Source organism: Kribbella italica (assembly GCF_014205135.1).
GTDB lineage: Bacteria > Actinomycetota > Actinomycetes > Propionibacteriales > Kribbellaceae > Kribbella > Kribbella italica.
In genome coordinates this window covers 5514766-5745451 of sequence record NZ_JACHMY010000001.1, presented here as the reverse complement: position 1 = coordinate 5745451, position 230686 = coordinate 5514766, and the positions used below count along the sequence as shown (strand labels likewise).

At 69.5% G+C, this 230686-nt stretch carries 207 protein-coding genes and 1 pseudogene (2 of these 208 running past the window's edge); 116 read left to right on the top strand and 92 right to left on the bottom strand.

Annotated features, from left to right (window positions below; genetic code table 11):
• The 6 genes from lysX to HDA39_RS26665 all read right to left on the bottom strand — a co-directional run.
• On the bottom strand, positions 1–2368 hold the 5' portion of the coding sequence (lysX, locus tag HDA39_RS26690; RefSeq protein WP_184799632.1) for a bifunctional lysylphosphatidylglycerol synthetase/lysine--tRNA ligase LysX. Its footprint begins 968 nt before the window's first position; the window shows 2368 of its 3336 coding nt (coding positions 1–2368); its start codon is at positions 2366–2368; the stop codon falls past the left edge of the window.
• 30 nt (positions 2369–2398) lie between these two features.
• Positions 2399–2884, bottom strand: coding sequence for a TspO/MBR family protein (locus HDA39_RS26685; protein ID WP_184799630.1), 486 nt, complete (start codon positions 2882–2884; stop codon positions 2399–2401).
• A gap of 19 nt (positions 2885–2903) precedes the next feature.
• Complete coding sequence (locus HDA39_RS26680; protein WP_202893131.1) at positions 2904–4133, bottom strand: ROK family transcriptional regulator; 1230 nt, start codon at positions 4131–4133, stop codon at positions 2904–2906.
• A gap of 191 nt (positions 4134–4324) precedes the next feature.
• A complete protein-coding gene (locus HDA39_RS26675; RefSeq protein ID WP_184799626.1) occupies positions 4325–7246 on the bottom strand; it encodes a helix-turn-helix transcriptional regulator in 2922 nt (973 codons plus the stop codon).
• Between the two features lie 105 nt (positions 7247–7351).
• Positions 7352–7576, bottom strand: a complete 225-nt coding sequence (locus HDA39_RS26670) for a hypothetical protein (RefSeq protein ID WP_184799624.1) — start codon at positions 7574–7576, stop codon at positions 7352–7354.
• A complete protein-coding gene (locus HDA39_RS26665) occupies positions 7573–10491 on the bottom strand; it encodes a type 2 lanthipeptide synthetase LanM (protein WP_184799623.1) in 2919 nt (972 codons plus the stop codon). Before HDA39_RS26665 ends, HDA39_RS26670 begins: the two co-directional genes overlap by 4 nt.
• Before the next feature lie 418 nt (positions 10492–10909).
• Here HDA39_RS26665 and HDA39_RS26660 point away from each other — a divergent pair, with 418 nt between their 5' ends.
• On the top strand, positions 10910–11977 hold the full coding sequence (locus tag HDA39_RS26660; RefSeq protein WP_184799621.1) for an MsnO8 family LLM class oxidoreductase: 1068 nt from the start codon (positions 10910–10912) through the stop codon (positions 11975–11977).
• A gap of 36 nt (positions 11978–12013) precedes the next feature.
• On the top strand, positions 12014–13474 hold the full coding sequence (locus tag HDA39_RS26655; RefSeq protein WP_184799619.1) for an NAD-dependent succinate-semialdehyde dehydrogenase: 1461 nt from the start codon (positions 12014–12016) through the stop codon (positions 13472–13474).
• Here HDA39_RS26655 and HDA39_RS26650 read toward each other — a convergent pair whose 3' ends face one another.
• The 4 genes from HDA39_RS26650 to HDA39_RS26635 all read right to left on the bottom strand — a co-directional run bounded on the left by HDA39_RS26650 (position 13475) and on the right by HDA39_RS26635 (position 17242).
• The gene (locus HDA39_RS26650) at positions 13475–14698 is read right to left on the bottom strand and encodes a glutathionylspermidine synthase family protein (protein WP_184799617.1); all 1224 of its coding nucleotides are present in this window, start codon (positions 14696–14698) and stop codon (positions 13475–13477) included. It abuts the gene before it with no gap.
• Positions 14698–15126: a hypothetical protein gene (locus HDA39_RS26645; RefSeq protein WP_184799615.1), complete on the bottom strand. Its 429-nt coding sequence runs from the start codon at positions 15124–15126 to the stop codon at positions 14698–14700. Before HDA39_RS26645 ends, HDA39_RS26650 begins: the two co-directional genes overlap by 1 nt.
• A complete protein-coding gene (locus HDA39_RS26640) occupies positions 15123–16481 on the bottom strand; it encodes an amino acid permease (RefSeq protein ID WP_184799613.1) in 1359 nt (452 codons plus the stop codon). The genes HDA39_RS26645 and HDA39_RS26640 overlap by 4 nt, the downstream gene beginning before the upstream one ends.
• 92 nt (positions 16482–16573) lie before the next feature.
• Positions 16574–17242: a polysaccharide deacetylase family protein gene (locus HDA39_RS26635; RefSeq protein WP_238356155.1), complete on the bottom strand. Its 669-nt coding sequence runs from the start codon at positions 17240–17242 to the stop codon at positions 16574–16576.
• 263 nt (positions 17243–17505) lie between these two features.
• Here HDA39_RS26635 and HDA39_RS26630 point away from each other — a divergent pair, with 263 nt between their 5' ends.
• Together HDA39_RS26630 and HDA39_RS26625 are read left to right on the top strand one after the other, a co-directional pair.
• Positions 17506–17781, top strand: coding sequence for a ribbon-helix-helix protein, CopG family (locus tag HDA39_RS26630; RefSeq protein ID WP_184799609.1), 276 nt, complete (start codon positions 17506–17508; stop codon positions 17779–17781).
• Positions 17781–18188, top strand: coding sequence for a type II toxin-antitoxin system VapC family toxin (locus HDA39_RS26625; RefSeq protein ID WP_184799607.1), 408 nt, complete (start codon positions 17781–17783; stop codon positions 18186–18188). The genes HDA39_RS26630 and HDA39_RS26625 overlap by 1 nt, the downstream gene beginning before the upstream one ends.
• Positions 18189–18200: 12 nt before the next feature.
• Here HDA39_RS26625 and HDA39_RS26620 read toward each other — a convergent pair whose 3' ends face one another.
• From HDA39_RS26620 to HDA39_RS26605, 4 genes are read right to left on the bottom strand one after another with little or no spacing between them, the layout of a single operon-like run.
• Complete coding sequence (locus tag HDA39_RS26620; RefSeq protein ID WP_184799605.1) at positions 18201–20651, bottom strand: glycoside hydrolase family 2 protein; 2451 nt, start codon at positions 20649–20651, stop codon at positions 18201–18203.
• Positions 20648–21268, bottom strand: coding sequence for an SGNH/GDSL hydrolase family protein (locus tag HDA39_RS26615; RefSeq protein ID WP_184799603.1), 621 nt, complete (start codon positions 21266–21268; stop codon positions 20648–20650). Before HDA39_RS26615 ends, HDA39_RS26620 begins: the two co-directional genes overlap by 4 nt.
• Entirely contained in the window at positions 21268–22365 is a 1098-nt protein-coding gene (locus HDA39_RS26610; RefSeq protein ID WP_184799601.1) for a Gfo/Idh/MocA family protein, read from the bottom strand. Before HDA39_RS26610 ends, HDA39_RS26615 begins: the two co-directional genes overlap by 1 nt.
• A complete protein-coding gene (locus tag HDA39_RS26605; RefSeq protein WP_184799599.1) occupies positions 22362–23108 on the bottom strand; it encodes a sugar phosphate isomerase/epimerase family protein in 747 nt (248 codons plus the stop codon). Before HDA39_RS26605 ends, HDA39_RS26610 begins: the two co-directional genes overlap by 4 nt.
• Before the next feature lie 309 nt (positions 23109–23417).
• Between HDA39_RS26605 and HDA39_RS26600 the strand changes: the two genes are divergently transcribed.
• Complete coding sequence (locus HDA39_RS26600) at positions 23418–24431, top strand: substrate-binding domain-containing protein (RefSeq protein ID WP_184799597.1); 1014 nt, start codon at positions 23418–23420, stop codon at positions 24429–24431.
• Here HDA39_RS26600 and HDA39_RS26595 read toward each other — a convergent pair.
• The 3 genes from HDA39_RS26595 to HDA39_RS26585 form a co-directional block, all read right to left on the bottom strand.
• The gene (locus HDA39_RS26595) at positions 24411–26555 is read right to left on the bottom strand and encodes a molybdopterin-dependent oxidoreductase (protein ID WP_184799595.1); all 2145 of its coding nucleotides are present in this window, start codon (positions 26553–26555) and stop codon (positions 24411–24413) included. The two genes, HDA39_RS26600 and HDA39_RS26595, sit on opposite strands and share 21 nt — an antisense overlap.
• A 32-nt stretch (positions 26556–26587) precedes the next feature.
• Positions 26588–27097 (bottom strand): AAA family ATPase, encoded by a 510-nt coding sequence (locus HDA39_RS26590; RefSeq protein WP_184799593.1) that lies wholly within the window; start codon positions 27095–27097, stop codon positions 26588–26590.
• An 84-nt stretch (positions 27098–27181) separates the two neighbouring features.
• Positions 27182–27781: a TetR/AcrR family transcriptional regulator gene (locus HDA39_RS26585; protein ID WP_184799591.1), complete on the bottom strand. Its 600-nt coding sequence runs from the start codon at positions 27779–27781 to the stop codon at positions 27182–27184.
• A 75-nt stretch (positions 27782–27856) separates the two neighbouring features.
• Between HDA39_RS26585 and HDA39_RS26580 the strand changes: the two genes are divergently transcribed.
• The 3 genes from HDA39_RS26580 to HDA39_RS26570 are packed head-to-tail and all read left to right on the top strand — an operon-like array spanning position 27857 to position 29762.
• Positions 27857–28414 carry a 2TM domain-containing protein gene (locus tag HDA39_RS26580; protein ID WP_184799589.1) on the top strand — a complete coding sequence of 186 codons (558 nt, stop codon included), beginning with the start codon at positions 27857–27859 and terminating at the stop codon, positions 28412–28414.
• 39 nt (positions 28415–28453) lie between these two features.
• The gene (locus HDA39_RS26575) at positions 28454–29110 is read left to right on the top strand and encodes a Pr6Pr family membrane protein (protein WP_184799587.1); all 657 of its coding nucleotides are present in this window, start codon (positions 28454–28456) and stop codon (positions 29108–29110) included.
• 10 nt (positions 29111–29120) lie between these two features.
• Positions 29121–29762 (top strand): class I SAM-dependent methyltransferase, encoded by a 642-nt coding sequence (locus HDA39_RS26570; RefSeq protein ID WP_337925906.1) that lies wholly within the window; start codon positions 29121–29123, stop codon positions 29760–29762.
• Between the two features lie 70 nt (positions 29763–29832).
• Here HDA39_RS26570 and HDA39_RS26565 read toward each other — a convergent pair whose 3' ends face one another.
• A complete protein-coding gene (locus tag HDA39_RS26565; protein WP_184799584.1) occupies positions 29833–30480 on the bottom strand; it encodes a transglycosylase family protein in 648 nt (215 codons plus the stop codon).
• Between the two features lie 560 nt (positions 30481–31040).
• On the opposite strand from HDA39_RS26565, the gene HDA39_RS26560 reads away from it, so the two are divergent.
• Complete coding sequence (locus HDA39_RS26560; protein ID WP_184799583.1) at positions 31041–31640, top strand: LuxR C-terminal-related transcriptional regulator; 600 nt, start codon at positions 31041–31043, stop codon at positions 31638–31640.
• On the opposite strand, the gene HDA39_RS26555 is transcribed toward HDA39_RS26560, so the two are convergent.
• The 10 genes from HDA39_RS26555 to HDA39_RS26510 form a co-directional block, all read right to left on the bottom strand.
• Positions 31619–33319, bottom strand: a complete 1701-nt coding sequence (locus HDA39_RS26555) for an ABC transporter ATP-binding protein (RefSeq protein ID WP_184799582.1) — start codon at positions 33317–33319, stop codon at positions 31619–31621. The genes HDA39_RS26560 and HDA39_RS26555 overlap by 22 nt on opposite strands.
• Positions 33316–34971, bottom strand: a complete 1656-nt coding sequence (locus tag HDA39_RS26550; protein WP_184799580.1) for an ABC transporter ATP-binding protein — start codon at positions 34969–34971, stop codon at positions 33316–33318. The genes HDA39_RS26555 and HDA39_RS26550 overlap by 4 nt, the downstream gene beginning before the upstream one ends.
• Positions 34968–36896, bottom strand: coding sequence for a prolyl oligopeptidase family serine peptidase (locus HDA39_RS26545; protein ID WP_184799578.1), 1929 nt, complete (start codon positions 36894–36896; stop codon positions 34968–34970). Before HDA39_RS26545 ends, HDA39_RS26550 begins: the two co-directional genes overlap by 4 nt.
• Before the next feature lie 110 nt (positions 36897–37006).
• On the bottom strand, positions 37007–37144 hold the full coding sequence (locus HDA39_RS26540; RefSeq protein ID WP_184799576.1) for a SapB/AmfS family lanthipeptide: 138 nt from the start codon (positions 37142–37144) through the stop codon (positions 37007–37009).
• A 4-nt stretch (positions 37145–37148) separates the two neighbouring features.
• On the bottom strand, positions 37149–39713 hold the full coding sequence (lanKC, locus tag HDA39_RS26535; RefSeq protein WP_184799568.1) for a class III lanthionine synthetase LanKC: 2565 nt from the start codon (positions 39711–39713) through the stop codon (positions 37149–37151).
• A gap of 241 nt (positions 39714–39954) precedes the next feature.
• Positions 39955–40902 carry a catalase family protein gene (locus HDA39_RS26530; protein WP_337925905.1) on the bottom strand — a complete coding sequence of 316 codons (948 nt, stop codon included), beginning with the start codon at positions 40900–40902 and terminating at the stop codon, positions 39955–39957.
• A gap of 84 nt (positions 40903–40986) precedes the next feature.
• Complete coding sequence (locus HDA39_RS26525; RefSeq protein WP_184799566.1) at positions 40987–42054, bottom strand: ABC transporter ATP-binding protein; 1068 nt, start codon at positions 42052–42054, stop codon at positions 40987–40989.
• Entirely contained in the window at positions 42051–42824 is a 774-nt protein-coding gene (gene modB / locus HDA39_RS26520; protein WP_202893130.1) for a molybdate ABC transporter permease subunit, read from the bottom strand. The genes HDA39_RS26525 and modB overlap by 4 nt, the downstream gene beginning before the upstream one ends.
• Positions 42825–42856: 32 nt before the next feature.
• Positions 42857–43675: a molybdate ABC transporter substrate-binding protein gene (gene modA, locus HDA39_RS26515; RefSeq protein WP_184799553.1), complete on the bottom strand. Its 819-nt coding sequence runs from the start codon at positions 43673–43675 to the stop codon at positions 42857–42859.
• Positions 43676–44071, bottom strand: a complete 396-nt coding sequence (locus tag HDA39_RS26510; protein ID WP_184799551.1) for a TOBE domain-containing protein — start codon at positions 44069–44071, stop codon at positions 43676–43678.
• A gap of 82 nt (positions 44072–44153) precedes the next feature.
• Between HDA39_RS26510 and HDA39_RS26505 the strand changes: the two genes are divergently transcribed.
• Both HDA39_RS26505 and HDA39_RS26500 read left to right on the top strand, forming a co-directional pair.
• On the top strand, positions 44154–46121 hold the full coding sequence (locus tag HDA39_RS26505) for an acyl-CoA dehydrogenase family protein (RefSeq protein ID WP_184799549.1): 1968 nt from the start codon (positions 44154–44156) through the stop codon (positions 46119–46121).
• Positions 46114–46725: a hypothetical protein gene (locus HDA39_RS26500; protein ID WP_184799547.1), complete on the top strand. Its 612-nt coding sequence runs from the start codon at positions 46114–46116 to the stop codon at positions 46723–46725. The genes HDA39_RS26505 and HDA39_RS26500 overlap by 8 nt, the downstream gene beginning before the upstream one ends.
• 496 nt (positions 46726–47221) lie before the next feature.
• Here the strand turns inward: HDA39_RS26500 and HDA39_RS26495 are convergent, their stop codons facing one another.
• Positions 47222–49753 carry a bifunctional FO biosynthesis protein CofGH gene (locus HDA39_RS26495; RefSeq protein ID WP_184799545.1) on the bottom strand — a complete coding sequence of 844 codons (2532 nt, stop codon included), beginning with the start codon at positions 49751–49753 and terminating at the stop codon, positions 47222–47224.
• A 124-nt stretch (positions 49754–49877) separates the two neighbouring features.
• Between HDA39_RS26495 and HDA39_RS26490 the strand changes: the two genes are divergently transcribed.
• Together HDA39_RS26490 and HDA39_RS26485 are read left to right on the top strand one after the other, a co-directional pair.
• Positions 49878–50399, top strand: coding sequence for a TetR/AcrR family transcriptional regulator (locus HDA39_RS26490; RefSeq protein ID WP_337925904.1), 522 nt, complete (start codon positions 49878–49880; stop codon positions 50397–50399).
• Positions 50400–50513: 114 nt separating this feature from the next.
• Complete coding sequence (locus tag HDA39_RS26485) at positions 50514–52406, top strand: ABC transporter permease (protein ID WP_238356153.1); 1893 nt, start codon at positions 50514–50516, stop codon at positions 52404–52406.
• Between the two features lie 3 nt (positions 52407–52409).
• Here the strand turns inward: HDA39_RS26485 and HDA39_RS43835 are convergent, their stop codons facing one another.
• The 3 genes from HDA39_RS43835 to HDA39_RS26470 all read right to left on the bottom strand — a co-directional run bounded on the left by HDA39_RS43835 (position 52410) and on the right by HDA39_RS26470 (position 55435).
• Positions 52410–53630: an MFS transporter gene (locus tag HDA39_RS43835; protein ID WP_337925903.1), complete on the bottom strand. Its 1221-nt coding sequence runs from the start codon at positions 53628–53630 to the stop codon at positions 52410–52412.
• The gene (locus tag HDA39_RS26475; protein WP_184799541.1) at positions 53627–54073 is read right to left on the bottom strand and encodes a MarR family transcriptional regulator; all 447 of its coding nucleotides are present in this window, start codon (positions 54071–54073) and stop codon (positions 53627–53629) included. The genes HDA39_RS43835 and HDA39_RS26475 overlap by 4 nt, the downstream gene beginning before the upstream one ends.
• 105 nt (positions 54074–54178) lie before the next feature.
• On the bottom strand, positions 54179–55435 hold the full coding sequence (locus HDA39_RS26470; protein WP_184799539.1) for a glycosyltransferase: 1257 nt from the start codon (positions 55433–55435) through the stop codon (positions 54179–54181).
• On the opposite strand from HDA39_RS26470, the gene HDA39_RS26465 reads away from it, so the two are divergent.
• The 4 genes from HDA39_RS26465 (at position 55434) to HDA39_RS26450 (ending at position 58473) form a co-directional block, all read left to right on the top strand.
• Positions 55434–55745 carry a MarR family winged helix-turn-helix transcriptional regulator gene (locus tag HDA39_RS26465; protein WP_184799537.1) on the top strand — a complete coding sequence of 104 codons (312 nt, stop codon included), beginning with the start codon at positions 55434–55436 and terminating at the stop codon, positions 55743–55745. The two genes, HDA39_RS26470 and HDA39_RS26465, sit on opposite strands and share 2 nt — an antisense overlap.
• 75 nt (positions 55746–55820) lie before the next feature.
• Positions 55821–56492, top strand: a complete 672-nt coding sequence (locus tag HDA39_RS26460) for an acyl-CoA-like ligand-binding transcription factor (RefSeq protein ID WP_184799535.1) — start codon at positions 55821–55823, stop codon at positions 56490–56492.
• Positions 56489–58093, top strand: coding sequence for an MDR family MFS transporter (locus tag HDA39_RS26455; protein WP_184799533.1), 1605 nt, complete (start codon positions 56489–56491; stop codon positions 58091–58093). The genes HDA39_RS26460 and HDA39_RS26455 overlap by 4 nt, the downstream gene beginning before the upstream one ends.
• An 80-nt stretch (positions 58094–58173) precedes the next feature.
• Complete coding sequence (locus HDA39_RS26450; protein WP_184799531.1) at positions 58174–58473, top strand: thiamine-binding protein; 300 nt, start codon at positions 58174–58176, stop codon at positions 58471–58473.
• Here HDA39_RS26450 and HDA39_RS26445 read toward each other — a convergent pair.
• Complete coding sequence (locus HDA39_RS26445) at positions 58470–59213, bottom strand: SDR family oxidoreductase (protein ID WP_184799529.1); 744 nt, start codon at positions 59211–59213, stop codon at positions 58470–58472. The two genes, HDA39_RS26450 and HDA39_RS26445, sit on opposite strands and share 4 nt — an antisense overlap.
• A gap of 100 nt (positions 59214–59313) precedes the next feature.
• Here HDA39_RS26445 and HDA39_RS26440 point away from each other — a divergent pair, with 100 nt between their 5' ends.
• The gene (locus HDA39_RS26440; RefSeq protein WP_184799527.1) at positions 59314–60186 is read left to right on the top strand and encodes a helix-turn-helix transcriptional regulator; all 873 of its coding nucleotides are present in this window, start codon (positions 59314–59316) and stop codon (positions 60184–60186) included.
• 37 nt (positions 60187–60223) lie between these two features.
• Positions 60224–61525 (top strand): RICIN domain-containing protein, encoded by a 1302-nt coding sequence (locus tag HDA39_RS26435; RefSeq protein WP_184799525.1) that lies wholly within the window; start codon positions 60224–60226, stop codon positions 61523–61525.
• Here the strand turns inward: HDA39_RS26435 and HDA39_RS26430 are convergent.
• Positions 61522–62421, bottom strand: coding sequence for a bile acid:sodium symporter family protein (locus HDA39_RS26430; protein WP_184799523.1), 900 nt, complete (start codon positions 62419–62421; stop codon positions 61522–61524). The two genes, HDA39_RS26435 and HDA39_RS26430, sit on opposite strands and share 4 nt — an antisense overlap.
• Before the next feature lie 98 nt (positions 62422–62519).
• Between HDA39_RS26430 and HDA39_RS26425 the strand changes: the two genes are divergently transcribed.
• The 4 genes from HDA39_RS26425 (at position 62520) to HDA39_RS26410 (ending at position 66410) form a co-directional block, all read left to right on the top strand.
• Positions 62520–63596, top strand: a complete 1077-nt coding sequence (locus HDA39_RS26425; protein ID WP_184799521.1) for a beta propeller repeat protein — start codon at positions 62520–62522, stop codon at positions 63594–63596.
• Positions 63597–63668: 72 nt separating this feature from the next.
• On the top strand, positions 63669–64487 hold the full coding sequence (locus tag HDA39_RS26420; protein WP_184799519.1) for an endonuclease/exonuclease/phosphatase family protein: 819 nt from the start codon (positions 63669–63671) through the stop codon (positions 64485–64487).
• A gap of 301 nt (positions 64488–64788) precedes the next feature.
• A complete protein-coding gene (locus HDA39_RS26415) occupies positions 64789–66135 on the top strand; it encodes a C40 family peptidase (RefSeq protein ID WP_337925902.1) in 1347 nt (448 codons plus the stop codon).
• 101 nt (positions 66136–66236) lie between these two features.
• Positions 66237–66410 carry a hypothetical protein gene (locus HDA39_RS26410; protein ID WP_184799515.1) on the top strand — a complete coding sequence of 58 codons (174 nt, stop codon included), beginning with the start codon at positions 66237–66239 and terminating at the stop codon, positions 66408–66410.
• Between the two features lie 9 nt (positions 66411–66419).
• Here HDA39_RS26410 and HDA39_RS26405 read toward each other — a convergent pair whose 3' ends face one another.
• Together HDA39_RS26405 and HDA39_RS26400 are read right to left on the bottom strand one after the other, a co-directional pair.
• The gene (locus HDA39_RS26405; protein WP_184799513.1) at positions 66420–67214 is read right to left on the bottom strand and encodes an HAAS signaling domain-containing protein; all 795 of its coding nucleotides are present in this window, start codon (positions 67212–67214) and stop codon (positions 66420–66422) included.
• Between the two features lie 61 nt (positions 67215–67275).
• Entirely contained in the window at positions 67276–68823 is a 1548-nt protein-coding gene (locus tag HDA39_RS26400) for an alpha/beta hydrolase (RefSeq protein ID WP_184799511.1), read from the bottom strand.
• 381 nt (positions 68824–69204) lie between these two features.
• On the opposite strand from HDA39_RS26400, the gene HDA39_RS26395 reads away from it, so the two are divergent.
• The gene (locus tag HDA39_RS26395) at positions 69205–69540 is read left to right on the top strand and encodes a MerR family transcriptional regulator (protein WP_184799509.1); all 336 of its coding nucleotides are present in this window, start codon (positions 69205–69207) and stop codon (positions 69538–69540) included.
• Positions 69541–69663: 123 nt separating this feature from the next.
• Here HDA39_RS26395 and HDA39_RS26390 read toward each other — a convergent pair whose 3' ends face one another.
• A complete protein-coding gene (locus tag HDA39_RS26390; protein ID WP_184799507.1) occupies positions 69664–70152 on the bottom strand; it encodes an inorganic diphosphatase in 489 nt (162 codons plus the stop codon).
• 50 nt (positions 70153–70202) lie between these two features.
• Here HDA39_RS26390 and dacB point away from each other — a divergent pair, with 50 nt between their 5' ends.
• From dacB to HDA39_RS26315, 15 genes are all read left to right on the top strand, one after another.
• Entirely contained in the window at positions 70203–71573 is a 1371-nt protein-coding gene (gene dacB, locus HDA39_RS26385; protein ID WP_184799505.1) for a D-alanyl-D-alanine carboxypeptidase/D-alanyl-D-alanine endopeptidase, read from the top strand.
• A gap of 36 nt (positions 71574–71609) precedes the next feature.
• On the top strand, positions 71610–72704 hold the full coding sequence (locus HDA39_RS26380; RefSeq protein ID WP_238356152.1) for a zinc-dependent metalloprotease: 1095 nt from the start codon (positions 71610–71612) through the stop codon (positions 72702–72704).
• A gap of 43 nt (positions 72705–72747) precedes the next feature.
• Positions 72748–73752, top strand: coding sequence for a tRNA lysidine(34) synthetase TilS (gene tilS, locus HDA39_RS26375; protein ID WP_337925901.1), 1005 nt, complete (start codon positions 72748–72750; stop codon positions 73750–73752).
• Positions 73753–73756: 4 nt separating this feature from the next.
• A complete protein-coding gene (gene hpt / locus HDA39_RS26370; protein ID WP_184799477.1) occupies positions 73757–74308 on the top strand; it encodes a hypoxanthine phosphoribosyltransferase in 552 nt (183 codons plus the stop codon).
• A 180-nt stretch (positions 74309–74488) separates the two neighbouring features.
• On the top strand, positions 74489–76519 hold the full coding sequence (ftsH, locus tag HDA39_RS26365) for an ATP-dependent zinc metalloprotease FtsH (RefSeq protein WP_184799475.1): 2031 nt from the start codon (positions 74489–74491) through the stop codon (positions 76517–76519).
• A gap of 4 nt (positions 76520–76523) precedes the next feature.
• Positions 76524–77096 carry a GTP cyclohydrolase I FolE gene (gene folE / locus HDA39_RS26360; protein WP_184799473.1) on the top strand — a complete coding sequence of 191 codons (573 nt, stop codon included), beginning with the start codon at positions 76524–76526 and terminating at the stop codon, positions 77094–77096.
• 190 nt (positions 77097–77286) lie between these two features.
• On the top strand, positions 77287–78438 hold the full coding sequence (locus tag HDA39_RS26355) for a S1 family peptidase (RefSeq protein WP_184799471.1): 1152 nt from the start codon (positions 77287–77289) through the stop codon (positions 78436–78438).
• 142 nt (positions 78439–78580) lie between these two features.
• Entirely contained in the window at positions 78581–79378 is a 798-nt protein-coding gene (folP, locus tag HDA39_RS26350) for a dihydropteroate synthase (protein WP_184806563.1), read from the top strand.
• A complete protein-coding gene (locus tag HDA39_RS26345) occupies positions 79375–79902 on the top strand; it encodes a nuclear transport factor 2 family protein (protein ID WP_238356151.1) in 528 nt (175 codons plus the stop codon). Before folP ends, HDA39_RS26345 begins: the two co-directional genes overlap by 4 nt.
• Positions 79899–80288, top strand: a complete 390-nt coding sequence (folB, locus tag HDA39_RS26340) for a dihydroneopterin aldolase (RefSeq protein WP_184799469.1) — start codon at positions 79899–79901, stop codon at positions 80286–80288. The genes HDA39_RS26345 and folB overlap by 4 nt, the downstream gene beginning before the upstream one ends.
• Positions 80285–80851 carry a 2-amino-4-hydroxy-6-hydroxymethyldihydropteridine diphosphokinase gene (gene folK / locus HDA39_RS26335; protein WP_184799467.1) on the top strand — a complete coding sequence of 189 codons (567 nt, stop codon included), beginning with the start codon at positions 80285–80287 and terminating at the stop codon, positions 80849–80851. The genes folB and folK overlap by 4 nt, the downstream gene beginning before the upstream one ends.
• Before the next feature lie 2 nt (positions 80852–80853).
• The gene (locus HDA39_RS26330; protein ID WP_337925900.1) at positions 80854–81366 is read left to right on the top strand and encodes a DUF3180 domain-containing protein; all 513 of its coding nucleotides are present in this window, start codon (positions 80854–80856) and stop codon (positions 81364–81366) included.
• 11 nt (positions 81367–81377) lie between these two features.
• Entirely contained in the window at positions 81378–81818 is a 441-nt protein-coding gene (locus HDA39_RS26325; protein WP_184799463.1) for a hypothetical protein, read from the top strand.
• Positions 81819–81832: 14 nt separating this feature from the next.
• Complete coding sequence (locus HDA39_RS26320) at positions 81833–82165, top strand: antibiotic biosynthesis monooxygenase (RefSeq protein WP_184799461.1); 333 nt, start codon at positions 81833–81835, stop codon at positions 82163–82165.
• 36 nt (positions 82166–82201) lie between these two features.
• Positions 82202–82996 carry an inositol monophosphatase family protein gene (locus tag HDA39_RS26315; protein WP_184799459.1) on the top strand — a complete coding sequence of 265 codons (795 nt, stop codon included), beginning with the start codon at positions 82202–82204 and terminating at the stop codon, positions 82994–82996.
• Positions 82997–83059: 63 nt separating this feature from the next.
• Here HDA39_RS26315 and HDA39_RS26310 read toward each other — a convergent pair whose 3' ends face one another.
• The 5 genes from HDA39_RS26310 to HDA39_RS26290 form a co-directional block, all read right to left on the bottom strand.
• Positions 83060–83956 carry a hypothetical protein gene (locus tag HDA39_RS26310; RefSeq protein WP_184799457.1) on the bottom strand — a complete coding sequence of 299 codons (897 nt, stop codon included), beginning with the start codon at positions 83954–83956 and terminating at the stop codon, positions 83060–83062.
• 127 nt (positions 83957–84083) lie between these two features.
• Positions 84084–84974, bottom strand: a complete 891-nt coding sequence (locus HDA39_RS26305; protein WP_184799455.1) for a hypothetical protein — start codon at positions 84972–84974, stop codon at positions 84084–84086.
• A 177-nt stretch (positions 84975–85151) separates the two neighbouring features.
• Positions 85152–86465 carry a type II toxin-antitoxin system HipA family toxin gene (locus HDA39_RS26300; RefSeq protein ID WP_337925899.1) on the bottom strand — a complete coding sequence of 438 codons (1314 nt, stop codon included), beginning with the start codon at positions 86463–86465 and terminating at the stop codon, positions 85152–85154.
• Complete coding sequence (locus HDA39_RS26295) at positions 86452–86790, bottom strand: helix-turn-helix domain-containing protein (protein ID WP_184799453.1); 339 nt, start codon at positions 86788–86790, stop codon at positions 86452–86454. Before HDA39_RS26295 ends, HDA39_RS26300 begins: the two co-directional genes overlap by 14 nt.
• A 187-nt stretch (positions 86791–86977) precedes the next feature.
• Positions 86978–88183 carry an NADH-quinone oxidoreductase subunit D gene (locus HDA39_RS26290; protein WP_184799451.1) on the bottom strand — a complete coding sequence of 402 codons (1206 nt, stop codon included), beginning with the start codon at positions 88181–88183 and terminating at the stop codon, positions 86978–86980.
• 26 nt (positions 88184–88209) lie between these two features.
• Here HDA39_RS26290 and HDA39_RS26285 point away from each other — a divergent pair, with 26 nt between their 5' ends.
• Both HDA39_RS26285 and HDA39_RS41890 read left to right on the top strand, forming a co-directional pair.
• Complete coding sequence (locus HDA39_RS26285; protein ID WP_184799449.1) at positions 88210–88698, top strand: PH domain-containing protein; 489 nt, start codon at positions 88210–88212, stop codon at positions 88696–88698.
• Complete coding sequence (locus HDA39_RS41890) at positions 88695–90311, top strand: PH domain-containing protein (RefSeq protein WP_337925898.1); 1617 nt, start codon at positions 88695–88697, stop codon at positions 90309–90311. The genes HDA39_RS26285 and HDA39_RS41890 overlap by 4 nt, the downstream gene beginning before the upstream one ends.
• An 89-nt stretch (positions 90312–90400) precedes the next feature.
• Here the strand turns inward: HDA39_RS41890 and HDA39_RS42550 are convergent.
• Both HDA39_RS42550 and HDA39_RS26270 read right to left on the bottom strand, forming a co-directional pair.
• Positions 90401–90934 (bottom strand): annotated as a pseudogene (locus HDA39_RS42550) (SAM-dependent methyltransferase); the annotation flags it as partial.
• A gap of 118 nt (positions 90935–91052) precedes the next feature.
• The gene (locus HDA39_RS26270; protein ID WP_184799445.1) at positions 91053–91619 is read right to left on the bottom strand and encodes a 2'-5' RNA ligase family protein; all 567 of its coding nucleotides are present in this window, start codon (positions 91617–91619) and stop codon (positions 91053–91055) included.
• A gap of 122 nt (positions 91620–91741) precedes the next feature.
• Here HDA39_RS26270 and HDA39_RS26265 point away from each other — a divergent pair, with 122 nt between their 5' ends.
• The 10 genes from HDA39_RS26265 (at position 91742) to HDA39_RS26220 (ending at position 102844) form a co-directional block, all read left to right on the top strand.
• Entirely contained in the window at positions 91742–92584 is an 843-nt protein-coding gene (locus HDA39_RS26265) for a Rossmann-like and DUF2520 domain-containing protein (protein ID WP_184799443.1), read from the top strand.
• Positions 92581–93408, top strand: a complete 828-nt coding sequence (gene panC / locus HDA39_RS26260) for a pantoate--beta-alanine ligase (protein WP_184799442.1) — start codon at positions 92581–92583, stop codon at positions 93406–93408. Before HDA39_RS26265 ends, panC begins: the two co-directional genes overlap by 4 nt.
• A 22-nt stretch (positions 93409–93430) precedes the next feature.
• Entirely contained in the window at positions 93431–95092 is a 1662-nt protein-coding gene (locus HDA39_RS26255; protein ID WP_184799440.1) for an L-aspartate oxidase, read from the top strand.
• A 4-nt stretch (positions 95093–95096) separates the two neighbouring features.
• Entirely contained in the window at positions 95097–95960 is an 864-nt protein-coding gene (gene nadC / locus HDA39_RS26250) for a carboxylating nicotinate-nucleotide diphosphorylase (protein ID WP_184799438.1), read from the top strand.
• Between the two features lie 157 nt (positions 95961–96117).
• Entirely contained in the window at positions 96118–96882 is a 765-nt protein-coding gene (locus HDA39_RS26245) for a type III pantothenate kinase (RefSeq protein WP_184799436.1), read from the top strand.
• Between the two features lie 151 nt (positions 96883–97033).
• Positions 97034–97465 carry a hypothetical protein gene (locus tag HDA39_RS26240; RefSeq protein WP_184799434.1) on the top strand — a complete coding sequence of 144 codons (432 nt, stop codon included), beginning with the start codon at positions 97034–97036 and terminating at the stop codon, positions 97463–97465.
• Positions 97466–98911, top strand: coding sequence for a multicopper oxidase domain-containing protein (locus HDA39_RS26235; RefSeq protein ID WP_184799432.1), 1446 nt, complete (start codon positions 97466–97468; stop codon positions 98909–98911).
• Positions 98912–99231: 320 nt separating this feature from the next.
• Entirely contained in the window at positions 99232–100272 is a 1041-nt protein-coding gene (locus HDA39_RS26230) for a hypothetical protein (RefSeq protein WP_184799430.1), read from the top strand.
• Between the two features lie 11 nt (positions 100273–100283).
• Positions 100284–101585: a hypothetical protein gene (locus HDA39_RS26225; RefSeq protein ID WP_184799428.1), complete on the top strand. Its 1302-nt coding sequence runs from the start codon at positions 100284–100286 to the stop codon at positions 101583–101585.
• A gap of 11 nt (positions 101586–101596) precedes the next feature.
• Positions 101597–102844: a hypothetical protein gene (locus HDA39_RS26220; protein WP_184799426.1), complete on the top strand. Its 1248-nt coding sequence runs from the start codon at positions 101597–101599 to the stop codon at positions 102842–102844.
• Between the two features lie 7 nt (positions 102845–102851).
• On the opposite strand, the gene HDA39_RS26215 is transcribed toward HDA39_RS26220, so the two are convergent.
• On the bottom strand, positions 102852–103253 hold the full coding sequence (locus HDA39_RS26215; RefSeq protein WP_184799425.1) for a TIGR03668 family PPOX class F420-dependent oxidoreductase: 402 nt from the start codon (positions 103251–103253) through the stop codon (positions 102852–102854).
• Positions 103254–103337: 84 nt separating this feature from the next.
• Between HDA39_RS26215 and HDA39_RS26210 the strand changes: the two genes are divergently transcribed.
• Positions 103338–104627 carry a hypothetical protein gene (locus HDA39_RS26210; protein WP_184799422.1) on the top strand — a complete coding sequence of 430 codons (1290 nt, stop codon included), beginning with the start codon at positions 103338–103340 and terminating at the stop codon, positions 104625–104627.
• Between the two features lie 2 nt (positions 104628–104629).
• On the opposite strand, the gene HDA39_RS26205 is transcribed toward HDA39_RS26210, so the two are convergent.
• Both HDA39_RS26205 and HDA39_RS26200 read right to left on the bottom strand, forming a co-directional pair.
• On the bottom strand, positions 104630–105283 hold the full coding sequence (locus tag HDA39_RS26205; RefSeq protein ID WP_184799420.1) for a DedA family protein: 654 nt from the start codon (positions 105281–105283) through the stop codon (positions 104630–104632).
• A gap of 64 nt (positions 105284–105347) precedes the next feature.
• Positions 105348–105923, bottom strand: a complete 576-nt coding sequence (locus tag HDA39_RS26200; RefSeq protein WP_184799418.1) for a helix-turn-helix domain-containing protein — start codon at positions 105921–105923, stop codon at positions 105348–105350.
• Between the two features lie 60 nt (positions 105924–105983).
• Between HDA39_RS26200 and HDA39_RS26195 the strand changes: the two genes are divergently transcribed.
• From HDA39_RS26195 to HDA39_RS26180, 4 genes are all read left to right on the top strand, one after another.
• Positions 105984–107195: an MFS transporter gene (locus HDA39_RS26195; RefSeq protein ID WP_184799416.1), complete on the top strand. Its 1212-nt coding sequence runs from the start codon at positions 105984–105986 to the stop codon at positions 107193–107195.
• A 10-nt stretch (positions 107196–107205) separates the two neighbouring features.
• Complete coding sequence (lysS, locus tag HDA39_RS26190; protein ID WP_184799413.1) at positions 107206–108726, top strand: lysine--tRNA ligase; 1521 nt, start codon at positions 107206–107208, stop codon at positions 108724–108726.
• A gap of 229 nt (positions 108727–108955) precedes the next feature.
• Positions 108956–109288: a histone-like nucleoid-structuring protein Lsr2 gene (locus HDA39_RS26185; RefSeq protein ID WP_184799412.1), complete on the top strand. Its 333-nt coding sequence runs from the start codon at positions 108956–108958 to the stop codon at positions 109286–109288.
• A 366-nt stretch (positions 109289–109654) separates the two neighbouring features.
• The gene (locus tag HDA39_RS26180; protein ID WP_184799410.1) at positions 109655–112189 is read left to right on the top strand and encodes an ATP-dependent Clp protease ATP-binding subunit; all 2535 of its coding nucleotides are present in this window, start codon (positions 109655–109657) and stop codon (positions 112187–112189) included.
• Positions 112190–112359: 170 nt separating this feature from the next.
• Here the strand turns inward: HDA39_RS26180 and HDA39_RS26175 are convergent, their stop codons facing one another.
• Positions 112360–112776: a hypothetical protein gene (locus tag HDA39_RS26175; RefSeq protein ID WP_184799408.1), complete on the bottom strand. Its 417-nt coding sequence runs from the start codon at positions 112774–112776 to the stop codon at positions 112360–112362.
• Positions 112773–113399 (bottom strand): nucleotidyltransferase domain-containing protein, encoded by a 627-nt coding sequence (locus HDA39_RS26170; protein WP_184799406.1) that lies wholly within the window; start codon positions 113397–113399, stop codon positions 112773–112775. Before HDA39_RS26170 ends, HDA39_RS26175 begins: the two co-directional genes overlap by 4 nt.
• Positions 113400–113843: 444 nt before the next feature.
• Between HDA39_RS26170 and HDA39_RS26165 the strand changes: the two genes are divergently transcribed.
• Positions 113844–114236 carry a hypothetical protein gene (locus tag HDA39_RS26165; RefSeq protein ID WP_184799404.1) on the top strand — a complete coding sequence of 131 codons (393 nt, stop codon included), beginning with the start codon at positions 113844–113846 and terminating at the stop codon, positions 114234–114236.
• 21 nt (positions 114237–114257) lie between these two features.
• On the opposite strand, the gene HDA39_RS26160 is transcribed toward HDA39_RS26165, so the two are convergent.
• The 3 genes from HDA39_RS26160 to HDA39_RS26150 form a co-directional block, all read right to left on the bottom strand.
• Positions 114258–115430, bottom strand: coding sequence for a hypothetical protein (locus HDA39_RS26160; protein WP_184799402.1), 1173 nt, complete (start codon positions 115428–115430; stop codon positions 114258–114260).
• Positions 115431–115528: 98 nt separating this feature from the next.
• Positions 115529–116044: a hypothetical protein gene (locus HDA39_RS26155; protein WP_184799400.1), complete on the bottom strand. Its 516-nt coding sequence runs from the start codon at positions 116042–116044 to the stop codon at positions 115529–115531.
• The gene (locus HDA39_RS26150) at positions 116044–118767 is read right to left on the bottom strand and encodes a hypothetical protein (RefSeq protein ID WP_184799398.1); all 2724 of its coding nucleotides are present in this window, start codon (positions 118765–118767) and stop codon (positions 116044–116046) included. The genes HDA39_RS26155 and HDA39_RS26150 overlap by 1 nt, the downstream gene beginning before the upstream one ends.
• A 233-nt stretch (positions 118768–119000) precedes the next feature.
• On the opposite strand from HDA39_RS26150, the gene HDA39_RS26145 reads away from it, so the two are divergent.
• Both HDA39_RS26145 and HDA39_RS26140 read left to right on the top strand, forming a co-directional pair.
• A complete protein-coding gene (locus tag HDA39_RS26145; protein ID WP_238356150.1) occupies positions 119001–121334 on the top strand; it encodes a kinetoplast-associated-like protein in 2334 nt (777 codons plus the stop codon).
• 72 nt (positions 121335–121406) lie between these two features.
• Entirely contained in the window at positions 121407–122357 is a 951-nt protein-coding gene (locus tag HDA39_RS26140) for a DivIVA domain-containing protein (protein WP_184799394.1), read from the top strand.
• Positions 122358–122437: 80 nt separating this feature from the next.
• On the opposite strand, the gene HDA39_RS26135 is transcribed toward HDA39_RS26140, so the two are convergent.
• Positions 122438–123331, bottom strand: a complete 894-nt coding sequence (locus tag HDA39_RS26135) for an A/G-specific adenine glycosylase (RefSeq protein WP_184799392.1) — start codon at positions 123329–123331, stop codon at positions 122438–122440.
• A 32-nt stretch (positions 123332–123363) separates the two neighbouring features.
• On the opposite strand from HDA39_RS26135, the gene HDA39_RS26130 reads away from it, so the two are divergent.
• Positions 123364–124071: a superantigen-like protein SSL4 gene (locus HDA39_RS26130; RefSeq protein WP_184799390.1), complete on the top strand. Its 708-nt coding sequence runs from the start codon at positions 123364–123366 to the stop codon at positions 124069–124071.
• A 9-nt stretch (positions 124072–124080) separates the two neighbouring features.
• Here the strand turns inward: HDA39_RS26130 and HDA39_RS26125 are convergent, their stop codons facing one another.
• The 11 genes from HDA39_RS26125 to HDA39_RS26075 form a co-directional block, all read right to left on the bottom strand.
• Positions 124081–125592 carry a DHA2 family efflux MFS transporter permease subunit gene (locus HDA39_RS26125; protein WP_184799388.1) on the bottom strand — a complete coding sequence of 504 codons (1512 nt, stop codon included), beginning with the start codon at positions 125590–125592 and terminating at the stop codon, positions 124081–124083.
• Entirely contained in the window at positions 125568–126140 is a 573-nt protein-coding gene (locus tag HDA39_RS26120) for a helix-turn-helix transcriptional regulator (RefSeq protein WP_184799386.1), read from the bottom strand. Before HDA39_RS26120 ends, HDA39_RS26125 begins: the two co-directional genes overlap by 25 nt.
• 123 nt (positions 126141–126263) lie before the next feature.
• Positions 126264–127358 (bottom strand): DNA integrity scanning diadenylate cyclase DisA, encoded by a 1095-nt coding sequence (gene disA, locus HDA39_RS26115; protein WP_337925897.1) that lies wholly within the window; start codon positions 127356–127358, stop codon positions 126264–126266.
• 333 nt (positions 127359–127691) lie between these two features.
• Complete coding sequence (locus HDA39_RS26110) at positions 127692–128627, bottom strand: beta-ketoacyl-ACP synthase III (protein ID WP_184799384.1); 936 nt, start codon at positions 128625–128627, stop codon at positions 127692–127694.
• Between the two features lie 102 nt (positions 128628–128729).
• Positions 128730–130142, bottom strand: a complete 1413-nt coding sequence (radA, locus tag HDA39_RS26105; protein ID WP_184799382.1) for a DNA repair protein RadA — start codon at positions 130140–130142, stop codon at positions 128730–128732.
• 32 nt (positions 130143–130174) lie between these two features.
• Positions 130175–131473 (bottom strand): hypothetical protein, encoded by a 1299-nt coding sequence (locus HDA39_RS26100; protein WP_184799380.1) that lies wholly within the window; start codon positions 131471–131473, stop codon positions 130175–130177.
• Positions 131470–133245 carry a sugar ABC transporter permease gene (locus tag HDA39_RS26095; RefSeq protein WP_184799378.1) on the bottom strand — a complete coding sequence of 592 codons (1776 nt, stop codon included), beginning with the start codon at positions 133243–133245 and terminating at the stop codon, positions 131470–131472. Before HDA39_RS26095 ends, HDA39_RS26100 begins: the two co-directional genes overlap by 4 nt.
• Complete coding sequence (locus HDA39_RS26090) at positions 133245–134489, bottom strand: extracellular solute-binding protein (protein WP_184799376.1); 1245 nt, start codon at positions 134487–134489, stop codon at positions 133245–133247. Before HDA39_RS26090 ends, HDA39_RS26095 begins: the two co-directional genes overlap by 1 nt.
• A complete protein-coding gene (locus HDA39_RS26085; protein ID WP_184799374.1) occupies positions 134486–135034 on the bottom strand; it encodes a P-loop NTPase family protein in 549 nt (182 codons plus the stop codon). Before HDA39_RS26085 ends, HDA39_RS26090 begins: the two co-directional genes overlap by 4 nt.
• A 79-nt stretch (positions 135035–135113) precedes the next feature.
• On the bottom strand, positions 135114–135809 hold the full coding sequence (locus tag HDA39_RS26080; protein WP_184799372.1) for a methyltransferase domain-containing protein: 696 nt from the start codon (positions 135807–135809) through the stop codon (positions 135114–135116).
• A gap of 13 nt (positions 135810–135822) precedes the next feature.
• Positions 135823–136596, bottom strand: coding sequence for an MBL fold metallo-hydrolase (locus tag HDA39_RS26075; RefSeq protein WP_184799370.1), 774 nt, complete (start codon positions 136594–136596; stop codon positions 135823–135825).
• Between the two features lie 60 nt (positions 136597–136656).
• Here HDA39_RS26075 and HDA39_RS26070 point away from each other — a divergent pair, with 60 nt between their 5' ends.
• Both HDA39_RS26070 and HDA39_RS26065 read left to right on the top strand, forming a co-directional pair.
• Positions 136657–137007 carry a winged helix-turn-helix transcriptional regulator gene (locus tag HDA39_RS26070; RefSeq protein ID WP_184799368.1) on the top strand — a complete coding sequence of 117 codons (351 nt, stop codon included), beginning with the start codon at positions 136657–136659 and terminating at the stop codon, positions 137005–137007.
• 28 nt (positions 137008–137035) lie between these two features.
• The gene (locus HDA39_RS26065) at positions 137036–137923 is read left to right on the top strand and encodes a GNAT family N-acetyltransferase (RefSeq protein ID WP_238356963.1); all 888 of its coding nucleotides are present in this window, start codon (positions 137036–137038) and stop codon (positions 137921–137923) included.
• Here the strand turns inward: HDA39_RS26065 and HDA39_RS26060 are convergent.
• On the bottom strand, positions 137894–139132 hold the full coding sequence (locus HDA39_RS26060; protein WP_337925896.1) for an MFS transporter: 1239 nt from the start codon (positions 139130–139132) through the stop codon (positions 137894–137896). The two genes, HDA39_RS26065 and HDA39_RS26060, sit on opposite strands and share 30 nt — an antisense overlap.
• A 196-nt stretch (positions 139133–139328) precedes the next feature.
• On the opposite strand from HDA39_RS26060, the gene HDA39_RS26055 reads away from it, so the two are divergent.
• A complete protein-coding gene (locus tag HDA39_RS26055) occupies positions 139329–140753 on the top strand; it encodes a beta-N-acetylhexosaminidase (RefSeq protein WP_184799362.1) in 1425 nt (474 codons plus the stop codon).
• 114 nt (positions 140754–140867) lie between these two features.
• Complete coding sequence (locus HDA39_RS26050; protein ID WP_184799360.1) at positions 140868–142244, top strand: WS/DGAT/MGAT family O-acyltransferase; 1377 nt, start codon at positions 140868–140870, stop codon at positions 142242–142244.
• Positions 142245–142257: 13 nt separating this feature from the next.
• Here HDA39_RS26050 and HDA39_RS26045 read toward each other — a convergent pair whose 3' ends face one another.
• Positions 142258–142890, bottom strand: a complete 633-nt coding sequence (locus HDA39_RS26045; protein WP_184799358.1) for a VOC family protein — start codon at positions 142888–142890, stop codon at positions 142258–142260.
• 104 nt (positions 142891–142994) lie between these two features.
• Between HDA39_RS26045 and HDA39_RS26040 the strand changes: the two genes are divergently transcribed.
• Positions 142995–143945 (top strand): NAD-dependent epimerase/dehydratase family protein, encoded by a 951-nt coding sequence (locus HDA39_RS26040; RefSeq protein ID WP_184799356.1) that lies wholly within the window; start codon positions 142995–142997, stop codon positions 143943–143945.
• Here the strand turns inward: HDA39_RS26040 and HDA39_RS26035 are convergent.
• Positions 143938–144681: a DUF3109 family protein gene (locus HDA39_RS26035; RefSeq protein WP_184799354.1), complete on the bottom strand. Its 744-nt coding sequence runs from the start codon at positions 144679–144681 to the stop codon at positions 143938–143940. The two genes, HDA39_RS26040 and HDA39_RS26035, sit on opposite strands and share 8 nt — an antisense overlap.
• 156 nt (positions 144682–144837) lie before the next feature.
• On the opposite strand from HDA39_RS26035, the gene HDA39_RS26030 reads away from it, so the two are divergent.
• The 7 genes from HDA39_RS26030 (at position 144838) to HDA39_RS26000 (ending at position 151243) form a co-directional block, all read left to right on the top strand.
• Entirely contained in the window at positions 144838–145770 is a 933-nt protein-coding gene (locus HDA39_RS26030) for a Ppx/GppA family phosphatase (RefSeq protein ID WP_184799352.1), read from the top strand.
• Positions 145771–145792: 22 nt separating this feature from the next.
• Positions 145793–146650, top strand: coding sequence for a sugar phosphate isomerase/epimerase family protein (locus tag HDA39_RS26025; protein WP_184799350.1), 858 nt, complete (start codon positions 145793–145795; stop codon positions 146648–146650).
• Positions 146651–146748: 98 nt separating this feature from the next.
• A complete protein-coding gene (locus HDA39_RS43830; protein ID WP_420488803.1) occupies positions 146749–147279 on the top strand; it encodes a TetR/AcrR family transcriptional regulator in 531 nt (176 codons plus the stop codon).
• Positions 147280–147328: 49 nt separating this feature from the next.
• Positions 147329–148051 carry an ABC transporter ATP-binding protein gene (locus tag HDA39_RS26015; protein WP_184799346.1) on the top strand — a complete coding sequence of 241 codons (723 nt, stop codon included), beginning with the start codon at positions 147329–147331 and terminating at the stop codon, positions 148049–148051.
• 70 nt (positions 148052–148121) lie between these two features.
• On the top strand, positions 148122–148859 hold the full coding sequence (locus HDA39_RS26010) for an ABC transporter permease (RefSeq protein ID WP_184799344.1): 738 nt from the start codon (positions 148122–148124) through the stop codon (positions 148857–148859).
• Between the two features lie 174 nt (positions 148860–149033).
• Positions 149034–150062, top strand: a complete 1029-nt coding sequence (locus HDA39_RS26005; protein ID WP_184799342.1) for a DUF695 domain-containing protein — start codon at positions 149034–149036, stop codon at positions 150060–150062.
• A gap of 251 nt (positions 150063–150313) precedes the next feature.
• The gene (locus HDA39_RS26000) at positions 150314–151243 is read left to right on the top strand and encodes a proline dehydrogenase family protein (protein ID WP_184799340.1); all 930 of its coding nucleotides are present in this window, start codon (positions 150314–150316) and stop codon (positions 151241–151243) included.
• A 73-nt stretch (positions 151244–151316) separates the two neighbouring features.
• Here HDA39_RS26000 and HDA39_RS25995 read toward each other — a convergent pair whose 3' ends face one another.
• Both HDA39_RS25995 and HDA39_RS25990 read right to left on the bottom strand, forming a co-directional pair.
• On the bottom strand, positions 151317–151676 hold the full coding sequence (locus tag HDA39_RS25995; RefSeq protein ID WP_184799338.1) for a hypothetical protein: 360 nt from the start codon (positions 151674–151676) through the stop codon (positions 151317–151319).
• A 37-nt stretch (positions 151677–151713) separates the two neighbouring features.
• Positions 151714–152061, bottom strand: a complete 348-nt coding sequence (locus HDA39_RS25990) for a hypothetical protein (protein ID WP_184799336.1) — start codon at positions 152059–152061, stop codon at positions 151714–151716.
• A 143-nt stretch (positions 152062–152204) separates the two neighbouring features.
• Between HDA39_RS25990 and HDA39_RS25985 the strand changes: the two genes are divergently transcribed.
• From HDA39_RS25985 to HDA39_RS25975, 3 genes are all read left to right on the top strand, one after another.
• On the top strand, positions 152205–154733 hold the full coding sequence (locus tag HDA39_RS25985) for a tetratricopeptide repeat protein (protein ID WP_184799333.1): 2529 nt from the start codon (positions 152205–152207) through the stop codon (positions 154731–154733).
• Positions 154734–154871: 138 nt separating this feature from the next.
• Entirely contained in the window at positions 154872–155207 is a 336-nt protein-coding gene (locus HDA39_RS25980) for a hypothetical protein (RefSeq protein WP_184799331.1), read from the top strand.
• The gene (locus HDA39_RS25975; RefSeq protein WP_184799329.1) at positions 155147–157429 is read left to right on the top strand and encodes a tetratricopeptide repeat protein; all 2283 of its coding nucleotides are present in this window, start codon (positions 155147–155149) and stop codon (positions 157427–157429) included. The genes HDA39_RS25980 and HDA39_RS25975 overlap by 61 nt, the downstream gene beginning before the upstream one ends.
• A gap of 29 nt (positions 157430–157458) precedes the next feature.
• Here the strand turns inward: HDA39_RS25975 and HDA39_RS25970 are convergent, their stop codons facing one another.
• Positions 157459–157956, bottom strand: a complete 498-nt coding sequence (locus tag HDA39_RS25970) for a hypothetical protein (protein ID WP_184799327.1) — start codon at positions 157954–157956, stop codon at positions 157459–157461.
• Between the two features lie 428 nt (positions 157957–158384).
• Here HDA39_RS25970 and HDA39_RS25965 point away from each other — a divergent pair, with 428 nt between their 5' ends.
• The 14 genes from HDA39_RS25965 (at position 158385) to HDA39_RS25900 (ending at position 179941) form a co-directional block, all read left to right on the top strand.
• Complete coding sequence (locus HDA39_RS25965; protein ID WP_238356148.1) at positions 158385–168053, top strand: LamG-like jellyroll fold domain-containing protein; 9669 nt, start codon at positions 158385–158387, stop codon at positions 168051–168053.
• Entirely contained in the window at positions 168050–168520 is a 471-nt protein-coding gene (locus tag HDA39_RS25960) for a hypothetical protein (protein ID WP_184799323.1), read from the top strand. The genes HDA39_RS25965 and HDA39_RS25960 overlap by 4 nt, the downstream gene beginning before the upstream one ends.
• A 162-nt stretch (positions 168521–168682) precedes the next feature.
• On the top strand, positions 168683–168883 hold the full coding sequence (locus HDA39_RS25955) for a hypothetical protein (RefSeq protein WP_184799321.1): 201 nt from the start codon (positions 168683–168685) through the stop codon (positions 168881–168883).
• Positions 168884–169071: 188 nt separating this feature from the next.
• On the top strand, positions 169072–169380 hold the full coding sequence (locus tag HDA39_RS25950) for an RHS repeat-associated core domain-containing protein (RefSeq protein WP_184799319.1): 309 nt from the start codon (positions 169072–169074) through the stop codon (positions 169378–169380).
• 224 nt (positions 169381–169604) lie between these two features.
• Positions 169605–170507, top strand: coding sequence for an HNH endonuclease (locus HDA39_RS43825; protein WP_184799317.1), 903 nt, complete (start codon positions 169605–169607; stop codon positions 170505–170507).
• Positions 170508–170535: 28 nt separating this feature from the next.
• Positions 170536–171006 carry a DUF4265 domain-containing protein gene (locus tag HDA39_RS25940; RefSeq protein WP_184799315.1) on the top strand — a complete coding sequence of 157 codons (471 nt, stop codon included), beginning with the start codon at positions 170536–170538 and terminating at the stop codon, positions 171004–171006.
• Positions 171007–171102: 96 nt separating this feature from the next.
• Positions 171103–173280 carry an RHS repeat domain-containing protein gene (locus HDA39_RS25935; protein ID WP_184799313.1) on the top strand — a complete coding sequence of 726 codons (2178 nt, stop codon included), beginning with the start codon at positions 171103–171105 and terminating at the stop codon, positions 173278–173280.
• Positions 173281–173407: 127 nt separating this feature from the next.
• Entirely contained in the window at positions 173408–173641 is a 234-nt protein-coding gene (locus HDA39_RS25930; protein ID WP_184799311.1) for a hypothetical protein, read from the top strand.
• Positions 173642–174013: 372 nt separating this feature from the next.
• A complete protein-coding gene (locus tag HDA39_RS25925; protein WP_184799309.1) occupies positions 174014–174418 on the top strand; it encodes a DUF2750 domain-containing protein in 405 nt (134 codons plus the stop codon).
• The gene (locus tag HDA39_RS25920) at positions 174415–174897 is read left to right on the top strand and encodes a hypothetical protein (RefSeq protein ID WP_184799307.1); all 483 of its coding nucleotides are present in this window, start codon (positions 174415–174417) and stop codon (positions 174895–174897) included. Before HDA39_RS25925 ends, HDA39_RS25920 begins: the two co-directional genes overlap by 4 nt.
• A gap of 396 nt (positions 174898–175293) precedes the next feature.
• On the top strand, positions 175294–176103 hold the full coding sequence (gene proC / locus HDA39_RS25915; protein ID WP_184799305.1) for a pyrroline-5-carboxylate reductase: 810 nt from the start codon (positions 175294–175296) through the stop codon (positions 176101–176103).
• A gap of 79 nt (positions 176104–176182) precedes the next feature.
• Complete coding sequence (locus HDA39_RS25910) at positions 176183–176755, top strand: hypothetical protein (protein ID WP_238356147.1); 573 nt, start codon at positions 176183–176185, stop codon at positions 176753–176755.
• A 67-nt stretch (positions 176756–176822) separates the two neighbouring features.
• A complete protein-coding gene (locus tag HDA39_RS25905; protein WP_184799301.1) occupies positions 176823–177551 on the top strand; it encodes an HAD family hydrolase in 729 nt (242 codons plus the stop codon).
• A complete protein-coding gene (locus HDA39_RS25900; RefSeq protein WP_184799299.1) occupies positions 177548–179941 on the top strand; it encodes a glycoside hydrolase family 65 protein in 2394 nt (797 codons plus the stop codon). Before HDA39_RS25905 ends, HDA39_RS25900 begins: the two co-directional genes overlap by 4 nt.
• Positions 179942–179966: 25 nt before the next feature.
• Here the strand turns inward: HDA39_RS25900 and HDA39_RS25895 are convergent, their stop codons facing one another.
• The 4 genes from HDA39_RS25895 to HDA39_RS25880 all read right to left on the bottom strand — a co-directional run bounded on the left by HDA39_RS25895 (position 179967) and on the right by HDA39_RS25880 (position 184795).
• Positions 179967–180710, bottom strand: coding sequence for an endonuclease/exonuclease/phosphatase family protein (locus tag HDA39_RS25895; RefSeq protein ID WP_184799297.1), 744 nt, complete (start codon positions 180708–180710; stop codon positions 179967–179969).
• A gap of 134 nt (positions 180711–180844) precedes the next feature.
• Positions 180845–181825: a tryptophan--tRNA ligase gene (gene trpS, locus HDA39_RS25890; RefSeq protein ID WP_184799295.1), complete on the bottom strand. Its 981-nt coding sequence runs from the start codon at positions 181823–181825 to the stop codon at positions 180845–180847.
• A 165-nt stretch (positions 181826–181990) separates the two neighbouring features.
• The gene (locus tag HDA39_RS25885; protein ID WP_184799293.1) at positions 181991–184117 is read right to left on the bottom strand and encodes a S9 family peptidase; all 2127 of its coding nucleotides are present in this window, start codon (positions 184115–184117) and stop codon (positions 181991–181993) included.
• A 21-nt stretch (positions 184118–184138) separates the two neighbouring features.
• Positions 184139–184795, bottom strand: coding sequence for a DUF4097 family beta strand repeat-containing protein (locus tag HDA39_RS25880; RefSeq protein ID WP_184799291.1), 657 nt, complete (start codon positions 184793–184795; stop codon positions 184139–184141).
• 231 nt (positions 184796–185026) lie between these two features.
• On the opposite strand from HDA39_RS25880, the gene HDA39_RS25875 reads away from it, so the two are divergent.
• Together HDA39_RS25875 and HDA39_RS25870 are read left to right on the top strand one after the other, a co-directional pair.
• Positions 185027–186202: an acetoin utilization protein AcuC gene (locus HDA39_RS25875; RefSeq protein ID WP_184799290.1), complete on the top strand. Its 1176-nt coding sequence runs from the start codon at positions 185027–185029 to the stop codon at positions 186200–186202.
• Positions 186203–186370: 168 nt separating this feature from the next.
• Entirely contained in the window at positions 186371–186586 is a 216-nt protein-coding gene (locus tag HDA39_RS25870; RefSeq protein WP_012923942.1) for a helix-turn-helix domain-containing protein, read from the top strand.
• Positions 186587–186641: 55 nt separating this feature from the next.
• On the opposite strand, the gene HDA39_RS25865 is transcribed toward HDA39_RS25870, so the two are convergent.
• Complete coding sequence (locus tag HDA39_RS25865) at positions 186642–187517, bottom strand: alpha/beta fold hydrolase (RefSeq protein WP_202893125.1); 876 nt, start codon at positions 187515–187517, stop codon at positions 186642–186644.
• 83 nt (positions 187518–187600) lie between these two features.
• Here HDA39_RS25865 and HDA39_RS25860 point away from each other — a divergent pair, with 83 nt between their 5' ends.
• Both HDA39_RS25860 and HDA39_RS25855 read left to right on the top strand, forming a co-directional pair.
• Positions 187601–189505, top strand: a complete 1905-nt coding sequence (locus tag HDA39_RS25860) for an AfsR/SARP family transcriptional regulator (protein ID WP_337925895.1) — start codon at positions 187601–187603, stop codon at positions 189503–189505.
• 5 nt (positions 189506–189510) lie between these two features.
• On the top strand, positions 189511–190029 hold the full coding sequence (locus tag HDA39_RS25855; RefSeq protein WP_184799285.1) for a GNAT family N-acetyltransferase: 519 nt from the start codon (positions 189511–189513) through the stop codon (positions 190027–190029).
• Here the strand turns inward: HDA39_RS25855 and HDA39_RS25850 are convergent.
• Entirely contained in the window at positions 190007–190684 is a 678-nt protein-coding gene (locus HDA39_RS25850) for a class I SAM-dependent methyltransferase (protein WP_184799282.1), read from the bottom strand. The genes HDA39_RS25855 and HDA39_RS25850 overlap by 23 nt on opposite strands.
• Before the next feature lie 98 nt (positions 190685–190782).
• Between HDA39_RS25850 and HDA39_RS25845 the strand changes: the two genes are divergently transcribed.
• The 4 genes from HDA39_RS25845 (at position 190783) to HDA39_RS25830 (ending at position 193348) form a co-directional block, all read left to right on the top strand.
• A complete protein-coding gene (locus tag HDA39_RS25845; protein ID WP_008356322.1) occupies positions 190783–190884 on the top strand; it encodes a 30S ribosomal protein bS22 in 102 nt (33 codons plus the stop codon).
• Positions 190885–190966: 82 nt separating this feature from the next.
• On the top strand, positions 190967–191959 hold the full coding sequence (locus tag HDA39_RS25840) for an NAD-dependent epimerase/dehydratase family protein (RefSeq protein WP_184806553.1): 993 nt from the start codon (positions 190967–190969) through the stop codon (positions 191957–191959).
• Positions 191952–193034, top strand: coding sequence for a 1-acyl-sn-glycerol-3-phosphate acyltransferase (locus tag HDA39_RS25835; RefSeq protein WP_184799280.1), 1083 nt, complete (start codon positions 191952–191954; stop codon positions 193032–193034). The genes HDA39_RS25840 and HDA39_RS25835 overlap by 8 nt, the downstream gene beginning before the upstream one ends.
• Positions 193035–193204: 170 nt before the next feature.
• Positions 193205–193348, top strand: coding sequence for a hypothetical protein (locus tag HDA39_RS25830; RefSeq protein WP_184799278.1), 144 nt, complete (start codon positions 193205–193207; stop codon positions 193346–193348).
• A gap of 131 nt (positions 193349–193479) precedes the next feature.
• On the opposite strand, the gene HDA39_RS25825 is transcribed toward HDA39_RS25830, so the two are convergent.
• The 3 genes from HDA39_RS25825 to HDA39_RS25815 form a co-directional block, all read right to left on the bottom strand.
• Entirely contained in the window at positions 193480–194586 is a 1107-nt protein-coding gene (locus HDA39_RS25825) for a DUF5667 domain-containing protein (RefSeq protein WP_238356146.1), read from the bottom strand.
• 206 nt (positions 194587–194792) lie between these two features.
• Positions 194793–195365, bottom strand: a complete 573-nt coding sequence (locus HDA39_RS25820) for a sigma-70 family RNA polymerase sigma factor (protein ID WP_238356145.1) — start codon at positions 195363–195365, stop codon at positions 194793–194795.
• 14 nt (positions 195366–195379) lie between these two features.
• Entirely contained in the window at positions 195380–196078 is a 699-nt protein-coding gene (locus HDA39_RS25815; protein WP_337925894.1) for an HAD family hydrolase, read from the bottom strand.
• Between the two features lie 37 nt (positions 196079–196115).
• On the opposite strand from HDA39_RS25815, the gene HDA39_RS25810 reads away from it, so the two are divergent.
• The 8 genes from HDA39_RS25810 to HDA39_RS25775 all read left to right on the top strand — a co-directional run bounded on the left by HDA39_RS25810 (position 196116) and on the right by HDA39_RS25775 (position 204917).
• Positions 196116–197564 (top strand): AMP-binding protein, encoded by a 1449-nt coding sequence (locus HDA39_RS25810; RefSeq protein WP_184799272.1) that lies wholly within the window; start codon positions 196116–196118, stop codon positions 197562–197564.
• Positions 197561–197806, top strand: a complete 246-nt coding sequence (locus tag HDA39_RS25805) for a glutaredoxin family protein (protein WP_184799270.1) — start codon at positions 197561–197563, stop codon at positions 197804–197806. The genes HDA39_RS25810 and HDA39_RS25805 overlap by 4 nt, the downstream gene beginning before the upstream one ends.
• Before the next feature lie 123 nt (positions 197807–197929).
• Entirely contained in the window at positions 197930–198685 is a 756-nt protein-coding gene (locus HDA39_RS25800) for a redox-sensing transcriptional repressor Rex (RefSeq protein WP_184799268.1), read from the top strand.
• The gene (locus HDA39_RS25795; RefSeq protein ID WP_184799266.1) at positions 198682–199968 is read left to right on the top strand and encodes a glutamyl-tRNA reductase; all 1287 of its coding nucleotides are present in this window, start codon (positions 198682–198684) and stop codon (positions 199966–199968) included. The genes HDA39_RS25800 and HDA39_RS25795 overlap by 4 nt, the downstream gene beginning before the upstream one ends.
• A complete protein-coding gene (gene hemC / locus HDA39_RS25790) occupies positions 199965–200849 on the top strand; it encodes a hydroxymethylbilane synthase (protein ID WP_184799264.1) in 885 nt (294 codons plus the stop codon). Before HDA39_RS25795 ends, hemC begins: the two co-directional genes overlap by 4 nt.
• Positions 200846–202579, top strand: a complete 1734-nt coding sequence (locus HDA39_RS25785; protein WP_184799262.1) for a bifunctional uroporphyrinogen-III C-methyltransferase/uroporphyrinogen-III synthase — start codon at positions 200846–200848, stop codon at positions 202577–202579. Before hemC ends, HDA39_RS25785 begins: the two co-directional genes overlap by 4 nt.
• 4 nt (positions 202580–202583) lie before the next feature.
• Positions 202584–203570 carry a porphobilinogen synthase gene (gene hemB, locus HDA39_RS25780; protein WP_184799260.1) on the top strand — a complete coding sequence of 329 codons (987 nt, stop codon included), beginning with the start codon at positions 202584–202586 and terminating at the stop codon, positions 203568–203570.
• A gap of 483 nt (positions 203571–204053) precedes the next feature.
• Positions 204054–204917, top strand: coding sequence for a phosphotransferase (locus tag HDA39_RS25775; RefSeq protein ID WP_184799258.1), 864 nt, complete (start codon positions 204054–204056; stop codon positions 204915–204917).
• A 25-nt stretch (positions 204918–204942) separates the two neighbouring features.
• Here HDA39_RS25775 and HDA39_RS25770 read toward each other — a convergent pair whose 3' ends face one another.
• The 3 genes from HDA39_RS25770 to HDA39_RS25760 form a co-directional block, all read right to left on the bottom strand.
• A complete protein-coding gene (locus tag HDA39_RS25770; protein WP_184799256.1) occupies positions 204943–206544 on the bottom strand; it encodes a carboxylesterase family protein in 1602 nt (533 codons plus the stop codon).
• Positions 206541–207167 carry a TetR/AcrR family transcriptional regulator gene (locus tag HDA39_RS25765; RefSeq protein ID WP_184799254.1) on the bottom strand — a complete coding sequence of 209 codons (627 nt, stop codon included), beginning with the start codon at positions 207165–207167 and terminating at the stop codon, positions 206541–206543. The genes HDA39_RS25770 and HDA39_RS25765 overlap by 4 nt, the downstream gene beginning before the upstream one ends.
• Positions 207168–207299: 132 nt before the next feature.
• Positions 207300–208172, bottom strand: a complete 873-nt coding sequence (locus HDA39_RS25760; RefSeq protein ID WP_184799252.1) for a helix-turn-helix transcriptional regulator — start codon at positions 208170–208172, stop codon at positions 207300–207302.
• Between the two features lie 127 nt (positions 208173–208299).
• Here HDA39_RS25760 and HDA39_RS25755 point away from each other — a divergent pair, with 127 nt between their 5' ends.
• The 3 genes from HDA39_RS25755 to HDA39_RS25745 are packed head-to-tail and all read left to right on the top strand — an operon-like array spanning position 208300 to position 210648.
• Complete coding sequence (locus HDA39_RS25755; protein ID WP_184799250.1) at positions 208300–208623, top strand: carboxymuconolactone decarboxylase family protein; 324 nt, start codon at positions 208300–208302, stop codon at positions 208621–208623.
• Between the two features lie 5 nt (positions 208624–208628).
• Positions 208629–209597 (top strand): aldo/keto reductase, encoded by a 969-nt coding sequence (locus HDA39_RS25750; RefSeq protein ID WP_184799248.1) that lies wholly within the window; start codon positions 208629–208631, stop codon positions 209595–209597.
• 13 nt (positions 209598–209610) lie between these two features.
• A complete protein-coding gene (locus HDA39_RS25745) occupies positions 209611–210648 on the top strand; it encodes an alcohol dehydrogenase catalytic domain-containing protein (RefSeq protein ID WP_184799246.1) in 1038 nt (345 codons plus the stop codon).
• A gap of 4 nt (positions 210649–210652) precedes the next feature.
• On the opposite strand, the gene HDA39_RS25740 is transcribed toward HDA39_RS25745, so the two are convergent.
• Entirely contained in the window at positions 210653–211882 is a 1230-nt protein-coding gene (locus HDA39_RS25740; protein WP_337925892.1) for an MFS transporter, read from the bottom strand.
• Between the two features lie 116 nt (positions 211883–211998).
• Here HDA39_RS25740 and HDA39_RS42540 point away from each other — a divergent pair, with 116 nt between their 5' ends.
• Positions 211999–212178, top strand: coding sequence for a hypothetical protein (locus HDA39_RS42540; protein WP_184799244.1), 180 nt, complete (start codon positions 211999–212001; stop codon positions 212176–212178).
• Complete coding sequence (locus HDA39_RS25730; RefSeq protein ID WP_184799242.1) at positions 212175–212960, top strand: hypothetical protein; 786 nt, start codon at positions 212175–212177, stop codon at positions 212958–212960. Before HDA39_RS42540 ends, HDA39_RS25730 begins: the two co-directional genes overlap by 4 nt.
• A gap of 96 nt (positions 212961–213056) precedes the next feature.
• On the opposite strand, the gene HDA39_RS25725 is transcribed toward HDA39_RS25730, so the two are convergent.
• The 7 genes from HDA39_RS25725 to HDA39_RS25695 form a co-directional block, all read right to left on the bottom strand.
• Positions 213057–213581, bottom strand: a complete 525-nt coding sequence (locus HDA39_RS25725) for a dihydrofolate reductase family protein (RefSeq protein ID WP_184799240.1) — start codon at positions 213579–213581, stop codon at positions 213057–213059.
• A 56-nt stretch (positions 213582–213637) separates the two neighbouring features.
• Positions 213638–213997, bottom strand: coding sequence for an anti-sigma factor antagonist (locus HDA39_RS25720; protein ID WP_184799238.1), 360 nt, complete (start codon positions 213995–213997; stop codon positions 213638–213640).
• A 191-nt stretch (positions 213998–214188) separates the two neighbouring features.
• Positions 214189–215019: a carbohydrate ABC transporter permease gene (locus HDA39_RS25715; protein WP_184799236.1), complete on the bottom strand. Its 831-nt coding sequence runs from the start codon at positions 215017–215019 to the stop codon at positions 214189–214191.
• On the bottom strand, positions 215009–215947 hold the full coding sequence (locus tag HDA39_RS25710) for a carbohydrate ABC transporter permease (RefSeq protein WP_184799234.1): 939 nt from the start codon (positions 215945–215947) through the stop codon (positions 215009–215011). The genes HDA39_RS25715 and HDA39_RS25710 overlap by 11 nt, the downstream gene beginning before the upstream one ends.
• Positions 215944–217194: an ABC transporter substrate-binding protein gene (locus HDA39_RS25705; protein WP_184799232.1), complete on the bottom strand. Its 1251-nt coding sequence runs from the start codon at positions 217192–217194 to the stop codon at positions 215944–215946. The genes HDA39_RS25710 and HDA39_RS25705 overlap by 4 nt, the downstream gene beginning before the upstream one ends.
• Before the next feature lie 24 nt (positions 217195–217218).
• Positions 217219–218814, bottom strand: a complete 1596-nt coding sequence (locus HDA39_RS25700) for an FAD-dependent oxidoreductase (protein WP_184799229.1) — start codon at positions 218812–218814, stop codon at positions 217219–217221.
• 2 nt (positions 218815–218816) lie between these two features.
• Positions 218817–219896 (bottom strand): substrate-binding domain-containing protein, encoded by a 1080-nt coding sequence (locus tag HDA39_RS25695; protein ID WP_184799227.1) that lies wholly within the window; start codon positions 219894–219896, stop codon positions 218817–218819.
• A gap of 144 nt (positions 219897–220040) precedes the next feature.
• Between HDA39_RS25695 and HDA39_RS25690 the strand changes: the two genes are divergently transcribed.
• On the top strand, positions 220041–221900 hold the full coding sequence (locus tag HDA39_RS25690; RefSeq protein WP_184799225.1) for a hypothetical protein: 1860 nt from the start codon (positions 220041–220043) through the stop codon (positions 221898–221900).
• Here the strand turns inward: HDA39_RS25690 and HDA39_RS25685 are convergent.
• On the bottom strand, positions 221897–223648 hold the full coding sequence (locus HDA39_RS25685; protein WP_184799223.1) for a hypothetical protein: 1752 nt from the start codon (positions 223646–223648) through the stop codon (positions 221897–221899). The two genes, HDA39_RS25690 and HDA39_RS25685, sit on opposite strands and share 4 nt — an antisense overlap.
• A 192-nt stretch (positions 223649–223840) precedes the next feature.
• Here HDA39_RS25685 and HDA39_RS25680 point away from each other — a divergent pair, with 192 nt between their 5' ends.
• Genes HDA39_RS25680 through HDA39_RS25665 form a run of 4 tightly spaced genes read left to right on the top strand, consistent with a single transcriptional unit; the run spans position 223841 to position 228153 of the window.
• Positions 223841–224722 (top strand): carbohydrate ABC transporter permease, encoded by an 882-nt coding sequence (locus HDA39_RS25680; RefSeq protein WP_420488737.1) that lies wholly within the window; start codon positions 223841–223843, stop codon positions 224720–224722.
• Entirely contained in the window at positions 224712–225596 is an 885-nt protein-coding gene (locus HDA39_RS25675; RefSeq protein ID WP_184799219.1) for a carbohydrate ABC transporter permease, read from the top strand. The genes HDA39_RS25680 and HDA39_RS25675 overlap by 11 nt, the downstream gene beginning before the upstream one ends.
• 27 nt (positions 225597–225623) lie before the next feature.
• Positions 225624–226955 carry an ABC transporter substrate-binding protein gene (locus HDA39_RS25670; RefSeq protein ID WP_184799217.1) on the top strand — a complete coding sequence of 444 codons (1332 nt, stop codon included), beginning with the start codon at positions 225624–225626 and terminating at the stop codon, positions 226953–226955.
• Positions 226956–226977: 22 nt separating this feature from the next.
• Positions 226978–228153 (top strand): Gfo/Idh/MocA family protein, encoded by a 1176-nt coding sequence (locus HDA39_RS25665; RefSeq protein WP_184799215.1) that lies wholly within the window; start codon positions 226978–226980, stop codon positions 228151–228153.
• On the opposite strand, the gene HDA39_RS25660 is transcribed toward HDA39_RS25665, so the two are convergent.
• Entirely contained in the window at positions 228145–229053 is a 909-nt protein-coding gene (locus HDA39_RS25660; protein ID WP_184799213.1) for a phosphotransferase, read from the bottom strand. The two genes, HDA39_RS25665 and HDA39_RS25660, sit on opposite strands and share 9 nt — an antisense overlap.
• Positions 229054–229338: 285 nt before the next feature.
• On the opposite strand from HDA39_RS25660, the gene HDA39_RS25655 reads away from it, so the two are divergent.
• Positions 229339–230686, top strand: the 5' portion of a protein-coding gene (locus HDA39_RS25655) for a hypothetical protein (protein ID WP_184799210.1). The gene runs 80 nt beyond the window's last position; the window shows 1348 of its 1428 coding nt (coding positions 1–1348); the start codon lies at positions 229339–229341; its stop codon lies beyond the right edge, outside the window.

Sequence of the window (230686 nt, the reverse complement as noted above, 5' to 3'; positions counted from 1 at the left end):
GCATCCGCAGCGACTCCGGGTTCATCACCAGATCGAGGTGCCGCTGTCGGACCCGCGCCTCGGGATCGGTGAACCCCTTGCGCTTGTCGGGCAACGGGTGCAGGCACTTGGCCGCCATCGTCCAGCCGGTCGCGGCGACGGACAGCTCGCCGCGGCGGCTCGTCACGACCTCGCCGGTGACGCTGACGTGGTCGCCGATGTCGACCCACCGGATCCAGCTCGTCAGGTCGTCGGTGATCATCACCTGCAGCTGCGTCAGACCGTCCTGCAGCTGGGCGAAGGCCAGGCCGCCGTGGTTGCGCAGCCGCACGACGCGGCCGGTGACGGAGACCTCGTGTCCGGTGTGGTGATCGGCGGGCAGGTTCTGGTGCAGGGCGCGGATCCGTTCCAGGGTTTCCGTCCGGGGCACGGTGACCGGGTACGGGTCGATGCCTGCAGCAACCATTTCGGCGAGCTTGGTCCGGCGTGCGCGCTCCTGCTCGGTGAGCTTGCGGTCCGGCAGCGCGGGCCGGAGCAGCTCGTTCTCCAGCTCCCGGACGGTGTCCGCGAACTCGCCGCTGTCGCCGACCGTGATCGCGTGCCGGTCGGTGCTGGTGCTGGCGTCGACGCGCGTCCACGGCCGGGGCGCGGGCAGGAATCCCTCGGCGGTCCCGGCGGCGAGCAGGACCGAGGCGAGCGAGGCGCCGCGGGAGTAGCAGATCAGTCTCGGGGACCAACGCGGCAAGTACTTCTCGTTCGACTGGTAGAGACTCTCCAGCTGCCAGAAGCGCGAGGCCGCGGTCAGCAACGCGTTGGTCAGCCGCAGGACCGGGCCGGCGCCGACCCGTTCGGCGTCGCTGAAGATCTCCCGGAACATCGCGAAGTTCAGCGAGATCCGGTGCACGCCGAGGTCACCGCAGGCGTCGACGAGCGAGGCGACCATGAACTCCATCAGCCCGTTGACCGACTCGGGATCACGGCGCATCAGGTCGAGCGAGACGCCGCGCAACCCCCACGGCGCGAACGACAGCAGCCCCCGGACGGCGCCGTCGGCGTCCCGCGCGACGACCATCACGCAGCGCGCGTCGGCCGCGTCGCCGAGCCGGCCGAGCGCCATCGAGAACCCACGCTCGGTCCGCGCGCCGCGCCACCTCTCCGCCAGTTCGACGTACCGGGCCAGGTCTTCAGCGGGAAGGTCGCCGTGCCGCACGACCTGCGCGTGGTACCCGGCGCGCTGAGCGCGGGTGACGGCTTGCCGGACCGGCCGCATCGTGCGGCCTTCGAGGGTGAAGTCGGCGACGTCGATGATCGCCTCGTCGCCCATCGCGAGCGCCCGCAGCCCGGCGTCGACGTACGCGTGGGCCGCTTCCTCGCCCGCCGACAGTACGGCGGGCGACCAGCCGTACGACCGCGTCTCGGTCAGCCAGGTCCTGATCGCGGCCGGCCAGGCCGCGGGGTCCCCGAGCGGGTCACCGCTGGCCAGGCTGACGCCGTTGACCACCCGGTACGCGATCGCGGCGTCGCGGTCGGGGGAGAACACGACGGCCTTGTCGCGCCGGGTCGCGAAGTAGCCGAGGCTGTCGCGTTCGCCGTACTGGAGGAGCAGGCGGCGGACCTCGAGCTCCTCGGCCTGGCTCAGGTAGCGGACCCGGCGGACCGAGCGGAGGAAGATCCAGAACGCGATCACCAGCGTGGCGGCGGACAGGAAACCGACGGTCAGGCCGACCCAGGTGTGACCCTCGTGCCCCGATCCCATCCGGGCCCGGCTCTGCCCGAACGCGGCGAACACGGCCCAGCCGATCTTCTCCCGCTGCCCGTGCAGGCTGTGCGGGAACACCTGCGTGAGCGTGATGCTGACGCCGATCGAGATCAGCAGGCCGGTGATCATCACGCCGATCGCCAGTCGCCGGCTGCCCGGTGCGAGCCGGGCCGGGAAGCTGTCCCGGATCTTCCACAGCAGCACGATCATCAGGATCGGCACGACGACCCGGGCGATGCCGAGCTCGAGATCCTCGTACGACGCGCGCCCGAACTCCGCGATCAGGTCGGGATCGTTCGGGTTCGCGATCTGCACGCTGATGAAGCCGAGCGCGGCGATCGAGGTGATCAGCGTCAGGCCCTCGAACACCCAGAGCACCCACAGCAGCGCGGCCCGCTTGCCGCGCAGCAACGCGCTGCCGACCACCGCCAGGTACACCGCGGACAGAAACGTGTGCCCAGCCGGGATCCCGGCGAAGTCGATCACCGCTTCGACGTGCCTGACCACCTCGGGGGCGGCCAGGTGCAACGGCACCGCGACGAACGACCAGACGGCGGCCGTGACGACCACTCGACCGACCCACACCGCCGCCCGCTGCCGCCACTTCGGTACGGCCTGCTGCCCTGACACGCAGTGATCATCCCACTGCGGCCCGCTGGATCAGCGGTTGAGCCACCAGATGGCCGCGTTGAGCGCGGCGGCGAACGTCGTCCAGGCCCAGTACGGGATCAGCAGCGCGGCCGCCGGGCGGCTGACCTTGCGGAAGGTGATCACGGTCCAGGCGATCGCGGTCCAGAGCAGCACGATCTCGGCGAGCGCCAGGGCGATCGCGTCGGCGCCGAAGAACAGCGGCGTCCAGATCGCGTTGAGGCCGAGCTGTACGGCGTACGGGACGAGGTGCTTCGACCAGCCGGTCCGGCGCCAGACGAGCCAGCCGCTGACGGCGATCATCGCGTACAGGACGGTCCAGACCGGGCCGAAGAGCCAGCTCGGTGGGGCCCACGACGGCTGCTGCAGTTCGGCGTACCGCTCGGTGGTGCCCTGGACGCCCAGCACGCCGATCAGCGCGGCCACTGTGACAGCGGCCGCGCAGACCGCCAGTGCGGCCGCGCTGCGGACTGGGCGGCGCTCGGTCCAGGTGCTCATGCCGGACCGGTGCCCAGTGCTACGCCGTTGTAGTCAGCGCCGGGGTCGGGAGCTTGCGCTGCCACACCTCGTCCAGCGCCATCCGCATCGCGCCGGTGACGACCGCGTCCTCGGCCAGGGCGGAGAGCTCCAGCTTCGGGTGGTTCAGCGTGAGCAGCCGGAGCTGGTCGGAGATGGCGTCCAGGAGGACCGCGCCGGCCCGGGCGACACCGCCGCCGATGACGACGGCGGTGGGGTCGAGCACCAGTACGGCGGGGGCGAGCGCGCGGGCGAAGTCGCGGGCGACCTGCTGGACGACGGCCTGGGCGACCGGGTCGCGCTCAGCAGCAGCGGCGAACACATCGGCCGTGTCGAGCTGCTCGCGGCCGAGCTCGGCCAGGCGGGACTCCGGGTTGTCGAGCACGGCCTGCCGGCCGAGTGCAGCGATCGCCTCGGAGCCGACGGCCCGCTCCAGCGGTCCGCGGCTGTCCTCGGGGTTGATCACGTCGTCCGGCGCGGTGGCGATGAAGCCGATCTCACCGGCCGCGCCCGTCCCGCGGTGCAGCCGACCGTCGATCACGATGCCGGCGCCGAGCCGTTCACCCCACTGGACGGCGAGCAGCGTGCCGGTGCCACCCCGGGCCGCAGCGATCGCCAGGGCCGCCAGGTTGGCGTCGTTGTCGAGCATGACCGGGCAGTCGAGCAGGGACCGCACGTGCTTGACCAGGTCGATCGAGGACCAGCCCGGCACCGACGGGACCAGCTGGACCCGTCCGGTGTGCTCGTCCACGATGCCCGGGCTCGCGGCGACCGCGGCCGCGATGTCCTCGGCCGGGACCTCGGCCTCGGCCAGCGCCTCGGTGATCACCTCGCTGATCACGCCGAGCAGCTCCTGGGCCGTCCAGCCCGGACCTGACCGTCGTACGAGGGAGAGCTTGCGGCCGGACAGGTCGGAGACGCCGACGGTGACCCGGTGCGGCCCGACGTCGAGGCCGAGCACCGGCGCCGCGCGACCGCGCAGCGACACCCGGATCGCGGGCCGCCCCAGCGAGCGGTCCGCCGAGTCCGGCCCGTGCTGCTGCAGCCAGCCCGCGTCCAGCAGCTCGTCGACCGCCTGCGCGACCGTCGGTCTGGCCAGACCGGTCCGCTCGACCAGTTCCGCCACCCGCAGCGGTGCGGGCGCCGAGCGCCGGACAGCATCCAGCACCGCAGCGACGTTGATCCGCCGCAGCATCGTCGTACCGCCGCCGCCGACCGTTCCCTTGCTCATGTCCGACCCCTTGCCTGCCACTCGCCCATCCTATATAGAAAGCGAGCCTTCATAAATTATGCAGGATAAATTATCCAGCGGATTGCCGCGCGCCGCTCGTCTCCGGCGTGGGCGGTTCACCCGGAGTCCGTGCCACGACAACTATCACTGTCGAGCCGTGACACGCCCGAGCACACGCGCGGCGCCCGGGATCAGTCCTGCAACACCGTCCGCGCAAAGCTGCTGAGCGCCTCCCGATCCGGCTGCCGGGTCTTCGTCATCAAACTCGCCACGTGCTTCTCCACGGTACGGGGAGAGATATGCAACCGCGACGCGATCGACTTGTTCCCGATCCGATCGACGAGCAAGAGACAGACCTCGTACTCGCGGGTGGTGATCCCGAGCTGGCGGAGATGCGGGGGGACCTGGTCGCTGCCCGTACGGCGCTGGGACACGGTCGCTCCGAGCTGCCGCAACATGCTCCGACAGGCACTGGCCACCGGCTGCACGTCAGCGGTGTGGAAGTAGTCCTCGGACTGCCGCAGCCAGGCAACGGGATCGCCCCAGCCGTCGGCCGCCGCAGGCTCAGCCACGAGCCGGAGCCCGAGGTGCTGGGCCATCGGGTAGAGCGACGAGGTCTCCATCGCCAACGCCACCATGGCCTGTGCCTCGGCGCCGCGTCCCTCGCGCCCGAGCAGGACGGCCTCGGCCCACTGGACGAACTGCCGATTCCACCGCATCCCGCTGGCGGCGGTGGCGGTCAGGGCCTCCAGGTGTTCTCGGCCGTTCCGTCCTGCCAGAACTCCGAGCAGCAGCGACATACCGTTCTTGCCGGCCATGTGGAACGTCGTGGGGTTCTGGGCGTCGTACGACAGCGCCTGTGCCTGCTCGGTCTCTGCCAGCTCGTGGTTCTCCTCCAGAAGCGCGCAGAACGTTCGCGCGAGTCCGTACGACAGGGGCAGCTCGTACGAAGCGCGCTCTCCCCAGTTCGCGAGCTCCCGCAGCGTTTCCTCCATCACTGTCCGCCGCCCCTGGTGCGCGGCCAGAACAGCCTTGCTCACCAGCACGTACGGCGCGCCGCGGCCGAGCTTGAGTCGTCGGGTGACCTCGAGACACTCGTCGATCATGACGGCGGCCTTGTCGTACTCGGCCCGCAGTATCGCCTGCTGGCCAAGGATTCCGTCGACCTCGTACGCGAGCGGGATGGCTCCGATCCGCAGTGCCTGCTGGCGGGCCCGCTCGAGCTCGATGACACTTCCGTCGGCAAGGCAGCTCGTGCCGGCCTGGAAAACGTGTGAGCACACTCGCTGGAAGGCCATGTTGTTCGCCTCGGCGACCTGGCGAGCCCGGTGGAAATACTCGATCGACTCGTCCAGATCCCGTTCCCGGGACAAGATGCCCAGCAGTTGCCAGGCGTCGCACGCCACCGCCGGCAGGTCCGACCGTTCGGCCGCCTCCGCTGCGCGCGTCGCGAGGTCAGCGGCGGTCTTGAGCCGGCCAGGGCTCGGCCGAGCCAGCTCGAGGTGGGCGGCGATCGCGTCGACCGGCGCCAGGTCGGCGTCATCGGCCGCGGGTCCGAGCAGCGACCTGGCGATCGCGACCTGGGAAACCGCGGCCGACCAACGGCCGGCCATGTGCTCCACACCGGCGAGCTGAACGTGCAGAGCGGCGACGCGGCGGCTGTCGAGGTTCTGGTTTCCCATGTCGTCGATCGCCTGAGCATGAGCCGGCGTGTCGTCGAACTGGCCCGTCTCCCCGAGCGCGAGCAGCAGCGAGCCGAGTACGTCGGCCCGCTGAGAAACGTCCGGATCGTTGGCGAGCAGCTTGTTGGCACGCTCCAGCAGCTTGACGGCCGAGCCCATGGATCCTTCGTCGAACGACCGGCGGCCGGCCAGAGCGAACAAGCGGGCAGCCCGGGCCCTGTCGCCACCGGTGTCCGCCAGCTCGGCCACCATCGGGCACCACTCACCGGGAAGCCCGGGATGTAGTTCCTCGATCGCGTCGGCGCAGCGTCGGGCCTGGTCTGCCCGCTCGGTCGGGTTGAGCCCGGCCAGCAGAGCGTCCGCCGTCAACGGGTGGCGGAAGGCGTACCAGTCCGGGACCGGCTCGTCCGGACCGATCAGCTGCGCAGCCAGACCGGCACGCAGAGTAGCCAGAAGTAACCGTTCGTCCGTGCCGCTTGCCAGCCGGACGGCGCTCAACGGGAAGCGGTGACCGATCACAGCGGCCAGGACGAGAAGCTCACGCGACTGGGGGCCGAGCTGGTCGGTTCGGCTGCTGATACTCCGCACGACGGCCGCGGGTACGGCGGTCCGCAGATCGTCGACGACCTGGACGGTGCCGTCCTCGCTCGACAGCAGCTGACCCGATCGGCTTGCCTCCTGCAACAGTTCCTCGACGATGAAAGGCACTCCGACGCTGTCCGACCACAACCGTTCGCACAGCTGGGCGGGTACTGCGGCGGGCTCGACCTCGAGGCATCCGGCAGCCAGGTCCCGCACCTCGTCACGGTTCAGTGGCGCCAGGTCGAGCACGACCGCTGTGTTGCGCTGAGCCGCGAGCCGGGCCAGATCGCCCGCGGCGCAGCGTTCCGAGCGCAGCGTCGCGACCAGTACGACAGGCTGGTCCTCGAGGTTGTCCAGCAGGTACTCGATCACGGCGAGTGTCTCGGGATCGGCTCCCTGCAGGTCCTCGAGGACCAGCAGGCAGCCGCGCTTCTCACCGATCAGGGTGAGTACGCGCAACATCGCCTCACCGAGAACCACCGCCGACGTGGCGGTCTCCGGTACCTGACCGTCGTCCCAGTCCGGCACCAGTCGCCCGAGCACCTGTCGGTACGGGCCGAGCGCTGCCGGTTCCGGCATCTCGTTGCGCCGGATCAGTGACAGCAGTGCCTCGGTGAAGGGCCGGAAGGCGACCATCGTGCCGATCGCCCCGACCCTGCCGCGCAGCGTTGCCATCCCGGCGTCCAGAGCCTTCGTGAGTCCTACCGCGGCCAGCCGGCTCTTGCCGATCCCGGGTTCGCCGACCAGGAAAACAGCACCACCGCGCCCTGCTCGGGCGGACGCAAGCAGGTGGTCGAGCTGATCGATTTCTCGATCTCTGCCGACCACCCTCGGCGCATGGGGCTGCATGCTTGCCAACTCTAACCACCGCCGGTGCCGACCGCAGTCGGTTCGGCCGGTCGATCGGACCGCACGAACAAACGCTCGCTGCAGGATCGGCGGTGATCAGGGCTGTCAGTGGGCGATCGTCGGGAAGGTGCTGCAACCGTCGGTGAAGGCGACGATACCGACAGCGGCCAACCCCACGCTTCCGGCCAGCGCCGCTGCGCGGGCCCCCAGCCGGCCACGCTTCGGCAGCGTGATCGGGCCGATCGGGTCGCTGTCGGCCTCTGCGCTGTCGACCGGGTCGGGCTGGTTGCGGGTCGGGTCGGCGTCGTGGGAGTTGTGCTGGGCGGTCATGGTCGTCCCCTGTCAGGTGATGGAGTGCGGTGGCCGCCGAGGCTGTGATGGGCTGCGGCGGCCGTGGTCGGTTGAAGCAGCAGTACGGAAGGAATCCGGTGACCGAAGCCGAGCCGGAGCAACCCGTGGCCGATCCCGGCCAACCCGGTCATCAGACCGGGGGACGGGACAGCGCGGGGTGTGCCGCAGCGCGGCCCGTACTGCTGTACTGCGGCGAGCACCAGCCCGGCCCGGCGACGCCGGACCGCCTCAGCGGCTTGGTGCTCGCGATCGGCGAGCCAGAGAACCGGCTCTATCGCTCCGAGCTCGCCGTGACACAGACTCAGGTCGGCGAGCGTCGGACGTTGTGACGCACCGGTCAGGTACGTGTCGAGGTCGAGGGGAAGCCCTGAGCTCAGCCGGGCGAGTACGTTTCCGACGCCGCCGGAAGAGCACCAGCCGGCATCAGCGGCGTCCCCGGGGCAGTCGAGAGTGGACGCTTGCTGAGCGGCGGCGTGGAACTTGTTCCCAGGCCGCCCGTACTGTCCCAGCGCCCAGGCCAGTCCGGCATAGCCCCTGGCAAAGCCGTGCGGTGGGCGCGGGTGCTCGGCTTCCTCGGCGACAACGCGGACCAGTTGGTCGGCGTACTCCTGAGCCAGTCGACGGGCGGCCGGGAGTTCGTTCATGGCCAGCATCGCGGCCAACCCACCCGCGGCGCCGTCCTGGTAACTCGGGAAGTCGGCCGGCTCGGAGACCAGCTGCTGACTGAGTTCCAGCGTGGCGGAGAGCTGGCGCCGCAGACCGGAGTTGTCGAGCAGTTGGGCGAGCCGGCTGATGCCGTAGGCAATGCCACCCAGGCCGTGCAGACCCGCGCCGACCAGACGTGCCGTTTCGAGGTCTGAGGCAAGGACCTCGAGCAACGCCGGCAACGGACGGACAGCGTCGAGCGCGAGCTCGCAGTACTTGTCGGTGCCGGTCAGCACGCCGATCTCGGCGAGGAAGAGCGCCGTGCCGGTGTAGCCGTTGGTCAGCCCCGCTCCCATCGGCCGGACCGACCAGTGGTGATCGTCGAGTATTTCCAGTCCGAGCCAGTTCGCCGGACCGCCGGGACTGCCGTACACCCGCGCCATGATCTCGTCCGCGACGTCGCTCGCGGCGGCGAGCAGATGCTCGGGGTCGGCCTCGGTCGAGCCGAGATGCGGTTGTGTGGTGACGCCGCCGTGCCGGACCGGTTCCGGACGAGTGGCCAGACTGGCCGAGATCAACCACTCCTGGCGGTGCTGGTCCAGTTCGGTCAGCGCGCCGATCTTCCGCTCGACAGCGGACAGGCCCGCTACCGGCAGGACGGCCGGGATCCGGGTTCCTTCCGAGCTCCAGACGTCCTGACTGTCCGGCCGCGAGGTGAAGACAGGGACGTCGCCGGCCCAGAGATCCACCAGTTCTGCCGGAACCAGTCGTGGATCGACTTGTTCGTTGGTCCAGAGCAGCTCGAGCAGATCAGACCGGACTCCAGCGTCGCGCAGAGCGTCCGGATGCGTCGCCTCGTCCAGCAGCGCCAGGTAGTGGTGAGTCGGACGGCCGACGAGCCTGACCTGGTCCTGGGCGCAGCGAGCGAGCAGGCCGAACGGACCCAGCAACTCCTCGCGATGCCAGACGATCGCTTGGAAAGCTTCGCGGAAGCCGAACAGCAGAAAGTTCTCGTGCTGCCTCGGCTCCAGGGGAACTCCCGCCAGATGCGGCCGGTTGCCGCCGCCGGCGCTGGTGCGGGCACGGCGGACCAGGTGCATGGTGTCCAACCCGGCGTCGGCCCAGTCGACCGTGCTGTTGGGCATCGTCGCGCCGGCATCGCCGCCCAGGCCGGACAGATCTACGACTCCGTGCTCTCCAGTGACGAGCAGCGGTAGCAGGGCGGTTCGCAGGACGGAGTCCGCTGCGGCTGCCTGAGCTGGGTCGCCCCGGAGCCCGGCGGCGGACACACCGGGATGAAACAGGGTCTCCACATCGACCAGCATCGGCTGGTCCCCGGCGGCGATCAGGTTGTCGTAGTGCATGTCCGTGCCGTCGAGGGCGAACAACAGTGCGAGCAGAGCGCCGTACCGCTGGTAGAAGCGACGGACGTCCGTCAGGTCGCCGCACGGTTCGGCGCGAACGTGCTCCAGCCAGCCGTAACCAGGTCTGCGCAACACCTGCAGTGTCCCGACGGCCAAGCCCGTCTTGCTGTTCAGCCAGTCGACGATCTCGTTGAAGTGCTGGTGCAGATCCAGCGGTCGGGGCTTGTAGATCAGTTTTCGGCCGGTGCTGAAGGTGAGGGTCGTGGTGCTGCGCCCACCGCGGTGGGGATCACCGCTGGGCTCGGCGTCGAGGAGGTCTCCTAGTGGCTGGCCGGCGAGGAGTTCGGTCACGATCAGCTCGCGGTCCTCGGCGAGGCGGGTCAGCAGTTCGAGGTGGCCCTCGAGGGACTGTCGGCACGCCTCGCCCAGGACCCGGGCCAGTACCGGGTACGCGGCCAGGAGGTCCGCCAGCTCGCTCCCTCCAACGAGCCGGTGGGTGAAGTCAAGGAAACGCATCGCTGGGGTGGCGCCGGTCAGGTCGCCGCGTTTGCGGGCCTGGGCCAGTTCGCGGACCAGGGTGCGGGCGGCGAGTTTGACCAGGCGCAGTCCCAGGCGGTGCAGGAACTGTTCGGTGACCGCGCCGGTGTGGCCGGCGGTGGTCAGGTCGTCGCGGGCGGTGACGAGTAGGGGATGGAGGCAACGGACGAGGGCTTGTTGCCAGTCGCCCTCGACGGGTTCCGGTACAGACTGGAGTGCGAGACTTCGTTCGACGTACGCCGCCCAGCCGGGTTTCGCCGACTCCTGCTCGTGCGGACCGAGCCCCGCTGACCACCAGGCCTTCGGCTGGTCGGTCGGGGGCGCCCCGGCGGTCGCTGAGTCGAGCACGCCGACAGCGTGGCAGCAGGCGGGCAGGAAGACATGGGTATGCGTCCCCCATATTTCCGCAAGCGTTCGCTTCGTCGTACGTGTCCCACAAACGCTTGTTTTGCAGCTGTCCGCGGGACGGTGACTGGGGGACGACCGCCCCGCGGCAGCAGCGCCTGTTCCGGTCGGCCTCTGGTGGAAGGCTTTCGCGGCTCAGGAATTCGTGGGTTGCAGGTCGGCCGTCACCGGCCCCCGCTGATCGTTGTCCTCGTGGCCGGCCTCCCGCTGTCGGTGTTCTGCTGGAACGCCGAGAACGATGCCCGAGCCGCCGGGGCCGGACAAGTGCCTTGGGCCCCCATCTTTGGGTGCGGGGTGGGGGCAAGGAACATGGGGGGTGATCCCCCATGTGGGTACGGCGCGCAGGTGTCACGGTGGACGGGTGTACAGCCCAGCTCCCGGTCTCCCGGTCTCAGCCCACTCGGTGCTCGACGTCGTACCGCAGCCGGCCGGGCAGTCCGCCGCGGCCGCGTTGCGGGAGACCGTCGAGGTCGCGCAGGCCGCCGACGACCTGGGCTTCCGCCGGTTCTGGGTGGCCGAGCACCACGGGGTCCGGGGGATCGGCAGTGCCGCGCCGGCCGTGCTGGCCGCCGTGCTGGCTGCTCGGACCGACCGGATCCGGCTGGGCTCCGGGGGAGTCCTGCTGGGCAACCACAGGCCGCTGCTGATCGCCGAGCAGTTCGCCGCGCTGGCCGCGGCGTACCCGAGCAGGATCGACCTCGGGGTCAGCGAAGGCAGCGTGTCGGCTCCTTGTACCGCGGCTGCTCTCGGCTGGTCCGGCGACGCGCGGGAGGCCTTCCCGCAGCGGCTGGACGAGTTGTGCCGGTTCCTGCGTGACGGACTGCCCGGACGGACCCCGGTAGGGGACGTCCGCCTCACGCTGGCCGGGCTGCCGCCGCCCGTGTTCGTTCTGGCGAACCGGCCGGCCACGGCGCAGTTGGCCGCGGTACGAGGGCTGCCGATCTTCCTGACCGCTTCGGAGACCACTGTGGTGGCCGCGGCGGCGTACCGGGACACCTTCGAGCCGACCGGGCCTACTGGCAAGCCCTACCTGGGTGTGTCGGTCGGAGTCGTTGCCGCCGACACCGACGAGGAGGCGCTCAACCGCCTGGCCGAGTACGTCCGGGTGAAGCACCGGCTGGCCGCTGCCTCGCCGCGCGCCACTCCGGCCGAGCTGCTCGAGCTGCTGGAGCCACCGATCACCGGACGCGAGCGCGGCCGGGCCGAGCGGCTCCTGGACGACCCGGGCCACATCGTCGGCTCCCGCTCGACCGTCGCGGCCGGACTGGCCAAGCTGGCCGCCGGGACGGGTGCGGCCGAGATCATGCTGGCGCCGTTGGCGTACGACGGTCTGGTGCGCTCGTCGATCCTCCGCACGGTCGCGGCGGCCCTGACCCGGGCCATCCGCACGGTGCCGCGCTCTGCTCCGCACTTCGTAGCAACTGCCTAAAGTGGGTACTGCCCCACTGATGGAAAGGCAGAGCTGATGTCGCGCGAGCAGGATGTCGTCCAAGCATGTCCGACCGAGCTGTTCGTCGGAGGCACAAGGCAAGCGGCCGAGGGCGGTAGGACTCTCGCCGTCGAGGACCCCTCCACCGGTACGACGCTCGTCGAGGTCGCTGACGCGTCCCCGGCCGACGGCCTGGCCGCCCTCGACGCGGCGGTCGCCGCCCAGGCCGAGTGGGCCGCCACCGCACCGCGCGAGCGGGGCGAGATCCTCAGAAGAACCTACGAGCTGATGACCGAGCGCGCCGACGAGCTGGCGCTGCTGATGACGCTCGAGATGGGCAAGCCGGTCGCGGAGTCCAAGGGCGAGATCGCGTACGCCGCGGAGTTCTTCCGCTGGTTCGCCGAGGAAGCGGTCCGGATCGACGGCGGCTACCAGGTCGCGCCGAACGGCCAGGGCCGGTTCCTGGTGATGCGCCAGCCGGTCGGGCCGTGCCTGTTGATCACCCCGTGGAACTTCCCGGCCGCGATGGGCGCCCGCAAGATCGGTCCCGCGGTCGCCGCCGGCTGCACGATGGTGATCAAGCCCGCCGCGCAGACCCCGCTGTCGATGCTGAAGCTGGCCGAGCTGATGACCGAGGCCGGGCTGCCGGCCGGCGTACTGAACGTGATCACCACCAGCGACTCCGGCGGCGTGATGGAGCCGCTGATCCGCGACCCGCGCGCCCGGAAGCTGTCCTTCACCGGTTCGACGCCGGTCGGCCGGAAGCTCATCGAGCAGTCCGCCGAACAGGTCCTGAAGACGAGCATGGAGCTGGGCGGCAACGCGCCGTTCCTGGTCTTCGAGGACGCCGACCTGGACAAGGCCGTCGACGGCGCGATGCTGGCCAAGATGCGCAACGGCGGCGAAGCCTGTACGGCGGCCAACCGCATCTACGTCCACTCCTCGGTGCTGGACGCCTTCGCCGCCAAGCTGACCGAGAAGATGGCCGCGCTCAAGGTCGGCCGCGGCACCGAGGACGGTGTCCAGGTCGGACCGCTGATCGACGGGAAGCAGCGCGACAAGGTCAAGGACCTCGTCGAGGACGCCGTCCAGCAGGGCGCCCGCGTGCTCACCGGCGGGGATTTTGCCGAGGGCAAGGGATACTTCTACCCGCCGACCGTGCTCACCGACGTACCGAAGAGTGCCCGCCTGCAGAAGGAGGAGATCTTCGGCCCGGTCGCGCCGCTGACCGCCTTCGAGACCGAGGACGAGGCGGTCGCGATGGCCAACGACACCGAGTTCGGCCTGGTCTCGTACCTGTTCACGCGTGATCTCGGCCGCGCGCTACGCGTCTCGGAGCGGCTCGAGACCGGCATGATCGGCCTCAACCAGGGCATCGTCTCCAACCCGGCCGCGCCGTTCGGCGGCGTCAAGCAGTCCGGCCTCGGCCGCGAGGGCGGTACCGTCGGCATCGACGAGTACCTCGAGGTCAAGTACGTCGCCGTGAACCTGGACTGATCACTCGGTCAGCCACTGCTTGATCGTGTCGTCGTCGGGCCGCGGCGACGTGCCGATCGCGTGCGGGACGAAACGGGCGTAGTAGTCGGTGATCGGGCCGTCGGACTCGCGGACCATCATCCCGGCCGCGGCGCCGTCGACGATCCAGCTGCCGATCACCGCCCGGTTCCCCTCGTACGACGGCAGCGGGCTCCACTCCTGGTACACCATCGTGTCGGTGTCGTACGGCCCGTCGTGCACGTGGTCGTCGCCGCTGATGGTGTGGATCCGGATGTTGCTGCCCTCGCGCCCGTGCAGCGGTTTGGCCACCCACTCGAGCAGGTCACCGGGGCCGTCGAAGTACGCCGGCAGCAGGTTCGGGTGGTCGGGGTAGAGCTCCCACAGGATCGGCAGGATCGCCTTGGTGGACAGCATCGTCTTCCAGATCGGCTCGATCCACTGCACCGGCTCGCGTTCGGTCCCGGCCAGCAGGTAGCGCCCGAACTGGTCGTCGAGCATGTCCTCCCACGGGTACAGCTTGAACGCGGTCCGGATCTTCCGCCCGCCCCAGTCGACGAACGCGCGCTGGGCCGACTCCCAGCCGAGGTCCTCGATCTCGTGCCCGTACGTCGCCAGGCCGGACATCGCCGCGGTGTCGCGCAGGTAGGCGACCGTCATCGCCTCCTCGCCGGTGGTCTCCGCGCCGGAGTTGAAGAAGTGCGCCTCGTTGCCCGGGAACCGGCCGGCCGCGCGCTGGTCGCCCCACCACTTCACCAGCCGGTCGTGCACGGAGTTCCACTGGTCGGCGTCGGGGAAGATCTCCTCCAGCCAGTTCCACTGGATCACCGCGGACTCCAGCAGCCCGGTCGGGGTGTCGCCGTTGATCTCCAGCATCTTCGGCTCGACGCCGTTCCAGACCAGGTCGAACCGCGCGTACACCGACAGGTCGTCGCGCTTCAGCGACTCCTGCACCAGCGGCAGCGTCCCGGGCGCGAGGCCGAGCTGGGCGTCACTGAACCGGTCGCCGGCCGCCATCACCGCGGCGGCGTGCTTGCACATCGCGTACAGCTCCTCGGTGACCTCCTCGAGGTGCAGGACCTCGTCCATGGTCACCTCGTACCAGGCGCTCTCGTTCCAGTACGGGCGTTCGGTGCCGTCCGGCATGTCGGTCATCGGAAAGACCAGACCCTGCTCGACGACCTTGTCCCGCCAGTCCGGGCGGGGCTTGATCGAGTGCCGCCACATCAGCCGCCAGAGCTCCCCTTGCCCGATTTGCCGAAGCCGCCGCGCGAGATCGTGCCGATGTCGCCGCCCTTGGTGTCCAGTCCGCCGCGCTTGATCGTCGGGCTGCCGGTGCCCCCGCCCTGACTGGTCCGGGGGATCGTGTAGGTCCCGCTGCCGCCGTTGAACCGGCCGCCGATCGGCGGGACCAGCGCCCCGCCCCGGGTGGCCATGTAGAACCAGAAGAAGCCCGCACCGGACCCGGCGCCGTTGTACTCGCGCTCGTCCTTGCAGTTGCCGTCGTCGGTACGCTGCTCGGTCTGCGGGTCGACGCAGATCGCGGCGTACTCCGGCTGGTCGTCGTCGTCGCTGGAGCACCCGGTCAGCGAGGCCGCGACCAGCGCGGTCAGGCCGAGCGTGATCCCGGTACTGCGCATCCGGCGGTTGCTCATCGTCGTCCCTCCCCTTCGGCGGGCGGTTTCATCGAGAACATCACCGCCGCGCCCACCACCATCGTCACACCCACCACAACCAGGGGGCCGGTGCCGACGTCGGCGACAGCCAGCACCAGCACGGTCAGGAACGACGCGACGGCCAGCGCGGGCACCACCAGCCGCTGCACCACGCGGCCGGCGACCTGTCCCTTGAAGTAGAACGGAACGGCCAGGGCGGTCGCCACGTAGTACAGCGAGACCAGGATGGACACCGCGGCGACGGAGTCGGCCAGTACGGCGTCCGAGGTGAGCACGAGCGTCACGTAGATCAGCACGCTGGCGGTCGCGAACACCCAGGTCGACACACTGGGCGTGTGGTACCGCTTGGAGATCCGGGCGAACCGGCCGGGGAACGCGTCCCGCCGGGCCATCGACAGCATCGTCCGGGCGGTCGGCAGGATCGTGGTCTGGGTGGAGGCGAGTGCTGAGACCAGTACGGCGGCGATCAGCAGCTTGCCGCCCGCCGTACCGAGCAGGTCCTCACCGAGTACGGCGAGGAAGTCGTCGTCGGCGATGCCGGCCAGCTGGCCGGTCCCGGCGTACGCGACGGCCGCCCAGGCCACCACGACGTACAGGACGACCAGGACGGCGTTGGAGACCAGTGCGGCGATCGCCGGAGTGCTGCGCGGGTTGCGGGACTCCTCGTTGACGCTGAACGACGAGTCCCAGCCCCAGTAGAGGAACACCGCCACCAGTACGCCGGCGGCCCAGGCGCCCTGACCGGTGTCCGAGAAGGCCGGGATGCTGAGGCTGCCGGCCTCCCGGAAGGCCCCGACGACGAACCAGAGCAGCGCGACCAGCTCGATCGACAGGAGCAGCAGCTGGGTGCCTGCGGCAACGCGGACACCGCGGTAGGCGAGCAGGGCCATGACCAGGATGAACACCGTGCCCAGTGCGGCCTGGGCGAGCCGGGAGTTCTCCGCGCCGTCCAGCCCGAGCAGTGCGTAGGTGTAGACCGAGGCGACCTGCGCGAGGTTGCTCATCACCAGCACGCAGGCCATCACCGTGGTCCAGCCGACCATGCGGCCCACGCCGAGTCCGAAGGCCTTCTCGGTCCACGGGAACGTCGTACCGCAGTCCGGCTCGGCCCGGTTGAGCTCACGGAAGCAGAGCGCGACCAGCACGACCGGTACGGCGCTGACGGCCAGCACGATCGGTGCGGCGGCTCCGGTGTACGCGGCGAGCAGTCCGACCGACACGGCCAGTGAGTACGCCGGTGCGGTGGAGGAGACTCCGATCGCCGTACCGGCTCCGACGCCCAGGGCGTCACGGCGCAGGTTGCGGCCGCGTGACCGCGACTCCGTCGTCGTCACAGTGCCCACCCTCTGGTTGCCGGACCTCGTCGTCAGCCCAGGGTGCCATCCCGAACGGGTCTCCGCTCAACTGACTGCATGTTCCGACGGACTCAGCGCCTCATCAGTTCCGTCACGGTGACGAACTCGTAGCCCTTCGCACGGAGTTTGGCGACGATCGGGACGATGGCCTCGTCCGTGTACGGCGCGTTGTCGCCGCCGTGCATGTGCAGGACGACGATCGAGCCGTTCCGGGCGTGCTCGACGACCTGCTCGACGATGCCTTTCGGGGACTTGGCGAAGCCGTCCGCGCCCGGGACGTCGAGGCCGACCGCGGTGACGCCGGCCGGGGCCAGCTCGTGCAGCGCCGTACCGTCGTAGCAGCCACCGGGGAACCGGAACCAGCGGGTCGCGTGCGGGTCGAGCTTGTCGAGGATCGTCACGGCCCGGCGTACGTCGGTGAGCATGTCGGGCTTCGGGACCGTGCCGAGCGTGTAGCAGCGCTTGGTGAAGGCCCGGTGGTCGTAGGTGTGGGTGCCGAGCTCGAAGAGCGGGTCCGCGGCCAGCTCGCGGGTGCGGTCCGGGTACTGCTCCATCCACAGGCCGGTGAGGAACAGGGTGGCGGGGACCTTCAGGTCTCTCAGGTGCTTGAACAGGGCGTCGTTGTAGTACGACTTCACCTTGCCGTTGGTCAACCGGCGCTGCATGGCGGTGGTCAGGTCCGCGTCGAACGTGAGCGCGATCCGCGGCTTGTCCCGCGGCCCGTGCTGCACGATCGGCATCAGGTTCCGCTCGTGCGACTCACCGGGCCGGGTGGCCGGCGTCGGCTCTGGCGTCGGCCTCGCCGGTGGTGCAGCCGTAGTAGCAGGCGTTGTCGTTGGAGCACTTGCCGTTGGTTGCGCATCGCCACAACCGGCCAGCACCGCACACAACGCCAGCAACAACCATCCCCGTGCCCCAGTCACAGGACACGAGTATGCGTCACTCGCCGGTCACTTCAGCGCTTGGTACCACGAGCGGTGTGGTCAGTGGTACCGTTGATCACATGGCAACGAACCTGCGACTGAGTCCCGAAGCGGCGCTGGCCCTCCAGGCGGAGTCCGAGCGCACCGGAAGGTCCCAGCAGGACATTCTCCGGGAGGCGGTTGACCGTCATCTTCATCTGGTCCAGGACGAGCGGGTCACCAGCGATCGCGAACGCGCCTGGACCGCGCAGGTGGTCCGTCCCGCACGAGTGCCCTATCGCAAAGTGACCCCGACGCTTCGGCTGCCGGAGGGGATGAACAGCCTGGACCTGCTCGATCGGAACGACCGCTTCTGATGCACCTCTATCTCGACAGCAGCGCCCTCATCAAACGTGTCGTGCTCGAGCCGGAATCCGCCCAGTTCGTGGAATTCCTCGACGAGCACAGTCGGCGAGATGACCTGCTGGTCTCGTCGTCGCTCGCCTGGGTCGAGGTGTCGCGGGCGGTCCTGGCCAGGGCGAAGTCGCCGGACGCGGGAGAGTTGATCGACAGCGCGCTGTCCGGAGTGGACGAGCGGCCGATGATCTCCGACGTCATCAGCCTCGCCCGGCGGATCGAGCCGCTGGTGCTGCGAAGCCTCGATGCGATCCACCTCGCGACGGCAGTACTGATCGATGCCGATCTGGTCGTCACCTATGACGACCGGTTGGCTGACGCATGCCGTCGCAACTCGCTCGCGGTCGCGATGCCGGGCCGGGACTGACTACCCCGCGACTCAAGTCACCAGGTCGTTGGCCGAGCGGAGGACCGGTACGCCGACCTCGGCCGGCGCGGAGGCGCCGGTGACGTGGAAGGTGTGCGATTCGCCCGCGGACAGCGTGATCAGGCAGCTGTCGACCTTCGCCGCGGCGTCGAGCCGGTCCGGGAACAGCGCCAGATCCTTTGCGAGAGCAGTCGCCGTCACCGTCACGTCGTAGCCGCCGTCGACAGCCGAAACCTCAGTCGTGTAGGCGTCGCCGGTCAGCTGCAGCGCCGCGTCCTCGACGAAGTACCAGTACGCCGCACTCCCGTCGCCGCCTCGCACCTCGATGTACTCCGTGGTCGCTTCACCGGCCTTGGTGATTGACTCCGGCAACGAATTGAGGACAGCAGCTCGGGCCGGTACCTCCAGCGCGAACGTCTCCTGGGCCAGTACGGCGCCTCCGGCCGACGTGCTCCGCCGGGCGACCGTGATCGACGTCGACCACACCTCGTCGGTGTCGTTGTGCCCGGCAACGACCAGTTCGTCCTCGCGCGGCTGCACGGTCAGCAGGCGGTCGGCGTACGCGTGCTTCAAGGCGAACCACAGCGGCTTGCGGTGCCCGTGCCCGTCGACCGCGGCCCAGGAGATCACCGGCCAGTTGTCGTTCAGCTGCCAGACGATCGTGCCGGTGTTGAGCGGGAACAGGCTGCGCCAGTACTCGATGCCGTAGGCAACGGCCCGGGCCTGGTTGAGCTGCGTGGTCCAGTGCCAGTCGTCGATGTCTTTCCACATCGGCAGGTGATCACCGAGCCCGCGCTCCAGCTTGAGGTTGCCCTCGAACGCCTTCTGGTGCACGAGCATCTGCTCGCCGTACGGGTCGAGCGGCTGGTCGTGCACGACCGACGTCAGCGTCGACCAGGCGGGCGGTCCCTGGAAGCCGAACTCCGACACGAACCGCGGCTTGTACTTGCGGTACGTCGAGTAGTCGACCTGGTTCCACACGTCCCAGACGTGCATGGTGCCGTTGCGCTCGTCGTTGGGGTGGACGAAGTGGTCGTAGGAGTACGGGCTGCCCTGTGAGTACGGCGTCCGCGGATCGAGCTCCGCGACGATCTTCGGCAGCAGGTCGAAGTAGTAGCCCTCGCCCCATGTCCGGCCGCCGAGCGGTTGGCGCCAGCCCCACTCGACGTAGCCCCAGATGTTCTCGTTGTTGCCGTTCCAGACCGCGAGGCTGGCGTGCCGGCTGAGCCGCGTGACGGCCTGCCGGGCCTCGGCCTCGACCTCGCTCCGCAACGGCTCGTCCTCCGAGTACGCCGCGCAGGCGAACAGGAAGTCCTGCCAGACCAGGACGCCGAGCTCGTCGCAGACGTCGTAGAAGTCGTCGGTCTCGTAGATGCCGCCGCCCCAGACCCGGAGCAGGTTCATCTCGGCGTCGACCGCGTCGGCGATGCTGCGCTCGTAGGTCGACCGGTCCAGCCGGGTGACGAACGCGTCGTCGGGGATCCAGTTCGCGCCGCGGACGAAGACCGGTTTGCCGTTCACCGACAGCACGAACGGACCGCCGTGCTCGTCCGGCGCGACGTCCATCGTGATCGTGCGGAAGCCGACCCGGCCGGTCCAGCCGTCGGTCTGCTCACCGGCGTTGAGGGACACCGTCACGTCGTACAAAGGCTGCTCGCCGTGCCCGCGCGGCCACCAGCGGTCGACGGCGTCGATCGTTGCCGACACCCCCGCTTCTTCGGTGCCGGCAGCAACCGTCACCTCGGTGGTGGTCCCGCCGGCCTCGACGGTGATCGTCGCGTCGGCGGTGAACCCGTCGGCCCAGGCGAGCGCGACCTTGGCGTCCAGGACGCCATTGTCACCGTCGAGTCCGGCGAGCGGCCGGACCGAGTCGATCCGGACGCCGGTCCAGGATTCGATCCGAATCGGCTTCCAGACGCCGACGGTGGCGACATCCGGTCCCCAGTCCCAGCCGAAGTTGCTGGCCATCTTGCGGATCGCGTTGTACGGGTGCAGGTTCGTGTGCGGCCAGAGCCCGAGCTGCTCGGCCAGCCGGTCCGCGGTGTCCGCCGGGCCGGCGAACTCGATCACCAGTTCGTTGCGTCCAGCAACGAGCAGTGCGGTAACGTCGAACCGGTACGCGCGGTGCTGGTTCCAGGTCTTGGCGATCTCCGTGCCGTTGAGCGTCACGGTCGCCGCGGTGTCGAGGCCTTCGGCAACGATTTCCTGGACGGTGTGACCGTCGGGCTCCCAGTCGAACTCGGTCCGGTACTGCCAGTTGGTCCGGCCGATCCAGTGCAGCTGACCCTCGTTGGCACCGTCGAACGGGTCGGGAATGAGGCCGGCCGCCAGGAGGTCGGTGTGGACCTCTCCGGGCACGGTCGCGACGATCGGCGCGGCCAGGGCCGCGCTGAACTGCTCGGGCACGGGTCCGTCGGTGGCGCGTACGGTCCAGCTGGTGCCGCTGTCAGAGGTGAGATTCACAGAAGTACTTTCTCCGCATTGGTGAGGGTGCGCTGCCAGAGATCGGCCAGCAGGCGATGACCCGCGGCTGTCGGGTGCACGCCGTCGTCGGCGAGCGTCTCCGGTCCGACCTCGGCGGCCAGGGCGTTGAACTCGGTATCGGCCGGGACCAGCAGGGCGCCGTACTCGGTCGCCAGCCTGCGGACCACCTCGAGCTTGGGGTCCAGGTCCTCGCGCCAGCCGTGCTGCTCGTCGTCCACCGGGACGAGGAACGGCTCGACCAGCACCAGCCGGGTCTGCCGGAGGGGATCGAGCAGTTTGCGGTACGACGCCTCGAACGACTCCGCGGACGTCGGGTCGTCCTCGTCGTAGCGCCGCCAGGTGTCGTTGATGCCGACCAGGATCGAGACCAGGTCGGGCGCGTGGGCGAGGACGTCGGTCTCCCAGCGCGCGACCAGGTCGACGGCGCGGTGGCCGCTGATCCCGGCGTTCACGATCGCCGGGCCCGGCAGGGCGTCGTACAGGTTCTTCACGTAGCCGTCGCCCAGACCGGCCGGATCGGTCCGCCGGCCGCAGTCGGTGACGGAGTCCCCGGCGAACACGATGGTCCGCCGGGGGTCCAGAAGGTTGTCCGTCATTACAGGGTGGCCGCGTTCACGTCCCAGTCGTCCGGCAGGACCGGAGCGAGCTCGACGGTGCTGGTCACGTCCACGAACGCGCCGGTGTCGATCGACTCGGTGATGGAGGCCATCACGTCGACGATGTGGAACGCGAGCGCGCCGGTGGCCCGGTGCGGCCGGTCGGCCCGGATCGCCCGGGCCATTTCCAGGACGCCGGTGCCGCGCTCGGCCGTCGCCTCGGTGGTGGTGACCGTCTCCCAGTCCTCGCCGTCGCGGCGGCGGATCTTGATCTCGCCGTCGAAGCGGTTCGGGTCCGGAATCGCCAGGGTCGCCTCGGATCCGGAGATCTCGACGAACCCGGCCCGCGGCAGCGGCGAGTCGAAGCTGAAGATGCTCTGCGACGACTGCCCCGACTCGAACCGCGCGATCGCGCTGACGTGCGTCGGCACGGTCACGTCGAAGTCGGTCCCGGCCAGCGGGCCCGACCCGATCGTGCGCTGCTCGCGCGACTTCGAGCCCAGACCCGCGACCGCCGCGACCGGGCCGAACAGCTGCACCAGCGTCGTCAGGTAGTACGGGCCGATGTCCCAGAGCGGACCGGCGCCTTCCTGGAACAGGAACGCCGGGTTCGGGTGCCAGGACTCCGGGCCGGGGGACTGCATCAGGGTGAGCGCCGTGAGCGGCGTACCGATGTCACCCTTCTCGATGATCCGGCGCGACTCCTGCAGGCCCGGGCCCAGGATGGTGTCGGGTGCGCAGCCGAGCCGCAGCCCGGCGTCCTGGGCGGTGGCGAGCAGCTTGAGGCCGCTCTCCTGGTCGAGCGAGAACGGCTTCTCGCTCCACACGTGCTTGCCCGCCGCGATCGCCGCCAGCGCGACCTCGACGTGCGCGACCGGGATGGTCAGGTTGACCACGATCTCGACGTCGGCGTTGTTCAGCACGGCCTCGGGTCCGCCGTGCGCCGCGATCCCGTACTCCTCGGCCTTCGCCTTGGCCGCCTCCGGGCGCAGGTCGCCGATCGCGACGACCTGCAGGTCCGGGAAGCTCTGCATGGACTTGATGTAGGCGTCGGAGATGACGCCGGCGCCGATGACGCCTACGCCGACCGGGCTCATGCCTGGTCCTGCCCGGTGAGCCAGCGGAAGCTGCCCTCGACGGCGTCGAAGATCTCACCGGTGAAGTCGTCGAGCTCGACCACGCGCAGCGCCGTCGGGGCCGCGGCCAGGATGTCGTTGACCGCGATCGTGCCGTCGCCGACCGCGACCTGCGCCTTGTTGTCCAGGGTGCCGTCGCCGTCCTTGACGTGCAGCGCCTTCACCCGGTCACCCAGCCGGCCGAGCAGCGCCGGTACGTCGGCGCCACCGACGGCGGCCCAGTACGTGTCGACCTCGAGGATGACCTCGTCGGACAGGTTGTCGGCCAGGATCTCCAGGGCGTGCACCCCGTCGATCACCGACTCCAGCTCGAAGTGGTGGTTGTGGTAGCCCACCGTGATGCCGTGCTCGGCGCCTTCCTTCGCGGCGGCGTTCAGGCCCTCGGCGATCACCTTGATGTCGTCCACCGACTGCCAGCGCGCGGGATCGGTGTGCGGGTCGATGACGGTGCCGATGCCCAGCTGCTTGGCGGCCTCGAAGATCGGCCCGCTCTCGTCACGCAGCAGCCCCGCGTGCGTGCTCGGCGCCGACAGACCGTACTTGGGCAGCGCGTCGGCCAGCTGAGTGGCCAGATTCACCAGACCGAACGGCTCCACCTGCGTGTAGCCGATCTCCGCGATCCGGGCCAGGGTGGCGTCGAAGTCCTCCTCCAGCTTGTACCGCACGGTGTAGAGCTGGAGGGACAGGTTGTCCACTGCGACCATTCTTCTCTCCTCGTCGCCTTGACGCCTCCGCTGCCCAGAGACCTCTCGGCATGCTTGACCGAACCGGTTAAGTACCGTCGGCAGACTATCCCAAGACTCCCCACCACGACCAGAGTCAACCATCCCGTGGTCACCATCTGGCAAACGCTTGCCGAGAGTGGGCGGCCGAGTGCGCCCGGGTTTGATCAAATGGTTGCTGTGGGTGATGGAATGCGGTTACCTGCAGACAGACAGTGGGGGGCGGCGCAGAATGTGGGTCTGCCGAGCCGCCCGTCACGGTTCGGTCCGCCCGTTCGAAGGAGGCCGATCGTGGGCCGTGTGACCATCAAGGAGATTGCTCGACGGGCCGGGGTCTCCAAGGGTGCGGTGTCTTACGCGTTGAACAACCAGCCGGGGGTTTCGGAGGCGACCCGGGCTCGGGTGCTGAAGGTGGCTGAGGAGTTGGAGTGGGTGCCGAACCGGGCTGCTCGGCAGTTGTCGGCGGCTCGGAGTGAGACGTTCGGGCTGGTGCTGGCCCGGACTGCGAAGACTTTGAGTGAAGAGCCTTTTTACATGGGGTTTGTGGGTGGGGTTGAGTCGGTGCTGGGGGAGAAGTCCTATGCGCTGGCTCTGCAGGTGGTGCCTGATCTGCAGGAGGAGATGGCTACCTACCGGAAGTGGGCTGCTGAGCGGCGGGTTGACGGCGTGATCGTCGTTGATCTGCGGGTGGACGATCCGCGGATTCCGTTGTTGCGGAAGTTGGAGTTGCCGGCGGTGATCGTGGGGGATCCGGTGCTGGCCGACGGGTTGACCTCGGTGTGGACCGACGGGCGGTCGGCGATGAACGCCGCGGTCGAGCACGTCGCGTCGCTGGGGCACAAGGTGATCGCGCGGGTCGCGGGGCCGCCTGAGCACGGGCACGTGTGGATCCGGGATCAGGCGTACGCCGCGGTCGGGCGGCGGCTCGGCGTACAGCTACGGATTCGGCACACCGACTTCTCCGGTGAGGAAGGCGCCGCGGCGACGCGGGAGCTGATGACCGCGGAGCAGCGGCCGACCGCGATCATCTACGACAACGACCTGATGGCGGTCGCCGGGCTTTCGGTGGTCAATGGACTCGGGCTCAAGTCGCCCGACGACGTCACGCTGGTCGCGTGGGACGACTCGGCGCTGTGCCGGCTGACGCACCCGACGCTGACCGCGATGAGCCACAACATCGTCGCGTACGGCGCGGAGGTGGCGAAGCGGCTGTTCGGTCTGCTCGACGGCGCGCCCGCCGCCGCACACCTCTACTCCACCCCGGTCCTCGTCATCCGCGACAGCTCAGGACCGCCCCACGCCTGAAGCCCGCGTCGGCGCGCCCTCCGCGGTCGCCTTGGCCACCTGCACCGGTACGCCGTTCAGGGCCGCCGTCCCGCCGAGCGCATCCGTGACGGCGTCGTCGGTGACGTCGTTGACCGAGGCGCCGGCGACCTGGCCGGCGACGGTCAGGCGTACGCCGGGCAGGCCGTGCCCGAAGCCGTGCGGCAGGCTGACCACGCCGGGCATCATGTCGTTGCTGGAGGCAACTTCAACGGACAGGGAGCCGGCCGCGGAGGTGACCTCGACGAGTTCGCCGTCGGTCAGGGAGCGGCGGGCGAGATCGGCCGGGTTCATCAGCAGCTGGTGCCGCGGCTTGCCCTTCACCAGGCGGGCCGAGTTGTGCATCCAGGAGTTGTTGCTGCGTAGGTGCCGCCGGCCGATCAGCATCAGGTCGTCTGGGTTGCCCACGGCAACCAAATGCGCGGCGAGCCGGGGCAGGTCGTCGAGGATTGTCGCCTGGGCCAGGTCGATGCGCTTGTTCCGCGTGTACAGCGCGCCGGGCAGCGCGGGCTGCAACGGCCCGAGATCGATCCCGCCCGGGGACTTGCGGAGTGTGCGCAGGGACAGCTTGTAGGGGCCGATGCGCAGGCCCAGGTCGACGACGCGTGCGGGGGACAGCCGCAGTCGGGCGGATGCGAGCAGTTTCTGCCTCGACAGGGGATTGCGGCGTAACAGCTCCAGCCCGAGATCGCGGAAGATTTCCCAGTCGTGGCGTGCAGACCTGGAGCGCGGCAGGACCGCGGAGTTCCACCGCGCGGTGTTCCGTATGGCGAGCTGGTGGAACGCCAGGTCGTAGTGATCCCGTTCCAACGGCGGCGTCGGCGGCAGGATCACGTCCGCATGCCGAGTCGTCTCGTTGATGTACGGATCCACCGCGACCATGAACTCCAGCCCTGCCAGCCCTTCGTCGAGCTTGCGGCCGTTCGGCGTCGACAGCACGGGGTTCCCCGCGATCGTCACCATCGCCCGGATCTGGCCCTCACCAGGCGTCAGCATCTCCTCGGCCATCGCCGACGCCGGCAGCTCACCGCCGAACTCCGCCAGCCCGCGCACCCGGCTCTTCCACACCCCGACGTGCCCGCGCCCGATCCCGCGCAGCGTGTCCACCGCCGGCCGCGGAATCATCGTGCCGCCGGGCCGGTCGAGGTTCCCCGTGATGATGTTCAGCACCTGCACGGCCCACTGGCACACCGCGCCGAACTGCTGCGTCGACACCCCGACCCGCCCGTAGCAGGCCGCGCGATCAGCGGCCCCGAACTCATCGGCGATCCGCCTGATCACCTCAGAAGAAATCCCGGTGGCAGCAGCGGCCCGCTCCGGCGTCCACTCGGCGACGGCCGCGGTCACCGCATCGAGTCCGTCGACATAAGCGGACGGCCGGGCCCGACCGTCCGCGATCACCTGATGAATCAGCGCCAGGAGAAAGGCCGCGTCCGTCCCCGGCCGGACGAAGTGGTGCTCGTCCGCGACCGCCGCCGTCTCGGTCCGCCGCGGATCGATCACAACCACGCGGCCTCCGCGCCGCCGCACGTCACGCAGTCGTCGCCCGAAGCCGGGCGCGGTCATCATGCTCCCGTTCGACGCCAGCGGGTTCGCGCCGAGCATCAGCAGGTACGACGTCCGGTCGATGTCCGCGACCGGCACCATCAACTGGTGCCCGTACAGCAAGTACGACGCGAGCATGTGCGGCAGCTGATCCACCGAGGTCGCGCTGAACCGGTTCCTGGTCCGCAGCAGTCGCAGCGTCGTCGGCATGTGGGTCATCGCGCCGAGGCTGTGCACGTTCGGGTTCCCCAGGTACACCCCGACCGCGTTCCGCCCGTGCTCCCGCTGGATCGCGAGCAGCCGATCGGCCACGAGCGCATAAGCCTCGTCCCAGCCGAGCGGTTCCCAGTCGCCACCAACCCGGCGTACCGGCGTGGTCAGCCGATCGGGATCCTCCTGCAGATCCTTCAGCGCGACGGCCTTCGGGCAGATGTGCCCGCGCGACAGCGGGTCGGACTCGTCCCCACGGATGTCGGTGACCCGGCCGTCCTCGACGGTCACGAGCACACCGCAGATGGCTTCACACAAGTTGCACGAGGTCCTGCGCACGGTGGCTGCCATCCCGCCAACTTACGCCCGGGTAACTGTCCCGACTAGTCGAAGCGCGCTTCGTCGAGCCGGCCGAGGATCGCGTCGACCGTCTCGTTCGGCGAGAGGTCGGAGTTGTCCAGCCACAGCCCGCGCCGCGGGCTGAACGCGTGCAGCTCGTAGTCGAGCTCGTCGACCGACAACCCGCCCAGCCGGTGCGAGATCACGTCCGGCCGCGGAGTCAGTACGACGAGGTAGCGCGGCCGGCTCTGGATGTTCTCCAGGAACTCGCGCAACAGCTCGCCGACCACCACGTCCTGCAGTACGACGGTGAACCCGGCCTGCGCGTATCCGTCAGCGGCCTGACAGGCCAGCCGGTACCGCAGCTTCAGCTGCTTCTGCGCTTCTTCGCCGTCGGCCGCTTCGGCCGACGCCTGGCCGCTGACGATCATCCGGCGGAACACCTCGCCGCGCAGGTGCACGCCGTACTGGAACCGTTCGGCGAGCAGCTGGGAGACCGTGGATTTGCCCGCCGCCATGATCCCGCTGACGACGATCACCCCCTCGGTCTGCATAGGGTGGATCGTGCCACGCGGGACAAGGGTTTCGTCAGGTCTCGCCCACTGGTTGTCCGGAGTCCGCCAGCAGGTGAGACGGCGTCAGGGCTGCAGCGACCGGACGTGCGCCGCGAGCACCTGCCGGACCCGGTCCGCGGTGGTCACCTCGGGCTGAAGCGTCACGTGGAAAGAGATCCCGTCGAGCAGCGCGTGCAGCCGTTCGGTCTCCAGCTCGAGGTCGAGGTCCGGCCGGAGCCGGCCGGCCGTGGACAGATGGGTCAGCAGTGAGTTGCACAGGCCGCGGAGTCCGTCGTTGGCCGGACCGAGGAGCTCGCGCAGACCGCCGACGCCGCTCTCGGCCTGGGCCTGCGCGGTGAACGACAGCCACACGTCGAACTCGGCCAGCCGTTCCGGATCGAGCGGGATCACTTCCTCGAGGTAGCGCAGCACGATCTCGACCGGCGTACCGGTCGGCTCGAGCTGCGCGACCCGGGACTGCACCCGCTTGGAGACCAGGTCCATCGCGAAGCTGAGCAGGCCTTCCTGGTCGGGGAAGTAGTAGCGCACGGCGCCGGCGGACCAGCCGGCCTCGGCGGCGACCGTCCGGACCGAGGCGGCCCGCATCCCGTCCCGGCGGACCACGCGCCACAGCGCCTGGGCGATCTCTTCGCGGCGGGCGTCGTGGTCGACGATTTTCGGCATGGATCCTTTTTAGCACACCTGTGTTATGGTTGATCGTAGAAACACAGACGTACCAAATAAACGGAGGGGAAGATCGTGCTGCTCGCTGTCATCGCCGCGTGTGAGATCGGCTTCTGGGTCCTGCTCGCCGCCGGCCTCGGGACGCGCTACCTGCTGCGGCTGCCCAGGCTGGGGATGGCGCTCCTGCTGGCGGTGCCGCTGGTCGACGTGGTGCTGCTGGTCGCCAGCGTGATCGACGTCCGGTCCGGTGGCGAGCCGTCGTACAAGCACTCGCTGGCCGCGATCTTCATCGGCGTCAGCGTCGGCTTCGGGCACCGCACGCTGAAGTGGGCCGACGGGTGGGCCGCGCACAAGCTGGCCGGCGCACCCCGTCCGTACAAGCCGAAGAAGGGCACCCGGGAGAAGGCGCTGTTCGAGCGCCAGGGCTGGTACCGGCACCTGCTCGCGTACGCCGTCGGCTGCGGCGTGATGCTCGGTCTCGGGTGGCTGTCCGGCCAGGGGTACGACGCCCTGCTGGCCCCGGCCTGGCCGTGGACCATCGTGCTGGTGATCGACGGGATCGTGGCGTTCAGCTCCGGCGGGAACGTCACGAACGACGCCGAGACCGAACCGCAGCAGAAGATCAACGCCTGACATCCCCACGAGCCCGCCCCGACGCCGTAGATTTCGGTCATGACGAAGTCCGGTGCGGGGCGGGCCCTCACTCCGAAAATCTTCCACGCGGTCACGGCGCTGGTGGTGATCACCGGGCTGGTGGTCCAGCTGTTCGTGACGGCCAACGGCACCGACGGCTTCTTCCCGGACAACCCCGACCGGGTGTTCAACATGTTCGCCTACTTCACGATCCTGTCGAACGTGCTGCTCGGCGGGACGACCCTGCTGCTGGCGATCACGCCCGAGCGCGACTCGCTGCTGTTCCGGACGTTGCGGCTGAACGGCGTGCTCTGCATGGCCGTCACCGGCATCGTCTACCACGTCGCGCTGGCCGACCTCGACGACCTCACCGGCTGGGCCGCGGTCGCCAACCTGCTGCTGCACACCGTGACCCCGATTCTCGGCGTGCTCGGCTGGCTGCTGTTCGGTCCGCGCGGCCGGACCGATCGGACCGTGGTCGCCTGGTCGATCGCGTTCCCGCTGCTCTGGCTGGTGTTCACGCTGGTCCGGGGCGCGGCGATCGGTTTCTGGCCGTACCCGTTCGTCAACGCCGACGATCTCGGCTACGCAAAGGTCTTGGTCAACTGTCTGCTCGTCGCGCTACTGTTCCTGGCTCTGGCGTTCGGGGCGATGCTGCTCGACCGCCGGCTGAACAGGACCGCCGTCGAGAGGTAGACCCGTGCTGGTGACATCACGCTCGTACGCCGAGTACGAGGCGATGTTCGATCTGACCGAACTCCCCGAGTCCGTGCTCGACTGCTGCGCCGGCGGCGCCGGGTTCACCGCCGAAGCGGCCGCCCGGGGCGTCGACGCCGTCGCGGTCGACCCGGCGTACGAGCTGCCGGGCGCCGAGCTGGTCGACACCGTACGGCGCAGCCTGCCGGCCGGGTCGGGGATCGTGGACCATCACGCGGCGAGCTTCGTCTGGCACTGGTACGGCTCGCCCGAGCGTCGCGACGAGCTGCGGATCGACGCGGCCGACCGGTTCCTGACCGACGTCGCGGAGGCCCCGGACCGGTACGTCCCGGGCAGCCTGCCCGAGCTGCCGTTCCCGGATCAGCGGTTCGAGCTGGTGCTGAGCTCGCACCTGCTGTTCACGTGGGCCGACAAGTACGACCGCGCCTGGCACCTGGCGGCGCTGAACGAGCTGATCCGGGTGTCGCGGTCGGAGGTGCGGATCTTCCCGCTGGTGAAGCAGGGCGCGGGCGACCCGGTGGAGTTCCTGCCGTCGCTGCTGGAGGAGCTGGACGGCGTCCGGTCCGAGATCCGGAAGGTGCCGTACGAGTTCCAGGTCGGCGCCGACGAGATGCTGGTCCTGACCCGCTGATCACGAGGAACGGTGGTGCCGATCCGCGATCGGCACCACCGTTCGTCGTACAGCCTCTGTACTGAGGGGGTCAGCGCAGGTAGCGGCCGCACTCCGGCCACGGTGAGGCGCCGCGCTGGGCGTACAGCTTCTTCGCGCGCATCAGCTGCTCGCCGGCCGAGGCCTGGGAGGCGAGGCCGGAGCCGCCGACGCTGCGCCAGGTCTGGCGGTCGAACTGGAACAGACCGTGGTACTTGCCCGACGGGTTCACCGCCCGCGGGTTGCCGCCCGACTCGCACTGCGCGACCTTGCGCCAGGCCGCGCTCATCGACACGCTCGTCGAGCCGCTGCTGGGCTTGCGGGCCTCCGACCGGGTGGTCCGGGTCTTGCGCTCGGACTTGGTGGCCGGCTTCGTGCGCTCGGACCGTTCGGTGGACGGCTTGGCCTTCGACCGGCGCTCGGTGACGGTGGCCTTCGGCGCGCCGTCGAGCTTCAGGGTCTGGCCGATCAGGATCAGGTCGGGGTTGTCGAGACCGTTCAGCTCGGCCAGCTGGTGCCAGTCGGCGCCGTTGGCCTGCGCGATCTCGGAGAGGGTGTCCCCGGCTTTCACCTTGTAGTCGGCCGCGAAGGCGGCACCTGCGCCGGCCGCGGTAATACCGACGCCGAGACCGGCGACGGACAGGGTCCGGGCGATCCGGCGGGTACTTCGCCGGGGCCGGGCGTGTCGAGCTTTGGACATCAGAATCTGCTCCTCATGAGCTGGGCATGGTGAACTTTCTCTTGCCCGGCCGACTCAGCCGCGTGCGCACTTCCCCGAGAACCTCGCGGGCCGCAAGTGCGGGGCAGCCGGCGAGACGTTGGTGGTAATCACCCGTGCGTGAGGCTCGGATCGTCGGCGGCCGGTCACTGCCGGCGCCGTACCGGGCTCCACAGTCTGGTGAGGTACCACTCCCTTCGGGGGTGCAGGGGACAAGCACCCGGACGACCCCGTTCGGTCACGGGACAGCGTCCGAATGGTCACGTCGAGATTACGAAGCGACCGAGCCATCGTGCGTGACCGGACCGCCGAACGCAAGGGCAGTTCGGGAATCTGCCCCGACTTTTTCTGCGTTTGAGGTAGCGAAAGTCCAACAACAGAACGGTTTCCGGCCCGCCCGCCGGCGTTCCGCAGGGTGGTTCTCCCGCCTGGCCCAGGAGTGAAAGTGAAGATTTGTGCGTGTCATCGCAGCGACTCGCTCGTTGTTGAGTCACGGGCCGGGAGGGCCCGCAGCTGAGGCAATCGATTGATGGGGGCATGCGGTGATCCGAGTGGTACTCGGCCACCGCGGCACGTTGGTGCGTGGAGCACTGGCCGCGGTGCTGTCCAAGGAGTCCGACTTCGACGTGATGGCCGAGCTCGACCGGTCCGACGACGTCCTGACCTCCGTCAGGCTGCGTCCACACGTCGTGGTGCTCGATCCACAGCTGCCGGGCAAGCTCGGGATCGAGGAGCTGTGCCGCAAGCTGACCGGCCGCGGGGTGCTGGTGATGGTCGACCACGAGGCGATCGCCGCGACCAGCATGGCGCTGGTCAAGCAGGCACCGCGGATCGGGCTGATCGCGACCGACGCGACCACCGAGCAGTTCGTCGAGGCCGTGCGCGACGTGGCGAAGGGGCTGCCGGTGGTCGACGTCCGGCTGGCCGTCGCCGCGCTGCGGGCCGGGGACAATCCGCTCACGGACCGTGAGTGCGAGGTTCTGCGGCAGGTGACCACGGGCGCGACGGCGCAGGAGGTCGCGCGGACGCTGAGCCTGAGCGCGGGCACGGTCCGGAATTACCTGTCCCGGATCCTCGCGAAGACCGGCGCGCGGAGCCGGATCGAGGCCATCAGGAAGGCTCAGGACGCGGGCTGGATCTGAAACCCCGGCGCGGGCTGCGACGGAAGCGTCTCCGTCGGGTGCCAGTGGCCCTGCAGCTCCTGGTAGAGCGGTGAACTGTGGAGCAGGCTGGTGTGCGTGCCGAGGGCGGCGCGGTTGCCGTCCATCACGAGGATCTTCCGGGCCCGCAGCGCCGAGGTGATCCGGTGGGCGATCACGATCAGCGTGCCGCCGCGGGTCGCGAACGCCTCCTCGGCGCGCCGCTCGGCCTCGGGATCGAGGTAACACGTCGCTTCGTCCAGGACGACGAGAGCCGCGGGCGACAGGTAGGCGCGAGTGAGAGCGATCAGCTGGCGCTCACCCGCCGAGAGGTCGTTGGGCTTCACCTGCGCCTGGAGCCCGCCGATGCGGTCGACCAGGGCGCCGGAGCCGACCGCGTCGATCGCTTGCTGGACCTCCGACGGGGTCGCGTCGGGCAGCAGGTAGTTGAGGTTCTCCATCACGGTCGCGCCGAAGACGTACGCCTCCTGCGGGATCAGTACGCGGGTGTCGGGCGCCACCGTGTGGGTCGGTACGCCGCCGATCAGGACCTGGCCGCCCGTCGGCTGCAGCATCCCGCAGATCAGGCCGGCCAGCGTCGACTTGCCGATGCCGCTGGGGCCGACCACCGCGAGGTGTTCGCCCTCGGGGACGATCAGGTGGAGGTCCTCGATCACCGGCTCCGCTGCGGGGCCGTAGGCGAAGGTCAGCCCGGTGGTCTGCACCTCACAGGTGAGCGGGGCCGCCGTCCGCGGTGTTGCCTCGGGTGACTGCACGGACAGGATGCGACCGAGCGTGACGACGTACCGGAGGCCGCTGTCGCCGAGGGCTCCCATCACGGTGCTCAAGGCGGGCTGCAGGCCGACCAGGACGTACGTGAGACCGCCGAGGAGCGTGCCGGTGGAGACTCCGCGACCGACCAGCCAGGGACCGGCGGCCAGCAGGATCAGGAGCGGCGCCCAGCCGCCGATGGCGAAGCAGAGCGTGCGGAGGGCGGCGACTCGGGCCAGGGCTCGTTCTGCATCGGCCTGGGCCTCGATGGGTCGGCCGGTGAGGTGCTCGGCGAACTCCTCCGAGCCGGTGGCGGTGATGTCACGGACTCCGCTGAAGGTCATGCCCGCTGCCGCGGCCAGGTCCTCGTCGGCTTGGAGAGACGCGCGGACCCGGTCGGCGGCCAGGCCGAGGACCGCCAGCGAGGCCAGAAAGCCCAGCAGGAAAGGCGGTACGACGAAGCCGGCGATCGCCGGGGCGAGGGAGAGCAGACCGGCCAGGACGCCGACGAGTGTGACGGCGAAGCTGCGGACGACCAGCACAAGGCCGGCGAAGGTGTCGCGGACGATCTCGACCTGGCGGTTGAGGCGGGCGACGGCGGCGGTGTCGCCGGTGTGGAGGGCGCTGCTGACGACTCGTCGGACGAGGTCGTCACGGAGAGGCTCGACGATCTCGCCGAGGCGGCCGTAGACCTGGTGGGCGCCGGCAGCTCCCAGGCAGGCGGTCGCGACGAGGCCGCCGAGCCAGGCGATGCCTTGCCAGGCGTGGCCGGCCAGGAAGCTGTCGGTGGCTTTCGCCACGGCGACGCCGTAGATGGCGGTGGGGAGGATCTCCGGGATCGACCAGATCGCCAGCTTCAGCGCCGACCGGTTCTTGAGAGCTGCGATCCCGTAGGACAGTTCGCGTTTCATCCGAAGACCTCGCGGTACTCCGGGAGGTGCCAGAGGTCGCGGTGCCGGGCGGTGGCGCGGACCACGCCGTGGTCGAGCCAGACGACCAGGTCGGCCCGTGCCGCGGTCGCCGGGCGGTGGGTGACGATCAGGCGGGTCCGGCGGTGCTTGTCCTCGGTGAGCGTGCGGCTGATCTGCATCTCGGTCGCGGTGTCGAGGCTCGACGTCGCGTCGTCGAGCACCAGCAGCCGGCTGGCGGACCACGCGCGGGCCAGACCGAGGCGCTGCCGTTCGCCGCCCGACATAGGGGCCTCAGGCAACGGAGTGCGGTAGCCGCGCGGGAGGCGGCTGACGAAGTCGTGCGCGTGCGTCGCGCGGGCCGCGGCCAGCGTGCGGACGGTGCTCAGCGGGTTCGGCGAGATCGCGTCGCCGATGGTGGTGCCGACCAGCGTCGGGCGCTCGAAGGCGCAGCCGACCGCGGTGCGCAGCGAACGGCGGTGGACGGCCTGCAGCGGTACGCCGTCCAGCAGCACCTGCCCGTACGACGGGTCGCGCAGCCGCGCGGCGACGGCGGCGAGCACGGACTTCCCGGCGCCGCTCGGCCCGACGACGGCGACGGTGGCGCCGCCGGGGAGGTCGAGGTTCACGTCGTACAGGAGGGTCGTGTCGTTGGCGACGACCGTGACGGCCTCGAAGCGCAGGTGACCGGGACCGGACGGGAGCGGGAGGGTGCCGTGGGGCATGGAGTCGACGGCGAAGATCTCGCTCGCGCGGCGGACGCCGGCCTTGGCGCGGGCGATCTCGCCGATGACGCCGGTCAGGCTGCCGAGGCCGGCACCGAGTACGGCGTACTGGCCGGCGGCGAAGAGTTCGCCGGCGGTGATGCGGCCCTCGACGAGTTGGAAGCCGCCGACGGCCAGGACGGCGACCAGGACGAGTGGGCCGACGATCGCGGCCTGGGCGCCGGAACGGGCGAGGATCTTCCAGGTGAGCAGGCCGTGCTTGTGGAGCTCGGGGAGGAGGGAGAGGACGCGGTGCTCCTCGCGGGCTGTCGTGCCGGCGGCGAGGATCGTGCGGATGCCGGTGAGGGCCTCGGTGAGGCGACCGGCCAGCCGGCCTTGGGTTTCGGAGTAGTCGAGGCTGATCTGCGCGGTACGGCGGGCGAAGACCAGGAGGACGCCGATGACGAGCAGGACGCCGCCGAAGAAGGCCGCGGCGAGCCAGGGGTCGATGAAGGCGAGCAGAACGAGGCTGCCAGCCGGCGGGAGGATTGCGGCGAACGCGCTGACGAGTGCGGGCCCGGCCTGGGCGGCGTCGACGGCGTTGCCGGAGACTCGGCTGACCAGGTCGCCGGTCTCGTGGTCGCGAGTCCCTTCGGGACCGCCGCGGACGACGCGCTGGACCAGGCCGTGGCGCAGCCAGGCCGTCGTACCGGCGACGGAGGCGGTGCCGGCGAAGACGTCGACCAGGGAGCAAATGATGCCTGTGGCAACCAATACCGCGGCGACGGAGAGCCAGCGGTCGTAGCCGTGGCCGGCGACGATCGCGTCGACCGACCGGCCGAGAACCGAGGGGAGTGCGAGCGCGACACAGCTGCCGCCCAGTGAGGTCAGAGCGATCACGGGGAGCCACTTGCCGCTGTGACGGACGACGTCGCCGAAGGCGAGGCTCATCGCAGCTGCCTGTCGAGGAACGCGAGCATGTCGGCGGCGAGCGCGATGCCCTTCCCTGCACCACCGGAGGCGTGGCCGGAGTCAGCATCCGTTCTGAGCAGCACCGGATGGCTGGAGACATGCTGAAGAGCGGCGCACATCTTCCTTGCGTGCAAGGGATCTACGCGGGTGTCGTTGGCGAACGTGGTGAAGAGCACCGCCGGATAATCCTGGGTGAAGACCTGGTGATACGGCGAATAGCTCAGCAACGTCTTCAGCTGCACGGGATCCGAGGCCGAGCCGAACTCCGGGACCCAGTGGGCGCCCAGACCGGTGTGCTCGTAGCGGACCATGTCGAGCAGCGGCGCCGAGCAGACGGCGGCGGCGAAGAGGTCCGGGCGCTGGGTGATGGCGGCGCCGACCAGCAGGCCGCCGTTGGACTCTCCGCAGGCGGCCAGCTGGGACGGCGTGGTCCAGCCATCGGCGACCAGGTGTTCGGCCGCCGCGAGGAAGTCGTCGATGACGTTCTGCTTCTGGTCGAGGATGCCGGCCCGGTGCCAGTCGTGGCCACGTTCACCGCCGCCGCGCAGGGTGGCGGTGACGAAGACGCCGCCGGCCTCGACCCAGGCCAGGGCGAACGCGGAGTACGTCGGGGTGAGCGACTGGCCGAAACCGCCGTACCCGTAGAGGATCGTCGGCCGCGGACCGGACCCTGGGCCCGCGATGACGAGCAGCTCCAGCGAGGTGCCGTCGGCCGACTGGAACGGGACGGGTGTCGCGGTCGCCTCGACGGTGGGAGCCGCGCCGGGCGCCGGCGACCAGAGCGTGGTCTCGGCCGTCAGGGCGTCGTACGCGTAGATCGCCGCGGGGGTGATGCTGTCGGTGTAGGAGAACCAGGCCTCGTGCCCGCCGTGAGGGCGGGTGGTCAGCGAGCCGACGGACCCCTGGCCGGGCAGCGGGACGTCGCCGAGGTGGCGGCCGGTGACCAGATCGTGGATGGCGATCTCGCCGATGGTTCCGCGGGTGCGGCCGACGAGCACGACCTTGTCGAGCACGGCCAGGCTGCTCAGCGGAGCGTCCGGGTCGGCGGGGACGTAGTCGTGCCAGACCAGCGGATTCTCCGGGTCGCCGACGCAGACCCGGCCGGTCGGCGCGTCCTGCGTCGTGACGACGTACAGGCGGCCGTCGTGGCCGACCGACATCAGCGTGATCGCGTCGCCGCCGAGCTGGAGCTGGTGCGGCGCACCGCCCGCTCGCAGGTCCGCGAGCCAGAGATCGTTGGTGGTCCCGCGCGACGCGGAGATCGTCAGCCAGCGGCCGTCGGCGCTGAGATCCAGCCCGTACGACGCTTCGTCGGCGAGGACGCGCTGGTCCGAGCCGCCGACCGCGTGCAGCAGGACCTGGCGGAATCGCACGTAGTAGAAGGACTTTCCGTCCGGCAGCCACGCGATCGGGGAGTAGCGGCAACCGTCGATCGGCTCCTCGGCCAGAGCGCCGGTCGTCACGTCGAGCACGTGCAGCACGGACTGCTCGGAGCCGCCGCGGGAGACCTGGAAGGCGACCAGCGACCCGTCCGGCGAGGGCTGCCAGGAGTCGAGCGTGGTCAGTCCGCTCGGGTCGAGCTTGGCGGGGTCCAGCAGCTCGACGCCGTCGACGCTCAGGACGGGATGGTCCTGACGCGGCTCGCGGCGGAGCAGGAAGCAGTGGTCGCCACGCCAGACCGGCGCGGAGACGGAACCGACCGAGGACAAGGCCTTCACGCGGCTGCGGAACGAGTAGCGGGTGGGCAGCGTCCCGGCGTACGAGAGCCAGAGCTCGTCCTGCGCGGCCTGCCACTGGCGGGTCTGCTCGCTCGAGGCGTCCTCGAGCCAGCGGTAGGGGTCGGCGACGCTCTGCCCGTGCAACTGCTCGACGAGCGCGAGCCGTTCGGCGTACGGGTAGTCCATGAGAGCGCCTCCCGGAACGAAGGTCGGCCCGGGGTGGGAGTTGCCGCCCACCCCGGGCCTTCGGAAACCTCGAAAAGCTTGGCACCCCACGTCGGGGCGCCCGGGTCCGATCAGTGGCAGAGCAGAAGGCTCAGGTTGCTCGGACGCTGCGAGTTGCAGCCCAGCACGGTCAGCGTGGAGCCGCCGTGGTGGTGGCCGCCGTGACCGTAGCCCGGGGTCTCCAGACCCTGAAGGTCGAGAAGTGCCATGTGTTTACACCTCCTTCGGAGGAAGTCGTAGGGACAGAGACTCGGACCACTGGGGAGGTCCGAGGAACGGGAGGGAGACCGGCCGCTCGTGCAGCGCGGTTCCCAGGGCCAGCAGGACGCCGGCGGATCCGGTGGCCAGGTCCGTCGAGAGACGGAGCAACTGGTTGCCGGGGAAGATCAGTCCACCCTCGTACGGCAGCGCGTGCCAGCCGAGTCCGCGGACCAGGTCGTCGGTGCTGTCGCCCAGCTCGGCGGCAGCCAGCAGCAGTCCGGCGCGACCCATCATCAGGCCGGGCTGCACGTAGTAGGAGCAGCGGGTGACCAGGCGGAGGGCGGCCAGTTCGGCGGCCAGCTCCTCGTCCGGTCGGTGCTGCAGGTAGCGGCTGAGGACCATCGCGATCCCGGCCGAGCCTTCTTCCAGGTAGGGCAGCGAGCGCCAGCCCTGGTTCACCTGGAGCATGCCTTCCGGCGTCCGGATGCAGCGGCGCAGGTCCTGCCGCAGCGCGGTCTCCGCGAAGTCGAGCAGCCCGGTGTCACCGGTCCGCTCGTACGCCGTCAGGAAGAGCAGCGCCGGACCGGACGAGCCGTACATGAGCCCGGCCCGCGGCTTCCCCTCACCACTCACCTCCGGTACGTCGGTGACGTCGCCGAGCCGGTCCGCGACCAGGTCGAGCACACGCGTCGCCGCGCTGTTGAGACTCGGCTCGCTTGCGGAGAAGTGCATCAGGTTCAGTCCGACACCGGCCAGGCCGGAGTACAGGCCCAGCTCGCGGCTGCCGAAGTCGTCGGCCAGCGTCAGCTCGATCGCGTCCAGCGCGTCCTGCCGGTGCCCGAGCTCGTCGAGGACGTACGCGACGCCGTGCAGTCCGTCGTACAGGCCGGGGCCGAGCTCGGTGGTCCTGGCGTGCTCGCGCAGCCAGTCCTCGTACGCCGGGAAGCGGCCCGCGTCGGTCTTCGCCAGTGCGTAGAGCACGCCGGCCGCGCCGGTCGCGAGGTTGATCCCGCCGCCGGAGCGGAACTGCGCGATGTCGCCGGGGAACAGCCGATCGTCCCGCTCCGGGGTCGCGCTGGCCACAATCGCCTTGGCGATCGCGGCGCGGACCTCGGTCCAGGGCGCACGGCCGGGCAGCGGCAGCGCCGCCATCTCCGGGTCCTCGGTCAGGTCCTTGCCGACGATGGCCCGTACGGCGGTGTCGAGCGTTGCCCTCGGCACCGGGAAGGTCTCGGCGATCATGTCGGCCAGCTGGAACGCCTTGCCGGGATGGAGATGCAGCAGCATCGTTGCCTGCGGCGCGAACAGGCCGAGCGCGATACAGGCCAGCGCGTACAGGTCGACGTCCGGACCCTGACGGTCGCCGGGCGCCGCGTAGCCCGGGTGGGCGAGCGCGGAGCGGGCCTTGTCCTCGGCGAGCGTCGCGACCTCGAAGTCGATCAGCACGAGACGGTCGCCGGTGCTCAGCAGCACGTTGTCCGGGTGCAGGTCGCAGAAGACGACCCCGCGACCGTGGAGTTCGCCGACCGCGCGCTGGACGTCGCCGACCATCTTGGTCGCCCACGCGGCGTACTCGGTGAGCTCGGCCTCGGACGCGTCCGGGCGGGTCAGCGGGTACCGCCGGACGAGTTCCCGCTGCAGCGGGTTCGCGTCGACGAACTCCTGGACCAGGAAGTGGTGGTCGCCGAGGGTGAAGTAGTCGTGGACCTGCGGTACGACGTCGAGCCCGTCGAGGCGCTGCAGGATGTCGCGCTCGTGACCGATCCGGGCGACCGCGTCGCGGCCGGACATGTCGAGCCCGGCGTACGGCCGGCCTTCCTTGAGCACGACCTTGGCCTGGGTCTCGTTGTGGTGGCCGAGGTAGACGCCACCGCCGTTGGAGAACTGGATGACGCCTTCGATCGTGTACGCGAGGTCGTTGGTGGTGACCGCGTTACGGGCGTCGAGATGCGTCTGCAGGAACGACGGCAGCGTGATCCACGGCGGCGTGGTGAAGGTGGGGCTGCGGTGGTCAGGGACCAGCCGGCCGGTGTTGTCCTCGAGGGCCAGGACGCGTTCGCCGGCCGGGTCGAGGGTGTAGCGGCTGACGAAGGCGCCGTACCGGACGAACAGCGGGCCCTCGGCGTACCGGAGGTCGCTCAGGATGTACGGGCCCTGGACGCCGTCGAGCAGGTCGTCGAGCTCCTTGAGCACCAGCTCGAGCTGCGCCTCGTCGGTGGGGTAGATGGTGACGAGCTTGCCGCTCGAACCGCGCGGGGCGGACTTCGAGTTGACCATCACCAGGACCGGCTCGTTGCGCAGGAACTTGAACGCGATGCCGCGGGGGACGCAGTAGTCCCAGACGACCTCGAGCGTCCGCTCGGCGTCGGCGAGGCCGGCCGAGACGTGGATCTTCCAGCCCTGGGCCGGCAGCTCCAGGCCGCTCGGCGCGTAGTGCATCCACATCTCGCCGGGCACGTGCTCCCAGCCGGCCGGGACCTCCCGGGAGGCGAGGGCGAAGTCCGGCTGACCCTCGGCGGTGGAGGGAGAGTCGTAGAACCGCCGGTCGGCCAGGCAGTACAGCTCGTAACTTTCCATGGCGGTTCGATCCCCCTCTCTCGTGGTTGCCCCGGAGAATCTTGGGCGGGGGGAGAGGGGTCGGCGTAGTGCATGACGTCATCAGTCGACTGTGAAGAACTCATGTGCTACGAGTGAGTAAGTAAACACTCTTTGTTACGTCGACGTCACTTTGAGCGGGGAAAGCGCCGTTACATCATGTCGATGCGTGCCAGCCAGGTAACAGGACGTAACTTTGCATGGATTTGATCGTGAGACCTCTCTAGGTCGCTTGGCGGTGCTGCTGGCTCGCGAAGTACGCGACCTTCCGGGCCCGCATCACCTCACCCAGCGGACGGTGCTCGGCCATCGCGCTCCACGGGTCGAAGACGGCCGACTCGACCTCCGCGGCGAACGCCTCGTCCGGCTTCTGCCGCCCGATGGTCAACCGGCCGACGGTCTCGTACGGCGCGTCCCAGACGACCGAGGCGTCCTCGATCGGGGTGTGCTCCTCGTCGACGAAGAACTGCACCTGGACGTCGTAGTCGAGCGGGGCGGTGGCGAGCCGGTCGTAGACGTCGGCGGCCCAGTCCACGGCGCCCGGGTTCGGGTAGCCGGCCAGCGCGCGGAGCCGCACGCGGGCGGCGTACGGGCCGAACGTGATCGGTGCCGCGCTGAAGAAGTCCTGGGTGGCGAAGCCGGAGAACGGCTCCTTGAGCGCGGTCGAGACGGCCTTCAGGCGGGGAATCAGTCCAGGCTGCTGGGCCACGCTGAGCAGCAGCCGTCCTGTCGTCTGCCCGGCCGTGGTGACGACCTTGCTGAAGTCCTCGCTGGTCGCGGAGCTGAACCGCTCGTGGTTGATCAGCGCGAAGTCCTGGCTCACCGCCTCGCCGCCCAGCGCCGCCGGCCCACTCACGCCGAGCACCTTCAGCGAGAACCCACGAATATCCGGTACGACGTCCGCCGCGCGGTTGAAGCCGCCGTTCGACAGCCGCACCCACACGTCGTACTTCTCCGGCACCCGGAACAGCCCTTGCCGCGCGTACTCCGGCAGGTCGCCCGGCACCGTCAACGTCGCCCGCAGCGCCGCCACCTGCTTGCGGTGCAGCGCCCGCCCGGTCCCGTACTTGTCCGACTTGCGCGCCTGCATCGCGACGAACAGCTCCGCCTGCCGCCGGTGGCGTTCCTCCTCGTCGGCCCCGACGACTTCCTGCCACCCGACACTCGGCACGCTCACAACGCTCCCCCTCCGACGACGACCCGGACCACCAGTATCCGTCGTCCACGCCGTTGCATCAGGCAACAAGCCGCGGAGTCAGCTCGGGTAGGTCTGGGTCTCGGTGGCCTTGAGGGTGGCCCAGAGCGGGCGGCCAGGGGTGAGGGAGAGCTCGGCGACGGCGGCCGGGGTGACGTCGGTCAGGAGATTGGTGGGAGCGGAGGAGCCGTCGGCGGGGGTGAGGCGGACGCGGACGGTGTGGGCGTGCTGCTCGACGCTGGTGACGACAACCGGCCAGGTGTTGCGGGGGCTGCCGGTGGGGTGCTCGGGATAGAGACTGATGGCGGACGGCGGGAAGGCGACGTGGACCGCGCCGGTCGCCGGGGTCGCGATGGTGACCTTGCCGCCGTCGGTCAAGTGGACCGTCGTGCCGTCGGCGGTGCCTCGGTAGAGGTTGAGGCCGACGAGGTGAGCCACGTAGTCGGTGCGAGGGCGGTGGGCGACCTCGCTGGGTGAGCCTTCCTGGACCACCTCGCCGTTCTCGATGATGACCAGGCGGTCGGCCAGGACCATCGCGTCCAGCGGGTCGTGGGTGACCAGGAGAGTACGGCCCTCGTACCGGTCGAGGTGCTGGCCGAGCTCGGCGCGGATGTGGAGCGTGGTGCCGGCGTCGAGGGCGGCCAGGGGCTCGTCCAGGAGGAGGAGGTCAGGCTGGGTCGCCAGCGCTCGGGCAAGGGCAACGCGCTGGGCCTGGCCGCCGGAGAGAGACCGAGGACGCGACTTGGCCTGGTCCGTGAGGCCGACGGTGTCCAGCCATTGGGCGGCTTCGGCGCGGGCGGTGCGCTTGTCGACGCCGCGCGCCCGCAGGCCGAAGGCGACGTTCTCCAGGGAGCTCAGGTGATTGAAGAGCAAGTAGTCCTGGAACACGACGCCGATCGGGCGCTGGTCGGCGGACAGGAAGGTCCGCGGCGGCTCGTCCCAGACCTTGCCGTCGAGGGTGATCCGCCCGGCGTCGACGGGGAGCAGACCGGCGATCGCGCGCAGGGCGGTGGTCTTGCCGGCGCCGTTCGGGCCGAGCACGGCGACGACCTCGCCCGGTTCGACGGTCAGGTCCAGCGCCAGTTCGAAGCCGGTACGGCGTACGTGCAGGTCCGCGCGCAGGGTCATCGCAGACCACTGATCCAGCGCTCGCGCAGGCTCGCGAGGACGACGACCGACACGATCAGCAGCACGATGCTCAGCACGACCGCGACGTCGGGGTCGGTCTCCAGGGCCAGGTAGACGGCCAGCGGCATCGTCGTCGTCCGGCCGGGGAAGTTGCCCGCGAAGGTGATGGTGGCACCGAACTCGCCGAGCGCGCGGGCCCAGCACAGAACGGCGCCCGCGACGATGCCTGGTGCGATGGACGGCAGCGTGACGCGGCGGAAGGTCAGCCAGCGTCCGGCGCCCAAGGTCGCGGCGGCCTCCTCGTAGCGCGGGTCGGCGGCGCGGAGAGCGCCTTCGACGGAGATGACCAGGAACGGCATCGCGACGAACGCCTCGGCGACGATCACGCCGGCCGTGGTGAAGGGAAGGGAGAAACCGAACCACAGGTCCAGCCGCTCGCCGATCAGTCCGCGGCGGCCGAGGACGAGCAGCAATGCCACGCCGCCGACTACGGGCGGCAGGACCAGAGGAACGGTCACGAGAGCGCGGAGGAGACCGCGGCCGGGGAGGTCGGCGCGGGCGAGCAGCCAGGCGAGCGGGATACCCAGGAAGAGACAGATGACGGTGGCGGCGCTGGCGCAGAGCAAGGACAGACGGAGGGCCTGGCCGACCTCGGCGCTGAACAGCCGGGACGGCAGCGTCGACCAGGGAGCCTCGGCGAGCAGACCGATCAGTGGGACCAGTAGAAACGCCAGACCGAGCAGAGCGGGCAGGACGAGGACGAGCGGCAACCGGCCGCCCGTCCTCCTCCTGAGGCGCGATCTCACGGAGCGTCGAAGCCCGCCGCGGTGAGGACCTTCGTGCCGTCGGCCGACAGGACGAAGTCGACGAACGCCTTGGCGCCGCCGGCGTTCGGGGCCTTGGTCAGCGTCGCGATCGGGTACTCGTTGACCGCCTGCGCGGACTCCGGGAACTCGATCCCCTCGACCTTGTCCTTGGCGGCCAGGACGTCGGTCTTGTAGACCAGCGCCGCGTCGACCTCACCGAGGCTGACCTTGGTCAGCGCCGCCTTCACGTCCTGCTCGAGGCTGTCCGGCTGCGGCGTCAGCTTGGCCGCGGCGAACACCTTCTGCGCGGCCGCGCCGCACGGCACCTGCTCGGCGCAGAGCGCGATCTTCCGGTTCTTGTCGGTGAAGTCCTTCAGCCCGGTGATCTTGCCCGGGTTGCCCTTCGGGACGGCGATCTCCAGCACGTTCTTCACGAACGTCGTCGCCGTTCCCTTGTCGGTCACCTGGTCCATGTTCTTCGGTGCGGCCGACGCGAACACGTCGGCCGGCGCGCCCTGGTTGATCTGCGTCGCCAGCGCCGAGCTGCCGGCGAAGTTGAAGACCACCTTGACGCCCGGGTGCGCGGCCTCGAAGTCCTTGCCGAGCTGGGTGAAGGTGCCGGTCAGGGAGGCGGCGGCGAAGACGTTCACCGTGCCCGAGATCGCCGCGCTGCTGCTCGCGCCGGCCGACGGGGACGACGCGGACGGCGAGGAGCCTGCCGGGGTGTCGTCGCCGCAGGCGGCCAGGCCGAGCGCGACGCCCGCGCTGAGCGAAACGGCGAGGGCACGCCGGGTGAAGCTGGTACGGCGGAACATCTAGACCTCCGGGATCTCGACGACTACGTGGGTGGACTTGATCGAGGCGACGGCGACCACGCCGGGCTCCAGGCCGAGCTCGTCGGCGGCCTCGCGGCTCATCAGCGAGACGACCCGGAACGGTCCGGCCTGCATCTCGACCTGCGCCATCACGCCGTCCTTGACGACGCGCGTGACGATGCCGCGCATCCGGTTGCGGGCCGACGCGGCGGCCGTCGGACCGGTGTCCGGCGACTCGGCGAGCTCCTGGGCGAACGCGGCCAGCGCCCTCCCGTCGACGGCCTTCCGGCCGCCCTGCTCGGTGGCCGGCAGCCGCTTGTTGTCGATCCAGCGCCGGACGGTGTCATCACTGACTCCGAGTAGCGCGGCCGCCTCACTGATTCGCAAATTCGGCATGAAGCACACTCTAGAGCCGCAAGTGCGGCAACCCACTCCTCTTTTCCGTTCGTTTTTGTAGTCCTCGACATAGGTTGGCTCTATGACCGGGCTGCGGGAGTACTTGGACGGGCCGCACAAGGCCGCGCGCGACGTCGTACGGGACGGACTGGCCAGTCACGCGTCCCTGCTGGACGCCGGACTGCGCCTCACCAGGGACGAGTACCGCGACGAGGTGCTCCGGACGCTGAAGGAGATGGCCGCTCAAGGGCACCCGTCCCGTGGCTTCCCCAAGGAGTACGGCGGCCAGGGCGACCTCGGCGGGTTCATCGCCGGCTTCGAGACGCTCGCGTACGGCGACCTGTCGCTGATGGTGAAGGCCGGCGTCCAGTTCGGCCTCTTCGCCGGCGCGATCCTGCACCTGGGCACCGAGCGGCACCACGACCGCTACCTGGCCGACGCGCTCACCGGCGACCTGCTCGGCTGCTTCGCGATGACCGAGACCGGCCACGGCTCGAACGTCCAGTCGCTGGAGACCACCGCGACGTACGACGAGACGACCGGCGAGTTCGTCGTCCACACTCCGACCGCGTCGGCCCGCAAGGACTACATCGGCAACGCGGCCCGGCACGGGGCGCTGGCGGCGGTGTTCGCCCAGCTCGTCGTCGGTGGCGAGACGCACGGCGTGCACTGCCTGCTGGTGCCGATCCGCTCGGACGCCGGTGAGCCGTTGCCCGGCGTGACGCTCAGCGACTGCGGGCCGAAGCTCGGCCTGAACGGCGTCGACAACGGGCGGATCGTCTTCGACCAGGTCCGGGTGCCGCGGGAGGCGCTGCTGGACCGGTACGCGCAGGTGGATGCCAACGGCACCTATCGCAGCGAGATCGAGAACCCGGACCGGCGGTTCTTCACGATGCTCGGCACGCTGGTCCAGGGGCGGGTCTCGATCGGCGGCGCCGCGATCAGCGCGAGCAAGGTCGCGATGACGATCGCCGTCCGGTACGCCGACCAGCGCCGCCAGTTCGGTGCGCCGGGCAGTCCGGACGAGACGCTCCTGCTCGACTACCGGATGCACCAGCGCCGGCTGCTGCCGCTGCTGGCCCGGACCTACGCGATGCACTTCGCCCAGGCCGAACTGGTCGACAACTTCGCCCGGATCTTCGGCGCGGACGACGACGCGCCCCGCGACGACAGCGACGGGCGCGGCGGCGGCACCGGCGGCAACGAGCACGACCGGCGGGCCCTGGAAGCCCAGGCGGCCGGGACGAAGGCGCTCGGGACCTGGCACGCGACCGAGGCGATCCAGATGTGCCGCGAGGCGTGCGGTGGCGCGGGGTACCTGTCCGAGAACCGCCTGTCCGTGCTGAAGGCCGACACCGACGTGTTCACCACCTTCGAGGGGGACAACACGGTCCTGCTGCAGCTGGTCGCGAAGGGACTGCTGACCGACTACCGGCGATCGTTCGGCGAGCTGGACCCGCTGGGCACCGCGCGGTTCGTCGCCGGCCAGGCGGTCGAGATCGCGGTCGAGAAGACCGCGCTGCGCGGTCTGGTCGAGCGGCTGCGCGACGTCGTACCGAATCGGTCGGACTCCACCGACCCGGATGCCGGGCTGCGCGACGACGACTACCACTCGGGCCTGCTGCGGTTCCGCGAGCAGCACATGCTGTCCGGGGTCGCGCGGCGGCTGAAGGCGGGGATCGACGCCGGGGACGAGGCGTTCGAGGTGTTCAACCGCTGCCAGGACCACGTGATCGCGGCCGGCCGGGCGCACGTCGAGCGGGTGGTGCTGGAGGCGTTCCAGCACGCGGTACAGGCTGCTCCGGAGGGTGAGACGCAGGACCGGCTGAAGGAGCTGTACGACCTGCACGCGCTCGCGACGATCGAGAACGACCGGGCCTGGTTCATGGAGCACGGGCGGCTGTCCGGCCCGCGCTCGAAGGCGATCACGGCCCTGGTGAACGAGTTGTGCGGCCGGATTCGCGCCTACGCCACCGACCTCGTGGACGCGTTCGGCGTACCGGGCGCGGCGGTCGACGTACCGATGGTTGTACGGTCGCTGCATGAGTGAGCCGCTTGAGCCCGCCTCGGCTGCCGAGGCCGCCCGCGAACTGGCCAAGGTGCTGCTGGCCCAGGCCGACGCACTGGACCTGCACGACCTGCGGGCCACGACGGCGATCGAGAACGTCAGGGTCCAGTCCCGGGTGCTGGCCGACGCCGTGCACGAGCGCGGCTGGGGCGACATCTTCCTGGGGATCGACTCCTACGACCCCGACGAGCTGGACGACGTCCCGCTCGGGCCGGACGACTTCGACGACCCGGCGGACTACCGCGAGCTGGTCGAGGGCGTCGCGGAGCTGGACGAGCCGATGGTCCCGGAGAACGGCCTGCGGGTCAGCTACCAGGCCCGCTACGACTTCGTGGTGACCGACCCGGAGGCGTTCGTCGCCTACGTGCGCAGCCGTGCCGACGAGGCGCAGAACGACGACGTCATCGACGACATCGAGGACGCCCGGTCGGCATTCGAGCTGCTCGGGTACCTGGACGGCCTCGGCTCCAAGGACTACGACACGGTCGGGCTGAGCCCGGCCGGCGGCGAGGAGTCCCACAAGGTGGTCGAGTTCTCGCTGTGGGACATGGACCCCACGCGGCGCGACGACACCTACCCGTACTGAGTCCGTTTCCCTTCCTGTACGGCGATCCGGCCCGGTCCGGTAATCAAGCGCACAAGCTTTTTACTTGTTGCGGCAGGCAACGTCGGCACAATGTGTGACTGGACGTCTACAGTCCGTCGCCTTCTGAAAAGCCAATGCAAATGTTTGATCCGGGGGATGGTCCCGCTCCGGGCTCGCGTGACAACGTTCAGTTGTCGGCGGCGGACGGGTCGCCGGCACAGGCTCTTGGTGGAACCGCGAACTCCCGTCCGCGACCGGAACTGTACCTCCCCTGCCGGCCGCGGAAACGAGTTCAGGCCCACCATCCTTCGGGCCGAACGCCCTCTCGGGGCAGAGCAAGACGCCGGTCGTGCCGCACAGGGACGCCGGTCGCCAGTGAGGTGGTGACCGGCGCCCGGCACGACCGGCGTTTTCTTGTCCCGGTGGTACCGGTGCGACTGGGGACCGATACCACCGGGCCAAGCCCCCGCCCTGTGGACGGGGGCTTTCGTGCGTCTCAGGCCAGTTCGAGCTCGGTCACCGGGTGCTGCGGGACCTCGCCGTACGTCGTGGTGCGCTGGCGGGCCGGGCGGCCGGCGGCCGTCGCCATCGCGGTGAGCTCCTCGATCGACTTGCGGGAGCCGTGCTTGGAGCCGGCCATCCGGCTGATGGTCTCCTCCATCAGGGTGCCGCCGATGTCGTTGACGCCGCCGTTCAGGACGGCGACGCAGCCGTCGGTGCCGAGCTTGACCCAGGAGCACTGGATGTTGTCGATCCGGCCGTGCAGCATGATCCGCGACATCGCGTGCACCGCGCGGTTCTCGTCGTACGTCGGGCCGGGGCGGGCCACGCCGGCCAGGTAGATCGGCGAGTTGGTGTGGATGAACGGCAGCAGCACGAACTCGGTGAACCCACCGGTCCGGTCCTGGACCTCCGCGATCGTGCGCAGGTGCTGGACCCAGTGGTGCGGCGAGTCGACGTGGCCGTACATCATCGTGGACGACGACGGCAGCCCGACCTTGTGCGCGGTGGAGATCACCTCGATCCAGCTTGCCGTCGGCAACTTTCCCTTGGTGAGGATCCAGCGCACGTCGTCGTCGAGGATCTCGGCCGCCGTCCCGGGGATGCTGTCCAGCCCGGCCTCCTTGACCGAGATCAGGAACTCCTCGATCGACAGCCCGGTGCGCACCGAGCCGTTCACGATCTCCATCGGCGAGTACGCGTGCACATGCATCTGTGGCACCCGCTGCTTGACCGCGCGGACGAGGTCCGCGTACGCCGTACCGGGCAGGTCCGGGTGGATGCCGCCCTGCATGCAGACCTCGGTCGCGCCGATCACCCAGGCCTCCTCGGCCCGCTGGGCGACCTCGTCCATCGACAGCGAGTACGCGTCGGCGTCGGTCCGCCGCTGGGCGAACGCGCAGAACCGGCAGCCGGTGTAGCAGACGTTGGTGAAGTTGATGTTGCGGTTCACCACGTAGGTCACGTCGTCGCCGGCCACGGCCTTGCGCAGGTCGTCGGCGATCCTCGCGAGCTGGTCCAGCGCCGGACCCGTTGCCGTCATCAACGTCAGCGCCTGGCTGTCCGACAACCCGGCCGGATCGCGCTCGGCGGCCGCGAGCGCTTCCTTGACGTCGCCGTCGATGCGCTCAGGAGCCCCGCCGGCCTCCGCCGCCCTGCGGGCCGCCACGTCTTCCCTCAGCACGTCCCAGTCGCCGTACGCCGCGTCGAAGTCCGAACGGGTCTCCGTACGCCGTCCTTCGGTGTCGATCGCGGTGTGCAGGTCGGTCCGGCCGACCGAGTCCCAACCGCCGTCCGGCTCCTGCCAGGGCAGGCCCTTCGGCATCGCGGCCTCGTCGGCCAGGCCGGTCGCCGGGTCGACGAGCGCCTCGACGTGCGAGATCAGGCGCGGGTCGAGCCACGGCTCGCGCAGGTACTCCGGGTGGGCCGTCAGCCGCTCCCGCAGCGTGAACCCGGCGTCGGCGGTCAGCTTGGTCAGGTCGTCCAGGTGCGGCCAGGGACGTTCGGGGTTCACGTGGTCCGGGGTCAGCGGCGAGACGCCGCCGAAGTCGTCGACCCCCGCGGCGAGCAGCAGTTTGGCCTCGTCGAGGTCGACCAGGTTCGGCGGGGCCTGGACGCGGGCGCGCGGGCCGAGCACGATCCGGGTCACCGCGATCGCGGCCAGCCACTCGTGCAGCGGGACGTCCTCGTCGTTGCGCATCGCCGTGTCCGGCTTCACCCGGAAGCCCTGGATGATGACCTCCTGGATCCCGCCGTACTGGCGGGCGACCCGGCGCAGCGCGAAGACCGAGTCGGCGCGTTCCTCGATCGTCTCGCCGATCCCGATCAGCAGGCCGGTGGTGAACGGCACGTTCGAGCGGCCGGCGTCCTCGAGCACGCGCAGCCGGACCGACGGGTCCTTGTCGGGCGAACCGAAGTGCGGCTGGCCCTTCTCCTCGAACAGCCGCCGCGAGGTCGTCTCCAGCATCATGCCCATGCTCGGCGCGACCGGCTTCAGCCGCTGCAGGTCCTGCCAGGACATGACGCCCGGGTTCAGGTGCGGGAGCAGGCCCGTCTCCTCCAGGACCCGGATCGCCATCGCGCGGACGTAGTCGAGGGTGCTGTCGTAGCCCGCCTCGTCCAGCCACTGCTTGGCGGCGTCCCAGCGGTCCTCGGGCGCGTCGCCGAGTGTGAACAGGGCTTCCTTGCAGCCCAGGGCCGCGCCCTGGCGGGCGATCTCGAGCACCTCGTCCGGGCTCAGGTACGGCGACTCGACGCGGCCGGGCGTGGTGGCGAACGTGCAGTAGTGGCAGCGGTCGCGGCACAGCCGGGTGAGCGGGATGAAGACCTTCTTGGAGTACGTGACGATGCCGCTGCGTCCGGCGTCCTCGAGGCCCTGGTCGCGGACCCGGCCGGCGGTCGTCATGAGCTTGTCCAGTGCTTCACCGGAGGCCGTCAGCAGCACCTCCACCTCGGCCTGGTCCAGGGTCTTGCCGTCGTCCGCGCGCTTGAGCGCTCGCCGCATCGCGGTGCTGAGAGTGGAGGTCACGGCATCCGAGCCTAGGCGCTCGAACAGCCCGGATCTCGCGATTCCCCGGCCGAAAAACAATCAGTACGTCTGTCCTGTTAGTTTGTTGTTTGTGCAGGTCACGAGGGGTGTTGACGGTCGGCGGGTGCGTGGTGCACTGCGTCGGGACGAGTTGCTCAGGGCGACGCTTGCGGTGGTCGAGCGGGCTGGTGTCGCCGGGGTGAGTCATCGGGCCGTTGCTGCTGAGGCGGGGGTCTCGGTGGCCTCGACGACGTACCACTTCGCGTCGCTCGACGACCTGCTGATCGCGGCGCTCACCGGTGCCGCCGAGGACCTGACCGCCGAGCTGCACGAGCGGGTGACCGAGCTCGGCGCGCGGCCTGCGGACGAGCTGGCTCGGTTGGTCGAGCACCTGCTGGTCTACCGCCGCGGACGCACGCTGGCGGCGTACGAGCTGTATCTGCTTGCCGCCCGGCGCCCGGAGCTGCGGGAGGCCGCCGGGGCGTGGTTGCAGCCGCTGACCGAGATCGCGAGGACGTTCACGACCAACCGGCAGAAGGCGAGTCTGTTGGTGGCGGCGCTGGATGGGCTTCTGCTGCAGTCACTCGTCCGCGCGAGACCGTTCGCCCAGGGCGACGTCGCGGCCCTGCTCGTCTACCTGCGGTAGGACGGGGCCGAGCGCCGCGCTGCTCTCTTCTCCTTCCCGGGGTAGCGCACGCGTTACCTCAGGTCGGGCTTGCCGGCCCGGGGCAGGCGGCCGCTGCAACGGTTGGCTGGGGGCATGCTGAGGATGTCGCTGGGGGCGTTGCGGGATCGGTGGCACCTGTTCGCGGGTGCGGTGGTGGCGGTCGCGTTCGGGGTCGGGCTGATCCAGTCCGCCCTGCAGGTGATGGCCGCGACGGACGCGCCGTCGCTGCCGCCGGGACTGACCGGGCTCGAGCGGTCGAAGATCCGCGACGGCTACGCAGGCGCCGCGACGCTGCTCGGGATGTCGGTGATGCTGGCCGTCTTCCTGACCGTGTTCGTGGTCAGTACGACGTTCGGCTTCGCCGTCGTCCAGCGCCGGCGCGAGCTCGGGCTGCTGCGACTGGTCGGCGCCCAGCGCGGCAGCCTGCGCCTCATGTTGTTGCTCGAAGCAACGGTGCTCGGCCTGGCCGGGACGGTGCTGGGGGTGCCGCTCGGGCTGCTCGGGACGTGGGCGCAGTCGGCGCTGCTGATCGAGCTGAGCATGCTGCCGTCCTGGTTCGACGCGCCGTGGATCTGGGGCACGCTGTGGGTCGCCGCGTTCGTGGGCGTGGGAACGGCGGTGGTCGGCGCGTTCGCGGCGGCCTGGCGGGCGTCTCGGGTCAGTGCGCTGGAGGCGATCGGGGACCTGCCGCGGACGATGCCGGTGATGACCGGGTGGCGGTGGTTCTGGGGAGTGTCGTCGGCCGGGTTCACGGTGCTGATGGTGATCGCCGCGCAGGCCGCGGGAGATTTCGTGGCCGGGTTGCTGATCGCGCTGGTGGTGATGATCAGCGGGTCGGTCGCGTTGAGCCAGCTGAGTCCGATCGTCGTGCCGATCGCCGGTCGGCTGCCCGCGGTGGTGCTGCGCGGTTCCGTGGTCACGGATCTCGCGAAGGCCGGCGTCCTGCACGCCGTACGGCGAAGTGCCGCGACCGCGGCGCCGCTGATCGTGCTGGTCGGACTGCTGGCCGGGTTGTGGGGTGTGTTCGGGTCGCTGGCCAAGGCGGTGGGGGAGGAGCAGCGGCAGCTGATCTCGGCGGATCTGGTGGTCGAGGGGTCGGTCAAGCCGGGGGAGGGGATCGCGGCGGTGTCGGAGCAGACGACGGTGCCGGTGACGATCGTGGGGAAGAAGCAGACGCGGTACTCGGAGGCGGTCGGGATCGATCCGGCCGGGTACCAGCGCACGCACGAGCTGCGGCCGCGCCGGGGATCGCTCGACAAGTTGTCGGGGGCAACGATTGCGATCGGGCCGGGGATGGCGGCGGAGGGGTACAAGCTCGGGCAGGTGCTGACGGCGACGATCGGGGGGAAGCGCCTTCAGGTGAAGGTGGTCGCGCTCATGCCGGAGACGTTGGACGTGACGGAGAACTTCTTCGTGCCGAAGGAGCTGACCGAGGGTTTGGGGGGTTCTACAGAGACGCTGGTGAAGGTGGATCCTGGTGCTGACTTGAAGACGGTCGGGCGCGCGGTGTCGGCGGCGGGTGGGGGCGCGGTGCGGACGGTGGAGGAGTGGGCCGAGGACAAGGCGGCCGTCGAGCAGCGGGACGACACCGGGATCTTCGTGGTGCTGATGGGACTGGCGGGGGTCTATGCGGCGGTCGCCGTGGTCAACGCCGTGGTGATGGCGGCGGCTGAGCGGCGGCGCGAGTTCGCGCTGGCGCGGATGGCCGGACTGACGCGGCGACAGGTCGTCGGGATCGCGACGGTCGAGTCGCTCACCGTCGTCGTGGTCGGCGTCCTGCTGGGCGCTGTCGTCGCAGGTGCAGCGATGGCGGGAATCGCGGCCGGTACCGCGCAGATGTTCGGCGTCGTCGTGGTCGCGGTGCCGTGGCGGTTGCTCGGGCTCCTCCTCGCGGGCTCGCTCGCCGTGGTCGGCGGTACGGCGGCGATCACCGCCTGGACCACGACCAGGTTCAGTCCGGTCGTGGTCCTCGGTGGTCGGGAGTGAGGCTCAGGCGTCGGCGACGGTGATCGCTTCCGCCTCGGTCCGGGAGTGCGACGACGGGATGCGCAGGTGGGCGAGCGGCTTCCAGCCCGTGGCCAGAGCGCCGACGGCCATTACGACGGCGAAAGCGCCGACGTAGAACGGCAGCTGGACGTTGACCTCCTCGCCGAGCTTGCCGGCCAGCCACGGCGCGACCGCGCCGCCGGAGAAGCGGACGAAGCTGTACGCCGCGGACGCCGTACCGCGTTCGACCGGAGCCGCGCCCATCACGGCCTCGGTGATCAGCGTGTTGTTCACACCGAGGAACAGGCCGGCCACGACCACGCCGACCGCGAGCACGTGCGGATGGTGGGCGTAGACGCCCATCACGGCCAGGTCGGCGGCGAACAGCAGCAGCGCAGTCATCACCACGGGGAGCGTGCCGAAGTGGCGTTGCAGCCACGGCGCCGCGAAGACCGACGTGAGCGCGAGCCCGATGCCCCAGCCGAAGAAGATCAGGCCGATCTGCCGGGCCGACATCGCCAGCGGGAACGGGGTGAACGCGAGCAGGGTGAAGAAGCCGAAGTTGTAGAGCAGCGCGGTCACCGCGACGGTGGCCAGCGACCGGTGCCGCAACGCCTTCAGCGGTTCGAGGATCGACGTACGGCGCGGAGCCGGCGGCGAGGCCGGCAGCAGGAACGCGGTCGCGGCGAGCGCGATCGTCATCAGGACGGCGACGCCGAAGAACGGGCCGCGCCACGAGATCGTGCCGAGCTCACCGCCGACCAACGGGCCGGCCGCGATCCCGACGCCGAGCGCCGCCTCGTACAGGATGATCGCCTCGGCGACCGAGCCGGCCGCGGAGTTCACGATGGTGGCCAGGGCGGTCGCGATGAACAACGCGTTGCCCAGGCCCCAGCCGGCCCGGAAGGCGACGATGGCGCCGATCGAGTTCGACAGGCCGGCCAGCGCGCTGAACACCACGATGATCGCGAGACCGATCAGCAGAGTGCGCTTCGCGCCGATCCGGCTGGAGACCGCGCCGGTGATCAGCATCGCGACGCCGATCACGGCCATGTAGCTGGTGAACAGCAGCGACACCTGCGAAGGGCTGGCGTGCAGCTGCTCGGCGATCGGCTTGAGGATCGGGTCGACCAGGCCGATGCCCATGAACGCGATCACACAGGCGAAGGCGACGGCCCAGACGGACTTGGGTTGCTTGAGAAAGGAGCTGCTCGTGCTGCTCACCGGGGGTGTTCCTCCAACGGTTCGAGGGTGAGGATCTTGTGCAGGACGGTGACCGCGGCCTCCAGGGTGGTGAGGTCTTCGGCGGGGAGCTGAACCAGCCGTTGGGCGATGGCCGCACCGGCTTCGCGCCGGGCGTGATCGAGTTCTGCCCGGCCGGCGTCGGTGAGGCTGATCAGACTGGCCCGGGAGTCGGCGGGGTCCGGCTCCCGCTGGACCCACCCGCTCTCCTCCTGCCGCTGCACCAGGGTCGACATCGTCGGCTGCGAACACCGGTCGGCCTTGGCGAGCTCGCTGATCCGGGTCGGGCCGAGTTCGTCGAGCCGGCCCAGCAGACGCATCGCCGCGTGCGGCAGCGCGCTCACGTCCCGGCTGGCCAATCGGGTCAGCCGGGCTGACGCCACCACGACGTCGACGCCGAGCTTGGAGAGGTTCGGTGCGATCACTCCTTCATATTACATAGGTATCCTATGCATTTCCAGGAATGAGTCCTGCCTCACCACGGTCCTGGCGGTGAGGTAGCGGTTGGCTGGGACGGAGGGCAGCGGTGGTCAGGCTGCTGCGGCGGCGACGGCCTGGGCGGCTTCGGCCGGGCCGTCGGTCGCGGCGTACAGCTTCTGGATGCGTTCGGCAGCGACCAAGTGGGTGGGATCGCCGAGCATCGCGCTGGCTGTCGCGGGGAGCTGGTCCAGGTCCGGGGGAGCGACGTGCCGGGCGGCGCCGAGGCGTTCGACCAGGGTGATGTTGAGGTCCTGCTCGAGGTGCAACGGGATACCGAGCAGCGGGCAGCCGGACGCCATCGCGGTCTGCGTGCTGCCCTGGCCGGCCGTGGTGACGGCCAGGTCGACGCGCGGCATGACGAGGTGGCTCGGCAGCGTGCCCCCGACACAGACCTGGCTGGATTCCAGGTCCTGGAGATCGTGGACGGTCCCGGCGACGAGGATGCGGGCGTCCAGAGCGCTGAGCGCCGAAACCGCCTTGCGCACAAGGGCTGCCGGGGTCGAGGTCATCGCGACGTACACGATCGGGCTCTCGCCGCTCAGGAACTTCTCCACGTGCGCAGGGATCGGGACATCGAGGTGAGCGTAGAGCGGGCCGACCGACGTGAGGCGCGAGCCGGCGCGGTAGCCGCGGCGTGGACGCCAGGCTTCGAGGTCCGCGGCCGAGATGCCGAGCACCTCCGGGATCTCCGGGACCAGCGAGAGATCGCCGAGCAGCAACGCCGGGAGGCTCGGGATCTCCTCGACGCCGAGCGACGTGGCGACGCGGTTGAAGCCCGCCGTGTACGCCGGCAGCCGGTGGATGGACTTGTTGACGACGTACCGCCGCAGCCACTTCGGCAGCCGGGCGAGGCGCGGGTCGAGCGGCTGGCTCGGGCTCGGCAGCATCCGTCGCTCGAACACCGGCGGTACGAAACTGCCCGCGTGCTCGGTGATCACCTGGACGCCGGCCAGTCGCGACGACAGCAGCGCCGTCAGCGTGAAGCCGGTGACCGCGACGGTGATCCCGTGCGCGCGGAAGTACTCCGCCTCGGCCTGGACGTAGGTGTGCAGCTCCTGGTCGTCGTACATGCTCTGGCCGGGATCGCCGAGGCCGATCGCCGACGCCACGAACGCGGCCGACCTGGCCGGCGAGAGGCCGGGGCCCAGTACGTCGTACGGAACGCCGGCCTCGACCAGCCGGCGCTCGTGCGGACCGCCATGGGTGGCGACCCGGACCGGAACGCCGAGCGCGGTCAGCGCGCGGTGGAGCTCCAGCATCCGTGAGGTCTCGGACAGGTAGGCGCAGTGCGCCAGCAGGCAGATCATGGACCGGCGGTTGCGTGAGGACGGCCTGACCACGCAGCAGGCCGCGCTCGGCAGCACCCACCAGAACGTCGCGCAGATCGTCGCCGCCCTGGTCCGCAAGGACCTGCTCGAGATCCTGCCGGACCCGGCCGACAAACGCCGGAAGTTGCTGGCGGCAACCTCGACCGGCGCCGCCTACTGGCAGCGCCGCGACGAGTCCGACTTCGCTGCCGTCGCCGACTGGTTCGGCGATCTGAGCCCGCGGGAGCTCGAGACCTTCTGTGCGCTGGCCAACAAGGTTTTGAAACGTCTGGATGAACACTCGGAGTAATCAGTGCGTGACTGCAAGATTGCAGTGACAAGTAGTTTGCACGGACTGCAAGTTCGTCCTACCGTGGAGGATGTGATGCAGACCGAGGAAGCCGTCGCCGGTGGGCGGCGGGAGCGCAAGAAGCGGGAGACGCGGCTGGCTCTGGCCGCCGCGGCCCTGCGGCTGGCGGCGGAGAAGGGGCCGGACAACGTCACGGTCGAGGAGATCAGCGAGGCCGCGGACGTGTCCGTGCGGACCTTCTTCAACTACTTCCCGCACAAGGAGCACGCGATCCTCGGGCGCGACCCCGAGGACCTCGAGCGTTCGCTGACCCGGCTGCGCGAGGCGCCGGCCGAGCAGTCGCCGCTGACCATGCTGCGGGTGCTGGTCAGCCAGGCGCTGGCCGACTTCGAGGACAAGGCCGGCGACGCCAAGGAGCGGGTCGAGCTGATCGGCCGGTCGCCGGCGCTGCTGGCGCAGTTCGTCCTGCTCGGGGCCGAGGACGAGCGGGCGCTGTCGTCCGCGCTCGCCGAGCGGATGGGCGAACCACCGGTCTCGCTGCGGCCGGCGTTGCTGGTCGGCGCCGTCACCACCGCCGTACGGGTCGCGGCGGAGAAGCAGAAGCTCGCGGGCGAGCACGAGGTGCCCGACCTGACCGCGCTGGTCGACGAGGCGTTCGCCCTGCTCGCCGACGGTCTGGATCCCGCGTACGACAAATCCGTTCTTTTGCAAGCACCGTTGACACGAGTACAGGAAGGTCAGTCATGACAACGACCTCTTCGCCCACGCCGTCCGACGCGGCGGGCGAGGTCACCCCGCCGGAGGTGGCGGCCACCGAGGTGGCGGCGCTCACCCCGCGGCAGACCGTGCAGGCCATCTCCGGCCTGATGATGGGCATGTTCGTGGCGATCCTGGCCGGCACCGTGGTGTCGACCGCGCTGCCGCGGATCATTCACGACCTGGGGGCGAGCCAGTCGTCGTACACCTGGGTCGTCACCCTCGAACTGCTGGCGATGACGGCCACCGTGCCGTTGTGGGGCAAGCTCGCCGACCTCTACAACAACAAGCTGCTGGTCCAGCTGTCGCTGGGCTTCTTCGTGGTCGGCTCGCTGGTGGCCGGCTTCGCGCCGAACATCGAGGTGCTGCTGGGCAGCCGGGTGCTGCAGGGTCTGGGCGCCGGTGGTCTGACGGCGCTGGTGCAGATCGTGATGGCCGCGATCATCCCGCCGCGCGAGCTCGGCCGGTACTCCGGCATCTTCGGCGCGATCTTCGCCTCGGCGACGGTCGGCGGACCGCTGCTCGGCGGTTTCCTGGTCGACTCGCCGCTGGGCTGGCGGGCCTGCTTCCTGGTCGGCGTGCCGTTCGTGATCGCGGCGATCATCCTGCTGCAGCGCACGCTGAAGCTGCCGACCGTACGGCGTGAGGTGAAGATCGACTGGTGGGGCGCGTTCCTGATCACCGCCGGCGTGAGCACGCTGCTGGTCTGGTCTTCGTTCGCCGGCAACAGGTTCGAGTGGGCCTCGGGCTGGAGCTTCCTGCTCGTCGGTGCGGCCCTGGCCGCGCTGGTGGCCGCGGTGATGGTCGAGCGCAAGCACCCCGAGCCGATCATCCCGATGGACCTGTTCCGCAACCGCACGGTGACGCTGTCGATCGTGGCCAGCGCGCTGGTCGGCGTGGCCATGTTCGGCGGCTCGGTCTTCCTGGCGCAGTACTTCCAGATCGCCCAGGGCTACTCGCCGACCAAGGCCGGCCTGATGAGCCTGCCGATGATCCTCGGCATGATGGTCGCCTCGACCATCGCCGGTGGCCTGATCACCAAGTACGGCAAGTGGAAGATCTACCTGGTCGTCGGCAGCGTGCTGCTGCCGATCGGCCTGGCGCTGTTCGGCACGATCGACGCGCACACCTCGAAGTACCTGCTGTGGGCGTTCATGATCGTGCTCGGCGTCGGCATCGGCCTGGTGATGCAGAACCTGGTGCTCGCCGCGCAGAACGACGTACCGGCGCGTGAGCTGGGGGCGGCTACCTCGGCGGTCAGCTTCTTCCGCAGCATGGGCGGCACGATCGGCGTCAGCGTGCTCGGCGCCATCCTGGCCAACAAGGTCACCGAGACCCTGAACCCGGGCGGTGCCTCGTCCGGTGGCGGTGCGGTGCCGAACATCGCCGAGCTGCCCGAGGAGGCCCGGGCCGTCGTCGAGAACGCGTACGGCGCGGCGACCGCGGACCTGTTCATGATGTCGGTGCCGTTCGCGGTGCTGGCGCTGGTCGCGGTGCTGTTCATCAAGGAGAAGCCGCTGATGACCACCAGCGGTGCCGAGCGGCGCGCGGCCGAGGAGGCCCGCGAGAAGGTCGTGCAGGACGAGGTCTGACCGGGACCTGATCCCGGGGGCTCGGGCGGGCGACGGCCCGTGCCCCCGTTCGCCGGGGGCGGGCTGGTTAGCTGGTGGGCATGATCGTTGCCTTCAGTATCAGCCCGGCCGCCGGGGACGAGACCGGTGGCGTGAGCGAGGCGGTCGCCGAGGCGATCCGCGTCGTGCGCGCCTCCGGCCTGCCGAACGAGACCAACGCGATGTTCACCAACCTCGAGGGCGAGTGGGACGAGGTGATGGCGGTGGTCAAGCAGGCCGTCAACGCCGTCGCCGCGGTCTCGCCGCGGGTCAGCCTGGTGCTCAAGGCCGACATCCGGCCCGGCTACACCGGCCAGCTGACCGCCAAGGTCGAGCGCCTGGAAGAGGCCCTCGGCGACTAGTGGCTGTTGAGGGCCGCGAAGGTCTCGTCGTACCGGTTCTCCAGCTCCGAGTTGCGCAGGAACTTGACCCGTTCGACGAGGATCTCCCGAGCCTCGGGCTGGTCCGCGAACAGCTGGACCGACTCGTCGAGGTACTCCTCCAGCGGCATCCACGTCGGGTCGGGGTCCTGGCCCTCGAACAGATTCGTCTGGACGGCGGGCGGGACCAGCTCGATCACCTGGACACCGCTCCCGGCCAGCTGTGCGCGCAGGCTCTCGGTGTAGCTGTGCACGGCGGCCTTCGTCGCGTTGTACGTCGGCGTCAGGACCAGCGGCGTGAAGGCCAGACCGGACGACACCGTCACGATCGTCGCGTCCGGCCGCTGCTCCAGGAACGGCAGGAACGCCGTGATGGTGCGGATCGTGCCGAGCAGGTTGATCTCGATCGTCTGCTCGGCCACCGCCAGGTGCTCCGGGTCGCGCAGGTTCTCGCCGCGCATCACGCCAGCCATCGTGATCAGCACGTTGGTCTCGGGGTACCGCGTGGTGACAGTGCCGTACGCCGAGGCGATCGACGCCGGGTCGGCGACGTCCAGCTCGACCGTGCCGAAGCCCTCCTCGGCGGCCAGCCGGTCGAGCAGGTCCTTGCGCCGCCCGCTGATGATCACGGTGTTGCCGAGGTCGCGGAACCGGCGGGCCAGCCCGAGGCCGATGCCCGAGGTGCCGCCGGTCAGGAAGATCGTGTTGCCTGTCGTTTTCATGACTCCAGCTTTGGACGGCCGGACCGCCGTAACCAGGCTGAGCTCAACCACTGCTCGGCAAGCAGTGGATCGCGGTGGAGCGGCCTGAGAACCTGGAGTCATGGAGTACGGCGAACTGTCCGACTTCCTGCGCAAGCGCCGGGAAGCCCTGCAACCCGAGGACGTCGGGATGCCGCGCGGCCGGCGCCGCCGGACGCCGGGCCTGCGGCGCGAGGAGGTCGCCGCGCTCGCGTCGATGTCGACCGACTACTACAGCCGCCTCGAAGGGGGCCGAGGGCCCCAACCGTCGGTCGAGATGCTCGGCTCGATCGCCCGCGCGCTGCGGCTGACGCTGGAGGAGCGCGACCACCTGTTCGTGCTCGCCGGGCACGGCGTACCGCCGCGCACGACGCGGGCCTGCCACGTCGACCCGGGCATGCTGCGGATCATGGACCGGCCGCGGGACACGCCCGCGCTGCTGCTCAACCGCTGCGGGGAGACGCTCGCGCAGACACCGGCGCACGTCGCGTTCGCCGGTGAGCAGACCAACCGCGAGGGGATGGACCGCAGCGAGATCTACCGCTGGTTCGCCGACCCTTCGGGACGGGTGCTCTACCAGGAGCCGGACCGGACGAACCACAGCCGGATGCTGGTCTCGATGCTGCGGGGCGTGTTCACCGCCGACGGCCCGAAGTCGTACGCCGCCTCGATCGTCCGGGCGCTGCAGAAGCTCAGCCCGGAGTTCACCGAGCTCTGGGAGCGGCACGAGGTCGGCGTGACGCACAGCCGGACGAAGCGGTTCGATCACCCGGTCGTCGGCGAGCTGGAGCTGTACTGCGAGGTGATCGACAACCGCGACCAGCAGCAGACGCTGGTGGTCTTCACCGCCGCGCCGGGCAGCGAGAGCGCCGAGCGGCTGCAGCTGCTGACGGTGCTGGGGACTAACGAAGGAAACTTCTGGAAAGGGCTTGCAGGGGCTAAAACTGAAAGTTAGTTTAAGTCCTGAATTTTCCTCGGAAAGGACCGCCCCCATGCCTTTCGTCCGACATTCCTTCCTGCCCAGAATCCTGGCCCTGGTCGTGGGCCTCCTGCTGCTCGCCTCGGTGCCCGCTGCCCAGGCCAAGGTCCAGCAGGAGCAGCAGGTTCAAGCGACCTTCAACGTGCTGGCCTTCTACAACGGCAACTGGGACGCCGCGCACATCGACTTCGTCAAGGAGGCCAACCAGCGGTTCCCGCAGTTCGCGGCGCAGAACGGCTTCACCTACACCGCCACGAACGACTGGAACCGGCTGAACAACCTCAGCGCCTCGCAGTACCAGGTGGTGATGTTCCTCGACGGCGCGCCGACCGGGGCGTCGCAGCGGACCGGGTTCCAGCGCTACATGGAGAACGGCGGTGGGTGGTTCGGCTTCCACGTCTCGGCGTACAACGACGCGCAGACGGCCAGCTGGCCGTGGTACTACCAGACCTTCCTCGGCACCGGCCGGTTCCAGACCAACACCTGGGGGCCGACCGCGGTGAACCTGCGCACGGAGAACCGGACGCACCCGGCCCTGGTGAACACGGGCGCGACGTTCCGCTCGTCGGTCAGTGAGTGGTACGGCTGGCAGAACGACCTGCGCACCAATGCCAACATCCAGATCCTGGCCGCGATCGACCCGGGCAGCTATCCGGTCGGCACGGACCCGAACCAGACCTGGTACTCGGGCTACCACCCGATCGTCTGGTCGAACAAGAACTTCAAGATGGTCTACGCCAACTTCGGCCACAACGCGATGAACTACGAGACCAACACCCGGCTGTCGTCCACCTTCGACAGCGCGGCCCAGAACACCTTCGTGATGGACTCGCTGAAGTGGATGGGCGGCGGTGGTACGCCGCCGGTCGACCCGCCGACCGGTCAGCCCGAGCCGAACACCTGGTACACCGCGACGAACAAGGCGACCGGCAAGTGCGTCGACGCCCGCGCCGCCGCGACGGCGAACGGCACGGTCGTGCAGCAGTACGCGTGCAACGCCTCGACCGCGCAGCAGTACCAGTTCCAGCCGACGTCGGGCGGGTTCGTCCGGATCAACAACCGCAACGACGCGACCAAGGTCGTCGACATCACCGGCGTCTCCGCGGCCGACAACGCCGGCCTGCAACTGTGGACGTACAGCAACGGCACCAACCAGCAGTGGCAGGCCGTCGCCGAGGGCGCCGGCTACTTCCACTTCGTCAGCCGGCACAGCAGCAAGTGCCTGACCGTCCCCGGCGGCTCGACCGCCGACTCGGTCCAACTGGTCCAGCTGACCTGCAACGGGTCCGCCGCCCAGTCGTTCAAGCTCGCCTAGGCGGTCGCCCGTCCGGGGAGCACGTCGTTCCCCGGGCGGGTGCCGCGGCGGCTGAGGTAGTAGGCGAAGGCGGTGGTGGGGAAGAACATCACGATGCCGTAGACGGCGACCGGGATGGACATCTCGCTGCTGCCGAGCAGGGACGGGCTGAGGGCGATGGTCAGCGCGAGGGTGGCGTTGTGGATGCCGATCTCCATCGAGCAGGCGATCGACTGGCGCTCGGCCAGACCGGTGAGCCTCGGTACGGCGTACCCGACGGCCAGGCTGATCACGTTGAGCAGCAGGGCGATCAGGCCGACCTCGACCAGGTAGTCGAGCACGTTGTCGCGCTCGGTGAAGATGGCCGCGAAGATGACGAGGGCCAGTACGAGGATCGAGCCGAGTTTGACCGGCCGCGCCATCCGGTCGGCGAACGCCGGTCTGCGGCCGCGGACGAGCATGCCGAGGGCGACCGGGACCAGCACGATCGCGAACACCTGCAGCATCTTGGCCGGTTGCAGGCCGATCTGGCCGTCGCCGAGGAAGTGGTTCAGCGACAGATTGACCACGATCGGCAGGGTGATCACGGCGAGCACCGAGTTCACCGCGGTCAGCGTGACGTTGAGGGCGACGTCGCCGCCGGCCAGGTGGCTGAACAGGTTGGCCGTCGTACCGCCGGGAGAGGCGACCAGCAGCATCATGCCGACCGCCAGCGCCGGGGCCAGGCCGAACGCCTTGACCAGGCCGAAGCAGATGATCGGCAGCAGCAGCACCTGGGTGCCCAGGGCAACAAGTACGGCGCGCGGCATCCGCATCACCCGGGTGAAGTCCTTCACCGTGAGGGTGAGGCCGAGGCCGAACATGATCACGGCGAGGGCGATCGGCAGCAGCACCGAGGTGAGTACGGAGTCGTTCAACGCAGGGCCTCCTTCTGATGGGTGCTCAGAGTGACAGCGGCTGCGGGACGGCGGCAAGGGCTCGTACTTGCCGGGGGCTTGTACTAGCTTTCTCGATCATGAAGACCCTGCGCATCGCCGCGCTCGCGGCCGGAGTCCTGCTCACTGCCTCGATGATCACGACCCCGGCGTCGGCCGGTGGCCATCGGCCGACGTACGAGTGGGAACTGACGCCGACCGGGAGCGCGTCGCAGTTCCGCGGGCTGGCGGCGGTGAGCAAGGACGTCGCGTGGATCGCCGGAAGCGCCGGGCAGGTGCTGCGGACGGTCGACGGCGGGAAGAAGTGGCAGAACGTGAGCCCGGCCGGCGCGGAGCTGCTGCAGTTCCGTGACGTCGAGGCGTTCGACGCGCGGCGGGCCGTCGTACTGGCGATCGGGCCGGGGGAGGACTCGCGCGTCTACCGGACCGTCGACGGCGGCAAGCACTGGACCGAGACCTTCCGGAACACCGAGCCGACCGCGTTCTACGACTGCCTGGACTTCAACGACTCCCGGCACGGGCTCGCGCTGAGCGATCCGGTCGGCGGGAAGTTCCGGATCGCCGGTACGTCGGACGGCGGCAAGTCGTGGAAGGTGCAGTCGTCGGCCGGGATGCCGGCGGCGCTGCCGGGCGAGTTCGCCTTCGCTGCTTCCGGGACGTGTCTGGTGGCCGGTGCTGGTCGGACGGCGTGGTTCGCGACCGGCGGCGGCGACCGGCCGCGGGTCTTCCGGACCGTCGACGGCGGCCGGACGTGGAAGGTGACGGACTCGCCGATGGCGAGCGGTGCGGCGGCGGGGATCTTCACGCTGGCGTTCCGTGGCCCGCTGTACGGCGTGGCGCTGGGTGGCGACTTCGAGAAGCCGACCGAGGCGGTGCGCGCGGCGTCGGTGACGTACGACGGTGGTCGGAGCTGGCGGTTGATCCCGGCCGCGCAGGCGCCGAAGGGGTACCGCAGCGGGTCGGCCTTCGTGCCGGGGACGCTGGCGACCGTGGTGGCGGTCGGGCCGTCGGGGAGTGACGTTTCGCTGGACGGTGGGCACCACTGGACGCAGTTCTCCGACGCGAACTTCGACAGCGTGGAGTGCGCGGGACACGGGCGTCAGGCCGGCTGCTGGGCCTCCGGTGCGAAGGGTGCGGTCGGTCGTTTGACCCGGTGACCCGGTTTTGTTCAGCTCGGCGACACCCGGACGACGTACCGGGGTCGCATCGGTTCGACCAGGATTGAGGCCATGCGCATTCTTCCCAAGAGTCTGCTCGCCGCTGTCGCGGGACTGCTGATGGTGCTGCCGACCGCCGCCGCGGCGAGTCCGCGGCACGACGACCGGACGCTGAAGGTGATCACGTACAACATCCACCACGCCGCCGGTGTGGACGGCGTGCTCGACCTGGAGCGGATCGCGAAGGTGATCGAGTCCTCCGGCGCGAACGTCGTCGGGCTGCAGGAGGTCGACAACCACTGGGACGTCCGCAGCAACTGGGTCGACCAGGCGGCCTGGCTCGCGCGCCGGCTGAAGATGCACTACCGGTTCGCGCCGAACCTCGACCTGCCGCCGGTCAACGCCGGTGAGCCGCGCCGGCAGTACGGGACGGCGGTGCTGTCGCGCTTCCCGATCAAGGACTTCAAGAACACGCTGCTGCCGCTCTACCCGACCGGCGAGCAGCGCGGCCTGGCCGTCGCCACGCTGAAGGTCCGCGGGCAGGAACTGCGCTTCGCGAACACGCACCTGACCAGCAACAACAACGCCGAGCGGCTCGAGCAGGCCAAGAAGGTGGTCGAGCTGCTCGGCCCGTCGAAGCGGCCGACCCTGCTGGTCGGCGACCTGAACGCGGTCGACACGTCGCCGGAGATCAAGACCCTCACCGCGGTCCTGCGCGACACCTGGCCGCAGGTCGGCAAGGGACCTGGCTACACGATCGAGGCGAGCAACCCGACCAAGCGGATCGACTTCCTCCTGCACAACGCGGGGCTCCGGCCGACCTCGGCGTCGGTCCCGGTGACGCTTGCTTCCGACCACCTTCCGGTGGTCGCGAGCTTCACCCTTCGCTGACCTGCTTCTGAAGGTGCCCTCCGCTTGCGGAGGGCACCTTTTTCGTTGCCTTGGCAAGCGGTTGCTGGGGGCCACTGAAATCGGGCGCGTGAATTACAAGCTTGTAGTTTGTCAAGCCGACACGCAGGTGCAACAAAGTTATTCGTGGGAAAGCTGTTCCCAATGGGGCTGAAGGCAACTAGTGTCACGTATGTGGTCCAGAAGGACCAAAAGTTCGCGAACTCTGGGGAAGGAGTTCGCGACCGGCGGAAGGAAGTACCCGATGCGGACGCCCTCGGGGGCTACCTCCGGCAGGCGGGTCGTGAGCACTGGGAAGACCGGTAGGGCTTTGCTCTCCGGGGTGCTCGCGGTCTGTGTGACCGGTGCCATGGCCCTGACCACCGTGCCGGCCCAGGCCGACCCTCCGGTCATCCCGTCGCAGTCCCAGGTGGACGCGGCGAAGAAGGCCGCCGCCGACAAGGCCGCGCAGGTCACCGCGATCGAGCAGCAGCTGGCCGGCGCGAACGCCCGGCTCGAGCAGCTCGGCCGGGAGACCGGTATCGCCGCCGAGAAGTACAACGGCGCGGTCTACCGGCTCACCAAGGCCAAGGCCGAAGCGGCCGCGGCCGCGACCCGGGCGAAGAAGGCGGCGCAGACGCTCGCGGACCAGCGCCGCCAGATCGGCCGGTTCGCCGCGGCGTCGTACCAAGGTGGTGGCGACCTCGCGCAGCTTGGGCCGCTACTGAGTGCCGACGGCCCGCAGCAGTTGCTCGACTCGGCCGGTGCGGCACGTTCGGTGTCGCAGGCGATGCAGGGCTCGTACCTGCGGTTCACGGCGACCCAGGTGGTCAGCAACGCGTTCAAGGTGCAGGCCGACACGGCCGTCACCAAGGTGCAGGCCGCGACCGACGATGCGGCCAAGGCCAAGAAGGCCGCCGAGGCCGCCGAGGCGAACCAGGCCTCGGCCGTCGCCTCGATCGGTGCCCAGCGCAAGCAACAGATCGCCCAGTTGGCGACCTTGCGCAGTACGTCGTACCAAGTGGCCGACCAGCGGCAGCGGGGACTCGAAGAGCTTGCGCGCCAGCGAGCCGCCGCCCTCGCCGCGAAGAAGGCCGAGGAGCTCCGGAAGCGGATCGCCGCCAAGGAGGCCGCCGAGCGGGCCGAGGCCGCGGCCGAGCAGGCCCGCAAGGACCGGGAGGAGCGTGAGGAGGCCCAGAAGCACGGCACCAAGCCGCCGAAGAAGAAGCCGAAGCCGAAGATCGAGCGACCGGGCAACGGTGGCGGCGGCAACACGCCCAGCCGCAAGGGCGCGGCGGCCGCGGTCGCGTTCGCGCTGTCCCAGCTCGGTGAGCCGTACGTCTGGGCGGCCGCCGGTCCGGACTCGTGGGACTGCTCCGGCCTGACCATGAAGGCGTGGAAGAAGGCCGGCGTCCAGCTGCCGCACTACAGCGTCGCGCAGTACGAGCAGGTGCGGCACATCTCCGAGGACGAGCTGCGCCCCGGCGACCTGATCTTCTGGGGCGAGAACGCGAGCGACCCCGGCACGATCTTCCACGTCGCGATGTACCTGGGCGGTGGCCGGATGGTGCACGCCCCCCGGCCCGGCCGCCCGGTCACCATCGACAGCGTCTACTACTGGGAAGACCCCGACTTCTTCGGACGCCCCTGAAACCGCTGCGGCGGCGCGATGTCCCGGCCGCCGCAGCTTTGACCGTCAGCCCGCCCCTGACACCGCACCTGAGCCGATGCCCAGCAGAACGGTGGTAGCTGATGACCCAGACCCCTCACCGAACACGCCTCGCCGCAGTCCTCACCCGCCGCCGCCCGGCTCCGAAACAGGAGGCGGCCAACGGCCCCGCCGGCGAGACGCGCCCGGAGGTCGCTCTCGTCGAGGAGCCGGCCGAGCGCCACCAGTTGCCGTCGTACTCGCTGATCGGCTGGTAGCTCGACGAGCTAGTAGCGGATGCGGTGGACGCCGCTGAAGCTGTAGCCGTCCCAGCCCCACGCGGTGCTCCCGCCGATCAGAAGGATGGCAACGGCCAGGACGGCGACAGCGTTGAGCGGGATGACCAGCCAGAGCCAGCGACGGTCGCGTTGGGTGATCCGGCCGACGCGAACGGAGAGCAGGGCGCCCACCGTCGCGGCGACGAGCAGCGGACCGGCATCGGTGCTGCGCGCCAGTACGCCGTACAGGGCGATGCCGCCGAGAGCGCCGCGCAGCACCCACCAGAAGGGCTGGCCGACAGCGACCAGATCGCGCTGGAGCCCGGTCGGAAGCAGCGCGTGGTACCGGCGGATCCGGCGCTCGTGCCGCCGCCAGAGCGAGGTCCCCGTGACGACGGCCGGATCATGCTTGCCCAGGGCAAGTAATCCCAGGGCGGCCGGAGCGAGGCCGAGGACCAGCCAGCCGAAGACCGTGGCGGAGGAGACGGGGTCGGTGGCGAACCAGGCGACCAGCAGAAGAGGCGTCAGTACGGTCGAAAGGGCCACCCAGAGCAGCGCCCCGGTGCCGCGGTCGGAGCTCTCCGGCCTGGGTGGGTAACCGGCAGCGGCACGCAGTTGATCGGCGTACTGCCGCGGAGCGCCCAGCCGAACCTCCAGGAGCTCCTGCGCCGGTAGTTCCTCGGCCAGCTCGGTCAGGTGTGCGGCGATGTCGTCCATCACCGCTTCGAGCTCGGCCGGCGGCAGGTCGGCAAGTTCGGCGCGGACGCGCAGCAGGTAGCCGTTCGCGGTGTCGGTCGTTGTCACACAAGCCTCCCGGAGATGTTCTGCGATCCAGGGTAGTGTGCAATGCGTAATACCGGAAGGCTCACCAGCGAGCGGTGGTGTTGGGCGGGTCCTGGGTGTGTGTGGTCAGAGCTGGGTTGTTGGCGGCGCAGCGGGTGCCGTTGGGCGGGACGGTGAGGTCGAGTAGGTAGTTGTCGGCTGCTGCTCGGGTGCAGGCCGTGCGGCTGTAGACGACGTGGCCGGCGCCTTCGTAGGTGACCAGGACGGCGCCTTTGCCGAGCTGCTGTTTGGCGTTGAGGGCCCAGGCGTAGCCGGTGGCTGGGTCGTGGATGCCGTTCAGCATCAGGATGGTCGGGGCGCCTTTGACGTTCAGGCGGTGCTGCGGGTTGTTGACCTTCGGGAGGCCGATGCACGACGTGATGGACGACAGGGCCAAGACCGATGCGCGCATGTTGGGGGCGACCTTCAGGCTGGTCTTGTACATCGCGTCCAGCTCGCGGAAGTCGCTGACGGGCACCGACCAGTCCTGGCAGAAATGCGGGCGGACGTCCTCCACCAGCTCGTCGGTTGCCTGCCGCTGGGGGCCGCGGGTCGTGGCCAGCTCCGACTTGGCGGAGCGGAGTGTGGTGGCCGTCTGCTTGCCGCTGTGGAGTGAGGCGAGCAGTTGGCCGAGCTGCACCCAGCGGGGTCGGCTGAAGTAGAACTGCGTCACGTCGAGCAGAGCCCAGGTGCTGACCTTGGTGCCGTCGGCGGGGTCGACCAGCTCGCCGGCGTCGGCCTTGGCGAGCAGTTCGGCGTACAGCTTGGGGACGTCCTGGCCGTTCAGCGCGCAGTTGGGGCTCTGCCCGCACCACTTCACGAACTGCTCGAACGAGTCCTCGGCGAAGGCGCCCTCGCTGAGGAGGAACGGCCACTTGCCCAGGCTGTGGTCCATGTTGCCGTCGTTGACCATGCTGCGGATGCGGTGCGGGAACAGCTCGGCGTACATCTGGCCCATCAGCGTGCCGTACGACGCGCCGTACCAGTTGAGCTTGTCGGCCCCCAGCGCGGCGCGGACCGCGTCGAGGTCGCGGGCCACGGACACGGAGTCGACGTGGTCGTACAGCAGGCCGGTCTGCTGGCGGCAGTCGGCAGCAAGCTGCTTGTTGTACGCCGTGAGCGCGGTGTACTCGGCAGGGGTCCGCGGGAGCACGGTGTAGCCGGGGCGGTCGAGGGCGGTCGCCGTACAGACCACCGGGTGGCTGCGGGCCACACCGCGCGGGTCGACGCCGATGATGTCGAAACTGCGCAGGACAGCCGGGCTGAACTGGGCGCCGGCGCCGAAGGCCATGCTGACGCCGGAGCCGCCCGGGCCACCCGGGTTGATGAACAGCGGGCCCTTGGAGGACGCCGGGTCGTCGGCGGGACGCTTGGCCAGTGCCAGCTCGAAGGTGGCGCCGTTCGGCTTGGCCCAGTCGACCGGGAGGGTGATGGTGCCGCAGGACAGCGCCGGAGCCTCGGCGCAGGGCGACCAGGTGATCTCCCTGGTCCGCTGCGGTTCTGCCGCGGCCGCTTGGGACACCAGTCCGGCGGCCAGCAGGAGCAGGGCGGAGCCGGCGGCTGCCGGTCGGGTCAGACGTTTCCAGGTCATGCGGGCGGTCCCCTCCGTCGGAATGTCCGGACGGTCGGCAACCTACCGGGGACTCCGGGTGACCGGGAGGGCTTTGCAGCTAGCTGCAGGCGATGTCCGAAGCTCAGGTGAGGGTCGCGGAAAACCTGTGGCGGCGACCGTAGACTTTGGCGGATGCCGGGAGTAGTGTTTCTGGCGTTGGAAGAAGAAGTCGAGGGCAAGGAGGCTGGGTCTCCACCGTCGGTTCCATCGGAAGAAGGTGGTCTTCGGTTACGCGGTCAGTGATCAAGGCCGGCCTGACGGCCGGTAGATGGTGAAAGAATCCGAACCTCGGCCCCGGTGCTCGCGCACCGGGGCCCTTTCGCGAGCGCTCGACGACCGCAGAGTGAGTACGGAGAGCCGATGAGTTCAGCCCAGAGCACCGGGCCGACCCATTTCGACGACGACGACTATCCCGCCTACACGATGGGCCGGGCGGCCGAGATGCTCGGTACGACGCCCGGTTTCCTGCGTAGCCTCGACGAGGCGAAGCTGATCACGCCGCAGCGTTCCGACGGCGGGCACCGGCGCTACTCACGGCACCAGCTGCGGCTGGCCGCCCGGGCGCGTGAGCTGCTCGACCAGGGGACGGCGCTGGACGCCGCCTGCCGGATCATCCTGCTGGAGGACCAGCTGGCCGAGGCGCTCCGGGCCAACGAGGAACTGCGCGAACGGCACGAGCCGCCGCCCAGGAACTAGCCTTCCCTGGCAGACCTCGCGCTGACGAGCCCCGACCTCGCGCTGACGAGTTCGGGGCGGATCGGCAGGGCATGGCAAAGACCTCCGCTGGATCCAGCGGAGGTCTTCGCGGCGTACCGCAGGTCAGTGGTGGTCGGTCTTCAGGCGCTCGAACGACGCGGTGACCTCGGCCTCGGCGTCGGACCGGCCGACCCAGCTGGCGCCCTCGACGGACTTGCCCGGCTCCAGGTCCTTGTAGACCTCGAAGAAGTGCTGGATCTCGAGCCGGTCGAACTCCGGCACGTGGTGGATGTCGCGCAGGTGCTCCTGGCGCGGGTCACCGGCCGGGACGCAGAGGACCTTGTCGTCCGGGCCCTTCTCGTCGGTCATCCGGAACATGCCGATCGCCCGGGCGCGGATCAGGCAGCCCGGGAAGGTCGGCTCGGTCAGCAGTACCAGCGCGTCCAGCGGGTCGCCGTCCTGACCGAGGGTGTCCTCGATGAACCCGTAGTCGGAGGGGTACTGCGTGGCCGTGAACAGGGTGCGGTCGAGCCGCAGCCGGTTGGACTTGTGGTCCAGCTCGTACTTGTTGCGGGTGCCCTTGGGGATCTCGATGAAGACGTCGAACTCCATACGGCAGATACTGTCACGGTTCGGACCGACCAAATGACAGGAGCAGCCTGGTGGCCCGTCCTCCCCGTGCGGTGTTCGTCACGCTCGCCGCAGGAGCCGCGCTCGCCGGACTGGTGAGTGCGGCGCAGGCGGTGCCTGCTTCGTCGCAGCATGTGACCAGTCGCACAGCTGGTACGGCGGCGCCCGTCGTACTGGCTCCGGCGAAGGCCGAGGGCGTCGCGCCGACCGCTGCCGGCGTGCGGAAGGCCCTGGCGGCCGCGCTGGCCGACCCGTCGCTCGGCAAGCACTACGGCGCGACGGTGTTCGACGCCTCCCGGAACAAGACGATCTACTCGGTCGGTACGACGCGCCCGTACGTCCCGGCGTCCACGCTGAAGCTGCTGACCACCGTGTCGGCGCTGGAGACGCTCGGCCCGGATCACTGGTTCACCACGTCGACCGTGCTGAGCGGGCGCTCGCTGGTCCTGGTCGGCGGCGGTGACCCCTTGCTGACGGTGAAGCGGTCCAAGGACCCGCTCGACTTCCCGGTCCGGGCCACGCTGCAGGACCTCGCGACCAGTACGGCGAAGTCGCTGCGCGAGCAGGGGGTCACCACGGTCACCCTCGGGTACGACGCGTCGCTGTTCAGCGGCCCGGCGGCCAACGCCAAGTGGCAGGCGAACTACATCCCCGAGGGCATCGCCGCTCCGACCTCGGCGCTCTGGGTGAACGAGGGCCGGCTGAGCCCGGGGATGGCGAAGCGGGCGCCGTCGCCGGCCGCTGCGGCCGCCGGGTCCTTCGCGAAGCTGCTGCGGGCCGCCGGGATCAAGGTGGGCGCGAGCGTGAAGCCGGTGAAGGCTCCGGCCACCGCCGAAAAGGTGAGCGAGGTCCGGTCGGCTCCGGTCGGGGACATCGTCGAGTACGTGAACCTGCACAGCGACAACGACGGCGCCGAGGTGCTGCTGCGGCACGTCGGGCTGGCGACCGACAACGGTGGCTCGTACACCGGCGGGCTCAAGGGGCTGCGGGAGACGCTGACCAAGCTCGGGCTGAACATGAGCAAGGCGCGGATCGAGGACGGCAGCGGGCTGTCGCGGACGAACCAGGTGCCGCTCGACGTGCTCGCCGGGGCGGTCCGGGTGGCGGTGGCCAAGCCGGAGCTGCGGCACCTGATCAGCGGGCTGCCGGTAGCTGGGTTCACCGGGAGCCTGGAGAAGAGGTTCGCCGGGCCCGGTACGGCGGGTGGGACCGGGCTGGTGCGGGCCAAGACGGGGACGCTGACCGGAGTGCACTCGCTGGCCGGCCTGGTTCGTACCAGGACTGGCTCGCTGCTGGTGTTTGCGGTGGCTACTGACGCCGTACCGGCTGACAAGCCGTTGGAGGCCAGAGCTGCCCTGGACAGAGCAGTAGCCGCATTGGCTACGTGTGGGTGTGCTGTTTAGGAAGCGCATGTTGGAACATGCCACTAGGGTCGATGTATGAGTACGGCTGAAGGTGGGACCACGGCCGAGATGGTCGACTGGCAGCTGGCGACCGGTGTGGCCCGGAAGCTGCTGCGTCCGGGCCCGGTGGTCAGCCGCGCCGAGGCGGACCAGGTGGTCGCCGAGCTGCGGCAGTTCGCCGCCGAGTCCGAGCACCACGTGCGCGACTTCACCGGCCTGCAGGCCACGTCCGCCACGGCTCCGGTCGTGATCGTCGACCGGCCGGGCTGGGTGCAGGCCAACGCCGACGGGTTCAAGACCGTCCTGGCGCCGCTGGCCGACAAGCTGCGGGAGAAGCAGGAGAAGACCGGTGGGCTGTCGTCCGCGGTCGGCTCCCGGGTCACCGCGATCGAGGCCGGTGCGCTGCTCGCCTTCCTCTCCTCCCGGGTGCTGGGGCAGTTCGACCCGTTCTACCCGGCAGAGCCCGACCCGGACCGCCCCGGCCTGACCGGGCGGCTGCTGCTGGTCGCGCCGAACGTCATGCACGTCGAGAACGAGCTGGGCGTCGTACCGCGGGACTTCCGGCTGTGGGTCTGCCTGCACGAGGAGACCCACCGGGTGCAGTTCACCGCGGTGCCGTGGCTGCGGGACCACCTGCGGTCGGAGATCGCGCTGTTCCTGGACCAGGCGGAGCTGGACGCGTCGGCGTACGCCGCGATGTTCCGCGAGGCCGTGCAGCGGCTGGGCCGGTCGGTGAAGGGCGAGGCCGACCTGAGCCTGGTCGACCTGATGCAGTCGCAGGAGCAGCGGGCCGTGCTGGACCGGCTGACCGCGGTGATGTCGCTGCTGGAGGGCCACGCGGACTTCGTGATGGACGGCGTCGGCCCGTCGGTGATCCCGACGGTGGAGACGATCCGGTCGAAGTTCAGTTCCCGGCGCTCGAGTGGGAACCCGGTGGACCAGCTGCTGAAGAAGCTGCTCGGCCTGGACGCGAAGATGCGGCAGTACCAGGACGGCGCCGCCTTCGTCCGCCGGGTGGTCGACCGCGTCGGCATGGAGGGCTTCAACCGGGTCTGGACCGGTCCGAACACGCTCCCCACCAAGAACGAGATCGCCAACCCCGATGCCTGGATCAGCCGACTCCACGGATGAGCCCGGCGGCCCGCCGCCCTCCCCCTCCTCTGGGGAACAGCTGGTGGCGGAACGTCGTGGCCGGCTCCATCCGGCCGTCGCGCGGACGCGCGAGGCGGTCCGGCTCGGCCTGGCCGACCTGCCGCGGGGGACCACGGTGCTGGTCGCCTGCTCAGGCGGGGCCGACTCGCTGGCGCTCGCGGCGGCTACCGCATTCGAGGCTCCCAAGCTGGGTCTGCGGGCCGGTGCGGTGATCGTGGACCACGGGCTGCAGGCCGACTCGGCGCATGTGGCTGCGGTGGCGGCTGAGCAGTGCCGGTCGCTCGGCCTCGACCCGGTCGAGGTGCGAGCGGTAGAGGTCGGCACCAACGGCGGGCCGGAGGGTGCGGCCCGGACAGCCCGGTACGACGCGCTGCGCGACGCGGCCGACGCGTTCGGGGCGGACGTCGTACTGCTGGCTCACACGCGCGACGACCAGGCGGAGACGGTCCTGCTCGGCCTGGCTCGGGGCTCTGGTGCGCGGTCGCTCGCTGGGATGGCCTCGGTGGCCGGACTGCTCAGGCGGCCGCTGCTGGAGGTTCCACGTGCAGCGACGGCTGCCGCCTGCATCGCCTCCGGGCTCCGGCCGTGGCACGACCCGCACAACGACGACCCGCAGTACAGAAGAGTGCGGGTACGGCATGAGGTGCTCCCGGTCATCGAGGAGGCGCTGGGCCCCGGTGTGACCGAGGCACTGGCCCGGACGGCCGGCCTGCTCCGGGCGGACGCCGATGCGCTCGACGCACTGGCGGCCGACCTCGCCGAGACGGCAGTACGGCGTACGGAGGAGGACGTGGTCTGCGACATCGGCATGCTCGCCGCCGAACCGCAGGCGATCCGGACCCGCGCGCTGCGCCAGGCCGCGCTGGAGGCCGGCTGCCAGGCAACCGACCTGACCGCCGGTCACGTCGCCGCCGTCGACGCCCTGATCACCGACTGGCGCGGCCAGCGCTGGATCGACCTGCCACAAGCCGTTCGCGCGATCCGCCGAGGCGGATTCATCCATCTGGCACGGGGTGTGTCAGGCTAATGCCGTGGACGCTTCGGACATCGAGAAGGACCTGACCGAGATCCTCCATACCGAGGAGGAGATCCTGGCCAAGCTCGAGGAGCTGGCGCTGCGGATCGAGGCGGACTACGAGGGCAAGGACCTGCTGGTCGTCGGCGTCCTCAAGGGCGCGGTGATGGTGATGGCCGACCTGGCGCGCTCGTTCAGCCGGCACGTGGAGATGGACTGGATGGCCGTCACGTCGTACGGCTCGGGCACCAAGTCGTCCGGTGTGGTCCGGATCCTCAAGGACCTGGACACCGACATCAGCAACCGGCACGTGCTGATCGTCGAGGACATCATCGACACCGGACTGACGCTGACCTGGCTGGTCAGCAACCTGGAGTCCCGCAAGCCGGCCTCGGTGGAGATCTGCACCGCGTTCCGCAAACCGGACGCGGCCAAGATGGCGGTCCCGGTCAAGTACGTCGGCTTCGACATCCCCGACGAGTTCGTGGTCGGCTACGGCCTCGACTACGCCGAGAAGTACCGCAACCTGCGCTGCGTGGCCACGCTGGCGCCGCACGTCTACTCCTGAGCCCCGGCTGCCCCTCCAGGCGGGACTTGGTGACAGCCTGTACAACGGACCGTACCGTCGTCAGGTGACCCTCGTGGTGTGTTGTCTTGTGCGACACGAGACACTTGGACTGGTGTTACCGTCGAAGGCCCTCTCACCCGGGCCTGCTGAGCTAGGAGGGACGGGGCTCGAGCCTCGATCATGGACGTGAAGCGCATCTTCCGCGGACCCCTGTTCTGGATCGTCGTCGCCTTCCTGGGCGTGCTGGTGATCGGACAGCTCCTGACCGGCTCGTCCGGGTACAAGACCGAGCCCACCGGCCAGGTCGTCCAGCTGATCCAGCAAGCCACCACCTCGTCGGACAAGTCGATCAAGACGGTCACCCTGATCGACCCCGACCAGGAGATCCGGATCGAGAAGACCGACGGCACCAAGGTGCGGGCGCACTGGGTCGACGGCCAGGCCAACACTCTCGGTACGTCGCTGCAGACGCTGTTCCAGCAGGGCAAGATCGAGCGGTACGACGTGGAGAACCCCAAGCCGAGCTTCATCGGCCAGGTCTTCTCGACGCTGATCCCGTTCCTGCTGATCGCGGTGGTCTTCATCTTCTTGATGAACTCGATGCAGGGCGGCGGCTCGCGGGTGATGAGCTTCGCCAAGTCGAAGGCCAAGCTGGTCACCAAGGACACCCCGAAGACGACCTTCGCGGACGTGGCCGGGGCCGACGAGGCGATCGAGGAGCTCGGCGAGATCAAGGAGTTCCTCCAGGAGCCGGGCAAGTTCCAGGCGGTCGGCGCCAAGATCCCCAAGGGCGTCCTGCTGTACGGCCAGCCCGGTACGGGTAAGACGCTGCTGGCGCGGGCGGTCGCGGGTGAGGCGGGCGTCCCGTTCTACTCGATCTCCGGCTCGGACTTCGTCGAGATGTTCGTCGGTGTCGGTGCCTCCCGGGTGCGCGACCTGTTCGAGACGGCCAAGACCAACGCGCCGGCGATCATCTTCATCGACGAGATCGACGCCGTCGGCCGGCACCGTGGCGCGGGCCTCGGCGGTGGCCACGACGAGCGCGAGCAGACGCTGAACCAGCTGCTGGTCGAGATGGACGGCTTCGACGTCCGCGGCGGCGTGATCCTGATCGCCGCGACGAACCGGCCGGACGTGCTCGACCCGGCCCTGCTGCGGCCGGGCCGCTTCGACCGCCAGATCCCGGTCGACGCGCCGGACCTGCCGGGCCGCGACAAGATCCTGAAGGTGCACGCCCGGGGCAAGCCGATGTCGGAGGACGCGGACCTGACCGCCGTCGCCCGCCGGACGCCGGGCTTCACCGGTGCCGACCTGGCCAACGTGCTGAACGAGGCGGCCCTGCTGACCGCCCGGCTGAACAAGAGCCAGATCGACAAGCACGCGCTGGACGAGGCGATCGACCGCGTGATCGCGGGCCCGCAGCGCCGGACCCGGCTGATGTCGGACAAGGAGAAGGTGCTGACGGCGTACCACGAGGGCGGTCACGCCCTGGTCGCCGCCGCGCTGCCGCACTCCGACCCGGTGCACAAGGTGACGATCCTGCCGCGCGGTCGCGCGCTGGGGTACACGATGGTGCTGCCGGACGAGGACAAGTACTCGACCACCCGCTCGGAGATGCTGGACAAGCTCGCCTACATGCTCGGTGGCCGCGCCGCCGAGGAGATGGTGTTCCACGACCCGACCACGGGTGCGAGCAACGACATCGAGAAGGCGACCGCCCTGGCCCGCGCGATGGTCACGCAGTACGGCATGACCGAGCGGCTCGGCGCGATCAAGTTCGGCCAGGACTCCGGTGAGCCGTTCCTGGGCCGCGACCTGGGCAGTCAGCGCAACTACTCCGAGGAGATCGCCGCGGCGGTCGACGAGGAGGTCGGCAAGCTGATCCTGAACGCGCACCAGGAGGCCTTCGACATCCTGGCCGAGAACCGGGCGGTGCTCGACCACCTGGTCGAGGAGCTGCTCGAGCGGGAGACCCTGGACAAGGCGGAGATCGCCCGGGTCTTCGCGCCGATCCAGAAGCGTGAGCTGCGGCCGGCCTGGACCGGGTCCTCGACCCGGATCCCGTCCGAGCAGCCGCCGGTGATGCCGCTGCCGACCCGGGGCGAGCAGAACGGTTCGCTCCAGGACGTCATCCCGGGCGGCTCGATCGGCCCGGACGAGGCGGCCCACGGCCCCAACTACGGCGGCGGGCCCACCCCTCCGGCAGAATGATCCGATGACCTCACCGACGTTCGACCACGAGCGGGCCGAACGGGCGGTCCGCGAGCTGCTGATCGCCATCGGTGAGGACCCGGACCGCGAAGGACTGAAAGAGACCCCAGCCCGGGTGGCCCGCTCGTACGCGGAGATCACCGCCGGGCTGGGGTCGACCGCGTCGGACGTGCTGACCACGACGTTCGATCTCGGCCACGACGAGATGATCCTGGTCAAGGACATCGAGGTCTGGTCGGTGTGTGAGCACCATCTGGTGCCCTTCACCGGGGTCGCGCATGTCGGCTACATCCCCGGCCCCGACGGCCGCATCACCGGCCTGTCCAAGCTCGCCCGCCTGGTCGACGTGTACGCCAAACGTCCCCAGGTCCAGGAACGGCTGACCACGCAGGTCGCGGAGTCGCTGGTGGAGATCCTCAAGCCGCGCGGCGTCATCGTCGTGATCGAGTGCGAGCACCTCTGCATGACCATGCGCGGAGTCCGCAAGCCCGGCGCCAAGACGATCACGTCGGCGGTCCGGGGCCAGCTCCGCAACCCCTCCACCCGCGCGGAAGCGATGAGCCTGATCGTCGGCTGACCCGACCGCGACTTCTCGTCTCCAAGTCCTCCGGGCGACGCGACCCGCGCATTTCGATCCGGCCTGCCCGTAGCCCCCGCGCTCCCAGGTCGTTGAGAAATCAGAGGTTGTTTCCCATGGACTTTCCGTGTTCGAACGCATACGTTCCGTAGTGGCGGTCCGATCGGGAGCGTCTCGTGAGGAGGAACGTATGTCAGGGCGTTGCCGGGTTGGCGCCGCGGTGGCCGGGATCGTCGCTCTCACGGCGGCGGGACTGATCGCGGCGAACGGTGCGCAGGCGGAATCCCGCGCGGGACAGGCGGGATCGGGCAGCACGGTCGGGTCGCAGGACACCGATCTGCTGCAGCAGCAGGGCATCCTCAAGGCCGACGCGGTGGAGACCCAGCTCGGGTCCCGGATCGTCGGCAGCTACCTGGACGACGGTGGCGAGCTGGTGGTCGCCGTCTCCGACGAGGCGACCGCGGAGCTGGTCCGGGCGGCCGGGGCGGTTCCCCGGCTGGTCGAGTTCACCGCGAAGCAGTTGCAGTCGGTCCAGCGCGACCTCGACAAACTCGCCGTCGGCTCGACCGCCGGCCAGGTGAAGTCCTGGTACGTCGACCCGATCAGCGGCACCGTCGTCGTCACCGTGCCGGACGGCGCCAAGGACCTGCGCACCCAGCGCTTCCTGCGCCGCGCGGCGGCGAAGGGCGACCGCGTCACGATCCGCAGCTCGCCGGGCACCATCACGCCGACCGCCGACGACTTCGGACTGCGCGGCGGCGTACAGGTCGACAAGAACACCGGCTACACGTGCTCCCTGGGCTTCAACGCCCGGGCCGAGGACGGCAGCCGCATCTTCCTGACCGCCGGGCACTGTACGGCGGGCAAGCCGTCGTTCTCGCGCAACGGCTACATCCTCGGCGACACCCGCACCTCCAGCTACCCGGGCAACGACTTCGGCACCGTCAAGGTGATCGACGGCTGGGACCTGCGCGGTGAGGTCGAGCGCTGGAACGACGGCGACATCCGGATCCAGGGCACGGCCAACCCGACCGTCGGCGCCTCGGTCTGCAAGTCCGGCAAGACCACCCAGTGGTCCTGCGGCCGCGTGGTGGCCAAGAACGTGACCGTCAACTACGGCGACAACCAGATCGTCAAAGGCCTGTACCAGCACACGGCCTGCGTCCAGACCGGCGACTCCGGCGGCCCCAACCTGACCGGCAGCTACGCGCTCGGCATCACCAGCGGCGCGGCCCTGATCCGCGGCGAGTGCCTGGGCAAGCGCGGCCGGTCCAGCGAGTCCTACTCACAACCGATCGGTGAGGCGCTGTCCGCGAGTGGCGCCTCATTGGTACTGGGTTAGCGATCCCCGGCAGGCGCTCGGAGATTGATGGGGGCCTGGTACCTAGGTGGGGCAGTTCGATCGGGACCACTACGGTGGTCCAGTGCGAACTGCCCCACCGAGTCATGTTCAGGGACTGCCCACACCGGACCGCGCGCTGGTGATGGGTGTCGTCAACGTGACCCCGGACTCCTTCTCCGACGGCGGGGAGTGGTTCGAACCCGCCGCCGCGATCAAGCACGGCCGCGAGCTGCTGGCCGAGGGCGCCGACCTGCTGGACGTCGGCGGTGAGTCGACCAGGCCGGGCGCGAAGCGGCCGGAGCCGGCCGAGGAGATCCGGCGGGTGCTGCCGGTGATCGAGGCGCTGGCCGCCGACGGTGCGCTGGTCTCGATCGACACGATGCGCGCCGACGTCGCCGTACTGGCGTTGGACGCCGGCGCGGTGATGGTCAACGACGTCTCCGGCGGGCTGGCCGACCCCGACATGCTTCCGCTGGTCGCCGACCGCGGTGCGCCGTACGTCTGCATGCACTGGCGTGGTCACTCCGCCGACATGCAGGACCGGGCCCGGTACGACGACGTGGTCGCCGAGGTGATCGCCGAGCTCGCCGTCCGGCTGGAGGCGATCGCGGCCGCCGGGATCGACCTGGCGAAGGTCGCGCTCGACCCGGGACTGGGGTTCGCGAAGAACGCGGACCACAACTGGGAGGTGCTGCGCCGGCTGCGCGAGTTCGGCGTACTGGGCCGTCCGCTGCTGATCGGTGCGTCCCGCAAGGCGTTCCTCGGTAGGCTGCTCGCCGACGAGCAGACCGGCGAGCCCAGGCCCGCCGTACGACGAGACGACGCGAGCGCTGCGGTGTCCGCCCTGGCCGCCGCGCATGGAGCCTGGTGCGTCCGGGCACATTCGGTGGCACCGAGCGCGGACGCGGTCCGGGTGGCGAGCAGGTGGGGAGCCGTATGACCGAGGATCAGCCGAACCAGGAGCAGCAGCCGGAGGCGACGGGCGCAGCCGGTACGCCGGAAGCCGCGGCGCCGGAGCAGCGGGCCGGCGCGCGCGGACCGTCGGCCGAGACCGGGGTGCTGACCGCGAACACGGCGTTCTACAACGCGTTCGAGGCCGGCGACCTGGACCTGATGGCCGCCGTCTGGCTGCCCGAGCCCGATCCGGTCTGCATCCACCCGGGCAACGCGGCGATCTCCGGGTACTCCGAGATGATGCGGGCCTGGGCGATGATCTTCGCGAACACGCCGTACATCCAGTTCTTCCTCACCGACGTGCAGGCCCGGGTCGACGGCGACGTGGCGTACGTCACGTGCACGGAGAACGTGCTGTCGTCCGGCGAGGGGGCCCCGGAAGAGGGCTTCGCGGGCGGCAAGGCGCTCGCCACCAACGTGTTCCGCAAGACTTCGTCCGGCTGGCGGTTGTGGATCCACCATGCCTCCCCGGTACTGTCGTCTGGGGGTCGATCGGAGGAGGCGCAATGAGCGGTCCCGCGGTGCCCCCTGACGTGATCGAGATCCGCGGCATCCGGGGCTTCGGCCGGCACGGTGTGTTCACCCACGAGCGCGCCGACGGGCAGGAGTTCGTCGTTGACGTCCGGCTCGAGCTGGACACCCGGAAGGCGGCCGCCTCCGACGACTTGGCCGACACCGTGAACTACGGCGTGGTCGCCGAGCAGGTGCACGCGGCGATCGAGAACGACCCGGTCGACCTGATCGAGACCCTGGCCGAGCGGATCGCGACGATCTGCCTGGCTGACCCGCGCGTCACCGGGACCGCGGTGACGATCCACAAACCCTCGGCGCCGATCACCGTGCCGTTCGACGATGTTGTCCTGACCGTGCAGCGCAAACCCGGAGAAACCCCGTGACTGAGACCCCTAGTCCCCACGTCATCGACGCGGATACCCTCAGCGGCGGCCTGAAGCCGATCCGCCAGGTGATCCTGTCGCTCGGCAGCAACCTCGGCGACCGTGAGGCGAACCTGCAGGGCGCCGTCGACGCGCTGCGGGACACCCCGGACGTCGTCGTCGTCGACGTCTCGCCGGTCTACGAGACCCAGCCGATCGGCGGCCCGGACGAGTCCGGCCCGTACCTGAACATCGTGCTGCTGGCCGACACCACGCTGGCCGTGGAGACGCTGCTCGACCGCGCGCACGCGGTCGAGCAGGCCTTCGGCCGCGAGCGCGGCGTGCCGGGCGCGCCGCGGACGCTGGACGTCGACCTGATCACGTACGGCAAGAAGACGATCGAGTCCGACGAGCTGACGGTGCCGCACCCGCGGGCGCACGAGCGCGCGTTCGTGCTGGCGCCGTGGCTGGACATCGAGCCGGACGCCGAGCTGCCGGGCCTCGGGCCGGTCGCCGACCTGCTGGCGAAGGTCGGAACGGCGGGCGTCACGAAGCTCGACGACCCGACCATCGAGTTGCAGTAGTGGTGTCTGGCAGTCCTGGGCCGGGCCGGGCGCCCGGCCGGCAGCCGCCGCGTCCGGGCTCGGTCCGGCCGACGTCTCGCCGTTTGCTGATCGCGATCGCCGTCCTCGGGACGGCGATCGGGGTCACCATGGTCAAGGCGATCGAGTCCGGCGGCGGCGTCGCACCGACCGTGTCCTGGCTGACACTGGTCGCGTGGTCGTTCCTGGCCGCGCTGCTGTTCGTTGCCGCGCGCAACACCAACCAGCGGGTGCAGGTCCGGCGGGAACGGATCGAGGCGTCGCGCGCGGTCTTCCTGCTGATGATCGGAAAAGCCAGCGCGTTCGTCGGCGCGTTGTGCACCGGTGTTTACGCAGGGTTCGCGTTATCCTTCGTGAACGCGGTGGGTTCCAGCGGGCCGCGGAACCGGGTGATCACAGCGGGTGTCGCCGCCGTGATCTCAGTGCTGGTCGTCACGGCCGGATTGTTGCTCGAACGTGCGTGTCGTGTCCCCGAAGACCCCGACGAGACCCCCTAACATGTCGGTCCATGGGGTCAAGGGGTAGCCGCCGTCGAACCAGGACCACAGTTCTCACCGCCGCCAACAGTCTGCTGATCGTCGTCTGCCTGGCCGTCAGTATCGCGTTGTTCGCCCAGAACGCGTGGATCCTGCGCGCCGCCGCCGTCGCCGCCGTACTGGTCGCGATCGGTGCGTCGCTGCTGATCCGCCACCAGTTGCTGGTCGAACGTCTCGCGCACAGCGACGAACGCGCCCAGGTCGCGCAGGAGTACTCGAGGATCACCAGCGCCCGCGTCGTCGAGAACGCCGAGTTCGTCGACCTGATGCAGCGCCGCCTCGACAAGATCGACCAGCGCCTCGACAAGATCGACGAAGAGGTCGCCACGGTCGTGGCTGCGGGCGACAAGCACTCCCAGGCCGATGCGCCCACGGTGGTCGACCTGAAGCTCCGCGGCCTCGCTGCTTCCTGAGCAGGAGGTCGGTCGTGAGCATCTTGGTGCGGGCTGAGTTCGTCGTACGGGATGGGGCTGAGCAGGAGCTGCTGGAGCTTGTGCGGGGCTTGCAGGGGCGGGTGGCTGAGGAGCCTGGGACCTTGCGGTACGACTGGTTTCGGGGGCCGTCGTACGTGGTGGTGCTGGAGGAGTACGCCGATTCGGCGGCGGTGGTCCGGCATCAGGAGCATGTGGGGGATCTGCTGGCGAAGGTGTTCGCCGTGGCGGAGCTGAGGGTGCTGCAGGTGCACGGGGACGTCGACGCGGCGCTGCAGGAAGTGCTGGACGGGCTGCCGGTGGGTCAGGTGTTTCCGCCGCTCGGTTAGGTTGCTGGTGCCGACCCGACTGCTGAGGAGAAGCCTGTGACCGACCTGTCCCGTTTGCTGGAGATCGCCGAAGGGGCGGTGGCGGTCGCTGCCGACCTGGTCGAGTCGCGGGAGCCCGGGGCTCTGCACTCGAAGGGCGACCGGGACCTGGCCTCCGATACGGACATCGCGGTCGAGCAGGCGGTCCGGGAACACCTGGCCAAGGTGACGCCCGAGATCGCGTTCCTGGGCGAGGAGGAGGGCGCTCACCCCGGCTCCGGGGAGCTCTCCTGGGTGCTGGACCCGATCGACGGCACGGTCAACTACGTGCACGGCGTACCGCTGTGGGGCATCTCCCTCGGCCTCGTGGACGGCAACAAGCAGGTGGCCGGCGTACTGGACTTCCCGATGCTCGGCACCCGCTACCTGGCCGCCGACGGCCTCGGTGCCACCCGCAACGGCGACCCGGTCCAGGCCAGCAAGACGACCGTGCTCTCCGAGGCGTTGGTGATGGCCGGCGACTTCGCCGTCGGCGCTGATGCCGCCGAGAAGAACCAGCCGCGCCTCGCTCTGGTCAACCTCCTGGTCCCGCGCGTCCAGCGGATCCGGATGCTCGGTACGGCGGCCCTGCACCTGGCGCTGGTCGCCGACGGCAGCCTCGACGCCGCCATCATGTTCAGCAACAAGCCCTGGGACACGAGCGCGGGCTCGATCATCGCCCGCGAAGCGGGCGCGGTCGTGGTCGATCTCGACGGTTCGCCGCACGACGTCGCTTCGGGCGCCACAATCGCGCTGGCGCCGGGGATCGCCGAGGAGTTGCTCCCGTTGATCCAGCAGGCCGTCGGGGGCTGATCGCCCAACGACAAGGTGCCGACGACCCGGGACAGGATCGTCGGCACCTTGGAGAAACGCCTGCTACTGGCCGTAGCCCTTCGCGGTCCAGCCGAGCTGGCCGAGTGACGCGCCCTTCATGTCCGTCGCGACGCCGTCCTTGCTGTTGGCATCGAAGTGCACGGAGCCCCGGCCGTCGGCGGTGATGGCCAGCAGCGGCCGGCCGTTCGGGTGGGCGTCGCAGTAGCCGGTGCTGAGGCTGGTGAAGGATCCCCAGCCGGTCGACCGCAGCGTCTTCCCGGTGATCTTGGTCGGGGTGGCGCGGTTGATCTTCCACTCCCGGAGCTCACCGTTGGACTTGGTGCCGATCAGTACGTCGACAGTGCTGCTGCCGGTGCCCTGGGTGCCTTCGTAGGTCAGGGTGTTCACGCTGCCCCAGTTGGTGGCGAGCTTCACCGGCGCGGAGTAGGTGAACTCGCCGTCGACGTACTTCTCCTGGTACCGGTACAGCGAGGTGCCGGCCACCCGGAACAGGTACGGCGACGCCGACGCCAGTACGCGGGTGCTGGCGAAGCCGTTGACGAGACGGTCGGCGCTCGACGCGGTGATCGTCCAGTTGCCGTCGTCCTGCAGCTCGCCCGCTCGGCTGATCTTGTAGAGCCAGCCGTCGGTCGGGTGAGCGGCGACCTCGGTGCTGCGGAAAACGGTGTCGTCACCGGAGCCGCCGAGCTGCTGATGCGCCGAGGGCACCCAGCCGAGGTTGTCGTTGCGGTACTCCTTGGTGCTGGTCCGGCCGTCGTCGTACCCGTACGACAGGCGCTGCCCGTCGGAGCGGTACGCCGCGGTGAAGACGCCGCAGTCGGCGGGAACGTCGCCGATCGCCGCATCGGCCGGACGGGCGGTGCCGACCAGACCGGCCACGCCGAGACCGGTCGCGACGACGGTCAGCGCCGTCGCGGCGGCCACGATGGATTTACGCATCCGGGGGAATCCTCCAGAGGATCGGGTAGGGCTGGTGAATCTCGCACACAGGTGCCAACGACATCGTTTCGTACGCCGTCGACGCGGCACTGCCCGTACTCGGCCCGTACCTGCGGGCCGGTCGCCGTCAGTAGGCCTTCTCGGTCCAGCCGACCGAGCCGAGGGAGCCACCCTTGAAGTCGGTGCCCTTGCCGTCCTTGGCATTGGCGTCGAAGCGCAGGGCGACCCGCCCGCCCGGCTTGATGCCGAGCAGGAGCCGGCCGTTGGGGCGTGAGGCGCAGGAGCCCTGGGTCAGACTCGTGAACTCCTCCCAGCCGGTCGCCTGCAGGACCTTGGTGGTGATCGTGGCCGGGTCCGTCACGGGGATGCGCCACTCGAGGAGTTGCCCGTCGGACGTCGTACCGAAGAGCACGTGGACCGGGGCGTCGGCCGTTCCACCGGTGCGCTGGTACCGCAACGTGTTGACGGTGCCCCAGTCGCCGGACAGCTTCACCGGCGTCGAGATCGGCGGCCCCTCCTGACCGAAGGTGGTCTGGAAGCGGTAGAGCGAGTTGCCCGCGACGCGGTAGTAGTAGGGGAACGGCCCGTCCGCGAGAATCCGCGTCCCCTCGAACCCGGCCGCGAGGCTGGTGGTGGTCAGCTTGGTGACCTTCTCGACGCCGTCGATCCGCTGGACGACACGATGTAGGTAGTAGAGCTGTCCGTCGGTCGGATGGGTGACCAGGCTGGCGCTGGCGTAGTTGTCATCGCTGCCGGACTCGGCGCCCGCCGCGAGGCCGGTCGGCACCCAGCCGAGCTTGTCGTCGACGATCGCCTTGGTGATGGTCTTCCGCGCCGAGTAGTTGTAGCTGAGACGCTGCCCGTCGGACCGGTACGCCGTCGTCCAGCTCTTGCAGTCCGACGGTACGTCGCCGAGCGCCGCGGCCGCGGGCCGCGCGGACCCGAGGATCCCGGTCACGGCCAGACCGGTCGCGACAACCGCCACTGCCGTCACCCCGGCGACGATGGATCTGCGCATCAAAGAACCCCTCCAGAAGTGAACGAAGCGGCCGATCGACGTCCAGTTGCCCCACGCAACTAATCTCCCGAGCCGCCGCCCGAGCGTAGAACCCGCCGCGAACACCACGCTGCCCGTACTCCGCCCGTACCTGCGCCGTATCCGCCGCTGCCGTCAGCTTCTTTCCCGGCTGATCTCTCAGCTGCCGAGTTTTCGTGCCGCCGAGGCCTGCGCGTGGTCGAAGGCGGGAGTCATCTCGTCGATCTGCTTCTTCGACTGACCGCGGCGTGCGGCGACCTCGGCCCACTGTGCGGTCGTGCGCCCGACGTCGGCGACGATCTTCAGCGCTTCGGACGGTTCCAGGCGGAACAGTTCGGCCACTTCGAGGGCGAGGTCGATGCTGGCCTCCGTCTCGTCCTCGTTGACCGCGGTCGCCAGGAACTTGGTCCCTGGCGAAGGATCGGGGTTGAGGTCGAAGGCCGGTGACAGCGTCCAGGCGTTGTCAGCGCGAAGAAAGCCGTGGTTGCGCAGGTGGTCGTCGACGTTGGAGATCAGGATCGAGAACACGACCCGCGTCCACAGGTCGCGCAGGTCGGCGGTGGCGGCGGCCGAGTGCTGCTCGATCGCCGACCCGATGTCCAGGTAGCTACCGGTGTCGCCGTCCCTTGCCTCGAGCATCGTCATGGCGCTGATGTAGCCGATGCGGTTGGACCCGGCACGGTCGAACCGGTCGATGACGTGCACGTCCCGGCCCGCGATCCTCAGCAGCCGTGATCGCGGGACCGGGATGCCCGCCGCGGCGGCCAGGTCGAACGCGATCTTCTCCCAAGCCATCACGTTCCAGGAGTCGGCACGGCTGGGGAACTTCGCGATGGCGATCGTCCCGTCGTCGGTCCGGACGTGAGCCTTCGGGCGCGCGCCGCCCAACGAACTGCCGGCGCGCACCAGGCGACGGATGGCCGCCAGGTCCGCGTCGTCGTTCTCGGTGCGGGCCGCGAGGTCGAGCAACTCGGGCAGGTCGGTCAGAGCCGGTACGCCGGTGGTGTCGTCGGCCATGAAGGTCTGCGTACCGGGCAGAGCGAACCTGATCGCGCCTTGCCGTAGGTCGTCACGGACCCCCAGGAGGTAGCTGAACTCGCTCAGTGTGCGAGGTGTCGAGCCGGCGATCCGCGCCCGCTGCCGTTCGCCTTTGGTGATGAGTGCCTTGCCCCACCGGTCGGGTGAGCTGTCGGCGAAGGAATGGAAGAGCGCGACGCCGACCGATGTGTGCAGGGCGCCGGCAATCCGCGGTAGGGCAGGCTCGAGATCGTACGACCGCGGGTTGGCCAGGTACGCGGCGTCGTAGAGAAAGGTCGCCGATTCGGCATTGCGGCCGTAGTGCGAGTTCACGTGGCCGGCCAGGACGTCCGTCCCGTCGATCTGGACCCAGACATCGACCTTGGACGGCAGGGGCTCGCCGGTCGCGGCCACCGTCCGTTGTGCTGCTACCAGCCGGCGTTCAGCTTTCGGCACCGGTCTGCCTCCGAGGTTGCGCTGGTCGCCGGACCCGTTGCGGAAGTTCCTCGTCGGCGCGGAGACGCCCGACGTCGGAGTTGTACGGATCGATGGATGCGACCAAGAGGTCCATGACTCCGAGGGCTCTCGCGACGCGGAGCGTGTTCTCGAGACTGGCTCCGGCGCCGGACTCGAGCCGGTGCAAGGTCGTGCGGGAGACACCGGCGCGGTCGGCGACCTGCTCGGAGGTCAGCTGCTGCAGGCGGCGCCAGGTGGCCAGGTGGGTGCCTGCTTGCGCAAGGGCACGATTGACCGCCATGGGTGTCGGGCGAGCTGTCGCCATGACGACCTCCGTGGTTTTAGCGTTCCGTATTTCATACACTAACACACTTACGGTTTCAGAAATGAAACGCTAAGTATATAGCAAGGCAGCTGCTCTCTGCTGTGTGACTTCTGTCGGCCGCCGCGGCATCAGCCCACGCGGCGTAGCCGGCCGCGTGGGGGAAAACGTGTGGAGGGGACAAGCAAAGCTACTTGTCGATGTCGCCGACCACGAAGAACATGCTGCCCAGGATGGCGATCATGTCGGCGACGATGGTGTTGGGGAGCATCTCGGGCAGTACGGAGATGTTGTTGAAGGACGCCGAGCGGAGCTTCAGGCGCCAGGGGGTCTTGTCGCCGCGGGAGACGAGGTAGTAGCCGTTGATGCCGAGGGGGTTCTCGGTCCAGGTGTAGGTCTGGCCTTCGGGGACCTTGAGGATCTTGGGGAGGCGGACGTTGACCGGACCGGCGGGCATCGTGGCGAGGCGGTCGAGGCAGGCGTCGACGAGGTCGAGGGAGACCTTGACCTGTTCGAGCAGCAGGGCGAAGCGGGCGTAGCAGTCGCCGTCGGAGCGGGTGACAACGCGCAGGACGCCGTCGCGCAGCAGTTCGTCGTACGCGAGGTAGGGCTCGTCGCGGCGCAGGTCGGCGTCGACGCCGGAGGCGCGGGCGATCGGGCCGGTGACGCCGTACGCCGCGATCAGTTCGGGGGAGAGCCGACCGACGCCGACGGTCCGGGCGCGGAAGATCTCGTTGCCGAGGACAAGGTTCTCGATGTCGGGCAACCGCCCACGAACGGCGGCGGAAGCGGCCGACGCACGCCCGAGCCACCCGTACGGAAGGTCTTCCTTCAGCCCACCGACGCGGTTGAACATGTAGTGCATCCGGCCGCCGGACAGTTCCTCGAGCACGGACTGGATCGTCTCGCGCTCGCGGAAGGCGTAGAAGACGGGCGTGATCGCGCCGAGCTCGAGCGGGTACGAGCCGAGGAACATCAGGTGGTTGAGGATCCGGTTCAACTCGGCGAGCAGCGTCCGCATCCAGACGGCGCGGACCGGGACCTCCAGGCCCATCATCCGTTCGACGCCCATCACGACGCCGAGCTCGTTGGAGAACGCCGACAGCCAGTCGTGCCGGTTCGCGAGCACGATGATCTGCCGGTAGTCGCGCACCTCGAACAGCTTCTCGGCGCCGCGGTGCATGTAGCCGATGATCGGCTCGCAGCCGACGATCCGTTCGCCGTCCAGCGTCAGCCGCAGACGCAGTACGCCGTGCGTCGCGGGGTGCTGCGGACCGATGTTGAGCACCATGTCGGTGGTCGGCAGCTGGGACCCGCTGCCGGTCCCTCCACGCTCGTACGCCGGGTCAAGTCCCGCCGCTCCGGCGCCGATTCCGACGACTCTTTCCGCACTCATGCCCCCTATCGTGACAGGCTTGGTGCGTGGACGACCTCTTCGCACCTTCGGATGTCAGTTGGACGCCGGTCTCGCCCAAGCTCGCGGCGGCGCGCCGGGTCACGTCGGCGATCCTGTGCGGGGTGACCGCGATCGCCGGGTTGCTGGCGTTCGGGTTGACCCTGAGCTGGCTGTACGGCGGCCTGTGGGTCCTCGTCGTCGCGGCGGGGTTCGCCTGGTCGTGGAGCCTGATCGGGCGCAACCAGCGGTCCTGGAAGTACGCCGAACGCGAGGACGAGCTGCTGGTCAGCCACGGGATCATGTTCCGCCAGTTGGTCGTCGTGCCGTACGGGCGGATGCAGTTCGTCGACGTCGCGGCCGGGCCGCTGGAGCGGTCGTACGGGATCGCCACGGTCGAGCTGCACACGGCGACGCCGGCCACGGACGCGAAGATCCCCGGCCTGCACCCCGACGAGGCGAGCCGCCTGCGCGACCGCCTGTCCGCCCTCGGCCAAGCCCAGGCGTGGGGCCTGTGACCGAGCAGAACCCCACCCCGTACGGCGCACCGCCGGCCGCGGCTCCGAGCACGCCACCACCCGGCGAGACGCCGGCATCCAGCGAGACCCCGGCACCCGGAGGGACCCCGGCACCCGGAGGGACCCCGGCACCCGGAGGGACCCCGGCACCCGGAGGGACCCCGGCACCCGGAGGGACCCCGGCACCCGGCGAGACCCCGGCACCCGGCGACACACCACCGCCCCTGACCGAGCGCGAAGGCGACCGGCTCCACCCGCTCACCCCCTTCGTCAAGGGCTGGGGCTACTTCGTCGTCGCCGCGTTCGCGATGGCCAACAACGAGGGCCTGCGGAGCAACCTCAAGATCGCCGGGATCGCGCTGGGCGCCGTCCTGGTCGGCGGGATGCTGCTCGGCGCGCTGTCGTGGTGGTTCACCAAGTGGCAGCTCACCGACGACGCGATCCGGGTCGACAGCGGGTTCCTCTTCCGCCGGACGCGGATCATCCGCTTCGATCGCATCCAGGCGATCGACGTCGCCCAGCCCTTCGTCGCGCGCCTGTTCAACATGGCCGAGCTGCGGATGGACGTCGCGGGCGGCAGCCGCAGCGACGGCAAGCTGAGCTACTTCACCTCCGAGGAGGCGGCCAAGCTCCGCGGCATCCTGCTGGTCAGGGCCAAGGGCAAGGACTCCGTCGAGGAGGCAGTGCGACCGGAGCACGAGCCGCCGCCGCTGCTGGTCGTCCCCACCGGCCGCCTGCTCGGTGCGACGCTCCTGTCGTCCACCGTGCTCGGTAGCCTCGCCGGTCTGATCTGGCTGATCGTGGCGACGACCGTGCTGGAGTTCCACGTCGGTCTGTTCGCCGGTGTGCCGCTGCTGCTCGGTGTGGTGCAGCCGATCTGGAAGCAGGTCGTCGGCAACCACAAGTTCACGCTGATCGAGAGCCGCGACGGTCTGCGGACCAAGCGCGGCCTGTTCGACCTGCAGCGCCAGACCGTCCCGCCGGGCCGGGTGCAGGGCCTGCTGATCACCGAGCCGGTGATCTGGCGCCGCCTCGGCTGGTCCCGCGTCGACCTGGACATCGCCGGCGTGGTCGGCAGCATCTCCGGCGACGGCGAGGAGGACCAGAACGGCGTCCAGCTGCTCCCGGTCGGCGAGCGCTCCGAGGTGGCCGGCGTACTCAACCGCGTCCTGCCCGGCTTCGACCTCTCCCGCATCGAGATGCACCAGGCGCCGAGCCGGGTGAAGTGGCTGCGGCCGGTCGGCTGGCGCTACCTCGCGTACGGCGCTGACGACCAGGTCCTGGTCACCCAGCGCGGCTGGATCAGCCGCAAGACCTCAGTGGTCCTCCACCACAAGACCCAGTCGGTCCGGGTCCAGCAGGGGCCGATCCAGCGCCGCCTGCGGATCGCCAACGTCCACGTGGACACCCCGCTCGGCCCGACCGACGCGGTAGCCCTCCACCGGGACGTAGCCGACGCAGCCCTCCTCCTGGAAGCTCAGACCACCAGAGCCCGCGAGGCCCGCCGTACGACGTCAGCACCTCTCGCGGTCCAGACCCAGCCGAACGAGCCGAGTCCGGCCGGGTCCAGCAGCTCCGCTGCCTCTCCTGCGGACGACAGCCCGGCCACGTAGCGGAGAGGGTCGCTGCGAGCCAGGTCGTTGCCGGGGCGGTCTGCTGAGACTCCCAGGGTCAGGAGCGCGCCCCGCTGGGTGGTGATGGTGCCGCCGAGGGAGTCGAGCGCGACGTGGGCGGTGATGTCGCAGGAGCCGTCGGGGACCGGGTCACACTCACGGCCGCGGCGGAAACCGCTCAGTGTCCCGTACGGCGGCCGCCCAGCGCGGACATGACCGTAGTCGATCGCGATCGCGAGCCCGTCCTCGAGCCGGTCCAGTACGCCGGACCACGCGGCGTCGCGGGTGGTACCGATCTCGGCGCGGTCGCCCGGTTCGGCCAGCGGCCACCAGGCGTCGAGCCAGGCGCGGTCGTTGCCCTCGACAACTGAGCCGAGCGAGAGATCCTCGAGCAGGTACCGGGGTTCGCCGTCGTCGGACAGCTCGGCCAGTTCGCAGGGGATGTTGTCGAGCCACTCGTTGGCGATCACCAGGCCGGTGAGCGTCGCCGGCAGCTCGTCGTCGAGCTCGATGCCGGTGACGGTCAGGTCGGGCGCCAGTGCAGCAACCGCACGGCCGAGCTCGCCCGAGCCGGCGCCGATGTCGGTGAGCTCGGACGCCCCGATCTCGCGAGCCAGGCGCACCAGAGCACCCGCGAACAGCGGGGAGGCATGGACAGAAGTACGGAAGTGAGCCGCCGGACGCTCCCGACGGTAGAAACCTTCGGGTCCGTAGAGAGCGAGGTCCCAGGCGGTGCGGAAGCTACGCACCGAGCGGAACCGAGCCGATCAACTGCCACACGCTGTCTTCGCCCTCGCGCCAGAGGGTGAGGTCGTCGATCCGCACCGGCGCCGGCGGAGACTTGGCCAGCGCCTCCTCGGCCTCGGCGACCACCGCCGGAGTGCCCTGCGCCGACGAGGAGATCGTCAGGTGCGGACGCGGCTCCAGGTGCTCACCCCCGTACGGCGGGCAGTCCGGAAACGCGAACAGGACGGCGTTGACCAGGGCAAGCACCTCGTCGTACGGCTCGGGCATCAGCCAGGCCGTCCCGTTCGCGAACTGCCCGGCCGCCCGGAACGACAGGTCGAACGGCGCCACGTCCGCGACGGCCTCGGTCAGCCGCTGCACGTCCTCCGGCGTCGGGTCCTGCACCCACGGCACCAGCACGGTCACGTGCGGCGGGATCATCGCGTTGAGCGGCAGCTGCGGCCGGGCGGACGAGTACGACGCCGACCGCCACCGGTCGGTGAACGCGGCCAGCTCCGGTACGGCGATCAGGATCGCGGTCAGGCCGGTCGGCTCGGCCCAGGGCTCTGCGGATCTGCTCACGGGCTCATGCTCCCATCTGTGACGGAGGACTCCACCACACCCACACAATCCGCACTACCCTTGTCCGCAACCGCACCAATCGTCTGGTACCTCGGTAGAGGACTGGAACGTAGAGAGTGGACATGGAACGCATCGGCATCATCGGAGCCGGGCGGGCCGGCAGCGCCCTGGGAGCAGCCTTGGCGGCGGCCGGACATCCCGTCACCGGCGTCAGCGCGCGCTCGCGAGCATCGCTCGACCGGGCCGCCCACCTGCTCCCGCACGTACCTGTACTCCCGCCTGACCAGGTCACCCGCCAGGCGGACGTCGTACTGCTCGCCGTACCGGACGACGCGATCGGACCGGTCGCGGCCACGTTGCCGCTGACACCTGACCAGTACGTCGTCCACCTGTCGGGTGCGCACGGGCTTGGAGTCCTGCAGGGCACCGAAGCCACACCGGTCGCACTACACCCGCCCATGACGTTCCCAGGCGGCCTGGTCGACCTGACCGGAGTGGTGTTCACCGCCACGGCTCCAGCCGAGGCAACCGCCTTCGTCGAGCGCCTGGTCAAGGGGCTCGGTGCCGGCGTCCAGTGGGTCGCCGAAGAGCAGCGGGCGCTCTACCACGCCGGTCTGGTGCACGGGGCGAACCACCTGACCATACTGGTCAGCCAGGCGTACGACGTACTGAAGGAAGCCGGAGTACGGGATCCGGCGGCGGCGCTTGGCCCGCTGCTGTCCGCAACTCTCGACAACACGCTGCGGTCCGGTCATGATGCGCTCACCGGGCCGATCGCGCGCGGCGACGTGGAGACGGTGGAGGCCCACCTGGCCGTCCTGCGGGGCCGTACGGCGAGCACGTACGCCGAGCTGGCCCGGGCCACGGTGGAACGGGTGACAGAGGACGGGCGGATCGACGGCGCGACAGCCGGCCGGTTCGCCGAGCTGTTGAAGCGGCACCGGACAGGGGAGGCACCGCGATGAGACTCACCCAGACGAAGGCCGAGCTGCGCGCCGCGGCGGCGGTCCGCCCGCGGGCGGTCGTGATGACCATGGGCGCGCTGCACGACGGCCATGCCGCGCTGCTCGCCGAGGCCCGCGAGCGGGTCGGGCCGGAGGGCAGCGTGCTGCTGACGATCTTCGTGAACCCGTTGCAGTTCGGGCCGAGCGAGGACTTCGACCGGTACCCGCGCACGCTGGCCAGCGACCTGGCGATCGCCAAGGCCGAGGGCGTCGACCTGGTCTTCAACCCGTCCCGCGACGAGCTGTATCCGAACGAGCCGTCGATCACCGTGCACCCCGGCCCACTCGCCGACGAGCTGGAGGGCATGGTCCGCCCGGGACACTTCGGCGGCGTCCTGACGGTGGTCGCGAAGATGCTGCACCTGACCTCGCCGGACCTGGCGCTGTTCGGCGAGAAGGACTACCAGCAGATCACGCTGATCCGGGAGATGGTCTGCGACCTGGACTGGGACGTCGACATCGTGCCGGTCCCGACCGTGCGCGAGCCCGACGGGCTGGCGCTGTCGTCGCGCAACCGGTACCTGGACGAGACCGAGCGTGACGAGGCCCTGGTCCTGTACCGGGCGCTCACCGCGGGCGCGAAAGCCGGGATGAACGGGCCGGACGCCGTACTGGCGGCGGCGCACGCCGAGCTGGAGGCGGTCCCGTCGGTGAAGATCGACTACCTGGCGCTCAGAGCGCCCGACTTGGGCCCGGTGATCGGTCCCGGCGAGGCCAGAATGCTGATCGCCGCCCGCGTCGGCACGACTCGTCTCATTGACAACATTTCCATCACCCTCCGATGAAATCCATTGATACGGTCGCTGGATGACTGCTCCTGCCGTTCCGCAACGGCTAGCTGCGCCCGCACCCGGCTGGACCGACACGGTGGACGTCGTCGTGATCGGCTCGGGGATCGCGGGACTGACCGCCGCGCTCAGGCTGCGCGAGTTCGGGTCCGTGCTGGTGGTGACCAAGGACGTCGTCGCGTCGGGCTCGACGCAGTGGGCGCAGGGCGGGATCGCGGCCGCGCTCGACCCTGAGGACTCGCCCGAGGACCACCTGCAGGACACGCTGGTCGCCGGCGCCGGGCTGAGCGACCCGGCCGCCGTACGGGCTCTGGTGACGGAAGGGCCGGACGCCGTACGGGACCTGATCGAGCTCGGTGCCGTGTTCGACAAGCTGGCCGACGGCGACCTGTCGCTGACCCGCGAAGGCGGCCACCACCGCAACCGGATCGCCCACGCCGGCGGCGACGCGACCGGTGCCGAGATCGAGCGCGCGCTGGTTGCTGCCGTGAAGCGGGCCGACGACATCCGGATCATCGAGCACGCGCTCGTGCTGGACCTGCTCCGGGCCGCGGACGGCGCGGTCGCCGGCGTCACGCTGCACGTGATGGGCGAGGGGCAGCTCGACGGCGTCGGCGCGATCCGCAGCCGGGCCGTCGTACTGGCTTCTGGTGGGCTCGGTCAGCTGTACGCCGCCACGACCAACCCGAGCGTCTCGACCGGCGACGGGATGGCGCTCGCGCTGCGGGCCGGCGCGAAGGTGCGGGACCTGGAATTCATCCAGTTCCACCCGACCGTGCTGTGGCTCGGCAAGGGCGCGAAAGGCCAGCAGCCGTTGGTCTCCGAGGCCGTCCGCGGCGAGGGCGCGTTCCTGGTCGACCACGACGGCAACCGGTTCATGGAGGGTCAGCACGAGCTCGCCGACCTGGCACCGCGCGACATCGTGGCGAAGGCGATCATGCGGCAGATGCTTGCCACCGGCAAGGACCACATGCTGCTCGACGCGCGGCACTTCGGCGACGAGAAGTGGCGGGTGCGGTTCCCGACCATCCTCGCGTCCTGCCGCTCGCACGGGATCGACCCGGTCCGCGAACTGATCCCGGTCGCGCCGGCCTGCCACTACTCCTCCGGCGGGGTCTGGACCGACCTGCACGGCCAGACGTCCGTGCCCGGCCTGTACGCGTGCGGCGAGGTCGCCTGCACCGGCGTGCACGGTGCGAACCGGCTCGCCTCGAACTCGTTGCTGGAGGGCCTGGTCTTCGCCCGCCGGATCGCGGCCGTGCTGGCCGACGACCTGCCCGACCTGCGCGAACCGGCCGACGACGGTAGGGTTCCCGGCTTGGTGGACGCGGACGTCGTACCGGAGCTGCAACGGGTGATGACGGTCGGCGCCGGAGTGATCCGGAGCGCGACCGGACTGGCGGACGCCGGAGACCGGCTCGGTGAGCTGATCCGGAAGCCCGCGGGCGAGCCCGGTACGCCGAGCTGGGAGGCCACCAACCTGGCGACCGTCGCGACCGCACTGGTCGCGGCGGCCACGGTGCGCGAGGAGAGCCGCGGCTCGCACTGGCGTGAGGACCACCCGGATCGCGACGACACACAGTGGTCGGGCAATCTGGACCTCACGTTGCCGGGGGACGGAACCACCGCCCGGCCGGCCACGGCCTTCGTGGCGCTGAAGGAAGCATCGGAGGGGAAGTAGCGACATGGATGACACGCTCGACAGGCGGTGGGTCGAGGACCTGGTCCGGGCCACCATCGAGGAGGACCTGGCCGGCGGTGTCGATGTCACCACCACGGCCACCGTCGACGAGGCGCAGGTCTCGGTCGCCGAACTGGTCGCCCGGGCCGACGGTGTGGTCGCGGGTCTCGAGATCGCCGAACTGGTGATTCGGCTGGTCGCGGGCAACGACGAGATCGAGGTGGAGCACTCGGTCACCGACGGTACGGCGGTGAAAAAGGGCGACGTACTGCTGACCGTCCGGGGACGGACCCGCAAGCTGCTGACCGCCGAGCGCACGATGCTCAACCTGGTCTGCCACCTGTCCGGGGTCGCCTCGCTGACCCGGCGCTGGGTCGACGAGATCGAGGGCACCGGCGCGGTGATCCGCGACACCCGCAAGACGATGCCGTTGCTGCGCTCGCTGGAGAAGTACGCCGTCCGGTGCGGTGGCGGCAAGAACCACCGGATGGGGCTGTCCGACGCGGCGCTGATCAAGGACAACCACGTGATCGCCGCCGGCGGCGTCGCCGAGGCGTTCCGGCTGGTCCGCAAGGCCTACCCGGAGATCGCCGTCGAGGTCGAGGTGGACTCGGTCGACGACGCCCTGATCGCGCTGGAGTCCGGCGCGGACCTGATCCTGCTGGACAACATGGAGGTCGACCAGCTCCGCGAAGCCGTCGAGAAGATCGCCGGGCGGGCCCGCCTGGAGGCCTCTGGCGGTCTCACCCTGGACGTCGCCCGCAAGGTCGCCGAGACCGGCGTCGACTTCCTGGCCGTCGGGGCTCTGACCCACTCGGCTCCGGTCCTCGACATCGCCTTGGATCTCCAGGAAGTCTCGAGGCCGTGACTCCTCTTCCCACGCCTACTGCGCGGCACTCGGCACGGCACCTCGCTGCACGGGTGCCAAGGCCACGATGCTTCGCATCGCAACCTCGTCCCCCGCACACCGAGCTACCGCGCCGAGCACCTGCTCGCTACGGCGTGGGAAGAGGAGGCACGACCTAGTGCTGCTCGCCGTCGCGGTCGAGAACAGCCGCACCCTGGTCGGATTGGTCTTCGAGGGCACCGTCAAGCGGTACTGGTGGGTGGGCACCGACCCCCGCCGTACCGCTGACGAGTGGGCGGTCCTGCTCGACGGCCTGCTGGCCGGCGAGACGCCCGTGTCCGGCGTCGCCGTCTGCTCCGCCGTACCGCACGTCCTGCACGAGCTGCGCGACGTCGTCTCCCGCTACTACCGCGAGGTCCCCAGCGTCGTCGTCGAGCCCGGCGTGAAGACCGGCCTCCCGGTCCTCGTCGACAACCCGCGCGAGGTCGGTACCGACCGGATCGCGAACGCGCTCGGCGCGGTCAACCGGTACGGCGCTCCCTGCGTCGTCGTCGACATCGGTACGGCGACCACCGTCGACCTGGTCAACCCGGCCGGCGCCTTCGTCGGCGGCTCGATCGCCCCCGGTATCGAAACCTCCACCGACGCCCTCGGCGAATCCGCCGCGCAGCTCCGCCGCGTCGAGCTCACCCGGCCCCGGGCCGCCGTCGCCAAGAACACCGTCGAGGCGCTGCAGGCCGGCGCGATCTTCGGCTTCACCGCGCTGGTCGACGGCCTCGTCACGCGCATCCTCACCGAGCAGTCGCTGGCGCCCGGCGAGGTCCCGGTCGTGGCGACCGGCGCGCTGGCGCCGCTGATCGTCCCGGAGTCCGCGCTGATCACCCACCACGAGCCGTTCCTGCCGCTGCTCGGGCTCTACCAGGCCTTCACGCGCAACCACTGAAGGTGACGGGAAGTCACCGAATTGGACTCTTGTGCACCGGCGGTGACCGTCGCACCATGAGAAAAGCGCGCGACTCCTGGGCGGGGGTGCTCGGGCCGGGGAGCGGGGGACTCTGATCGGCGGACGGTCGCGCGGATCCGGGGGAGGATCCATGAAATCGGTCTACCGCTACCTCGCGCTGCTGATCGGGCTCGGGGTCGTCGTGCAGGTGATGGCGATCGCGCTCGGGTGGTTCACCGCGCTCAAGGACGTGGACGGCGGGCTGGTGATCGACAAGAACTACGAGGGCAACTTCGGTCACCAGCTGCACGGCATCGTCGGGATGATGGTGATCCCGCTCCTCGCACTGTTGCTGCTGATCGTCTCGTTCTTCGCGCACGTGGCCGGCGGCGTCAAGTGGGCGCTGATCGTGGTCGGGCTGGTCGTGCTGCAGATCGCGCTCGCGTTCGCGTCCTTCGCCGCCCCGGCGATCGGGGCGCTGCACGGGATCAACGCGCTGGCCCTGCTCGCGGTCGCCGGGATCGCCGGTCGCCGGGCAGTCGCCCGAACGGAGGCGCCGACGACGGCGAGCGCGCACATCTAGATGCCCAAGGCAAGCAAACGGTTCGTCGCCGCGCTGGCGGCGACGGTCGCCGTGCTCGCGCCGATCGGGTTCTTCTGGCAACAGAGTCTCGTACCCGGCGACCTGTCGCCGATGACGATGGGGTACGCCGACTTCGGCGGCGGCCCCACCGTGGGAGAGCACGCCGGCCATCAGCGCGACCTCGCGTCGTTCTCCGTCCCGGCCGACCGCAAGGCCGACGTACTGGTCGAACTGACCGCCCGCAAGGAACCGGTCCAGATCGAAGGACGGGGATCCTTCGAGGACGGCTACACGCTCAACCACACTTCACCCGGTCCCCGCATCTCCGCGCGCCAAGGCCAGCTGATCCAGGTGACCTTGCACAACGAGTCCGTCCCCGACGGCGTGACCCTGCACTGGCACGGCGTCGACGTCCCGCCCGCGGAGGACGGCGTCGCCGGGGTGACCCAGGACTCCGTGCTGCCGGGCGAGAGCTTCGTCTACAAGTTCGTCGCCGTCGACGCCGGCACGTACTGGTACCACTCCCACCAGGTCTCCCACGAGCAGGTCGCCAAGGGCCTGTACGGCGTCCTGGTGATCTCGCCGACCGACAGCGACGTCGTCGCCGCCGTCCACACCTACGACAAGCTCCGCACCGTCAACGGCCAGTACGGCGAACGCCGCGTCGCCGCCGCGCCCGGCGCCGAGGTGCGCGTCCGGCTGGTCAACACCGACAACGGGCCGATGGCCGCGTGGGTCGACGGCACGGCGTACCGGGTGGTCGCGGTCGACGGCACCGACGTGAACCAGCCGCCGGTGGTCGAGAACAAGTCGATCCTCGTCACGGCCGGCGGCCGGATCGACCTGAAACTGACCGTCCCGCGGGGATCCGCGGTCAGGATCGGTCTCGGCGGCGGCCCGACGACGCTGGTGATCGGCGCCGGCGATGCCCCGGCCGGGGCCGAGCCGCGGGACCGCGTCGACCTGCTGAGCTACGGCGTCCCGAAGGCCCTCGGCTTCGACCCGGCGCAGGCGACCCGGCACTTCGAGTACCGGATCGGCCGCCGCCCCGGCTTCTTCGACGGACGGCCGGGCCTTTGGTGGACAATCAACGGCCACCAGTTCCCGAAGGTCCCGATGTTCATGGTGACCGACGGCGACATCGTCCGGATGACCGTGCGCAACAAGTCCGGCCAGGTGCACCCGATGCACCTGCACGGCCACCACATCGTCGTCCTGAGCCGCGACGGCCTCCCCGCGACCGGCAGCCCGTGGTGGGTCGACTCCCTCAACGTCGAGGACAACGAGTCTTACGAGATCGCCTTCGTCGCCGACAACCCCGGCATCTGGATGGACCATTGCCACAACCTCCAGCACGCCGCCCAGGGGCTGGTCACGCACCTCATGTACGCCGGCGTCACCACGTCGTTCCAGTCCGGCGGAGCCCACCACAACGAGCCCGAATAACCGGAGCCCAGGCGCCGGCTTGCAGCAACCTGCAACTTTGTTGCCAATCGCAACCCCCATGCTGAAGAATGCGCTGGCTGGGCCGTGGGGGAACATGGCCCTCTTCACCCTGGGGATCACCTTGAAGCGCCATTCCGTACTCCTGCTTGCCGGTTTGCCGCTGGCCGCGGGCCTCCTCGTCGCGAGCCCGGCCGCTGCCGCGGATCCCGCTCCCGGCAACGTCCAGATCCGCTGGAAGGACGACACGTTCTCCGCGGTCCACGTCACCTGGGACGAGGAGGGCGCGCAGCCCAACCGCATCGTCCTGCACCGTGCCCGGGGTGGCCATTCCCGAGCGCCTGCAGCTGATCCCGGCAGACGCGCCCAACGCGGTCGACATCGCGGCCCGGGATCTCCCCGGCCTGCAGGTGACGCAGATCGGCGTCGCCGCCGGGACGGCAACGGGCAGCACGAGCCCGATGGCGTTGTCGCCGGAGTTCGACTCCCAGCGCGCATCGGCGCCCGTCCTGATCTCGAACACCATCTCCGGTGCCAACGCCGTGACTGTCCGGTGGCGGGCGGCGACGCCCGTTGACACCACCCCGGGCGACCCGCTCGACCGGACGGCCCCGCCACGTTTCCAAGCGGCGTACCAGATCAGCGGCGCTGCAGGTGAGGTTCCCATCGGAGGACCGGATACGGCGACCCAGCTGACGGTGACCCCGCCGGCCCGGCCTTACTTCCTGCAGGTCAGGCAGGTCGACGAGTGGGGTGCCGGCTCGATCGAGAGGGTGCTCCAGGTCAACACCAGCGCGCCGACCCTGCGGGTTCCCGCCTGGGCTCGCTACGAGGACGGGCTGGAGATCACCGGAACTGTCAACCGGATCGACCGCCGGCCCGTGATCCTGCAGGCGCGCAACACACCGACCAGTCCTTGGTACGTCGTCGCCACTGCGTACTCCACCGGCAACTTCTTCTTCGACCTGGTCCGGCCCGGCCCGCGTCAGTACCGGGTGCAGGTCCCGAACACTGTGACCGGGAGCGCCGTGTGGTTCGGTGCCTACAGCTCGATCGCGACCTCGACGATCCAGCTGAACACCTACGGCATCTTCCAGGCGGACCCGATTCGGCGAGGTCAGCTGGGACATGCGCACGTCACGGTGAACCCCGCGGCCGACACCACCGCCGTACTGCAGCGCTGGAACGGGAAGACCTGGACCACCGTCGGCCCGGTCGCGGTGCGCGGTGGTCGTGGTGTCGGTTACGTCCGCGCCGTCACCATCGGCCGGGTCGCCTACCGCTACTACGTCCCGGCGACGGTCTACCGGGGCGCCACCTACCAAGCGGCGTACTCCCCGAACTTCGTCCTCACCACGATCTGAAGCAGGCCTTCATGAGAACCCTCTCCGCTATCGCCGTCACCGGCGGACTTGTCGTCTCCTTGTTCGTTGCGTCCCCCGCCCAAGCGGTGGAGCCGGCGCCGACCAATATCAAGCTCAGCTGGTCGACCAAAGCAGAGCGGATCGTGGTGAGCTGGGACGAGGCCGCGCCGGTCGCGAACGTCATCTCGCTGCGTCAGCGCGGCTCGACGAGGGTGTACCGGACCTGGTCGACGACCGTCGAGCAGCCGAACTCGATCGAGCTCTGGACCGGCTCGGTCAGCTCGAGCTATTCCGGGATGAGCGATGATCTCCCGCTGGAGCTCGCGGTGTCGGCCGGCTCGGACGGTCCCGAGGCGCTGTCGCCGCGCTTCGACGCGGACACCCCGACGGCGCCGCAGCGGGTGTCGTCAACGCTGGCCGCGTCCGGTGCGATGAACGTGAAGTGGAGGTCGTCGGTCCGGACCGACACCACGCCGAACGACCCGCTCGACCTGAGCCGGCCGCTGACCTACCAGGCGGGCTACGACGCCGGCCGGTTCAGCAAGATCAAGATCGGCGGCCGGACCACCGCGACGCAGCTGACCTACACGCTGCGATCCGCGCACACGCTGTGGGTCGACGCCCACAACGAGTGGGGCAGCTCCAGTGCCTACGACTTTCTCTCCACCTACCCGACGAGTGTGACCGCGAAGGTTCCGGCCTGGGCCGTCTACAACCGTCCCTCGACGATCACCGGAACCTACGCTCCGGCCTACGATCAGCGGCAGATCGTCCTGCAGGCCCGGAACACGTCGACCAGCGCGTGGTACACGGTCAGCTCGGGCAAGTTCAGTGCGGGCAAGTTCTCGTTCCCGTTCGGGACCGGCGGAAGCCGTCAGTGCCGGGTCGTCGCGCCGGCGACCTGGTCCGGCAACAGGCTCGTGTACCAAGGAGTGAGCGCGACGGCGGCGTCCACCACGCAGCTCGACGTGTTCGGCTTCTTCGTCTCGCCGCAGATCGGTACCTACGACCGGAACACGGCCGGCGTCTACGTCTACCCGCAGGCCAACACGACGGCGACGCTGCAGCGCTGGAACGGCAAGGCCTGGACGACGGTCGGTCCGGTCGCGGTGAAGAAGGGCACCGGCAAGGGCTACATCATCGCGCCGAAGGCCGGCCGGACGGCGTACCGGTACTACGTTCCCGCCACGCTGTACGGCGGCACCCGGTTCGCGGCGGCGTACACCAATACCTTCGTGAACAACGTGATCCCGGGGATGTCCACTCCTTGCCTGCCTTCGCAGGGTTGCCACTACTCGACCGGTCCGCGCTGAAAGGCGTTGCTGTGCTGAAGAAACTGACTCCTCTCGCCATCGCCGCCGGCCTGCTCGGTTCGGTGCTGACGGCAACTGAAGCGTTCGCGGCCGACCCGGCGCCGAGCGGTGTGACGATCGCCTGGAAGGACTCGAGCCACGAGTTCGTCCGGGTGACCTGGACCGACGACGGTGACCTGCCGAACAAGGTCGTGCTCAGGATCGGCGCGTCGACGACCGTGCTGCCGGTGTTCGTTGCGGCGGGAGCGCCGAACGTGGTCGACTACCCCGCCACCAGACTGGAGCCGTACAGCGGCCAGGTGCGGATCGACGTGTCGGTGGGAACGGAGGCCGGGGAGACCAGCCCGGCGGGCTTTTCCCCGCGGTTCGACACGATCATCGCCGCGCCCGCCGAGCGGGTCGCGGTCACGCTGTCGGGGACCAGCGGGCTGCGGGTGCGGTGGGAAGCCGGGTACTCCGAGTTCGACGGAACTCCCAACGATCCGTTGGACCTGGTCGACTCGACGCGCTACACGCCGCAGTTGGTGGCCGCGGGCAAGGTCACCCAGCTCGCCGCCGCATCCCCGGCGACCCAGGTGACGGTCGCCGCCCACGCGTTGCCGTACCAGATCGACGTGGTGGCGAGCAACGAGTGGGGCACCGTCAGCAGGCGCCTCGGAGGTGCCTCCGCCGGCGGTCTCAAGGCTGTCATCCCCGCCTGGGTGAAGTCCGGCTCGCCGACGTCGCAGCCGGCGATCACCGGAACTGTCACCGCCCGCAACGCTCCGGTCTACCTGCAGGCCCGCAACACCGCGACCAGCCCGTGGTACACCGCGTCGTCGCAGCAGGCCGTCAACGGAAGGTTCAAGTTCCTGCTCGGAGCGTCTGGCTCGCGGCACTACCGGGTGCTGGTGCCCAACTTCACGGACGCTGCCGGGATCGGCTACTTCGGCAGCTACAGCGCCTCCGTGGCGACCACGGTCCAGGTGAACACCTGGGGTGCCCGCTTCACTCCCGCCACGGTCCGCCGCGGCCAGACCGCGACCGCTGAGGTCCGTCACTCGCCCACGTGCAGCTACGCCGTCGTCCTGCAGCGCTGGACCGGAAAGACGTGGAGCACGGTCGGCTTCGTCAGGACCGACCTGGGCGTCGCCCGCGGCTACGTGAAGGGCGCCGCCGCCGGACGGGTGGCGTACCGCTACTACTTCCCGGCCCTCACCTTGAACGGCTACAAGTACGCCGCGGCGTACTCGGCCAACTTCGTTCTCACCACCACCTGAGGCACGGCTAGCTCGCTGACCAGCCGGTCCACTTGTCGACGCTTGCGACGATGAAAGGGCCGGCCGGCGGCGTGTCGGCGTACTGCGGGTACTTGGCGGCCAGAGCCTCGACCGGATGCTCGGCGACGACGGCCGCCGTGCAGTCCGCGCGGATCCACCACAGCTGGGTCCAGTCCGGCGCGTAGTGGTCGAGCAGCAGCGTCGCCCGCGGATTCTCGGCCAGATTGCGGAGGCGCCGGAGATTCCGGGTGGTTTTGGGCTTGTGGTCGACGGCGATCACGATCACGTCGTCGCTCAGGGTGAACGTGACCGGGACCACGTGCGGGCGCAGGTCCAGGCCGGTGGTGGCCAGGAAAGCGCGGTCCGCCGCGGTGAAGCGGGTGCGGCAGTCCTCGGTGTCGAGTATCACGATTCGGCCCTCCTGCTAGGCAGCCTGGGGTGCCAACTATGTATGGTCAACGCGTTCCGGCTTCGGCAGGTGAGGTGAGGTGTCATGGGCAGGGTGCGGTCACTGCCTGCCGTGATTGCCGTGGCGGTGCTCGGTGCCGGAGCGCTCACAGCCTGTACGTCGGACCCGGTGCCGACCGGCGTGTCCGTCGGCTGGAACAAGGCGCGGTCGGCGGTCCAGGTCTCCTGGAAGGACGACAACGCGCCGAACCGGATCTCGATCGAGGGCGTGGTGTCGAGCAGTCCGTCGTACGTGAAGTACGTCGCGGCGTCCGAGCCGAACACCTGGGCGATCCCGACCTCGGCGTTCCCGGCCGACGGGAACTACCGGATCGCGGTGTCGACCGGGACCTCGCGCGGTGGCGTGACCAGCAAGCCGGCCCGGTCGCCGATGTTCGACACCGACGGGCCGCTGCGGCCGGCCGACGCGGTCGCGCGGGTGTCCGGCAAGGACGTGGTGGTGAGCTGGAGGACCCCGGCGGCCACGCAGGACTTCACGCCGAACGACCCGCTCGACGTCCCGGCCGGGACCCAGCAGTACACGCCGATGATCGGCGTCAACGGGAAGCCGTTCAAGCCGGTCGCCGCGCCGACGACCAAGTCGAGGCTGGTGCTGAAGAACGTGCGGCCGCCGTACTACTTCCAGCTCCGGGCCAGGAACGAGTGGGCCTCGCTGACCGGCGCCGAGATCGCCGGCCGGACCACCGCGACGACGGCCGCCGTACCGACGCTGTGGACGTTCGGCAAGCAGATGCTGATCCGCGGCCGGACCGTCCAGCAGGAGATCAGCTGCGGTGGACCTCGTTGCTCGGTGCAACAGTCGACCTCGGCCGGGCTGCCGGTGGTCGTGCTGGCGCAGAACCGGGCCGGCGGTCCGTGGGTCCAGGCCGGCCGGGGGAGCACCCAGCCGGGCGGGCACTTCGAGATCCGGGTCAACACCGGCGGCACCCGGACGTACCGGGCGTACGTTCCGGTGAACAGCCGGGTCGGCGCGCTGTCCAGCGCGTCGAGCAGCAAGAACTACCTGACCCGCAGCCGGCTGCTGATCCAGGGCGCGGGCTACGCGGGCGGCAACCTGCACAACCGCAACGAGGTGATCAACGCCGCGGTCGTCGTCCGCCCGGCGCAGAACACCACCGCCATGCTGCAGTTCTGGAACGGCCGGGCCTGGGGCAACGTCAAGGCGACGCCGATGCGCGGCGGGCGCGCGGCGATCAGCTTCAAGGCGGTCAAGCCGGGCCTGTTCGCCTACCGCTTCCTCGTGCCCGGTACGACGTACCAGGGCACGCCGGTCTACGGCACCGCGACGCCCAGCCTGGTCCTGCGGATCCGCTGAGGCTACTGCGCGTCGACCGGCTGGCTCAGCTCGGCGGTGTCGTCGGTACGCCGCCGGTGGCGCAGCTTGTAAACCGCGTACGCCGTGACGGCGGCCGCGGCGATCAGGGCCAGCGCCCAGACCGACAGCTCGCCGAAGATCTTGTCGGCGTTGTCACCGATGTTGTACGCGACGATGCCGATCGTGGTCGACCAGGCGATGCCGCCGGCCGCGTTGGCGGCCAGGAACTGCGGGTACGGCATCCGCAGCATGCCCGCCATCGGCCCGGCGAAGATCCGCAGCAGCGCGACGAACCGGCCGAAGAAGACGGTCCAGACGCCGTACTTGTGGAAGTACCGCTCGGCCCGCTCGATCCGGTCCGCGGAGAAGTGCTTGGAGCGCCGGCCGAGCCGCTCGAACAGCCCGCGGCCGGCCTTGCGCCCGATGAAGTAGCCGACCGAGTCGCCGATGATCGCGCCGGTGGCGGCCGCGGCGATCACCAGGACCAGCCGCAGGTCACCCTGGGAGGCGAGCAGCGACGCCGCGATCAGCGTGGTCTCGCCGGGCAGCGGGATGCCCATCGACTCGATGCCGATGACCAGCCCGACGACCAGGTATGCGACCACCGCGAGGCCCCCGGTCGGGACCGCGATCGCGAGCGCGTGAAGTTCCCCCATGGTCCAATCGTGGCACTGTCAGGCAACCGTTTTACTGAGTTGTGAAGTATCCGTCGGCAGGAATTTATGTGGCCGGCGCGGTGTTGGCCGGAGGATCGCCGGTCGGTACGACGGCGAGCAGCGTGCTGATCTGCCGTGCACCGGCCGGGTGCGAGGTCTGGGTGCGGCCCTTGCGGTAGCGCTCGACCAGCTCCTCCAGCTCTTGGTTGAACTGGCCGGTCTCGTCGTGGGTGAGCCACAACCGGGACCGGCTCATCGAGCTGACGTCGTCCCACGGATCGCTGGCCGGCAACTCCTGGAACTGCTCGAGGATCCGCTCGACCGAGCTGCGCATCAGCGCCTGCCCGGCCAGCCGGCCGGCGCCGGAGGACTGCGTCGAGATCTTCACCCGCTCGGCGGGCGCCCGCCAGGGCCGCTCGCGGCCGTCGGCCGACTCGTCGGCGCGCTCGACGATGCCCCACCGCTCGAGGGCGCGCAGGTGGTAGCTCATCGCCGACGGGGTCAGCCCGGCGAGCTTCGCGCACTCGGTCGCGGTCAGCACCGTGCCGTTGTAGAGCTCGTCGATCACCCGCAGCCGGGCCGGGTGCGCCAGCGCGCGGATCGCCCGCGGATCGGTGAGCTCACGCATCTTCTGGGCCACGGGGCTCAGCGTAGCCAGCCCTCTTGACCGGCGAAACCCTGAAGCAGTAGCTTCACAGATGTGAAGCAAACACTTCAGACTTCGATCTGGTCCTTCCGGGACGTCCGGCTGGTGCTGCCGGCCCGCGCGCTGTCGTACGCCGGTGACTCGGTGGCACTGGTCGCGCTGATGCTGCGGGTCTCCGAGACCGGCGGACCGGGCGCGGTGACCGCCCTGCTGCTGGCGTTCGCCGTACCGACGGTCGCGATGATCCCGTTCGCCGGCCGGATCGTCGACGGGTACGACTCCCGCACCGTCCTGGTCTGCGCGTCGCTGCTTCAGGTCGTCGCAGGTCTGGGGCTGGCGTTCAGCCACGGCCTGGCCGAGACGCTCGCGCTGGTCTGCCTCCTGCAGGTCGGCCAGGCGGTCGCCGGTCCGGCCTGGGCCGCGCTGATCCCGCGCATCGTCGGTGAGGAGCTGGTCGGCCGGGCTACTGGTACGAGCCAGGCTCTGGTCGGTGTGGCCACTCTGGCCGGGTCGGCAGTTGGCGGCGTGCTGGTGAGCTGGTCAGGTGAGCGAGGGGCTCTGCTCGTCGACACCGCTACCTTCGGCGTCGTCACGCTGGTGGCTCTAGCGGTCCGGACCCGACGGCGGCCGATGGCGGGCGCCGTACGGGAGCGTGGTGCGCTGACTGCCGGACTGCGCAGCCTGCTGGGAGATCCGCTGCTCCGGATCCTGGTGGTCTGCCTGTGGATGTTCGTGGTGGTCGGCGAGGCGGTCAACGTGGTCGAGGTCTTCCTGGTCACCGACGAGATCGGGCTGGACGCGGCCGGCTACGGCTGGGTGATGGCGGCTCAGGGCGGCGGGGCGATCCTGGGTGCCTGGGGGACCGGCCGGCTGACGTCGGCAGCGGGTCGCTCACGGGCCATGCTCGCCGGGATGGCAGCGATCGGCGCCGCCTGCGTGCTGATGGGTGTGGCCGGTGGGGTGGTCGCACTGTTCGTCGGAGCCGTGGTGGTCGGGGCCGGCGGCGGTCTGCTCAACGCGGCGTCCAGCACCCTGATCGTCACCCGTACGGCGGAGGAGGTGCGTGGTCGGGCGATCGCGGCGCTCGGTGGGACCGCCCGGGCCTGCAGCCTGGTGGCGCTGCCGCTGGGCGGTCTGCTGGCCGCCGTACTCGGCACTCGGACGACGTTCGTGGTCTGCGGGATCGCCTGTGGTGTGGCTGCGGCGCTTGCCGCCGTACTGGTGGTCAGGACAAACGATTCGGTTCCGGAGGTGGTCAGTCACTAGCCTTTGCCCTATGACTGAACCACGTGAGACCCCGGTGACCCCCGACAGCGGGCAGGACGACCTGCCCGAGCAGATGCGGGTCCGCCGGGAGAAGCGTGACCGGCTGCTCGCCGAGGGGGTGCAGCCCTACCCGCTCGCGGTCGAGCGGACGCACCTGCTGAAGGACCTCCGGGCCCGGTACGACGGTCAGGAGCTCGCGCCCGACACCCGGACCGGCGAGCAGGTCGCTGTGGCCGGGCGGGTCATCTTCCTGCGCAACACCGGCAAGCTGTGCTTCGTCCGGCTCCGTGAGGGTGACGGGACCGAGCTGCAGGTGATGCTGTCGCTGGCCGACATCGGCGAGGAGGAGCTGGCCCGGTTCAAGGCGCTGGTCGACATCGGCGACCTGCTGTCGGTGCAGGGTGAGGTGATCACCAGCCGCCGCGGTGAGCTGTCGGTGCAGGCGACCGCCTGGCAGATGGCGGCCAAGACGCTGCGCCCGTTGCCGAACGAGCACCACCCGCTGAGCGAGGAAGCCCGGGTGCGGATGCGGTACGTCGACCTGATCGTGCGGCCGGAGGCCCGCGACATGGTCCGGATCAAGGCGGCGGTGCTCAAGTCGCTGCGCGCGACGTACGACGCGCGCGGGTTCATCGAGGTGGAGACCCCGGTCCTGCAGCTCACCAACGGTGGCGCTGCGGCGCGCCCGTTCAGCACCCACCTGAACGCCTTCGACCAGGAGATGAAGCTGCGGATCGCGCTCGAGCTCGATCTCAAGCGGGCGATGATCGGTGGTGTCGACCGGGTCTACGAGATCGGCCGGACGTTCCGCAACGAGGGCCTGGACTCCACTCATGCCGCGGAATTCTCGATGATCGAGGCGTACCAGGCGTACGGCGATTACGACACGATGGCCGATCTCCTCCAGGAGCTGATCCGGAACGCCGGCCGGGCGATCGGGCGTTCGACGGTCACTGCGCGCGACGGTTCGGAGATCGACTTCGAGCAGCCGTTCCGGCACGCGACGCTTTTCGGGCTGCTCTCCGAAGCGGTCGGCGAGAGCGTCGACCAGACCACCGACCTGCCGGCCCTGCTGAAGCTGGCCGAACAGCACGAGGTCGAGCTGCAGCCGGGCCGGAATGCCGGTGAGATCGCCGTCGACTTGTTCGAGAAGCTGTGCGAGCACACTCTCATCCAGCCGACGTTCGTGCGCGATTATCCCGAATCGGCCCGGCCGCTGGCGAAGGCGCACCGGGAGTCCCCGGGGCTGGTCGAGGCCTTCGACCTGTTCGTCAACGGCGTCGAGCTCGGGGTCGCCTACTCGGAGTTGAACGATCCAGTCATCCAGCGTGAACGCCTGGTGGCACAGTCGATGCTGGCCGCCGCCGGTGACCCCGAGGCGATGGAGCTGGACGAGGACTTCCTGCGCGCGATGGAGTTCGGGATGCCGCCGGCCGGCGGCCTGGGGATGGGCCTGGACCGGCTGATCATGCTGTTCACCGAGGCCGGGATCCGGGAGACGATTCTGTTCCCGTTGCTGCGTCCGGAGTGACCCGGAAACGGTCCCGGGCGGCTGTTGCTTAGCACAACCAACGGCCAGTTCAATTTCCGGGTCCATTCCGTTGCCGATGCATACGGTGAGTGACGGGGTTTTCCGTCACATTTTTCCCCACATTCCGCCTGTTGAATGACAACACCGGGGTTTGTGCGGTACAAATCAGGTGGAAGCCAAAAAGTAGGGGGATTGTGCCCGGTGGCGGGCGCGGAAAGGACTGTCATCGATGGCGCAAAGGGTCCAGGTAGTTCTCGAGGACGATCTCGACGGTGGTAAGGCCGACGAGACCGTGACCTTCGGATTGGACGGCACGACGTACGAGATCGACCTGTCCAAGAAGAACGCCGCCAAACTGCGCGACGCGCTGTCCGGGTACGTCGGGGTGGCCCGCAAGGTGGCCGGCCGGCGGGGTCCGGCGGGCCGCGGCGGTCGCGGCCGGGGGCGGTCGGCGACCGACTCCGCGGACATCCGCGCGTGGGCCAAGGACAACGGCTACGAGGTCAGCGAGCGGGGCCGGATCTCGGCCGAGGTGCGCGCGGCGTACAACGAGGCCAAGTAGTACCCCTGCGGGATCCGGCCTCTGGGTCCGGCTGGTGAGCGAAAGTGGTCCCGGTGCCTGCGAAGGCGCCGGGACCGTCCGCATTCCGGTTGTTTCACAGTGTGGACACAGTCGCGGACGCTCCGTCCGGAAGGTGCCTTCCGGGGCAGCTACCGCCACGAATTCGCTGGTGGCGAACACCGGGCGCGCCGGGAACACCGTCGGGGCCCCGGAGGTTGTTCCCTTGTGATCCCCAGTGGGCGGCCGGCGAGAGGTCTTCGCTTGTTCGCTGAGAGCGAGCCTGTCGATGCCGGGGACTAGCATGCATGTACGGGGGTCGGCCTACACGGCACGTCCGACTCCTCTGAGGCAAGGAGCGCTTTGGCGATGTTTGAACGATTTACGGACCGCGCCCGTCGGGTAGTCGTCCTGGCCCAGGAAGAGGCCAGGATGCTCAGCCACAACTACATCGGGACCGAGCACATCCTGCTCGGCCTGATCCACGAGGGTGAGGGTGTCGCCGCCAAGGCTCTGGAAAGCCTTGGTATCTCGCTGGAGGCTGTCCGTTCCCAGGTCGAGGAGATCATCGGCCAGGGACAGCAGGCTCCGAGCGGGCACATCCCGTTCACCCCTCGCGCCAAGAAGGTGTTGGAGCTCTCCCTGCGTGAGGCCCTGCAACTGGGCCACAACTACATCGGCACCGAGCACATCCTGCTCGGCCTCATCCGCGAGGGTGAGGGTGTCGCAGCGCAGGTCCTGGTCAAGCTCGGCGCGGACCTGAACAAGGTCCGTCAGCAGGTCATCCAGCTGCTGAGCGGGTACCAGGGCAAGGAGACGGCCACGGCCGGCGCCGGGACCACCGAAGGTGCTCCCAGCAGCTCCCTGGTGCTCGACCAGTTCGGCCGGAACTACACCCAGTCGGCCCGCGAATCGAAGCTCGACCCGGTGATCGGGCGCGAGACCGAGATCGAGCGGGTCATGCAGGTGCTGTCCCGGCGGACCAAGAACAACCCTGTCCTGATCGGTGAGCCGGGCGTCGGCAAGACCGCGATCGTGGAGGGTCTGGCCCAGCAGATCGTCCGCGGTGACGTGCCGGAGACGCTCAAGGACAAGCAGATCTACAGCCTCGACCTGGGCGCCCTGGTGGCCGGTTCGCGCTACCGCGGCGACTTCGAGGAACGTCTGAAGAAGGTGCTCAAGGAGATCCGCACCCGCGGCGACATCGTGCTGTTCATCGACGAGATCCACACCCTCGTCGGGGCCGGCGCGGCCGAGGGAGCGATCGACGCCGCGAGCATCCTGAAGCCGATGCTGGCCCGCGGTGAGCTGCAGACCATCGGCGCGACCACCCTCGACGAGTACCGCAAGTACGTCGAGAAGGACGCCGTGCTGGAGCGCCGGTTCCAGCCGATCCAGGTGGCCGAGCCCTCGATCGCGCACACGATCGAGATCCTCAAGGGGCTGCGCGACCGCTACGAGGCGCACCACCGGGTGACCATCACCGATGCCGCCCTGGTCAACGCCGCGCAGCTGGCCGACCGGTACATCTCGGACCGCTTCCTCCCGGACAAGGCGATCGACCTGATCGACGAGGCCGGGGCCCGGTTGCGGATCCGCCGGATGACCGCTCCGCCGGACCTGCGCGAGTTCGACGAGAAGATCGCGAACGTGCGCCGGGAGAAGGAGTCGGCGATCGACGCCCAGGACTTCGAGCGGGCGGCTTCTCTGCGCGACGACGAGAAGAAGCTGATCAACGCGAAGGCCGAGCGGGAGAAGCAGTGGAAGGCCGGCGACATGGACGTCGTCGCCGAGGTCGACGAGGAGCTGATCGCCGAGGTGCTCAGCACCGCGACCGGCATCCCCGTCTTCAAGCTGACCGAGGAGGAGTCCTCGCGGCTGCTCGACATGGAGAAGGAGCTGGCCAAGCGGTACGTCGGCCAGACCGACGCCGTCAAGGCGCTGTCCCGCTCGATCCGGCGTACGCGCGCCGGTCTGAAGGACCCGCGCCGCCCCAGCGGCTCGTTCATCTTCGCCGGCCCGTCCGGTGTCGGTAAGACCGAGCTGTCCAAGGCGCTGACCGAGTTCCTGTTCGGCGACGAGAGCGCGCTGATCAGCCTCGACATGTCGGAGTACTCCGAGAAGCACACGGCCTCGCGGCTGTTCGGTTCGCCTCCCGGGTACGTCGGCTACGAAGAGGGCGGGCAGCTCACCGAGAAGGTGCGCCGCAAGCCGTTCAGCGTGGTCCTGTTCGACGAGGTCGAGAAGGCCCACCCGGACATCTTCAACTCGCTGCTGCAGATCCTGGACGAAGGTCGCCTGACCGACGCCCAGGGCCGGGTGGTCGACTTCAAGAACACCATCATCATCATGACCACGAACCTGGGCACCCGGGACATCGCCAAGGCCGTCAGCCTCGGCTTCTCCCAGGTCGGTGACGTGTCCGGCTCGTACGAGAAGATGAAGGCGAAGGTGACCGAGGAGCTCAAGCAGCACTTCCGTCCCGAGTTCCTGAACCGCGTCGACGAGATCGTCGTCTTCCACCAGCACGCCATGGAGGACATCGTCCGGATCGTCGACCTGATGGTCGCCCAGGTGGAAGAGCGTCTGAAGGACAAGGACATGGGCATCGAGCTCACGCCCGCGGCCAAGAAGCTCGTCGCCGAACGCGGCTTCGACCCGGTCCTCGGGGCCCGCCCACTGCGCCGCGCCCTCCAGCGCGACGTCGAGGACGTGCTCGCCGAGAAGATCCTGTTCGGGGAACTGCGCCCCGGCCAGATCGTCCTGGTCGACGTCGCCCCCGACGGCACCGTCGACTCCGACGGGCTCCCGGAGTACTTCACGTTCACCGGAACCCAGAAGAGCACCCCCGACCTGGAACTCACCGAAATCGCCGGCGGCGGCACGGGAATCCAGGACACCTGATCGACCAGCACCACGAAGCACCCCGCGGACCCAGGTGGTCCGCGGGGTGCTTTGTTGTTTGCTGCTGATGCATTCACCGCACGCGCGCCCCGCCGGTCGCCGCGAGCGCTCCGGCGACAACTCCGGGCGACACCTACGGACTAATCGTTGCTTAGAGCAACTTATTGCGCTCAGCGGTCCAGTGCGCGAGCGGCGCCGTCGACCAGGGTGCCGGCATGGCGGATCGCGGCCTTGGCCTGCTGGGAGCTGACGAACACCATGCCGTAGTGCGCGCCGTCCTTGACGTCGAGCAGGCGGCCGAGGGCGCGGGCGAGAGTCCGGCCGTCATCACCGGCCTCGGTGATGAGCTGGATCGCCTGGCGGTGATCCTGGCCGCGGGAACGTTGACCGAGCGCGGCGCAGCAGGCCGCGTCCGCGGCGACGATGCCGGCGAGTACTGCGAGAGCAGCAGACACGTTCGGGTTGGCGAGTTCGTCGCTCTCGGCGCCGACTAGTTCGGCGACGTCGAGGAAAGCGCGGGCCTGGCCGAGCCGCACGGTGGCCTGGGCGCGATTGCAGTCCTGGGTTCTGGCCGCGGGCGGGGTCACTCCTGTCCTCCGTGCATGATCTCGTTCCGCAGATGGCGGAACTGGGGTCCGTACACGGCAACCGAGTCGGTCAGCCAGTCATTGAGGATGGGCTCTGCCGCCGCGAAATGGCGTCCCAGGTCGGCGTTGCTGAGCGCATAGGTCTGCAGGTGGTTGCCCGTCCAGGCATGAACCTGCTCGGCCAACTCTCCGACCTGGTCGGTCCACTGGGGTGGAAGGTCGTCGTACCGGTGGACAAGGAGAAGGTCGACGTCGCTGTCCAGATCGCCGTCGCCACGGGCAGTGGAGCCGAAGACGCCGGCGTGGATCGGAGGGACTGCCCAGTCCTTGATCGCCGTACCGATCCGGTCGAACAGTTCCTGACGCAGGCGGGTCAACTCGATGACCGGCCTGGCAGCGAGGTGCTCGCGGTTCAGGGAGAACTGAATGCTGCCGCCGACCTGATTGGCAATCACCAGTCCCGTGGCGGCCAGGCGGTGCAGCACTCTTCGGGTCCCTGTCTCGCTGCCACCGGAGGCGAGTTGGTGGACCCGGCGGCCTGTCAGCGGCTGGGTGGTCCGCGCGAGCACGGTCAGGACCAGTCCGTCCAGGGTCGGGATCACGGTGTTGATGGGGAGCGACATGTCCATCTCGGTGCCCTCGATTGTCAGTGCCGGTATCAGCACTATTCTACCGATATCAGCACTATTGTGTTGATATCGGGCTTATTGTGAGGATAGCGTACACTGCTCCACTCTAAGTAGTCAGGATGTTGGTTCAGGCCGCCTTCGGGATGACGGTGAGCTCGGGCAGCGGCGTGCCTGGGGCAGCGGTGGTGGGGGAGCGTCGGTGACAATGAGTGGGCACTTGTAGCGAGTTGCTGACAGCGCCGAGCTCGTTGGGAGGCCGGGATGGGACGCCGTAAGCATCGGGCGAAGGCGCTGGTTGCGGGGTGGTGGCGGGTGCTGGCTGCGGTGCTGGGGGTGGTGGTTGTGGCGGGGGCTGCGGCGGGTGTGGTGGTTTGGCGGGGTGGGGGTGAGTTGCCTTGGGGTGGGAAGTTTCAGGCGCCGGGGGATGGAGTGAGTCCGATGGTGGAGCGGGTGGTGCAGATCGGTTCGCCGCAGGCGGGTGGGCAGGTTTCGCGGGTGGAGCGGTTGGTGGGGACTGTGCGGGGGATGCGGGCGGGGGAAGAGGTGTGGGTGCTGGTTCGGCAGTCGGGGGTGGGCCAGGCGTACTACCCGGCTTCGGGGCCATGTCTGAGTGTGGGCGAGGCGCTGACGTGTCCGGACGTGACGATCGGCGGTACGGCGTCGACCGGGACCTTCGAGTTGGTGCCGGTGATGGTGGACGGCGCTGGTCAGCGGGAGATGGTGGACTACCTGCGGGGTGCGGGGAAGCAGTCCAGTGGGCCGGGGTTGGCGCGGTTGCCGCAGGGGATGGTCGCGCAAGGGCCGACGGTCACGGTGTCCCGTCGGCCCTGAAACCTGGTACAGACCGGGCGGCTAGGCGCACGTCGTACAGGACTTACGGCGGCGGTAGTAGTAGGCGGCGGTGGCGACGGCCAGCGACCCTCCCCAGAGTGGGAACGGGAACAGCAGGAGATTGCCGACGTTGGTGACGACCGAGGATTCGGGGAGCCAGAGCAACTGGACCATGGAGATGCTGCTGACCAGCAGGAGGGCGGCGGCTGAGGCGGCGGGGATGACGGCGGCCTTGATCGCCACCGGACGGCCGGCCAGGAACGGGATCCAGCGGGGCCAGACTTCGCCCCAGGGGCGGATCAGGCCGAGGGTGACGATGCCGGAGGCCAGGGCGATCAGGCCGAGGCCCAGGCCGAAGAGTTTCAGGCCGGGGTCGGCGTCGAGGTCGGAGGCCTCGATGCCCAGGCCGACCGGGTTCGGCAGGAGCCAGGTCATCCGGAGCAGGGCGTAGGGCATCGGGCAGAGCACGGCGACGATCGTCGCCCAGAAGCCCCAGCGGCGGGCGACCTCCGGCCGGGTCCACCAGGCACCGGGACGGCCACAGTCGACGCAGCGGCCTCGAGCCGTACGCAGACCCCGTACGCCGAGCACCGCCCAGCCGACGCCGAGCAGGAACGCCCCGAAGACGAAGAGCGGTTGGGTGCCGACCCGCTCCGGTACGTCGGCCAGCGCCGACCCGAGGTTGCGGAACGCCTGCCAGTCGAACAGCCCGGTGGTGAACTGCACGACACCGGCCAGCGCGAGTACGCCGAGCAGGAGCGCCCGGGTGACCGGCTGACGCCAGGCGCCGGCCACCAGGAAGCCGAAGCCGACCGGGAGCCCGACGAGGACCAGCAGGTACCCGGTGACGATCACCACGCTCATGGTCGGCGCAAGCAGGCCGAAGACGACGGCCTGGGCGGCGGTGAAGAGCAGCAGCGGCCGGTACGCCGACGGCGTCCACGTGGTCTGTGTGTGACCCCACGCGGCCGGTACGCCGAGTACGCCGAGCACCGCGACCAGCCCGGCCCCGAGGTCCTGGGAGACGAAGGCCAGCGGCGAGACCTTGTCGCCGTCCGTGCCGGTCGGGCCGAAGGGGTACCAGTCGGCGCCGAGCAACCAGGCGACCCCGAGGACGCCGTACAGAAGGGACAGGGCGGCGACTGCCACCGGGAGGCGGCTCGTGCGGGTAGGTAGTGCGGTGGTGCTGGTCATGTGGATCCTCCGGTGCTCGTGTGCTTCCACGGTGCGACCGGAGGGGCCTCGAGCGCCTCCGTCCTGCGAGGGGTTCGGTTCCCTCGCACGGGTGAACTTCAGCGGTTCTGGCGGAGCCGCCGTACGGCGGTGGCGAGGGCCTCGGCGTCCGGCTCGACCGGGTGCGGGTGGTCCGCGATGAGCTGGGCGCTGGCGCAGAGGACCCAGATCAGACCGGTGACCAGGGCCACCGCGGGACCAGGGCCGGGCCAGGTGTCGCTGAGGGCGCTGGCGGTGTTGGCCTGCCAACCGCCGGCTGCGTAGATCAGCGCGACGACTCCGGAGACAGCAGTCGCCGCCTGCGCCAGCTGGCCGGGCCGGAGAGCCAGAGCCAGTACGGCGGCCAGCAGCCCAGCCAGCCAGGCAAGAGCCAGCGTCGGCTGGGTCTCGATGCCCAGCTGCCACACGGACTGGCCGAGCCGTCGGCTGAAGGCCCACGGCAGCAGGAGGGCCACTCCAGCAGGCAGTGTGGCGAGCAACGTGGCCACGGCAAACCAACGGTGCTGTACGACGCCCAGCCGCTTCTCCGCGGCAGCCAGCTTGTCCGGCAGCACCTCATCAGGCAGCTCTGGCATCACCGAACCTCCAGACGGATCACGTCGTGGCCCAGCTCGAAGTACAGCGTGCTGCCGACGACGGTCACCTCGTCCGCCGCTTGCGGCACACCGTCGGCCGGCCCGGCGATCACGGTGACCCGGCCCGGCCCGTCGACCCGTGTGAGGTGCGTGCCGTCGTACACCCAGGGCCTGCCGTCCGGCCCGGTGAACCAGCTGCCGTCGGTCGTCCGCTCGGCCGCAGGGACTCCGGGTGCCGACACCGGCCAGCCGGTCGACGAGCCACCGAGCAGGACGGTCTCCCGGCCGTCGGGCTCGACCTGGACCAACCGCTCGTCCACGACCATCGCGATCGCGTCGGACGGCAGCTGGACCAGCGCACGGAGTTTCCCCTTCACCTGAAGGCGTTTCACCGCCGCGCCGTAGAAGTTGTACTGCCCACCACCGATCGCACTGACCAGGAGGTCGCCCGCTGCGGCAGCCGATTCGCCGCGCTGCTCAGGACTCGACGGTAACGGGTCCCGGACCACAGTCGCCCGCCCTGCCTTCAGGTGAACGCCCAGCTCGGTAGACGGCTTGCTACGACTCGCCACGGTCCACCAGAGACCGCCCCGCCCATCAGGAGCCCACACATGCGCGGCATTAGGAACCCGCATCCGCACCAGTCGACCACCAGCATCCAGTGCCAGCTGCGAGCCCGAACCCGGAACCGCCTTGCCTGCTTGGCCTTCCACGTCCACCGGCGGATCCACCACCGGCACAGGCGAGACAACACTCACCCGGTACGGCGTACTGCCGCCAGCCGGCTTCCGCCGATCGCACCGGGCCGATGGCTCACCAGCAGCCGGGTACGACGCCGCTGACGCAGCCGCATCCGGTACGACGAGCACCTGGTCCCCGCCACCCGGCGAGACCCCCAGTACGACGGACCCGTCGGGCCGGGCCTCGATGCTGTCCACACCGGCGACACGCGTCGGCAGCGGCCGCAGTACGCCGTCCGGCGTGACCACTGCGGTCACAGCACTCCCGCCGATCCACAGGTTGCCGCGCACGTCCACCGCGAACGCCTCGACGGTCAACGACGAGCTGGCCATGTCACCGCTCAGCGGACAGCCGGCCGGCGCGACACCGGCGAGCTGCACGGCTCCAGCGCCCGGCCGGCGAAGCGCGAGACCCGTCTGACTCGTCCGCCAGGCGACGGTGCCGTCCGGACCGTGGGAGACCGAGTTGCCGGGAGCACCAGGCCCGGGGTTCACCAGGAAGTCGTCCAGCTTCATCCCGGGCCGCAGGGCCGTAGCCGGGATCTCCCAGCTGCTGGTGCCGCCCCAGATGACGATCGAGCGGTCCGCGTTCCGGTGTGTCAGGGCCGGTCCGGTGCCGCTGGCGAGGACCTCGACGCCAGGTGTCACGTAGTACCGGCCGTCCGGGTCGCGGTGGCTCAGGCTGATGTCCGCCGAGACCAGGTCGAGCGGGACCGACAGGACGGCCCACGGCCGGTTGCCGGCGCCACCGGCGAGCAGCAGCATCCGGTGGTCGGCCACACCGAGCAGAGCCGGCGGAGTGGCGCCATGACTCAGTGCGACCTGCGGGAGGGCGACACCGTCGGCATACGCGAAGACAGTCGAGCCCTCCGACCCGGTCCGGCCGAGCAGCCACTCGCCTGATGAGCCGTCGAGATTGCCGGCGATGGAGTCGAGCGGATCCGACGTACCGATCGCGACGCGCATGCCGAGCGGGTCCTCGAGTTGGCCGCCGTTGAGGTTCAGCAGCCGGTGCGGTGAGCCGGCCACCACCTCAGGCTCGTACGACGCGGCAGTTGCCCGAGGCACGAGCAATCCGCCGAGCACGCCGACCAGGGCAGCGGCCGCGACGAGTGGAAGTTGGCGCAAGGGCAGCAGGGCTAGCACGACGAGCAGTGCGCCCAAGGAGAGCGCAACCCAGGCACCGATGCCCGGCCGGTAGCCGACACCGTCCGGAAGACTTGGGGGGAGTTGGATGAGCGAGTGGAGGGTGCCGGCGACGGTCAGTGCGCCCGTCGCGGCAGCGGCTGGACGTCGTACGAAGGTGGAGGAGAGGGCGAGCGTGCCGAGGGCGAGTACGGCGACGAGCACTGCCCACGGCAACGCGTAGGAGAGCTCCCAGAGCTGGGAGCGGAGCAGACCGGCCTCGGCGCCGGCTGGGCCGAGTGCGACCGGGTCTACCAGCGCGCGCCAGGGCAGCAGAGTCGAGAGGAGGAGGAGTGCTGCGGCTGCCGCTGTCAGGAGCGCCGCAGCGGACCGCCGAGGGGGTCCAGCCGTGACGAAATCGCAGAGCTGGACAAAGGTTGCCCGCAATTCGGACTGGTTCAGCGGCTCGTCCGAAGATTTTTCGGGGCGCTCCGGGAGCAGTTCGTCGACCGGCACATTGCGGGTCGCCCAGTGCGCGCAGACCGACGCCGCGAGCACTCCGGACACGACGACGCCGATCACAGCCGGTGAGGTGGCGCAACCCGATCGGCCCTGGACCACCAGACCAGTCCAGACCACAGCGGTCAGCACGGTAAGTCCCACGGCGGCCCAGCCGCGCACCTGCCGGCGTACCGCGATTCTGTCCGCCCACAAGCGATCCGCGAGGACTACGACGATGATCGCGAGCGGCAGCGCGAGGGCCGGACCACGTCCGCCGACTGGTTGGGTGGTGGCCCGCCAGAGGTAACAGCCTGTACTTGCCGGGCCCGGCAGCAGCACCGAAACCACTGCGACCACAGCGAGTCCGGCGAGTGCTGGACCGTGCCACCCTGTCCGTCGTACGGTCACGCGGTGCCGCAGTCGTTGCGCCTGGAGCAGGCCCGTTGCGGCCTTCGATTCAGTGGGAAGATCACGCAACGGCATAAAAAAGAAGCTACCCGTAGCCGGTTGTGGCTCGTTGTAAGAGCATGACTGCGCCAAGTGGACCCGGACTGTTGGAGAGGGGGCCGGAGATGGAATCATCTCGTCGCATGGACGCACCGCGTCTGCCCTTGACCCAGGAACCGGTCGTCGACGCCGGTTCCTTTGGCGTGCGGCAAGCGGGTGGCGTGCTGGAGCGCGCGCAGCGGATCGCCGACACCTTGCGCGAGCAGGCCGAGCACGAGAACGACTCCGCCCTGCGCGAGGCCGAGCAGGTCCGGACGCAGGCCGAGCAGCTCAAGGCCGAGGCCGAGAGCGCGGCCCAGAAGCTGCGGGGCGACGCGACCGCGTCCGCCCAGCGCCTGCTCGCCGACGCCGACCGTGCGGCCGCGCAGCTGCGGACCGAGGCGGAGGCCGAGTCCGAGCGGGTCCGCGCCGAGGCGGCCGACGAGACCGAGCAGCTGCGGGCGACGGCGACCGCCGAGGTCGCGAAGCTGCGCGCCGACACCGCGGCCGAGGTGACGCGCCTGCGCGACGAAGCGGCCGCGGAGGTCGCGAAGGTCCGGGAAGACGCGACCGGTACGGCGGACCGCCTGAAGTCCGAGTCCGAGTCGGCGGCCGAGCAGTTGCGGGTCGAGGTCGACGACGAGGTGACCCGGCGCCGGAGCGAGTCGGAAGCCGCCGCGGACAAGCTGCGCACCGAGACCCAGACGGCGGCCGACGAGCTGCGGGCGGAGTCGCAGGCCGCGGCGGCCCGGCGGATCGCCGACGCCGAGATGACGGCGGCCCGGATCAAGGCCGGCGCCGACGACCACCGCGGCGAGGCGGAGGCCGCGGCCGAGCAGGTCCGGACCGAGTCGGAGGCGACGGCCGAGAAGTTGCGCGCCGACTCCGAGGCGGCTGCGGCCCAGCTGAAGGCCGACTCCGAAGCGGCGGCCGCGAAGGTTCAGACCGACTCGGAGGCCGCTGCGGCCAAGCTGGTGGCCGATTCCGAGGCCGAGGCGGAGCGGGTGCGGACCGAGTCCGAGGCCGCCGCCGAGAAGCTGAAGGCCGAGACCCAGACGGCTGTCGACAAGCTCAAGGAAGAGACCGAGGCCGCGGCCGCGCGACGGATCGCCGAGGCCGAGACGACCGCGGCGCAGCTCAAGGCCGACGCCGACGAGCTGCTCGTCGAGGCACGCGAAGCCCGCGAGGCCGCGGCGCAGAACGTCGAGCGGGCCGGGCGCGAGGCGCAGCAGCTGGTCGCCGACGCCGGTGAGCAGGCCGCCCTGGTGTCGCAGGCCGCCGTACGGGCCGAGGCCGATCTGATCTCGCGGGCCGAGACCGAGGCGAAGGACCTGCGGGTCTCCGTCGAGCGCGAGGTCGAGGCCGCCCGGGAGAAGGCGCGCGGCGAGATCACCGAGGCGCACGCCGAGATCGAGCGGCTGCGGGGCGAGAACCGGGCCGAGCTCGAACGGCGTACGGCGGAGCTGGAGGAGACCGAGCGGGCCAAGCTGGCCGCGATCTCGCTGGAGATCGACAAGCTCCGGGCCGAGGCCGTCGAGGACATCGGCCGGCAGAAGTCCGAGGCCGCGGCGGCCAACGAGCGGCTGATGGCCGACGCCCGCGCCCAGGCCAAGCTGGTCGTCGACAGCATCGAGGCGGACCGGCGGACGGCGTCCGCGGAGGCGCAGCGGATCGTCGAGGACGCCAACAAGGCGGCCGAGATCGCGATGGCCGAGGCCGAGAAGCAGACCGCGTGGACAAAGAAGACCGTCGCCGAGCTGGTCGCCGCGGCCGAGTCCGAGGCGCAGGCGATCCGGGACAAGGCCGGGACCGAGGCCGTCGAGCTGATGCGCGAGAAGCGCGCCCACCTGCGCCGCGTGATCAGCCGCTCGACCAGTCGGCTGAAGGCGACCCAGGAAGAGATCACCCGGCAGAACGCCGAGCAGACCACCCAGGCCAACGCCGCGCTCAAGCAGGCGACCGCGCAGGCCGAGGCCGCGATGGAGAACGCCGGTCAGCAGGCCGAGCGGGTCACCGTCCAGGCGCAGGCCAAGGCCGAGCGGCTGAAGGCGACCGCCGAGGCCGAGTCCCAGGAGATCGTCGACCGGGCCAACCGCCGGGTCGCCGAGGCCGAGGCGAGCACGCAGGTACTGCGCGAGCGCGCGGCGAACGACCTGGCCGACGCGCAGCGCCAGTCGCACGACCTGATCCGCAAGTCCCGCGCCGACGCGCAGCAGCTCGAGGCGCAGGCCCGCGCGCACGCCGACGAGCTGCGGTCGCAGGCCCGAAAACTTCTCGCCGACGCCGAGGCGAGGGTCGCCGCGCTGAACCAGCGCCGCGACGAGATCACCAAGGAGCTCACCCAGCTTTCGGGTGTGATCGAGGCACTCGCTGTACCCGGCTTCCGCGTTGATGGTGGAATGTCCTCCAGCGAGGGTTCCACGGGGGAATCAGGATGAGGACGTGACAGTCAGATCCTTGTCAGTGACAATGTGTGATCCACCCACCAGTCGAAGTGAGCATCTGAAGACATGAGCAGTGAAGCACCAACCCCGTTCCGCACCGTTCTGCGTGGCTACGAGCCGGCCCAGGTGGATCAGCACGTTCGGGAGCTGACCACCTCGCTGACCGCCCTCCAGCAGCAGTCCGAGCAGCTGCAGCGCCACGTACAGGAGCTGCAGACCCGGACCGACGCGGCCGAGTCGGCTGTCATTTCGGCGCAGGAGGACAACAAGGACCGTGCGCCGACGTTCACCGAGTTCGGTGAGCGGGTCGCCAAGATCCTGTCGCTGGCCGACGACGAGGCGCGCGACCTGGTCACCCGGGCCCGGACCGACGCCGAGGCGATCGTCGCCGACGCCGAGGCGCACGCGAAGAAGGTCCGCAAGGAGGCCGAGCAGTACTCCCTGGACTGGAAGAGCGAGGTCGACGCCGAGGCCGCCCGGATCCTCGAGGAGGCCCGGACCCAGGCCGACGACATGCGCGACGAGGCCGAGCGCGACGCGAACGCGCGGCGCAGCGAGGCGCAGGCCCTGTACGAGCAGGAGCGGGCCAAGTCCGCCCAGGCCGCGGCTGCCTTCGAGACCACCCTGGCCGAGCGCCGCGGCAAGGTCGAGCAGGAGTTCGCCGCCCGGACGGCGCTGGCCGAGCAGCAGCTGGCCGCGGTCACCGACCGCGCGGCTCAGGTGCAGCGCGAGGCCGACCGGTCCCGGTCCGAGGCGGAGCGCCTGGCCCAGCAGCAGCTGGCCGACGCGAACCGTCAGGCGCAGGAGATCGTCGCCGCCGCGAAGGACAAGTCCGAGCGGATCCGCGCCGAGTCCGAGCGTGAGCTCGCCGCCGCGACGCAGCGCCGGGACAGCATCAACGCGCAGCTGACCAACGTCCGCCAGATGCTGGCGACGCTGTCCGGCAGCCCGGCGATGCCGCTCGACCTGCTCGCCGACGACGAGGACGAGACGGCCACGTCGAGCAAGAAGAACTGAGCAGACTCCACCACTGCTCCGTCGCGTTGAGGCCGGCCCTCCCCGCAAGGGGAGAAGCCGGCCTCAAGCATGTCTTTTTTCTAGTGAGGTAGTTGGTAGCGGTTGCGAGGCAACGGCTCGACCAAACCGTCTGCGACCAGACCGTCCAACGCTCTTTCGCGTTGGATCTCCTCCGGCCAGCAGGCGTCCAGGGACTTCTTCGGGACTGGGCCGGTGGCAGCGCGGAGTACGGCGAGGAGTCGGCCTCTGACCTGGCGGTCGGTGCCTTCGTAGGTCTGGCCTTTGCGGGGTGGACCGTCGTACGGCGGGGAGCCGGCCAAGATCCAGGCGCACTGAGTGCTGATCGGGCATTGGGTGCAGCGGGGGACTCGGGCGGTGCAGACCAGGGCACCGAGCTCCATGGTGGCTACGGCCCAGCGGGCAGCGACAGTCGGGTCAGAGGGCAGTGCAGCAACCGCCAGGCGCTGGTCGGCAGCAGTGGGGGAGATGGTGGGCTGTGCGACACCGGTGAGGGCCCGGGCGAAGACCCGGCGCACGTTGGTGTCCACGACAGCGTGCCGCTGGCCGAAGGCGAACGACGCGATGGCAGCCGCCGTGTAGGTCCCCACCCCGGGCAGCGCGAGCAGAGCGGCGTGGTCCGACGGCACCTCCCCGCCGTGCAGCTCCACGATCGCCTTGGCGGCCGCGTGGAGCCGTAGGGCCCTCCGGGGGTAGCCGAGCCGGTCCCAGGCTCGTACAGCCTCACCAGGCGGCTCTGCGGCCAGGTCACCCGGCTTGGGCCACCGCCGCATCCACACCTCGTACGCAGGCAGCACCCGCGCGACCGGTGTCTGCTGCAGCATGAACTCGCTGACCATCACCGCCCACGCCCCGGCGTCCGGCTCCCGCCAGGGCAGCGTGCGGGCGTTGACGGCGTACCACTGCAGCACGGGGGCGTGCAAGGCCGAAGCGAGGGAAAGCGGCGAGTCTGACATGTCGGGCTCAATCCTGACACTAAGGTGCGGACATGAGCAGCATGCTCCGTCCGGTCGGGCACCTGCCTGCCAGCGTCTACTGGTTCCGCAGGGGCCTGCTGCTGGTCGCCCTGGTGGTCGTCCTGGTGCTGTTCGGCCGACTGATCGGCGGGGGCGGCGACAAGCCGGAGAATACGGCGGCCGGCAGCCCGCAGCAGGGCGAGACGCCCGCAGCCCCGGTCGACCCGACCAGCACGCCGTCCACCGACGAGCAGACCCCGGCCAAGACCCCGCCGCCCACCGGCAAGCCGACCGGGAAGCCGACGGACAAGCCGAACACCCCGGAGACGCCGAAGACGCCCGAGGCCCCGGAGGCGTGCGCCGGCCGCGACGTCCGGGTGAACGTGCTCCCCGCCGTCCGCTCGATCAAGGACGGCGGCTCGCTGAACTTCGCGATCCAGCTCAGCGCCGTCCGCGGCGAGTGCAAGGCCGCGATCGACCCGACCCTGCTCTCGCTCACGATCACCTCGGGCGCCGACCAGATCTGGTCCACCACCCAGTGCGAGCAGACCGTGCCGCGGGCCACCTTCCTCGTTGCCAAGGGCAAGCAATCCACCAGTACGGTCGCCTGGGACGGACGCCGTTCCGGCCCCGGCTGCCTGCCCGGCCAGCCGGTGGCCAAGCCCGGCACCTACGTGGCCAAGGCCGTGTACGACGGACAGGCGTCCGCCGCACAGGCCTTCTACATCGTCGCTTCCTAGCCCTAGCCCTCAGCCCTGGTCCGAGGCCTTCGCCGTACTCGCGTACGCCTTGTCCTGCAGGTGCAACGGCCGCGTGAAGAACAGCGCGGCGACCAGACCGATGATCAGCACCGCCGCCGGCAGCATCAACGACTGCGCCATCGCGTCGCTGAAGCCCTGGTGGATCGCCTCCGGCAACTTCCCGGCGAAGCTCGGCTCCGACGTACCGCCCGGCGCCGCCGGCAGGTTCGCGGCCAGCCGCGACTCCATCAGTACGGCGATGCCCGCGCTCCCGAGGACCGCGCCGACCTGACGCGTCGTGTTGTAGACGCCGGCGCCCGCGCCGGCCTGGTGGTACGGCAGGTTCCGCGTCGCGGTCGTCCCGAGCGGGGCCCACATGAACCCGTTCGCCACACCCAGCAGCGCGATCGGCAGCAGCAGCTGCCAGATCGGCACGGTCGGCTCCATCACCTGGCTCAGCCAGAACAGCGACACCGAGCAGCACAGCAGTCCGAAGCCCGCGATGAACCGCGGCGGCGCCTTGTCGGTCAGCCGGCCGACGAACGGCGCCAGCGCTCCCGAGATCACGGCCATCGGCACCAGCAGCAACGCCGACCGGGTCGGGCTCAGACCGCGCACGCTCTGGGCGTACAGCATCAGCGGGAACGTCATCGCGGTGATCGCGAAGCCGACGGTGGTGATCGCGGTGTTGGCCAGCGAGAAGTTCCGGTCCTTGAACAGCGACAGCGGCAGCAGTGGCTCGCCCTTGTTCTTCGCCTGCCAGAGCAGGAATCCGGCGATCACCACCAGCCCGGCGATGATCAGCGACCAGACCGAGATCGGCCCGGTGATCTGGCCCCAGTCGTACTTCTGCCCTTCCTGGATCCCGAACACCAGGCAGAACAGGCCGATCGTGGACAGTGCGACGCCGAGCAGGTCGAACCTGTGCTCGTTGGTCGGCAGGTCCGGCACCAGCCGCAGTGCCAGCACGAAGCCGACGATGCCGACCGGCGCGTTGATGAAGAAGATCCACTGCCAGCCGAGCCCGTCGACCAGGACGCCGCCGAGGATCGGGCCGACCAGCGTCGCCACGCCGGCCGTCGCGCCCCACAGGCTCATCGCCCGGCCGCGCTGATCGGCCGGGAAGATCCGGGTGATCACGGCCATCGTCTGCGGCGTCATCAGCGACGCGCCGAGGCCCTGGAAGATCCGGGCCACGATGAGCATCTCGATCGACCCGGTCAGCCCGCACCAGACCGACGCCAGCGTGAACAGCGTCAGACCGGTCAGGTAGAGCTTCTTCGGGCCGAACCGGTCGCCGAGCCGGCCGGTGATCAGCAGCGGTACGGCGTACGCGAGCAGGTAGGCGCTGGTCACCCAGACCACACTGCTGACGTCCGCCTTCAGGTCGGTCAGGATCGCCGGTGTCGCGACCGACACGATGGTCGAGTCCACCAGGATCATGAAGAAGCCGAGCACCAGTGCCCACAGCGCCGGCCAGGGGCGGTCGGTCGGGGTCACCGCTTGCGGCGATGCAGCCATACCAGTTCCTTGCTCTCGATCCGTTGAATGACGCCGGCCAGCCAGTCGCGCTCGGCGGTCAGCTGGTTCCGGTTGAAGTCGGCGGCGATCCAGTACGCCTCCGGTACCCCGCGCTCGTGCACCTCGGCGAGCGCGGTGGCCAGGTCCTCCAGCTCGCGGTCGAGCTGCTCGACCCGGCGCCGGAACCGCTCCACCGCGTCCGCGGGCTCCAGGTTGTGCGCCTCGCTCAGCACGACCGGGAACAGCGGGTACTCGTAGGTGTAGGTCTCGATCCCGGCCTCCACCCGCGCGACCAGCGCCTGCTGACCGGCCGGGGTGATCTCGTACGTCGTCCGCTCGGGCCGGTTGCCGGCGCGCTCGGTGCCGGTCGCCTCGACCAGTTCCTGCCCGGCCAGCCGCTCGACCGTGTGGTAGAGCGAGCCGGGCCGGACCTTGACCAGCCGGTCGTTCCGCCGTTTCAGCAGCACTTGGTACATCTCGTAGGCATGCATCCGCCCCTCGTTCAGCAGCGCCAGGACGGCGATCGCCAGCGGGGTCAGTTCGGCCACGGTTCCTCCATCCGGATTATTCCACGTGGAGTATTACTCATTCGCTGCCGTGGAAGCAACCCGGGCACACAAAAGCGCGGCGCCGGCAGAGAGCTGCCGGCGCCGCGCTGGTGGTGCTGAAGGTCAGACGTACCGCTCGAGGATGCTCGACTCGGCGAGCCGGGACAGGCCCTCGCGGACCGTACGGGCGCGGTTCTCGCCGACGCCGTCGACGGTCTGCAGGTCGTCGATGCTCGCGGCCAGCAGCTTCTGCAGGTGGCCGAAGTGCTCGATCAGGCGGTCGATCACCGCGCCTGGCAGGCGCGGGACCTTCGCGAGCAGCCGGTACCCCCGCGGGGTCACGGCCGCGTCCAGTTGCTCGGCCCCGCCGAGTTGCAGGGCCCGCGCGACCTGGCCGATGTCCAGCAGGTCGGTCGGGCTGACCGCGTCCAGCTCCAGCAGTACGTCGTCCGCCGTCTTGGCCCGGCGGCCGGTCGCGGGCGGCAGGTAGTCGCGAACCACCAGTTCGCGCTCGCCCGCGACGCCGGCGACCAGCTCGTTCAGCTGCAGCGTGAGCAGACGGCCGTCGGTGCCGAGTTCGACCACGTAGCCGTCGATCTCGGTGGCGATCCGGCGGACCATCTCGAGGCGCTGCGCGACGGCCGCGACGTCCCGGACGGTGACCAGGTCCTCGATCTCCAGCGCCGACAGCGTGCCGGAGACCTCGTCCAGGCGCAGCTTGTACCGCTCGAGGGTGGCCAGGGCCTGGTTCGCCCGGGACAGGATCGCGCCGGAGTCCTCGAGCACGTAGCGCTGGTCGTCGACGTACAGCGCGATGATGTGCATCGACTGCGAGACCGAGATGACCGGGAAGCCGGTCTGCCGGGCGACGCGGTCGGCAGTGCGGTGCCGGGTGCCGGTCTCCTCGGTGTGGATCGACGGGTCCGGCATCAGGTGCACGGCGGCGCGCAGCATTCGGCTCATGTCGCGGTCGAGGATGATCGCGCCGTCCATCTTGCTCAGCTCACGCAGGCCGGTGGCGGTGAAGGGCACCTCGATCTCGAACCCACCGGTCGAGATGGAGTCGACCACCTTGTCCTGTCCGAGGACCAGCAGGGCGCCGGTGCGCCCGCGCAGGATTCGTTCCAGGCCTTCGCGCAGCTCGGTACCAGGCGCCACGGCGGCGAGGGTCGCACGCATCCGGGCGTTGGTGCTGTTCTTGTCGGAATTCGGGGCCACGGTCACTGAGTCTATGCGGGTCGGCGCCGTGGTGTGAGCGAAAGGCCCCGGAGCCACGGCTCCTGTCCCGGGCGTCTGCAAACGCCCGTGCATCCGAATGTGCACTCGACGCGTGCACCAACATTTCCCGTCGTCCGTGACCGTGCCGGGGTGTCGTGACGGCCTGGAAGGCTCACAGGTCAACGATCTCGGAGCTGGGGCGAGCGCGAAAAAGTCTTGTCGGCGGTACGGCGCGTCCCGCCGGGAGCGGGGCTCGCGCGTGCCGACTTGTCGCGAGCCGCGGGTGGTCGCGATCACTCAGGAGCCCGCGAGTTGTCGTGGGTACGGCGGGTCTCAGGGGCAGCGGATGATCTGGCCGGCGTACGACAGGCCGCCGCCGAAGCCGAACAGCAGGACCGGGGCGCCGACCGGGATCTCGCGGCGCTCGACCAGCTTGGACAGCGCGATCGGGATGCTGGCCGCCGAGGTGTTGCCGGACTCGACCACGTCGCGGGCGACGACCGCGTTGACCGCGCCGAGCTTCTTGGCCAGCGGCTCGATGATCCGCAGGTTGGCCTGGTGCAGCACGACGCCGCCGAGGTCCTCGGGGGCGATCCCGCCCTTCTCGCAGACCTCCTTGGCGATCGCCGGCAGCTGGGTCGTGGTCCAGCGGAAGACGCTCTGCCCGTTCTGGGCGAACTTGCCGCCGCCTTCGATCCGTACGGCGTCCGACATCTCCGGCACCGAGCCCCACACGACCGGCCCGACCTCCGGCTCGTCACTGGCGACCAGGACGAGCGCGCCGGCGCCGTCGCCGACCAGGACGCAGGTGGTCCGGTCGGTCCAGTCGGTGAAGTCGGTCAGCTTCTCGACGCCGATCACCAGCGCCTTGGACGCGGCGCCGGCGCGGATCGCGTGGTCGGCGGTCGAGAGCGCGTGGCTGAAGCCGGAGCAGGCCGTGTTGATGTCGAGGGCGGCCGGGTGGCCGAGGCCGAGGCGGGCGGCGACGCGGGCGGCGATGTTGGGCGAGCGGTCGATCGCCGTACAGGTGGCGACCACGACGTAGTCGATCTCGGACTTGTCCAGGCCGGCGTTCGCGATCGCCTTCTCGGCGGCCCGCCAGGCCATCTCGTCGACCTGCTCGTCCGGCGCCGCGACCCGGCGCTCCTTGATCCCGACCCGGCTCTGGATCCACTCGTCGTTGGTGTCCACCATCGTGGCGAGCTCGGCGTTGGTGAGCACCCGCTCGGGCTGGTAGTGGCCGAGCGCGACAACTCTGGATCCGGTCATGGGAACTCCTTCGTGGGCGGCCGCGGGGAGGGGTGGGCCGTCCACCAGAGTACGTAATGAGGACCCAGGCCGTGGACACCCGTCTCACCGTTGTGAGACTGGTTACAAGATGCCGGCGGCGTGCATCGCGGCGCGGATGTCGCCCGCGGCGAACACGCGCAGGCCGTACTTGGCCTGCATGTCGAGCGGCTTCAGGTCCTTGCCACGGTTCGGTACGTCGGCCGGCACGATCGCCTTGGTGAACCCGAGCCGGGCCGCTTCGGCCAGCCGCTTCTCCAGCCCGCCGACCCGGCGCACCTCGCCGGCCAGGCCGACCTCGCCGATCGCGATCAGGCCGGGGTGGATCGGCTTGTCGGTGACCGACGACGCGACCGCGATCGCCACCGCCAGGTCCGCGACCGGCTCGGTGATCTTCACCCCGCCGACGGTCGCGACGTACACCTCGTGGTCGTGCAGCTTCACGCCCGCCCGGTTGCCCAGCACGGCCAGCACCATCGCGACCCGCGACGACTCCAGCCCGGACGTCGTACGCCGGGGCTGCGGCGCCGACGACGGCCCGACCAGCGCCTGCACCTCGGCCAGCAACGGCCGCCGGCCCTCCATCATCACCGTCACGCAGGTGCCGGCGACCGGCTCGGAGTGCTCGGAGACGAACAGGCCGGTCGGGTCGCTGACCTCGACGATGCCGGTGTCGACCATGTCGAAGCAGCCGACCTCGTCGGACGGGCCGAACCGGTTCTTGGTCGCGCGCACCATCCGGAAGCCGGAGTGCCGGTCGCCGTCGAACGCGAGCACGACGTCGACCAGGTGCTCCAGCATCCGCGGACCGGCGATCGCGCCGTCCTTGGTGACGTGGCCGACCAGGACGACGGCGATGTTGCGCTCCTTGGCCAGCCGGACCAGCGCACCGGTCACCTCGCGGACCTGCGTGACCCCGCCGGGAGCGCCGTCGACCTCCGGGTGGGCCATCGTCTGCACGGAGTCGATCACCAGGAACGACGGCTCGACGGCGTCGACCTGACCGACGACCGCGCCCAGGTCGGTCTCGGCCGCGAGGAACAGCTCGTCGACCAGCGCGTCGGTGCGCCCGGCCCGCAGCCGGACCTGCGCCGCGGACTCCTCGCCGGAGACGTACAGCGTGCGGTGCCCGTTGCGCGCGGACTGGGCCGCGACCTCGAGCAGCAGCGTGGACTTGCCGACACCGGGCTCACCGGCGAGCAGGATCACCGCGCCCGGGACGACACCGCCGCCGAGCACGCGGTCGAGCTCGCCGATCCCGGTCGCCCGGGACTCGGCCTCGACCGCGGACACCTGCGCGATCGGCATCGCGGGCGACGAGACCGGGCCGGCGGTGATCCGCGCGGCCTTCGGCGCACCGACCTCGACGACCGTGCCCCAGGCCTGGCACTCGCCGCAGCGCCCGATCCAGCGCGCCGCGCTCCAGCCGCACTCCGAGCACTGGAACGGCGACTTGCCCGCCGCCTTCGACTTGGTCTGCCCCGTCGCCTTCACCATGCCCACAACCTAGGCGACGCCGCCGACAAGTCTCAGCGCAACCTCCACTGCTCGATCTTGCGCCGCAACCAGCCGATCGAACCGCGCCGCGACACCTCCGGCTCGACCGACGCCGGCCCGGTCTGCGTCGCGACCGCCAGGTACTGCACCAGCACCGGACTCTCGTACGTCCGCAGTACGGCGCTCTGCTTCAGCAGCTTCAGACCACCCGTGCGGTCACCCGCGACGACAGCAGCCGAGCCCAGGTGCTGCAGGCACCGGGCCTGCCCTTCCTGCTCGTCGATCTCCGAGTAGTGGTGCTCGGCCCGCCCCCACCACTTCACCGCCTCGTCCGGCCGTTTCAGCATCCAAGCGGCCGCGCCGATCAGCTCGAACGCATGCGCCTGCGCACTCCGGTCACCAGCAGCCGCAGCCCGAGCCGCTGCAGGCTTCAGGTGGTCCAGCGCGCCCTCCGCGTCCTCCTGGTACAGCTGGACGATCGCCAGGTTGATCGAGATCGCCACGTCAGCTGCCAGGTCCGGACCGGGCCGGCTGAGCCGTGCGTCGTCCAGCCGGCTCCGGGCGTGCGCGACTGCCTCCTCCTGCTCGCTACCCACAGGAGCGCTGTCTGCCCGAGCCAGGTGCACCAGCGCCAGCTCCACCTGTCGCCTGGTCTCCAGTGCCGCCGCTGTCCGGCTGTGCCCACGCCGTGAAGGCGCGACGTTCGCCGAGATGCCGATCTTGGCGATCGCGGTGTCCAGCTCCTCCAACAGCCGGTACGCCGTGGCCTCGCGCGCTGTCGCCAGTTCCTCGAGGTCCTGCCGGCCGCAGCCCTCCGCCAGACCCAGCAGGTAGACGCTGACCTCCAGCAGGTCTTCGGCTCGGCCCTGCCGGACGTACCAGGCATCCAGTGCGTCGCAGATCCGGGCGAGGTCGTCAGCCGACGCGCTGGTCGGCTTCTCGCTCGCCAGCACGTCCCGCAGCCGTGGCTCGTTCAGGTCGAACCACTCCGCCGCGGCCAGCCCGGCCGCCTCCGAGCCGAGCGCGACCAGCCACTGCTCGGCCTCCTCGGCTGCCGCCTGGAGGTCGGCCGGCGTACTGGTCGCGACAGCGCCCGCCCGCCAGGTCCGGTACTTCCGCAGCACCACCGGGGCGTTGTAGATCGCCCAGATCAGGAAGAAGCCGATGGTCAGGCTCCACCCGGCCACCTTGATCCAGCCGCCGCTCTCCAGACTCTGCGACAGCTTCTCGCTCGCCAGCCCGGACAGCAGACCCGCGGCGATCGCGCTGATCCCCAGGAAGTCCCCGCGCCGCCGATCGCTCTTCGGCTTCTCCTCGTCGGGAGTACTCACGGCCTGCTCCCGATGGTCAGCCCACGCACGACGGTCCGCCAGAACGTCAGCATCAGCACCGCCGGTACGACGGACGCGACCACGGCCGCTGCCGCGACCGTCCCGCTCGACGCCGAGAACTGGCGCGCCTCACCCCACAGCACCAGCGACAGCGGCGTCGTACCGGCTCCGCTGATCAGGAAGCCGACGATGAAGTCGTTCCACACCAGCACGAACTCCAGCACAGCAACGGCAATCACGGCCGGCCGGTAGGTGCGCTGCACAGTCGCCAGTACGGCGCTCTGCCGCGCCGGCCCCTGCAGTGCTTCAGCAACCAGCATCGGTGGAGCCGACGCGAACGCGGACCGCAGCAGCAGTACGGCGAACGGCAGCCCAGCCGCCGCGTGCACCAACCCCAGCGCGATCCGCGACCCCGTGAGCCCCGCCGCGTCGATCGCATCCCGCAGCGGCGCGGCGTACATCTGCACGGGCGTCACGGCCAGCACCACGAAGACCGACGTGACCACACGGCCCAGCGAGGTCGGCAGGCCACCCCACGCGACCAGGTACGCCGTCGGCACGGCAACTACCAGCAGCACCACCGTGGCGACGGAGGAGATCAGCACAGTCGACAGCAGCGACCGCAGCAGCCCAATGCTCGCCGCAGCATCGAACGACGACAGTCCAAGCCCGTCCAGTGACCACCAGCCACGCAGGCCGGCCTCCCGCGGTGAGTGCAGCGCGGTAGCCACCAGTACGACGGCCGGCAGGATCCAGAACAGGCTGACAGCGAACCCGGCCGTCCACCCGATCCGCCGAACCCGCTTGCTGGGCTTGGGTCTGCGCAACGTCGAGTCAGCCGGTACGACGCTCACCGGCATCGCCCAGCGCCGCCGACGCAGGCCGCGCACGCCGATCACGGCCACTGCGGCAACGATGGCGAACAGGACGACGCCCAGCGCCGCCGTACGGCCGGAGTCGTCGCCTGTCGTCGTTGCACGCCACCAGTTCAGGCCGAGCACGTCGGCGTCGTGCTGCATCGGACCGGGCACGACGATCAGCACCAGGTCGAACACCCGGACCGCCGCGACCACCAGCGTCAGCGTGATGACTCCGGTGATCGGCCGCAGCAGCGGCAGCTCCAGCGCGCGCCAGCGGCGCAGTCCGGTCAGCCCCTCGGCTGCGATCGTCCTGCTGACGTCGTCCGGGATCGCGTCGAGGCCGGCGCGGAACAGCGACACGACGTACCCGAGCCACGTCCAGCCGAACGCGGACACCAGCACCAGCCAGAACAGACCCGGCCCCAGCCACACCGGACTGGTGCCGAACAGCGAGCTCCACACCGCCGTGACCGTGCCGCGCTCAGGGGCCGAGTCGAAGATCAGCCGGAACGTCGCACCGGACACCAGCACCGAGACGGCGAACGGAATCACCAACGCTGGTTGGAGAAACGACGACAGTCCCGGCAGCCGGTAGCTCACCACGGCCAGCAGGAACCCGACAACGACCAGTGCGATGGCTACGGCCACCCAGGCCACGCTGTTCCGTACGGCGTGCAGTGCGGCCGGATCACCCATCACGGCGAAGTTGCTGAACCCGAACGACCCGTCCGGCAGCCGGAACGCCGCAACCACCGTGATCACGATGGGCACCAGCAGCAGACTGGTCAGCAGCAGCGCCGGAATCCCCAGCAGATAAGGCCCTGCCGGTCGCTGCGGCCGGCCGGTCACCGGACGACCGGAGACCGGGCGCCCGGCGATCTCGAGCGACAAGCCGTTGCTGCGCAGGCCCATCAGCCCTCCACCGTGCCCAGCTCGTCCAGTGCCGACTCCACGGCTTCCGGTACGACGTCAGGCCCGCGTGTACCGACCCGGACGAGCAGATCGGTCAGCACACGCCACAGGCCGTCGATGCCACCCAGCTCGCCGAGCCGGTCCGACAGGTCGAACTGCAGCGACGTACCGGGCGCAGCCAACTGGTCAGCAAGCCGGGTCAGCTCGGGGGAGTAGCCAGTAGTGCGCCCGTCGACCAGGAACCCGCCGGACGCGATCCAAGGCGCAGGAGCCGCCGGTGTCGCCAGCCGGTGCAGCAGGTCCCACGCGTCGTCGGTTGCCGGTCGCTGGAGGACCATCACGTCCCCACCGACCACCACCGGTGCGGCGGCACCCGGACCGAAGGCCGGGAAGGTGAACAGACCGACGTCGTCCGGGTCGGCGGCGAACGAACGGATCACCGGCTCGGCGAAGTCCGACGCAGTCACCATCGCCGCGCGGCGGTGCCCGAAGACCTCCACCACCGCGTCCGGGAACTGCTGCGTGAGCGAGCGTTCCACGCCACCGGCCAGCGCGCCGGGCATGGCCCACATTGTCGCCAGCCGCCGCAGTGCGGCCGCGAACTCCGGTACGCGTGAGGGCCTCGGGTCGTCCGACACCGCCAGCGCCCGGTACGCACTGGGCGCCGTACCGAGCAGGACGTTCTCCAGGAAGTCGGTGAGCACCCAGCCGTCTCCAGCGCCCAGTGCGAGCGGTCTGATGCCTCGCAGCGACAGGGCCTTGTTCAGCTCCAGCCACTCGTCCCACTGCGTCGGCGGCTGCACCTGGGCCTCGCGGAACACCGACGGCCGGTACCAGACCGCCGACTTGTGCGCAGTCTTGAAGGGCAGCCCGTACGTCGTACCGTCGTGGGTCAGCAGCTCGTCCCACAGCCGGGCCCGGCCGCGGTCGGCCAGGTCGGAAGGCATCGCCTCCAGGTCACCGCGGCGCGGTGGGACCAGACCGGGCTGCGGCAGCATGACGAGGTCGGGGCGCCGGGCCGAGCGCTCGCCGAACGCGGTGGAGATGTCGTCGCCGAGCGGGATCACCTCGACCGGATAGTCGAGCTTGCCGAGCCCGTCCAGTACGCGGTGGAAGGCTCTCAGCTCCGGACCACTCCAGCTGACTGCCACCCGGACGCTGCGGCTCAGTCCTAGTACGTCGGGACTGCAGCCGGACAGGGCTGCGGCTGCTGCGCCGGCGAGCACAACGCGTCGGCGGATCACGAGTCGAAGGCTTTCGCTCGCTCGGCGTCGGTGGTGATCAGCACCAGCGCGATGGACCACAGCTCGGTGATGTTGTCCGGTCGCAGCAACGACCCCCAGGTCGGCAGGCCGGGTGCGTCCTCCAGCACGATCACCGCCGGGTCAGCTCGCACCGCACGAGCCAGTCCGGCCAGCCGGCGGCGTCCTGGGGTGATCTCGTGCGGGTAGCGAAGCAGTACGTCGTCCAGGTCGCAGTTGGTCGCCGTGAGCCTGCACTGCTTGTCCGCTGCGTCTCTGGTCACCCGGTGGGTGGCGACGTGGCCGTGCAGGATGTTGCCGAGCACAGTGAGGTGCGGGAGCAGTCCGCCCTCGGCAGGTACGAGCCGGACCGGTCCACTGGCGTCGACCACGGCGTTCGGTGGCGGCTCGTCCAGACCGGCGATCAGGTCGGCGCACAGCCGCGCCTCGGCCCTCGTCCCGAGCACCAGCGATCGCTGCTGCCCTGCGCCGACCCTCACTTCGTCGGGGAGTCCCGGCAGCAGTCGGTGGAGCAGCAGTCCGTCCATGCCGGCGAGGCGCCTCCCAGGTCGTGGCGAATGCTCACCTTAGGGCGCCCCGCGGGCCACTGCATCACACAGCGTGTTGTCAGTACGTGCGACTCCACAGGTTGATCGCGTAGTCGACCTCGTGCCCGGCGTACGCCGTGATGATCCGCTCGGCGATCTGCGGCTGGAACTCGATCCGCACCACCGCCTCGAAGTCGGCCCGGCTCTCGAACCGCCAGCCCATGTCGAGCGGGGTGCGGTGCCAGCCGCGCGCGGTCCAGAACCGTTCCACCTCGGGCGCCTTGATCATCGGGTACGCCGCGCTGAACCAGCCCCCGAACGTCGACCGGCTCCCGTCGTTGTCGATCACGAACGCCGTCCCGCCGTGCCGCATCACCCGGTCCAGCTCGGCCAGCCCCGGCTCGCTGCCCGGGCCGAAGAAGTAGGCCCACCGGGCGTGCATCACGTCGACCGAAGCGTCCGCGACCGGCAGCTGCTGCGCCGTACCCTGCTTGACCTCGACGTTGCCCAGCTGCCGAGTCCTGCGCCGCGCTGCCTCGGCCAGCGTCCCGTGCGGCTCCACTCCGATCACCTGCGCGGCCGTCCGCGCGAACATCGGCAGGTGGAACCCGGTCCCGCAGCCGAGATCCAGCACGGTCGCCCCGGCCCAGTCCCGGATCGCCCGCATCGCCGGCTCGATCACGCCGTCCGGATCGACCGCCCGGTTCTCGATCTCGTAGGTCTGCGGGTGGTGCCAGATGTTCGGACTGGGAATCCCGCCGTCGGCAATGCTCACGGCGAAACCTTAGTCAGGCACGCCCCGCGAACTCGACCGGGTCGTGCGCCGAGAACACCGTCGGCCCACCCGGCCGCAGGACCACCTCACGCAACCGCTCCCGGTTGGCAAGCCGCTGCGCACGATCGGTCTCGGCCCGCGCCTGCAACTGGTCCCAACCCTCGGGCCACTCGCCGTCGGGACGCAGCTCGTTGCGATGGAAGTACGCATCGCCCGCGTGCAGCAACCAGCCGTCCGTCGCTTGTACGGCGACGCCGACGTGCCCCGGCGTGTGCCCGAGCAGCGGCACCAGCAGGATCTCCGGCGGCAGCCCGTCGAACTCCCGCACACCTTCGAAGCCCATCCATTCGTCACCGCCCTCGGCGTACGTCACCCACTTCGGCCCGTGCGCGTAGGCAGCGCTCAAGTAAATCCCGTCGCCCGGCAGCGCCGCGTCGTACTCGGCAGCCTGCAGGTGCACCGAAGCCTCCGGGAAGTCCGGCAGCCCACCACAGTGATCCCGATGCAGGTGCGTCACGACCACATGCCGTACGTCGGAGGCGGCGAACCCGAGCCGCTCGACCTGGTGAATCGCCGTCTCCTCGGCCCGCAGCACCGGACCGGCCCACCCGAGGAAGTCCTCACCCAGCGAGCCGACCGGGTCCTTCAGGTTCACGGTCCCCAGCCCGGTGTCGACCAGCACCAGCCCGTCGGCGTCGGTCTCGATCAGCAGGCAGTGACAGACGGCCGGCGGTTCGTCCGGTCCGGCAGCGGCCATCGTCCCGCAGTTCAGCGAGTGGATTCGCACGTTTTCGCTCCAGTGGTAGAAGTTGAGCTGCTCCGATTTCCGAAGCTAGGAGGGCATGTCGTGGCTCACCAAACGGTTGGTCTCCTGCCGTCCTGCGAGGAACTGGACGGCGAGCTGCCGCCGGCCTGTCCGGTCGACATCGCGCTCGAGACGTTGCGCGGGCGCTGGACGGCGCTGATCATCGGCGAGTTCCGGCACGGCGACCGGAGCTTCTCCGAGTTGCGGGACGGGCTGCCTCGGTTGTCGGACAAGGTGCTCACGGACCGGCTGCAGCACCTGGTCGCTGCAGGCGTTCTCGAGCGCACGCGCACGTCGGCCTATCCGCCGCGGGTGTCCTACAGCCTCACGACGCGAGGTCGTGACCTGGTCCCGGTGCTGCGCGCCCTGTGGGAATGGGGCTCGCAGCAATAAGTACTTGAGTCGACGGATGCGGCCCGTGATGCTTCGACCTGTGCAGATGACCGAGTACGCCGGCCGCGAGGGCCTCGCCGACATGCAGGAGCTCGTCCAGCGGACCTGGAGTCCGACCTCGCGGCTGCACCTCGGCGACTTGGCGTGGGAACGGGCGTCGAACGCCAGTCGCTCGGCCGGAAGTTGGCGTACGGCGGTCTGGCGTGACGGCGGCCAGGTCGTCGCGTGGGGCTGGCTGGAGCAGCCGGGGCACCTGCTGATGACGATCGACCCGGCACGGCCGGAGCTCGCCGACGTGGTCGTGCGCTGGTTCCGGGAGACCGCCGAAGGTGAGCAGTTGGCTGCTGGAGTGCTGGAGACCGAGCAGCACCTGCTGGACGCGCTGGTGTCGGCCGGGTTCCGCCGGGACGACGCGGCGCCGTACTTCACCCACCACTGGATCTCGCTGGACGCACTGGACAAGCCGGTCGTGCCGGACGGGCTCAGCGTCAGGCCTGTGCGGGCGGACGAAGCGGCGAAGCGTGCCGCAGTGCACCGGGCGGCGTGGTCGGACGTGCAGCCGTCCAAGATGAGCGAAGAGTCGATGGCCACGGTGATGTCGACCTGGCCCTACCGGTCCGAGCTGGACTGGGTAGTGGAGAACGAGGCGGGGGAGTTCGTCGCCTCGGCACTCATCTGGCTGGACGAGCAGCACCAGGTCGGTCTGGTCGAGCCAGTGGGCGTCGCGACGGCGTACCGGCGGCGTGGGCTCGGCCAAGTGGTCAACCTGGCGGCGCTGCACGCCTTGCGCGAAGCAGGCGGGACCAGGGCAGTGGTGTGCCCGCGAGGCGACGATGGGTACCCGCAGGCGCGGGCGCTCTACCAGAGCATCGGGTTCCAGCCCGGCTCACGCACTCTGCACCTGCTGCTTGGTTAGAGCAGCAGTCAGCGCGACCGGGATCAGGAGCAGTCCGCAGAGCACCGCCAGCCAATGGAAGCCGAGGCCCGCCAGGACCGGCCCGGCCGCCGTACCGGCGATGGAGGCGAAGGCGCCCATCGTCAGGTCGGACAGGCCCTGTGCCGACGTACGGATGTCGGTAGGGACCGAGTTGGACAGCAGTGTGGAGCCGGCGACCAGACAGGCCGACCAGCCAAGCCCCAGCAGGACCAGCGCCAGTGCGGTCAGGCCGTGCGCCTCGTCGGGCGCCACTGCGGCGACGGTCATCGCGATGGCCAGTACGGCGAGGCCGATGCCGATGGTGGGGATGCGGCCGAGCCGGTCGGCCAGCCAACCCATCACCGGCGACAGCGCGTACATGCCGGCGACGTGACCGCTGATGACGAAGCCGACGACGGTCAGCGAGGCGCCGTGGTGGCGCAGGTGCACCGACGTCATCGACATCACCCCGACCATCACCGAGTGCGCGGTGGCGATCGCCAGCAGGCCGAGCCGGGCGTGCGGGATCGCCACCACCCGGCGGAACGTCGTCAGCAGCGGCTGGCGCTCCACCTTCGTCCGGGGCGTCGACTGCTGCAGCCGGCGCAGGCCGAACCAGACCGTCGACAGGCTGAGCGCGAACGCGACCACTGAGAACAGGTACGGCCCGGCAAGTGCGAGTACGCCGACCGACGTACCGAGTGAGCCGCCCAGGCCGGTCAGGTTGGGACCGACCACCACGCCGATCGTCGTCGCCCACACCACTACCGACAGGGAACGGGCGAGGTACTGCGGATCGGCCGCGTCGGTCGCGGCGTACCGGGACTGGAGGTTGGCGGCCGACCCACTGCCGAACAGGCACCCGGCCAGCAGCAGGAGGAGCAGCGAGTCGATCTGGGCGGCGACGATGCTCAGCGCCGCGCCGACCGTCGCGATCAGGTAGCCGGTGGCCAGGGAGACCCGGCGGCCGTGGCTGCGGGCCAGGCCGGCCAGCGGTACGGCGAGGACGGCCGCGCCGAGGGTGGTCGACGTGGCGACGAGACCTGCCATCGAGGTCGAGCCGGAGATGTTCTCCGCGAGCAGCCCGGAGACCGCGAACCCGCTGGCGACCGCGACGCCGCCGACGACGTTGCTGATCACCAGGACCCGCAGCGTCGTGCGCTGGAGACTGCGGGCGGTCACGTCCTGGGGGCGGGCATCGGCGGTCACGCCCCAGCCTCTCACCCGGAAGGTTGTCGCGGCAGGGGATTTCGCGCGCCGCCGTACTGCACGATTGTGCTCAAACATGGCATTTGCGTGCAGTTCAGAGCGTGGACTGTCTCTGTTCCGGGCCTGCCGCCGCCTTGTAGGGTCAATTCTGCAGGCTTCTTGCCGAACCATCCTTCGAGAGACCTCTGGAGTCCGGATGCCCGACATCGCGATCGTCCCCGCACCGCGTGAGCTCGTCGTCGACGACGGCGCCTGGACCACCGCCGACCCGGCCGTCGAAGCGGTCCGGACCGTGGTCGAGAACCTCGACGAGACCGAGTACCGGATCGACGTCACCGCCGACGGCGCGCGGCTGTCGGCCGGTTCCGAGGACGCGCTGCGCTGGGCCGAGACGACGTACCGGCAACTGCTCGACGCCGCCGAGCCGGCTGCCGACGGCCAGGTCTCGGTCCCGGCGGTCCGGATCGCCGACGCGCCGCGGTTCGGCTGGCGCGGCATCATGCTCGACGTCTCCCGGCACTTCCTGCCGAAGGACTTCGTGCTCAAGGTCGTCGACGCGGTCGCGCTGCACCGGATGAACGTGCTGCACCTGCACCTGACCGACGACCAGGGCTGGCGGGTCGAGATCGAGGCCTACCCGAAGCTCACCGAGGTCGGCGGCTGGCGGCCGGAGTCGATGGTCGGCAAGATGTCGCACGGCCAGACCGAGTTCACCTACGACGGCCGGCGGCACGGCGGGTTCTACACCAAGGACGACCTGCGCGAGATCGTCGCGTACGCCGCCGAGCGCGGCATCACGATCGTGCCGGAGATCGACCTGCCCGGTCACATGCAGGCCGCGATCGCGGCGTACCCGGAGCTCGGCAACAACCCGGACACCCAGCTCGGCGTCCGGCAGATCTGGGGCATCAGCGACGACGTACTGAACGTGAACGACGCGACCGTCGAGTTCGTCAAGACGGTGCTGCGCGAGGTGCTCGACATCTTCCCCGGCCCGTACATCCACCTCGGCGGCGACGAATGCCCGGACGTCCAGTGGCGCGAGTCGGACGCCGCGCAGAAGCGCCAGGCCGAGCTCGGCCTCACCGACGCGAGCCAGCTGCAGGGCTGGTTCACCGCGCAGGTCGCCGAGGTGCTGATCGAGCAGAACCGCCGCCTGGTCGGCTGGGACGAGATGGTCGAGACCGACTGCCCGAAGGACGCCGTGATCATGGCCTGGCGCAGCGCCCAGCGCGGCGAGGTCGCCGCCAAGGCCGGCCACGACGTGGTGATGTCGCCCTGCGAGTCGGTCTACTTCGACTACTACCAGGGCGACCCCGAGACCGAGCCCCTCGCCATCGGCGGCTTCATCCCGCTCGAGAAGGTCTACGACTTCGAGGTCGTCCCCGAGGGCCTGACCGAGGAGGAGCAGTCCCGCATCATCGGCACCCAGGCCAACGTCTGGACCGAGTACATGGAAGGCCCCGACCAGGTCGGCTACATGCTCCTCCCGCGCCTGTCCGCCGTCGCCGAACGCGCCTGGGGATCCCCCAAGACGCCGTACGACGAATTCCTCGGCCGGCTCCGCCCGCACCTGAAGCGCATCGAGGCCCTCGGCCTGAACTACCGCCCACTGGACTGAAGTACCTGAAGAGATCACAAAATCCGCCCCCGCTGCGTTAGCAGGTGTAGACGTGCCCGGCTTCGCCGACGACGATGAGTCGTCGGTTGGAGCCGGGTCGGGAGCGGAGGATCTATGACCGCGGTGGGACCGCTCGACGCGATGTTCCTGCTCGGGGAGACGCGTGAGCAGCCCATGCACGTCGGTGGGGTGATGTTGTTCGAGTTGCCGGAGGATGCCGGGCGGGATCAGGTGTTTCCGGACGACGGGCGGGAGTTCCTGTCGCGGCTGTACCAGGAGATGGTGGCGGGACAGGCGCTCAACCCGGTCTTCGCGCGGCGGGTGCGGCAGCGGGCGCGGGATCTCGGGTACTGGTCGTGGGAGCCGGACGGGGAGATCGATCTCGAGTACCACGTGCGGTTGTCGGCGCTGGCGCGGCCGGGGCGGTACCGGGAGTTGTTCGAGCTGACCTCGCGGCTGCACGGGACGCTGCTCGACCGGCGTCGGCCGTTGTGGGAAATGCATCTGATCGAGGGCGTCGAGGGGCACCGGTTCGCGATCTACAGCAAGGTGCACCACGCGATGCTGGACGGTGTGAGTGCGTTGCGGTTGATGCAGGAAACGCTCACGACCGATCCCACCCGGACGAACATGCGGGCGCCTTATGCGGTGGGGAAGGAAAAGGCCGGACCGGCGTCGTCGCTGAGTTCTTTGGTGCACGTGGTGCCGGACCTGGTGGGATTGTCGCCGGTCGCGTTGAAGAGCGCGGTCCGGGCTTTGCTGATGGAGCATTCCTCGGTGGCGTTCCAGGCGCCGCGGACGATCTTCAACCAGTCGATCACCGGGGCCCGGCGGTTCGCCGCGCAGTCGTGGCCGATGGAACGGCTGGAGAAGGTCCGCGCGATCACCGGCGCGACCCTGAACGACGTGATGCTGGCCATGTGCGGCGGAGCGCTGCGGACCTACCTGCTCGAGCAGAACGCCCTTCCTGACCAGGGACTGACGGCGATGGTCCCGGTCTCGCTGCGCGGTACCGAAGGCGCGGGGCCCGGCGGCGGCAACTCGCTGGCGACGCTGATCGCCGACCTGGCCACCGACGAACGCGATCCCGAACGACGGATCCGCCGCGTGATGGACTCGACCAGCTACGGCAAGACGATGCTCTCCCAGCTGAGTCCCCTGCAGAACCTGATGATCGGCGCCCTCGGCCTCGGCGTCGCCGGCCCCGCCGCTGTCTTACCCGGACTCGCCGGCCGCACGCCACCGCCGTACAACGTGGTGATCTCGAACATCCCCGGCCCGGTCGAGAGCCCCTTGTACTGGAACCGCTCGCGCCTGCTCGGCATGTATCCGGCGTCCATCGTCCTCAACGGGCAGGCCCTCAACATCAGCGTCACCAGCTACGACCACCAACTCCACTTCGGCCTCACCGGCTGCCGCCGAACCGTTCCCCACCTGCAAAGACTCCTCGGCCGGCTGGAGGACTCCTTGCAGGACCTGGAACGCATTTAGGTGCTGACGGCAACTACAACCGGACGATGCCGTTCGGGGTCTGGAAGACGGCGGCGTTGAGGCCGGGCTGGCCGTTCGGGCCCACCCAGGCGACGTCGAGGTCGTCGAGCAGGTGGTCGGCCGGGTGGCCGATCCAGTCGGTGACGCGGGTGGGGTCGCCGGCGATCTCCAGGGCGGTGAGCTTGAGGCCCTTGCCGCCGACCGACGGGTGCTGACCGAGGTCGTCCCAGTGGATGAAGAACGGCAGCTGCGGGTCGGCCATCAGCCCCTTGACGCCGATCTGGCGCCAGGTGATGTTCTGCCCGTCGGGGCGGTGCCGGTTGCCCGGTACGGCGTCGCGGCCGAGCCGCTTCTCCATCCGCTCCATGTCGCGGACCGCGACGACCCAGCCGAGCCAGCCGCCGCCGAGCTGCTTGCGCGCCCGGACCGCCTGACCGAAGGGTGCCTTGTCCGACGCCGGGTGGTCGAGCACGTCGACCACCTCGATGTAGCGGTCGTTCTCCAGCGGGAGAATGTGGTTCACGGTCCCGAACCGCGGATGCACGCCACCGTCGACGAAGTCCGCCCCCAGCAGCGCGGACAGCCGCTCGACCGTGGCGCGGTACCCGTCGGGTCCGGCCGCGTACGACAGATGATCCAAGCGCATGCCAGTCATTCTGGGCCCATCGCGGAATCGGTGCGGATTCGGGGTGTCGCAGGGAAGGGCACCCTTACCTGCTTCGGCGCCGCAGAACAGGGCAGGCTCGGACCATGCGAACAGTCGTCGTCGGAGGCACCGGACACATCGGCACCTACCTCGTCCCGGGCCTGGTCAGAGCAGGTCACGAGGTCGTCGTACTCACCCGCGGAACCAGTACGCCGTACAGCTCGAGCGGGGAGTGGAAGCAGGTCGAGCTGATCCGGGCCGACCGGGAAGCGGAAGATGCCGCGGGCACCTTCGGGCAGCGGATCGCCGACCTCCAGCCGGACGTCGTCGTCGACCTGATCTGCTTCACCGAGGACAGCGCCCGGCAGCTCGCCGAGGCGCTCACCGGCAAGGTCCAGCACCTGCTGCACTGCGGCACGATCTGGGTCCACGGCCCGAGCGCGAGCGTTCCGACCCGAGAGGACGCGCCCCGCAAACCCTTCGGGGACTACGGAATCCGGAAGGCCGCGATCGAGACCTACCTGCTCGACCAGGCGCGCCGCTACGGCCTGCCCGTCACGGTGATCCATCCCGGTCACATCAGCGGTCCGGGCTGGGCGCCGGTCAACCCGGCCGGCCACCTCGACCTCGCGGTCTTCGAGAAGCTTGCCCAAGGCGCCGAACTGATCCTGCCGAACCTCGGCCTGGAGACCGTCCAGCACGTGCACGCCGCCGACGTCGCCGGGATCTTCCTGGCCGCGATCGCCAACCGGTCGGTCGCGATCGGTGAGAGCTTCCACGCCGTCGCCGACGGCGCGATGACCCTGCGCGGGTACGCCGAGGGCGTCGCGGCCCACTTCGGCCAGGACGCCAACCTGAGCTACCAGCCGTTCGAGCAGTGGAAGGCAACCGTCGACGAGCGCAGCGCGCGGACGACGTACGACCACATCGCACACAGCCCGCACTGCTCGATGGAGAAGGCCGCGCGGTTGCTCGGTTTCCGCCCGCGCTACTCCGCGCTGGAGACCACGCTCGAGGCGGTCGACTGGCTGGTCGCCAACGGCAAGCTCAGCTAGGCGAGGCGGGGTGCGGCAGCAACGGCCGCGCCGCCTCCAGGTGGCTGCGGCAGTACTCCGCCAGTACGTCGTACGCCTTGAGTCCCATCAGCGTCTGCAGCTCGACCTTGCTCGACTCGAAGACGGCCTCGATGCCGACGTGGGCCTCGGTGTTGCCGGTGCAGTACCAGTCCAGGTCGTGCCCACCCGGACCCCAGCCGCGCCGGTCGTACTCACCGATCCCGACCTCCGTGTACGACGTACCGTCCGGCCGCTCGACGTCGCGGAACGTACGCCGGATCGGCAGCTGCCAGCAGACGTCGGGCTTGGTCTCGACGAAGTGCACGCCCTGCTTGAGCGCCAGGCCGTGCAGCGCGCAGCCCGCGCCGCCCTCGAAACCCGGCCGGTTCAGGAAGATGCAGGCGCCGTCCCAGACCCGGGTCTTGCGGTCGCCCTCGTCGTCGGTCTCGACCCAGCCGTTGGTCTTGCCCTCCTTGCGGAACTGCCAGTCCTCCTTGCCGAGCTGCTTGACGTACCCCTTCACGCGCTTCTCGTCGTCGGCGTCGGAGAAGTGCGCGCCGAGCGTGCAGCAGCCGTCGTTCGGACGGCCCTTGTAGATGCCGTTGCAGCCACCGCCGAAGATGCAGGTCCAGTTGGACGTCAGCCAGGTCAGATCGCAACGGAAGATCTGATCGGCGTCGTCGGGGTCGACGAACTCGACGTAGGCACGGGGGAAATCGAGAGAAACCTCAGGCACCCGAAAAGCGTACGCGCACCGTCACGGATCTCCGGCATCCTGACGCCGGACGCGTCCGGCCGTTCCGCCTGCCGGACGGTCGGTGACAGGTCAGATCCGCCTGAAGACCGCACCGTGCGGGGAGTGGCCTGGACGGGTGTCCAGTAGCGTGAGGGTATGCGGCTCGGCGTACTCGACGTAGGTTCCAACACCGTCCACCTCCTCGTGGTGGACGCCCATCGTGGTGCCGCGCCGCTGCCGGCGTACTCGCACAAGACCGAGCTGCGGCTGGCCGAGCACCTGGAGAAGGACGGCAACATCGACCGCTCCGGGGCCGAGAACCTGGTCGCCTTCGTCAAGGAGGCGGCCGAGCTGGCCGAGGACAAGGGCTGCGAGTCCGTGCTCGCGTTCGCGACCTCCGCCCTGCGCGAGGCGCCGAACGGGCTGACCGTGCTCGACCGGGTCCGCGCCGAGAGCGACGTGGACCTGCAGGTGCTGAGCGGGCAGGACGAGGCACGGCTGACCTTCCTCGCCGTCCGCCGGTGGTTCGGCTGGTCGTCGGGACGGCTGGCCGTGTTCGACATCGGCGGTGGTTCGCTGGAGATCGCGGCCGGGTCGGACGAGGAGCCGACGATCGCCGTGTCCGTGCCGCTCGGCGCGGGCCGGCTGACCCGCGAGGGCCTGCACAGCGACCCGCCGGACAAGGACGAGATCAGGGCCCTGCGCAAGCGGATCCGGGTCGAGATGGCCGCGGTCGCCGGTGACGTCCTGCGGGCGGGCAAGCCGCAGCGCGCGGTCGCGACCAGCAAGACGTTCCGCTCGCTGGCCCGGATCTGCGGCGCCGCGCCGTCCGACGACGGCCCGTACGTCGCCCGCTCGCTGCACCGCGACGACCTGACCGACTGGGTGCCGAAGCTGATCGCGATGACCGCGGCCGAGCGGGCCGACCTGCCCGGCGTCTCGGTCGGCCGGTCCACCCAATTGGTCGCGGGCGCGCTGGTCGCGGACGCTGTGATGGACCTGTTCGACGTGAGCTCGCTCGAGGTCTGCCCCTGGGCCCTGCGCGAAGGCGTCATCCTGAACCGGCTCGACCAGCTGCAACCCCGATGAACTACCCCGAAGGCACCTACCGATGAGCACCCGCACGGCCGCGAAGATCGGCCTGTCCACCGCATCCGTCTACCCCGAGTCGACCGCCAGCTGTTTCGAGCTGTCCGCGCGGCTCGGGTACGACGGCGTCGAGGTGATGGTCGGGATCGACCCGCTGAGCACCCAGATCGACGCGATCAAGCGACTGGTCGACTACCACCAGCTCCCGGTGCTCGCGATCCACGCGCCCTGCCTGCTGATCACGCAGCGGGTCTGGGGCACGGATCCGTGGGGCAAGCTCGAGCGGTCGGCCGAGGCGGCCAAGGACCTCGGCGCCGACGTGGTCGTCGTGCACCCGCCGTTCCGCTGGCAGCGTGACTACGCGCGCGGTTTCGTCGAGGGGATCGCGCGGCTGGAGCAGGACAGCGGGATCGTGTTCGCGGTCGAGAACATGTACCCGTGGCGCGCGCCGGGCAAGGGCCTGCAGGCGTACGCGCCGAGCTGGGACCCGACCGAGCAGTCGTACGCGCACACCACGCTCGACCTGTCGCACTCGTCGACCGCCGAGCAGGACTGCGTCGAGCTGGCCGCGACGATGGGCAGCACGCTGAAGCACGTCCACCTGACCGACGGCACGGGCTCGGCCAAGGACGAGCACCTGGTCCCCGGCCGCGGCACCCAGCGCGCGGCGGATCTCCTGCAGGGCTTGGCGAACCAGGACTTCCGCGGGCACATCATCGTCGAGATCAACACCCGCCGGGCCGCCACCCGCTCCGAACGCGAGATCGACCTGGTCGAGTCGCTGGAGTTCACCCGTAAGCACTTCGTCCCCACTCCCGCTCCCCGCCACCCCGGCTTCGCCGTCACCCCGGACGGCGAGGTCTCGGAGCTCACCCCGTGACCCCCCTCTCCTCCTCGAATCTTCCCCCCGACGGGGAGTCGGATCCGAGCACAGCCGGCCGGGGGCGCAGGCCTGGCGGTCCTGACACCCGCGGCGAGATCATCGCCGCAGCCCGGGAATCCTTTGCAGGCAACGGTTTCTCCGGTACGTCGATGCGCGGCGTCGCCCGCGGAGCCGGTGTCGACGCCGCGCTCGTCCACCACTACTTCGACAGCAAGGACGAACTCTTCGTCGAGGCGATGGCCCTGCCGGTCGATCCCCGCCAGGTCGCCGCGACGGTGCTCGACGGCCCGCGTGACGAGCTCGGCGTACGGATCGTGACTGTGTTCCTCGGCGTGTGGGAATCCCCGGACGGCCAGCAGCGGATGAAGGCGTTCCTGCGGAGCGTGGTGAGCAGCGACCAGGTCGCGCAGCTGATGCGGGACGGGATCGGCCGGCTGATTCTCGGGCCGGTGTCCGAGGTGGTCGGCGGTGACGACGCCCGCCTGCGCGTCTCGCTCGTCGCGTCCCAGCTGATCGGCATGGCCCTGACCCGCTACCTGCTCGAGCTCGAACCGCTCGCGTCGGCCGACGTGCCGACGCTGATCGAGCGGATCGCCCCGGTTCTCCAGCAGTACCTCACCGACTGACCCAGCCCGTGCTCTTGCCAGTACCTCTCGAACGTCCTAAATTCATCACATGATGAAAAACGCGGTGGAGTGCCGGACCGTGGTCGTCGTCCGCGGCGCCCGCGAGGTCCTGCACGGGATCGACTGCAACCTCGCGACCGGCTCGGTGACCGGGCTGCTCGGCCCGTCCGGCTGCGGCAAGACCACGCTGATCCGCGCGATCGTCGGCCTGCAGGCCAAGGTGACCGGCGAGGTCCAGGTCTTCGGCCTGCCCGCCGGCGCCGCGAAGCTGCGCGGCCGGATCGGCTACGTCACCCAGGAGCCCAGCGTGTACGGCGACCTGACGGTCACCGAGAACCTCCGCTTCTTCGCCGCCGTCCTCGGCGTGGACCCATCGGACGTCGACCGCGTGATCGAAGCCGTCGACCTCGGCTCCCACGCCACCGCGCGCGTCGACCAACTTTCCGGCGGCCAACGCTCGCGCGCGTCCCTCGCCGCCGCCCTGCTCGGCAACCCCGAGCTCCTCGTCCTCGACGAACCGACCGTGGGCCTCGACCCGGTCCTGCGCCGCGACCTCTGGGACCTGTTCCACCGGCTCGCCGCCGAAGGCGCCACGCTGCTGGTGTCCAGCCACGTGATGGACGAGGCGAGCCGCTGCGACCGCCTGCTCCTGATGCGCGACGGCGACCTGCTCGCCGACGACACCCCCGACGCGCTGCTGGCGGCGGCCGGGACCACCGACATCGAGCAGGCCTTCCTCACCCTGATCGACCGGAAAGCAGGCGCCCGATGATCGCAACGGGACTGCAGCAGATGGCTCAGCAGCGGGATCCGCGAGCTGCCGACCGGACGGGTAGTTCGCGATGACGCCCCGCGTCACCTTCGCCGTCGCCGCGCGGGTACTGGCCCAGCTCCGCCGCGACCACCGCACCGTCGCCATGCTCGTCGTCCTGCCGGCCCTGCTGGTCAGCCTGATGTGGTGGATGTTCGCCGACTCGCCGGCCACGTTCGACCGGGTCGGCGGTCCGCTGCTCGCGGTCTTCCCGGCGATCATCATGTTCATCGTCACCTCGGTCGCGACGCTGCGGGAACGCTCGACCGGCACGCTCGCGCGCCTGTTCACGATGCCGATGGGCAAGCTCGACTTCCTGCTCGGCTACGCGCTCGCCTTCGCGCTGATCGCCGTCGTCCAGGCGGCCGTGGTCGTCTCGATCTCCCTGTACGCACTCGATCTCGACATCCGCGGCGCCGCCTGGCAGCTCGGCGTGGTCGCCGTACTGGACGGAGTGCTCGGTACGGCGCTGGGCCTGTTCGCCAGCGCGTTCGCGGCGACCGAGTTCCAGGCGGTGCAGATGATGCCGGCGGTGATGATCCCGCAGATCCTGCTCTGCGGGCTGCTGGTTCCGCGCGACCAGCTGCCCGGCGTACTGCGGGCGGTGAGCGACGTGCTGCCGCTCTCGTACGCCGTCGACGCCGTCGCCGGAGTTGCCGCAGGCAACGGATTCGGGGCGGGCGCGGGCGTGGACGCGCTGGTGGTGACGGCCTTCATCGTGGCCGCTCTGGGGCTGGGTGCTGCGACCCTCAGACGCAGGACCGCCTGACCGGACACCCATCACTCACCAACCCCGCTCGCCGGGGCGCGCTCCGGCTGGACGGACACCCACCACTCACCAACCCCCGCTCGCCGGGGTGCGCCCCGCCTGGACGCCGGGCGGAAGGAGAGGTTGGTGAGTGATGGGCATCCGGGTAGGCCCTCGGCGAGGGAGTATGGGGCTATGCGCATCTTCAGGCGGCGGCGGCCGGTCGACCCGATCGAGGGGTTCTGGGGCTGGTGGAGCGACTCCGGCGCCGAGCTGGTCGCGGGCGCGATCGCGCGCAAGGACCCGGCCTCGACGTCCGGCGTACTGGCTGAGCACGTCAGCGCCATCCACGGCGGCCTCGACTGGGAGCTCGGTCCCGGGCTGCACGCCAGGCACACGCTCGTGGTCACCGCCGCCGGCGATCCCGCGACCCGCGCTGTCGCTCGCCGGTGGTTGCGCGCCGCACCGCCGTCCGACCAGCTCTGGGAGTACGCCGACCTGCGGCGTCCCTCGCCGGAGGTGACGATCCGGGTCGAGGGGATGCCGCCGGTCGCCTCGGACGACGCCGTTGTCGCGATCGACCCGGACGAACGCGCCGCGGCCGTCCACGTCGGCGTCCACCACCCGGTCTTCGCGCAGCTGTCCGAGGACGCCCAGCGCCGGATCACCTTTCTCCTGCTCGACCTGTCGCTCGGCGAGGAGATGACCGAGACCTGGATCGGCGCCGTCGAGACCCTGCTCGATCGCCCGGCCGAGGCACGACCGATCAGCGAGCTGCTCCCGACGGTCGCCAAGTTCGCGGCCGGTTTCACCACCGAGGACGGCGATCCGACCTGGCGCCTGCTGGAGGGCGAGATCGACGGCCACCGCCTGATCGCGACCACCGAGGTCCCGCTGCGCTCGATCCGTCTGCCGCACCTGGACACCCACGTCGGCGTCACCATCGGGTACCCGGCCGGCCGCGAGGACGGTCTGCCCGACGCCGAGATGCTCGACCAGCTCCGCGATCTCGAGGACCACCTCACCGACCGGCTCGGCGACTCCGGCCGCCTGCTCGCCCACGAGACCGTCGCCGGTGCCCGCACTCTGCACTACTACGTCGACGGCAGCACGCCCGCTCCCGCCCAGCTCCAGGCCGCCACCACCGGCTGGACGCACGGCGAGATCAGGCTGACCACCAGTCCCGACCCGGGCTGGCACAACCTCAACCACCTGGGCAGCTGAATCGAGCCGCGCGACAGGCCCCAACGCAGCGTCCGAAGAAGTGCAATGCGTCCGAAGAAGGGTGCGCTATAGCCTCGGCTTGTTCGGACGCATGCAGATTCTTCGGACGCTGGAGACCGGATGTGGCAGAGCCGGACCACTCGGGCCACTGGTGTGGTCCTGGCCACACGATTAGGGGCGGTCCGGTCCAGGCGCGTAGCCTGCTGACACCCCTGGCATACGGGGCCAGGGGGCGATGAGGAGGAACACGAGTGCTTCGGCGAGTCCTGCTGGGCGTGTCCCGCAGTCCCCAGATCAAGAAGGCTGTCTCGTCGTTGCCGGTCTCCAGCGGCATCGTCGCGCGGTTCGTCGCCGGTGAGAGCGCCGCGGAGGCCGTGCTGGCCACCGAGAAGCTGGTCAGCAACGGCCTGAACGTGACGCTCGACCACCTCGGTGAGGACACCACCGACCTGGCCGCGGCGACCGCCACCGCCGACGCGTACCTGGAGCTGCTCAAGCAGCTGGGCGAAGCCGGCCTGACCCAGAACGCCGAGGTCTCGGTCAAGCTGTCCGCGGTCGGCCAGGCGCTGCCCGGCGATGGCGAGAAGATCGCGCTCGAGAACGCGCGGACGATCTGCCTGGCCGCGCGCAACGCCGGTACGACGGTGACGCTCGACATGGAGGACCACACCACCACGGACTCGACGCTGGGCATCCTGCGCGAGCTGCGGCAGGACTTCCCCGAGACCGGCGCGGTGCTGCAGGCCTACCTGCGCCGAACCGAGGGCGACTGCGTCGACCTGGCCCACGCCGGGTCGCGCGTCCGGCTGTGCAAGGGCGCGTACAAGGAGCCCGAGTCGGTCGCGTTCCAGAACAAGCAGGCCGTCGACAAGGCGTACGTGCGGGCGCTGAAGGTGCTGATGAACGGCGACGGCTACCCGATGGTCGCCTCGCACGACCCGCGCCTGATCGCGATCGCCGGCTCGCTGGCCGACCGCGCGAACCGGTCGCCGGACACGTACGAGTACCAGATGCTCTACGGCATCCGCCCCGACGAGCAGCGTCGCCTGGCCCGCGAGGGCAACACGGTCCGCGTCTACATCCCGTACGGCGAGGACTGGTACGGCTACCTGGTCCGCCGCCTGGCCGAGCGCCCGGCGAACCTGCAGTTCTTCGCCCGCTCGCTGATCAGCAAGAAGTAGCGGCCCGTACGACGACGGCCCGGCCGGTCCCCCGCGGATCGGGCCGGGCCGTCGTCGTTGTCAGGTCAGCACCTCAGGTATAGATGCGGGTCTGGTAGCCGTGCCCTACCGGGAGCCTGGTGGTGCCGGCCGGGCAGTTCGCGCGAGACCGGTTGGTCAGCTCGAGGGTGTGGTAGCGCCACGGTCCGAAGTACAAGGCGTTGTTGCTGCACCTGACGACGGCCCGGTACTGGTTGCCGGTCGCCCGGGTATAGCAGCTGACCGTGAAGAAGGTCGGACCCCAGTTCCGGGGGACGCAGGGGGACGCTGCGGTAGCTGAAGTGGACACAGCCGGGGCGGTGGTGGTGGAAGCGGACGCGCCGGGAGCGGTCACGGTCAGCGCACTGGCGGCGAGACCGGTGACGACGAGGGCCGCACGGAGTGTGGTGTTCATCGGAGTCCTTTCAGAGCAGGCGTGGTCGGGTGCGAGATCAGACGGTGCGCCACTTCCAGCCCCAGGCCTGCGCGACGCCGCCGGCCGGGCAGCTGATCCGGGAGCTGTTGCGCAGGTCGGCGGTCTGGTTGCGCCACGGACCGAGGCGCAGGCCGCTGTTCGTGCAGTTGATCGTGGCCCGGTATTGGTTGCCCGGGGCGCTGCGGTAGCAGCTGGTCAGGTGGTAGTTGGTGCCGAAGACGCTCACGCAGTCGGTCTTGGCCTGGGCGGCGGTGCCGGTGAGGGCTCCGCGCTCCGGGGCGGGAGCGGCAGTGGCCGAGGGGACTGCGACGGCGAGGCCGGACAGAGCGAGGCCGGTGATGACGGCCAGGGACCTGACGCGCATGGTGGGGACTCCTTCGTAGGCGGTTGGAAGTCCTGACCCTGGTCGTTGCGCATTGCTCGTGTCGCCGTTCTCGACCAAACTCGACCACGCGGCGTTCCCGGTTCTCCGACCCGGACCGTGGTGGCGCCGGGGACGGGGGCTCGATGGGGCGAACGGGAACGACGGCACCGCCGGAGCCAGCCGGCGTACGGACCGCGGACGAGCTGGTACTCCGGCTGCGCGCGCTGCGCAGCTGGGCCGGGGTCTCGTACCACGAGATCCATCGCCGGGTGACGACGTCGCGGCGGCGCCGTGGCGTCAGCGAGCTTCCGGCGTACAACACCGTCTATCGCTGCCTGCAGCCCGGCCGGACGCGGCTGGACGTCGAGCTGGTGGTCGACATCGCCTCGGCGCTGCTGGACGACGAGTCGCACGTCGCCGGCTGGCGGCAGGCCCATCAGGTGGTGGCCGGCCGGGCCGCCGACGCAGGCATCGTGACTGTCGGCGACAGCCTTCCCGCGGATCCGGAGGGGTTCGTCGGGCGGGAGGCCGAGATCGCCGAGGTGCTGGCCGCCTACCGGACCGGTGCGACCACAGTCGTGATCGGCGGAATGGCCGGCGTCGGCAAGACCCAGCTGGCGCGCCACCTCGGGCACCGGCTGGTGGCCGCTGGTCACGGCGCCGAGCTACAGCTCGCGGTCGACCTGCGCGGGTTCGACCCGGAGCGACCGCCTGCCGATCCGGGGGCGGTGCTGGAAGGGTTCCTGCGCCGTCTCGGGGTGCCGGGCAGTCAGGTGCTCGGCCTGGACCTGTCGGGCCGTGTCCGCCGGTTTCGCCAACTAGTGGCCGAGCGCAACGTTCTGGTGCTGCTCGACAACGCCGCCAGCGAGGACCAGGTGCACCCGTTGCTGGCGCCCGGCACGCCGACGCTGGTGACGAGCCGCTACCAGCTCGACGCGGGGACGAACGCACGAGCGCTGGCGATCGGGGTGTTCAGCGAGTCCGAGTCGCTGCAGTTGCTCCGGCGTACGGCGGGATCGGCGGCGGTCGCCGCGGACGAGAGCACCGCGCTGCGGATCGCCGAGCTGGTCGGCCATCTGCCGCTGGCGCTGGCCGTCGTCGCCGGGCGCATCGACGACCTGCCGGGCTGGTCGCTGGCCGACCACCTCGAGAGGCTGACCGAGCACCGTGACCGGCTGCGGCTGGAGGACAGCGTCGGCCCGGCCCTCGCACTGTCGTACGAGGCGCTGCCGCCGGAGCGCCGGTGGCTGCTCCGCGTACTCGCGTTGCACCCGGGCCGGGACTTCGACGGGTACGCCGCCGCAGCGGCGGCCGGGCTGGACCCGGCTGAGGTCGAGCTGGAGCTGGCTCAGCTGGTCCGGGCCAGCCTGGTCCAGACCAGCGAACCGGGCCGGTTCGGTCTGCACGACCTGGTCCGGTTGTTCCTGCACGACCGTTCCCGCGACGAGGACCGCGGTGCCGCTCGCCGGGACGCGCTGACGCGGATCGCCGGCTTCTACGCGGCCGGCGTACTCCGGGCCGGCGGGACCTACGCGCCGCACGAAGTGATCCGGTGGGACTTCGGGCAGCTGACCGACGCGGAGCTGCCGCCGATGGCGGAACGGGACGCGGCGCGGTCCTGGCTCGACGCCGAGCGGCCGAACCTGGTCGCCGTGACCCGTACGGCGGCCGAGGCCGGCCTGGCGGAGCCGGTGAAGGCGGTGTCGACCGCGGCGCACTACTACCTGGACACCTGCGGCTACTTCACCGAGGCCGAGGTGATCCATCGCCTGGCCGTGACCACCGCGCAGGACGACCAGGCCCGCAGCCTGGCGCACAACAAGCTGGGCTGCGCGCTGTGGCGTCTGGGCCGGTACGCCGAGGGCCGCGAGTGCTACGAGCAGGCCCTGGAGCTGGTCCGCCGGACCGGCAACCGGACCGGGATCGGGCTGTGTCTGGGAAACGTTGCCCTTGGCCACTACCGGCTGGGCCGGTACCGGGACTCCGTCGACTGCTACCGGCAGGCGCTGGCGCTGCTCGACGACGAGGACGTGATGTCCCCCAGCGCCAGCACGCACCGCGGTGGTCTGGGCTGGGGACTGCTCCGGCTGGGACTGGTCGAGCAGGCGCTGGCCGAGTTCGAGGTGGGACTGGCGAAGGCCCGGCGACTCGGGGAGAACACCTGCGAGGAGGCCTACGCGCTGCTGAACCTCGGCGCCGCCCAGGAGCGCCTCGGCGCGCTGGAGCAGGCTTCGGAGTACGGCGAACGCTCGCTGACCTTGTCGCGCAAGCTGGAGTTCCGCAGCAACGAGGGCGACGGGCTGAACCTGCTCGGCCGGATCCAGTTGGCCCGAGGCGACGCCGACGCTGCGGTGCACCTGCACGCGGAGGCGCTGGACGTCGTCCTGGAGATCGGCCACCGGTCGCTCGCGGTGGAGGTCCGCAACGACCACGGTACGGCGCTGACGAGGACCGGCCGGTTCGACGAGGCGACCGCGGCGCACACCCAGGCGATGGCGGACGCGGAGACCATGGGCGACCGGTACGAGCTGGCCTGCGCCTGGCGTGGTCTGGGAGACGTGCTCGAGTCGTGCGGGGACGCGGCGGCCGCGCGTGACCACCACGCTCGCGCACTCACCCTGTTCGGCGACCTGGGGACGCCCGAGGCGGGCGGTCCCGTCAGCGGGACGTAGCTCACAGGGCTGTGCACTTTCGGGCAGTGGCCGGCAGCTGACCGAGCGTTAGACTCCTCCGCACATTGCGTGATCACGGCACTGCCCTGACCCCGTCCGGTCAGGCCGGGCCTGGTCGCCTGGGGAGGCCTGACCGCGATGAGTTCTGCCATTGGTGAGCCGCCGTCACCCACAGGGGTGCGGACGATCGACGAGCTGAGCGTGCGGTTGCGCTGCCTGCAGAGCTGGTCGGGGGTGTCCTACCGGGAGATCCACCGCCGGGTGGTGCGCTCGCGGCAGGAGCGTGGCATCGGCGAGCTGCCGGCGTACAACACCGTCTACCGCTGCCTGTCGCCCGGTCGCCGGCGGCTGGACGTCGAGCTGGTCGTCGACATCGCGCGGGCGCTGCTGCCTGACGAGAGCAGCGCCGCCGAGTGGCGCAGACGCATCAGCTCGTCTCCGGGCTCGCGGCCGAGGCTGCCGTCGTTCGGGTGACCGGCGCGGTGGACGGTGAGGCGGATGCGTTCGTCGGCCGGGACGAGACGGTGGCGGAGGTGATGGCCGGGCTCGGCTGCGGCAAGGTCGTGCTGGTCCATGGCATGCCAGGGGTCGGCAAGACCACGCTGGCCGTGCACCTCGCCAACCGGCTGGTCCACGACGCCGAGGTGCAGCTGTCGGTCAACCTGCGCGGCTACGACCCGGACCGGCCGCCTGCTGACCCGGCCGCCGTACTGGATGGGTTCCTGCGGCACCTGGACGTGCCCGGCAGCCGGATTCATGCGCTGGGTCTGAGTGCCCGGGCAGCGCTCTTCCGGGAGCTCCTCGGTGACCGGCGGGCCGTCGTACTGCTGGACAACGCGGCGTCGGAGGACCAGATCCAGCCGTTGCTGACCGACAGTCCGACCTGCGTGACGCTGGTGACGAGCCGACGTCGGTTAGTCGGCCGGGCTGATGCGCTGCGCGTCGGGCTGGACGTGTTCGAGCCCGACGAGTCGGCAGCGCTGCTGCGCAGTACAGCTGGTACGGCGGCTGTGCTGGACGACGCACCTGACGTCGCCGCGCAGCTGGCTGAGGTGGTCGGGCACCTGCCGCTTGCGCTCGCCGTACTGGCCGCCCGGATGCGCGCGCAGCCGTCCTGGTCGGCCGCGGACCATCTGGAGCGGCTGCTGGAGCACCGGGCTCGGCTGCGGCTGGACGACGGAGTGGCGGCCGCGTTGGCGATGTCGTACCAGGCACTGGAGCCGGCCAGCGGCCAGATGCTCCGGCTGCTCACACTGCATCCCGGGCGCGACCTGGACCTGGATGCCGCGGCCGCTCTCGCAGGGGTCGCGCCGGAGACGGCACTGGTCCAGCTGAAAGACCTGTTGGACGCGAGCCTGCTGCGGGAACGGTCCGGTCGCTACGAGCTGCACGACCTCGTCCGGCTGCTTGCGGCCGACCGGGTGCGTGACGAGGACCCCGCGCAGGTACGCCGGGCAGCCACGGCTCGTTTGCTCGAGCACTACCGGTCGCTGGTCGCGGAAGCGGCCTACGCCTACGCGCCGACCGACCGGAACCAGCAAGGCATGCGCCGCGAGCCCTCCGACCGGCCCTTCGCGAGCAGCACTGACGGGCAGGCCTGGCTCGACGCCGAGTGGCAGAACCTGATCGCCACCGCGCTCTCGGCGCCCGAGCACGGCCACTCGTCGTACACGACGGATCTGTCGGTGATCCTGCAGCGCTACCTCGACGCCGCCGGGTTCTTCGACGACGCGGTCTCCCTGCACCTGGCTGCCGTCGACTGCGCCGCGACGGATCGCCTCCGGGGACGGGGGCACAACGCTCTCGGCTGCATGTACTGGCGCCTCGGCCGGTACGCCGAAGCGCGGGACGCCTACCAGCGGGCGCTCGAGGTCGCGCGCCGGATCGGCCACCGCAGTGGCGAGGCGTGCAGCCTGACCAACATCGGGATGTGCAACCGCCATCTCGGTGGCTACGCGGTGGCGATCCGCTTCGAGCAGCAGTCGCTGGCCCTGTTCGAGGCCGAGGGCAACCATTCCGGGACCGCGACCGCGCTGGCCGGCTTCGGCTGGGCGAAGCTGCGGCTCGGACTGACCGCGGAGGCGCTGGACCTCTTCCGGCGCGGCCTTTCCGTCAGCCGCGAGCTGGGGGAGTGGTCCTTCGAGCAGGCCCACGCGCTGGTCAACGTGGCGGCGGGAGATGCCGCGCTCGGGCGACTCCCGGCCGCGCGGCGGGGGTTCCAGCTGGCTATCGACCACTCCCGGCAGCTGTCGTTCGCCTTGGGCGAGGGCGAGGGCCTGAACGGACTGGGCCGGCTGCACCTGGCCGAAGGGCGGATCGAGCAGGCGCTCGACTGCCACCGAAAAGCGCTCGCACTGGCCGTGGAGCTGGGGAGCCTGCCCTTCGTGCTCGAGGTGCACAACGACTACGGACACACTCTGCGCCGTGCGGGCCGGTACGCCGAGGGCATGCACCACCACCAGCTCGCGCTGGCCGAGGCGCAGCGGATCGACGACCGCTACGAGCTCGCCCGGGCCTGCGCCGGAACCGGGGAGATCCTCGCGGCGCAAGGCCTGACGACCGCGGCGACGGACTTCTGGTGGCGGGCCTACACGGTCTTCCGCGACCTCGGCTGCCCGCAGGCCGCCGTCGTCGGCAACCGCCTGGCAACAGCGGGACACCGGTTGGCGCTGCGCCGCCAGCTCCCGTCCGCCTGACCAGCCGGCCGGGCGGACGGGAGCTCAGCTCAGCAGCGAGCGCCGTTGGAGGTGCTGTACCACGGCGAGTACGCGCTGACGCGGTTCAGCGTTCCGTTGCTCTTCTTCTCGTACAGGAAGAAGCGAACGCAGGTGCCCTCGCGGTGGTCGTACTTGCACTCCTTCCAGCCGTCGGCCGCGGCCGGAGCCGCGCAGTCGCGCTCCTTGCCGTAGTTGGTGTCGACGCCGGCCACCGTGGTCCAGCCGTTCGCGTCGAGGTCGACCACCCACTGGTCGTCGCCGTCCCACTGGAAGCAGGTGGCGCCCCAGCTCGTGTAGATCCCGACACAGCCGGCCGGCGGCGTCGCCGCAACCGCCATCCCCTCGCCGGAAACCTTGACGGCCTCACCGCCGCCGGCGCCCACCAGGCTCCGCGGATCGGTCGGAGCCGGCGCCGCCGAAGCAGTACCGGCCACTCCCGCTCCGAGCAGCATGACGCCTGCCGCGACAGCGAAAACACGCTTGGTGATACCGAGAACCTTGCTCATCCAGAAACGACCTTTCGGGCGGAGGTTGTACTGACCCCCACACCCTCGGCCGACCACCCGCACCCCGTCCCTCTTTTCGATCGAACTCGATCAGCTGCGGCCTCATGAGGGCCTCCCGCTCGCTGGGAGCGGTGGCCCGGCCCGGCGTTACAGATTTCGGATGATTTGCAGCTTCCTGCACATTCGTGGCGACAGAGGGTCGCGGGTTGATACGGTCGCGGGCGCCGCTGGAGGGGTCGGGGGACCCCAGGGCCTGTCAAAAGGTCATCCACGCCCCTGGGGGAAACACCATGGCCAAGTCCCGGCCGTCCGCCCGTGTTCGACGTACCCGTGTTCGGGTCGGCAAGGCTCTCGCGATCGCTATTGCTTTGGCGGTTCCGCTGAGTGGTCTCAGCTCTGCCAACGTGCCGACCGTCGCAGCGGCAGCGATGCCGCAGGCTGCAATGGCGGGGCAAGGTGAGGCTTCGGCACCAACGCAGCAGGCTGGTACGACGGATCCCGCTACGGCCGAGCCGCCGGTTGGCAAGAACACAGTGACGCCGCCGTCGCTGCGGTCGATGTTCCCGACCGGTGTGAAGTCGCCGGCGGACAAGGTCGAGCAGGCACCCCCGAAGGTGGTTGCGGCAGAGGCCCCCAAGGATCCTGCGGGCAGCTTCAGTGAGAAGACCAGCAAGGAACTGCCCGAGCGACGCGATCGGTTCTCGCAGACGTTCGTCAACGCCGACAAGACCGAGACGACGGTGCTGTCTCAGGGGCCGCTGAACTTCAAGAAGCCGGACGGTTCGTGGGCGAAGATCAACGCCGATCTGACGCCCTCGGACGGCAAGGGTGGCTGGGAGGTGATCTCGAACGAGGTCTACTCGTGGATCGCTCCCAAGGCGAACAACACTCCGCTGGTCCAGATGGAGCTGGGTAACGGTCACAACTTTGGCTGGAGCCTGGCCGGAGCTGGAGACGTGGCCGGACAGATGACGGAGAACAAGGTCCTGTTCCCGGGTGTGGCGCCGGGTGCTGACCTGGAGCTGGAGTCGCAGCCGACGGGGATCAAGGAAACCATCATCCTCGGTTCGAAGACTGCCGGCCGGACGTACACCTTCCCGCTGCAGCTGACCGACAACCTCACGCCGTCGCTGGTCGGCAAGGAGGTCGTCCTTACCGACGAGAACGGCGTCCAGCGTGGGAAGATCCCGGCCGGTGTGATGGAGGACAGCGGTACGACGAACGGCAGCCCGGCCACCTCGACTGCCATCGAGTACGAGCTGATCACTGTCGACGGCAAGCCGGCGATCAAGGTCGTCGTCGACGACGCCTGGCTCGATGACCCGGCGCGGGTGTACCCGGTCAAGGTCGACCCGACCTTCTACTGGACGGAGTCTCAGAAGCCGAGCTACGCCGTGAGCACCGGCCTCAACGGCGGCATCGACGGCGGGCAGTCGCTGCAGATCGGCTGCCGGCCCGGACCGGGCCAGACGGGATGCCCGAGCACCGGCTGGAACGTGTTCGCGTCATACCTGTCGTTCCCGAGTCTGGTGCCGGCGCTGCGCTATCACAAGGTCTTCACGGCTCGGCTCGACCTGCTGAACTACGAATCCGGTTCGTGTGCTGCGCGGTGGGTCGACGTGCACGGTGTCACCCAGGCGTGGCAGAACATTCCGCAAGCGCAGCTCAAGTTCCCCGGTCCGCCGGTGACGCCCGCAGCCTTCGGTGGTGCGGGTTTCGCGAAGGGCTACATCGCGACGGGCCAGACCTCGTCGGCGTGCAAGGCGGGCTATCAGCCGATCGAGCTCCAGGCCGCGGGCCGCGACTGGATCCAGAGTCTGGCCGACGGGACGCGTGACAACTGGGGCCTGGCGGTGCGTGCCCGGAACCAGAACGACTCGGCGTCATGGAAGAAGTTCGCGGGCGTCGACACCGCGAACCCGCCGCGACTGGTGGTGACGCACTCGCCGTACCGGGCGTCGTACCAGGAGATGCCGCAGTCGCCGGCGGACTTCGTGACTCAGGACAAGCCTGGCAAGTTCCCGATCTACGTGAAGAACCTTGGGGCCTACACCTGGCAGCCGGGCGTGGACTTCATGACGTACCGGGTTTTCGACACCGCGGGCAATCAGGTGAACACCGAGAACGCGCACAAGACCCAGTTCCCGACGATCGTCTCGCACTTGGGAGGTATGACGCTTCCGGTGTCGGTGCAGAAACTGCCGGGCAGCGCGGCCGGTACGACGTACGACATCGAGTTCACGATGGTTCATCAGGACGGCAGTACTCCGCGGACCTTCACCGACTGGGGGATCGCTCCGCTCCGCATCCGTATCGTGGTGAAGAACGTTCCGCCGGTGGTGGATCCTGCGGGGATCTGGCCGCTGAATGGCGCGCAGGCCACTACGTTGCGACCGCAGTTGTGGGCCGATGCGGTTGATCCCGATGCGCCCGAATCCAGCATCCAGTACCGGTTCGAGGTCTGCGAGGTCGTTGGCGCGGACCCTCGGGTTGGCTGTTTCACCAGTGGTGACTACGGCGCGGCCAAGACCTGGGCCATTCCGTTCGGCAAGTTGGCCTGGAACAAGGAGTACCAGTGGCGGCCCTACATCCGCGACAACGACGGTGTGGTGAAGACCATTCAGCCGATCACGATGTTCACCGACGTTCCGCAGCCGGTGATCACGTCGCACCTGGCCGGCAGTGAGGCTCAGCCAGGGGACAAGCCTTTCGATCCTCAGGCCGGCAACTACACGACGGCGGCGCTGGATGTCGTCGTACCAGTTGCGGGGCCTGAGCTCAACGTGGCGCGGACGTACAACAGTCTCGACCCGCGTCGTGATGGACTGTTCGGTGCGGGCTGGTCGAGCCGCTATGACATGCGGGTCAAGACCGAGAGCGGTTTCCCGTTCCATGCTTTGGTGACCTACCCCGATGGACGTCAGGTCCGGTTCGCGCGCAACGCCGACGGTAGCTATGCCGGTCCGCGAGGGTCCAAGGCGATTCTGACCGGCGCGATTTCCGGCCCGTGGTCCCTGCAGATCGCGCCCGGCACGAAGTACGAGTTCGCTGCGACCAGTGGCCGGCTGAGCAAGATCTCCGGTGCGCAGGGCAAGCCCCTGGTCCTGACGTACGACAGCGCCGACGTCACGGCCAAGCTGCAGTCGGTCGCGAGTCAGGACGGCGCCGGCCGCAAGCTCACCTTCTCCTGGACACAGGACGGTCAGCACGTCGCGTCGGTCAGCACCCAGCCGGTCGGTGGAACGCCGTTGACGTGGACGTACGAGTACACCGGCGACGCACTGACCAAGGCGTGCAACTCCGAGCAGAAGTGCACGACGTACGGATTCGAGCAGGGCTCGCACTATCGCAGCGCGGTGCTGGACAGCAAGCCCGATGCCTACTACCGGCTGTCTGAACCCTGGCGGACCGCATTGAACGAGGTCGACATCGCACCTCGTAGCGACGACGGCTTCCACAGCGGAACCGTGGCTGGTCAGGAGTCGCCGCTGGCGGGCGTGGCAGACGCCGACAAGTCGGTCCGGTTCGGTGGAGCGGCAGCGAAGTCGTTCGTCGGGCTCAAGAACGGCATGGTGAACCGGAGCCGTGACGCCACCGTCGAGCTGTGGTTCAAGACCGGCGCCGCGGGCTCGCAGCCCTTGATCGGGTACCAGAACAAGGTGATCGGGACGACACCGACGGCCGGGATGCCGCTGCTGTACGTCGGTAACGACGGCAAGCTCCGAGGCCAGTTCTGGCAGGGAGCGGCCGCGCCGATCACCTCGTCGGCTCTGGTGAACGACAACCAGTGGCACCACGTTGCGCTGAACGCCTCCGACGGCAGCCAGACGGTGCACCTGGATGGCGCATTCGTCGGCAGGCTCGACACCGGCGCGATCAACAACGATCCGTTCCCCATCGGCCAGATCGGCGCGGCCGCGACCGCCAAAGCATCCGACTGGCCGGGATGGGGCACCGAGACGACTCGGTATTTCGACGGGCTGATCGACGAGGTCTCGCTGTACTCCCACCCGATCTCGGCCAAGGAGATCCAGAGCCACTACGAGCTGGGTAAGACGGCCGCCGACCAGTTGACGTCGATCACCACGCCGGCCGGGCGGACGCTGGCTCAACTGTCCTACCACCCGGCCGACGACCGGATCACCGATTACGTCGACGCCAACGGCGGATCATGGCAGCTCGGCCAGCCGACGGTCAGCGGTGGCGAGACCGACCTTCGGCGGACCGTGCGGGTGACCGATCCTTTGAATCGCAGCTACGTCTACGAGTACGACGCGCTCGCGGGCAGATTGCTGCGCGCAGGGCGGCCGATCGCCGCACGCACCCGTGATGAGGACCACCCGAGTTCCCCCGCGCCTGCCGTGACGGTCGACTGGCCGCGTTCGGGGTACGGAATCAGGAGCTTCACCTACGACAAGACCGGCGTGCTGACCAAGGTGACCAACGAGGTGGGAGCCGAAGTCAGCATGACCTACGACTCCCGAGGCAACGTCGCCTCGACCAAGACCTGTCGAACGGGCACGACGGACTGTCGCACCGAGTTCAACGTCTATCACGCCAACGCAGCCTGGGGTGCGCTTGATCCACGCTGGGACAAGCTGGCGATCTATCGGGACGGCAGATCGAGCAGCGCGACCGACGACACCTTCCGGCGAAGCACGTCGCTGAACGCTGCTGGTGACTTCACTGTCGAACGCAGCCCCGACGGTGGCGAGGTCAACTACACCTACACCGATGGCGTTGCGACCGGTCCTGATGGCCAGCCGATGCCGGCCGGTCTGCTCCGCACGTCGACGAGCAAGGTCACGGCAACGACGACTGCGCAGACGCAGTACCTCTACAACCAGCACGGTCAACTGGTTCAGTTGACCGCTCCGTCCGGGGTGGTCACGAAGTACACCTATGACGAGATCGGCCGCAAGCTCACCGAGACCCAGGTCTCGGACAGTCACCCGGCCGGCGTCACCTCGACGTACGCCTACGACAAGATGTCTCGCGTCGTCAGTGTCACCGGGGCGGTCACGACCGACGCGGTGACGGGTGACAAGCACCAGCAGAAAGGCGAGATCGAGTACGACAACGACGGTAACGTCGTGAAGTCGACGGCCAGGGATCTGCTGACGGGTGACGAACCGAGGGTCACCAGCTTCGAGTACGACGACCGCGGACGGGTGATCCGTAGCGTCGACGCGACTGGCCGGGAGACCCAGCAGGGCTACGACCAGTTCGGCAACAAGACCTGGTCGCAGGACGCGAACGGCGCGCGGTTCGAGTACGCCTACAGCGACCTCAACCTGCTGACCGAGATCCGCGACTTCAACCTGCCGGGCGAGACTCCGGACGATCCGGAGGACACTCCTGAGGACGGTCCGACCGAGGGCGTCGACTACACGATCCGGCAGACCACCTGGTACGACCCTGCCGGGCGTAAGTCGGTCGACATCGACGCGATGAAGCGGGTCACGAACTATACCTACAACGGCGACGACACTCTCAAGACGGCCGCGTTGGTCGGGTTCCGCAACCCGGACGGGACGGCCCGCGATTTCGTCCTCGCGAACAACACCTACGACAAGGCAGGCAACCGGACCCGATCGGTCACCGACAACGGCAAGACCACGATCGACTACACCTACGACGTCGCGGGCCGGGTGGCGACCACGACCGCCGACCCGCAGACGCTGAAGCGCAGGACGACCGACACCCACGACCTCGCGGGCAACGTCACCAAGCGCGAGACCACAGGTGCTTGGTCCAACGCGGACCTGGCCGGGCCGACGACCGTGACCGATGTCGTCAGTTACGTCTTCGACACCGCAGGCCGGCCTGTCGAGACCAAGGTCCAGAACACCGACGGGTCGTTGCTGACGACCTCGTCGACCTACGACCAGCGTGGCCTGAGGCTCACCGAGGTCCAGCCGCGCGGCAACGTGACCGGGGCGGTCAAGGCGGACTTCACGACCAAGTTCGAGTACGACGAGCTGGGTCGCCAGGTCCGGACCGTAGCTCCGAAGGTCCAGGCCGAGCAGAATGGTGGAGCGGCCGCCGCTGTTCAGCCGACCGGTGCCGTGGGCTACGGGGCCTTCGGGCAGCAGACGTCGGTGAAGGATGCGTTGGGCAACATCAGCACGACGGCCTTTGACAAGCTCGGTCGTCCCACGGAGGTTACCGGGTCGCCGTACACGCCGCCCGGCGGGCAGGCGCTGACGCCCAAGGCAACGCTCGAGTACGACGCCGTCGGCAATGTGCTCGCGCAGGTCGACGAGCGGGGTAATGCCACCCGTTTCACCTACGACCACCTCAACCGGCAGATCCAGATCGACGTCCCTGGCAAGACGAACGACGAACGGGCGCTCACGAAGTTGACCTATACGGCCAGCGGCGAGGTGGAGTCGGCGACGGATCCGCTCGGCGCGGTCACGAAGTACACCTACGACGATCTCGACCGTCCGGTCACGACCACTGCGGTCGAGCGGAAGCCGGTCGCCGGGAATTTCGTGACGCGGTTGACGTACGACGACCTGAGCAACGTGGTGAAGGCCCAGGCGCCGTCGGGTGCGGTCGCGACGAACACCTACGACACGCTCGGTCAGCTGACACAGTCGGCCGACCCGAACAACGTCCTCACCAAGCTGGGCTACGACTACGCGGGCCGCCAGGTCCGCAACAGCGACGGGCTCGGTCGGAGCAGCATCGCGTCGTACAACAAGGCTGGTCAGCTCGTGTCGAGCAAGTTGGTCGATGCGGCGAAAAACTCGCTGGGGACGACGCAGCTCGGGTACGACGCTGACGGGAACCTCGTCAGTTCGACGCCGGCCAGTGGCAACCGCGCGACGACGTACACCTACGACGCGCTCGGGCGGATGACCCAGCAGGTCGACCCGGTGACGGCGACCCAGTCGATCACGATCGGCTACGGGTACGACGCCGCGGGCAACCGCACCCGCTACACCGACGGGCGCGGCAACTCCACGACGTACACGATCAACTCCCTCGGTCTGCCCGAGAAGGTGATCGAACCGTCGACGACCGCTCACCCGGCGCCGGCCGACCGCACCTGGACGGCCTCGTACGACGCGGCAGGCAACTCGTCGCTGCTGCTCTCGCCAGGCGGAGTCCAGCGCACTCGCACCTACGACGCCGTCGGACGGCTGCTGAAGGAGGAGGGGACCGGCGCCGAGGCGTCTACGGCTACCCGGGACCTCGCCTACGACCTCGCCGGACGCCTCACCTCGAGCAGCTCGATCGATGGCGCGAACACCTACAACTACAACGACCGCGGCATGCTGCTCCGCGCCGACGGGCCCTCCGGAACCTCGACCCAGGGCTACGACGCCGACGGCCAGCTGACCCAGCGGATCGACGCTGCCGGCACCGCCGACTTCACCTACCTCAACGGCCGCCCGGCAACGGTCACCGACCCGGTCACCCGCACCACCCAGACGCTCGGCTACAACACCGCTGGGCAGCTCAGCACGATCGACTACGGCTCCGGGCGGCTCCGCACCGTCGGCTATGACGCCTACGGCCGGATGAGCTCCGATACGTTGAAGGCCGGTCAGACGGTCGTTTCGTCGATGGCGTACGGGTACGACGCGGACAACAACATCACCAGCAAGAAGACCACCGGTGTCGCCGGTGCCGCTGACAACACCTATGCCTACGACCAGCTCGGCCGCCTCACGTCCTGGACCGCCGGGTCCAAGACGACCGAGTACGGGTGGGACGCTGCCAGTAACCGGACCAAGGCCGGCACCAAGCTCGCGACGTACGACGAACGCAACCGTCTCCTCAACGACGGCACGTCTGACTACACCTACTCGGCGCGTGGCAGTTTGTTGTCGAAGAAAGCCGGCGCGACCACGGAAGCGTTCACCTTCGACGCCTTCGACCGGATGATCAAGAACTCGGACCGCGACTTCACCTACGACGCTCTCGACCGGCCGGTCGCGGCCGGGACCGCGCGGATGCGGTATGCCGGGTTCAGTGATGAGGTGGTCACCGATGGCACTCAGTCGTTCGGCCGCAGCGCGAGCGATGGTCTGCTGTCGGTCGGCTACGAAGCCACGAAGCGTCTGGTCCTCGCGGACCGCCACGGCGACATCATCGGCGGCTTCGACCCGACCGACACCACCCTCGCTGCTGGTCTGCCCGACTCCCGCACCTACGACCCCTTCGGCAACTCCACCGCCGCGAACGGGTTGAAGTACCGGGTCGGCTACCAGGGCGACTGGACCGACCCACGTAGTGGTGACGTGAACCAGGGTGCGCGCTGGTACAACCCGGAGTCTGGGACCTTCAATTCTCGCGACACCATCAGTCATGATGCTGGCTCGGTGTCGTCTTTGCCGAACCTGTACGCGTACGCGGCCGGGAATCCGTTGACCTTCAATGACCCGACCGGGAACAAGCCGGACCCAGAGGACGGCGGCACGTCGGAGTACAAGTGCAAGCAATATCCGGGATGGGACAACGACTCACGGGTAACGCTCACGCAGTGCGATTGGAAGGCCAAGCCGCCACCGCCGCAGAAATGTGTGAAGAACTGCAAGAAAGGCCCGATCAAGCCATCGTCGGGCGAGTGTATGAAGAATTGTGGTACTGGCGGCCGAGGTAAGGGCGGTCGTGGTGGCGACGGTGGCGGAGGTGGCGGTGGCGGTGGTGGTGGTGGTGGTGAGTGCAGGCGGAACTGTGGCGATTATCGTCCGCCGCCCCCGCCGCGGTGTGATGCGGAGTGCCAGCGGAAGAAGGACGAAGAAGAGAAGCGCCGGCGCACCGAGGAAGCCCGTAACCGGCAGGAGAACCGCGCGCAGACGATCCCGGTCGTTCCTCCCGGTACCCCGTCGTGCGGTGCCGCCAACCCGAGCCTGTGCCCCAGCAATCCGACCCGCCCAGCCGACCAGACCGGCGGCTACGTAGACCGCAGCGGCTCAACGGGTAGCTATGCGGACCAGACCTATCGTGAGACGGTCACCACGCTTGGCAGTGTGGTGGGCGAGACCACCGAATCGAGTCAGCGGAGCTTGCTGGACTCGCTCGGGGAGTTCGGCTTGCCGGGTTCTCATGTGTCGCCGGGTGAGGCTCAGATGGCGCAGTGGATGAAGGAGAACCCTGAGCTCGTCCATCTGGGGCTCGATATCGCCGGTTTCATCCCGTTGGTCGGGGAGTACTACGACGTCACGAACGCTGTCTTGTACGCGAGTGAGGGTGATGAGCTCAACGCGGTGTTGAGTGGCTCGTCGGCGATCCCAGGGATCGGCTGGATCCCGGCCGGGATCAAGCTGGGCAAGAAGATCCCGAAGCTGGTCAAGGTCCTCGGCAAGTGTGACAACTCGTTCGTCGCCGAGACGAGGGTCCTGATGGCCGACGGAACCACGAAACGTATCGACCAGATCCGCGTCGGTGATGTCGTGATGGCCGCCGACCCCGAGACCGGTGAGAGGTCTCCGCAGCGCGTCACCGACGTGATCGTCGGCGAGGGCTCCAAGCAACTGGTGGAGCTTCAGGTCCGCCAGAAGACCGCACTCAAACTCGAAGCACCTGGCAAGCTGACGGCCACAAGCAACCATCCCTTCCACTCGGCGAGTGGACAGCGATGGCTCGATGCCGAGGACCTGACCGCCGGCGCATCGCTGACCACCTACCGCCCCGCGGAGAAGGTAGTTGTCGGCAGCGTGCGCCCGCGCACCGAGGTCACCCGCGTCTACAACCTCACCGTCGACCAACTCCACACCTACTATGTACTGCCGCAGTCCGCAGGTGGAGCTACGACCGGACCTAGTGTCCTCGTCCACAACTGCGGCGGGCCGGTGACAGTGACAGACGATGTGATCGACCTTCATATTCTGCCGCGACACGGACCCGGTACCCCAGCCACTGGGAGCAAGTTCAGCGATACCATTGATCCGGATGATTTCGAGGGCCTCGCCAACGAGGCGGTTCGTGGTGCGCCGATACCTACTCAGGTGAACCCGAAGTCCGGAAATCATGCACATGACTACGACCTCGGGCGGGTCATAGGTGAGAATGGAGAAACGCGAATTCGTGTCTGGGTTGACGATCGAGGAGCTGTTCAATCGATGCATCCTCTGCCATGATCGAGTTTTCCTATCGTAAGGAAAGCCTGCCGGAGCTTTTCGGATGGGAGCACCAGCGGGATATCGCGTCAGCGACGAGGGGGGAACTGTTGTGGTACTTTTTTCCTGTCGACATTCTAATTCGTGACGAACGGCAAGAGATCAAGACCAGTCACGCAGGACTTCCCTTGCTTAACATCGGTTTGTCGATGATCGATATTATAGAGGAGTTGTCGTCTTCGGAGTCGGCAACTGCTAGGTATGGTTTCTTGGAGTCTGACGACTCCATCTCGTTCGCTAGAGAAGGTGACCGCGCAGAGATTCGATCCACTCTGGATTCGGTTGTTTTAACGACATCAATGTTCGAACTCAGTAATGCGATTAAGAGTTCTTCGTACCGAGCTTTCGGCGACCTTATTTCTGAATATCCAGCATTGTCTCAGTCGGCTGTTTCAGCTGAGATACTCATCGATCCTGAATGCTTCTGAGTCCTAAATTCGCAATTGGTCAGGTCGTCGGCGTGGTTTGCTGATCAGGGGCAATGAGTTGTTGATGATGGTGAGGTTCCCGCTGATCGTGATTGCCGAATGACCGAAGTCAGGTGCTACGCCCCGGCCGGGTTGTTTGATCTAGGGACTTGGCAGGTGCCTATGAACTGGAGATTCGGCTTGTTCTCGGGGATCAGGGCAGCAGGAACCGAACTGTGGATCGACCCCTACGGCGCGGCTTGGGGTTATCCGGAGTTCGTCGAGGACCCGCAGCACGGCACCGGTCTCGCCGAGCGCGACGACGCTGCGCTTGCAATTTTCTTCCAGCGTCTCGGGGAGGCCAAGGCGGCGGCATCTTCTTGACGCCGGGTCGGTACGTGGAGGACTTGCCTTATCAGTCGGTGCTGTGACGGCGCGGAATTTGGTCTTGTTTACGAGGGTGTCGAAGACACTCCTAACGGTGTCCTGATCGAGGGCGTCCGTTTCTCGCGGACCGGCACGGCGACATCATTGGTGGCTTCGACCCGGCCGATACGACGCTGGCGGCTGGTTTGCCGGATTCCCGTACCTACGACCCGTTCGGCAACTCGACTGCCGCGAACGGGTTGAAGTACCGGGTTGGTCACCAGGGTGACTGGACCGATCCTCGCAGTGGTGATGTGAACAAGGGTGCGCGCTGGTACAACCCGGAGTCTGGGATGTTCAATTCTCGCGACACCATCAGCCACGCCGCCGGGTCGGCGTCGTCGCTGCCGAATCTGTACGCCTATGCGGCCGGCAACCCGTTGACCTTCAACGACCCGACCGGGAACAAGCCTTCGATCCCGTTGGTGGCACTTTCGACCCGCACTGCGAACTGAAGAACATCGGCGATGGCGACTTCTGGTGGTGTGAGGGATGGGACTACACCCCGCCGCCTCCGCCGCCGGGCGGCTGTGTGAAGGATTGTCCCAAGCCGAAGCCCACCTGCAAGACCGACAAGAAGCTGTGCCCACCACCGATCAAGGATTGTCGTAAGACTCGTACCTGCCCGCCGCCCGATGAGTGCAAGCGGAACTGCGGCCCGCGAAAGCCGCCCCCGCCGGTGTGCGACCCCGAGTGCCAGCGCAAGAAGCAAGAGGAAGAAGACCGCCGCAAGACAGAGAAGGCCCTCGAGGACCAGGAAGATCGCGCCCAAACCATCCCGGTCATTCCGCCAGGCAGCCCTGGCTGCAGCGCCGCCAACCCAAGCCTCTGCCCAAGTCAACCCACCCGCCCAGCTGACCAAAACGGCGGCTACGTAGACCGCACCACCCAAACCGGCGGCTCCGCCGACCTCACCTACCAAAACGCCGTCACCACCCTCGGCTCCACCATCGGCAGCGTCACCCAAACCGGCTCGCTCGGCTCACTCATGACCACCAGCATGAACCTGCCCATGATCTGCAGGTGCGGTGGCGGATCGCTTGTGCCCTCCTACGCGGGAGGCGGCGGAAACATCGGCCTGGGCCTACCACCAGGAACCATGGGCGGCGGTTTCGCAGGCGCCGTCGGCGTCGTGGTTGTCGCCGGTACAGGTGTCCTTCTGATCAAAGATCTCAGCGACGAGACCTCCGACAACCCCTACGTCCGCGCCCTCACCGGCTCCGGAGCAGCCCAACCACCAGACGACGAGGACGACTGTCGCGAGGACCCAGCTTCCTGCACTCCGGAGATCAAGCCCGGTGCCGCGAATGGTGAGACATCCGGTAAAGCGTTCCCGCCCAGCGTGCGGAAGAAGGCATTGGAGGAGAATCCGGATACCTGTGTCTATTGTCGAATGTTGACAGGAAAGCCGCAGGTTGACCATTCGATACCGAAGTCGCGCGGAGGAGATGCCACGCTGCCGAATGCGCAGACGACATGCCCGCACTGTAATGCTTCGAAGCGGGACCGGAACACTCCGGTCAATCCTCCGCCCGGGTATACTGGCGCTTGGCCGCCGTCATGGTGGCCGATTTTTCGGTAGAGCGAATTCTTTGGGAATGTGATTGAGTATGTCTTCGAAGTATGTACTGCACGCCAATCCGATTTGGAGGGAGCGCGCAAACTTCATTATCAATGCGCCCATTGTGACGGACGGCGAGATCGACGGGCGATTCGAGCAACTCTGGGTCAATCAGGAAGGTGATTCCTTCGAGTTGTGTTGCATCCCGTTCTTCATCTACGATCTTGCTCTTGGAGACTTGGTGTCGGTGTCCACTGCACCGAACGGCGCTCACGAGTTTGCCGGAGTGATCAGGCCGTCCGGACGATATCTCTTTCGGGTTTGGTTTGGCGACGTAGAGACCTCCGCTCGGGAAACCCTTACGAGAAGTATCCAGCGACTGCCGGTTCTTGTGGAATGGCACTCCAATAATCTGCTGGCGATAGATGTGGAGCATTCAATATCGGCGCAGGAGCTCGCTGACCTCCTCTCCGTTGAGGAGCAGGCGGGGCGACTCGTGTATGAGACGGGAGCTCAGTAAGTAGTTGCTGTGGGAGAAACCAATTTGGTCGCCAGCATCTAAGTCACGTTAGTTCTCTGCGCTGAAGTCACTCGACATCACCAACAAGAGTCTGTTTTGGGTGTCGCAGGCGCTGATGACCGCGCCGGGCAACTGAGCACCATCGACTACGGCTCCGGCCGGCTCCGGACCGTCGGCTACGACGCCTACGGCCGGATGAACGCCGATACGTTGAAGGCCGGCCAGAGCGTCGTGTCTTCGATGACGTACGGCTACGACGCCGACAACAACATCACCAGCAAGAAGACCACCGGCGTCGCCGGTGCCGCCGACAACACCTACGCCTACGACCAGCTCGGCCGCCTCACGTCCTGGACCGCCGGGACCAAGACCACCGAGTACGGCTGGGACGCAGCCAGCAACCGGACGAAGGCCGGTACCAAGCTCGCGACGTACGACGAACGCAACCGTCTCCTCAACGATGGCACGTCCGACTACACCTACTCGGCGCGCGGCAGCTTGTTGTCGAAGAAGGCCGGCGCGACCACGGAGGCGTTCACCTTCGACGCCTTCGACCGGATGATCAAGAGCTCGGACCGAGACTTCACCTACGACGCCCTCGACCGACCGGTCGCGGCCGGGACCGCCCGGATGCGGTACGCCGGGTTCAGCGACGAGGTCGTCACCGACGGCACCCAGTCCTTCGGCCGCAGCGCCAGCGACGGGCTGCTCTCCGTCGGCTACGAAGCCACCAAGCGCCTGGTCCTCGCAGACCGCCACGGTGACATCATCGGCGGCTTCGACCCCACCGACACCACGCTGGCTGCCGGGTTGCCGGATTCCCGCACCTACGACCCGTTCGGCAACTCCACTGCCGCGACAGGGTTGAAGTATCGCGTTGGTTACCAGGGTGACTGGACCGATCCTCGTAGTGGTGATGTGAACCAGGGCGCCCGCTGGTACAACCCCGAGTCCGGCACCTTCAACTCCCGAGACACCATCAGCCACGCGGCCGGCTCGGCCTCGTCCCTGCCCAACCTGTACGCCTACGCCGCCGGCAACCCGACAACCTTGAATGACCCGACCGGGAACAAACCATTCGATCCCGACGGTGGCCAGTTCGACCCGCACTGCGAGCTCATGAACATCGGCGACGGGGACTTCTTGTGGTGTTCCGGATGGGACTACACCCCACCGCCGCCCCCGCCGGGTGAGTGTGTGAAGAAGTGCGACAAACCAAAGCCCACCTGCAAGACCAACAAGAAGCTCTGCCCGCCACCGGTCAAGGATTGCCGCAAGACCCGCACCTGCCCGCCGCCCGAGGAATGCAAGCGGAACTGCGGCCCGAATAAGCCACCACCACCGATCTGTGACGCCGAGTGCAAGCGAAAGAAGGAAGAAGCAGAGAAGCGCCGGCGCACAGAGGAGGCTCGCAACCGGCAGGAGGACCGCGCGCAGACGGTCCCGGTGGTCCCTCCCGGTACCCCGTCATGCAGCGCCGCCAACCCAAGCCTGTGCCCCAGCAACCCCACCCGCCCAGCCGACCAGAACGGCGGCTACGTAGACCGCACCACCCAAACCGGCGGCTCTGCCGACCTCGCCTACCAAAACGCCGTCACCACCCTCGGCTCGACCATCGGCAACGTCACCCAAACCGGCTCCCTCGGCTCCGTGATGGCCAACGGGCTGATGCTGCCCGGGAAGAACAGTCCCTGCGAACTCGGCGGTTGCGGAGGCGCACCAGGTTTCGGTGCGCCGATCGGTGTCGGAACTGCATCAACTGGTATTGCGCTGGGAGGACTCGGGTTTGCACTGTTAGGTCTTGCGAAGAACCTCACAGTGCTCAACCTCTTCGAGATGGGTGGCGGTGGGACCGCTCAACCACCGAATGACGACGACCCCGCCTACGGTGGCGGCCGAGATATAGATGAATGGAGTGCTGCCAGAGGTGGAGGCGACGGTCCGGACCACGTGGTGCTCGGAAAATCGCAGGGACTACCGGAGCGAGCTGCGCAGATTGGCGGCCGTCACCTCATGAACTATCCATCCGGTGAATGGCAGACTCAGGTTGTGAAAGCGATTAACAATCCCAACACGAAGATCAGTGTAGCGCTTGACGATGTGAATGGATCATCTGCGTATTCGAAAGTGATGAGCTCTGTTCAAAAATACTCCTCAGGTGCGAACAATCGAACCCCTTTTGACTGGGAAATGACACAACTCAAGGAGTCGGGTAGACTTTCTGATGTGGATTTCTATTTGAATGGAGCGAAGGTTGCAAACCCGTTCAAGTAAGCCTGAGGTCGTTGTCGAATACCCTGATCGCTTGTTTCACGTAGAGACTCTCAAGGGAGGGATGAATCGGCTTCTTCTTCGGTCGCTGCCTGGGCGCGGCGGTCCGAAGCGAGTCGAGATCCTCTTCATGAACGTGCAGTACATGCAGTGTGGCTTGATATTTCAGGGTCTTGTGATTCACGATGTCGGCGTGGCGCAGGGTGAGTCTATTCCACCATGGCAAACAGATAAATTTGTGAAGCTGGGGCGATACGAACTCCATTCTGGAGGGGGTGACGGCCTTGTATTTGCATCTGGTGTCTTCTTCAAGGAAGAAGACGTTGCGGGAGATGCTCCGAGTTCATTCTTCATGATGGACTGAGGCCCCGTTGGTTCTTTGGGGACAGGTGGATTTCTTTGGGCTACGGTGAACGGGTGGCCGCAATGAAACGTCAGCGGTAACTCGGAGCGTGGGATCCGCCAAAGCGGCAGCACTAACGCGTCCGAGCTAGCTGCCTTGCCTCCTGTGGCACGGGTGCAGGGGCTCGTACCTCGCTTGTCGGTGCACCTCCGCCTCGCTAGTCGTCAGTCCGCGTGCCAGAGCGCTCTCGGCTGGTGGCTCGTACTTGAGTGCGTCAGCGCGCACCGAAGCGGGCCAGCGCGCACCCTGAACGGTGGGCGGGAGTGCCGCGTAGCGCGCGACGCAGGAGCGGGCGTAGTCGGCGGGTGGGAAGGAGGCATCTAACCTGAAGACATGTCTCAAAGCGCAGCTCAGGCGGCCGCCTTCTTTGCGGATGTGGCACGGACGCGGACGGTATGGACCATACGTGATGCTGGCGGCTTCCCGGCGCCGCTGGATTCTGACGGCAACCGGGCCGCGCCATTTTGGTCTAGCGAGGCGCGTGCGCGTCGCGTGATAAAGAAAGTGGAAGCATATAGAGGTTTCGAGATTCAGGCGATCGAGCTTGATGTATGGCGCGAGAGATGGTTACCCGGTTTGGCCCGGGATGGTTTCCAGGTCGGTGTGAATTGGTCAGGTGAGCGTGCGACCGGCTTCCATATATCGATCCAGCAGACGCATTGGAAAATCTGGCGCAAGTGGTGGCGGCCGACGAGCGGGAGTTTTAGCAATTTGGTCAAGCGGGAGGTGCAGAAGTGACCCTCGAGGAGGTTCTTGAGAGCTGCGTTCGCCGCTACGGCGAACCTCGGTCCCTGCATGGCGCAGGTACGCCTCGCTTGGCCTGTTTCGTGGAGTTTGCGCCGAACGACATTCCGAGTGGACACGACCTTCCGGCCGAGATGAAGAACCTGTGGAGTGTCTGCGCATCGGCTCAGTTGCTCGTCGATGTCGATCACGGGCAGTGGGGCCTGTCGCTGTTGGACTTCGAGAGCAGCCTGGATCGAACCCGCCAGGAGTTCACTGCCCGCCCAGCTGATCTCATGGCGCGAGATCTGGTCATAGGCTCGTTCTTGGGTGACTTGGAGCTGCTGATCTACTCCCCGTCCGGCGAGACCGGTGGGCAAGTGCTGGTGAGCCTGCCGCTGGACGAGCGCTCTGAGTGGTACATGGCCGGCGACAGCTTGGAAGGCTTTCTCGCGACCTTCGTGGATTCCCAGGGCAGGAAGTTCTGGGAGTAGGCAGGCTCGCAGACATCCAGAATCGCCACCTGGGCGGGGCCGAGTGGCTTTGGGGGTGGCGGCCGCGGAGCAGGCGGGTAGCGCTCGGCGCGGGGAGAGCCGCAAGTCCTCGCGATGCGGCTCGGCGGTAGCCGCATCGCACGCGGCGGTGGCTATCGCGACGCCAGCTCAGGTTTACTCGGGTAGCACGCGTTGCGCGGTAGGCGCAGTCGCGGGGACACGCCGTACTCGCGCGCGGCAGCGCCAAGCCTGGCGGTAGCCCGCACTTCAGCGCGGTAGCGCGCAACTGAAGCGCGCCAGCGCGCACCCTCAACTGGGTGGGCGGGAGCGCCGCGTAGCACGCGACGTAGGAGCGGGCGTAGTCGGCGCGTGGGATGAAAGCACTAGCCTGACCACATGACGGCGAACGGGCAGGTGGCGATTCTCGGCGCGGGTGTGATGGGGGAGACCTTGTTGTCCGGGCTCTTGCGGGCCGGGCGGCGGCCCGGGGAACTGCTGATCACCGAGCGGCGGGCCGAGCGGGCGGACGAGCTGCGGGAGCGGTACGGCGTCGACGTGGTGACCAACATCGAGGCCGCCGCGAAGGCGGACACGTTGGTGTTGGTGGTGAAGCCGCAGGACATGCCCGAGTTGCTCAAGGAGATCGCGCCGGCGGTGCGGGCCGAGCAGACGGTGGTGTCGCTGGCGGCGGGGATCACGACCGGGTTCATCGAGTCGCGGCTGCCTGAGGGTGTTGCTGTGGTCCGGGTGATGCCGAACACGCCTGCTCTCGTGGACGAGGGGATGGCGGCGATCTCGCGCGGGGCGCACTGCGACGAGAGCCACCTGGTGCTGGCCGAGGGGCTGCTGGCGGCGACGGGCAAGGTCGTTCGGGTGCCGGAGAAGCAGCAGGACGCGGTGACCGCGATCAGCGGGTCCGGTCCGGCGTACATCTTCTTCGTGGTCGAGTCGATGATCGAGGCCGGCGTCCACATGGGACTTCCCCGCAGTACGGCGACCGAGCTGGTCGTGCAGACCGTGGTCGGGTCGGCGAAGCTGCTGCGGGAAACCGGTGAGCACCCGACCGTCCTGCGTGAGCGCGTCACCTCACCGGGCGGTACGACGGCCGCCGCCGTCCGCGAGCTGGAGGACCACAAGGTCCGCGCCGCGTTCCTGTCCGCGATCGAAGCGGCACGGAACAGATCGAGAGATCTCGCCGCGGAGTAACGCTGCACGCCTGGTCACCGTTAGTGTTGTCGTCGCGGTTTCCTGCCACTTCAAGGATGAGACGACTATGGTCCCGGCCATGAACAACCATTCGGTGGACCCGGCCGCCACGGCTTCGGCCGCCGGACGGGTGCCCAGGCTGCCCGCGCTGCCGTGGCGGGTCCCGCTGGACCCGGCGCCCTGGTGGGCGTGGGCGCTGTTCGTGCTGCCCTTCGTCGCGGTCCCGGTGCTCAACTCGTGGCTGTGGATGGGCGCCCGCGACTTCCTCGCGGTCGGCCTGTTCACGCTGATCGGCGCGTCCGTCGTCCGGGTCGCGGGCGGGGTCGTGCTCTACAAGGTCGAGATCACCCAGGCCGCGCTGAAGGCGCGGACCAGCCTGCTCGTGCGCAGGCTGGCGTGGCAGGACGTCGACAAGGTCGAGGTCGTCGACGGTTCGGTCGTGCTCAGCTCGGGCCGCGACGAGAACGAGATCAACGGCATCACCGCGGGCCGCACCGATGAGGTGGCCCAGACCATCGAGGCGGCCCGTGAAGCCGCCGCCGACCAGCCCGTACGCCGGTCCCGCCCGCGCCCCGGCCTCGGCGTACTGCTCGTGCTGCTCTACCTGGTCCTTTCGGTCGGCGCGTTCCTGATCCGCTGGCACATCATCTGACCTCCCCCACCCGTTCACGCCGCCGGGCTAGTCTCGACAGCACGGATAGCGAACGGGAAGGTGCACGATGCTGGGACTGCCCGCGCAGGTGACGGTCTGCCTGTTCGACCTCGACGGGGTGCTGACCGACACCGCGGCCGTGCACCAGGCGGCGTGGAAGGAGATGTTCGACGCCTTCCTCACCGACCGCGGCGGTGCTCCGTTCACGTCCGACGACTACGAGGAGTACGTCGACGGCAAGCCGCGGACCGACGGCGTCCGTGACTTCCTGGCGAGCCGCGACATCACGCTGCCCGAGGGCGATCCGGACGACCCCCAAGACGCCAAGACGATCAACGGCCTCGGCAACCGCAAGAACGACGCGGTCCAGCGCCGGATCCGCACCGACGGCGTCCGCGTCTTCGAGGGCTCCCGCCGCTACCTCCAGGCCGCGCAGCAGGCCGGGCTCCGCCGCGCGGTCGTCTCGTCGAGCGCGAACACCCAAGAGGTCCTCGAGGTCACCGGCCTCGCCCAGTACGTCGAACTGCGCGTCGACGGCGTCACCATCCGCACCGACCACCTCCGCGGCAAACCCGCCCCCGACACCTTCCTGACCGCCGCGAAACAGTTCGGTGCCGACCCGTCCCAGGCGGTCGTCTTCGAGGACGCACTGGCCGGCGTCGAGGCCGGGAAGGCCGGCGGATTCGGGTACGTCGTCGGCGTCGACCGGGTCGGCCAGGCCGATGCCCTGAGCAAGCACGGCGCGAGCGTCGTCGTCCAGGACCTTGCCGAGCTGCTGGACGGAGACGACCAGTGACCGAGCGCGCCGCCGAGCACCCGATCGAGCCCTGGGCACTGCGCGAGACCGGGCTGGACCTCGACCGGATGGCCCAGGCCGAGTCGCTGTTCGCGCTCTCCAACGGACACATCGGCCTGCGCGGCAACTTCGACGAGGGCGAGCCGTTCGCGATCCCCGGCACCTACCTGAACTCCTTCTACGAGCGCCGCCCACTCCCGTACGCCGAAGCCGGCTACGGCTACCCCGAGTCCGGCCAGACCCTCGTCGACGTCACCAACGGCAAGCTGATCCGGCTGCTCGTCGACGACTCGCCGTTCGACGTCCGGTACGGCGACCTGCACAGCCACGAGCGCGTGCTCGACTTCCGCGAAGGGATCCTGCAGCGCGACGTCGACTGGACGTCGCCGGCCGGGAAGCGGGTCAAGATCCGCTCACGCCGGCTGGTCTCGCTGACCCAGCGTGCGATCGTCGCGATCGAGTACGTCGTCGAGGCCGTCGACCAGCCGACCCGGATCGTGGTCCAGTCCGAACTGGTCGCGAACGAGTCCCAGCCGCGGCTGTCCGCCGACCCGCGCGTCGCGGCGGTGCTGGAGAACCCGCTCGAGCCGGTCTCGCAGCACGGGGACGCCGAGGACGTCGTACTCGTTCACCGCACGCGACAGAGCGAGCAGCTGATGGCGTCGGGGATGACGCACGAGGTCGACACCCCGACGCGGTTCAAGGTCGATCTCGACATCCGCGAGGACTGGGCCCGCAACACCGTGATCTGCGAGCTGCAGCCTGGCGAGAAGCTGCGCGTGGTCAAGTACGTCGCCTACGGCTGGTCGAGCCTGCGGTCGGAGACGGCGATCGCCGACCAGGTCGCGGCCGCGCTGGCCGGCGCGCAGTTCACCGGCTGGAACGGGTTGGTGAAGCAGCAGAAGGAGTTCCTGGACGACTTCTGGGACGCCGCCGACGTGGAGGTGCACGGCCACGCGGAGCTGCAGCAGGCGGTCCGGTTCGCGCTGTTCCACGTGTTGCAGGCCGGTGCCCGGGCCGAGCGGCGGGCGATCCCGTCGAAGGGCCTGACCGGCGCGGGCTACGACGGGCACACGTTCTGGGACACCGAGGGTTTCGTGCTGCCGGTCCTGACGTACACGATGCCGGACGCCGCGGCCGACGCGCTGCGCTGGCGGCACTCGATCCTGGACCAGGCGAAGGAGCGGGCCGGCGTACTCGGACTGAAGGGCGCGGCGTTCCCGTGGCGGACGATCCGCGGGCAGGAGTGCTCGGGGTACTGGCCGGCCGGTACGGCGGCGTTCCACCTGAACGCCGACATCGCCGAGGCGGTCACCCGCTACTACTGCGCGACCCTCGACGAGCAGTTCATGACCGACGTCGGGGTCGAGCTGCTGGTGGAGACCGCCCGGCTGTGGATCTCGCTCGGCCACCACGACCGCGACGGCCGCTGGCACCTGCCCGGCGTCACCGGCCCGGACGAGTACAGCGCTGTTGCCGACGACAACGTGTTCACCAACCTGATGGCGGCCAAGAACCTGCGCGCCGCGGCGACGTTCGCGGCGAAGTACCCGGCCAAGGCCCGCGACCTGGAGGTCGACTCCGAGGAGGAGGCCGCGTGGCGGGACGCGGCCGGCGCGGTCTACGTCCCGTACGACGAGAAGCTCGGCGTGCACCCGCAGTCCGAGGGCTTCACCGGGTACGCCGAGTGGGACTTCGAGGCGTACCGGGACAAGTACCCGCTGATGCTGCACGCGCCGTACTTCGAGCTGTACCGCAAGCAGGTGATCAAGCAGGCCGACCTGATGCTGGCGACGTACTGGTGCGGTGAGCAGTTCACGGCCGAGCAGAAGGCGCGCGACTTCGACTACTACGAGCGGCTGACGGTCCGGGACTCGTCGCTGTCGGCGTGCGTCCAGGCGGTCGCAGCGGCCGAGGTCGGGCATCTCGACCTGGCGTACGACTACGCGTACGAGGCGGCACTGATCGACCTGCTCGACTTGCACCACAACAGCGGCGACGGGCTGCACATGGCGTCGCTGGCCGGTGCGTGGATGGCGCTGGTCGCGGGCTTCGGCGGTCTGCGGGAGCGCGAGGGCAAGCTGAGCTTCGATCCGGCGCTGCCGGACGGGCTCGACGGGCTGGTCTTCCGGGTCCGCTGGCGTGGGGTCAGGCTGCGGGTCGAAGTTCAGCACCACCAGGTCACGTACGCCGTCCACGACGGTCCCGGTGCGCAGATCACCTTCCTGCACGTGGGGGAGGAGGTCCGGGTGACCGACGACCAGCCGGTGACGAAGGCGCTGACGAAGCGCAAGCCGCTGCTGCCCCGGCCGCCGCAGCCGGTCGGTCGCGAGCCGATGTCCGCTGTCACCAAGCACCCGAGGGAGAAGCACCTCGCGGGCGAGGCCTGAAATCGGGCCCTTCTTGTGCCAGCGGTCAGGCTCTGAGCGTCGCCACGACCGGCCAGTGGTCGCTCGGAAGTCGGCCACCTGGTCGGTGCTGCGCGACGGACGCGTCGACCACGTGCAGCCGCTTGACCAGGATGTGGTCGATGCGTTCGCCGGCCTCGCCGGTGAAGTCGTGGAACGTCCCGCCTGCGTCAGGGGGCAGCGCATCGGTCCACCCCGTGGCGGTGAGCACCTTCAGCGGCGGGGAAGCGGGCTCGGCGTTGAGGTCGCCCATCAGGACCCACGGTCGATCGAGAGTCGCCCACTGGTCGAGCAGGCGGGACGACTCGACTCGGGCCGTGTCTCCCAAGTGGTCGTAGTGGGTGTTGATCACCCCGACTCGCCGTCCGTCGACGTGCTTGAGGTCGACGAGCGTAGCGATCCGGGTCAGGTCCGCGTCCCATCCGACCGAGCCCGGTACGTCGGGCCGCGGCGACAGCCAGCGGGTCTTGAAGGACTCGACCGACCAGTCACCTGGCCGGACCATCACCACCGAGTGCTCACCGGCCGACACCCCGTCGTCCCGTCCGGCGCCGACGATCTCCCAGCCGCTGAAGCGTTCCCGCAGGTAGGCGAGCTGGTCCGGCAGCACCTCCTGCAACCCGATGACGTCGGCCGCCAGTTCCTCGATCGCCGCGACCGTCGCCTCCCGGCGCACGGGCCAGGAGTCGTCGCCGTCCGGCGCCGAGGAGTTCCGGATGTTGAAGGTCGCCACCCGCAGCTGCACACTCACCCCTCGATCCAACCACCTGCGGAGGGCGGGCGGCCCTGCCCCCACCCCCTCCGCGGGGTTCGCGCCCCAGCGCGGGGAGGGCGGGCGGGCCCGGCCTGCCCCGCGCACGCACCACCCTCCCAGGAGCCTCCGCTTCAAACCACGGCTGCCACCCGCCCGGTGCCCAGGCCCATCGCGGTGCTTGCCGACAGCAACAACGGTGCGCTCGCCTCGATCGCCCGGTCCCGCCCGGCGATCAGCATCGCGTCGACGGTCGCCGGATCCGACGCCAGTACGGCGTACCGGCGCTGCAGCGGCTCGATCACACTCAGCACCGCGTCGGCGACGTCCGTCTTCAGGTCGCCGTAGCCTTGGTAGCCCTTGGCCAGCTCTTCCGGGTCCCCGTCGGTGCAGGCGGCAAGGATCTCCAGCAGGTTCGTCACGCCCGGCTTGCCCGACGGGTCGTAGCGGACGACGTTCTCGGAATCCGTCTTCGCCTTCATCACCTGCCGGCGGATCACGTCCGGCGGGTCGAGCAGCCGGATCGTGCCGATCGCGTCGTCCACGTCGGACTTGCTCATCTTGGCCGTCGGCGTCTGCAGGTCCTTGATCCGGGTCGCGAACGCCGCCTTCGCCAGCTCCGGGACGACGAACGTCTCGCCGTACTCGCGGTTGAACCGGATCGCCACGTCACGGGCCAGCTCGACGTGCTGGTCCTGGTCGTCACCGACCGGGACCCGGTCGGTTCCGTAGAGCAAGATGTCGGCGGCCATCAGGCACGGATAGGTGAACAAGGACACCCGGGTCATCGGTTTGTCGCGGCCCTTCTCCTTGTACTGGATCATCCGCGACAGCTCCCCGACGTACGAGGTGCACTCGAGCAGGTACCCGAGCTGCACGTGCGCCGGCACCTCCGACTGCACGAACACCGTGCCCTCGGGCGATCCGGCCGCGAGCATCAGCGTCGCGGTCTCCCGGGTGAGCTCGGCCAGCCGTCGCGGGACGTGCCGCATGGTCATCGCGTGCAGGTTCGCGACGAAGTAGAACCCGTTCGGGTCCGTGAAGCGGCGCAGCGCGCCCAGGTGGTTGCCCAGGGTCAGCCGGCCGGTCGGCATGATGCCGGAAACGGAAGTCATCTTGTGTTCGTCCTCTTCTGTCGGGGCGAGACCACACCCCTCCGAGGGCAAACAAGAGAGGCCGCCTCGGCGAGGCGGCCTCTGGATGCGTGTGAACGCTGCGGGTCCGCCGTCAGGCGGCCCACCACTGCTGCAAGGTCAGCTGGTTCACCCGCACAGCATAGATCAGGCGAACATCTCGGCCAACAGTTCCGGGCCGATGACGATCGGCTCGGGCCGGTAGCCGGGCGGCTCGGTGCCCATCAGCTCACGGACCAGGAAGTCCCAGCAGCGCCCGCGGACGTAGGCCAGGCAGTCGATGAACGTGTGTTCGGCCCCCGGTACGACGAGCAGCTCGAAGTCCTTGTTCGCCGCGATCAGCCGGTCGGCCAGCCGGAGCGTGTGGGCCGGGTGCACCTGGTCGTCCAGCTCGCCGTGGACGAGCAGGAGCTTCCCCTCCAGCCGGTCCGCGCGCTGGACGTTCGACGAGCGCGTCCAGGCCCCGGGGTCGTCCGCGCCGTCGTACGCCTCGGTGAATCCCGCGTTGAAGAAGTGCGGTTCGTGCGAGCCGGACAGCGCGACGCCGACCTTGTACGTCGCCGGGTGGTCGAGCATCGCCCGCGCCGCCGCGAACCCGCCACCGGAGTGGCCGAACGCGCCCACCCGGTCGAGGTCCATCCACGGCCGGGTCGCCGCGAGCTGCTGCAGGGCGGCAACGTGGTCGTCCAGCGAGCCCGCGTCGCCCAGGTGTCCGTACGACGCGTCGTGGAACGCCTTGCTCCGGCCAGGAGTACCGCGCCCGTCCAGTGCGACGACCACGAATCCCAGCGCTGCAAGGGGTTCCGCGTCGAGGCCCATGCCACCGGGGTCGAAGCACGGCGCGACCCGCGTGACCTGCGGCCCGGGGTAGAGCGTGTCCACGATCGGGTAGCGCTGGTCCGACTCGAACCCGTGCGGCCGGTACAGCACGCCGTACAGGTCCGTCTCGCCGTCGGCGGCCTTCACGCGGAACCGCTCCGGCGCCGTCCAGCCGGTCGCGACGAGCTTGCCAAGGTCGGCGCGCTCGAGCTCGACCAGCACGCGGCCGTGCCAGTCGCGGACGCTGGTTACCGGCACGGTCTCGACCGTGGAGGCGGCGTCGACGAAGTACTGCTGGTTCTCCGAGACCGTGACGACGTGGTCCAGGTCGTCGTCGGTGACCTTGGCGAAGCCGGTGCCGTCCAGACCGACCCGGCAGACCGTACGCCGGTACGGGTCCTCGGCGACCAGGCCGGACGCGGTGAAGTACACGACCCGCTCGGTCTCGTCGACGTGCAGGATCTGGCGCACGGCCCACTCGCCCGTGGTGACCTGGCCGAGGAGCTCGCCGGTGTGGACGTCGTACCGGTAGAGGTGGCCCCAGCCGTCGCGCTGCGAGTACCAGAGGACCTCGTCGGCGCTGGTGTGGACGATCGGCGCTTCGGTCATGAACTGGTTGGGCTCGACGCGGGTGTCGCCGGACTCGGTGATCACCGTGGTGACCTCGCCGGTGGTCGGGTCGAGGCGGTGCAACGTCAGGGTGCGCAGGTCGCGCGGCCGGCTGAGGTAGTAGACGGCCGAGCCGTCCGGAGCCCACCACGCCCACTGGGCGGTGACCGGCGACATCACCGGCGTCTGCAGCGGGTCGGCCTGGGCGCGGACGACGTTGCCGTCAGCAACGTTCAGGACGACCAGCTCGGCCAGTGGCAGGTGCTCGTCGCCGGCGTACGGGAAGCGTTGGGTGTGGACGGCCGGAGCACTGCCGTCGTCAGGCCGGGCCTCCACGAGGTGGGTCAGGCGGACGTTGCGCTCGTCGGTCCGGTGGGTGAGGACCTTCGTCGAGTCGGGCGACCAGGCGACCGCGGGCGGCAGGTACGGGATGCCGAGCTTGCGCAGCAGCGTCGGGTTCGCGGTGGAGGACGGGCCGGCGCCGTACTGGTAGTCGGCCTCGCCGTCCGTGGTCAGGGCCCACTCGCTGCCGGCCGAGACCGCCCACAGGTCGTGGCCCCGGCGGGAGACGGCGACCTTGCCGTCGGGCGACGGTCCGTCGAGCGGGTTGGCGGACGGGCTGCCCGGCGCGGTGGGCGCCGGCGGCTCGGTGATGGTCTCGCGGGTCCCCGCGGCCGGGTCGACCAGGACGAGCCGGTGCTCGGAGCCGGTGTTCACGGCGTACCAGAACCGGGTTCCGCCGTCGATCCACTGCGGCCGGACCTTGTCGCCGACCACGAGTTCGCCGGGGCGGGCCGGGCGGCGGAGCAACTGCTCCGCCGCTTGGTAGTCCTGCGTGCTGGTCATGGGGTGGAGGAGTCCTTCGTTTCAGAGGCTGTGGGCGGTGATGTCGCCCTGGACGGTGGTGGCCTTGACGGTCAGGTCGGTCTCGCCGCTGTTCTTCAGCGAGTTCTGGACCCGGCCGACGGTGGTGCCGGCGTCCAGGGCGGCCGAGGCCGCGGAGCCGACCGAGATGTTGCCGGCCTGGGTGGCCAGGACGACGGTGCCGCAGACGGCCTCGTCGATCTTCAGGTCGCCCTGCAGCGTGGTGATCTCGCCGGAGCCGTTCAGGCGTCCGATCGAGACGTTGCCGGCCTTGGTGGCGATGCGGACGCTCGCGGCCTCGTCGACCTTGATCTCGCCCTGCGCCGCCTCGAAGGCGACCTCGCCGAACTGGCCGACCGCGCGGAACTCGGCGCCGGCCGCCTTGGCCTCGACCTGCGAACCGGTCGGCAGCTGGACGGTCACCTCGATCGAGCCGGAGTTGCCGAGGATCTGGTGCTTGGTGGCGGTGACGATCCGCAGGACGCCGTCGGCGTACTCGACGGTGGTCTGCTCGGCGACCTTCACGTCGCGGCTCTTCGAGGCGTCGGCCGGGCGGACCTCGACGGTGGTGTCGGTGCGGTCGGCGGCGATGAACTGGATCCGGCCGGCCGGGATGTCGAGGACGGCGGTGATCGGGGCGGTGGTGCCGAACTTCTGCATGATGGTTTCCCTTGCTCGTCGTGGCGTTTCTGATAGGTGAAACGCTACGTTGCGTTCATGATTCGCGCAACAAGAATCATGCTGCCTTTGGGTATCTATGCAGGCCACAGTCGTGTTTTCGTTGCGTCGAGCTAGAATCTAACGCAACGGTCCACCTGTTGTTCGTTGCGTTGGCCCGGAAGTGAACGCTCCGGCGGGCGTGTTCGCGGGGCCGGGGCTAAGGTTTTGGGCATGAGTGGTGAGGCGATGCTGGTGTTCGACGAGGAGCTGACGGCGTACGACTTCGGGCACGGGCATCCGATGAGTCCGGTGCGGGTCGACCTGACCGTGAAGCTGGCCCGGGCCCTCGGCGTGCTGGACCAGTTGAAGGTGGTCTCCGCACCGACCGCCTCCGACGAGCTGCTGCAGACCGTGCACACGGCTGAGTACATCGCCGCGGTGAAGCGTGCCGGGCAGGATCCCGACGTACCGGATCTGCGGCACGGCCTCGGGACCGACGACACCTACTGCTTCCCGGGCATGCACGACGCCTCGGCCCACGTCGTCGGCGCGTCCGTCGAGGCCGCTCGCGCGGTCTGGGAGGGCGAGGTCCTGCACGCCGCGAACATCGCCGGCGGGCTGCACCACGCGATGCGCGCGCAGGCCAGCGGCTTCTGTGTCTACAACGACCCCGCGGTCGCGATCCAGTGGCTGCTCGACCACGGCGCCGAGCGCGTGGCGTACGTCGACGTCGACGTGCACCACGGCGATGGCGTCCAGGCGGTCTTCTACGACGACCCGCGCGTCCTCACCGTCAGCCTGCACGAGTCACCGACCACGCTCTTCCCGGGCACCGGTACGGCGGGCGAGACCGGCGGGCCGGGTGCGGAGGGGAGCGCGGTCAACATCCCGCTGCCGCCGGGGACGGGTGACACCGGCTGGCTGCGGGCGTTCCACGCGATCGTCCCGGACGTGGTGAAGGCCTTCCGCCCCGACGTCCTGGTGACCCAGCACGGCTGCGACTCCCACGTCGAGGACCCGCTCGCGCACCTGACCAAGACCGTCGACGGCCAGCGTGCGGCGTACGCGGCTCTGCACGACCTGGCGCACGAGGTGTGCGAGGGCAAGTGGATCGCGACCGGAGGCGGTGGCTACGCGATCATCGAGGTCGTGCCGCGCGCCTGGACGCACCTGCTGGCGATCGTCGCGGGCCGGCCGATCGAGCCGACGACAGCGGTGCCGGAGTCGTGGCGCGAGGAGGTCAAGATCCGGTACGCGCGCGTCGCGCCGTCGCGGATGACCGACGGCAACGACGGCTCGTACGAGCCCTGGTCGAGCGGGTACAACCCCGACACGTGGCTCGACCGGTCGATCAAGGCGACCCGGGACGTCTCGTTCCCGCTGCTCGGGCTCGACCCGACGTACTGACCTTCGCTGAGTCGAGCGTTGGAACGAGCCTGGGACGAGCTTGGGATCGAGTCACACCAGACACCCTCTTTCCCATTCGTACCATCAGCCACTACGCTCGGTTCATGCACGGGCGGAGGTGCCGGAGGGGAAGCCGGCGCACGATCCGTGCTGGAAGTGCGGTGCGTTATGGCATCAAAGAAGTCCGGTGGTGAGCAGCCGCTCGCCGAGGTGAAGTTCCTGACCGTGGCTGAAGTCGCCACGGCCATGCGCGTGTCCAAGATGACGGTGTACCGGTTGGTGCACTCCGGCGAGCTGCCCGCGGTGCGGGTGGGTCGGTCGTTCCGGGTGTCGGAGGACGCGGTGCACGACTACCTCAAAGGCGCCTTCTTCCAGGCCGGATAACTACGAGAAGCACAGCGGCCGGAATCCTGACCGGACCGGCCGCTGCGCCTTGCCCTCAGCGCTTCAGTAGGTTCCTGATCACCTCGGTGATCTCCTGGGGCGACTCCTCGGCCATGAAGTGCCCGCTGGCCGTCGTACCGTGCACGAGATCCGGCGCCCAAGCGCGCCACCTCGCGGCCGCGTCGAAGCCCAGCGCGCTGCCCCAGTCCTGCTGCACCACGGACACCGGCATCGTCAGCTTCCGCCCGGCCTTCAGGTCTGCCTCGTCGTGCCGTACGTCGATGCCCGCGCTCGCCCGGTAGTCGGCGACGATCGACGGCACCGCCGCCCGGCAGGCCTCCAAGTACGCCGTCCGCACCTCCGCCGGAATCGCCGCGGGATCCTTCACCCACAGATCCAGGAAGTACCCGAAGAACGCGTCCGAGCTGGCCGCGATCATCGTCTCCGCCAACCCCGGTGGCTGAGCCATCAGGTACAGGTGGAACCCCACGGCGGCTGACGTTCCCTGCATCACCGACCACATGTCCAGCGTCGGCAACACATCGAGACTCGCCAGGTGCGTGATCGTGTCCGGATGATCCATCGCCGCCCGAAACGCCACCAGCGCACCGCGGTCGTGCCCCACCAGCGCAAACCGCTCGAACCCCAGCGCCTTGGCCACCGCAACGGTGTCAGCAGCCATCGTCCGCTTCGAGTACGTGTCCTCGCCGGCCTCCACCGGCTTGTCGCTGTCGCCGTACCCCCGCAGATCCGGACAGATCACCGTGTGGTCCTGCGCCAGTTCCACTGCCACGTGCCGCCACATCAGGTGCGTCTGGGGAAACCCGTGCAACAACACGATCGGCTCCCCGGTCCCACCCACCGCCACGTTCAGCGCCACTCCGTCAGCCACGACCACCCGCTGATCCTCGAACCCTGCAATCCCGCTCATCACGCTCCCATCGCCAACCACCAGTTCCACCCGGAAGCCTGCCTCCCCTGAATGAGCATCCGATGAGCGCTAGCGTGGGTCGGGTGAGCGACGAACCGTGGGTGAGGGCCGGTGCGAGCCCGCCGGTGTTCGGGGTGCTGGGGGCGGTTGTTGCTTGGGGCAAGGATGGGGAACTGCTGGCGTTGAAGGGGCCTCGGCATCGGGCGGTGCTGGGGCGGCTGCTCGTGGCGCGGGGGCGGGTGGTGCCGGTCGACGTACTGGTGGACGACCTGTGGATTGCGCCTCCCAAGGGTGCCGTGAGCGCGGTGCGTACGTTTGTTGCGGCGCTTCGGCGGGTGCTGGAGCCGGAGCGCGCGGCTCGGGCGGCGCCTCGGGTGCTTGTCACCGAGGGGCCGGGATATGCGCTGTGGCTGCCGGCGGATGCGGTGGACGCCTGGCGGTTCGAGGCGGCGGTGCAGAGCGGGGTTGGGGTCGAGGAAGCGCTGGGGTGGTGGCGCGGGCCGGCGTACGCGGACTTCTCGGAGGAGGCGTGGGCTCGGGCGGAGCGGGGGCGACTGACCGAGCTGCGGTTGCAGGCTGTCGAGCGGGTCGCGGCTGGGCGCCTGAGTGCTGGGCGGGCGGCGGACGCAGTGCCCGAGTTGGATGCGCATGTCACCGAACACCCTTGGCGTGAAGAGGCGTGGCGGTTGCTGGCGCTGGCGTTGTACCGCTCAGGCCGTCAGGGCGATGCTCTTGAGGTACTCCGGCGAGCCCGCTCGCTGCTGGTGGATCAGCTGGGCATCGATCCAGGGGTGGAGCTTCGGCAGTTGGAGTCGGACATCCTGCGGCAGGCCGAGAACTTGTCCGGCGAGGCGACTGTCTGGGATCGCGCGGTGGCGGCGTACGAGCAGGGAGTGGGGGCGCGCGCTCGGTTGGAGTCGACGGTGGGACTGCTGCGGAGCTTGGCGATCACCGGGGGCGGGGGCCTGGTCGCGGCTCGCGAGCATCGGGTGGCGGCGATCGTCGCGGCGGAGGAACTGGGCGATCCCGAGCTGACGGCCCGCGTGATCGGCACGTACGACGTACCGGCGATCTGGACGCGCTCGGACGACGAGGCCCAGGCGGCCGCTGTCGTCGCGGCGGCCGAGCGCACGCTCGGTGCCATCGACCAGCAGGGCACCCTTGACCACCGGCCATCCGTCGCCCGGGCTCGCTTGCTGGCGACGATCGCGATGGAGTCGCGAGGCAGCGGTTCACCGCGTGCCCGGAGTGCGGCCGAGGAAGCGGTCGAGATCGCACGCAGACTGGACGATCCGAACGCACTCGCCTTCGCGCTGAACGGCCTGTTCCTGCAGACGTTCCACCGCACCGGCCTCGCGCCCGAGCGGGACGCGATCGGCGTGGAGCTGATCGAACTGGCCGGCAAGCACGGACTGACGACGTACGAAGTGCTCGGGCACCTGATCCGCATCCAGGCACTCAGCGCCCTCGGCGACCACGAGTCCGCCGACCACCACGCCGCAACAGTTGACCAACTGGCCGCGAAGTACGAGACGCCGCTGGTCACCGTCTTCACGAGCTGGTACGGCGTCCTGCGGAATCCCAGCGAGGCGGCCTACCGCGACGCCGCGAAGCTGCTCGACGGCGCCGGAATGCCCGGCCTGCAAGGCGGTCTGCTCGCACTCGCCGTCCTGACGGTCAGGCTCAGGGAAGGCCAACCGCTGGACACCGACGCGGACTACGGCCCGTACGAACCCTGGGTGCGACCGCTGCTCACCGGCAACGGGCTCGACGATGCTCCAGACCCGCCGCAGGACCTGCTGCAGGAGCTCCTCTGGACCCTGCTCGCCGAGGCGGCAATTGCCCAAGGCAACAAACAGGCCATGGACCGAGCAGTGAAAGCACTGACCCCGGCGGCGCGAGAAGAGACAGCCGGTAGCGGTCTGATCACCCTCGGTCCCACCGCGAAGATCCTGGATCGCCTCCGGACCCGCCGTACAGCAGACTGAGCCGCATGACGATCAGGTACGGCGGTCCCGGGGTACGGATCGTGGGGGACGGGCTGGTGCTGCGCGAGTGGGAGCGCGGCGACCTGGCGGCGATGTCGGAGCTGTTCGACAACGAGGAGGTCGCGTACTGGACGCCGCTGCGCACTCCGTTCGACCTCGCCGCGGCCGAGGCGTACTACGACGCCGCGCACACCGACAACGGGCGGATCCACCTCGCGATCACCACCGACGGCGAGCAGCCGCTCGGTGAGGTGATGGTGAACGAGAAGACCGGTTCCCTCGGGTACGTCGTCGGCCAGGCGCATCGCGGGCAGGGTCTCGCCGTACGGGCCCTGACTCTCCTGACCGGCTACGCCCACGAGGAGCTCGGTCTGCCGCGGCTGATCCTCGAGATCGAGCCAGACAACCAGGCCAGCAGATCGGTCGCCGTCCGGACCGGCTACGCGCTCACCGACCTCCCGCCCACCAGGCTGATGGAGAAGGGCCGCGACCTGCAGCTCCTCACCTGGGAACACCTGAACTGAGCCGAGCCCGCACAGCCAGCGCGCCGGGCACCGGACCACCTTCCGGCTCGACCACATGGTCGAGCAGCAGCCCCGCGCTGAGGAACGCGTTGAGGAACTCGGCCAGCGGCGTGTGCCGCATCCCCACCGTCCCGCGGATCCCGTCGCCGGCCCACCACGCCGACGGCTCGTGCCAGCCCGACTGCCGGTACGTCGGGTGCGCCAGCCGCCCGCCGTCCTCCTGGTACTCGACATGCGGCCCGTTGAAGCACGGATGCACCCCGTAGAAGTAGAACGAGCCGTCCGGCCGCAGCACCCGCGCGATCTCCCGCAGCGTCCCGGCGAAGTCGTCGAGGTCGGTCGAGATCCACAGCGCCAGCACGTCGTCGAAGCTCTCCGCCGCGAACGGCAGCCGCGCGGCGTCGCTCTCGACCAGCGGTACGCCGCCCTTGGTCCGCGCGAACCGCAGCTGGTCCGACGACCGGTCCAGCCCGATCACCCGCCGCCCGGTCTCCGCGATCATCGCGAAGTAGTTCCCCGTCCCGCACCCGAGATCGAGGCACAGCCGTCCGTCCCCGGGCCCGAGCAGCTCGAGCAGGTCCTCCCTGTTGTCCTCGGCCCAGTGCGTGCTGCGGGCGGCGTACCAGTCGGCGACTCCGTTGTAACGAGCTCTCATGTCCCCTTCCTACCCGCTGCCAGGCACCTCACTTAGGTGACCACGAGACTTACGGGTAGGCTTTGCCGACGCTCTCTTTATGTTTGGAAGGTCCAACTGTGGGTTCGGTAATCAAGAAGCGCCGTAAGCGTATGGCGAAGAAGAAGCACCGCAAGCTGCTGAAGAAGACGCGGGTGCAGCGCCGCAAGCTCGGCAAGTAAGCAGTTCCAGCCGCTCTGGTCACCAGAGCGGCGTTGTGCGGGGTTGCTGTCTGGCTGGGGGTCACTCGTGGCACAGGTAGTGATGGTCACCGGCGTCTCACGAGACGCCGGCGCTCGGTGTGCGCGGCGACTGGCCGCGGACCCTTCCATCGGGACCGTGATCGGGATCGATGTGGTTCCGCCACGGGCCGAGCTCGGCCGGGTCCGGTTCGTCCGGGCCGATATTCGCAACCCCGTGATCGCCAAGGTCATCGCCGGTGAGGACGTCGACACTGTCGTCCACACGGGCGTGGTGGCGACCCCTGGCAGCGCCGGCGGCCGGTCGTCGATGAAGGAGATCAACGTCATCGGCACCATGCAGCTGCTCGCCGCGTGCCAGAAGGCGCCCGGCCTGCGCAAGCTCGTGGTCAAGTCGTCGACCACGGTGTACGGCGCGGGTCCGCGCGACCCCGCGATGTTCACCGAGGAGATGGCGCCGCGGGCGATCCACCACTCCGGGTTGAGCAAGGACGCCGTCGAGGTCGAGGGCTACGTGCGCGGGTTCGCCCGGCGCCGCCCGGACGTGACCGTCAGCACCCTGCGGATGGCCAACTGGATCGGCCCGCGGACCGACTCCCCGATCACCCGCTACTTCGCGATGCCGGTGGTCCCGACCGTCTTCGGGTACGACGCCCGCCTGCAGTTCCTGCACGAGAGCGACGGCGTCGAGGCGATCCACCACGCGACCGTCGAAGACCTGCCCGGCACGTTCAACCTGGCCGGCGACGGGGTTCTCGTGCTGTCCCAGGCGATCCGCCGGCTCGGCCGGCCGGTCGTCCGGCTGCCGTCCTTCACCGCGTCGAGCACGGCTGCCGTCGTACGGCGGGCGCGGCTGGCGGACTTCTCGCCGGACCAGATCACCTTCCTCACCTACGGCCGCGCGGTCGACACGACCCGGATGCGGACCGAGTTCGCCTTCGAACCGCAGTACACGACCGCCGAGGCCTTCGACGACTTCCGCGCCTCGATCAGCACCGGCGCGATGACCGCGGCCTCGAAGCTGCTGACCGCCGGGCTGGGAGCGCTGCGTGGCTGACGCCGAGATCATCCCGATCGGCTCCGGCGGCCGGCCCGGTCGCGGCAGCGCCCGGCGGACGACGCCGTCGGCTGCCGCGCGCTCGCTGGCGGGGAAGAAGATCAAGAAGGGCGAGCCTGAGCTCGAGCCTGAAGTAGTAGAACAGAAGATCTTTGCCGAGGTTCCTGGAGCTGAGCAGCAGACTGCACCTGATGCTCCCGACTTCGTGGCGTTCGAGAAGATGGTGCGGGACCTGTTCGGGGACGCGGGGGAGCAGAAGGTCGCGGAGTGGCTGGCGTTCCTGCGCCGGCGGCTGACCGGGCAGTACGAGGTCGACGAGTTCGGGTACGACGCCGAACTGACCGATCAGGTGCTGCTGTCCGGGCTGCGGCCGCTGGCGGAGAAGTGGTTCCGCGTCGAGGTGCGCGGGATCGAGAACATCCCCGACACCGGTAGCGCGCTGATCGTCGCCAACCACTCCGGCACGATGCCGCTCGACGGCCTGATCACCCAGCTCATCATCGCCGACCACACCAACCGCCCGCTGCGCACACTCGCCGCGGACCTGGTCTTCCGGACGCCGTTCGTCGGCGAGCTCTCGCGGAAAGCCGGCGCGACCCTGGCGAGCAACGACGACGCCGAGCGGCTGCTGCGCGCGGGCAACCTGGTCGGCGTCTGGCCGGAGGGGTTCAAGGGACTCGGCAAGCCGTTCAGCGAGCGGTACAAGCTGCAGCGGTTCGGGCGGGGTGGGTTCGTCAGCGCGGCGATGCGGACCGGCGTACCGATTGTTCCGTGCTCGATCGTGGGGGCGGAGGAGATCTATCCGCTGGTCGGCAACATCGCGTCGCTGGCCCGGCTGCTCGGCGTTCCGTACATCCCGGTCACGCCGTTCTTCCCGCTGCTCGGACCGCTCGGCATGGTCCCGCTGCCGTCGAAGTGGCTGATCGAGTTCGGCGAACCGATCCGCACCGACGACTTCCCCGAGGGCGCCGCCGACGACCCGATGCTGGTCTTCAACGTCACTGACCAGGTCCGCGAGACCATCCAGCAGACGCTGTACGCCCTGCTGATGCAACGCCGCAGCGTCTTCTTCTGACCGGTCGATGAACGCGGACGAGGGATCTGCGCGAGGGGATCGAGCGGCCGCGGAGTCGCCCGCCGAAGAGCTGCTGACGGGCGGCAACGTGGGCCCTCGTCGACGGCTGCGGCCTGGACGACGCCGAGCGGCGCGAGTTCCCCCGACTGATCGCGGCCCACACGCGAGGCATGTTCGACCTGCTCGTCCGCGGCGCCCAGACCGGCGAACAGCCCTGGTCTCGCCTTCACGCCGAAGGCCACGCTGACTATTGGGGACCCGCCGCCGACTACATCGAGTCCCGCCACGCCACCTGGCTCGACGCGCTCCTCTGACCAGCACGACTGCCATCAACTCGGAGACCGGCAGGCGAAGGCCCCCGCGTGAAGCCGCCCGGGAAATCGCCGGGCAACGGAAGAGCCCCGCCGGCAGGATGCCGGCGGGGATCTTCGGAGTACTGCGGGTGCTACTTCCAGGGAGGTAGCAGAGTCTGGATCACGCCGGGCAGGTTGATGGTCGGCAATGGCAGGCTCAGGGTCGGGAACGGCCAGGGCCAGCTCGGCGTTCCGGGGGTGGGCAGGCTCGGGAGAGGCGTGCCCGACGGTGTGGTCGTCGGGGTCCCGGTCGGCTGGTTGCCGGGCGGGGTCAGCAGCTTGGTCGGCTGCGTCGTGTTCCGCTCCTCCACCTTGGTGGTGTCGGGGACCTCGCTCGTCGGCGCCGTGCTCGGCCTGGCACTCGGCTTCGCCGACGGCACCGTCGTCGGGCTCGACTTGACCGGGTCCTCCGGGTCACCGGGCTTGCCGTTCGGCTGCTGCTCGGTGGTCGGCTGGACCACGTTCTTCGCCGGCTTCGGCTGGTCGCACTTGGGGCAGGCCAGCGTCGTGTGCCGGGTCAGCTCGTCGATCGTCGTGACCGCCTCGACAGCGGACTTCAGCGAGTCCGTAGGCAACTTCGGAGCGAGCTCACCCATGGCCTGGCGGGCGCTGGTGATGAACGTCGTGATCGCCTGGATCGAGCTGGGGTCGTCGTCCTGCTGGTACGACGCGACGAGCCTGGACACACCCTTGCGGGCCTGGTCCGAGAAGAGCCCGAGCGTGCTGTTGATGGAGGCTGTGTCGCCACCGTTCGACACCAGCGCGTCCACCTCGGACAGTCTGGTCATCGCGTGCTCGAGATCACGCCGGCCGCGGGAGTCGTCCCCCACGCTGACGTTGGTGGAGACGTTCTCGATGCTGCGCTTCATCCCGTACAGCGTGTCGCCGGGCATCGCCTGCTGGGCGGCGGCAGCGGAACCGATGCCACCTCCGAGCAGGACAAGTGCGGCGGTGCTCGCCACCAGCCGGATCCTCCGGCCGGGACGATGACGGATCGGTATCACGGACGCCTCGTCGTCCTCGCGGGGCGGCAAGTCCTCCTCGCTGTCCGGCGAGCTGTGCACCACGGTCGGAGTCGTTGCCGCCCGGGCGGCCGCCTGCTCCAGCAGACGGTGCCTCAGTTCGGCGCTGAACTCCGGTCGCGGTGCCACTGCCCCGGCGGTCCTCAGCCGCCCGGCCAGTTCCACAGCTTCCAGCAACTCAGGGTCATCGCTCAGTCGCGAAGAGTGACGGGGCCCGTGATCGACGGCGTGCGCGAAGGCATCCGCGCGCGCTCGAGCCCTGGTTAGGTCACTCATGAGTTCTCGTTCTCCTCAATGGTCCAGTCGGGGTCACCGACAGGTCCTCACCAGGCAAACGAGGAAACTCCCTGACTGGTTACGGAAGACATTCGTTGTCATCCGTCTCACCTCAAGTCCTTGGGGATTACCTTCGCCAAGTGCCTGACGGCCCTCAACTGCAGTTGCTTGACCGCGCCTTCGGACTTCTCCAGCGCTTTGGCCGTTTCGGCGATCGACAGACCGGCGAAGAATCGCATGGTCAGGCAGTCGCGCTGCTCGTCCGGCAAGGCCGCGACGGCGTCCCGGAGCACCTCGGCGGTCGCGGCGGCCAGTACGTCGACCTCCGGCCCCTCGGTCTGCCGGTCGTGCGTCTCGATCTCGTCGGTGACCACCTCGAGCCGGACCCGGCCCGACTTGTAGTGGTCGGTGATCAGGTTGCGGGCGATCGTGACCAGCCAGGCACCGAAGTCCCGGCCCTGCCAGCGGAACGAGTCCAGCGCGCGCAGCGCCCGGACGAACGTCTCACTGGTCAGGTCCTCGGCCAGGGCCGAGGACGACACCCGCGCGTAGATGTAGCGATAGACGGTGAGCGAGTACTCGTCGTACAGCTCACCGAATGCACCGACGTCTCCAGCCTGGGCGCGATCGACGAGCTCCGCACGTCTCATCCCGTCCGGGCTCGGCTCCGGCGTCGTCAAGATCTCTCCCCGTTTCAACTGACACGTCTACGACTTCCACATCCCCGACTGAGACATCGTTGGATGGCCACAGCGGCTGAGACAGCACCGAGCGTTACGCCTGAAGCACCCGCTGTCAACAGGAGAAGGCGCGTCGCCCTCCGTCCGGTCCGGTAGTCCCGGACCGGCCAGCCGGCCGTCCGGGCATGCCGCAGCAGCCTGCTGTCAGGGTTGATCGCCCACGGATTCCCCACCATTTCCAGCATCGGCAAGTCGTTCACCGAGTCCGAGTACGCCGAGCACGCGGTCAGGTCCAGCTCCTCGTGCCTCGCCAGCGCCCGGACGGCTTCCGCCTTGGCCGGGCCGTGCAGAATATCGCCCACAAGTACACCTGTATAGACCCCGTCACGGTGGGCGGCAACCGTTCCCAGCGCGCCGGTCAGGCCGAGCCGCCGGGCCAGGACGCGGGCCACCTCGACGGGTGCGGCGGTGACCAGCCAGACCCGTTCGCCGGCGTCCAGGTGCTGCTGCGCGAGCGCCTTCGTGCCCGGCCAGATCCTGTCGGCCATCAGCTCGTCGAAGATCACCGAGGCGCCCTGCAGCAGGGTGTTGTCGACGTCGAAGAACGCGGCGGCGTGGCTCACCGAGGGAGTCGCCAGCGCCGCTTCCAGCTCAGCCGCCGCCGCGCTCGCCTCACCGGCCAGCACGGACCTGGCGCGTAGGTCCCGAGTCACTCTGAGCACCTTAACCGGAACATGACAGACTCGCCTGGTGAACTTCAACTTCGCGGATGTTCTTCGTGACACAGCGCGACGTCATGGGGAGCGTCTCGCGCTGGTCGACGGTGACCGGCGACTGACCTGGAGCGAGCTCGACGAGGCCGTCGAGCGAGCTGCCCAGGGGTACGCCGGTGCCGGCCTCGTGCCCGGGTACCGGGTGGTCCTGCTGATGGCCAACAGCATCGACTTTGTCACGTCCTACTTGGGATGTCTGCGCGCCGGCCTTGTCGCCGTACCGCTGAACACGGGCCTCACCAAGCCCGAGATCGGCAACGTCGTGAAGCACTCCGGCGCGCGGCTGGTGGTGGCCGACGGCGATCTCGCGGACAAGGCCGAGGGCGTGAAGGTGGTCCGGGCCGGCGAGCTCGACGGTCACGCTCCGCTGTCACCGCAGACCGACCCGGAGAGCCTCGCGGTCCTGCTCTACACGTCCGGCACGAGCGGCGACCCGCGTGCCGCGATGCTGACCCACCGCGCGCTGGCCGCGAACGTCGAGAACCTGGCCGGTCTCGGCGAGGACCGGATGGGCCCCGAGGACCTCGTGCTCGGCGTGCTCCCGATGTTCCACGCCTTCGGCCTGAACGCGGTCCTCGGCTGGGCGGTCGCGACCGGCGCCGCGCTCGTCGTCGACCGCCGGTTCGACTCGACCGGCACGCTCGACCTGATCAGCTCGTACGCCGTGACGCGGCTCCCGCTGGCGCCGCCGGCCCTGCACGCGCTGCTGGCCCGCGACGACCTCCGGGAGCGGCTCGCTTCGGTCAAGGTCGTGCTGACCGGCGCGTCCAGCCTCGACCGCGCGCTGGCCGACCGCTTCGAGCAGGCGACCGGCCTGTTCGTCCACCAGGGCTACGGCCTGACCGAGGCCTCCCCGGGTGTCACCACGACGCTCGGCGAGGAGGAGCCGAAGCCGGGCTCCGTCGGCCGCCCGCTGCCGGGCGTGGACCTGCGGATCGCCGACGAGCAGGGCGAGGACGTCGAGGGCGACGACCCGGGCGAGATCCTGATCCGCGGCAAGAACCTGTTCTCCGGCTACTGGCCCGACGGGGTCGACGGCCCGGACGGCGACGGCTGGTACCGCACCGGCGACGTCGGCTTCCTGGACACCGACGGCGATCTCTACCTGGTCGACCGGCTCCGCGAGCTCGTCATCGTCAGCGGCTTCAACGTGTTCCCGAGCGAGGTCGAGGAGGTCCTGGTCGGCGCTCCCGGGGTCCGCGAGGCCGCCGTGATCGGCGTCCCGTCCGACGAGACCGGCGAGGCGGTCAAGGCGTTCGTCGTACCGGCCACCGGCGCGAAGATCGACGTCGCCGACCTGCTCGAGTACGCCGGGCAGCGGCTGGCCCGCTTCAAGTGCCCGGTCGAGGTCGAGGTGGTCGACCACCTGCCGCACTCGGTCACCGGCAAGGTCGCGAAGGGCCGCCTGCGGGAGACGGACCGGTGAGCGAGCCGCGCGTCACCCTGTACGGCAAACCGGGCTGCCACCTCTGCGAGGACGCCCAGGCGATCGTGGCCGCGGTCTGCGCCGAGCTGGGCGTCGGCTGGACCGAGATCGACATCACGACCGACCCCGAGCTGTTCCGCGAGTACGGCGAACAGATCCCGGTCACCCTCGTCGACGGCCGCCAGCACGACTTCTGGCGGGTGGACCCGGTCAGGCTGAAGAGGGCCTTGACAACGGTGTGAGTTTCGACATGGCCCCGTCCCAGGTGGCGTCGCCGATTTTGTTCTCACGTTCACAAGCTCCTAGAGTGGGGGTGTCGCCCGCCGTGAGGCGAGTGACTCGCGAACCACCTTTCCAGGAGAACTGTGACGCCTGCCCGCAGCCGTCGCCCCGGCGCGCCGACGCGAACCGAACGCGGCATTCCCGAGGCCACTGTCGCGCGCTTGCCGGTGTACCTGCGGGCCCTGACCGCGCTGTCGGACAGTGGCATCGCCACCGCGTCGAGCGAGGACCTCGCGACCGCGGCCGGGGTCAACTCGGCCAAGCTCCGCAAGGACCTGTCGTACCTCGGCTCGTACGGCACCCGCGGGGTCGGGTACGACGTGGAGTACCTGCGCTACCAGATCGCCCGTGAGATCGGCGTCACCCAGGACTGGGCGGTCGTCATCGTCGGGATCGGAAACCTGGGCCACGCGCTGGCCAACTACTCCGGCTTCGGCACCCGCGGCTTCCGGATCGTCGCCCTGCTGGACGCGGCGCCCGAGCTCGTCGGTGAGCGGATCGGCGACATGGTCGTGCGCGACTTCGCCGAGCTGGAGGAGATCGTCGCCGCCGACCGGGTCTCGATCGGTGTCATCACGACTCCCGCCGGTCCGGCCCAGGAGGTCTGCGACCGGCTGGTCGCGGCCGGGGTGACCAGCATCCTGAACTTCGCGCCGGTGGTGCTGTCCGTGCCCGACGGCGTCGACATCCGCAAGGTGGACCTCTCGATCGAGTTGCAGATCCTGGCGTACCACGAACAACGAAAGTCCGGAGAGGCGGCGCTCCCCGAGGTGCCCGAACTACCAGCGATCAACGGCCTGCCCGATCTGCCGAGCGTCGGCGGGGGTGTCGGCGCATGAGCTATCTGGTCGTCGGGATCTCGCACCGTAGTGGGGACATCTCGGTTCTGGAGCGGGTCGCGCTGGACCCGGACGCGGCGACCAAGCTGGCGATCAGCGTCCAGCACAGTCCCGCCGTCAGCGAGTCCGCCGTGCTGGCGACCTGCAACCGCACCGAGGTCTACGCGAGCGTCGACCGCTTCCACGCCGGGATGGACGAGGTCACCGCGATCCTGTCCGACGTCACCGGCGTCCCGCTGCTCGACCTCGCCGAGCACCTGTACGTGCACTTCGAGGAAGGCGCCGTCGCGCACCTGTTCCAGGTGTCGGTCGGGCTGGACTCGATGGTCGTCGGCGAGAGCCAGATCCTCGGCCAGGTGAAGGAGTCGCTGCGCGTCGGCCAGGACCTGGAGACGATCGGCAGCAGCCTGAACGCCCTGTTCCAGCACGCGCTGCGGACCGGCAAGCGGGCTCGCACCGAGACCGGGATCGACTCGGCCGGCCGCTCGGTGGTCACCGCCGGGCTGGACGCCGTCGGCGGCTTCGAGGGCCGCCGCGCGCTGATCGTCGGCGCCGGCTCGATGGCTTCGCTGGCCGCCCAGACCCTGATCAACGGCGGCGCCGCGAGCGTCACGATCGCGAACCGCAACCACGACCGCGCCGTCGCCCTGACCGAACGGATCGGCGGTACGGCGATCCCGCTGGCCGGCGTACCGGACGCTCTGGCCGAGGCCGACCTGGTCGTCAGCTGCACCGGCGCCCGCGGCGCCGTGCTGACCGAGGAAATGATCCGCACCGCCACCGACGGGCGCCCGTTCGGCGTACTGGACGTGGCGCTGCCGCGCGACGTCGAGCCGGGCGCCGCCCGGATCCCCGGCGTCACGCTGGTCACCCTGGCCGACCTGGCCGGTACGGCGGGCGGCAGCGAGCACGACATCGACGAGGTCCGCCGGATCGTCGGCGAGGAGACCGGCGCCTTCGAGGCGACCCGGCGGGCGGCCTCGGTCGCGCCGACCGTCGTCGCGCTGCGCGCGATGGCCTCCGAGCTCGTCGACTCCGAGCTGGCCCGCCTCGACCGCCGCCTGCCCGGCCTGGACGAGAACCAGCGCCACGAGGTCGCCCGGACCATCCGGCGCGTCGTCGACAAGGTGCTGCACACCCCCACCGTCCGCGTGAAGGAACTGGCCGCCGACCCGGGCGGCCCGACGTACGCCGACGCGCTGCGCGAGCTGTTCGCGCTCGACCCGGCGACCGTCGACGCGGTCACCGCCCCCAAGACCACCACCGGAGGTGAGTCCGCATGATCAAGCTCGGCACCCGCCGGTCGGCTCTCGCGACCGTCCAGGCCACCTACATCGCCGACGCGCTGCGGAGCCTCGGGCACGAGGTCGAGCTGGTCCCGATCGTCACCACCGGCGACGTGAACCGGGCGCCGGTGGAGCAGATCGGCGGCACCGGCATCTTCGTCAGCGCGCTGCGCGACGCCCTGGTGGCCGGCGAGATCGACATCGCGGTGCACTCGCTGAAGGACCTGCCGACCGCGCCGATCGAGGGACTGACCCTCGGAGCGATCCCGGTCCGCGAGGACCCACGCGACGTCCTGGTCGCCCGCGACGGCCTCACCCTCGGCGAGCTGCAGACCGGCGCGCTGGTGGGCACCGGTTCGGCCCGCCGGCAGGCGCAACTGGAAGCCCTCGGCCTCGGCCTCGAGCTGACCGGGATCCGCGGCAACGTGGACACCCGGATCTCGATGGTCGCCGACGGCAAACTGGACGCGGTGGTGCTGGCGAGGGCAGGGTTGGCCCGGTTGGGCCGGCTGGACGAGATCACCGAGACCCTGGACCCGATCCAGGTGCTGCCGTGTCCCGGACAAGGTGCCCTGGGCATCGAGTGCCGCAGCGACGACACCGCCGTACTGGCTGCGCTGGCGCCGCTGGAGGATCCGGCGACCCGGGTCGCGGTGACCGCCGAGCGGCAGTTGCTGGCGACGCTCGAGGCCGGGTGCACCGCGCCGGTCGGGGCGCTCGCCGAGGTGGTCGAAGGTGAGGACGGCCCGGAGCTGTGGCTGCGGGGAGCACTCGGTGAGGACGGCGGCGGAGTCCGGCGGCTGTCCGCCAACGGATCGGTCGACGATCCAGCGGCGGTCGGGCGGGCGCTGGCGCACGAGTTGCTGGAGCAGACATGACACCGGCACGGGGCACGACGACGGAAAAGACGAGCAAGACAAGGGCGAAGGCGACGGCAGACGTGAGCAGCGCGAAGACAGCAGCGGCCACCCAGACTCCGCAGAAGGTGCCGGCGAAGGCCGCGGCGACAAGCAGCACGGCCAAGCAGGCCAGACCGCTCGGGCACGTCACCTTCGTCGGGGTCGGTCCGGGTGATCCAGCGCTGCTGACGATCGCCGGGCGCGACGTCCTGGCGAACGCCGACGCCGTGGTGGTCGAGGGTCCCGAGCACGACGCCTTCCTCGGCTACTGCCGGGCCGGTGTCGAGGTGATCGACGGCTCCGGCGCCGAGGGCAGCCGCGCGTTGCGCGTCGCCGCCCGCGCGCGGCTGGTGGTGAAGACCGCCAAGAGCGCGGCGAACGTCGTCCGCCTGCTGACCGGCGACCCGTTCACCTTCTCCAGCGGTGCCGAGGAGGCGGCCGCGTGCCGCAAGGCGGGGATCAGCTTCAACGTCGTACCGGGTGTGAGTGAGGTCAGCGCCGTACCGGCGTACGCGGGCATCCCGCTGACCGTGAAGAGCGAGCGGGAGGTCACGGTCCTCGACCTGGCCGAGGCCAAGCTCGACTTCAGCCGGCTGCACCCGAAGCAGACGCTCGTCCTGCTGAACGCCGTCGACGTGCTGAAGGACGTCGCCACCGCGCTGGTCGAGTCCGGCTTCGACGCCGGTACGCCGGTCTGCGCGACCGTCGGCGGCACCACGACCGCCCAGACCAGCGTGGTCGGCACGCTCGGCACGATCGTGGCCGACCTGCGGGCCGCCAAGGTCGTCGGCGAGGCCGTGATCGTGGTCGGCTCCGTGGTCGAGCAGCGCGAGGCGCTCAGCTGGTTCGAGACCAAGCCGCTGTTCGGCTGGCGGATCCTGGTGCCGCGCACCAAGGACCAAGCCGGTCCGCTGATGGACCGCCTGCGCCGCTACGGCGCGATGCCGGAGGAGGTCCCGACCATCTCGGTCGAGCCGCCGCGCAACCCGCAGCAGATGGATAAGGCGATTCGCGGCCTGGTCGAGGGCCGGTACGAGTGGGTCGCCTTCACCTCGGTCAACGCGGTCAAGGCCGTGCGCGAGAAGTTCGACGAGTACGGGCTGGACGCGCGGGCGTTCTCCGGGCTGAAGATCGCCGCGGTCGGCGAGAAGACCGCCGAGGCGATCGCCGCCTGGGGCATCCGCCCCGACCTGCTGCCGTCGGGCGAGCAGTCGGCCGCCGGGCTGGTCGAGGACTGGCCGCCGTTCGACGAGGTGCTCGACCCGATCAACCGGGTCTTCCTGCCGCGCGCGGACATCGCGACCGAGACGCTGGTGGCCGGCCTGACCGATCTCGGCTGGGAGGTCGACGACGTCACGGCGTACCGGACCGTCCGGGCCGCCCCGCCGCCCGCGCCGACCCGCGAGGCGATCAAGTCGGGCAAGTTCGACGCGGTCGTGTTCACCTCGTCCTCGACCGTGCGGAACCTGGTCGGCATCGCCGGCAAGCCGCACGCGTCGACGGTGATCGCGGTGATCGGCCCGGCGACCCTGAAGACCGCCGAGGAGCACGGCCTGCGCGTCGACGCGATGGCCGAGGCGCCGTCCGCCGAGGAACTGGCCGACGCACTGGCCCGGTTCGGTGCGGACCGGCGTGACACCATGGTCGAGGCGGGGGAGCCCGTCACCCGTCCGTCCGAGCGTCGCTCGGGCTCGCGCAGGAAGAGCTAGTGCCGTGACTGGTTTCCCGGGTGTTCGTCCGCGGCGGCTGCGGTCGTCGGCGGCGGTCCGTCGGTTGGTGTCGGACACCACTATCGAGCCGCGGCAGCTGATCCTGCCGATGTTCGTCCGGGAGGACGCACGGGAGCCGATCGCGATCAGCTCGATGCCGGGCGTCTACCAGCACACCCGCGACACCGCGCGGAAGGCCGTCGCCGAGGCCGTGCAGCTGGGGCTCGGCGGGGTGATGCTGTACGGCGTACCGTCCTCGAAGGACGAGGTCGGATCCGGTTCGCTGGACCCGAACGGCATCCTGAACGTGGCGATCCGGGACGCGGTGTCCGAGGCCGGCGACGACCTGCTGGTGATGTCGGACCTGTGCCTGGACGAGTTCACCACGCACGGGCACTGCGGCGTCCTGGACTCCGCCGGTCGCGTCGACAACGACGCGACCCTGGCGATCTACGCCGAGATGGGCGTCGCCCAGGCCGCCGCCGGCGCGCACGTCGTCGGCCCGTCCGGGATGATGGACGGTCAGGTCGGGGTGGTCCGCTCCGCCCTCGACGCCGCGGGATATGTGGACACGGTGATCCTGGCGTACGCGGTGAAGTACGCGTCCGCCTTCTACGGCCCGTTCCGCGAGGCCGTCGGCTCGTCCCTGCAGGGCGACCGCAAGACCTACCAGCAGGACCCCGGCAACGACGCCCGCGACGCGCTCCGCGAGGTCGACCTCGACATCGCCGAAGGCGCCGACATCGTGATGGTGAAGCCCGCGCTCGCGTACCTCGACATCATCCGCCAGGTCCGCGACCACGTGAAGGTGCCGGTCGCGGCGTACAACATCTCCGGCGAGTACGCGATGGTCGAGGCCGCCGCCGCGAACGGCTGGATCGACCGCGAGCGTTCGATCCTGGAAACCCTCAACAGCATCCGCCGAGCGGGTGCCGACACGATCCTGACGTACTGGGCCTCCGAGGCCGCCGAGCTGCTGTCTCGCCGCTAAGGCCTCTCCCACGCGGCCGGCTACGGTCGCTCCTTCGTCGCGACCTACGCAGTCCCCTCCCGCCCACCCTGGGTGCGGGCTTGCGCCCTGAAGTGCGGGCTATCGCCCTCAAACGACTACAGGTGTCGGTCGTCTGTGCTGGTCCGATGCGCTCACCGTGGTTCGGCTACTCCGGAGCATCGCGCTGGCATGGCCTTAAACCAACGCCCTCAGTCCGCGCTTGGGCGGGCTCTCTCGTGACCCGCCAGACGACGGTGTGCCGGATCTGCCGCTGGGTACGTGCCGGATCTGCCGCTACCCGCGCGCCTTCTCTGCCGCTGCCGGTGTGCCTCCTCTGCCGCTGGATTGGTGCCGGTTCTGCCGCTGGAACGGCGCGCTCTGATCTCACGCCGGGCGCCTGAGCGGTGGCGAGCACCCGGCGCGGTCGCTAGGCTGCCGGTGTGCGGGAAAACTGAGGGCGCAGGCCGCGGGCCGAGCGAGCGGATGCTGGAGTGGGCAGCTGCGGCGGTTGGTCGTGGCGCGAGGATCGTCGGGGTTCGTGCCCTGCACGACGGGCAGGGGCCGTGGCTGCTGCGGGTTGACGAACGTGGGCGGCTGACGGAGGCCGTGTTGCGGGCACCGACCCCGCGGATCGGCCCGGGGATGGTGGCTACCGGAGCCGCCGCGCTCGAGGTGGCCGAGCGGTTTGGGCTGCCGGCTCCGCGGTTGCTTGGTGTTGACCTGCTGGGGGAGATGTCAGGTGTGCCCGCGACGCTCGAGTCCGGTCTGCGGGGGAGCAGTCGGTGGGCGGCGCCTCCGGGGATCGAGCGGTTGCGCGCCGCCGGCGCCGTACTTGCTCGTGTTCACGCGATCTCGATTGCGCCGCGCGACGCCTTGCCCGTCCGCCTGCGGCCGATCGCGGTGGACGACTTCGCGGCGGATCGCCGTACGGGGAGCATGCCGACGACAACGCTCCTCCAAGCCGCCGACGAGGCGGTCGCGGCGTACGGTCTGCCGGCCGGCGAGCAGGTCTTTCTGCACGGTGACGTTTGGCCGGGCAACCTCCTGTGGGCCGGCGACGAGATCGCGGCGCTCATCGACTGGAAGACCGCCGGCGTCGGCGCCCGCGGCGTCGACTTCTCCGAGCTTCGCAAACAGGCCGCCATCTCCTTCGGACCCGACGCACCCGCCGAAGTGCTCCAGGGCTACGAACAAGCGACTGCCACCAAGGCCGAGCACGTCGCCTACTGGGACGCTGTCGCTGCCCTCAACACTCCCACCGAGCTGTACGACGCGACAGCAACCATCCGGCGTGATGCCTTTCTCCGCGCGGCCCTCTCCTCCCTGAGGGAGGAGGGCCTGGCTTAGCCGCCCGGCAGAACCTCCGGGATCGTCAGGGCAATGGCACGTTCTGCCAGAGGTAACACTGGTGGGTGGCGGCGGTGTCGTCGGTGCGTACGGCTCCGGAGGCGAGGGCTGTGACGCTGGTCGATTGCGGTGTGAAGGCTTGCATTTCCGGGGCGTCGGGAGCGGCGGGGACGCCGGTCCGGGCGAAGCTGGTCCAGTAGTCGATCATCGTCGTGCCGAGTTGGGCCTGGCCGGGAGTGGTGAGCAGGGTGCTGCCCTCGAGGTCGAACAGGTACGGCAGGTCCACGGCGTGCGCGGCGCCGAGCAGGCTGGGATCCTTGGTGCCGTTGACGTTCGGCGGCTTGGGGTCGGCGAACTCGTAGCCGTACACCTTCGTCTTCGCGGCCATCGCGCGGTTGCCGGCGAGGGTGGGGCAGCCCCACGCGCTGTCGGTGACGATCTTGGCCCACGCAGCCGGGGCCGACGGGTACTTGCTCAGCGGGTAGCGCTGCAGCACCTGGGCTGCGGCCGGGCCGAATGCGGTTTTGACCAGCCCGGGGTACGTCGCGGCGGTGAACGCCTTCGGGGCGGCGATCGCCGCCCCGGCGATGAAGGAGTTGTGCTCGTCGCGGTTGCCTCCGGACAGCACCGGGACCTCCGCGACCGTGCCGTCCTGGAGCGCCTTGGCGGGGTCAGTGGGCAGTAGTTCGGTGCCGTAGCTCAGGTGGTTGGCGAAGTTCTGGTTCACCTTCATCACTGCCGGGACCGGCAGTTTGCGCAGGCACTCGATCGGATCGGCCTGCCGGCAGCCGAGCGTCGCGGCGGCCGCGGTACCAGCGGCGTTGGTGGCAGCGACGGAGGAGTACGGCGTCATGGCGGGGACGCCGGGGAAGAGTCCGCCGGTCGGCCATTTGATCATGCACGAGCCGGACGAGATGATCACCTTCTGCACGAGCCCCTTCGCCTTCGGCGAGGTCAGCAGTGCGCACGCCGACATGCCACCGGCGGACTCTCCGAACACCGTGACGTTGTCCGGGTCGCCACCGAACGCGGCCGCGTTCTGCTTGGCCCAGGCGGTGGCGGCGATCTGGTCGGCGAACCCGAAGTTGCCGGAGCCCTCGAGGCCGGGCAGCCCGAGGTAGCCGAACACGCCGAGCCGGTAGTTGATCGTGACCACGACGGCGTTGCCCCGGTCGGCCAGCCGCTGCGAGTCGTACATGGCGCCGGAGCCGGTGGTGAAGCCGCCGCCGTGCCACCACACCATCACCGGCAACTTGTCGCCGGGCTTCAGCTGCTTGGGGGTGGTCACGTTCGCGAACAGGCAGTCCTCCGCGTCCGACTTGCTCGCCCCGGGCAAGGTCGGAGCCTGCGCGCACGGCGGCCCCGCCTTGGTCGCCTCCACCACGCCGTCGGCGGCGGGCTGAGGCTGAGGGAGCTCCCAGCGCCGTTCGCCGGTCGGCGGTTGCGCGTAGCGCACGCCCAGGAACATCCGGGCCTTGGCTGTCGCGACACCGTGCAACTGCCCGCTGCTGGTGGAAACCGTCAACGGCGCGTCCGCGGGCGCGGCCTGCGGATCGCTGTCGTTCGACGAGCATCCGGCCATCGCGATCGGCATCGCTACGGCCAGTACGAGGGCAAGTCGTTTCACTGCTTCTCCTGACGGGTGAGGGCGTCGACCGCGCGCACCGTCTCGTGGCGCACCACCTCGACCGAGCCACCCTTGGTGAGTTGTACGGCGGCCACGTCGAGGACCGCGCGGATGATGGACGCCATCTGCTCGGCGTCGAAGTCACGGAACTGGCCGTCGCGCTGCCCGGCGACCAGAAGGTCCTGGACGTCGGCCATCTCCCGGTTGTGCTCACTGCGCGTCGGGCGGGCCGGAGCGTCGGTGTGCCGGCCGGCGTTGAAGATCTCGGTGAGCGCGGCGATGTGCGTCGGGTAGGCGGCGTAGAACTCCACACTGCCGGCCGCGAACCCTAACAACGCCGCGCGCGGGCTGCTCGCCCCGAACGTCTGCGGACCCACCTCACGCACGCCGAGTGCGTAGACGGTCGCGACGACCTCCGCGATCAGATCGTCGCGATCGCGGAAGTGGTAGGTCAGCACGCCTCGGCTCACCCCCGCGCGCTGGGCAATCAGCACCGTCGAGGCCTTCCCGTAGCCGACTGCCGCGAGTGTTTCGATCGCGGCCTCGACCAACTGCCCGCGCCTCGCCGTCTGAATGAACGACGGCTGCGCGGACGACCCCGAGGTGTCATCGGTGGGTGACATGGACCTGATTATACAGGGCTGTTCAATTTCAGCCAGCTCTGTTCACTCACGGCGCATGGAACAAGAGAGTCGTCGCTGCGCCTCGCGCCGGCGCCCGGTCCTGGTTGCTGCCGGCAATCAAAAAGCGCCGGGTCAGTGCGACGCGAGCTCGCCGGACTGGTCGGCGGTGGCGGCCCAGCTCGACAGCAGTTTGAGTGCGTCGGCGGTGGGGGTGCCGGCGGGGGCGGTGTAGATCAGGAGGGTGAGCCCGGGGTGGGCGGGAAACTCCAAAGCCTCGAAGGTGAGGTCGAGGGCGCCGACGACCGGGTGGTGGAGCTTCTTCAGGCCTGTGCGGTGGAAGCGGACGTTGTGGGCGGCCCAGCGGGTGCGGAACTCCTCGCTGCGGGTGGAGAGCTCGCCGATCAGCTCGATCAGGAGTTTGTCGTGCGGGTTGTGGCCGGCCTCGGAGCGGAGCATCGCGGCGATGTCGTTGGCGGTGCGGTCCCAGTCCGGGTAGTAGTCCTGGGCGGCCGGGTCGAGGTACACGAAGCGGGCCGTGTTCGCAGGCCGCCGCGGGTCCGCGAGGACGGGGGAGTAGAGCGCGCGGGCCATCCGGTTGGCGGCGAGGATGTCGTGGCGGGCGTTGCGGACCCACGCGGGGGCGTCGACGATGGTGTCCAGGATCAGTTGTACGCTCGCCGGCACCGTGGCCGGCGCGGACTTGCGTTTGCGCGCCGGAGCCGGCGCGGCGGCGCGGGCGAGGTCGTACAAGTGGGCGCGCTCGGCATCGTCCAGCTGGAGCGCCCGGGACAGACCTTCGAGTACGGCGTCCGAAGCGCCCGCCAGGTTCCCGCGTTCCATCCGGACGTAGTAGTCGATGCTCACCCCCGCGAGCAGCGCGACCTCTTCGCGGCGCAGCCCCTTGACCCGCCGGTTCCCGCCGTACGCCGGAAGGCCGGCCTGCTCGGGCGTGATCCGCGCGCGCCGGGAGGCCAGGAACTCGCGGATCTCGCCTCGGTTGTCCATGCCACCACCGTAAACGGTGCCCACGGCCCGAAGGAGGTACTGGCATTACCCGGAAGACCAGTCACTCCCGCGCCCGTACGCCGGGGCGTTGACTGGGCGGCATGCAGATCCAACAGATCCCGAAGCCATGACCGCCGACCAGACCCCCGCGCAACGCCTGGTCGGGGACTTCGCACCGAAGCTGGCCGAGCTGACCGACGACGTGCTGTTCGGCGACGTCTGGAACCGGCCCGAGCTGAGCCCGCGGGACCGGAGCCTGATCACCTGCGCCGCGTTGGTGGCCAACGGCAACACCGAGCAGCTGCACCACCACCTCGAACGGGCCAAGAGCAACGGTCTCACCGAGACCGAGCTCAAGGAGCTGATCATCCATCTCGCCTTCTACGCCGGCTGGCCGCGGGCGATGTCGGCGATCGGCGTCGCCAAGGACGTCTTCGGAGCCAAGGAGTGAGCACCATGGAGTACACCAGGCTCGGTAGTTCCGGGCTGAAGGCCAGCCGGATCGCGCTCGGCTGCATGAGCTTCGGCGACACCTCGCGCGGGTTCAACGCGTGGGCGCTGGACGACGCCGGCGCCGAACCGATCTTCCGGCAGGCCCTCGATCTCGGGATCACCTTCTGGGACACCGCGAACGTCTACGGTTTCGGCAGCTCCGAGGAGATCGTCGGCCGCGCGATCCGCAAGTACACCCGCCGCGAGGACGTCGTACTCGCGACGAAGGTGCACTTCAAGCTGCACGACGGGCCGGGCGGTTCCGGCCTGTCCCGCAAGGCGATCATGGAGCAGATCGATGCCTCGCTCGAGCGTCTCGGCACCGACTACGTCGACCTGTACCAGATCCACCGCTTCGATCCGGAGACGCCGGCCGAGGAGACGATGGAGGCGCTGCACGACGTCGTGAAGGCCGGCAAGGTCCGCTACCTCGGGGCCTCGTCGATGTGGGCCTGGCAGTTCTCGAAGCTGCAGTACGTCGCGCAGCTGCACGGGTGGACGAAGTTCGTCTCGATGCAGAACCAGTACAGCCTGATGCAGCGCGGGGAGGAGCGCGAGATGTTCGCGCTGCTGGCCGACCAGGGCGTCGGGTCGATCCCGTGGAGCCCGCTGGCCAAGGGCCGGCTCGCGCGTCCGTGGGGGACCGAAACGACGCGAGGCGGCAACGATCCGGTCGCCGACCGGCGCTTCAGCGAGGCCGACCGGCCCGTCGCGGACGCCGTCCAGAAGGTCGCCGAGGCACGCGGCGTACCGATGGCGCAGATCGCGCTCGCCTGGGTCCTGAAGCACCCGGGCGTCGACGCTCCCATCGTCGGTCCCACCAAGGAGCACCACCTCCCCGACGCGGCGGCGGCGCTGGAGCTGACCCTCACCGACGACGAGATCCGCACGGTGGAGGAGGCCTGCACCCCGCAGGCTCCCGCCACCTTCTGAGCAAAGGAACCAGATGAAGGCGACCTACCTGTACGGCGCCGGCGACGTTCGCGTCGTCGACGTCCCCGACCCGATCGTCCAGGAGTCGACCGACGCGGTCGTCCGCGTCGTCCGGGCCTGCGTCTGCGGGTCCGACCTGCACCCGTACCATTCGATGCCTGAGGCAACGGATGGCAGATCGATGGGCCACGAGTTCGTGGGCGTGGTCGAGGCCGTCGGCAACGACGTGTCCACGGTCAAGCCCGGCGACCTCGTGATCGCCCCGTTCGCCTGGTCCGACGGGACCTGCGACTTCTGCCGCGAGGGCCTGCAGACCTCGTGCCGGCACGGTGGTTTCTGGAACGCCGGCGACGTCAAGGGCGGCCAGGCCGAGGCCGTCCGCGTCCCGCTCGCCGACGGCACCCTGGTCGCCGTACCGGTGGAGGAGTCGTCGCCGCTGATCCCGTCGCTGCTGACGCTGTCGGACGTGTACGGCACCGGTTACCACGCGGCCGTCAAGGCTGAGGTCAGCGCGCGGACGACCGTCACGGTGATCGGCGACGGCGCCGTCGGACTGCTCGCGGTCCTGTCCGCCAAGCGGCTCGGTGCCGAGCAGATCATCCTGATGGGCCGGCACCTCGCTCGCACCGACCTCGGCCGCGAGTACGGCGCGACTGACGTCGTCGCCGAGCGTGGGGACGAAGGCATCGCGCGCGTCCGCGAGCTGACCGGCGGCGACGGCACTCACGTGGTCCTTGAGGCGGTCGGCCATCGTCCGGCGTACGACCAGGCGGTCGGCGTCGTCCGCGCGGGCGGTGTGATCAGCCGCGTCGGGGTCCCGCAGTACGACGATGCGCCGGTCGGCTTCCCGAGCCTGTTCGGCCGCAACATCATGCTCACTGGTGGCCCGGCCCCTGCCCGCGCCTACATCGAGACGCTGCTGCCCGACGTACTGGCCGGAAAGGTTGACCCCGGCAAGGTCTTCGACCAGGAGGTCGCTCTGGACAAAGTTGCCGAAGGCTACCAAGCCATGGACGACCGCACCGCCCTGAAGGTCCTGGTCAGGCCCTAGCGCCTCAGCTTGAGGCGTCGTACTGGCGGAATGTCTTGGACGATGCGGTGAGGATGCCGGCACCGACTAGGCAGGTGAGGCCGCCGAGGAGGAGGGCGGGGGCGGGGCCCAGCAGGCCGCCCAGGGTGCCGGCTCGGAGGTTGCCGAGGTTGGGGCCGCCGATGCCGACCATCAGGTCGAGCGAGCTGACCCGGCCCAGGAGGTCGTCGGGGGTGTTGGCTTGCAGGATGGTGGCGCGGAAGACGGTGGTGATGATGTCGGCGGCGCCGGCGATCGCCAGGCAGACCAGGCCCAGCCAGAGGTGGTGGGTGAGGGCGACTGCACCGATCGCCGCACCCCAGAGGGCGACTGAGATGAGCATGGCGCGGCCCTGGTGACGGAGATGGCCGACTGGACCCGAGAGGGTGGCGGCGACGATGCCGCCGACGCCGATGGCGGCGAAGAGGTAGCTGACGGTTTGCGGGCCGCCGCCGAAGTGGGTGTCGGCGAGGGCGGGGAACAGCGCGGTCGGCATCGCCAGTGCGGTCGCGTTGAGGTCGAGCAGGAAGATCATGCCGATCAACGGGTGGCGGGCGGCGTACCGGATGCCTTCGGCAACGGATCGGAGGCCGACGGTGGCGCCGCCGCCGACGGGTGGCATGGGTGGGAGGCGGCGGACCCCGGCGAGTGCGGCGAGGAAGGTGGCGGCGTCCACGGCGTACGCCGCCCCGATGCCGACCGTGGCGATCAGGACTCCGGCCAGCAGGGGTGCGGCGATGATCGCGACCTGGAAGGACAACTGGTTGAGAGCCGCGGCGGCGGGCAGCAGGCGGACCGGGAGGAAGCGCGGCGGGAACGTCCGGCGGGCCGATCCGTCGACCGCGGCCAGGGCGGCGGAGGTCGCCGTAAGCAAGTAGAGGAGCCAGAGGTTCTCCCAGTGCAGGAACGCCTGGACGGCGAACAGGATACCGACGGCCATCAGTCCGGTACTGGTGAGCAGGACGAGGCGGCGCCGGTCGACGGCGTCCGCGATCGAGCCGCCGAAGAGGCCGAGCAGGAGGGTCGGGATCAGGTTCGCCAGGCCGAGTCCGCCGACGGCGATCGAGGAGCCGGTCACGTCGTACGCCTGGATCGAGACCGCGACCATCGTCATCACGTTGCCGACCGCGGACAGTGACTGACCGGCCCACAGCCACCGGAAGTCGACCGACTCACGCAGCGGACTCAGGTCGGCGAACAACCGTCGTCGGGGCACGAGGAGCCATCTTCGTCCTGATGGGCGAGCGGGGCAATCGGGTTGTTGGGGCCGTGGCCTGCGGGGAGGGCTACGGTGGGCGGGCAGATGTCGAGGGTCGAGATGGAGTGGTGAGCGTGGGCGAGCAGACGGTCGGGGAGTCGGGCGGACCGGCGCCGGAGGAGGATCTGCGGGCTGCGAGCAATCACCTTCGGGAGGCGGCCGCCGTACTGCGGCAGGCTCTCGCGGCCGACGACGAGCCGGCCGTCGGTTCGCCGGCTGGTGACGCCGGTACGACGGGTGGTGCCGCGCGGTGAACGACCCGGTGGAGATCGCCAAGCACACCCGCGACCTGGCCGAAGCGGTGGGGACCGCGCGGCCGTTGATCGAGACGGTCGCCGGGGACGCGTTCGCGCTGGCCGGGCAGGTCGAGCGCAACAACGACGACATCGGGATGCTGCGGCAGCAGGCCGAGCGAGTCCGGACGTACGACGACGTGGCGCCGGCGACGATCCTGCAGAGCGCGATGATCGACGCGGACACGATCGACGGGCGGCTACGGCGTACCGGTGGGCAGGTCGACGAGATCCGCGGTGACCTGAACCGCGCCGGGAAGCACCTGGTCGAGGGGGCGAAGATCCACGCCAAGCTCGTCGACGAGCTCGGCGGGCCGACGCCACAGACCGAGCAGTTCGGGAAGCGCCTGCAGGATCTGTCCGGCGCGGTCGAGGCTGCCCACAATTCGCTGAACGCGGCTGACCGGCGGATCGGGGATGCGCGGGCGTCCGTGCACACGCTGATCACCACCGACCTGCAGGCGAACCGCGCCGGCACCGAGGCGAAGATCGAGTCCGCCCACGCCGCAACGCGAGACGGCGCCAGGGGCCTCGGCACCGAACTGAAGAACGTCACCCAGCGGCTCGACGGCGTCAAGCCCCAGCTCCAGGACGCCGCCGCCGAGAGCCAGTCCTTGGCCCAGGCGGCCCATGCAGCCCTCAACCCCACCCCGAAGTCCCAGCAGGTAGCCTCCGGCTCGGCCTCCGAGTCTCACACCCGAGCCCACCGCCCAGAAAACCCCACCCGAGAACGCGACCGCTGAGCCGTACGCCGGAACCTCCCGGGAGGGGAGGGAGGAGGAGGCCCGTCGCCCCGCCTGCGCTTCGCGCGGCGACGATCCCGGCACCGGCACGGCCGGTTAGCGGGGGATGGTGTAGTCCGACTGGATGAGGCCGGCGTTCAGGCTGCGGGTGGCGTTGTGGTTCAGAGTGATGTCCTGGTCGAGCGGGCCGAACAGCGGGATGCCCTCGCCGATCAGGACCGGGACGGTGGTGATGGTGAGCTCGTTGAGGAGGCCGGCTCGGAGGAAGGTCTGGACGATGCGGCCGCCGTCGGCGTAGACGCGTTTGGCGCCGCGGTCGTTGAGGGTCTGGACGAGCCCGTCGACGGTGCGGTGGACGATGATGCGTTCGTCGACGTCGGCCGCGAGGGTGGTGCTGAGGACCTCGACCTGCTTGCCGTCGTACGGCCAGAAGCCGAAGGTGAGGACCTTCTCGTAGGTGTTGCGGCCCAGTACGACGGTGTCGATCCCCGCCATGAACTCGTCGTACCCGGTCTCGCCGGCCCGCTCGCCGCGCTCGGTCAGCCAGTCGATCGCACCGTCCGGCCGCGCGATGAACCCGTCCAGGCTGACCGCGATGAACACCGCCGCGTGAAAGCTCACTCTGCTCCCCGTCCGTCCGTGGACCCCCATTTTTCCACGCGACCGGAGCACCCCGGTCAGGCCTCCGGAGCCAGCGCCTCGTCGACGGAGTCGGCGATGGTGAAGACCTTGTGGAGCTTGGTGATGCGGAGGATCTTGGCGACCCGCGGATGCAGGCCGGCCAGGATCAGGGCGCCGCCCTGTACGGCGGCCTGCTGGTGGGCGCCGACCAGGACGCCGAGGCCGCTGGAGTCCATGAACTCGACCTCGGTCAGGTCGAGCACAAGTGGTTTGGTGCCGATCGTGTCCAGCACCGCGCGGAGGGTCTCGGTCAGGGCGGGGGCCGCCTCGAGGTCGACGTCCCCGGACAGCCGCACCAGCGGGTGCGGGCCGAGATGGTCGACCTGGACGGACAGATCCGCGCTGTCGGCAGCCACGATCTGGTACTCCTCGGATTGTCGGCGGCCGGGCGCCGGGCGCGCCCGTCGGCCGACGGTCGCGATGGCAGGTGGCTCGGGACTGAACCACCGGTCTGCGCAGCAGTATCACCCGCCGAACCGACAGTTCAACCCTCCACACCCACCGAGACGCCGTTGAGCGCGGAGCGTCAAGCACCCACCACGAAACGTCAGCCTTTCAGGCCCGTCTGGGCCAGCCCCTCGACGAACTGCCGCTGCGCGAGCACGAAGATCACCAGGACCGGCAGCGCGCTCAGCGTCGCCGCCGCGAGCTGGACGTTCCACAGCGCGCCGCCGTACGCGTCGACGTACTGGGTCAGCGCCTGCGGGATGGTGAACTTGTCCTTGCTGGACAAGAACACGATCGGTTCGAGGAACAGGTTCCAGCTGTGCAGGAAGGTGAAGATCGAGACCGCGCCGATCGCCGGCTTCGCCAGCGGCAGCGACACCTGCCAGAACAGCCCGAACCGGCCCAGCCCGTCGACCCGCCCGGCCTCCTCCAGCTCGCGCGGCAGCGTGATGAAGAACTGCCGCATGATGAACGTCGCCAGCACGCTCGGCGCGCCGAGCACCGGGATCAGGATCAGCGGCCAGTGGGTGTTCACCAGGCCGAGCCCGTCGAACATCCGGTACAGCGGGATGATCGTCACCTCGTTCGGCACCAGCAGCCCGGCCAGTACGACGACGAACACGACCCCCGACCCGCGGAACGGGATCCGCGCGAACGCGTACCCGGCCAGCGACGACACGACGAGTGTCCCCACAGTCACCAGTACGGCGATGTAGAGGCTGTTCAGGTACTGCTGCCCGAACGGCTGCAATGCGAACACCTGCCGGTACGCATCGAACGTCACGTCGCGCGGCCACAACCGCGGCGGGAACGCGAAGATCTCGTTCACCGGTTTCAGCGACGTGGTCGCCATCCACCAGGTGGGAAAGACGAACGGCACACAGCAGACCAGCAGCACGCCGTACACCAAGAGCTTGAGCTTACGACTCATGGAACACCCACTTCCGCCGCATCCGCCACTGCAGGACGGTCAGTGCGAGCACGATGACGAACAGCAGCAGCGAGATCGTCGCGCCGTAGCCGAAGTGATGGAACTGGAACGCCTGCTGGTACAGGTAGTAGACGAGCACCGTCGTCGACGTCCCCGGACCGCCTTGCGTCAGGACGGCGATCTGCGCGAACACCTGCAGCGACCCGACCACGGTCAGGATCGAGGTGAGCAGGATCGTCGGGCTGATCAACGGCACGGTGACCCGGCGGAAGCGGGCCCACGCCGACGCGCCGTCGATCCGCGCGGCCTCGTACAGCTCGGCCGGAACGCCTTGCAGGGCGGCGAGGAACAGCACCATGTTCAGCCCGACACCCTTGAACAGCTGGACCACGATCACCGAGATCATCGCGGTGCTCTCACCGCGCAACCAGTTCGGCCCGTCGAGGCCGATCAGGTCGAGGAACCCGTTGATGCCGCCGTTGTCCTGCAGCAGGAAGCCCCAGACGATCGTCCAGGCGACCAGCGTCACCACGACCGGCGAGAAGAACAGCGTCCGGAACACCACGGTCCCGCGCAGCTTCTGGTTCAGCAGTACGGCGAGGAACAGCGCCAGGCTCAGGTTGAGCACGACGAGCCCGACCGAGAACAACCCGGTCGCCCGCAACGCCGGACCCAGTCGCGGGTCCGAGGCGAGCTGCTCGAAGTTCGCACCGCCGACGAAGTCGAAGGTGCCGGCCAGGACGTTCCACTCGTGCAGGCTGTACCAGACCACCAGCCCGAGCGGAACGATGACGAAGGCAACGATCCCGACCAGCTGCGGCGCGACCATCAGCCAGCCGGCCAGCTCGTCGCGTCGCCGCATCGTCCAGTACGGCGCCCGCTCCGGCGGCCTGACCAGCGGAGCGGGCTTCGAGGCCAGCAGCGTCATTTGGCCAGCAGCGGGTTGACCTTGGCGCAGACGCCCGACATCACGGCCTTCACGTCGGCGTCCGGCTTCCACAGCGGGTCGAGCGCGGCGCGCACGGTCTGCTGCAGCTCGGCGTACCCGGTGTGGCTGGTCTTGATGTCGCCGCGCTCGATGCCGTCGATCACGACGCTCTCCAGCTGGGCGGGCTTGAGCAGCGGGTTCGCCTTGGCCAGTACGGCGCTGGTGAGCTGCGACTTGCGCGGCGGCGGGAAGAACGCGGCGAGCTTGGCCGAGTTCTCCTGGTTGCTGAAGAAGGCCAGGAAGTCCTTCGCGGCGTCGACGTGCTTGCCGCGCTTCAGGACGCCGATCCCGGCCTGCCCGACGACGGCGTACTCACCGGCCGGACCCTTCGGCAGCGGTACCAGGTCCCACTTGAACTTCGCCTTCTCCAGCAGGGCCGCGCGACTGATCTGCGTCACCACCATCGCGGCGTCGCCGGCGAAGAAGTCCTTGGTGACACCCGGCCCGGGCATCGCCTGGTCGGTGAACACCATCTTGTGGATCGCGGTCATCGCGGCGACCATCTCGGGCTGGTCGAACCCGCAGGTCTTGCCGTCCTCGCTCCACGGCCGCGCGCCCCAGCCGGCCCAGATCGAGTTCAGCGTGTCCCAGCCCTTGTAGTCGAAGTCGCCGACCACGATGCCGCCCTTGCCGCTCTTCTGTACGGCGGCGCCGGTGGCGGTCGCCTGCTCCCAGGTCCAGTTGCCAGCGGCAACCTGTTGCGCGGGCGCCGGTCGTCCGGCCGCCGTCACCAGGTCGGTGTTGACGAAGACGCCCAGCGGCGAGGTGGAGAACGGGTAGGCGAAGAGCTGACCGTCCTTCTCCCAGGTCTTGGTCGTGCTCGGCAGCAGGTCCGGGTCCTTGTCGATCGGGGCGAGCGCGCCCGACGTGACGAAGTCCTGCGCCGTGCTCTCCAGGATCCAGGCCAGGTCCGGCACGTTGCCGCCACCGATCTGGGTGGTCAGCGCGGTGGTGTAGTTCTCGATCGGGATCGACTCGAAGGTGATCTTGCCGACGTCGGGATGCGTCTTCTTGTACTCCGCGGCGATCTGCTCGAACAGCGCCGTGTGCTTGGCGTTCGCGCTCCAGATCGTCATCCGCAGGTCGGCCGGGCCGGACGCGCCGGCGTCGTCGGAGCCACCACCGCAGCCGGCCAGCGCCAGCATCGCCGCGACCGTGCCGGCCGCAGTCAACGAACGAAATCTCATCAGTCCTCCATCGGTAGCCGGTGCTCAGTAACCTGAGATGGCCGGCCAGCTCAGTTCGACGCCCTGGGCGACCAGTCGTGCCTGGAAGTCGCTGAGCAGAGCAGGGGTGGCCCGGACCGCGCGGGGGCTGACCCCGTGGTCCAGGCAGAAGGCGGCGAGCAGGCCGGCGGCCTCGCCGATGTTCCACTCGACCGGGTGCAGCCGGTAGCAGCCGTTGGTGATGTGCGTGGTGCCGAGGTTCTTGCTCGCGGGCAGCAGGTTCTCGATCCGGCGCGGGATCAGCGCGCCGAGCGGGATCCGGAACGGGCTGCTCGCGACGTCGATGTAGTTGTCGCCACCGGTCGAGGGGTGCAGGTCGATCCGGTACATCCCGACGCCCACGCTGTCGTCGTACTCGACCGCGCCGGCGTCGCCGCGGACGGCGACCGACAGGTCCTGCTCGACGACCGTGTAGTCCGCCAGGATCCGGCGGGACTCCCGGATGTACGGCGCTTGCGCGAGCCCGTCGGTCGAGCCGAGCAGGTCGCCGCGCAGCCGCAGGCCGCGGAAACCGGTGCCGCCGTCGGGGCGGGGAGCCTCGGTCTGCAACCAGTACAGCACCGACTGGGACAGCTCCTTCGCGCCCTGCAGGTGGCGCTCGGCGTCCGGGACGTCGAGGACGTTGCCCTCCAGGTAGTCGATCATCGGCCAGTTCACCAGGCAGATGTCGCTCGCGTACGCGCCCGGCCGGAAGTGCCGGCGGGCGGCGATCCGGCGGAAGGTCCACAGGTTGGTGTCACCGCCGGTCCGCCGCTGGTCGGCGACCACGGCGAGCGGGTCGTCGTCCGGGTTGGGGGTGAACGTACGGCGCGAGGCCTGCAGCGTGCGCGGATCGGGCGCGTTCCACGACAGCATCCGGTCGCCCCAGAACGGCGGCTGGTAGTTGCGCCAGAACGCGTAGTTCGCGGGCTTGTCGCCGACCTGGTCGCCGTCCACGTGGTCGACCGCGAAGCAGTACGAAACCGCCTGCATGTTGAGCGGCTGCGCCGTCGCGGGCGCGCTCGGCTCCTGGGTGTCGGCCTGGGACTCGAAGCCGGTCACGTACTCCGTGCCGGTCAGCGGCAGCAGCTCGCCGGTCTCGGTCGCGTCCAGGATGTACGGCGCGGTGAGCGTGAGCTGGTCGCCCGTCTCGCGGTGCTGGACCGTCACCGACGTGACGCGGTCGCCGTCGGTGGTCGCGTCGACCGGCTGGTACGGCTGGAGGATCCGGAGCTGCCGGCTCGCCCGGTACGGCGCGAGCATGGCCTCCATCACCGCGACGGCGACGCGCGGTTCGTGGCAGAGCTTGGAGACGTAGCCGGCCCCCGGGTTGAGCTCGGCCGCCGCGCGCGAAGCCTCGGTGAGCGGGTAGTGGCGGCGGTAGTAGTCACGGATGCCGTCGCGGAGCGACCGGTACGACGCGGTGACGCCGAACTGCTCGACCCAGGTGTGCTCGTCCGGCGGGACGGCCTGGCTGGTGAGCTGGCCGCCGATCCAGTCGTACTCCTCGGTCATCACCACGTCGCGGCCGGCGCGCAGGGCGGACAGGGCCGCGGCCACTCCGCCGAGACCGCCGCCGATGACGAGTACTTCGGTATGCATCGCTAGAGACCTTTCGGTGGCGCGAGAGTGCTGCCGACGACGAGCTCGCAGGGCAGCAGTTGCTGGAGGTCCGGGGTTTCACCGGAGAGGATCGCCTCGAGCAGGCCGACCGCTTGGCGGCCCATCTCCTTGCGTGGGATGTGGAAGCCCGAGTAGTCGACGTCGCTCGGCACCGGCCGGCTCGCGTCGCCGAGCGCGACGACGGACAGGTCGCCGGGAACGGTCAGCCCACGGCCGCGAGCCGCCTCGGCCAACGCGTCGGCATCGGCCAGGTCCTCGACGAACACGGCGGTGAAGTGCTGGGCGAGCAGCTCGTCCAGTACACCGGACAGCGGGCGATCGGTGGGGGCGATGTGCAGCCCACGCGGGGCGATCTGCCGGAAGCCCCGCAGACGATCGGCGGAGGACTCGGCCCCTTCGCCGGGTCCGACGAAGGCGACCTGTTGATGGCCGAGCCCCGAGGCTCGCTCGGTGAGCGTCGCCGTCGCCGACACGTAGTCAGCGCCGACATACGGAACCACACCCCCGCCGCCCGCTGCGCGGGCGGCGGGGGTGGAAGGGAGGGGGGAGGGGGAGCCCGGCTGAGGCTCGACCCGTTCCGGGTCGTCGCGGCGACCGACGGAGACGAACGGATACTGCTCGGCGACCAACCGGCTGAGCTCCTCGGCCGGGATGTGGCGACCCAGCAGCAGCGAACCGTCGGCCAGGCGGAGGCGGTTGTTGGCGTGGAAGACGCGGCGACGCCCGTCGGTGACCGGGGCGCTGGTGAAGAGCAGGAGGTCGAGGCCGCGCTCCTCGGCGCTCTCCTCGATACCGCTGAGGAACGGGTGGTAGAAGTCCGCGCTCGCGCTCGGGAACACCGACTCGTACGTGAAGACACCGAGGATCTGGTTGCGCTGCTGCTGCAGGCGGCGCGCGAGCGGATCGGCGACGTACCCGGTCTCACGGATCACCTTGAGCACCCGGTCGCGGGTGTCGGCCGGGATCCGCGCGGAGGCGTCGGCACGGTTGTTCAGCACCAGGGAGACGGTCGTCTGGCTCACCCGCGCCAGCCGCGCGATGTCCCGCTGAGTCAGTCGCACTGTCGATCTCCCTTGAGTAATACGTATTGCCCAGGAACGCTAGAGCGTCCGTGGGAGGTCGTCAAGAGCACAGTCCCCAAGTAATACGAATTAGCATCGCCAGACCCTTGACGATCCACAGTGGACGGCCGGAACGTTCTGTTCATGCCACTGACCCGCCGTGCCCTGCTGACCACCGCGGCCGCTGTCGCGGCCACCCCTGTCCTCGCCTCACCCGCCCACGCGCAAGCGCCAGCCGCGGGTCCACTGGCGAAACTCCCGCCGCTCCCGCCCGGCGCCCCCGCGCGCCGCCTGTTCGCCCCGCTCGAGCAGCGCTTCGCCGGCTATCTGGCGATCCTCGCCCCGATGACCAACGACGTCGTCGACACCGACTCCGCGTCGTACGGGTTCATGGCCGGCGGCTGGTGGCGCACCCCCGCGCAGCCGTTCAACTCCCGCGTCCAGGAGCACGTCTTCACGCTCAGCTGGTTCTACGCCAACCGCCGCCCCTGGAACCCGTACTACCGCGACCCGGCGCTGCTCGCCCGCCTCGACGCGGCGATCCAGCACTACCTGAAACTCCAGAACCCCGACGGCTCCTGGCCCGAGTACGCGCCCGGCGAGCGCGGCAAGGCCTCCAGCGGCTTCGGCCTCGGCTACCTCGCCAAGACGCTCGCGAACCTTCGCCAGGCCAAGGCCCTCCCCGCTCGCCGGCGCCAGCTGGAAGGTGCCCTCAGCAAGGGAGTCGCCTGGTACCTCGACCCCGCCACCACGCAGGTCTGGGACGACCCGTTCGCGTACACGAACCAGGCTGTCGCGGGCGTCGCCGGCTCGGCCCTCACGTTGAAGCTCGTTCCCAACCAGCAGCTCCGCCGGCAGCTCGACGAGCGCATCCGCTTCGTCGCCAAGTGGTCGCAGAGCCCAGCAGGCTTCTTCTACGACCCGCGCGGCATGGACATCAACTACAACTTCGAGGTGATGCTCCCCGAGATGGCCGAGCTGCACCTGCTCACGAAGAACCCGGCGCTGGTCTCGATGACCCGCAAGTTCACCGACTGGTTCAGCTACAACCTGCTGCGCGAGCCCGACGGCTCCGGCTGGCTCACCTACTACGCCGTCTCCGACCGGACCGCCACGGCGTACTACGACGACGTCGTCCCCGATCCCGACCGGACGAATCTCGGCAGCTTCTTCGTCCCGGCGGTTCCCGAGCTGGCGGCGTTCTTCACCACCCGCGAGGACCGCGCCGCGACTCGCGCGGCCTGGGCCGCCGACCCCGCCCCGGTCCCGCCGCTGGCCAAGCAGGACACCTCGCCACGGATCATCGCGCACGCGCCGTACGGCGAAGCGCTGCCGAGCCGCGCCGCGAAACGGGCCGCGATCGCCAGGGTTCCGTACCTGCGCAAGGACACCTTCACCGAACTGCGCCGTGATCGCGTCGAGAACCAGGACTACCTCTACGTACGCCGCCCAGGCTTCTACCTCGGAGCCTTCTTCGGGACCCGGCCGGGCAGCGCCGTCAAGGCGGGCACCGGCTTTCTCTGGCATCCCCACGCCGGCACCGTGATCCACGCCCAGCAGACCGCGACCGGCTGCTGGGCCACGGTCCGCGCGGGCAAGGCCGATGCCGAGAGCAACCTGGTCGCGGAGTACGTCTCGAAGGACTTCGTCCGGTACCGCTCTGCCGACGTCGTGACCGAGCTCGTGACCACCCGCGACTCCGTCACCCGTCGCGTCACCGCGACCTCGGCCGCGACCGAGCAGATCCCGCTCGTCCTCCAGCCGGGTGACGAGGTCGTGTTCTCCGACGGCACGGCGGTCCCGTACAACGAGTCCCGCGGTGCCACCGCCAGCAGCCTGACCGTCAGGCGCGGCCGGAGCACCATCACGATCACCTGGTCAGGAGTACGCCCGGCGACGCTCACTACGTCGACCAGGACCTACCTCCGCGACCAGCGCCGCCGGGTCCACGTCCTGCGCATCCCGCACGACGGGGCCCTCGAAACCACCGTCCACTGCCGCTAGGAGAACGTCCGCAGCCGCAGAGTGAGCCGTCCGGGGGAGCGGCCGGTGACGTACACCCGCTCGCCGTCCGGGACGAGGGAGCCGTTGAGCTGGGTGTAACGCTCGCCCGGGTCCATCGCGACGCGGGTCGGGCCGTTGCCGGCGCCGAACTCGATCCGGTCGCTGCCGACGGCGTACGAGCCGGTGCCCTCGGTCAGCTGGTAGTTGCCGGGGGCACCCAAGGACTCCACCCCGGACAGCGTCCCGCCGGCGCGAAAGCACAGCTCGACCGCGAACGGGACCTCGGAGCCGTCCAGCGCGAAGGTGAGGTCGAAGCCGTGGCCGGTCTGGGCGACGGTGACGGTCGTGCGCAGCGTCCGGTACTGCTTCGGGCGGTGCGGGAAGTCCATCGACGCGTAGAACCGGCCGTCGAGCGTGAGCGCGTACGCGCCGTCCTTGCGGCGGTACCGCTTGGGCAGCGGCAGGTGGTACGGCACCTTCACCTCGTCCTCGAGCCGGAACGTGCGTGACCCCGTACGGCGTAGGCCGTCGCTGCGGAAGTGCCCGGTGCTGAAGAACTGCGGCGAGAGCCGGACCGAGTCCAGGATCGCGGCGCCCTGCCGGAGCTTGAAGAACGTCGGGTTGGTGGACAACCCGGACGCGATCACCGGGATGTCGTGGAAGTCGGTGCCGCCGAAGACGGTCGCGGTCCGGTCGCCCCGCCGGACCCGAGCCAGCGAGTGCGCCGGAAACTCGGCCACGAAGTCAGCAGGTGCGGGCTTCACAGCAGGCAGTACGGCGGCCAGCTCCGGCCGTTCGAGCACCTCGGCCAGGAAGTCGCCGAGCTCCCCGGTCCCGCGCCGTTCGATGTCCTTGGCAACGGTCGCGAACCGGCCGTCGCGGTCGTGCAGCGCGAGCTCACGGAACTGGGTCAGGTACCACCAGACCTCGCGGACCCGGGTCTGGTCCTGGCGCCGGGAGGCGATCGTGTCCACCTCGCCGTTGGGCTCGAGCAGGTGCAGCGTCGCCTCGAGGTTGCGGCGCACGAACCCGAGCAGCTCAGGCTTGTGGCGCAACCAGGCGATTGTCAGCAGACTCGGGTTGGTCACCTCCGAGGCGTACGTCGCGGAGCGTTCGCTGTAGATCCCGTCGGGGGTCGCGTCGATGCCCTCGTCCAGCCAGTCGTCGATGCGCGCGGCGTACCGGCGGTCGGGGAACAGGTGATGGGTGCGAGCGAGCGCCGCCGAGATCTCCCAGCGGTGGTTGGGAGTGTGGACGCCACCGGAGGCCAGCGCCGGGCCGGCTTTGCGGATGATGCGTTCGAGAACGGCGCGGTGGGGTTCGGTGTCCGGGCTGCCGTCGGCCTCCAGCAAGGCGTAGACGGTGCAGAAGTCCTGGACGGCGAACGCGCTGTCCGGCGGCGAGTGCAGGTTGCCGACGTCGTACGTACCGTCGTCGTTCTGGGTGCTCTCGAGTTTGTCCACCAGGAAACGCAGTGGCGCGAGCAGCGTGGCGTCGTGGAGGAAACGCGAGCGGTTCCAGATGTAGCCCGACACCAGCCGCCGGGCTTTGCGGGCGACGGCCCGGACGCTGTCGCCGGTGCTCTGGTAGTTGCCGAGCACGAGCGGGATCTGCGTCTCGTTCACGCGCGTGAGCAGCGTCAGCAGCTCCTCGTCGGCGGCCGCGGGCGTGGCGCCGGCGACGCTCGGCAGAACGGTCCCCGCGGACAGTCCGGCGAGTGACCCGGCCAGGAAAGTACGACGCTGCATGATGCCTCCACCGACTCGGAAAGCGATTGCCAAATGCCCAGTACTGTTCTTCGGCGGCACTGCACTGTCAAGACTTCACAGGTGTCCGGAACCGGTCACCCAATCACCCGACGAGACCTTGTCTGAACCGGTTCGCTCCACTAGTTTGTCCGACCTGGGTAAACGCTTTCCAAATTGACCGGAGGAAAGAAATTGAGTGGGCAGAAGAAGGACAATGTCGCTGCCTACCTGTTCCTGTCCCCGTGGCTGGTCGGCCTGTTCGTGATCACGATCGGGCCGATGATCGCGTCGCTCTACCTGGCGTTCACCGACTACAACCTGATCCAGGCCCCGCAGTGGACCGGCCTGGAGAACTTCACCCGGATGCTGTCCGACCAACGGCTGCACAACTCGCTGAAGGTCACCTTCACCTACGTCTTCGTCTCGGTTCCTCTCCAGCTCGCGGTCGCGCTGCTGCTGGCCGTCGTACTGGACCGTGGCGTGCGCGGGATGGCCTTCTACCGTTCGGTGTTCTACCTGCCGTCGCTGCTCGGCTCGAGCGTCGCGATCGCGATCCTGTGGAAGCAGGTGTTCGGCACCGACGGACTGCTCAACCAGGTGATCGCCCCGCTCGGCTTCGACGGCAAGGGCTGGATCTCCGACCCCAGTACGGCGCTCGGCACGCTGGTCGTCCTGAACGTGTGGACCTTCGGCGCCCCGATGGTGATCTTCCTGGCCGGCCTGCGGCAGATCCCGGCGATGTACTACGAGGCAGCCTCCGTCGACGGCGCCGGCCCGCTGCGCCGGTTCGCGAGCATCACGCTGCCGCTGCTGACACCGATCATCTTCTTCAACCTGGTGCTGCAGATCATCCACGCGTTCCAGTCGTTCACCCAGGCCTTCGTCGTCTCCGGCGGAACGGGTGGCCCGTCGGACTCGACGATGTTCTACACGCTCTACCTCTACGACCGTGGCTTCGGCAATTTCGACATGGGCTACGCCTCGGCGATGGCGTGGTTCCTGCTCGTGATCATCGGGGTCTTCACCGCGGCGAACTTCGTCGCCTCGAAGTACTGGGTGTTCTATGACGACTGAGACGCTGCCCCGGTCGGTCCCGGCCACCTCCGGTACGACGCTCGCCTGGCGGCGGGTCCGGCCCGCGCTGACCCACGTCGCGCTGGCCGCGACCGCGGTGGTGATGCTCTACCCGGTGATCTGGATGGTGGTCAGCTCACTGCGCCCCGGCAACGAGATCTTCCGCGACCCCGGCATCCTGGTCCGCGACCTGCGGATCGAGAACTACCGGATCGGCTGGAACGCGCTGACCGAACCGTTCACCCGCTACCTGCTGAACTCGGCGGCCGTCGTCCTGGGCTCGATCGTCGGCAACCTGGTGTCCTGCTCGATGGCCGCGTACGCGTTCGCCCGGCTGAACTTCACCGGCAAGAAGTTCTGGTTCGCGATCATGCTGGTCACGATCATGCTGCCGATCCACGTGGTGATCGTGCCGCAGTACATCCTGTTCAGCCAGGCCGGCTGGATCAACACGTTCCTGCCGCTGATCGTGCCGAAGCTGCTGGCCACCGACGCGTTCTTCGTCTTCCTGATGGTCCAGTTCATCCGCGGCATCCCGCGCGAGCTGGACGAGGCGGCCCGGATCGACGGCTGTGGCAAGGGCGGCATCTTCCTGCGGGTGATCCTGCCGCTGATGGTGCCGGCCCTGGCGACCACCACGATCTTCACCTTCATCTGGACCTGGAACGACTTCTTCAGTCAGCTGATCTACCTGACCGACCCGAAGATGTACACCGTCCCGGTCGCGCTGCGGGCCTTCGTCGACGCCACCGCCAGTACGTCGTGGGGCTCGCTGTTCGCGATGTCGGTGGTCTCGCTGGTCCCGGTCTTCCTCGCGTTCCTGCTCGGCCAGCGGTTCCTGATCAAGGGCATCGCCACCACCGGCATCAAGTAGTCCCGCTCAGCAGAAAGGTTCACCACCATGAGGCCGCTCCCCCGACTGACCGCACCGCCGCGCCGGCGGGTGCGGGCCCTGGCCGCCGTCGCGATGGCCGCCGCCCTGCTGGCCACCAGTGCCTGCGGGGGCGACTCCGGCGGTGGCGGTGACTCCGCCGGCGGAGAGGTCACTCTCCGGTTCAACTGGTGGGGGTCCGACACCCGGCACAAGATCACCCAGCAGGTGATCGACTCCTTCCAGAAGGAGAACCCGAACATCAAGATCAAGGGCGAGTTCGGCGAGTGGGCCGGCTACTGGGACAAGCTCGCCACCACCGTCGCCGCCAACGACGCGCCCGACGTGATCCAGATGGACGAGAAGTACCTGCGCGAGTACGCCGACCGCGGCGCGCTGCTCGACCTGAAGAAGGCTGACGGGCTCGACACCGGCAAGTTCGAGCCGGACACGCTCGGCGCCGGCGAGTTCGACGGCGGCCTGTACGGGCTGAACGCCGGCATCAACGCGTTCACGATCGTGGCGAACCCGGCCGTGTTCAAGGCCGCCGGAGTGGCGATCCCGGACGACACGAAGTGGACCTGGGACGAGTACGCCAGGACCGCGGCCGAGATCAGCCAGAAGCTGAACGGCAAGGGCTGGGGTACGGCGGCGTACGGGACGAACGACGCGAGCCTGAACATGTGGGCGCGGCAGCAGGGCGAGTCGCTGTTCACCGAGGACGGCAAGCTCGGGGTCAGCAAGGACAAGCTCACGCAGTACTGGACGAACCTGCTCGCCCTGCAGGCGTCGAAGGCGACGCCGTCGGCGGAGTTCACCTCGCAGGACATGACGGCGCCGCTGGACCAGTCGGGGATGGCGACCGGCAAGCTCGCGATGGGCTACGCCTGGAGCAACCAGCTGAACGCGCTGAGCAAGGCGTCGGGCCAGCAGCTCAAGCTGCTGCGGCTGCCGAGCGCGACCGGCAAGGCGGCCGAGAACGGCGCGTACTACAAGGGCTCGATGTTCTGGTCGATCTCGTCGCGGTCGAAGCACCCGAAGGAGGCCGCGAAGTTCGTCAGCTACCTGGCCAACAACACCAGCGCCGGCAACCTGCTGCTGGCCGAGCGCGGCGTCCCGCCGAACACCGAGATCCGCGCGGCGGTAACGTCGAAGCTGCAGCCCGCCGACGCTTCCTCCGCGGCCTTCATCCAGGCCATCGCCAAGGAGCTCGGCAAGCCGTCGCCGCCCCCGCCGGTCGGTGGCGGACAGGTGGAGAAGATCATCCAGCGCTACACCACCGAGGTCCTGTTCGGCCGCCTGCCACCGGCGGACGCCGCGCAGAAGTTCCTCGACGAGATGAACAACGAACTCGCCAAGTAAGGATGCAGGAGGCAACTGATTCATGGTGAAGCCAAGGGTCGCCGTGGTGGGCGTGCATGGGCACGGCACGTCGCACGTCCGCCACTGCATCGACCTCCACTCCACCGGCCGAATCCACTTCGCAGCCGTCGCCGACCCCCAGCTCGCCCCGCCGGCGAAGCCAGGCGTCGGGCACGGCGGGCGGGTCACTCGGGTGGAGGAATTGCCTGAGGGCACTCAGGTCTTCGCCGACCTGGAGAGCTTGCTCGCGGGCGCCGAGGTCGACGTGGTGGTGATCAGCACGCCCATTCACACCCATGCGCCCTTGGCCGAACTCGCCTTGCGGGCGGGGGCCGACGTCCTGCTGGAGAAGCCGCCGGCTGCTTCGCTCGAGGAGTTCGGTCGGTTGCAACGGCTGGTGGAAGAGACCGGGCGCAGCTGTCAGGTCGGCTTTCAGGTGCACGGGTCCAAGGCGGCACGGACGATGAAGCAGTGGGTGGCCGACGGGCGCCTGGGGGAGGTGCGCGGGATCGGGACCGTGGGCACCTGGATCCGTACCCAGGAGTACTGGCAGCGCGCGCGATGGTCCGGCCGGCGGGAGCTCGACGGTGTCGCAGTGGTGGACGGCGCGGTGACCAACGCGTTCGCGCACTCCTCGGCGACCGCTCTGCTGGTGGACGGATCGGGTGCTGCCGACCAGGTGAGCTCCGTGGAGACCGAGTTGTACCGCGCGAACCCGATCGAGTCCGACGACACCTCGACCGTCAGGATCCGCACCACCCGCGGTACGACGATCGTTGCCGCGCTCACCCTGGCCGCGGAACCGCCGGGCGGCGACCCGCGGATCATCGTGCACGGCTCCCGCGGCCGCGCCGTCCTGACGTACTCGTCCGACCGCCTCGACCTCACCGTCGACGGCATCACCACTACCAGTACGCCGTCCGAACGCGACGACCTGCTGCTCAACCTGATCGAGCATCGCGCAGACCCCACCGTCGAACTGCTCGCGCCACTGGAACAGCTCGGCGGATTCACCAAGGTGCTCGAAGCCGTCCGGCTCGCGGACCCGCCGCGCGAGATCGACCCGGCCTACGTCACCTGGCAAGGCGAAGGCTCGCAACGCCACCCCGTCGTCACCGACGTCAGCAAGTGGGCCGAGCAGGCCGCCGAGAACCTCGCGCTGTTCAGCGAGCTCCACACTCCCTGGGCTTCACAGTAGGCGGCGGGCGGCCAGGCGAAGCTCCGTCAGTTCGCCGGCCGCCCAGCCCTCGCCCCGCGACTCGGTGCCGTACCACTGCGGCTTGCGGACCAGGTGGAAGGACAGGTTCGCGATCCGCCCGGCCACGCCGAGCCAGTCGATCGCCGCGAGGTCCGCCGCCGCGATCTCGCGGTGCCGTTGGTACCCCGTGCGGAACGCCTGCCAGTACGGCGTCGACGCGACGCCGCAGAAGTCGGCCGCCAGGAACCCCTCGCCGGCCAGGTCGAAGTCGTGCAGGTTCAGCCCTTCCGGTGTGACGAGCACGTTGTCGAGCGACACGTCTCCGTGGCGGATGCCGCGACTCGCGCCGTCGGCAACCTTTCCGGGGACAGCCGCCGCCAGCGCCTGGACGATCTCCGCGTCGGCCGGCGACACCAGCGGCACGATCTCGTCGACCAACCGGTCGAGACCGTCGGGGTGCTCGGCGGACCGGCGTACCGGTGTGTAGGTCCCGGCCGCGAGGTGGAACCGCGCGATCAGCTCGCCGAACGCCAGGTAGAGCTCGTCGTCGAACGGCGGCTGCGGCTTGCGACCGTCGACGAACGTAGTCAGGACGAAGGGCCGATCGCCTTCCGGCAGCGCCAGTACGCCGGTCGCCGCGCCGTCGGCGAGCGGCTGGACCGCGGGCGTGGCCACCTTGCCGAGCAGGTGATCGGAAAGTCCTGCCTCCCAGCGGATGTCGGCGAGCGGGCGGCCGGCGTACAGCTTGAGGACGAAGGCCTCGGCCGGCGTGGTCAGTTCGTAGACGTCGTTGACCAGTGAGCGCCGCAGCACGCACCCGGTGAAGGGCAACTGGTAGACCTCCGCGAGGTGGTCGCGCAGGCTGTCGGGGTGGGGCAACGATCTCAGGGTGCGGACCATGTGATGTCCTTTGCGTGACGTCGCGGGGGTGGCAGGCGTTGGGAGTACTGAAGCAGACGATTCCGTACTCGGGCGCCCCGGAGGAAGCGGGTTTTCCTGCGGGTCGGATGAGGCAAGTGGGGTAGGACGGAATCGTTGTACGGATTCACCTCCCCTGAACGCCCCAGGAACCGGTAGCCTCGTGCAGCCGCTGCAGTACTTGCCTGGGGAGGCCCAGACGGTCGCGGTACGCCGACCACCACCGACGAACTGCCGGAGAGCCCAAACCGGTCAGGAGATCACGTCTTGCAGGAGAACACCAGCACCAGTACCGGCGAACTCAGGAACGTACCCCTCACAGGTGCGGACAAGGTCGCCTACGCCTTCTACGCCACCGCGGCGACCGCCGCACTCGTCGGCCAGGTCTGGGCCGGCGTCACCCACATCCCCTGGCCCGACGAGGGCTTCTCGACGTTCCTGAAGATCGCTCTCGTCACGCCCGCCGTCGCCGTCATCGAGCTCGGCGGTGTGGCGACCGCGGCGCTCGCCGACCTGCGCCGGCGCAAGGGTGAGCAGGCCTACGCCTACCGCGCGATGTCGCTGTTCGCGGCGATCGTCGCGCTCGTCTTCAACGTCGTCGGCCACTGGCGGCCCGAGGAGCGGTTCCTGGCCTTCGGCTTCGGCGGCCTGTCCGCGTTCGCCTACGTGCTCTGGCTGATCCACAGCTCGGCCCGGCGACGCGACGCGCTGCGGGTGTCGGGCCAGATGGCCAACACCGGACCGGTGTACGGCGTCGTGCAGTGGCTGCGTGAGCCGCGGCTGACCTGGCAGGCCCGGTCGCTCGCGATCGAGCACGGCTACGGGATGTTCGAGAGCCTGCGCGCGGCGCGCGACCATGTCCGCAACGCGGCCCGGCGGAACGCGATCGCCGGCACGGTCGCGGAGTACATCCGCTCCGAGCACCAGGACGAGCGGCTGGCCAAGATCGCCGAGACGACCTACGACGCGGACCGGCTGGCCGGGATGCTCGAGGAGCGGATCAACTACGAGGTCGTCACCAACAAGCTGACCCGGGCCATCTCGCCGCCGCCGGAGGAGCCGCCGGCCGAGGAGCGCAACGACCTGCGGGCCGCGGTCTGGGTGGTCGAGGGCAAGGCGCTGAAGGCGCAGCAGGTGCGCGCCGACGGCGGCGTGAACATCCGCGACGAGGACGCGTGGGGCGAGGCGATGACCGGTGAGCTGATGGCCATCGTCGACCCGCCGGTCAACGCCGAAGGGGTCGCCGAGGCCGAGGTGGTCGAGGACGAGGCCGAGCACGTCGTCAACGGATCGCGGCGGCCGGTGAAGGCGTCGCCGGTGGTGCAGAAGCCGCAGGAGCCGTCGCCGTTCGCGCCGGCCGACCAGGTCGCGCGGCCCGGCGTACCGGAGCCGGTCGAGTCCGTGCTGCCGCCGGTGCTCCCGGAGCCGGTCGTCGTCGAGCCGAAGGTCGTCACCGAGCCGGCCCGGCCCGCGAAGGCCAAGCCCGCACCGAAGGTCGTCGCGGCCGAGAGCGAGCCCGAGCCGACCGACCTGGAGAAGCGCCGGATGCGCGCGTGGAACATGCTCTCGGACTGGCCTGACGGTCACGAGCGCAGCGCGAAGAAGCTCGCCGAGG

Coding starts and splice junctions, on each gene's coding strand:
- HDA39_RS25970 (WP_184799327.1), bottom strand. CDS start 157,956: ATGAGCAAGGTTCTCGGTATCACCAAGCGTGTTTTCGCTGTCGCGGCA.
- HDA39_RS25955 (WP_184799321.1), top strand. CDS start 168,683: ATGAACTGGAGATTCGGCTTGTTCTCGGGGATCAGGGCAGCAGGAACC.
- HDA39_RS26590 (WP_184799593.1), bottom strand. CDS start 27,097: ATGCAGACCGAGGGGGTGATCGTCGTCAGCGGGATCATGGCGGCGGGC.
- HDA39_RS26085 (WP_184799374.1), bottom strand. CDS start 135,034: ATGGACGGACTGCTGCTCCACCGACTGCTGCCGGGACTCCCCGACGAA.
- HDA39_RS25750 (WP_184799248.1), top strand. CDS start 208,629: ATGGAGTACACCAGGCTCGGTAGTTCCGGGCTGAAGGCCAGCCGGATC.
- HDA39_RS26585 (WP_184799591.1), bottom strand. CDS start 27,781: ATGCCGAAAATCGTCGACCACGACGCCCGCCGCGAAGAGATCGCCCAG.
- HDA39_RS26680 (WP_202893131.1), bottom strand. CDS start 4,133: ATGAGCAAGGGAACGGTCGGCGGCGGCGGTACGACGATGCTGCGGCGG.
- HDA39_RS26450 (WP_184799531.1), top strand. CDS start 58,174: ATGATCGTTGCCTTCAGTATCAGCCCGGCCGCCGGGGACGAGACCGGT.
- HDA39_RS25670 (WP_184799217.1), top strand. CDS start 225,624: ATGAGGCCGCTCCCCCGACTGACCGCACCGCCGCGCCGGCGGGTGCGG.
- HDA39_RS25840 (WP_184806553.1), top strand. CDS start 190,967: ATGGTCACCGGCGTCTCACGAGACGCCGGCGCTCGGTGTGCGCGGCGA.
- HDA39_RS26540 (WP_184799576.1), bottom strand. CDS start 37,144: ATGGCACTTCTCGACCTTCAGGGTCTGGAGACCCCGGGCTACGGTCAC.
- HDA39_RS26030 (WP_184799352.1), top strand. CDS start 144,838: ATGCGGCTCGGCGTACTCGACGTAGGTTCCAACACCGTCCACCTCCTC.
- HDA39_RS25865 (WP_202893125.1), bottom strand. CDS start 187,517: ATGAGCGGGATTGCAGGGTTCGAGGATCAGCGGGTGGTCGTGGCTGAC.
- HDA39_RS26130 (WP_184799390.1), top strand. CDS start 123,364: ATGAGCAGCATGCTCCGTCCGGTCGGGCACCTGCCTGCCAGCGTCTAC.
- HDA39_RS25685 (WP_184799223.1), bottom strand. CDS start 223,648: ATGCAGCGTCGTACTTTCCTGGCCGGGTCACTCGCCGGACTGTCCGCG.
- HDA39_RS26295 (WP_184799453.1), bottom strand. CDS start 86,790: ATGGCGACAGCTCGCCCGACACCCATGGCGGTCAATCGTGCCCTTGCG.
- HDA39_RS25885 (WP_184799293.1), bottom strand. CDS start 184,117: ATGACCAGCACGCAGGACTACCAAGCGGCGGAGCAGTTGCTCCGCCGC.
- HDA39_RS26505 (WP_184799549.1), top strand. CDS start 44,154: ATGACCGGGCTGCGGGAGTACTTGGACGGGCCGCACAAGGCCGCGCGC.
- HDA39_RS25785 (WP_184799262.1), top strand. CDS start 200,846: ATGACACCGGCACGGGGCACGACGACGGAAAAGACGAGCAAGACAAGG.
- HDA39_RS25660 (WP_184799213.1), bottom strand. CDS start 229,053: ATGGTCCGCACCCTGAGATCGTTGCCCCACCCCGACAGCCTGCGCGAC.
- folP (WP_184806563.1), top strand. CDS start 78,581: ATGGGTGTCGTCAACGTGACCCCGGACTCCTTCTCCGACGGCGGGGAG.
- HDA39_RS25940 (WP_184799315.1), top strand. CDS start 170,536: ATGTCTTCGAAGTATGTACTGCACGCCAATCCGATTTGGAGGGAGCGC.
- HDA39_RS25960 (WP_184799323.1), top strand. CDS start 168,050: ATGATCGAGTTTTCCTATCGTAAGGAAAGCCTGCCGGAGCTTTTCGGA.
- HDA39_RS25905 (WP_184799301.1), top strand. CDS start 176,823: ATGCTGGGACTGCCCGCGCAGGTGACGGTCTGCCTGTTCGACCTCGAC.
- HDA39_RS25830 (WP_184799278.1), top strand. CDS start 193,205: ATGTTCGACCTGCTCGTCCGCGGCGCCCAGACCGGCGAACAGCCCTGG.
- HDA39_RS26595 (WP_184799595.1), bottom strand. CDS start 26,555: ATGGCAGCCACCGTGCGCAGGACCTCGTGCAACTTGTGTGAAGCCATC.
- HDA39_RS25855 (WP_184799285.1), top strand. CDS start 189,511: ATGACGATCAGGTACGGCGGTCCCGGGGTACGGATCGTGGGGGACGGG.
- HDA39_RS25700 (WP_184799229.1), bottom strand. CDS start 218,814: ATGCATACCGAAGTACTCGTCATCGGCGGCGGTCTCGGCGGAGTGGCC.
- HDA39_RS26420 (WP_184799519.1), top strand. CDS start 63,669: ATGCGCATTCTTCCCAAGAGTCTGCTCGCCGCTGTCGCGGGACTGCTG.
- HDA39_RS25995 (WP_184799338.1), bottom strand. CDS start 151,676: ATGAACACCACACTCCGTGCGGCCCTCGTCGTCACCGGTCTCGCCGCC.
- HDA39_RS26045 (WP_184799358.1), bottom strand. CDS start 142,890: ATGCGCTTGGATCATCTGTCGTACGCGGCCGGACCCGACGGGTACCGC.
- HDA39_RS25705 (WP_184799232.1), bottom strand. CDS start 217,194: ATGAGATTTCGTTCGTTGACTGCGGCCGGCACGGTCGCGGCGATGCTG.
- HDA39_RS26625 (WP_184799607.1), top strand. CDS start 17,781: ATGCACCTCTATCTCGACAGCAGCGCCCTCATCAAACGTGTCGTGCTC.
- HDA39_RS26240 (WP_184799434.1), top strand. CDS start 97,034: ATGAAATCGGTCTACCGCTACCTCGCGCTGCTGATCGGGCTCGGGGTC.
- hemC (WP_184799264.1), top strand. CDS start 199,965: ATGATCAAGCTCGGCACCCGCCGGTCGGCTCTCGCGACCGTCCAGGCC.
- HDA39_RS26165 (WP_184799404.1), top strand. CDS start 113,844: ATGGTGGAGCGGGTGGTGCAGATCGGTTCGCCGCAGGCGGGTGGGCAG.
- HDA39_RS26345 (WP_238356151.1), top strand. CDS start 79,375: ATGACCGAGGATCAGCCGAACCAGGAGCAGCAGCCGGAGGCGACGGGC.
- HDA39_RS26425 (WP_184799521.1), top strand. CDS start 62,520: ATGAAGACCCTGCGCATCGCCGCGCTCGCGGCCGGAGTCCTGCTCACT.
- HDA39_RS25765 (WP_184799254.1), bottom strand. CDS start 207,167: ATGTCACCCACCGATGACACCTCGGGGTCGTCCGCGCAGCCGTCGTTC.
- HDA39_RS26485 (WP_238356153.1), top strand. CDS start 50,514: ATGCTGAGGATGTCGCTGGGGGCGTTGCGGGATCGGTGGCACCTGTTC.
- HDA39_RS26290 (WP_184799451.1), bottom strand. CDS start 88,183: ATGAGTGCGGAAAGAGTCGTCGGAATCGGCGCCGGAGCGGCGGGACTT.
- HDA39_RS26635 (WP_238356155.1), bottom strand. CDS start 17,242: ATGCCGATCGTGCAGCACGGGCCGCGGGACAAGCCGCGGATCGCGCTC.
- HDA39_RS26565 (WP_184799584.1), bottom strand. CDS start 30,480: ATGTCCAAAGCTCGACACGCCCGGCCCCGGCGAAGTACCCGCCGGATC.
- HDA39_RS25775 (WP_184799258.1), top strand. CDS start 204,054: ATGCTGGAGTGGGCAGCTGCGGCGGTTGGTCGTGGCGCGAGGATCGTC.
- HDA39_RS26685 (WP_184799630.1), bottom strand. CDS start 2,884: ATGAGCACCTGGACCGAGCGCCGCCCAGTCCGCAGCGCGGCCGCACTG.
- HDA39_RS26225 (WP_184799428.1), top strand. CDS start 100,284: ATGAGAACCCTCTCCGCTATCGCCGTCACCGGCGGACTTGTCGTCTCC.
- HDA39_RS25930 (WP_184799311.1), top strand. CDS start 173,408: ATGAACGTGCAGTACATGCAGTGTGGCTTGATATTTCAGGGTCTTGTG.
- HDA39_RS26455 (WP_184799533.1), top strand. CDS start 56,489: ATGACAACGACCTCTTCGCCCACGCCGTCCGACGCGGCGGGCGAGGTC.
- HDA39_RS25690 (WP_184799225.1), top strand. CDS start 220,041: ATGCCACTGACCCGCCGTGCCCTGCTGACCACCGCGGCCGCTGTCGCG.
- HDA39_RS25990 (WP_184799336.1), bottom strand. CDS start 152,061: ATGCGCGTCAGGTCCCTGGCCGTCATCACCGGCCTCGCTCTGTCCGGC.
- HDA39_RS26310 (WP_184799457.1), bottom strand. CDS start 83,956: ATGCGTAAATCCATCGTGGCCGCCGCGACGGCGCTGACCGTCGTCGCG.
- HDA39_RS26235 (WP_184799432.1), top strand. CDS start 97,466: ATGCCCAAGGCAAGCAAACGGTTCGTCGCCGCGCTGGCGGCGACGGTC.
- HDA39_RS26010 (WP_184799344.1), top strand. CDS start 148,122: ATGACGCCCCGCGTCACCTTCGCCGTCGCCGCGCGGGTACTGGCCCAG.
- HDA39_RS26025 (WP_184799350.1), top strand. CDS start 145,793: ATGAGCACCCGCACGGCCGCGAAGATCGGCCTGTCCACCGCATCCGTC.
- HDA39_RS26395 (WP_184799509.1), top strand. CDS start 69,205: ATGAGTTCAGCCCAGAGCACCGGGCCGACCCATTTCGACGACGACGAC.
- HDA39_RS26610 (WP_184799601.1), bottom strand. CDS start 22,365: ATGAGCCCGGTCGGCGTAGGCGTCATCGGCGCCGGCGTCATCTCCGAC.
- HDA39_RS26555 (WP_184799582.1), bottom strand. CDS start 33,319: ATGAAACGCGAACTGTCCTACGGGATCGCAGCTCTCAAGAACCGGTCG.
- HDA39_RS26605 (WP_184799599.1), bottom strand. CDS start 23,108: ATGGTCGCAGTGGACAACCTGTCCCTCCAGCTCTACACCGTGCGGTAC.
- HDA39_RS26460 (WP_184799535.1), top strand. CDS start 55,821: ATGCAGACCGAGGAAGCCGTCGCCGGTGGGCGGCGGGAGCGCAAGAAG.
- HDA39_RS26470 (WP_184799539.1), bottom strand. CDS start 55,435: ATGATCTGCCTGCTGGCGCACTGCGCCTACCTGTCCGAGACCTCACGG.
- modA (WP_184799553.1), bottom strand. CDS start 43,675: ATGTTCCGCCGTACCAGCTTCACCCGGCGTGCCCTCGCCGTTTCGCTC.
- HDA39_RS26410 (WP_184799515.1), top strand. CDS start 66,237: ATGACCCAGACCCCTCACCGAACACGCCTCGCCGCAGTCCTCACCCGC.
- HDA39_RS26145 (WP_238356150.1), top strand. CDS start 119,001: ATGGACGCACCGCGTCTGCCCTTGACCCAGGAACCGGTCGTCGACGCC.
- folB (WP_184799469.1), top strand. CDS start 79,899: ATGAGCGGTCCCGCGGTGCCCCCTGACGTGATCGAGATCCGCGGCATC.
- HDA39_RS26255 (WP_184799440.1), top strand. CDS start 93,431: ATGACTGCTCCTGCCGTTCCGCAACGGCTAGCTGCGCCCGCACCCGGC.
- HDA39_RS25925 (WP_184799309.1), top strand. CDS start 174,014: ATGTCTCAAAGCGCAGCTCAGGCGGCCGCCTTCTTTGCGGATGTGGCA.
- HDA39_RS26205 (WP_184799420.1), bottom strand. CDS start 105,283: ATGGGGGAACTTCACGCGCTCGCGATCGCGGTCCCGACCGGGGGCCTC.
- HDA39_RS25755 (WP_184799250.1), top strand. CDS start 208,300: ATGACCGCCGACCAGACCCCCGCGCAACGCCTGGTCGGGGACTTCGCA.
- HDA39_RS25965 (WP_238356148.1), top strand. CDS start 158,385: ATGCCGCAGGCTGCAATGGCGGGGCAAGGTGAGGCTTCGGCACCAACG.
- HDA39_RS26065 (WP_238356963.1), top strand. CDS start 137,036: ATGCTTCGACCTGTGCAGATGACCGAGTACGCCGGCCGCGAGGGCCTC.
- HDA39_RS25665 (WP_184799215.1), top strand. CDS start 226,978: ATGGTGAAGCCAAGGGTCGCCGTGGTGGGCGTGCATGGGCACGGCACG.
- HDA39_RS26325 (WP_184799463.1), top strand. CDS start 81,378: ATGGGGTCAAGGGGTAGCCGCCGTCGAACCAGGACCACAGTTCTCACC.
- HDA39_RS25880 (WP_184799291.1), bottom strand. CDS start 184,795: ATGCAGAAGTTCGGCACCACCGCCCCGATCACCGCCGTCCTCGACATC.
- HDA39_RS26445 (WP_184799529.1), bottom strand. CDS start 59,213: ATGAAAACGACAGGCAACACGATCTTCCTGACCGGCGGCACCTCGGGC.
- HDA39_RS26630 (WP_184799609.1), top strand. CDS start 17,506: ATGGCAACGAACCTGCGACTGAGTCCCGAAGCGGCGCTGGCCCTCCAG.
- HDA39_RS26015 (WP_184799346.1), top strand. CDS start 147,329: ATGATGAAAAACGCGGTGGAGTGCCGGACCGTGGTCGTCGTCCGCGGC.
- HDA39_RS26550 (WP_184799580.1), bottom strand. CDS start 34,971: ATGAGCCTCGCCTTCGGCGACGTCGTCCGTCACAGCGGCAAGTGGCTC.
- HDA39_RS26355 (WP_184799471.1), top strand. CDS start 77,287: ATGTCAGGGCGTTGCCGGGTTGGCGCCGCGGTGGCCGGGATCGTCGCT.
- lysS (WP_184799413.1), top strand. CDS start 107,206: ATGACTGAACCACGTGAGACCCCGGTGACCCCCGACAGCGGGCAGGAC.
- HDA39_RS25745 (WP_184799246.1), top strand. CDS start 209,611: ATGAAGGCGACCTACCTGTACGGCGCCGGCGACGTTCGCGTCGTCGAC.
- HDA39_RS26440 (WP_184799527.1), top strand. CDS start 59,314: ATGGAGTACGGCGAACTGTCCGACTTCCTGCGCAAGCGCCGGGAAGCC.
- HDA39_RS26645 (WP_184799615.1), bottom strand. CDS start 15,126: ATGAGCAACCGCCGGATGCGCAGTACCGGGATCACGCTCGGCCTGACC.
- trpS (WP_184799295.1), bottom strand. CDS start 181,825: ATGACTTCCGTTTCCGGCATCATGCCGACCGGCCGGCTGACCCTGGGC.
- folE (WP_184799473.1), top strand. CDS start 76,524: ATGACCTCACCGACGTTCGACCACGAGCGGGCCGAACGGGCGGTCCGC.
- HDA39_RS26390 (WP_184799507.1), bottom strand. CDS start 70,152: ATGGAGTTCGACGTCTTCATCGAGATCCCCAAGGGCACCCGCAACAAG.
- HDA39_RS26135 (WP_184799392.1), bottom strand. CDS start 123,331: ATGTCAGACTCGCCGCTTTCCCTCGCTTCGGCCTTGCACGCCCCCGTG.
- HDA39_RS26050 (WP_184799360.1), top strand. CDS start 140,868: ATGACCGCGGTGGGACCGCTCGACGCGATGTTCCTGCTCGGGGAGACG.
- HDA39_RS26040 (WP_184799356.1), top strand. CDS start 142,995: ATGCGAACAGTCGTCGTCGGAGGCACCGGACACATCGGCACCTACCTC.
- HDA39_RS26210 (WP_184799422.1), top strand. CDS start 103,338: ATGGGCAGGGTGCGGTCACTGCCTGCCGTGATTGCCGTGGCGGTGCTC.
- HDA39_RS26305 (WP_184799455.1), bottom strand. CDS start 84,974: ATGCGCAGATCCATCGTCGCCGGGGTGACGGCAGTGGCGGTTGTCGCG.
- radA (WP_184799382.1), bottom strand. CDS start 130,142: ATGGTGAAGGCGACGGGGCAGACCAAGTCGAAGGCGGCGGGCAAGTCG.
- HDA39_RS26170 (WP_184799406.1), bottom strand. CDS start 113,399: ATGTCGCTCCCCATCAACACCGTGATCCCGACCCTGGACGGACTGGTC.
- HDA39_RS26055 (WP_184799362.1), top strand. CDS start 139,329: ATGCCCGACATCGCGATCGTCCCCGCACCGCGTGAGCTCGTCGTCGAC.
- HDA39_RS26180 (WP_184799410.1), top strand. CDS start 109,655: ATGTTTGAACGATTTACGGACCGCGCCCGTCGGGTAGTCGTCCTGGCC.
- HDA39_RS26675 (WP_184799626.1), bottom strand. CDS start 7,246: ATGCAGCCCCATGCGCCGAGGGTGGTCGGCAGAGATCGAGAAATCGAT.
- HDA39_RS26095 (WP_184799378.1), bottom strand. CDS start 133,245: ATGGGCCTGCGCAGCAACGGCTTGTCGCTCGAGATCGCCGGGCGCCCG.
- HDA39_RS26005 (WP_184799342.1), top strand. CDS start 149,034: ATGCGCATCTTCAGGCGGCGGCGGCCGGTCGACCCGATCGAGGGGTTC.
- HDA39_RS25985 (WP_184799333.1), top strand. CDS start 152,205: ATGGGGCGAACGGGAACGACGGCACCGCCGGAGCCAGCCGGCGTACGG.
- HDA39_RS25910 (WP_238356147.1), top strand. CDS start 176,183: ATGAACAACCATTCGGTGGACCCGGCCGCCACGGCTTCGGCCGCCGGA.
- panC (WP_184799442.1), top strand. CDS start 92,581: ATGAGACTCACCCAGACGAAGGCCGAGCTGCGCGCCGCGGCGGCGGTC.
- HDA39_RS26615 (WP_184799603.1), bottom strand. CDS start 21,268: ATGACGGACAACCTTCTGGACCCCCGGCGGACCATCGTGTTCGCCGGG.
- HDA39_RS26160 (WP_184799402.1), bottom strand. CDS start 115,430: ATGACCAGCACCACCGCACTACCTACCCGCACGAGCCGCCTCCCGGTG.
- HDA39_RS26140 (WP_184799394.1), top strand. CDS start 121,407: ATGAGCAGTGAAGCACCAACCCCGTTCCGCACCGTTCTGCGTGGCTAC.
- HDA39_RS25980 (WP_184799331.1), top strand. CDS start 154,872: ATGAGTTCTGCCATTGGTGAGCCGCCGTCACCCACAGGGGTGCGGACG.
- HDA39_RS26575 (WP_184799587.1), top strand. CDS start 28,454: ATGACGAAGTCCGGTGCGGGGCGGGCCCTCACTCCGAAAATCTTCCAC.
- HDA39_RS26525 (WP_184799566.1), bottom strand. CDS start 42,054: ATGACCCTGCGCGCGGACCTGCACGTACGCCGTACCGGCTTCGAACTG.
- HDA39_RS26400 (WP_184799511.1), bottom strand. CDS start 68,823: ATGACCTGGAAACGTCTGACCCGACCGGCAGCCGCCGGCTCCGCCCTG.
- ftsH (WP_184799475.1), top strand. CDS start 74,489: ATGGACGTGAAGCGCATCTTCCGCGGACCCCTGTTCTGGATCGTCGTC.
- nadC (WP_184799438.1), top strand. CDS start 95,097: ATGGATGACACGCTCGACAGGCGGTGGGTCGAGGACCTGGTCCGGGCC.
- HDA39_RS26155 (WP_184799400.1), bottom strand. CDS start 116,044: ATGCCAGAGCTGCCTGATGAGGTGCTGCCGGACAAGCTGGCTGCCGCG.
- HDA39_RS26500 (WP_184799547.1), top strand. CDS start 46,114: ATGAGTGAGCCGCTTGAGCCCGCCTCGGCTGCCGAGGCCGCCCGCGAA.
- HDA39_RS26435 (WP_184799525.1), top strand. CDS start 60,224: ATGCCTTTCGTCCGACATTCCTTCCTGCCCAGAATCCTGGCCCTGGTC.
- HDA39_RS26265 (WP_184799443.1), top strand. CDS start 91,742: ATGGAACGCATCGGCATCATCGGAGCCGGGCGGGCCGGCAGCGCCCTG.
- HDA39_RS26380 (WP_238356152.1), top strand. CDS start 71,610: ATGAGTACGGCTGAAGGTGGGACCACGGCCGAGATGGTCGACTGGCAG.
- HDA39_RS25710 (WP_184799234.1), bottom strand. CDS start 215,947: ATGACGCTGCTGGCCTCGAAGCCCGCTCCGCTGGTCAGGCCGCCGGAG.
- HDA39_RS26110 (WP_184799384.1), bottom strand. CDS start 128,627: ATGACCGGATCCAGAGTTGTCGCGCTCGGCCACTACCAGCCCGAGCGG.
- HDA39_RS25850 (WP_184799282.1), bottom strand. CDS start 190,684: ATGAGAGCTCGTTACAACGGAGTCGCCGACTGGTACGCCGCCCGCAGC.
- HDA39_RS25715 (WP_184799236.1), bottom strand. CDS start 215,019: ATGAGTCGTAAGCTCAAGCTCTTGGTGTACGGCGTGCTGCTGGTCTGC.
- HDA39_RS25760 (WP_184799252.1), bottom strand. CDS start 208,172: ATGGACAACCGAGGCGAGATCCGCGAGTTCCTGGCCTCCCGGCGCGCG.
- HDA39_RS25875 (WP_184799290.1), top strand. CDS start 185,027: ATGAGTGGTGAGGCGATGCTGGTGTTCGACGAGGAGCTGACGGCGTAC.
- lanKC (WP_184799568.1), bottom strand. CDS start 39,713: ATGGAAAGTTACGAGCTGTACTGCCTGGCCGACCGGCGGTTCTACGAC.
- HDA39_RS26655 (WP_184799619.1), top strand. CDS start 12,014: ATGTCGCGCGAGCAGGATGTCGTCCAAGCATGTCCGACCGAGCTGTTC.
- HDA39_RS26650 (WP_184799617.1), bottom strand. CDS start 14,698: ATGTGGCGGCACTCGATCAAGCCCCGCCCGGACTGGCGGGACAAGGTC.
- HDA39_RS25870 (WP_012923942.1), top strand. CDS start 186,371: ATGGCATCAAAGAAGTCCGGTGGTGAGCAGCCGCTCGCCGAGGTGAAG.
- HDA39_RS26185 (WP_184799412.1), top strand. CDS start 108,956: ATGGCGCAAAGGGTCCAGGTAGTTCTCGAGGACGATCTCGACGGTGGT.
- HDA39_RS26510 (WP_184799551.1), bottom strand. CDS start 44,071: ATGCCGAATTTGCGAATCAGTGAGGCGGCCGCGCTACTCGGAGTCAGT.
- HDA39_RS26670 (WP_184799624.1), bottom strand. CDS start 7,576: ATGACCGCCCAGCACAACTCCCACGACGCCGACCCGACCCGCAACCAG.
- HDA39_RS25795 (WP_184799266.1), top strand. CDS start 198,682: ATGAGCTATCTGGTCGTCGGGATCTCGCACCGTAGTGGGGACATCTCG.
- HDA39_RS26465 (WP_184799537.1), top strand. CDS start 55,434: ATGGACCGGCGGTTGCGTGAGGACGGCCTGACCACGCAGCAGGCCGCG.
- HDA39_RS26545 (WP_184799578.1), bottom strand. CDS start 36,896: ATGGACTACCCGTACGCCGAACGGCTCGCGCTCGTCGAGCAGTTGCAC.
- HDA39_RS25675 (WP_184799219.1), top strand. CDS start 224,712: ATGACGACTGAGACGCTGCCCCGGTCGGTCCCGGCCACCTCCGGTACG.
- proC (WP_184799305.1), top strand. CDS start 175,294: ATGACGGCGAACGGGCAGGTGGCGATTCTCGGCGCGGGTGTGATGGGG.
- HDA39_RS26125 (WP_184799388.1), bottom strand. CDS start 125,592: ATGGCTGCATCGCCGCAAGCGGTGACCCCGACCGACCGCCCCTGGCCG.